At 71.7% G+C, this 224,716-nt stretch carries 221 protein-coding genes, 1 tRNA gene and 1 pseudogene (1 of these 223 cut by a window edge); 148 read left to right on the top strand and 75 right to left on the bottom strand.

The window, feature by feature from the left end; all coding sequences use genetic code 11:
- Positions 1-200, top strand: the end of a protein-coding gene (locus DB32_RS39055) for a vWA domain-containing protein (protein WP_157070075.1). 1,966 nt of this gene lie to the left of the window's left edge; the window shows 200 of its 2,166 coding nt (coding positions 1,967-2,166); its start codon lies beyond the left edge, outside the window; its stop codon occupies positions 198-200.
- Between the two features lie 416 nt (positions 201-616).
- Here DB32_RS39055 and DB32_RS39050 read toward each other — a convergent pair whose 3' ends face one another.
- From DB32_RS39050 to DB32_RS39040, 3 genes are all read right to left on the bottom strand, one after another.
- Entirely contained in the window at positions 617-1,936 is a 1,320-nt protein-coding gene (locus DB32_RS39050; protein ID WP_157068918.1) for a transposase, read from the bottom strand.
- Between the two features lie 523 nt (positions 1,937-2,459).
- Positions 2,460-3,485 carry a sigma-54 interaction domain-containing protein gene (locus tag DB32_RS39045; RefSeq protein ID WP_169791697.1) on the bottom strand — a complete coding sequence of 342 codons (1,026 nt, stop codon included), beginning with the start codon at positions 3,483-3,485 and terminating at the stop codon, positions 2,460-2,462.
- Between the two features lie 169 nt (positions 3,486-3,654).
- Positions 3,655-5,340: a CHASE domain-containing protein gene (locus tag DB32_RS39040; RefSeq protein ID WP_053237745.1), complete on the bottom strand. Its 1,686-nt coding sequence runs from the start codon at positions 5,338-5,340 to the stop codon at positions 3,655-3,657.
- Positions 5,341-5,439: 99 nt separating this feature from the next.
- On the opposite strand from DB32_RS39040, the gene DB32_RS39035 reads away from it, so the two are divergent.
- On the top strand, positions 5,440-6,396 hold the full coding sequence (locus tag DB32_RS39035) for a glutathione S-transferase family protein (protein ID WP_053237744.1): 957 nt from the start codon (positions 5,440-5,442) through the stop codon (positions 6,394-6,396).
- Here the strand turns inward: DB32_RS39035 and DB32_RS39030 are convergent.
- A complete protein-coding gene (locus DB32_RS39030; RefSeq protein ID WP_053237743.1) occupies positions 6,366-7,172 on the bottom strand; it encodes an SAM-dependent methyltransferase in 807 nt (268 codons plus the stop codon). The two genes, DB32_RS39035 and DB32_RS39030, sit on opposite strands and share 31 nt — an antisense overlap.
- A gap of 179 nt (positions 7,173-7,351) precedes the next feature.
- On the opposite strand from DB32_RS39030, the gene tesB reads away from it, so the two are divergent.
- The 4 genes from tesB to DB32_RS39010 all read left to right on the top strand — a co-directional run bounded on the left by tesB (position 7,352) and on the right by DB32_RS39010 (position 14,169).
- Entirely contained in the window at positions 7,352-8,224 is an 873-nt protein-coding gene (gene tesB / locus DB32_RS39025) for an acyl-CoA thioesterase II (protein WP_053237742.1), read from the top strand.
- Between the two features lie 171 nt (positions 8,225-8,395).
- The gene (locus tag DB32_RS47640) at positions 8,396-9,169 is read left to right on the top strand and encodes a hypothetical protein (RefSeq protein ID WP_053237741.1); all 774 of its coding nucleotides are present in this window, start codon (positions 8,396-8,398) and stop codon (positions 9,167-9,169) included.
- Between the two features lie 32 nt (positions 9,170-9,201).
- Positions 9,202-11,823, top strand: a complete 2,622-nt coding sequence (locus DB32_RS39015; RefSeq protein ID WP_053237740.1) for a hybrid sensor histidine kinase/response regulator — start codon at positions 9,202-9,204, stop codon at positions 11,821-11,823.
- 408 nt (positions 11,824-12,231) lie between these two features.
- Positions 12,232-14,169 carry a vWA domain-containing protein gene (locus DB32_RS39010; protein ID WP_157070073.1) on the top strand — a complete coding sequence of 646 codons (1,938 nt, stop codon included), beginning with the start codon at positions 12,232-12,234 and terminating at the stop codon, positions 14,167-14,169.
- Here DB32_RS39010 and DB32_RS39005 read toward each other — a convergent pair.
- From DB32_RS39005 to DB32_RS38990, 4 genes are read right to left on the bottom strand one after another with little or no spacing between them, the layout of a single operon-like run.
- Positions 14,159-14,488, bottom strand: coding sequence for a hypothetical protein (locus DB32_RS39005; RefSeq protein WP_053237738.1), 330 nt, complete (start codon positions 14,486-14,488; stop codon positions 14,159-14,161). The genes DB32_RS39010 and DB32_RS39005 overlap by 11 nt on opposite strands.
- Positions 14,485-15,129, bottom strand: coding sequence for a hypothetical protein (locus tag DB32_RS39000; protein WP_053237737.1), 645 nt, complete (start codon positions 15,127-15,129; stop codon positions 14,485-14,487). Before DB32_RS39000 ends, DB32_RS39005 begins: the two co-directional genes overlap by 4 nt.
- 1 nt (position 15,130) lies before the next feature.
- Complete coding sequence (locus DB32_RS38995; protein ID WP_053237736.1) at positions 15,131-15,643, bottom strand: hypothetical protein; 513 nt, start codon at positions 15,641-15,643, stop codon at positions 15,131-15,133.
- Complete coding sequence (locus DB32_RS38990; protein WP_053237735.1) at positions 15,640-15,852, bottom strand: hypothetical protein; 213 nt, start codon at positions 15,850-15,852, stop codon at positions 15,640-15,642. The genes DB32_RS38995 and DB32_RS38990 overlap by 4 nt, the downstream gene beginning before the upstream one ends.
- A 173-nt stretch (positions 15,853-16,025) precedes the next feature.
- Between DB32_RS38990 and DB32_RS38985 the strand changes: the two genes are divergently transcribed.
- Complete coding sequence (locus DB32_RS38985; RefSeq protein WP_157070070.1) at positions 16,026-16,895, top strand: hypothetical protein; 870 nt, start codon at positions 16,026-16,028, stop codon at positions 16,893-16,895.
- Between the two features lie 47 nt (positions 16,896-16,942).
- On the opposite strand, the gene DB32_RS38980 is transcribed toward DB32_RS38985, so the two are convergent.
- On the bottom strand, positions 16,943-19,147 hold the full coding sequence (locus DB32_RS38980; protein WP_053237733.1) for an alkaline phosphatase D family protein: 2,205 nt from the start codon (positions 19,145-19,147) through the stop codon (positions 16,943-16,945).
- A 312-nt stretch (positions 19,148-19,459) separates the two neighbouring features.
- Between DB32_RS38980 and DB32_RS47635 the strand changes: the two genes are divergently transcribed.
- Together DB32_RS47635 and DB32_RS50185 are read left to right on the top strand one after the other, a co-directional pair.
- Positions 19,460-21,307 carry a hypothetical protein gene (locus DB32_RS47635; RefSeq protein WP_053237731.1) on the top strand — a complete coding sequence of 616 codons (1,848 nt, stop codon included), beginning with the start codon at positions 19,460-19,462 and terminating at the stop codon, positions 21,305-21,307.
- Complete coding sequence (locus DB32_RS50185; RefSeq protein WP_083458320.1) at positions 21,304-22,251, top strand: ribosomal protein L7/L12; 948 nt, start codon at positions 21,304-21,306, stop codon at positions 22,249-22,251. Before DB32_RS47635 ends, DB32_RS50185 begins: the two co-directional genes overlap by 4 nt.
- Here DB32_RS50185 and DB32_RS38960 read toward each other — a convergent pair.
- The gene (locus DB32_RS38960; RefSeq protein ID WP_053237729.1) at positions 22,233-23,480 is read right to left on the bottom strand and encodes a trypsin-like serine protease; all 1,248 of its coding nucleotides are present in this window, start codon (positions 23,478-23,480) and stop codon (positions 22,233-22,235) included. The genes DB32_RS50185 and DB32_RS38960 overlap by 19 nt on opposite strands.
- A gap of 143 nt (positions 23,481-23,623) precedes the next feature.
- Between DB32_RS38960 and DB32_RS38955 the strand changes: the two genes are divergently transcribed.
- The 7 genes from DB32_RS38955 to DB32_RS38925 all read left to right on the top strand — a co-directional run bounded on the left by DB32_RS38955 (position 23,624) and on the right by DB32_RS38925 (position 30,928).
- On the top strand, positions 23,624-24,103 hold the full coding sequence (locus DB32_RS38955) for a deoxycytidylate deaminase (protein WP_053237728.1): 480 nt from the start codon (positions 23,624-23,626) through the stop codon (positions 24,101-24,103).
- 32 nt (positions 24,104-24,135) lie between these two features.
- Positions 24,136-25,029, top strand: a complete 894-nt coding sequence (locus DB32_RS38950; protein ID WP_157070063.1) for a hypothetical protein — start codon at positions 24,136-24,138, stop codon at positions 25,027-25,029.
- Between the two features lie 2 nt (positions 25,030-25,031).
- Positions 25,032-25,628 carry a macro domain-containing protein gene (locus DB32_RS38945; protein WP_053237726.1) on the top strand — a complete coding sequence of 199 codons (597 nt, stop codon included), beginning with the start codon at positions 25,032-25,034 and terminating at the stop codon, positions 25,626-25,628.
- Positions 25,629-25,671: 43 nt separating this feature from the next.
- On the top strand, positions 25,672-27,396 hold the full coding sequence (gene aceK, locus DB32_RS38940; RefSeq protein ID WP_053237725.1) for a bifunctional isocitrate dehydrogenase kinase/phosphatase: 1,725 nt from the start codon (positions 25,672-25,674) through the stop codon (positions 27,394-27,396).
- 170 nt (positions 27,397-27,566) lie between these two features.
- Entirely contained in the window at positions 27,567-27,992 is a 426-nt protein-coding gene (locus tag DB32_RS38935) for a hypothetical protein (protein WP_053237724.1), read from the top strand.
- A 97-nt stretch (positions 27,993-28,089) separates the two neighbouring features.
- Positions 28,090-30,366, top strand: a complete 2,277-nt coding sequence (locus DB32_RS38930) for a sensor histidine kinase (protein ID WP_053237723.1) — start codon at positions 28,090-28,092, stop codon at positions 30,364-30,366.
- A 175-nt stretch (positions 30,367-30,541) separates the two neighbouring features.
- Complete coding sequence (locus tag DB32_RS38925; RefSeq protein ID WP_053237722.1) at positions 30,542-30,928, top strand: response regulator; 387 nt, start codon at positions 30,542-30,544, stop codon at positions 30,926-30,928.
- Position 30,929: 1 nt separating this feature from the next.
- Here DB32_RS38925 and DB32_RS38920 read toward each other — a convergent pair whose 3' ends face one another.
- Together DB32_RS38920 and DB32_RS38915 are read right to left on the bottom strand one after the other, a co-directional pair.
- On the bottom strand, positions 30,930-31,469 hold the full coding sequence (locus tag DB32_RS38920) for a YaeQ family protein (protein WP_053237721.1): 540 nt from the start codon (positions 31,467-31,469) through the stop codon (positions 30,930-30,932).
- Positions 31,466-32,824, bottom strand: coding sequence for an MFS transporter (locus tag DB32_RS38915; protein WP_053237720.1), 1,359 nt, complete (start codon positions 32,822-32,824; stop codon positions 31,466-31,468). The genes DB32_RS38920 and DB32_RS38915 overlap by 4 nt, the downstream gene beginning before the upstream one ends.
- 343 nt (positions 32,825-33,167) lie before the next feature.
- Between DB32_RS38915 and DB32_RS38905 the strand changes: the two genes are divergently transcribed.
- Both DB32_RS38905 and DB32_RS38900 read left to right on the top strand, forming a co-directional pair.
- Entirely contained in the window at positions 33,168-34,175 is a 1,008-nt protein-coding gene (locus DB32_RS38905; RefSeq protein WP_053237718.1) for a beta-ketoacyl-ACP synthase III, read from the top strand.
- A gap of 33 nt (positions 34,176-34,208) precedes the next feature.
- Positions 34,209-35,468, top strand: a complete 1,260-nt coding sequence (locus tag DB32_RS38900) for a serpin family protein (RefSeq protein ID WP_075097734.1) — start codon at positions 34,209-34,211, stop codon at positions 35,466-35,468.
- Between the two features lie 9 nt (positions 35,469-35,477).
- Here DB32_RS38900 and DB32_RS38895 read toward each other — a convergent pair whose 3' ends face one another.
- The 4 genes from DB32_RS38895 to DB32_RS38880 are packed head-to-tail and all read right to left on the bottom strand — an operon-like array spanning position 35,478 to position 38,175.
- Complete coding sequence (locus tag DB32_RS38895) at positions 35,478-35,996, bottom strand: zf-TFIIB domain-containing protein (RefSeq protein ID WP_169791696.1); 519 nt, start codon at positions 35,994-35,996, stop codon at positions 35,478-35,480.
- A gap of 32 nt (positions 35,997-36,028) precedes the next feature.
- A complete protein-coding gene (locus DB32_RS38890) occupies positions 36,029-36,406 on the bottom strand; it encodes a MotA/TolQ/ExbB proton channel family protein (protein ID WP_053237715.1) in 378 nt (125 codons plus the stop codon).
- A gap of 13 nt (positions 36,407-36,419) precedes the next feature.
- A complete protein-coding gene (locus DB32_RS38885; protein ID WP_053237714.1) occupies positions 36,420-37,280 on the bottom strand; it encodes a hypothetical protein in 861 nt (286 codons plus the stop codon).
- Between the two features lie 19 nt (positions 37,281-37,299).
- Complete coding sequence (locus DB32_RS38880; protein ID WP_053237713.1) at positions 37,300-38,175, bottom strand: alpha/beta fold hydrolase; 876 nt, start codon at positions 38,173-38,175, stop codon at positions 37,300-37,302.
- Between the two features lie 102 nt (positions 38,176-38,277).
- Between DB32_RS38880 and DB32_RS38875 the strand changes: the two genes are divergently transcribed.
- On the top strand, positions 38,278-39,033 hold the full coding sequence (locus tag DB32_RS38875) for a helix-turn-helix transcriptional regulator (RefSeq protein WP_053237712.1): 756 nt from the start codon (positions 38,278-38,280) through the stop codon (positions 39,031-39,033).
- On the opposite strand, the gene DB32_RS38870 is transcribed toward DB32_RS38875, so the two are convergent.
- The 3 genes from DB32_RS38870 to DB32_RS47625 form a co-directional block, all read right to left on the bottom strand.
- Entirely contained in the window at positions 39,034-39,828 is a 795-nt protein-coding gene (locus DB32_RS38870) for a ferritin-like domain-containing protein (protein ID WP_053237711.1), read from the bottom strand. It lies immediately after the preceding gene.
- A gap of 46 nt (positions 39,829-39,874) precedes the next feature.
- Positions 39,875-42,016, bottom strand: a complete 2,142-nt coding sequence (locus DB32_RS38865) for a TolB family protein (RefSeq protein WP_157070060.1) — start codon at positions 42,014-42,016, stop codon at positions 39,875-39,877.
- Between the two features lie 161 nt (positions 42,017-42,177).
- Positions 42,178-43,089, bottom strand: coding sequence for a putative metal-binding motif-containing protein (locus DB32_RS47625; RefSeq protein ID WP_053237709.1), 912 nt, complete (start codon positions 43,087-43,089; stop codon positions 42,178-42,180).
- 157 nt (positions 43,090-43,246) lie between these two features.
- On the opposite strand from DB32_RS47625, the gene DB32_RS47620 reads away from it, so the two are divergent.
- Positions 43,247-44,017: a DUF542 domain-containing protein gene (locus DB32_RS47620; protein WP_053237708.1), complete on the top strand. Its 771-nt coding sequence runs from the start codon at positions 43,247-43,249 to the stop codon at positions 44,015-44,017.
- Between the two features lie 51 nt (positions 44,018-44,068).
- Here the strand turns inward: DB32_RS47620 and DB32_RS49235 are convergent, their stop codons facing one another.
- Positions 44,069-44,356, bottom strand: a complete 288-nt coding sequence (locus tag DB32_RS49235; RefSeq protein WP_053237707.1) for a hypothetical protein — start codon at positions 44,354-44,356, stop codon at positions 44,069-44,071.
- A gap of 181 nt (positions 44,357-44,537) precedes the next feature.
- On the opposite strand from DB32_RS49235, the gene panB reads away from it, so the two are divergent.
- The 4 genes from panB to DB32_RS38830 are packed head-to-tail and all read left to right on the top strand — an operon-like array spanning position 44,538 to position 47,517.
- Positions 44,538-45,428 carry a 3-methyl-2-oxobutanoate hydroxymethyltransferase gene (gene panB, locus DB32_RS38845; RefSeq protein ID WP_053239102.1) on the top strand — a complete coding sequence of 297 codons (891 nt, stop codon included), beginning with the start codon at positions 44,538-44,540 and terminating at the stop codon, positions 45,426-45,428.
- A gap of 14 nt (positions 45,429-45,442) precedes the next feature.
- Positions 45,443-46,306, top strand: coding sequence for a pantoate--beta-alanine ligase (gene panC, locus DB32_RS38840; protein ID WP_053237706.1), 864 nt, complete (start codon positions 45,443-45,445; stop codon positions 46,304-46,306).
- The gene (locus DB32_RS38835) at positions 46,303-46,851 is read left to right on the top strand and encodes a GNAT family N-acetyltransferase (protein ID WP_053239101.1); all 549 of its coding nucleotides are present in this window, start codon (positions 46,303-46,305) and stop codon (positions 46,849-46,851) included. The genes panC and DB32_RS38835 overlap by 4 nt, the downstream gene beginning before the upstream one ends.
- 45 nt (positions 46,852-46,896) lie before the next feature.
- Entirely contained in the window at positions 46,897-47,517 is a 621-nt protein-coding gene (locus tag DB32_RS38830; RefSeq protein ID WP_205627113.1) for a DUF1003 domain-containing protein, read from the top strand.
- Positions 47,518-47,553: 36 nt separating this feature from the next.
- Here the strand turns inward: DB32_RS38830 and DB32_RS38825 are convergent, their stop codons facing one another.
- Positions 47,554-48,672, bottom strand: a complete 1,119-nt coding sequence (locus tag DB32_RS38825) for a pyridoxal-phosphate-dependent aminotransferase family protein (RefSeq protein WP_083458620.1) — start codon at positions 48,670-48,672, stop codon at positions 47,554-47,556.
- Positions 48,673-48,783: 111 nt separating this feature from the next.
- On the opposite strand from DB32_RS38825, the gene DB32_RS38820 reads away from it, so the two are divergent.
- The 3 genes from DB32_RS38820 (at position 48,784) to DB32_RS38810 (ending at position 50,046) form a co-directional block, all read left to right on the top strand.
- The gene (locus tag DB32_RS38820) at positions 48,784-49,215 is read left to right on the top strand and encodes a hypothetical protein (protein ID WP_053237704.1); all 432 of its coding nucleotides are present in this window, start codon (positions 48,784-48,786) and stop codon (positions 49,213-49,215) included.
- A gap of 7 nt (positions 49,216-49,222) precedes the next feature.
- Complete coding sequence (locus DB32_RS38815) at positions 49,223-49,567, top strand: TerB family tellurite resistance protein (protein ID WP_053237703.1); 345 nt, start codon at positions 49,223-49,225, stop codon at positions 49,565-49,567.
- 65 nt (positions 49,568-49,632) lie between these two features.
- Positions 49,633-50,046, top strand: coding sequence for a hypothetical protein (locus DB32_RS38810; RefSeq protein ID WP_053237702.1), 414 nt, complete (start codon positions 49,633-49,635; stop codon positions 50,044-50,046).
- Between the two features lie 3 nt (positions 50,047-50,049).
- Here the strand turns inward: DB32_RS38810 and DB32_RS50115 are convergent, their stop codons facing one another.
- The 4 genes from DB32_RS50115 to DB32_RS38800 all read right to left on the bottom strand — a co-directional run bounded on the left by DB32_RS50115 (position 50,050) and on the right by DB32_RS38800 (position 53,931).
- Complete coding sequence (locus DB32_RS50115) at positions 50,050-50,181, bottom strand: hypothetical protein (RefSeq protein ID WP_275935516.1); 132 nt, start codon at positions 50,179-50,181, stop codon at positions 50,050-50,052.
- Positions 50,178-50,303 carry a hypothetical protein gene (locus tag DB32_RS50110; RefSeq protein WP_275935515.1) on the bottom strand — a complete coding sequence of 42 codons (126 nt, stop codon included), beginning with the start codon at positions 50,301-50,303 and terminating at the stop codon, positions 50,178-50,180. The genes DB32_RS50115 and DB32_RS50110 overlap by 4 nt, the downstream gene beginning before the upstream one ends.
- A gap of 15 nt (positions 50,304-50,318) precedes the next feature.
- On the bottom strand, positions 50,319-53,168 hold the full coding sequence (locus tag DB32_RS38805; protein WP_053237701.1) for a glycoside hydrolase family 31 protein: 2,850 nt from the start codon (positions 53,166-53,168) through the stop codon (positions 50,319-50,321).
- An 85-nt stretch (positions 53,169-53,253) separates the two neighbouring features.
- A complete protein-coding gene (locus tag DB32_RS38800; protein ID WP_157070056.1) occupies positions 53,254-53,931 on the bottom strand; it encodes a hypothetical protein in 678 nt (225 codons plus the stop codon).
- 288 nt (positions 53,932-54,219) lie between these two features.
- Between DB32_RS38800 and DB32_RS38790 the strand changes: the two genes are divergently transcribed.
- The 4 genes from DB32_RS38790 to DB32_RS38775 all read left to right on the top strand — a co-directional run bounded on the left by DB32_RS38790 (position 54,220) and on the right by DB32_RS38775 (position 56,452).
- The gene (locus DB32_RS38790; protein WP_157070053.1) at positions 54,220-54,975 is read left to right on the top strand and encodes a trypsin-like serine protease; all 756 of its coding nucleotides are present in this window, start codon (positions 54,220-54,222) and stop codon (positions 54,973-54,975) included.
- 110 nt (positions 54,976-55,085) lie between these two features.
- On the top strand, positions 55,086-55,289 hold the full coding sequence (locus DB32_RS38785; RefSeq protein WP_157070050.1) for a hypothetical protein: 204 nt from the start codon (positions 55,086-55,088) through the stop codon (positions 55,287-55,289).
- A 45-nt stretch (positions 55,290-55,334) separates the two neighbouring features.
- Positions 55,335-56,177, top strand: coding sequence for a glutathione S-transferase N-terminal domain-containing protein (locus tag DB32_RS38780; RefSeq protein WP_053237696.1), 843 nt, complete (start codon positions 55,335-55,337; stop codon positions 56,175-56,177).
- Positions 56,174-56,452 carry a hypothetical protein gene (locus DB32_RS38775; RefSeq protein WP_053237695.1) on the top strand — a complete coding sequence of 93 codons (279 nt, stop codon included), beginning with the start codon at positions 56,174-56,176 and terminating at the stop codon, positions 56,450-56,452. The genes DB32_RS38780 and DB32_RS38775 overlap by 4 nt, the downstream gene beginning before the upstream one ends.
- A 76-nt stretch (positions 56,453-56,528) precedes the next feature.
- Here DB32_RS38775 and DB32_RS48825 read toward each other — a convergent pair whose 3' ends face one another.
- Positions 56,529-57,059, bottom strand: coding sequence for a pyridoxamine 5'-phosphate oxidase family protein (locus DB32_RS48825; protein ID WP_053237694.1), 531 nt, complete (start codon positions 57,057-57,059; stop codon positions 56,529-56,531).
- Between the two features lie 144 nt (positions 57,060-57,203).
- On the opposite strand from DB32_RS48825, the gene DB32_RS48820 reads away from it, so the two are divergent.
- A complete protein-coding gene (locus DB32_RS48820; protein ID WP_053237693.1) occupies positions 57,204-57,692 on the top strand; it encodes a hypothetical protein in 489 nt (162 codons plus the stop codon).
- 108 nt (positions 57,693-57,800) lie between these two features.
- Here DB32_RS48820 and DB32_RS38760 read toward each other — a convergent pair whose 3' ends face one another.
- The gene (locus DB32_RS38760; RefSeq protein ID WP_169791695.1) at positions 57,801-58,733 is read right to left on the bottom strand and encodes an alpha/beta fold hydrolase; all 933 of its coding nucleotides are present in this window, start codon (positions 58,731-58,733) and stop codon (positions 57,801-57,803) included.
- A gap of 157 nt (positions 58,734-58,890) precedes the next feature.
- On the opposite strand from DB32_RS38760, the gene DB32_RS38755 reads away from it, so the two are divergent.
- The 4 genes from DB32_RS38755 (at position 58,891) to DB32_RS38740 (ending at position 61,718) form a co-directional block, all read left to right on the top strand.
- On the top strand, positions 58,891-59,250 hold the full coding sequence (locus tag DB32_RS38755) for a hypothetical protein (protein ID WP_075097733.1): 360 nt from the start codon (positions 58,891-58,893) through the stop codon (positions 59,248-59,250).
- A gap of 67 nt (positions 59,251-59,317) precedes the next feature.
- Positions 59,318-60,559, top strand: coding sequence for an AI-2E family transporter (locus DB32_RS38750; protein ID WP_053237691.1), 1,242 nt, complete (start codon positions 59,318-59,320; stop codon positions 60,557-60,559).
- Complete coding sequence (locus tag DB32_RS38745; protein WP_157070039.1) at positions 60,556-61,482, top strand: hypothetical protein; 927 nt, start codon at positions 60,556-60,558, stop codon at positions 61,480-61,482. Before DB32_RS38750 ends, DB32_RS38745 begins: the two co-directional genes overlap by 4 nt.
- Complete coding sequence (locus DB32_RS38740; RefSeq protein WP_053237689.1) at positions 61,479-61,718, top strand: hypothetical protein; 240 nt, start codon at positions 61,479-61,481, stop codon at positions 61,716-61,718. Before DB32_RS38745 ends, DB32_RS38740 begins: the two co-directional genes overlap by 4 nt.
- Here the strand turns inward: DB32_RS38740 and DB32_RS38735 are convergent, their stop codons facing one another.
- On the bottom strand, positions 61,719-61,940 hold the full coding sequence (locus DB32_RS38735) for a hypothetical protein (protein WP_157070037.1): 222 nt from the start codon (positions 61,938-61,940) through the stop codon (positions 61,719-61,721).
- Positions 61,941-62,175: 235 nt separating this feature from the next.
- Between DB32_RS38735 and DB32_RS38730 the strand changes: the two genes are divergently transcribed.
- The 6 genes from DB32_RS38730 to DB32_RS44715 all read left to right on the top strand — a co-directional run bounded on the left by DB32_RS38730 (position 62,176) and on the right by DB32_RS44715 (position 65,931).
- Positions 62,176-62,538, top strand: coding sequence for a hypothetical protein (locus DB32_RS38730; protein ID WP_053237687.1), 363 nt, complete (start codon positions 62,176-62,178; stop codon positions 62,536-62,538).
- A 151-nt stretch (positions 62,539-62,689) separates the two neighbouring features.
- Positions 62,690-63,787, top strand: coding sequence for a serine/threonine-protein kinase (locus tag DB32_RS38725; protein WP_157070035.1), 1,098 nt, complete (start codon positions 62,690-62,692; stop codon positions 63,785-63,787).
- A gap of 222 nt (positions 63,788-64,009) precedes the next feature.
- Positions 64,010-64,150, top strand: a complete 141-nt coding sequence (locus tag DB32_RS47610; protein ID WP_157070032.1) for a hypothetical protein — start codon at positions 64,010-64,012, stop codon at positions 64,148-64,150.
- A 213-nt stretch (positions 64,151-64,363) separates the two neighbouring features.
- The gene (locus tag DB32_RS38720) at positions 64,364-65,389 is read left to right on the top strand and encodes a serine/threonine-protein kinase (RefSeq protein WP_053237685.1); all 1,026 of its coding nucleotides are present in this window, start codon (positions 64,364-64,366) and stop codon (positions 65,387-65,389) included.
- The gene (locus tag DB32_RS38715) at positions 65,377-65,661 is read left to right on the top strand and encodes a GlsB/YeaQ/YmgE family stress response membrane protein (RefSeq protein ID WP_053237684.1); all 285 of its coding nucleotides are present in this window, start codon (positions 65,377-65,379) and stop codon (positions 65,659-65,661) included. The genes DB32_RS38720 and DB32_RS38715 overlap by 13 nt, the downstream gene beginning before the upstream one ends.
- Before the next feature lie 99 nt (positions 65,662-65,760).
- Positions 65,761-65,931, top strand: coding sequence for a DUF1328 family protein (locus DB32_RS44715; protein ID WP_075097732.1), 171 nt, complete (start codon positions 65,761-65,763; stop codon positions 65,929-65,931).
- 44 nt (positions 65,932-65,975) lie between these two features.
- Here DB32_RS44715 and DB32_RS38710 read toward each other — a convergent pair whose 3' ends face one another.
- Positions 65,976-68,816: a hybrid sensor histidine kinase/response regulator gene (locus DB32_RS38710; protein ID WP_157070030.1), complete on the bottom strand. Its 2,841-nt coding sequence runs from the start codon at positions 68,814-68,816 to the stop codon at positions 65,976-65,978.
- Positions 68,817-69,031: 215 nt separating this feature from the next.
- Positions 69,032-69,283, bottom strand: coding sequence for a hypothetical protein (locus DB32_RS38705; RefSeq protein WP_053237682.1), 252 nt, complete (start codon positions 69,281-69,283; stop codon positions 69,032-69,034).
- Between DB32_RS38705 and DB32_RS47605 the strand changes: the two genes are divergently transcribed.
- The 3 genes from DB32_RS47605 to DB32_RS38695 all read left to right on the top strand — a co-directional run bounded on the left by DB32_RS47605 (position 69,273) and on the right by DB32_RS38695 (position 71,090).
- Positions 69,273-69,431 (top strand): hypothetical protein, encoded by a 159-nt coding sequence (locus DB32_RS47605; protein ID WP_157070027.1) that lies wholly within the window; start codon positions 69,273-69,275, stop codon positions 69,429-69,431. The genes DB32_RS38705 and DB32_RS47605 overlap by 11 nt on opposite strands.
- Positions 69,432-69,618: 187 nt before the next feature.
- Complete coding sequence (locus tag DB32_RS38700) at positions 69,619-70,641, top strand: YihY/virulence factor BrkB family protein (RefSeq protein ID WP_053237681.1); 1,023 nt, start codon at positions 69,619-69,621, stop codon at positions 70,639-70,641.
- Positions 70,638-71,090 (top strand): universal stress protein, encoded by a 453-nt coding sequence (locus DB32_RS38695; RefSeq protein ID WP_053237680.1) that lies wholly within the window; start codon positions 70,638-70,640, stop codon positions 71,088-71,090. Before DB32_RS38700 ends, DB32_RS38695 begins: the two co-directional genes overlap by 4 nt.
- A 129-nt stretch (positions 71,091-71,219) precedes the next feature.
- Here the strand turns inward: DB32_RS38695 and DB32_RS38690 are convergent, their stop codons facing one another.
- Positions 71,220-71,855: a hypothetical protein gene (locus DB32_RS38690; protein ID WP_053237679.1), complete on the bottom strand. Its 636-nt coding sequence runs from the start codon at positions 71,853-71,855 to the stop codon at positions 71,220-71,222.
- A 227-nt stretch (positions 71,856-72,082) separates the two neighbouring features.
- On the opposite strand from DB32_RS38690, the gene DB32_RS38685 reads away from it, so the two are divergent.
- A complete protein-coding gene (locus DB32_RS38685) occupies positions 72,083-72,349 on the top strand; it encodes a GlsB/YeaQ/YmgE family stress response membrane protein (protein WP_053237678.1) in 267 nt (88 codons plus the stop codon).
- A gap of 79 nt (positions 72,350-72,428) precedes the next feature.
- A complete protein-coding gene (locus DB32_RS38680) occupies positions 72,429-72,848 on the top strand; it encodes a response regulator (protein WP_053237677.1) in 420 nt (139 codons plus the stop codon).
- 437 nt (positions 72,849-73,285) lie between these two features.
- Here DB32_RS38680 and DB32_RS38675 read toward each other — a convergent pair whose 3' ends face one another.
- The 3 genes from DB32_RS38675 to DB32_RS38665 form a co-directional block, all read right to left on the bottom strand.
- Complete coding sequence (locus DB32_RS38675; RefSeq protein ID WP_075097731.1) at positions 73,286-74,122, bottom strand: sigma-70 family RNA polymerase sigma factor; 837 nt, start codon at positions 74,120-74,122, stop codon at positions 73,286-73,288.
- Positions 74,123-74,306: 184 nt separating this feature from the next.
- Positions 74,307-75,095, bottom strand: a complete 789-nt coding sequence (locus DB32_RS38670) for an endonuclease/exonuclease/phosphatase family protein (protein ID WP_053237675.1) — start codon at positions 75,093-75,095, stop codon at positions 74,307-74,309.
- A 28-nt stretch (positions 75,096-75,123) separates the two neighbouring features.
- Positions 75,124-75,414 (bottom strand): hypothetical protein, encoded by a 291-nt coding sequence (locus DB32_RS38665; RefSeq protein WP_053237674.1) that lies wholly within the window; start codon positions 75,412-75,414, stop codon positions 75,124-75,126.
- Between the two features lie 254 nt (positions 75,415-75,668).
- Between DB32_RS38665 and DB32_RS38660 the strand changes: the two genes are divergently transcribed.
- Complete coding sequence (locus tag DB32_RS38660; RefSeq protein ID WP_053237673.1) at positions 75,669-76,217, top strand: zinc finger Ran-binding domain-containing protein; 549 nt, start codon at positions 75,669-75,671, stop codon at positions 76,215-76,217.
- Between the two features lie 24 nt (positions 76,218-76,241).
- Here DB32_RS38660 and DB32_RS38655 read toward each other — a convergent pair whose 3' ends face one another.
- Positions 76,242-76,895 (bottom strand): bifunctional 4-hydroxy-2-oxoglutarate aldolase/2-dehydro-3-deoxy-phosphogluconate aldolase, encoded by a 654-nt coding sequence (locus DB32_RS38655; RefSeq protein WP_053237672.1) that lies wholly within the window; start codon positions 76,893-76,895, stop codon positions 76,242-76,244.
- Between the two features lie 189 nt (positions 76,896-77,084).
- On the opposite strand from DB32_RS38655, the gene DB32_RS38650 reads away from it, so the two are divergent.
- The 6 genes from DB32_RS38650 (at position 77,085) to DB32_RS38625 (ending at position 82,449) form a co-directional block, all read left to right on the top strand.
- On the top strand, positions 77,085-77,669 hold the full coding sequence (locus DB32_RS38650; protein WP_053237671.1) for an NfeD family protein: 585 nt from the start codon (positions 77,085-77,087) through the stop codon (positions 77,667-77,669).
- A 148-nt stretch (positions 77,670-77,817) separates the two neighbouring features.
- The gene (locus DB32_RS38645) at positions 77,818-79,179 is read left to right on the top strand and encodes a flotillin family protein (RefSeq protein WP_053237670.1); all 1,362 of its coding nucleotides are present in this window, start codon (positions 77,818-77,820) and stop codon (positions 79,177-79,179) included.
- 3 nt (positions 79,180-79,182) lie between these two features.
- The gene (locus DB32_RS38640; protein WP_075097730.1) at positions 79,183-80,520 is read left to right on the top strand and encodes a flotillin family protein; all 1,338 of its coding nucleotides are present in this window, start codon (positions 79,183-79,185) and stop codon (positions 80,518-80,520) included.
- Between the two features lie 123 nt (positions 80,521-80,643).
- A complete protein-coding gene (locus tag DB32_RS38635) occupies positions 80,644-81,405 on the top strand; it encodes a VOC family protein (RefSeq protein WP_169791694.1) in 762 nt (253 codons plus the stop codon).
- Complete coding sequence (locus tag DB32_RS38630) at positions 81,371-81,946, top strand: hypothetical protein (RefSeq protein ID WP_169791271.1); 576 nt, start codon at positions 81,371-81,373, stop codon at positions 81,944-81,946. Before DB32_RS38635 ends, DB32_RS38630 begins: the two co-directional genes overlap by 35 nt.
- Positions 81,943-82,449, top strand: coding sequence for a hypothetical protein (locus DB32_RS38625; protein WP_053237667.1), 507 nt, complete (start codon positions 81,943-81,945; stop codon positions 82,447-82,449). The genes DB32_RS38630 and DB32_RS38625 overlap by 4 nt, the downstream gene beginning before the upstream one ends.
- Here DB32_RS38625 and DB32_RS38620 read toward each other — a convergent pair whose 3' ends face one another.
- Positions 82,450-84,201 (bottom strand): N-acyl-D-amino-acid deacylase family protein, encoded by a 1,752-nt coding sequence (locus DB32_RS38620; RefSeq protein ID WP_053237666.1) that lies wholly within the window; start codon positions 84,199-84,201, stop codon positions 82,450-82,452.
- Between the two features lie 67 nt (positions 84,202-84,268).
- Here DB32_RS38620 and DB32_RS38615 point away from each other — a divergent pair, with 67 nt between their 5' ends.
- Both DB32_RS38615 and DB32_RS38610 read left to right on the top strand, forming a co-directional pair.
- Complete coding sequence (locus DB32_RS38615; RefSeq protein ID WP_053237665.1) at positions 84,269-84,490, top strand: hypothetical protein; 222 nt, start codon at positions 84,269-84,271, stop codon at positions 84,488-84,490.
- Positions 84,491-84,502: 12 nt separating this feature from the next.
- A complete protein-coding gene (locus tag DB32_RS38610) occupies positions 84,503-84,691 on the top strand; it encodes a hypothetical protein (protein WP_053237664.1) in 189 nt (62 codons plus the stop codon).
- Here DB32_RS38610 and DB32_RS38605 read toward each other — a convergent pair whose 3' ends face one another.
- Complete coding sequence (locus tag DB32_RS38605; RefSeq protein ID WP_053237663.1) at positions 84,692-85,528, bottom strand: SDR family NAD(P)-dependent oxidoreductase; 837 nt, start codon at positions 85,526-85,528, stop codon at positions 84,692-84,694.
- Positions 85,529-85,611: 83 nt separating this feature from the next.
- Between DB32_RS38605 and DB32_RS38600 the strand changes: the two genes are divergently transcribed.
- The gene (locus DB32_RS38600; protein ID WP_053237662.1) at positions 85,612-86,202 is read left to right on the top strand and encodes an HD domain-containing protein; all 591 of its coding nucleotides are present in this window, start codon (positions 85,612-85,614) and stop codon (positions 86,200-86,202) included.
- Between the two features lie 122 nt (positions 86,203-86,324).
- Entirely contained in the window at positions 86,325-89,078 is a 2,754-nt protein-coding gene (locus DB32_RS38595; RefSeq protein ID WP_053237661.1) for an alpha/beta hydrolase, read from the top strand.
- A 25-nt stretch (positions 89,079-89,103) separates the two neighbouring features.
- Here DB32_RS38595 and DB32_RS38590 read toward each other — a convergent pair whose 3' ends face one another.
- Positions 89,104-89,514: a VanZ family protein gene (locus tag DB32_RS38590; RefSeq protein WP_053237660.1), complete on the bottom strand. Its 411-nt coding sequence runs from the start codon at positions 89,512-89,514 to the stop codon at positions 89,104-89,106.
- A 161-nt stretch (positions 89,515-89,675) separates the two neighbouring features.
- Between DB32_RS38590 and DB32_RS38580 the strand changes: the two genes are divergently transcribed.
- From DB32_RS38580 to DB32_RS38560, 5 genes are all read left to right on the top strand, one after another.
- Positions 89,676-90,161 carry a hypothetical protein gene (locus DB32_RS38580; protein ID WP_157070025.1) on the top strand — a complete coding sequence of 162 codons (486 nt, stop codon included), beginning with the start codon at positions 89,676-89,678 and terminating at the stop codon, positions 90,159-90,161.
- 81 nt (positions 90,162-90,242) lie between these two features.
- Complete coding sequence (locus DB32_RS38575; protein ID WP_157070022.1) at positions 90,243-92,117, top strand: nidogen-like domain-containing protein; 1,875 nt, start codon at positions 90,243-90,245, stop codon at positions 92,115-92,117.
- Complete coding sequence (locus DB32_RS38570; protein WP_053237656.1) at positions 92,114-93,475, top strand: glycoside hydrolase family 1 protein; 1,362 nt, start codon at positions 92,114-92,116, stop codon at positions 93,473-93,475. The genes DB32_RS38575 and DB32_RS38570 overlap by 4 nt, the downstream gene beginning before the upstream one ends.
- Positions 93,472-94,047: a YdeI/OmpD-associated family protein gene (locus DB32_RS38565; RefSeq protein WP_053237655.1), complete on the top strand. Its 576-nt coding sequence runs from the start codon at positions 93,472-93,474 to the stop codon at positions 94,045-94,047. Before DB32_RS38570 ends, DB32_RS38565 begins: the two co-directional genes overlap by 4 nt.
- Positions 94,048-94,067: 20 nt before the next feature.
- Positions 94,068-94,385, top strand: coding sequence for a hypothetical protein (locus DB32_RS38560; protein WP_053237654.1), 318 nt, complete (start codon positions 94,068-94,070; stop codon positions 94,383-94,385).
- 29 nt (positions 94,386-94,414) lie between these two features.
- Here DB32_RS38560 and DB32_RS38555 read toward each other — a convergent pair whose 3' ends face one another.
- Positions 94,415-95,413 carry a c-type cytochrome domain-containing protein gene (locus tag DB32_RS38555; RefSeq protein WP_053237653.1) on the bottom strand — a complete coding sequence of 333 codons (999 nt, stop codon included), beginning with the start codon at positions 95,411-95,413 and terminating at the stop codon, positions 94,415-94,417.
- Between the two features lie 513 nt (positions 95,414-95,926).
- Between DB32_RS38555 and DB32_RS38550 the strand changes: the two genes are divergently transcribed.
- Positions 95,927-96,583, top strand: coding sequence for a hypothetical protein (locus DB32_RS38550; RefSeq protein ID WP_053237652.1), 657 nt, complete (start codon positions 95,927-95,929; stop codon positions 96,581-96,583).
- 47 nt (positions 96,584-96,630) lie between these two features.
- Here the strand turns inward: DB32_RS38550 and bioB are convergent, their stop codons facing one another.
- Positions 96,631-97,692, bottom strand: a complete 1,062-nt coding sequence (gene bioB, locus DB32_RS38545; protein ID WP_075097729.1) for a biotin synthase BioB — start codon at positions 97,690-97,692, stop codon at positions 96,631-96,633.
- Between the two features lie 60 nt (positions 97,693-97,752).
- Between bioB and DB32_RS38540 the strand changes: the two genes are divergently transcribed.
- The 4 genes from DB32_RS38540 to DB32_RS38525 are packed head-to-tail and all read left to right on the top strand — an operon-like array spanning position 97,753 to position 101,166.
- Positions 97,753-98,880: a di-heme oxidoredictase family protein gene (locus DB32_RS38540; protein WP_075097728.1), complete on the top strand. Its 1,128-nt coding sequence runs from the start codon at positions 97,753-97,755 to the stop codon at positions 98,878-98,880.
- A gap of 22 nt (positions 98,881-98,902) precedes the next feature.
- Positions 98,903-99,550: a LolA family protein gene (locus DB32_RS38535; RefSeq protein ID WP_053237650.1), complete on the top strand. Its 648-nt coding sequence runs from the start codon at positions 98,903-98,905 to the stop codon at positions 99,548-99,550.
- Positions 99,550-100,554 carry an imelysin family protein gene (locus tag DB32_RS38530; RefSeq protein ID WP_075098126.1) on the top strand — a complete coding sequence of 335 codons (1,005 nt, stop codon included), beginning with the start codon at positions 99,550-99,552 and terminating at the stop codon, positions 100,552-100,554. The genes DB32_RS38535 and DB32_RS38530 overlap by 1 nt, the downstream gene beginning before the upstream one ends.
- A gap of 6 nt (positions 100,555-100,560) precedes the next feature.
- On the top strand, positions 100,561-101,166 hold the full coding sequence (locus DB32_RS38525; RefSeq protein WP_053237648.1) for a hypothetical protein: 606 nt from the start codon (positions 100,561-100,563) through the stop codon (positions 101,164-101,166).
- Here the strand turns inward: DB32_RS38525 and DB32_RS38520 are convergent, their stop codons facing one another.
- From DB32_RS38520 to DB32_RS38490, 7 genes are all read right to left on the bottom strand, one after another.
- The gene (locus tag DB32_RS38520; protein ID WP_053237647.1) at positions 101,167-102,084 is read right to left on the bottom strand and encodes a hypothetical protein; all 918 of its coding nucleotides are present in this window, start codon (positions 102,082-102,084) and stop codon (positions 101,167-101,169) included. It abuts the gene before it with no gap.
- 96 nt (positions 102,085-102,180) lie between these two features.
- On the bottom strand, positions 102,181-102,429 hold the full coding sequence (locus DB32_RS48815) for a nickel-binding protein (protein ID WP_053237646.1): 249 nt from the start codon (positions 102,427-102,429) through the stop codon (positions 102,181-102,183).
- On the bottom strand, positions 102,417-105,347 hold the full coding sequence (locus DB32_RS38510) for an ATP-binding protein (RefSeq protein WP_157070015.1): 2,931 nt from the start codon (positions 105,345-105,347) through the stop codon (positions 102,417-102,419). The genes DB32_RS48815 and DB32_RS38510 overlap by 13 nt, the downstream gene beginning before the upstream one ends.
- Before the next feature lie 72 nt (positions 105,348-105,419).
- Positions 105,420-105,998, bottom strand: a complete 579-nt coding sequence (locus DB32_RS38505) for an OsmC family protein (RefSeq protein ID WP_053237644.1) — start codon at positions 105,996-105,998, stop codon at positions 105,420-105,422.
- A 190-nt stretch (positions 105,999-106,188) separates the two neighbouring features.
- On the bottom strand, positions 106,189-108,111 hold the full coding sequence (locus DB32_RS38500; protein ID WP_053237643.1) for a putative metal-binding motif-containing protein: 1,923 nt from the start codon (positions 108,109-108,111) through the stop codon (positions 106,189-106,191).
- Positions 108,112-108,168: 57 nt separating this feature from the next.
- Positions 108,169-112,791 (bottom strand): alpha-2-macroglobulin family protein, encoded by a 4,623-nt coding sequence (locus DB32_RS38495; protein WP_169791693.1) that lies wholly within the window; start codon positions 112,789-112,791, stop codon positions 108,169-108,171.
- A 2-nt stretch (positions 112,792-112,793) separates the two neighbouring features.
- Complete coding sequence (locus DB32_RS38490) at positions 112,794-113,699, bottom strand: YfaP family protein (protein WP_157070013.1); 906 nt, start codon at positions 113,697-113,699, stop codon at positions 112,794-112,796.
- Positions 113,700-113,777: 78 nt separating this feature from the next.
- Between DB32_RS38490 and DB32_RS38485 the strand changes: the two genes are divergently transcribed.
- Both DB32_RS38485 and DB32_RS38480 read left to right on the top strand, forming a co-directional pair.
- The gene (locus DB32_RS38485) at positions 113,778-114,908 is read left to right on the top strand and encodes a hypothetical protein (RefSeq protein ID WP_053237640.1); all 1,131 of its coding nucleotides are present in this window, start codon (positions 113,778-113,780) and stop codon (positions 114,906-114,908) included.
- A 70-nt stretch (positions 114,909-114,978) separates the two neighbouring features.
- The gene (locus tag DB32_RS38480) at positions 114,979-115,623 is read left to right on the top strand and encodes a hypothetical protein (RefSeq protein ID WP_053237639.1); all 645 of its coding nucleotides are present in this window, start codon (positions 114,979-114,981) and stop codon (positions 115,621-115,623) included.
- Between the two features lie 85 nt (positions 115,624-115,708).
- Here the strand turns inward: DB32_RS38480 and DB32_RS38475 are convergent, their stop codons facing one another.
- Positions 115,709-116,599: a carboxypeptidase regulatory-like domain-containing protein gene (locus tag DB32_RS38475; RefSeq protein ID WP_053237638.1), complete on the bottom strand. Its 891-nt coding sequence runs from the start codon at positions 116,597-116,599 to the stop codon at positions 115,709-115,711.
- Positions 116,600-116,863: 264 nt separating this feature from the next.
- Between DB32_RS38475 and DB32_RS38470 the strand changes: the two genes are divergently transcribed.
- Positions 116,864-118,276: an Ig-like domain-containing protein gene (locus DB32_RS38470; RefSeq protein WP_157070011.1), complete on the top strand. Its 1,413-nt coding sequence runs from the start codon at positions 116,864-116,866 to the stop codon at positions 118,274-118,276.
- A 46-nt stretch (positions 118,277-118,322) separates the two neighbouring features.
- Complete coding sequence (locus DB32_RS38465) at positions 118,323-118,727, top strand: hypothetical protein (RefSeq protein WP_053237636.1); 405 nt, start codon at positions 118,323-118,325, stop codon at positions 118,725-118,727.
- Between the two features lie 93 nt (positions 118,728-118,820).
- Here DB32_RS38465 and DB32_RS38460 read toward each other — a convergent pair whose 3' ends face one another.
- The 3 genes from DB32_RS38460 to DB32_RS38450 form a co-directional block, all read right to left on the bottom strand.
- Positions 118,821-120,023, bottom strand: coding sequence for a pyridoxal phosphate-dependent aminotransferase (locus tag DB32_RS38460; RefSeq protein ID WP_053237635.1), 1,203 nt, complete (start codon positions 120,021-120,023; stop codon positions 118,821-118,823).
- A 137-nt stretch (positions 120,024-120,160) separates the two neighbouring features.
- Positions 120,161-121,888: a hypothetical protein gene (locus DB32_RS38455; RefSeq protein WP_053237634.1), complete on the bottom strand. Its 1,728-nt coding sequence runs from the start codon at positions 121,886-121,888 to the stop codon at positions 120,161-120,163.
- A gap of 65 nt (positions 121,889-121,953) precedes the next feature.
- Positions 121,954-123,906, bottom strand: coding sequence for a hypothetical protein (locus DB32_RS38450; protein ID WP_053237633.1), 1,953 nt, complete (start codon positions 123,904-123,906; stop codon positions 121,954-121,956).
- A gap of 435 nt (positions 123,907-124,341) precedes the next feature.
- Between DB32_RS38450 and DB32_RS38445 the strand changes: the two genes are divergently transcribed.
- Both DB32_RS38445 and DB32_RS38440 read left to right on the top strand, forming a co-directional pair.
- Positions 124,342-125,001 (top strand): OmpA family protein, encoded by a 660-nt coding sequence (locus tag DB32_RS38445; protein WP_053237632.1) that lies wholly within the window; start codon positions 124,342-124,344, stop codon positions 124,999-125,001.
- 22 nt (positions 125,002-125,023) lie between these two features.
- Positions 125,024-125,881 (top strand): tol-pal system YbgF family protein, encoded by an 858-nt coding sequence (locus DB32_RS38440; RefSeq protein WP_083458300.1) that lies wholly within the window; start codon positions 125,024-125,026, stop codon positions 125,879-125,881.
- A gap of 16 nt (positions 125,882-125,897) precedes the next feature.
- Here DB32_RS38440 and DB32_RS38435 read toward each other — a convergent pair whose 3' ends face one another.
- From DB32_RS38435 to DB32_RS38425, 3 genes are all read right to left on the bottom strand, one after another.
- Positions 125,898-126,497 (bottom strand): SCO family protein, encoded by a 600-nt coding sequence (locus DB32_RS38435; RefSeq protein WP_053237630.1) that lies wholly within the window; start codon positions 126,495-126,497, stop codon positions 125,898-125,900.
- A 7-nt stretch (positions 126,498-126,504) separates the two neighbouring features.
- Complete coding sequence (cyoE, locus tag DB32_RS38430; protein ID WP_053237629.1) at positions 126,505-127,422, bottom strand: heme o synthase; 918 nt, start codon at positions 127,420-127,422, stop codon at positions 126,505-126,507.
- Positions 127,423-127,875: 453 nt separating this feature from the next.
- Positions 127,876-129,189, bottom strand: a complete 1,314-nt coding sequence (locus tag DB32_RS38425; RefSeq protein WP_240481304.1) for a serine/threonine-protein kinase — start codon at positions 129,187-129,189, stop codon at positions 127,876-127,878.
- Between the two features lie 72 nt (positions 129,190-129,261).
- Here DB32_RS38425 and DB32_RS38420 point away from each other — a divergent pair, with 72 nt between their 5' ends.
- Complete coding sequence (locus DB32_RS38420; RefSeq protein ID WP_053237627.1) at positions 129,262-130,407, top strand: FliM/FliN family flagellar motor switch protein; 1,146 nt, start codon at positions 129,262-129,264, stop codon at positions 130,405-130,407.
- 293 nt (positions 130,408-130,700) lie between these two features.
- Here the strand turns inward: DB32_RS38420 and DB32_RS38415 are convergent, their stop codons facing one another.
- The 4 genes from DB32_RS38415 to DB32_RS48810 form a co-directional block, all read right to left on the bottom strand.
- A complete protein-coding gene (locus tag DB32_RS38415; protein ID WP_053237626.1) occupies positions 130,701-131,369 on the bottom strand; it encodes a hypothetical protein in 669 nt (222 codons plus the stop codon).
- Complete coding sequence (locus tag DB32_RS38410; protein ID WP_157070006.1) at positions 131,366-131,788, bottom strand: hypothetical protein; 423 nt, start codon at positions 131,786-131,788, stop codon at positions 131,366-131,368. Before DB32_RS38410 ends, DB32_RS38415 begins: the two co-directional genes overlap by 4 nt.
- A gap of 68 nt (positions 131,789-131,856) precedes the next feature.
- Positions 131,857-133,539 carry an FAD-binding oxidoreductase gene (locus DB32_RS38405; protein ID WP_053237624.1) on the bottom strand — a complete coding sequence of 561 codons (1,683 nt, stop codon included), beginning with the start codon at positions 133,537-133,539 and terminating at the stop codon, positions 131,857-131,859.
- A 29-nt stretch (positions 133,540-133,568) separates the two neighbouring features.
- Positions 133,569-134,045, bottom strand: a complete 477-nt coding sequence (locus DB32_RS48810; protein ID WP_053237623.1) for a hypothetical protein — start codon at positions 134,043-134,045, stop codon at positions 133,569-133,571.
- Between the two features lie 163 nt (positions 134,046-134,208).
- Between DB32_RS48810 and ribA the strand changes: the two genes are divergently transcribed.
- Positions 134,209-134,949 carry a GTP cyclohydrolase II gene (gene ribA, locus DB32_RS38395; RefSeq protein ID WP_075097727.1) on the top strand — a complete coding sequence of 247 codons (741 nt, stop codon included), beginning with the start codon at positions 134,209-134,211 and terminating at the stop codon, positions 134,947-134,949.
- Here the strand turns inward: ribA and DB32_RS38390 are convergent, their stop codons facing one another.
- From DB32_RS38390 to DB32_RS38380, 3 genes are read right to left on the bottom strand one after another with little or no spacing between them, the layout of a single operon-like run.
- Positions 134,950-135,630: an LON peptidase substrate-binding domain-containing protein gene (locus DB32_RS38390; protein ID WP_053237622.1), complete on the bottom strand. Its 681-nt coding sequence runs from the start codon at positions 135,628-135,630 to the stop codon at positions 134,950-134,952.
- Positions 135,611-136,219, bottom strand: coding sequence for a GTP cyclohydrolase I (folE, locus tag DB32_RS38385; protein ID WP_075097726.1), 609 nt, complete (start codon positions 136,217-136,219; stop codon positions 135,611-135,613). Before folE ends, DB32_RS38390 begins: the two co-directional genes overlap by 20 nt.
- Positions 136,216-136,755, bottom strand: a complete 540-nt coding sequence (locus DB32_RS38380; protein ID WP_053237620.1) for a helix-turn-helix domain-containing protein — start codon at positions 136,753-136,755, stop codon at positions 136,216-136,218. The genes folE and DB32_RS38380 overlap by 4 nt, the downstream gene beginning before the upstream one ends.
- A 549-nt stretch (positions 136,756-137,304) precedes the next feature.
- Between DB32_RS38380 and DB32_RS38370 the strand changes: the two genes are divergently transcribed.
- From DB32_RS38370 to DB32_RS38355, 4 genes are all read left to right on the top strand, one after another.
- Positions 137,305-137,676: a hypothetical protein gene (locus DB32_RS38370; RefSeq protein ID WP_053237618.1), complete on the top strand. Its 372-nt coding sequence runs from the start codon at positions 137,305-137,307 to the stop codon at positions 137,674-137,676.
- Positions 137,677-137,743: 67 nt separating this feature from the next.
- Positions 137,744-139,147 (top strand): PEGA domain-containing protein, encoded by a 1,404-nt coding sequence (locus DB32_RS38365; protein ID WP_053237617.1) that lies wholly within the window; start codon positions 137,744-137,746, stop codon positions 139,145-139,147.
- 1 nt (position 139,148) lies between these two features.
- Complete coding sequence (locus DB32_RS38360) at positions 139,149-140,420, top strand: PEGA domain-containing protein (protein WP_053237616.1); 1,272 nt, start codon at positions 139,149-139,151, stop codon at positions 140,418-140,420.
- The gene (locus DB32_RS38355; protein WP_053237615.1) at positions 140,390-141,544 is read left to right on the top strand and encodes a hypothetical protein; all 1,155 of its coding nucleotides are present in this window, start codon (positions 140,390-140,392) and stop codon (positions 141,542-141,544) included. Before DB32_RS38360 ends, DB32_RS38355 begins: the two co-directional genes overlap by 31 nt.
- Positions 141,545-141,826: 282 nt before the next feature.
- Here the strand turns inward: DB32_RS38355 and DB32_RS38345 are convergent, their stop codons facing one another.
- A complete protein-coding gene (locus tag DB32_RS38345; RefSeq protein ID WP_053237613.1) occupies positions 141,827-142,429 on the bottom strand; it encodes a DUF6278 family protein in 603 nt (200 codons plus the stop codon).
- Positions 142,430-142,510: 81 nt separating this feature from the next.
- On the opposite strand from DB32_RS38345, the gene DB32_RS38340 reads away from it, so the two are divergent.
- From DB32_RS38340 to moaC, 4 genes are all read left to right on the top strand, one after another.
- A complete protein-coding gene (locus DB32_RS38340; protein WP_053237612.1) occupies positions 142,511-145,363 on the top strand; it encodes a hypothetical protein in 2,853 nt (950 codons plus the stop codon).
- A 176-nt stretch (positions 145,364-145,539) separates the two neighbouring features.
- Entirely contained in the window at positions 145,540-146,142 is a 603-nt protein-coding gene (locus DB32_RS38335; RefSeq protein WP_053237611.1) for a helix-turn-helix transcriptional regulator, read from the top strand.
- A 606-nt stretch (positions 146,143-146,748) separates the two neighbouring features.
- A complete protein-coding gene (gene ltrA, locus DB32_RS38330) occupies positions 146,749-148,200 on the top strand; it encodes a group II intron reverse transcriptase/maturase (RefSeq protein WP_205627112.1) in 1,452 nt (483 codons plus the stop codon).
- Positions 148,201-148,314: 114 nt separating this feature from the next.
- Positions 148,315-148,794 carry a cyclic pyranopterin monophosphate synthase MoaC gene (moaC, locus tag DB32_RS38325; protein ID WP_053237610.1) on the top strand — a complete coding sequence of 160 codons (480 nt, stop codon included), beginning with the start codon at positions 148,315-148,317 and terminating at the stop codon, positions 148,792-148,794.
- Here moaC and DB32_RS38320 read toward each other — a convergent pair whose 3' ends face one another.
- On the bottom strand, positions 148,795-150,327 hold the full coding sequence (locus DB32_RS38320; protein WP_053237609.1) for a lipopolysaccharide biosynthesis protein: 1,533 nt from the start codon (positions 150,325-150,327) through the stop codon (positions 148,795-148,797). It abuts the gene before it with no gap.
- Positions 150,328-150,383: 56 nt separating this feature from the next.
- Between DB32_RS38320 and DB32_RS38315 the strand changes: the two genes are divergently transcribed.
- From DB32_RS38315 to DB32_RS38280, 8 genes are all read left to right on the top strand, one after another.
- Positions 150,384-151,454, top strand: coding sequence for a potassium channel family protein (locus tag DB32_RS38315; RefSeq protein WP_053237608.1), 1,071 nt, complete (start codon positions 150,384-150,386; stop codon positions 151,452-151,454).
- A 242-nt stretch (positions 151,455-151,696) separates the two neighbouring features.
- Positions 151,697-153,610 carry a molecular chaperone DnaK gene (gene dnaK, locus DB32_RS38310; protein ID WP_053237607.1) on the top strand — a complete coding sequence of 638 codons (1,914 nt, stop codon included), beginning with the start codon at positions 151,697-151,699 and terminating at the stop codon, positions 153,608-153,610.
- A gap of 71 nt (positions 153,611-153,681) precedes the next feature.
- Complete coding sequence (locus tag DB32_RS38305) at positions 153,682-154,245, top strand: hypothetical protein (RefSeq protein WP_053237606.1); 564 nt, start codon at positions 153,682-153,684, stop codon at positions 154,243-154,245.
- A 53-nt stretch (positions 154,246-154,298) separates the two neighbouring features.
- Complete coding sequence (locus DB32_RS38300; RefSeq protein ID WP_053237605.1) at positions 154,299-157,097, top strand: cytochrome c-type biogenesis CcmF C-terminal domain-containing protein; 2,799 nt, start codon at positions 154,299-154,301, stop codon at positions 157,095-157,097.
- Positions 157,098-157,099: 2 nt separating this feature from the next.
- Entirely contained in the window at positions 157,100-157,780 is a 681-nt protein-coding gene (locus tag DB32_RS38295; protein WP_157070002.1) for a hypothetical protein, read from the top strand.
- Positions 157,777-159,039 carry a carboxypeptidase-like regulatory domain-containing protein gene (locus DB32_RS38290; protein WP_053237603.1) on the top strand — a complete coding sequence of 421 codons (1,263 nt, stop codon included), beginning with the start codon at positions 157,777-157,779 and terminating at the stop codon, positions 159,037-159,039. The genes DB32_RS38295 and DB32_RS38290 overlap by 4 nt, the downstream gene beginning before the upstream one ends.
- Positions 159,040-159,113: 74 nt before the next feature.
- A complete protein-coding gene (locus DB32_RS38285) occupies positions 159,114-159,701 on the top strand; it encodes a single-stranded DNA-binding protein (RefSeq protein WP_053237602.1) in 588 nt (195 codons plus the stop codon).
- Positions 159,702-159,765: 64 nt separating this feature from the next.
- Positions 159,766-160,509 (top strand): TlyA family RNA methyltransferase, encoded by a 744-nt coding sequence (locus DB32_RS38280; protein ID WP_157070000.1) that lies wholly within the window; start codon positions 159,766-159,768, stop codon positions 160,507-160,509.
- Between the two features lie 3 nt (positions 160,510-160,512).
- Here DB32_RS38280 and DB32_RS38275 read toward each other — a convergent pair whose 3' ends face one another.
- The 4 genes from DB32_RS38275 to DB32_RS50360 all read right to left on the bottom strand — a co-directional run bounded on the left by DB32_RS38275 (position 160,513) and on the right by DB32_RS50360 (position 163,338).
- The gene (locus DB32_RS38275; protein WP_169791692.1) at positions 160,513-160,890 is read right to left on the bottom strand and encodes a hypothetical protein; all 378 of its coding nucleotides are present in this window, start codon (positions 160,888-160,890) and stop codon (positions 160,513-160,515) included.
- A gap of 37 nt (positions 160,891-160,927) precedes the next feature.
- Positions 160,928-161,782: a hypothetical protein gene (locus tag DB32_RS38270; RefSeq protein WP_053237600.1), complete on the bottom strand. Its 855-nt coding sequence runs from the start codon at positions 161,780-161,782 to the stop codon at positions 160,928-160,930.
- Between the two features lie 17 nt (positions 161,783-161,799).
- Positions 161,800-161,870, bottom strand: a tRNA-Gln gene (locus DB32_RS38265).
- Positions 161,827-163,338 (bottom strand): anthranilate synthase component I family protein, encoded by a 1,512-nt coding sequence (locus tag DB32_RS50360; RefSeq protein WP_083458618.1) that lies wholly within the window; start codon positions 163,336-163,338, stop codon positions 161,827-161,829. The genes DB32_RS38265 and DB32_RS50360 overlap by 44 nt, the downstream gene beginning before the upstream one ends.
- On the opposite strand from DB32_RS50360, the gene DB32_RS48805 reads away from it, so the two are divergent.
- The 36 genes from DB32_RS48805 (at position 163,259) to rplQ (ending at position 186,890) form a co-directional block, all read left to right on the top strand.
- Positions 163,259-164,680, top strand: a complete 1,422-nt coding sequence (locus DB32_RS48805; RefSeq protein ID WP_053237597.1) for a Kelch repeat-containing protein — start codon at positions 163,259-163,261, stop codon at positions 164,678-164,680. The genes DB32_RS50360 and DB32_RS48805 overlap by 80 nt on opposite strands.
- A gap of 137 nt (positions 164,681-164,817) precedes the next feature.
- Positions 164,818-166,638 carry a serine/threonine-protein kinase gene (locus DB32_RS48800; RefSeq protein WP_053237596.1) on the top strand — a complete coding sequence of 607 codons (1,821 nt, stop codon included), beginning with the start codon at positions 164,818-164,820 and terminating at the stop codon, positions 166,636-166,638.
- Positions 166,638-167,603: a tetratricopeptide repeat protein gene (locus DB32_RS38240; RefSeq protein ID WP_053237595.1), complete on the top strand. Its 966-nt coding sequence runs from the start codon at positions 166,638-166,640 to the stop codon at positions 167,601-167,603. Before DB32_RS48800 ends, DB32_RS38240 begins: the two co-directional genes overlap by 1 nt.
- 266 nt (positions 167,604-167,869) lie before the next feature.
- On the top strand, positions 167,870-168,268 hold the full coding sequence (rpsL, locus tag DB32_RS38235) for a 30S ribosomal protein S12 (RefSeq protein ID WP_053237594.1): 399 nt from the start codon (positions 167,870-167,872) through the stop codon (positions 168,266-168,268).
- 17 nt (positions 168,269-168,285) lie between these two features.
- A complete protein-coding gene (gene rpsG, locus DB32_RS38230) occupies positions 168,286-168,756 on the top strand; it encodes a 30S ribosomal protein S7 (protein WP_053237593.1) in 471 nt (156 codons plus the stop codon).
- 293 nt (positions 168,757-169,049) lie between these two features.
- Positions 169,050-171,170, top strand: coding sequence for an elongation factor G (gene fusA, locus DB32_RS38225; protein WP_053237592.1), 2,121 nt, complete (start codon positions 169,050-169,052; stop codon positions 171,168-171,170).
- 52 nt (positions 171,171-171,222) lie between these two features.
- The gene (gene tuf, locus DB32_RS38220; protein WP_053232793.1) at positions 171,223-172,413 is read left to right on the top strand and encodes an elongation factor Tu; all 1,191 of its coding nucleotides are present in this window, start codon (positions 171,223-171,225) and stop codon (positions 172,411-172,413) included.
- Positions 172,414-172,466: 53 nt separating this feature from the next.
- Positions 172,467-172,778 carry a 30S ribosomal protein S10 gene (gene rpsJ, locus DB32_RS38215; RefSeq protein ID WP_053237591.1) on the top strand — a complete coding sequence of 104 codons (312 nt, stop codon included), beginning with the start codon at positions 172,467-172,469 and terminating at the stop codon, positions 172,776-172,778.
- A 14-nt stretch (positions 172,779-172,792) separates the two neighbouring features.
- Positions 172,793-173,422: a 50S ribosomal protein L4 gene (rplD, locus tag DB32_RS38210; protein ID WP_053237590.1), complete on the top strand. Its 630-nt coding sequence runs from the start codon at positions 172,793-172,795 to the stop codon at positions 173,420-173,422.
- 13 nt (positions 173,423-173,435) lie between these two features.
- Complete coding sequence (locus tag DB32_RS38205) at positions 173,436-173,726, top strand: 50S ribosomal protein L23 (RefSeq protein WP_053237589.1); 291 nt, start codon at positions 173,436-173,438, stop codon at positions 173,724-173,726.
- 3 nt (positions 173,727-173,729) lie between these two features.
- The gene (gene rplB, locus DB32_RS38200) at positions 173,730-174,557 is read left to right on the top strand and encodes a 50S ribosomal protein L2 (RefSeq protein WP_053237588.1); all 828 of its coding nucleotides are present in this window, start codon (positions 173,730-173,732) and stop codon (positions 174,555-174,557) included.
- 26 nt (positions 174,558-174,583) lie between these two features.
- Positions 174,584-174,874 carry a 30S ribosomal protein S19 gene (gene rpsS, locus DB32_RS38195; RefSeq protein ID WP_053237587.1) on the top strand — a complete coding sequence of 97 codons (291 nt, stop codon included), beginning with the start codon at positions 174,584-174,586 and terminating at the stop codon, positions 174,872-174,874.
- Positions 174,875-174,979: 105 nt separating this feature from the next.
- Positions 174,980-175,324: a 50S ribosomal protein L22 gene (gene rplV / locus DB32_RS38190; RefSeq protein ID WP_053237586.1), complete on the top strand. Its 345-nt coding sequence runs from the start codon at positions 174,980-174,982 to the stop codon at positions 175,322-175,324.
- A gap of 8 nt (positions 175,325-175,332) precedes the next feature.
- Positions 175,333-175,989 carry a 30S ribosomal protein S3 gene (gene rpsC, locus DB32_RS38185; RefSeq protein ID WP_053237585.1) on the top strand — a complete coding sequence of 219 codons (657 nt, stop codon included), beginning with the start codon at positions 175,333-175,335 and terminating at the stop codon, positions 175,987-175,989.
- Between the two features lie 31 nt (positions 175,990-176,020).
- Positions 176,021-176,437, top strand: coding sequence for a 50S ribosomal protein L16 (rplP, locus tag DB32_RS38180; protein WP_053237584.1), 417 nt, complete (start codon positions 176,021-176,023; stop codon positions 176,435-176,437).
- Complete coding sequence (rpmC, locus tag DB32_RS38175; RefSeq protein WP_053237583.1) at positions 176,434-176,646, top strand: 50S ribosomal protein L29; 213 nt, start codon at positions 176,434-176,436, stop codon at positions 176,644-176,646. The genes rplP and rpmC overlap by 4 nt, the downstream gene beginning before the upstream one ends.
- Before the next feature lie 5 nt (positions 176,647-176,651).
- Entirely contained in the window at positions 176,652-176,972 is a 321-nt protein-coding gene (gene rpsQ, locus DB32_RS38170) for a 30S ribosomal protein S17 (RefSeq protein ID WP_053239097.1), read from the top strand.
- Between the two features lie 3 nt (positions 176,973-176,975).
- On the top strand, positions 176,976-177,344 hold the full coding sequence (gene rplN, locus DB32_RS38165; protein ID WP_053237582.1) for a 50S ribosomal protein L14: 369 nt from the start codon (positions 176,976-176,978) through the stop codon (positions 177,342-177,344).
- 5 nt (positions 177,345-177,349) lie between these two features.
- The gene (gene rplX / locus DB32_RS38160; protein ID WP_075098124.1) at positions 177,350-177,658 is read left to right on the top strand and encodes a 50S ribosomal protein L24; all 309 of its coding nucleotides are present in this window, start codon (positions 177,350-177,352) and stop codon (positions 177,656-177,658) included.
- Positions 177,659-177,757: 99 nt separating this feature from the next.
- Entirely contained in the window at positions 177,758-178,312 is a 555-nt protein-coding gene (gene rplE, locus DB32_RS38155; protein ID WP_053237580.1) for a 50S ribosomal protein L5, read from the top strand.
- Between the two features lie 18 nt (positions 178,313-178,330).
- The gene (locus DB32_RS38150) at positions 178,331-178,516 is read left to right on the top strand and encodes a type Z 30S ribosomal protein S14 (RefSeq protein ID WP_053237579.1); all 186 of its coding nucleotides are present in this window, start codon (positions 178,331-178,333) and stop codon (positions 178,514-178,516) included.
- 18 nt (positions 178,517-178,534) lie between these two features.
- Entirely contained in the window at positions 178,535-178,927 is a 393-nt protein-coding gene (gene rpsH / locus DB32_RS38145; RefSeq protein ID WP_053237578.1) for a 30S ribosomal protein S8, read from the top strand.
- The gene (gene rplF, locus DB32_RS38140; RefSeq protein WP_053237577.1) at positions 178,927-179,535 is read left to right on the top strand and encodes a 50S ribosomal protein L6; all 609 of its coding nucleotides are present in this window, start codon (positions 178,927-178,929) and stop codon (positions 179,533-179,535) included. The genes rpsH and rplF overlap by 1 nt, the downstream gene beginning before the upstream one ends.
- Positions 179,536-179,599: 64 nt before the next feature.
- Positions 179,600-179,956 (top strand): 50S ribosomal protein L18, encoded by a 357-nt coding sequence (gene rplR / locus DB32_RS38135; protein WP_053237576.1) that lies wholly within the window; start codon positions 179,600-179,602, stop codon positions 179,954-179,956.
- Between the two features lie 35 nt (positions 179,957-179,991).
- A complete protein-coding gene (gene rpsE / locus DB32_RS38130) occupies positions 179,992-180,498 on the top strand; it encodes a 30S ribosomal protein S5 (protein ID WP_053237575.1) in 507 nt (168 codons plus the stop codon).
- Between the two features lie 20 nt (positions 180,499-180,518).
- On the top strand, positions 180,519-180,713 hold the full coding sequence (rpmD, locus tag DB32_RS38125; RefSeq protein ID WP_053237574.1) for a 50S ribosomal protein L30: 195 nt from the start codon (positions 180,519-180,521) through the stop codon (positions 180,711-180,713).
- Positions 180,706-181,257 carry a 50S ribosomal protein L15 gene (gene rplO / locus DB32_RS38120; protein ID WP_053237573.1) on the top strand — a complete coding sequence of 184 codons (552 nt, stop codon included), beginning with the start codon at positions 180,706-180,708 and terminating at the stop codon, positions 181,255-181,257. Before rpmD ends, rplO begins: the two co-directional genes overlap by 8 nt.
- Positions 181,258-181,352: 95 nt before the next feature.
- Positions 181,353-182,681: a preprotein translocase subunit SecY gene (gene secY / locus DB32_RS38115; protein WP_053237572.1), complete on the top strand. Its 1,329-nt coding sequence runs from the start codon at positions 181,353-181,355 to the stop codon at positions 182,679-182,681.
- Positions 182,682-182,694: 13 nt separating this feature from the next.
- A complete protein-coding gene (locus tag DB32_RS38110; protein WP_053237571.1) occupies positions 182,695-183,342 on the top strand; it encodes an adenylate kinase in 648 nt (215 codons plus the stop codon).
- A 13-nt stretch (positions 183,343-183,355) separates the two neighbouring features.
- Positions 183,356-183,568 carry a translation initiation factor IF-1 gene (locus DB32_RS50355; RefSeq protein WP_053237570.1) on the top strand — a complete coding sequence of 71 codons (213 nt, stop codon included), beginning with the start codon at positions 183,356-183,358 and terminating at the stop codon, positions 183,566-183,568.
- 57 nt (positions 183,569-183,625) lie between these two features.
- Positions 183,626-183,739: a 50S ribosomal protein L36 gene (gene rpmJ / locus DB32_RS38100; RefSeq protein WP_053237569.1), complete on the top strand. Its 114-nt coding sequence runs from the start codon at positions 183,626-183,628 to the stop codon at positions 183,737-183,739.
- A 15-nt stretch (positions 183,740-183,754) separates the two neighbouring features.
- The gene (gene rpsM, locus DB32_RS38095) at positions 183,755-184,120 is read left to right on the top strand and encodes a 30S ribosomal protein S13 (protein WP_053237568.1); all 366 of its coding nucleotides are present in this window, start codon (positions 183,755-183,757) and stop codon (positions 184,118-184,120) included.
- Positions 184,121-184,175: 55 nt separating this feature from the next.
- Positions 184,176-184,568 (top strand): 30S ribosomal protein S11, encoded by a 393-nt coding sequence (rpsK, locus tag DB32_RS38090; RefSeq protein ID WP_053237567.1) that lies wholly within the window; start codon positions 184,176-184,178, stop codon positions 184,566-184,568.
- A 17-nt stretch (positions 184,569-184,585) separates the two neighbouring features.
- Positions 184,586-185,212, top strand: coding sequence for a 30S ribosomal protein S4 (gene rpsD / locus DB32_RS38085; protein WP_053237566.1), 627 nt, complete (start codon positions 184,586-184,588; stop codon positions 185,210-185,212).
- 109 nt (positions 185,213-185,321) lie between these two features.
- Positions 185,322-186,338 (top strand): DNA-directed RNA polymerase subunit alpha, encoded by a 1,017-nt coding sequence (locus DB32_RS38080; protein WP_053237565.1) that lies wholly within the window; start codon positions 185,322-185,324, stop codon positions 186,336-186,338.
- Between the two features lie 63 nt (positions 186,339-186,401).
- Positions 186,402-186,890: a 50S ribosomal protein L17 gene (gene rplQ, locus DB32_RS38075; protein WP_075097724.1), complete on the top strand. Its 489-nt coding sequence runs from the start codon at positions 186,402-186,404 to the stop codon at positions 186,888-186,890.
- 102 nt (positions 186,891-186,992) lie between these two features.
- Here the strand turns inward: rplQ and DB32_RS38070 are convergent, their stop codons facing one another.
- A complete protein-coding gene (locus DB32_RS38070) occupies positions 186,993-187,913 on the bottom strand; it encodes a hypothetical protein (RefSeq protein ID WP_053237564.1) in 921 nt (306 codons plus the stop codon).
- Positions 187,914-188,227: 314 nt separating this feature from the next.
- Here DB32_RS38070 and DB32_RS38065 point away from each other — a divergent pair, with 314 nt between their 5' ends.
- Positions 188,228-189,334 carry a glycosyltransferase family protein gene (locus tag DB32_RS38065; protein ID WP_169791691.1) on the top strand — a complete coding sequence of 369 codons (1,107 nt, stop codon included), beginning with the start codon at positions 188,228-188,230 and terminating at the stop codon, positions 189,332-189,334.
- 150 nt (positions 189,335-189,484) lie between these two features.
- On the opposite strand, the gene DB32_RS38060 is transcribed toward DB32_RS38065, so the two are convergent.
- Entirely contained in the window at positions 189,485-189,943 is a 459-nt protein-coding gene (locus DB32_RS38060; protein WP_053237562.1) for a DUF2383 domain-containing protein, read from the bottom strand.
- 160 nt (positions 189,944-190,103) lie between these two features.
- Between DB32_RS38060 and DB32_RS38055 the strand changes: the two genes are divergently transcribed.
- Both DB32_RS38055 and DB32_RS38050 read left to right on the top strand, forming a co-directional pair.
- Positions 190,104-190,910: an SRPBCC family protein gene (locus tag DB32_RS38055; RefSeq protein ID WP_053237561.1), complete on the top strand. Its 807-nt coding sequence runs from the start codon at positions 190,104-190,106 to the stop codon at positions 190,908-190,910.
- A 75-nt stretch (positions 190,911-190,985) separates the two neighbouring features.
- Positions 190,986-191,675 carry an extensin family protein gene (locus DB32_RS38050; protein ID WP_157069996.1) on the top strand — a complete coding sequence of 230 codons (690 nt, stop codon included), beginning with the start codon at positions 190,986-190,988 and terminating at the stop codon, positions 191,673-191,675.
- Here the strand turns inward: DB32_RS38050 and DB32_RS38045 are convergent, their stop codons facing one another.
- Together DB32_RS38045 and yccX are read right to left on the bottom strand one after the other, a co-directional pair.
- The gene (locus DB32_RS38045) at positions 191,676-193,103 is read right to left on the bottom strand and encodes a hypothetical protein (RefSeq protein ID WP_053237559.1); all 1,428 of its coding nucleotides are present in this window, start codon (positions 193,101-193,103) and stop codon (positions 191,676-191,678) included.
- Positions 193,104-193,114: 11 nt separating this feature from the next.
- Positions 193,115-193,393, bottom strand: coding sequence for an acylphosphatase (yccX, locus tag DB32_RS38040; RefSeq protein ID WP_053237558.1), 279 nt, complete (start codon positions 193,391-193,393; stop codon positions 193,115-193,117).
- A gap of 145 nt (positions 193,394-193,538) precedes the next feature.
- Between yccX and rpmE the strand changes: the two are divergent.
- The 10 genes and pseudogenes from rpmE to DB32_RS37990 form a co-directional block, all read left to right on the top strand.
- Positions 193,539-193,727 (top strand): annotated as a pseudogene (gene rpmE / locus DB32_RS38035) (50S ribosomal protein L31); the annotation flags it as partial.
- 195 nt (positions 193,728-193,922) lie between these two features.
- Positions 193,923-195,014 carry a DUF1385 domain-containing protein gene (locus tag DB32_RS38030; protein WP_205627111.1) on the top strand — a complete coding sequence of 364 codons (1,092 nt, stop codon included), beginning with the start codon at positions 193,923-193,925 and terminating at the stop codon, positions 195,012-195,014.
- Positions 195,015-195,063: 49 nt separating this feature from the next.
- Positions 195,064-196,134, top strand: a complete 1,071-nt coding sequence (gene prfA / locus DB32_RS38025; RefSeq protein ID WP_053237555.1) for a peptide chain release factor 1 — start codon at positions 195,064-195,066, stop codon at positions 196,132-196,134.
- A gap of 175 nt (positions 196,135-196,309) precedes the next feature.
- A complete protein-coding gene (locus tag DB32_RS38020; RefSeq protein ID WP_053237554.1) occupies positions 196,310-197,008 on the top strand; it encodes a hypothetical protein in 699 nt (232 codons plus the stop codon).
- 641 nt (positions 197,009-197,649) lie between these two features.
- Entirely contained in the window at positions 197,650-198,174 is a 525-nt protein-coding gene (locus DB32_RS38015) for a hypothetical protein (protein ID WP_053237553.1), read from the top strand.
- A gap of 14 nt (positions 198,175-198,188) precedes the next feature.
- Positions 198,189-201,791 carry a tetratricopeptide repeat protein gene (locus tag DB32_RS38010; protein ID WP_157069994.1) on the top strand — a complete coding sequence of 1,201 codons (3,603 nt, stop codon included), beginning with the start codon at positions 198,189-198,191 and terminating at the stop codon, positions 201,789-201,791.
- Positions 201,792-202,348: 557 nt separating this feature from the next.
- The gene (lon, locus tag DB32_RS38005; protein WP_075097723.1) at positions 202,349-204,736 is read left to right on the top strand and encodes an endopeptidase La; all 2,388 of its coding nucleotides are present in this window, start codon (positions 202,349-202,351) and stop codon (positions 204,734-204,736) included.
- Positions 204,737-204,865: 129 nt separating this feature from the next.
- Positions 204,866-207,805 carry a PSD1 and planctomycete cytochrome C domain-containing protein gene (locus DB32_RS38000; RefSeq protein WP_053237550.1) on the top strand — a complete coding sequence of 980 codons (2,940 nt, stop codon included), beginning with the start codon at positions 204,866-204,868 and terminating at the stop codon, positions 207,803-207,805.
- A gap of 2 nt (positions 207,806-207,807) precedes the next feature.
- Positions 207,808-209,208 carry a DUF1501 domain-containing protein gene (locus DB32_RS37995; RefSeq protein ID WP_205627110.1) on the top strand — a complete coding sequence of 467 codons (1,401 nt, stop codon included), beginning with the start codon at positions 207,808-207,810 and terminating at the stop codon, positions 209,206-209,208.
- Positions 209,209-209,495: 287 nt separating this feature from the next.
- Positions 209,496-211,658, top strand: coding sequence for a RelA/SpoT family protein (locus tag DB32_RS37990; RefSeq protein ID WP_053237549.1), 2,163 nt, complete (start codon positions 209,496-209,498; stop codon positions 211,656-211,658).
- 102 nt (positions 211,659-211,760) lie between these two features.
- Here DB32_RS37990 and DB32_RS37985 read toward each other — a convergent pair whose 3' ends face one another.
- A complete protein-coding gene (locus tag DB32_RS37985) occupies positions 211,761-212,438 on the bottom strand; it encodes a DUF8173 domain-containing protein (protein ID WP_157069992.1) in 678 nt (225 codons plus the stop codon).
- A gap of 96 nt (positions 212,439-212,534) precedes the next feature.
- Between DB32_RS37985 and DB32_RS37980 the strand changes: the two genes are divergently transcribed.
- A complete protein-coding gene (locus tag DB32_RS37980; RefSeq protein WP_053237547.1) occupies positions 212,535-215,828 on the top strand; it encodes a serine/threonine-protein kinase in 3,294 nt (1,097 codons plus the stop codon).
- A 65-nt stretch (positions 215,829-215,893) separates the two neighbouring features.
- Here the strand turns inward: DB32_RS37980 and DB32_RS37975 are convergent, their stop codons facing one another.
- Positions 215,894-216,343: a hypothetical protein gene (locus DB32_RS37975; RefSeq protein ID WP_053237546.1), complete on the bottom strand. Its 450-nt coding sequence runs from the start codon at positions 216,341-216,343 to the stop codon at positions 215,894-215,896.
- Positions 216,344-216,474: 131 nt separating this feature from the next.
- On the opposite strand from DB32_RS37975, the gene DB32_RS37970 reads away from it, so the two are divergent.
- The 5 genes from DB32_RS37970 to DB32_RS37950 all read left to right on the top strand — a co-directional run bounded on the left by DB32_RS37970 (position 216,475) and on the right by DB32_RS37950 (position 221,700).
- Positions 216,475-216,954: a hypothetical protein gene (locus DB32_RS37970; protein WP_053237545.1), complete on the top strand. Its 480-nt coding sequence runs from the start codon at positions 216,475-216,477 to the stop codon at positions 216,952-216,954.
- A 55-nt stretch (positions 216,955-217,009) separates the two neighbouring features.
- Entirely contained in the window at positions 217,010-217,477 is a 468-nt protein-coding gene (locus DB32_RS37965) for a MarR family winged helix-turn-helix transcriptional regulator (protein ID WP_053237544.1), read from the top strand.
- A gap of 45 nt (positions 217,478-217,522) precedes the next feature.
- The gene (locus DB32_RS37960; RefSeq protein WP_053237543.1) at positions 217,523-218,059 is read left to right on the top strand and encodes a carboxymuconolactone decarboxylase family protein; all 537 of its coding nucleotides are present in this window, start codon (positions 217,523-217,525) and stop codon (positions 218,057-218,059) included.
- A gap of 84 nt (positions 218,060-218,143) precedes the next feature.
- Positions 218,144-220,432 carry a TonB-dependent receptor domain-containing protein gene (locus tag DB32_RS37955; RefSeq protein WP_053237542.1) on the top strand — a complete coding sequence of 763 codons (2,289 nt, stop codon included), beginning with the start codon at positions 218,144-218,146 and terminating at the stop codon, positions 220,430-220,432.
- On the top strand, positions 220,429-221,700 hold the full coding sequence (locus DB32_RS37950; RefSeq protein ID WP_053237541.1) for an RCC1 domain-containing protein: 1,272 nt from the start codon (positions 220,429-220,431) through the stop codon (positions 221,698-221,700). The genes DB32_RS37955 and DB32_RS37950 overlap by 4 nt, the downstream gene beginning before the upstream one ends.
- On the opposite strand, the gene DB32_RS37945 is transcribed toward DB32_RS37950, so the two are convergent.
- A complete protein-coding gene (locus DB32_RS37945; RefSeq protein ID WP_053237540.1) occupies positions 221,701-222,201 on the bottom strand; it encodes a hypothetical protein in 501 nt (166 codons plus the stop codon).
- Positions 222,202-222,244: 43 nt separating this feature from the next.
- Positions 222,245-223,372 (bottom strand): GTP-binding protein, encoded by a 1,128-nt coding sequence (locus DB32_RS37940; protein WP_053237539.1) that lies wholly within the window; start codon positions 223,370-223,372, stop codon positions 222,245-222,247.
- Positions 223,373-223,428: 56 nt separating this feature from the next.
- Between DB32_RS37940 and DB32_RS37935 the strand changes: the two genes are divergently transcribed.
- Positions 223,429-224,436: a DUF4388 domain-containing protein gene (locus DB32_RS37935; RefSeq protein WP_053237538.1), complete on the top strand. Its 1,008-nt coding sequence runs from the start codon at positions 223,429-223,431 to the stop codon at positions 224,434-224,436.
- The last annotated feature ends 280 nt before the right edge of the window (positions 224,437-224,716 follow it).

Raw genomic sequence — 224,716 nt, 5'->3', positions numbered from 1 at the left:
GCACCGACGCGTCGACGTTCTTCTCGGTGGTGCCGGGCACGCAGGTCACGTTCGTCGTGACGTTCCGGAACGACTTCTTCGAGGGCAGCACGCAGAGCGAGCTCTTCATCGCGCACATCGAGGTGCGAGCGGGCACGGCGGTGCTCGACGAGCGCGAGGTCTACGTGATCGTGCCGGCGCGGCCGGTGATCCTGATCTGAGGATCGGCTGGGCGTCGGCGTGAGGCGCGTGGGGGTGGGTCCGCCGCCCGGGGTGCTGTCGTAGTCAAGTGCGGACGCGTGTGATCGCCGGATCGGGCGCGTCTCGCACCCGCTGATCCGCACACCGGGCCCTTCTTGCGCGAGGTGGCTCGCCGCGAACGAGGGTTGGTGTGCGGTGGCTTCAGGCGGTCGGATCGGAGAGCGACGGGACGGATAGGCCCGAACTGTCTTGTCGGACGTCCGCGTGAGCGGCGTCGGGTCGGCCTCGTTGGGCATTTCGCCCGCCGCGTCGATCTCGAGGGTGCGCTGGGACTCGCGGTGCAGCCTCGCGGGCTCGAGCACCCCAGGTGAGCGTCACCCGCTCGATCTTCGCGCCTTGGAGCGGAAGCGAAGAGAAGAGAGCGCGAAGCTCGCCGTCAGGAGCCGGCGAGCGAAGATTGTCCGGCGTCGCGCGAGGGCGACGCGGTCACAGCGGTCATCGAGCGCGTGTCGAAGAGCTTGGTCGCATCGAAGGGCGCTCCTCGCGCGACGTGCACCATCGCGCGCGCGAGCTTTCGCATCAGCGCGACGACGGCCTTGAGCTTGATGTCGGCGCGGTAGCCCTTTCGCGCTCGGTACCACTCACGCGCGACGGGGTCGCTCTGCACGAAGCGCAGCGCTGCGAGGAAGAGGTACCGACGCGCGCGTCCGGGACCTCGCTTCGTGATGTGGATCGTGTGCTGCCCGGCGTTGTTGCCGCTGCTCTGGACCCTGAGGTTGAGGCCCATCGCCTTCTCGAAGGACGCGGACGATTCGTAGTCGGCGGGATTGCCGAGGTCGGCGACGAGCGCAGCGGTCGTGACGGCGCCGAACGCGGCGCGGATCGAGTGGAGCTCGCGATGATTGGCGAGCTCGGCCTCGATGCGCTTGTCGACATCGCGGATGTGCTCGCGCAACGCGAGCATGTGACGCGCGAGCGAGCGCAGGAACGAGCGCTCCTGATCGTGCATCGACTCGCCGAGCGAGCTGACGGCGCAGCCGACGATCTGCTCGATGCGCTCGAAGGAGAGCGCCGCGCGCGAGACGCGTCGGAGCAGCGCGACTGCATCGCCGCGTCTGGCGCGGACCTCGGCAGGGCCGGGCATCTCGCAGAGCAAGTGCAGGTGCCACGCGGCGTCCATGTCGAGGTGCTGGGAGAGCTCGGGCCAGTGACGCGCGACGAGCGCTTCGAGCCGTCCGTACGCGGTCTCGAAAGGTCGAGCGTAGAGGTCGCGCTCGTCGATCAGACTGCGCATCGCCCTCTGGACTGCGCTCCGCTCTTTCCAGCGCTTCGAGATGCCTTGCGCGTGAAGATGCGCGAGCAGCGTGCACGCCTTGGCGTCGTGCAGGCTCGGCACTCCGTCGAGCAGCGCGGCCGCATCGTGGACCTTCTTGGCGTCGACGCGGAACACGGGGATGTCGCGCAGAGTCAGCTGATAGCGGAGCGCGTCGCCGTAGACGCCCGTCGGCTCCATCGCGACCTCGAGCGCGACGCCGAGCTCACGAAGACGGCAGAGCAGCTCGAGGAACAGGCGCGTCTGCTTCGGGTGCTCGAAGCGGACGATCTCGATACAGCGACCCGCTGCGCTCGCGAAGCCGGCGAACATCTTCGTCTTCGCGAGGTCGATCGCGACGATGCAGCACGCTCCGAGCGCAGTGGCGAGCTTGCTCGCGTCGACGTGTTGGATCTCGACGGTCCGATAGGTACGCTTGGCCACGGGGACGACCTCCTGCACGGCAGTTTCGACTGTCTCTTCGAGGCGTCCCCAACTCTCCTACAGCCGACTCGCGGGCTGCAGTACGAGAGGGCGTGAGCGTCGGGAGTCGGTGGTCGCATCGCGGCGCGCGCTTCGCGCTCTGCCGCGATGCTTCGATCACGCTGTGGTCGGAGTCTGCGAGCCCCCGTCGCACGAGGGCGGCGGACCCACCCCCACACGCCCGATACCGCGGTTCTGCCGGCTCACTCGGTTGGGGTGAGATGGCTCGCGACGGGCCCGCGCTTCGCCGCGGTCCCGACGCTCGCGAGCCGGGCTCTGCTGCGCATTCGCCGGAATGGAGTCGACGTCACGCGCGGAGCGCGGGACGGCGACGTGTGTGGGAGTCGACGTCACGGCGACCGCGCGGGACGGCGACGGTTTACGCGGCGCGCGTCCTCGCACGCATGCGAGCTGACGACCCGAAGAACGCGGCGGAGTCGCGTGCTGACGGAGCGTCCCCGTGCCTCCTGCTCGGCGTGTCCGATCAGCGCAGTGCGTGGCGGTGCAACAGCCGGTACAGGTACGCCCGGTCGATCCCCGCCGTCCTCGCTGCTGCCTTCACGTTGTCGTCGTGCACGCGCAGCAGCTCTTCGAGGTACGCGCGCTCGAACAGCGAGACCCATTTCTGCTTCTCGTCGGCGTACGCCTTCGATCCGTCGACGCCGAGGATCGCCGCGACGCGGTGCTCGCCCGAGGGCTCTTCGCGCGCGAGCTCGGGCTCCACGTCTCCGTCGAGCGGGACCCAACGTCCGAACGCGGCGCAGCGCTCCACGTGGTTGCGCAGCTCGCGCACGTTGCCCGGCCACGCGTGCTGCAGCAGCTCGTGTCGCCGCTCCCGCGCGATGCGCGCCATCACCGCGGCTGCGCTCGCGCTCTGCTGCTGGAGGAAGTGCTCGATCAGCAGCGGCACGTCCTCGCGACGCGCGCGCAGCGCGGGCAGCTCGACGCTCAGCACCGCGAGCCGGAAGTACAGATCCTCGCGGAACCGCCCCGCGCGCACCTCGGCGCGCAGATCACGATGCGTCGCGCACACCACGCGCACGTCGATCGCCACGTTCTTCTGGCCGCCGACCCGCCGCACCGTGCGGCTCTCGAGCACGCGCAGCAGCTTCGGCTGCATCGCGAGCGGGAGCTCGCCGATCTCGTCGAGGAAGATCGTGCCTCCGCTCGCCGTCTCGAAGAGCCCGGCGCGCGGACCGAGCGCGCCGGTGAACGCGCCGCGCTCGTGACCGAAGAGCTCGCTCTCGATCAGCTCGCTCGCGATCGCGCTGCAGTCGACGACGACCATCGGGCCGCGACGTCGCTCGCTCGCCTCGTGGATCGACCACGCCGCGACCTCCTTGCCGGTGCCGCTCTCGCCGCGCAGCAGCACCGTCGCGTCGCACCCCGCCGCGGCCGCGAGCTGCCGGCGCAGCTCGTTCGTGCGCTCGGAGCGACCGATCACGCGCGGGAAGCGCGCCGCGAGATCGTCCTCGCGCCACCCCAGGGACCATGCGGACGAGGCGCTCATCACCGGGCTCCCGTGCGATTTCGGATGCATCCGAGTATACGACCGAGGGCTCGACGAGGGCCCCCGCACCCCATGTGAATCAAGGGACTCACGCAGATGAGGGTGCTCTGGTCGGCTCACGAGACCAACTGGTCGCCGCACGAAACCGTATACGCAGCGTATACGTCGCTCAGCCCGCGAGGGGCAGCCGCACGACGAACCGCGTGCCCCGCTCGGCGTCCGACGAGGCGTCGAGCGAGCCGCCGTGCGCGATCGCGATCTGCTGCGAGATGTAGAGCCCGAGGCCGAGCCCTTCGCGGTTTCCGCCGCGCTGCGCGCCGCGCACGAAGGGGTCGAACAGCGTCGCGAGCACGTGCGGCGGGATCGGCGCTCCGCCGTTCGCGACCTCGACGCGCGCCATGCGGCCCTCGGCGTGCGCGCTCAGCCGCAGCGGCGGCTCGCCGTGCGTGAGCGCGTTGCCCGCGAGGTTCGAGAGCACCTGCGCGATGCGATCGGGGTCGGCGTGCAGCGCGAGACGGTCGTCGACGTCGAGCTCGAAGCGCGCGTCGTGGGTCGAGCACAGCTCGTCGACGACCTCGCGCAGCAACGGCGCGAGCGCGACGGTGCGCGCCTCGATCGGGAGCCCTCCGCCCAGCCGCGCGCGCGTGACGTCGAGCAGCTGCGAGACCATGCGGATCGCGCGGTCGGCGCTGCGGACGATGCGCTCGAGCGCGCGGCGGCTGGTCTCGTCGATGCTCGGTGCGCGCTGCAACGCCTGGGCGGTCATGCGCACCGCCGAGAGTGGGTTGCGCAGGTCGTGTCCCAGCACGCCGAGGAACGTCTCGCGGAACTGCGCGTGGCGCGCCTCGATCGCGAGCGCTTCCTCCGCGCGCTCCCGCGCCCGCGCCTCGGCCCACGCGGAGCGGAACGCGAGCGCCGTGAGCAGCGCACCGACGAGCGCGATCACGATGCCCACGACGCGCGCGTCCGACACCCGATCGCCGCGCGGCCGCACCACGAGCGTCCACGGGCGACCGGCGATCTCCATGCGCTGCACGCTCGGCGACGCGGTGTGACCGCTCGCCTCGATCTCGAAGAGCTCGCGCGCGGCGTGGGCCTCGGTGCCGTCGTGGATCGTGAGGTGCGCACCGAAGCCGTCGGGGAACATCGCGCGGAAGAGATCGCCGGCGCGGAACGGCGCGTACGCGAACCCGCGCAACCGCGCGCGGCGCTCCTCGAGCGTGCGCGGCACGTCTCCGCCCTCGTAGACCGGCACGTAGATCAGGAACCCGGGCTGTACGTCCCCGTCGATCTCCTGCACCAGCGTCACCGCGCCGGTCGCGGCAGGGACGCCCTCGTCGCGCGCGCGATCCATCGCCTCCCGGCGCGTCGCCTCGCTGTGCATGTCGAAGCCGATCGCGGCGCGGTTGCGCACGTCGCGCGGCTCGAGGAACACGATCGCGTGCCGCTCGCGATCGTGCGGGCGCTCGGGCCACAAGCCGCTCGCGGCGCCGTCGATGCGCGCGAGCACCGCGCCGTCCTGCTCGGGCTCGACGCGCTCCGACCAGCCGAGCCCCTGGATGCCCGGGTACTCGCGCACCTGGAGGTGCTCCACGAAGCGCGCGAACCCCTCGCCGTCGACCCGCTCGTCGTACGCGAAGAGCGCGGCGACGCCACGGAGCAGCGCGACGTACGCGTCCATGCGGCGCTCGACGATGCGCACCGCCTCGGCGGTCGCGCGCTCCCGGCGCAAGCTCGCCTGCGACTCGACCCACTGCGCCGCCGCGACCGCCGCGAACGTGACCAGCGCGATCGACGCGACCAGCACGATCCACGGCGTGCTCGAGCGTCGTCGGGGCGCGGAGTCGTGCGGCATGAGCGAGGTCGCTCCGTGGGCACATCGTCCCCGCGACGGCTGTGAGCCAGTGGCTGGCCCCGGACACCCCCGAGGGCGCTCGGGAGCTACCTTCGGGGCATGGGTCATCTCGTCGACGGGAAGTGGAGCACCGAGTGGTACGCGCCCGACGCGGAGGGGCGCTTCCAGCGTCCGCGCACCAAGTTCCACGGCTGGATCCGCGCGGACGGGAGCACCGATCACGCGCCGGTCGCGGGCCGCTATCACCTCTACGTCTCGACCGCGTGCCCGTGGGCGCATCGCACGCTGATCACGCGCGCGCTGCGCGGGCTCGAGCACGCGATCTCGGTGACCGTCGTCGATCCCCACATGGGCCCGGACGGCTGGCCGTTCGACGCGCGCGATCCCGACCCGCTCGGGCCCTCGCAGTTCCTGCGCGACGTGTACCTGCGCGCGAAGCGCGACTACACCGGGCGCGTCACGGTGCCGGTGCTCTGGGATCGCGAGCGCGCGACGATCGTGAACAACGAGTCGCGCGAGATCATGCGGATGCTCGACGTCGAGTGCGAGCCGCTCGCGACGCGCGGTCCTTCGCTCGCGCCGCCCGCGCTGCGCGCGCGCATCGACGAGGTGCTCGACGCGATCTACGAGCCGATCAACAACGGCGTCTATCGCGCGGGGTTCGCGAAGTCGCAGAAGGCGTACGAGGACGCGTGCCGCGAGCTCTTCGCGGCGCTCGATCGCTGGAACGAGGTGCTCGAGAGGCAGCGCTTCCTGTGCGGCGACGCGATGACCGAGGCGGACGTCGCGCTCTTCACGACGCTGCTGCGCTTCGACCTCGTCTACTACGCGCACTTCAAGTGCAACCTGCACCGCATCCAGGACTACCCGGCGCTCTGGGGCTTCGTGCGCGACGTGTACCAGACGCCCGGCGTGCGCGAGACGTGCGACCTCGACGCGATCAAGACGCACTACTACTGGAGCCAGGACGCGGTGAACCCGACGCGCATCGTGCCGCTCGGTCCGACGCTCGATCTCGACGCGCCTCACGGACGGACGGCGCGCACCAGCGCGTAGTCCCACGGATAGACGAGATACGGCCACGCGGCGAGATCGGCGGCGAGCGCGCGATGCCGCCACGAGTGACGCAGCATCCAGCGGCGGAACGCGGGCACGACGTCGTGCGCGATCGACTCGGCGTGCTCGACGACGAGCCCGGCGCGCGCGACGCGCGCGGCGTACTCGGGGAGCCCGTAGGCGTTGCCGAGCGGGAACGCGAGCGCGCGCGAGAGCTGCACGAGCATCGCCTCCTGCACGCGGTTGCGTGGTGGCGTGATCACGAGATCGGCGAGCGCGAGCGTGCCGCCGGGGCGCAGCACGCGATGCGCCTCGCGGAAGAACGCGTCGCGCGTGTCGAAGTGGAACGCTGCTTCGATGCTCACGAGGTGATCGACCGACGCATCGGCGAAGGGCAGGGCGGTCGCGGACGCGGCGACGAATGCGACGCGTTGCTCGAGGCCACGCGCGCGCGTGAGCTCGTACGCGGTGCGCAGCTGCACCGTCGACACGTTGATGCCGACGATCTGCGCGGCATCGGTGCGCTCCGCGACGCGCATCGCAGCGGTGCCGAACCCGCAGCCCACGTCGAGCACGCGCGTGCCGCCGCGGATCTCCGCGAGCTCGATCACGCGATCGAAGAGCGCGAGGTTCGCGGCGTGCAGCGTCGCGGGTCGCGCGCGCCAGAGCCCCATGTTCACCACGGGATCGGGGCCATCGGTGGGGAGCGCGTCGGTGCCGCGCAGGTCGTAGTGGTGCTCGGCGCGCGAGCCTGCGAAGGAAGCCCGGGACGTCATCGATCCTCCGGAGCGCGCGCTCGAAAGGCTGGCGCGTGTCGCTCGTGAGGTCGTGCCCGGACGGGGACGAGTCGTTCAGTACGGGCCCGAAGGATCGTCGCTCGCGTGCACCGGCTCGCCCTCGTGGGCTCGGTGGCCTCGGTGCGCGCGCCGGTCCGTTGCAGTACCGTGCGCGCCCGATGAGCAAGGTGCTGGACGAGCTGGTGAAGCTCCTCGCGCTCGAGAAGATCGAGGAGAACCTCTTCCGCGGGCAGAGCCAGGATCTCGGGTGGGGCCGCGTGTTCGGCGGGCAGGTGCTCGGGCAAGCGCTCTCCGCCGCGCTGCAGACCGTGCCCGCGGATCGCGCGGCGCACTCGCTCCACGCGTACTTCCTGCGCCCCGGGGACGTCTCGAAGCCGATCGTCTACGACGTCGATCGCATCCGCGACGGCAGCTCGTTCACCACGCGACGCGTGGTCGCGATCCAGAGCGGGCAGCCGATCCTCAACCTCCAGGCCTCGTTCCAGATCGTCGAAGAAGGCTTCTCGCACCAGGACGAGATGCCCGAAGCGCCGCCGCCCGAGTCGCTGAAGACCGAGCAGGAGCGCATCGCGAGCTACGCCGGTCGACTGCCGCGCGGGCTGCGCGAGCGCGCGGTCGCGGAGCGGCCGTTCGAGCTGCGTCCGGTCGACGAGGCCGACGATCCGTTCGTCCCCGCGCCGCGCCCGCCGATGCGCATGGTGTGGCTCAAGACCGTCGCGAAGCTGCCCGACGATCGCGCGCTGCATCGCTATCTGCTCGCGTACGCGTCGGACTACTCGTTCGTCACGACGTCGCTGCGGCCTCACGGCGTCACGTGGCTCACGCCGGGCATGCAGGTCGCGTCGGTGGATCACGTGATGTGGTTCCACCAGGACTTCCGGGTCGACGACTGGCTGCTCCACGTGATCGACAGCCCGGCCGCGCACGGCGCGCGCGGGCTGGTGCGGGGGCGCGTGTTCACGCGCGACGGACGGCTCGTGGCGTCGACCGCGCAGGAGGGTCTGATCCGGCTGCGCCCGCAGCAGCCGTGAGACCTCGTGTGATCTCGCTTGCAGGCGAACGGGCGTTCACCTATCCACGTCGGCCCGCGAGCAGCGCGCCGGACGGCGCCGCGGCTTCGTGCAGCCAGCATCGCGAGGTGCCGAGCTCGCGCGAAGACGAGGTGACGTGCGACGCGGTGCGAGGACACACCAAAGGCAGCGATGGACACGACCGACGAGAGCAGCGACACGCCGAAGCGCAGCAAGCGCGCGGTGAAGGCGGAGACGACCAGCGCCGAGGCGAGCCTCGCGACAGCGTCCGAGACCACCGAGGCCGCGCCGAGCGCGGAGACGCCCGCGGCCCCGCCCGCGGAGATCACCGAGACCGCAGAGACCGAGGCGCGCGTCGACGCGGCGCCCGCGACCACCGAGCCGACCGAGAGCGCGACGGCCGAGAGCGCGATGGCCGCCGAGTCGACCTCGTCGCCGGGTACCGTCCCCGCGGAGCCGATCTCCGATCGCCGCCGCCTCCAGGCCGAGCTCGAGGCGCTCGAGAAGAAGCAGGCCGAGCTGCGCCGCGCGCTCACCATCGCCGATCACCCCGACCTCGCCGACGCGATCCGCGTGGTCGAGGGCCGCGCCTACGCGGTCACGCGCGCCGAGGCGAAGATGGCGCAGGGGCTGTCGAAGGGCGAAGAGCGCCGCCGCGAGACGCTCGAGAAGAAGCTCTCGGCCGCGCGCGCGAAGCGCGACGAGATCGACGCGCAGATCGCCGAGCTCGAGCGTGAGCTCGCGCCGCTCGGCGAGGAGCGGATGCGCGCGTTCGAGCAGGAGCGTCGCGCCGCGCTCGAGGCGCTGGTGTCGGTGCTCGGCGCCCACGATGCGGCGTTCGCGGCCGCGGGGATCGACGTCGCGGCGCTGGTCCCCGAGCTCGCGCGCTGGACGCCCGAGCTGCGCACCGTCGCCGAAGAGATCGTGGCGCGCGGTAAGGCGTGATCGGAGGCCGCGCCGGGGGTTAAGCTCGGCGTGTGTCTCAGCACAGCGAGCCCGGGGGGAAGGGCGCGCCCGACGCGCGCCCGCTCGCGTCGATCGTCGCCGATCTCCAGGAAGCGGAGGCCGTCGGCGCGGAGCTCGATCGCGAAGATCTCCGCGCCGCGCTCGCCCAGGCACCGGTCGGCATCGCGATCTGGCGCGGCCCCGAGCACGTCTATCGCTTCGTGAACCGGCGCTACGCCGAGATGTTCGCGCCGCGCGCGCTCGTCGGTCGCACGCTGCGCGAGGCGTTCCCCGAGCTCGACGGCGACGCGTACGCGCTGTGGGATCGCGTGTACTCGACGGGCGAGCCGTTCGTCGCGTACGAGCATCGCGGCGACTACGACCGTCGCGGCACCGGTGTGCGCGAGGAGGCGTACTTCACCTTCAGCCTGCACCCGGTGCGCCGCGCGTCGGGCGAGGTCGACGGTGTCGTCGCGATCGCGACCGAGGTCACCGAGGCGGTGCAGATCGCGCGCGCGAGCGCGAAGAAGGACCAGGCGCACCTCGAGGGGATCGCCGAGACCGCGGACGCGCTGCGACGCAGCGAGGAGCAGCTGCGCGTCATCGTCAACACGGTGCCGGCGCTCGTCGCGTACATCGATCGCGACCTCGTCTATCGCTGGTGCAACGAGTCGTACGAGCAGTGGTTCGGCCCGGTCGCGCGCACGTACGTCGGGCGGGCGATGCGCGACGTCGTCGGCGAGCGCGCGCACGAGATCGTTCGGCCGCGCATCGACGCGGTGCTGCGCGGCGAGCGCGTCGCGTTCGAGGACGAGATCCCGTACGCGCACGGTGGCAAGCGGTGGGTCGACGCGACGTACGCGCCGGTGCTCGGGCCGCGCGGCGACGTCGAGGGCTTCGTCGCGCTCGTGCACGACGTGAGCGATCGACGCCGCGCGGAGCGCGCGCTCGATCTGCTGGCGCGCGCGAGCGTGGAGCTCGGCGCGTCGCTCGAGACCGACGTCGTGCTCTCCGATCTCACGCGCGTCCTGGTGCCCGACGTCGGCGAGTGGGCGGCGGTGTACCTGCGGGGCGAGGACGGGCGCACCACGCTCGCCGCGCTGACCCACCGCTCGCCCGAGAAGGCCGCGCTGATCCGCGAGGAGGTCGCGCGTTATCCGCGCCCCGACGACGCGACGTGCGGCCACGCGGCCGTGATCCGCACCGGGCGCGCCGAGATCTATCCGCGCATCGATCCCGCGACGCTCGATGCGGGCGCGACGTCCGCGGATCACGCGCGTCTGCTGAGCGACATCGCGCCGCGCTCGATGATGATCGTCCCGCTGCGCGCGCAGGGGCGAGTGCTCGGCGCGCTCTCGGTGGGGCGCACCGAGTCGGCGGTCGCGTACGACGCCGCGGATCTCGCGCTCGCCGAGGAGCTCGGGCGTCGCGCCGCGGCCGCGCTCGAGAACGCGCGCCTCTTCGCGCTCGCGCAGACCGAGCGCGTGCGTGCCGAGGAAGCGAACCGCGCGAAGGACGAGTTCCTCGCGATGGTGAGCCACGAGCTGCGCACGCCGCTCAACGCGATCCTCGGGTGGGCGCGCCTGCTCGAGCAGGGCGGCCTCGACGAGCCCAAGCGAGGCCGCGCGATCCACGTGATCGCGCGCAACGCGCGGGCGCAGGCGCAGCTCATCGACGATCTGCTCGACGTGACGCGCGTGGTGAGCGGCAAGATCCGCCTCGAGGTCCGGCGCGTCGATCTCGCGCGCGTGATCGACGCGGCGCTCGAGTCGATGCGCCCCGCGGCGGACGCGAAGCAGCTGACCGTCGAGGTGCAGCGCGATCCCGCCGCGAGCGAGATGCTCGGCGACGCGGATCGCTTGCAGCAGGTAGTCTTCAACCTGCTGAGCAATGCCGTGAAGTTCACGCCGGCGGGCGGCACGGTGCGCGTGCGATCGGAGCGCATCGAGCACGCGCTGCGGATCACCGTGACCGACAGCGGCGAGGGCATCGACCCGTCGTTCCTGCCCTACGTGTTCGAGCGCTTCCGCCAGGCCGAGGTCGGCACGACGCGCAGCAAGGGCGGGCTCGGCCTGGGGCTCGCGATCGTGCGCAGCCTGGTCGAGCTCCACGGCGGCACGATCGGCGCGCACAGCGCGGGACGCGGTCGGGGCGCGACGTTCACGGTCGTGCTCCCGATCGCGCCCGACCGCGCGGAGCCGCGACGCGGACCGCCGAGCTCGCCCGCGATGCCCGCGATCGCGCCGCCGGCGAGCACGCCGAGCCTGCGCGGCGTGCGCGTGCTCGTGGTCGACGACGAGCGCGACGCGCGCGAGCTGCTGCGCACGGTGCTCGAGGGCGCAGGCGCCGAGGTCACGACGAGCGCGTCGGTGAGCGAGGCGCTGGCGCGGATCGCGGCGCGTGTGCCCGACGTGATCGTCTCGGACATCGGCATGCCCGGGGAGGACGGGTACGCGCTGATCGAGACGCTGCGACGGCGCGCGGCCGAGGACGGAGGGCGCGTGCCGGCCGTCGCGCTGACCGCGTTCGCGCGCACCGACGATCGCACGCGCGCGCTGCGCGCCGGGTTCGACGTGCACGTCGCGAAGCCGTTCGATCCGGTCGAGCTGGTGCTCGTGGTCGCGAGCGTGGCGTCGCGCGCGAAGCCGACCTGAGAGAATCACAAGCCGGCTCGCCCGGTCCGCCCGCTCCCGTCCGGTCTCGGCACGGGCGAGCACTCCAGCGGAGGGTCCGACATCGGCTCGCCGGTCCGAGCCCTCCCGTCCGCGTGCTCCGCCCGCTCCCGTCCGGGCTCGGCACGGGCGAGCACTCCAGCGGAGGGTCCGAAATCGGCTCGTCGGTCCGAGCCCTTCCGTCCGCGTGCTCCGCCCGCTCCCGTCCGGTCTCGGCACGGGCGAGCACTCCAGCGGAGGGTCCGACATCGGCTCGCCGGTCCGAGCCCTCCCGTCCGCGTGCTCCGCCCGCTCCCGTCCGGTCTCGGCACGGGCGAGCACTCCAGCGGAGGGGAACCTCGGGGTCTGCGCGGCGTCGGACGCGACGTGCGGTGCGCGGCTTCGCTCGTGGTGATCGTCGTGGTCGCGTGGTCGCCGCGGGCGCACGCGCAGACGCTCGATGCGCCCGAGGACGTGCGCGAGGTCGCGCACGACGTGCGGGTCACGTTCGCCGAGGGCGTGGCCGAGATCGCGCTGCGCATCGAGCTCGCGCGCGACGGCACGCAGCGCGCCGAGATCGGCTACACGCTCGCGCTGCCTCGCGGCGCCGAGGCGATCTCGCTCGAGGTCTGTCGCGCCGGCGGCGGATGTCGCGCGCTCTCGAGCTCGATCACGCGGGGCTCGCACGTCGATCCCTACGCCGTCGCGCTGCACGGCGCGCCGCGTGGTCGCACGTCGCGTCCGATCGCGAGCGCGTCGTGGCGCCGCTCCGCGCTCACGATCCGCGCCGCGCCCGTCGGGGACGGCGCGCGCCTCGTGCTCGCGGTCCGCTACGCCGCGCCGCTCGTCGTGCGCGGCGGGACGTCGTCGTTGGTGCTGCCCGCGCGCGACGCCGATCCGCGCCTCGTGCCTGCGTCGATCACGCTCGTCGCGCCGGGTCACGACACGCTCTCGGTCTCGGGCGGCGCGCCGGGCGAGGACGCCGTGATCTCGGCGCGCGTCGCGTCACCGCTCCGCGTGCTCGCGGACGTCGAGTGCATCGGCGCGCGCTGCGCGCACGCGCACCTGGTCGAGCCGCGTCGCGTCGCGCGCCACGACGTGATCCTCGCGATCGACGCGTCGCCTTCGATGCTCGACGTCCCGGTCGAGCGCGTCGAGACGGCGCTGCGCACGGTGCTCGCGTCGCTCGCGCCGGGCTCGCGCGTGCGGGTGCTGCGCTTCGGAGCACGCGCGCGCTGGGAGACGTCGACGTGGTGCGCGCCCGACACGCTCGACGCCGCGCGGCTCGCGAGCGAGCTTCCCGGCGCGCTCGGGTCGCGCACGCTCTTCGACCTCCCGCCGGACGCGCTCGACGACGCGCGCTCGCCGCTCGTCGTGGTGATCGGCGACGGGTGGCTCGACCGCGCGGATCTCGCCGCGCTCGAAGCGCGAGGCGCGCGCGTGGTGATCGCGAACGTGTCCGACGCGCCCTTCGGCGGCGTGACGCTGCGCGCGGCGAGCGCGACCACGTCGACGATGACGCTCTCGCTCGGCGCGTCCTTCGCGGGCGCAGGCTTCGACCTCGCGTCGATCGTCGCCGAGCCCGCGCCGCGCGCGCGCATCGAGCTCCGCGGCGAGCCCGCGATCGATCTCGCCACGGTGCCCACCGGCGAGGCGCTCACGTTCTTCGCTCCGGGCCGCGCAGCTCGGCTCGTCGTCGGCACGCGCACGTCGCGCGCGTCGTCGCCGAGCGACGCGCTGCGTGCAGTGCTCGCGCAGGAGGGATCGTTCGACGCGCTCGCCCTCGATCGCCGCGTGCTCGGCGACCTCGACAAGTGGACGCGGCCTCGTCGTCGGCCGCCGCCGGTGCCCGGCGGCATCGGCGGCGTGCACTCGTGGATCACCGCGATGCCGATCGGCCACGGGCTCTACGCCCGCAGCGCACGTCCCCCGCTCCTCCGCGTCCCAGCGCCCGCGCGCATCCGCGCGACCGCCTCCGCCGAGACGCTGCGTCGAATGGTGCGCCGTCAGCTCGGCCCGCGCGTGCGCGGATGTCTCGCCGGCGCGCGCGCCGGGCGCCCCGACTGGCACGCGCACGTCACGCTCGATCTCTCGCTCGCGCATCGCGAGGTCCTCGGCGCGCGCGTGTCCGGCGAGAACGTCGATGCCTCGCTCGCGTCGTGCATCCTCGCCGGGGTCGACGACCTGCAGGTCCCGCGCTTCGACGGCCGGATCGACGTGAGCTACCCGTTCCGCGCCGTCGCGATCGCGCGTCCCGCCGCGCTCCCGCTCGACGACGCCACGTCCTCGGTGCTCGACACGATCGCGCCCGACGCACCGGTCGCGCCCGACGTGCTGCTCACGCCGTGAGCGCGCCCTCGAGCCACTCGCAGAGCGCCATCACCGCGGCGCGCTGATCCGGCCGCTCGGTCTCCATGCGCGGCAGCACCGCGATGCGCCCCGACGCCGCGCTCACCGTGATCCGATGCACGTGCGGCACGTCGATCACCCAGAGCAGGTCGTTGCCCGCGAGCGTCGCGCCCTCGGCGCGCGCCACCATCGCGCTGCGCAGCGCGAGCGGCAGCGCGCCCGGCGCGCGCACGTCGTAGAGATCGCGCCGCGCGCACGAGCGCGTCACCCGCACGTCGAGCGCGCCGACCGTGAACCGATCGAGCAGCTCGCCGCTCACAGCGGGCGACGAGCGACGATCTCGCAGCGCGCGTCACCGCGCGCGAGGCACTTCGTCTCTTCCGCGACGAAGTGATCGCTGCCGCGGAAGAGCCGGCGGTAGTAGTCCTCGTCGAGCGTCGGACGCTGCGTGATGTCGCCCACGTAGAGCAGGTTCATCAGGCCCGACACGCCGCCCGTCGCGAGATAGCAGCGCGCGTTCTTGCCGATCGGGTAGTCGCGCACCCAGCCGGTGCACTCGTACGCGTTGTCGATCGAGATCCGCAGCTCCTTGCCGGGCGCGAGATCCTCGATGCGCCACACGCCCCAGCCGAACGCGTTCACGACCGCGACCATCCCGCGGATCCAGTCCTCGCGCGTCTGGATCATCGGCGCGACGACGGCCTCCCACTCGGCCGACTGCATGATCCCGCCGAACGTGTTGAACGCGCAGACGTGGCCCGCCTCGACGAGCAGCGCGCGCGCGTCCTCCTCGAGCCCGCTGCCCTCGAGGTCGCGCGCGACCGCGAACGAGATGCGGTTGTAGTAGTCCGCGAAGTGCTGCGTGAGGTGCAGCCCGAACGCCGGGATCAGCCCCTCTTCGTTGCCACGGATGCCGAGGCCGGAGACCGCCTCGACGATCGTCTTCTCGTCGATCGCCATCTCAACGCACCTTCAGGAGGATCTCGGTCGCGTCACCCTCGCGCATGCTCGCGCACGCGCGCTGCTCCGCGTCGACGCGCTCGGGCGCGAGACCGGTCGCCGCGGTGAGCGCGCCGCGGAAGAAGCCCGTCGCGAAGTGATCGACGGGCCGCGACGAAGGACCGAACTTCGCGATCCAGCCCACCGCGTAGTGCGACGGAGAGATCGTCACGAGCCCGCCCATCGGCGTCAGCTCGCTCACGTCGGCACGACCGAAGCCGAGCGTCGCGAAGAGGCTCGCCGCGCGCGACATGCGCGCCGCGAACGTCTCGTCGGGCGCCTGGGCGAAGAGCCGCTCGAGCATCGTGCGCGACGCTTCGGTCGCCGCGCGACGCTGGATGCTCACCGCGCGATCGCCGAGGGCGTCCTCGAGCGAGCGCTGCAGGAACACGTTGTAGTGATGGCAGTGGAAGACGAGGCGCGAGCCTCCGATCACGATCGTGCCCTTCTCGCGATCGAACACGGGCTCGCTCATCCTCGTCCGCCTCCTCGTCCACTCTCCGAGAGGATCTCTCGGGCGATGCTCTCGGCCAGCGCGACGAGCGTCGGATCGTCCGGCAGCTCGGCGGCCTGGCGCGAGAGGGGTCGTCCAACCTTCAAGTTCAGCCTCGCGAGATCCACGTTCGGGAGTCCCTTGGACTCGGTCCGCACGCGGTCGACGATGGCCTGCAGCCGTACCCCCATGCGTGGATCAGTATCGATAGTTCAGTCCTAGACCGTCAATCGATTCTTTCCGGACTGTTTCCTGACCGGCACGTCCACCTTCGCGCACCCGCGCCGCCATACCCGTATTTCACGAATGACTGCGCGCAGTTGTCGCCGTCGACGCGCGGGCACGGTCGTGAGAGCTTCGCGTGATGCGACCAATCTCCGCCGCCGACGTCTTGCGCGCGACATTGGCCTCGTTCCGCCGGAGCTTCTTCGCGCACCTGCGCTGGAACGTCGGCTTCGTGGTCCTCGCGCTGCTCGTGCTCTGCTGCGTGACGATCGTGGTCTACATGCCCGCGATGCTGCTCAGCGGCAGTGGGTCGTCGATCGGGATCGCGATCGTGCTGCCGGTGTTCGCGATCGCGACGGTCGCGATCTTCTCGATCCATCAGGGCGCGACGCTCGCGATCGTGGCGGGCGAGCGCGCGGGCGCGCCGATCTCCTCGAGCGACGCGTTCAACGCGGGGTTCGCGCGCATCGAGGTGATCGCGTCGGCGATGCTCGCGCGCGTGGTCGTGGATGCGGCCGTCGCGATCGTGCCGGCGAGCGCCGTGCTCGTGCTGCTGGAGTGGGTGGCCGAGGGGTGGATGGACCCGGCCGTGCGCATCGCGCTCGCGATGCTCGCGGCGTACGCGGCCGGGCTCGCCGGGATGATCGGGGTGCGCACGTTCCTCGGCGTGTCGGGGCCGGTCGCGTTCCACGAGCGCGGCGGCGCGGTCGCCGCGCTCTCGCGCAGCGTCGAGCTCCTGCGCGGCCACCGCGGCTCGATGGCGCTCGCGCGTGTGCTCTGGGCGGTGATCGCGGTCGTGATCTACGGCAGCACCAACGCGCCGCTCCTCCTCGTGGCCGCGGCAGGGATGCGAGGCGGCGTCGCGACGCTGCTCGTGACGCTCTACGCGTTCGTGCCGTACGTCACGTCGCTGATGCTGCTCTCGTTCGACACGACGCTCGAGAGCGTCTTCTACGCGGAGCGGACCCGCAAAGACGATGCGCGCGACATCGCGCGCGCGTTCGAGTGAGCGACGCGCGAGCGCGGGCGTATCGACCCGCGCTCGCGCTCGAGCGCTCAGCTCACCATCTCGATCGGGCCGTTGCCTTCCGCGGTGCGCGCGACGCGATAACGCACGATCTGCCACCGCGGCGCGAGCTCTTCGGCGCGCTCGTAGAAGCTCTCGCGCACGACCTCGGGCGGCAGCTGCATCAGCGTCGCTTCGAGCCCCGTCGCGTCGAGCTGCGCGACGATCAGCCCGTTCACGTCGGTGCGCGAGTGCTTGAGCTGCGGCCGCGCGGTCATCATCAGCGAGTCGAGCAGGGTCAGCACGCTCTCGACGACGGGACTGCCGGCGAGGCTCGGGAGCTGCTGCGCGCTCCCATAGAGCAGCTCGCGGAAGTTCCCGCTGCTGATGCCCGGGGTCGTGAGCTCGATCGCCCGTCCACCTTCGCCGTCGTGATCGGTGACGAACGCCGAGTGGATGTCCCCCGAGATCACCAGCGCGTTGCGCGGCCGCAGCACGTCGCGCAGCAGCGCTTCCTTCTCGAGCGGGAAGCCGTCCCAGTGATCGACGTTCAGATAGAACTGCTCGGCGGGGAAGCCCTCGGGCAGCTGCGCGGCGAAGGGCGTCACGTCGAGGATCAGCGGCGAGAACGACACGCTCGATCCGAGCACGGTCCACGTCGCGTCGTCGTTCGCGTCGATCGCCTCGCGCATGAACCCGAGCTGCGCCTCGCCGAGCGGATGCGGCGCGCTCGGCGCGCGGTGCTCGGCCCAGAGATCGTAGTGACGCGCGACCACGAGATAGCGCGCGCCGATCGATCCGAAGAGACCGCTCTTGCCCAGCGAGGCGTACGAGAGCCCGCGCGGGAGCTCGTCGGTGATCTCGATCGGCGGGAGCGCGACGCCCGCGGCCGTCAGCGTCGCGTTCACGACCGCGGCATCCGCGGCGCCCGCGGTCGCTTCCGTCGCGAGCGTCGCGGCGCGCTCGGCGGGCGCGCCGCCGGCCGTGTACGCGCCGGTCAGCGCGGTCTGCAGCGCGGTCTTGTAGTCCGCGTATGCCGCGTCGGCGAGATCGACGTACGGGCGATAGCCGCCCATCTCGAACGCGACGTCCGCGGTCTGGCCCTCGGGCAGGCGGCCCTCGGTCTCGCGCGTCGTGAGCACCGCGCGCACCTGCGCCTCGGTCATCACGACCGTGCCCGGCCACGCGCTCTCGGCGATCGGATGATCGGGGCGATAGCTGCGGTAGTCGCCGACGACGAGGTGCAGGTGACGCCCGAAGCGCAGGTCGCGGTAGATGCGGTTCTCGGGGAACAGGCTCTCGGTCGCGCTGCCCACGAGCGAGCCCGCCGCGTCCTCGCCCGCGATGTCGCGCGCGATCGGGTGGAACTCGAGGAACACCTGCTCGGCGTTGCGGCGATGATCGGGATCGCGCTCGTCCTCGCGCCCGCCGCTGCGCGTCGCGACGTCCTGCCACGAGTCGTCGGCGAACTCGTGGTCGTCCCACGTGACGATGAACGGGAAGCGCTCGTGCACGCGCTGCAGGATCGGATCGCTGCGGTACGTCTTGTAGAGCTCGCGGTAGTTCGAGAGCGAGCGCGCGGCGTAGAACGTCTCGCCGTCCTCCTCGAGCGCGATCGCGCCCTCGGTGTCGGTGAACTCGACCGCGCGCTCGTCCGACGCGCTCATGAAGCTCGGATCGCCGGTCGTCTCGTAGATGTAGTCGCCGAGGTGCACGACGAAGTCGAGCTCGTCGTTCTCCGCGTCGAGCAGCGGGAGATACGAGTTGTAGAAGCGACCGACGTAGTCCTGGCAGCTCACGATCGCGAAGCGCACCGGCACGTCGGCGTCGCGCGCCGGCGCGGTCTTGAAGCGACCGACGCGCGAGCGAACGCTCTCGTACACGAAGCGGTAGTAGTAGCGAGTGCCGGCCTCGAGCCCGTCGACCTTCACGCGCACGCAGTGGTCGTGCGCGGCCTCCACGGGGATCTCGGGGCTCGAGAGCTCGACCCGCATCGAGAACGCCTCGTCGAGCGCGAGCTCGAGCGTGACGGTCGTGTCGACGGTCTCGCCCGCGCGATCCAGGCGCGTCCACAGCACGATCGAGTCGGTGCGCGGGTCTCCCGACGCGACCGACTGTGGGAACGTCCCCGAGGGATCGCCGTCGCCTCCGCCGTCGTCACCACATCCCGAGAGCGAACCTGCGAGCGTCACCGCGCCCGCGCTCACCACCACCGTCTTCAGGAACCTTCGTCGACCGATCGGCGGCATCCCCATTCGCGCTTCCTCCATCCACCGGATGGGGCAGCCTACGCGACGGGACGCGCATCGGCGACGTACGATCGTGGCGCGATCACGCGCGCGTGTGGTGCCCGCACCTCCACTGCGGGCGCACCGGCGGGCGAGTCGCGCGAGCGCCCGTCGTGGCGTGCGCCTATGGCCGCATCGGCCGATTCGTGCGCGATGGCGGACGAGGTGTGCTCGCGCACCGAGTGGAACGAGCGGCTCTTTACGGCCCCGTCGTGCTGCGGTGATCCTCGCTGCGCGATGCGTCGTTTCGCTCTTTCGCCTCTCTTCTTCTCCACCTCGATGGCGTTGCTCGCTGCGTGCGAGAGCGAGCCACCGATCTTCACCTCGCCCGATCGCGCGCTCGGCGATCGCACGCCGCTCTCGCGCACGTGCGACGAGCTCGACGCGACGCACTGCCTGATGCCGTGGCCGAGCAACGCGTTCACGGTCGCCGATCCGAGCACCGAGACCGGGCTGCGCCTCGCGGTCGACATGTCGCAGCTGAACCCGCGCGACGACGGCAGCGTGCTCACCCGGGCCGATGGGTTCTCGCGCGTCAGCACGCTCGTCGCGGGCTTCCCCCTGCACGTCGATCCGGCGACCACCGAGGGCGAGGTGCACCTCCTCGCGGCGTCGGACGCGACCGAGGTGCCGCTGCGCATCGAGACGTTCCTGCCCGAGACGAGCACGTCGTCGCTCGTGATCGCGCATCCGCTCGCGCCGCTCGACGCCGCGACCGACTACGTCGTCGTGATCACCGACGGCCTGCGCGACGACAGCGGCGCCGCGATCGAGCAGGACCGCGTCGTGCGCGTCGCGCTCGCGCTCGAGCCGGCGCACACCGAGGACGAAGCGGACCTCGCCGGCTATCACGCGCCGACGCGCGCGGTGATCGCGGAGGCCGGGATCGATCCCGAGCGCGTGCTGCGCACGTGGGACTTCACGACGCGCTCCGCCGAGGATCCCCTGCGCCGTCTGCGCGCGATGCGCGAGGCCGCGATCGCCGCGGTGGACGCCGGCGAGGTCGAGGTCGCGATCGACGAGGTCGAGCATCGCGACGAAGGTCCGGTCGCGAGCGTGGTGATGGGACGGCTCGTCGGGCTGCCGAGCTTCCTGACCGACACCGGGCTGGCCGCCGACGACGACGGCGCACCGGTCGCGATGGGCACCCGGGACGCGCCGTTCCGCATCGTGATCCCGCGCGGCGAGGGCGACTACCGCATGCTGATGTACGGGCACGGCACCGGCGGCAACGTGCGCGACGGGAATTTCGACGACGCGATCGCCGAAGCCGGGGCCGCCAAGATCGGCATCGAGTTCTACCGCTGGACCGACACGACCGTGATCGACACGTTCCTCGATCTCGCGCAGATGGCGCAGGGCTCGAGCGCAGCGGCGGCGGGCCTCGTGCAAGCGGTCGCGGACGCATCGGCGATCCGTCGCGCGGCGAGCACGATCCTCGGTGACGCGCTCTCCGCCGAGCAGCTCGGAGGCATGCCGAACCCGCACGTCGGACGTCGTCCCGACGACTCGGTGCCCATCTGGGTCGGTGGATCGCTGGGCGGCACGATGGGCCTCGTGTTCACCGCCGCGAACTCCGACGTGCAGCACGCGGTGCTCAACGTCGGCGGCGCCGGCTGGGCCACGTGGGTGCGCGACGCGCTGCAGTTCGGGTACATCCGCGGGCTGATCTCGATCGCGAACGGCGGCGAGCTCCACGTGCCGCTGGTCGTCGCGATCGCGCAGACGCAGCTCGACGAGTGCGACGGCGCGTCGTGGGTCGACGAGATCCGGGGCCCGCACCCGATCGTCGCGCTGCTGCAGGAGAGCATCGGCGACCCGGTGCTGCCGAACCCGGGGAGCGAGATGGCGGCCCGCGTGCTCGAGGCGACGATGATCGGCGCGCCGATCGTGCCGATCGCGGGCCTGCAGGGCGCGACGACGATCGCGGGCGCGAGCGCGATCACGCAGTACCGCGTCGCGAGCACCGACGCGCTCGACATCCACGGCTTCGCCGCCGAGGAAGGGCCCGCCGCCGACGCCGCGCGCGAGCAGATCATGGGCTTCGTGCAGTCCGCGTGGGCCGGCGAGGCGAGCGTCGAGGTGCCCGCGGGCTGCGCAGGCGGGAGCTGCGACTTCTCGCGATGAGCAAGGCGTTCCTCTGCGCGGCGTGCAGCGCGCCGCTCGATCCCGCGCACGTCGAAGGCACGATCGTCCGCTGCGCGTACTGCCGCGTCGCGCAGCCGAGCCCGTTCGCACCGCGGAACGTGCTCGCGTCGCTCGCGCCGCGCGCCGGCTGGCGCGTCTACGAGTCACGCACGCGCGAGCAGGGTGACGAGCTGCTGGTCCAGACCGAGCCGCGCGAGGACACGTACTTCACGTCGCTCGAGTCGCACGGCACGTTCGACGACTTCGAGGCGACGATCGCGCTGCGCCTGCTCTGGGGCGATCTCGAGACGTCGCGCGTGACGCTGATGCTCCGCAAGGGCGCGAGCGGTCACTACGCCGCGCACCTCTCGACGATCGGCACGTTCTCGCTGCAGCTCGTCACCGGCACCGAGCCGCGCGTGCTCGTGCCGTGGGCGGCGTCCGACGCCGTGCGTCGCGAGCCCGGCGCGCTCAACGAGCTGCGCGTCCGCGCCGAGGGCGACCGGCTCTCGATGTTCTTGAACGGTCGTTCGGTGATCGCGCTGCGCGACGCGACGTACCGGCACGGCTCGATCGCGCTCGCGTCGTACTCGAAGGTGCCGATGGCGTACGCGGTGCGTCGCGCGGAGATCACCGGGCTCGACGCGCCGCACGCGATCGACGTGCGCGGCGCGCCGGTGCCGGGCGCGCTCCCGCAATTCCTGCACGCGCCTCCGGGGCAGGGCGTCGAGGTCACGCTCACGTGGACCGGCGCGAACAAGATCGCGGTGATCAAGGCGATCCGCGAGATCACCGGGCTCGGGCTCGCGGACGCGAAGCGCTTGGTGGAGTCGACGCCCGCGCGCGTCGGCGACGCCGCGAGCATCGCCGACGCGAACCGCTGGATCGCGCACCTCGCGGCGCAGGGCGCGCGCGCCGAGCGGAGTCAGCGCGCGCAGAAGTAGCCGACGCGGTCGTTCACGTACTCGCAGCGCAGGCCCTCCGCCGCGCAGTCGCGCGTGCGGAGCATCGTGCCCTCGTGGCACCACACCGCGACGTCTCCGTCGCAGCGGCCGAGGTAGTCGACGCCGCCGCAGGGGTCGTCCACGCAGCCCACGCGACCGTCGACGCGGCCGCACGTTCCGTCGTCGCACGCGGCGCAGTCGCGCTCGCGCACCACGCCGCGATCGCACCATCGCGCGACGACGCCTGCGCACGCGCCCGCCTCGTCGAGGCCCTCGCACGGATCGGCGGCGGTGATGCAGCGATAACCTTCGGCCGCGGCGTCCCAGCCGCACGTCTCGCAGCGCTCGCTCCGAGGCGTCTCGCCGTCGCACCACACGGCGGTCTCGCCGACGCAGCGCCCCTCGCTCCCGAGCGTCGCGCAGTCGGTGCTGCCGTTCGTCGGCCCGGTGAACGACTCGATCCACTCGACCGCGAGATCCGTGCGCGAGTAGCGGTCCTGTCCGAGGCAGTTGGGATCGCCGTAGCTGAGATCGCCCGCGACGCGCACGCTGCCGTCGTCCGCGACGATCATCACCGGACCGCCCGAGTCGCCGAAGCAGACGCCTCGCTCGCCCATCCCGTCGATCACCAGGAACTGCGGGCTCTCGAACGCGACGATCGGCTCCGCCGTGAACTCGCGCTCGCCGCTCGATCCGTCCTCCTGCTGGCCGTAGCCCGCGGCCTCCGCGGTGCGTCCGAGCCACGTGTCGTCGAGCATCGTCGTGTTGATCGCGATCGGCTCGAGCTCGGCGATGCGCGACGACGCGGCCGCGTCCATGCGCACCAGCGTCATGTCCTGGCTCGGGTGGTTCTGCACCTGCGCCGCGGTGAAGCACACGTTCGGGTTGCGCGGATCGGCGCCGACGCAGAACGAGCCCCCCACGCGGATCCCGCAGTGCCTCGCGGTGAGCACCCATTCGTCGGTGATGAACGTGCCGCTGCAGCCGTCCCACGAGCCGATCGCGAGGATCTGCCCCGGCGTCAGCGGCATCGCCGTGGGCTCGCGCGTCCCGTTGTAGACGAGGGGCACGAGGCGCTCGTCGCACGTGCCCGCGGGCCCAGCGTCGATGGTCGTTGTGCGCGCGTCGGGCGTCTGGGTGCCGCCTCCGTCGACCACCGCGGGTGGTTCGTCCGTGCCGGTGGAGCAGCCTGCGAGCACGAGGAGGAGAATCGAGACCGGCCGGCGCATGGCCGCGCAGGATGCTGGCGCCCCAGTCCTCGCTCCAATGATCGACCTCACGTCCGATTCGGGCCGGCGCCCCACTGCATCCCGCGCTTTCCGCGATCGACTTGTTCGAGACCGCGCCCTAATGTGCCGGCGCCGGGAGAGCGATGAAGGACAAGCACATCCGGATCCGCATCGAGCAGTGCCTCGCGCTGGCGAACGCGAGCAACTGTCCGCGCCGCAAGTTCGGCGCGCTGCTCCTCGACCCCGAGCGCAACGTCGTCTTGATGGACGGCTACAACGGCGGTCCGCGCGGCGGCGGAGAGCTCTGCGGCGGCACCGAGTGCCTGCGCGACACCCTGCAGGTGAAGTCGGGCACGCGGATGGAGGTCGGCTGCCATCACGCGGAGATGAACGTCGTGTGCAACGCGGCGGCGAGCGGCGTCGCGTGCCGCGGCGCGTGGCTGATCGTGACGGGCGAGCCGTGCCTGATGTGCGCGAAGATGATCCACCACGCGGGCATCACGCGCGTGCTGATCGTCGAGGGCGGCTACGCGGGCGAGAACGGCGTGCAGTACCTCAAGACGCACGGCGTCGAGGTGCAGGTGGTCGAGGGTCCGAAAGATCCGCGGCTCGGCACCGTGTAGCGGTGGCACTCGGAGTGCTGGAGGCGATGGTCATGCGCTTCTCGCGTCTCGCTCTGGCACACCTCGTTGCGTTCGGTCTGGTCGGCTGCGCGGACTCGCACGGGCGAGGGGCGACCGAGCGAGATGGAGGGCCCGTCGACGCGGCGATCCTCCTGCACGACGCGCAGGTCGGTCCCGACGCCTCGCTGGTCCTCGACGGCGGTGCGCGCGTCTCGTGTGATCCCGCCGACGCGCGCCAGGCGCTGTGCGTCGACATCGTGTGCGACGGGCTGCCGACCTGGCACTGGAACGGCGACTCGTGCTTCGCGATCGACTGCGGCACCTGTGAGGGCGCCGACTGCGATCGCGGCTTCCGTTCGCAGGGCGAGTGCCAGGCCGCGCACGCGGCGTGCGATGCCGCGCTGTGCGAGTCGACGGGCGGCGAGTGGCTGTGGTGGGCCGAGGAGTGCGGGCACTTCGAGTGCGGGTTCCCGCCGCCCGAGGTGTGCATCCGCGGCATGCCGGTGTGCGACTGCGGTGACGAGCGGCGCTTCGAGCCCGGCGTCGGCTGCGTGATCGCGGGCTGTCCCGAGGTCGATCCGCTTCCGCCCGACGTGCTCTGCGCCGAGACCGGCGGCGAGTGGGGCCCCTTCTGCGTGCACTCGCAGTGCGGCGAGCAGTCCGAGCTCGCGTGCGCCGCGCTCGCGTGCCACTGCCCGGGCGTGACCCAGGTGTTCGACTCGCTGCGCGGCTGCGTCGACGGCACGCGCTGCTTCGAGCGCAACCCCGGCGAGCGCTGCCACGAGCGCGCGCGGTGCGGCGGCGGGACGATCTGCTGCGACCAGTGCGGCGGCGCCGGCTGCGCCGGAGAGCCCACGTGCGTCGCGCCGACGTGCGATGATGATCCGAGCGTCGACACCTGCGGCAACCGCCGCGACGCGCCCTGACGATGCTCCCGAGCACGATCCTCCTGGTCGATCATCACGCGCCGCTCGTGCAGGCGTGGCAGCGCGCCTTCGAAGATGTCGAGGGCGTGCGCGTCTCCGCGGGCGACTTCTTCGCGCACGACGCCGACGCGATGGTCAGCCCCGCGAACAGCTTCGGCATCATGGACGGCGGGATCGACCGCGCGATCCGCGACCAGCTCGGGCACGACGTCCAGCGCGCGCTGCAGCAGCGCATCGTCGAGCGACACCACGGTGAGCTCCACGTCGGCCAGGCCGAGATCGTCGAGACCGGCCACGCGCGCTGGCCGTGGCTCGTCGCGGCGCCGACGATGCGCGCGCCCGAGAGCATCGCGAGCACGGTGAACGCCTACGTCGCGTTCCGCGCGATCCTGCTCGCGGTGCGCGCCCACAACGAAGCGTCGCCCTCGCGCGCGATCGACACGCTGCTCTGTCCCGGGCTCGGCACGGGGATCGGCGCGATGGACCCCGAGCGCTGCGCCGTGCAGATGCGCATGGCGCACCGCCAGGTGCACGAGCCCGCGCGCATCCCGTCGTTCGATCGCATCCACGCGATCCATCGCGCGCTGCGCACCAGCTGATCGGCCCACGCGCTCTCGCCGCGACGTACACTCCGCGGCACCGATGAAGCTCGCCGAGCAGATCGCCGCGGAGATCCTCCGCGGCTTCGACAAGCACTACCGGATCTTCCGCGACATCAGCAGCGCCGCGAAGGATCGCTTCGAGCGCGCCGACTGGGCCGCGTCGCGCGAGGCGGGCCGCACGCGCATCCACTTCTACGATCAGCGCGTGCGCGAAGCGGTGGATCTCGTCTCCGATCGCTTCCCGCTCGCGACGGTCGAGGAGCTGATCTGGCCGCACGTGAAGCAGGCCTACTTCCAGCTGCTCTACGAGCACCGACAGCCCGAGTGCGCCGAGACGTTCTTCAACTCGGTCGCCTGTCGCGTGCTCGATCGTCGCTACTACCGCAACGAGTACATCTTCTGGCGCCCCGCGATCTCGACCGAGTACCTGACCGGCGGCGAGCCCGACTACCGCTCGTTCTACGATCGCGGCGAGGGCCTGCGCGGCGCGCTGCGCGACGTCGTGCTCAGCTACGAGCTGCGCGGCCAGTGGCAGGACCTCGAGCGCGATCTCGATCGCCTCGAGCGCGCGGTGGCCGAGCACTTCGGCGGACCGTGGACGAGCGACGTCGACTTCCAGATCCAGGTGCTCTCGTCACTCTTCTACCGCAACAAGGCCGCGTATCTCTGCGGGCGCGCGCGCAACGGCTACCGCGAGTACCCGTTCGTCGTGCCGATCCTCAAGGACGAGCAGGGCGCGATGTTCCTCGATGCGCTCCTGCTCTCGCCGCAGGACATCGGGCGCGTGTTCTCGCTCGCGCGCGCGTACTGCATGGTCGACATGGAGGTGCCCGCCGCGTTCGTGCAGTTCGTCTCGTCGATGCTGCCGCGCAAGCCGCGCTCCGAGATCTACACGCTCGTCGGGCTGCAGAAGCAGGGCAAGACGCTCTTCTATCGCGACATGATGCTGCACCTGAAGCACTCGTCGGACTGCTTCACGGTCGCGCCGGGCACGAAGGGCATGGTCATGGCGGTCTTCACGCTCCCTTCGTTCCCCTACGTGTTCAAGGTGATCCGCGACTGGTTCCCGCCCCCGAAGGACGTCGATCGCGCGAAGGTCGAGGATCGCTACCTGCTCGTGAAGCACCACGATCGCGTCGGGCGCATGGCGGACTCGCTCGAGTACTCGCACGTCGCGTTCCCGCTCGAGCGCTTCGAGCCCGAGCTGCTCGCGGAGCTGAAGAGCGTCGCGAGCTCGATGATCCGCATCGAGGGCGATCAGCTGATCGTGAAGCACCTCTACATCGAGAAGCGCCTCGTCCCGCTCGATCTGTTCCTCCAGAAGAGCGACGAGCAGCGCACGCGCGCCGCGATCCGCGAGTACGGCAACGCGATCAAGGAGCTCGCGAGCGCGAACATCTTCGCGGGCGATCTGCTGCTGAAGAACTTCGGGATCACGCGCTTCGGGCGCGTCGTGTTCTACGACTACGACGAGATCGGCTATCTCACCGACTTCAAGTTCCGCCGCATCCCGAAGGCGCGCGACTACGACGACGAGATGAGCGCGGACCCGTGGTTCTCGGTGGGCCCCCACGACGTGTTCCCCGAGCAGTTCCCGACGTTCCTGTTCGCCGATCCGAAGCAGCGCGAGATCTTCATGGAGCTCCACGGCGACCTGATGGACCCCGCGTTCTGGATCGCAGCGCAGGACCGCTGTCGTCGCGGCGAGCAGGCCGACATCTTCCCGTACCCCGAGAACCTGCGCTTCAGCCGACGCTTCGAGTGATCGGCGGCTCGCGGCCCGATCGCGCCCTTCGTGCGCGCAACTCTTGCGCTCCGCGCGGACTTTGCTCGGCGAATTCCTCAATGAATTCGCGCGCTGTCCCTGGCGCCGGGCTTGCGGAGAGTCGGCCCGCTCGCGCAGACAGGACGCTGCGCTGACGAGGAGGGCTCGACATGGGAATCGTGAATGGTCTGTGGCTCGTGGTGCTCGGTGTGCTCGGTGCGGCGAGCTTGATCATCGCGCGTCGGCCCGACGCGAAGGACGCGATCGCGAAGCTCGCGCCCTACCAGGGCTGGATCGGCGCCATCTCGGCGCTGTGGGGTGTGTGGGGCGTCATCAGCAGCGTGCTGAACATCGGCTGGATGACGACGTTCCCGATCTACTGGTTCACGTTCCTCGCGGACTCGCTGCTCTCGGTCGCGCTCGGTCTGCTGCTCGGCGTCGGCGTGCTGAAGACGTTCATCAAGGACGCGACCGCGCAGGCGAAGATGGACCAGACGATCGCGAAGCTCGCGCCCTTCCAGGGCACGATGGGCCTGGTCGCGATCGGCGTCGGCGTGTGGATGATCCTCGCGTCGATCCTCTTCGCCGCGGGCTGATCCTCCTCTCGCGCGAGCACCGCGCCTCGGACGATCCGGGGCGCGGCGCCCCTCGCGCTCGCGCGCGCTCTGGTACGGCGCTCGCGACGATCGGCGCGTGCCCAATGCGTCGCTCGTGCTCCGAAGCGCCGACGTCGCCGCGTTGCTCGAGCGCTCGCGCGACGGGCTGATCGAGGAGTGGACGCGACGCGTGCGCACCGGGCACGCGGTGACCGGTCCGGCGCGTGATCTGCCGCAGCCGTACCTCGTCGATCACATGCCGCGGCTGGTGGCAGACCTCGTCGCGGCGCTCGAAGCACGCGCGGTCACGCAGGCGCCCGCCGGGGACATCGGCCGCACCGTGTGGCACGGCGCGCACGCCGAGGCCCACGCCGCCGAGCGCTTCCGCGAGGGCTATGCGCTCGACGAGGTCCTGCGCGAGCTCTCGGTGTTCCGCGCGACGGTCGTCGAGCTGCTCCATCGCCAGGATCGCACGCCCGAGCTCGATGCGTTCGAGCTCGTGCACACCGCGATCGACGAGGCGATGGCGGTCGCGGCGCGCTCGTACGAAGAGGAAGCGCGCTCGACGCTCGCGCAGAGCGAGGCGGCGTACCGCCGCATCGTGACGAGCGTCGCGGACCACGCGATCATCCTGCTCGACGTCGACGGGCACGTGCGCACCTGGAACGTCGGCGCCGAGCGCATCACCGGCTACCGCGCGGACGAGATCCTCGGTCAGCGCTTCGACGTGCTCTATCCGCCCGAGCAGCGCCCGGAGCGACCTCGTCGGATGCTCGACACGGCCACGCGCGACGGGTTGGCGAAGGACGCGGGCTGGCGGATGCGCAAGGGCGGGACGCGCTTCTTCGCCGAGGTGACGCTCACCGCGATCCACGACGCGAAGGGCGTGCTCTGCGGGTTCTCGAAGGTCACGCGCGACGTGACCGAGCGCTGGCGGAGCGAGCAGGAGCTCCGCAAGAGCCGCGAGCTGCTGAAGGGGCTGATCGATCACTCGCCCGCGCTCGTCGCGGTGAAGGATCTCGAAGGGCGCTACCTGCTCACCAACCGGCGCTTCGCCGAGCTGCTCGCGCCGAGCGGTGCGTCGATCGTGGGGCGCGACGATCGCGAGATCGTCGGCGGCGAGCTCGGCGACCGACTCTACGCGCACGACGTCGAGGTGCGGCAGCTCGACCATGCGATCGATCGCGAGGAGGTCGCGCCCGACGGCTCGACGTTCCTGGTCTCGCGCTTTCCGGTGCGCGACGCGGAGCAGCGCACGTTCGCGACCGCGGCGATCGCGACCGACATCACGGAGCGCAAGCGAACCGAGCGGGTGATCGCGGCGCGCGAGCAGCGCTTCCGTGATCTCTTCGCGCTCGCGCCCATCGGCATCGCCGAGCTCGATCCCGCGACCGGCGAGATCACGCGATCGAACCCGCGGCTCTGCGCGATCACCGGCTACGGCGAGGACGAGCTCCGCGGGCGCGTGCTCGACGACCTCGCGGACGCCTCGGTGCGCAGCGCGTGCGGCGCCGCGTTCCACGCCGTGCTGCACGGGCCGCGCACGAGCACCGAGCACGAGACGCGCTTCGTGCGCAAGGACGGCACCACGGTGTGCGTGCGCGCGGTGCTCGCCGCGTTCCACGCCGAGGGCGAGGAGCGCGCGATCGCGATCGCGCTCGTGGAGGACATCGAGTCGCGCAAGGCGCTCGAGCGCGAGCGCGAGCAGGCGGCGGAGCAGCGCGAGCGCTTCGTCGGCATCGTGAGCCACGATCTGCGCAACCCGCTCGGCGCGATCCTCTCGGCGGTGTACCTGCTGGAGCGAAAGGGCGCGGTCGGCGGGACCGACACCGCGCTGCTCGCGCGGATCCACCGGAGCGCGGACTCGATGCGCGCCCTCATCCACGACCTGCTCGACTACGAGCGCGCGCGTGCGGGCGTCGCGGTGCCGATCACGACGCAGCCGGTCGAGCTCTGCGCGCTGATCGACGAGGTCGTCGCCGAGACCCGGCAGGCGCATCCGCGCTCCCCGATCGAGGTGGAGCAGTGCGCCGCGTTGCGCGGGCAATGGGATCCGGCGCGCGTGCAGCAGGCGCTCACGAACCTGCTCGTGAACGCGATCCACCACGGCGAGCCGGAGCGGCCGGTGCGCGTCGCGGCGGTGCGGCGCGACGGGCACGCGGAGCTCTCGGTGTGGAACGCGGGCGCGCCGATTCCGGGCGGGATCCGCGACACGCTGTTCGAGCCGTTCAAGCGCGCGCAGCGAGGCGGCGCGGGCGTCGGGCTCGGGCTGTTCATCGTGCGCGAGATCGCGATCGCGCACGGCGGGACCGTCGAGTTCGAGTCGAGCACCGAGCAGGGCACCACGTTCCGGCTCGTGCTGCCTCTCGCGTGAAATGTCCCGGCCTTGTCACGGGAGGTCGCGCGCCGATGTGAGCGGCGCACGAGGGAGGTCCGTGATGAGCGGTAGCTCACGAGCACGGAGTGGCAGAGCGAGCGACATCGACGAGCTGGTCCCCACGGAGCGCGCGGCGGCAGCGCGCGCGCGCCGGGCGCGACGCTCGAGCGGGATGCGGATCTCCGAGCCCCGCTCGGTCGTGGTCGTCGAGGACGACGCGGATCTGCGCGCGATCTATCGCGAGATGCTGGAGCGCGACGGCTGGGAAGTGCGGGTCTTCGAGAACCCCGACGACGCGCTACGGGCGATCGTCGCGCGGCTGCCACACGTGGTGCTCACCGACGTGAACCTCAACGGGCAGAGCGGCCGTGAGCTCGCGCGCACGCTGCGCAGCGACGAGCGCACCGCCGGCCTCGCGATCGTCGCGGCGAGCGGGAGCGTGATCCCGACGACGCCGCTCCTGCGGATGTTCGACACGTTCCTGCGCAAGCCCGTCGACGTGACCACGCTCGGCGCGGTGCTGCGCGAGGTGGTCGATCGCCGGTTCGCGATGGACTGAGCTACGCGATCGAGACGCGCTCGACGCCGCCCTCGAGCAGCTTCCCGCCGATCGTGAGGTAGAGCGCGCCGCCGCTGACCGAGAGCGACCAGCGGTTCACGCGGTCGAGCGTCGTCGCGATCGCGTCGAGGTACGCGCCGTCGAGCGCCACGAGCGCGAGCTCGTCCGCGCGATGGACGCCGCGCTCCGCGATCTCGCGCGCGAGCTGCGGCACGTTCTTCCACGCGTACACGACGACGCGCGCGCCGGTCTTGCTCGCCTTGTGGAGCCGATCCGCGGAGGGCGAGCCCACCTCGATCCACGCGCGCAGATCGCCGCGCAGGTCGCGCTGCCACAGCGCGGGCTCGTCGCTCTCCGCGAGACCGCGCGTGAAGTCCACGCCCTCGTCGTGCTCGAGGCAGCGCGCGATCACGCGCGCGACGAGGTAACGATCGGTCTCCGAGGGATGCTGCGCGACGCGGAGATCGAGCGTCTCGTACACGCCGCGATCGGAGTCCGCGAGCTCGATCTCGAACCTTCGCATCGTCGCCGTGAGCGTCATCGCGCCTCGTCCTTCGTCATCATCCACCTGCGCCCGATCACGAGCAGGATCGGCGAGACCATCGCGACGGCGCCGTGGATCGTCCACATCGTGCCCGGCGAGCCCGGGCTGCCCTCCGGCAGGAACGCGTCGAGCATCGAGCCCGCGTAGAAGCCGGTCACCGTCTTCGCGAGGAACCACGGCAGGCCCGCGAGGCCCATGTACACGCCGAGCCGTCCCGGCGGCGCGAGATCCGCGACGTGCTCGAGGAAGCGCGACGACCAGATCGCCTCGCCGAGCGTGAAGATCACGACGTAGAGGATCAGGAGCGCGAGCGACGGCGGCGCGGAGAGCAGGAACGTCGCGCTCGCCGAGACGAGCGTGCCGAGGATCATCACGTCGATCACGTGCATGCGCCGCGTGACCATCGTGAGCAGCGGCACCGCGAACACGATCACGATCGGGTTGAGGCCCTGGATCCACTCGACGCGCGCGCCGACCTCGGCGGGGAACGCGCGCGTGACGTAGTCGGGGATCGTGAGCCACTGGTGCGCGAAGAGCGTGCGCACCGGGAGCAGCGCGAAGATGAAGAAGAGGAAGCGCGCGTCGAGGATCGGCAGGCGCTTCATGCGATCGACGAGCGAGCCCGTCTCGGCGGGCGCGGCGGGCTCGGCGATGCGATCGCGCGCCTCGACCTTCTTCGTGAAGAAGACGACGTTCACCAGCAGCACGAGCGCGGTGACCGCGGTGAAGAACCAGAACGAGCCGGTGATGCCCGCGGTCGGCACGTCCTCGACCGACACGCCCTCGACGTGATGCGCGAACTGCTCGCGCACGAAGGGCGAGACCATCTCCCCGAGGAAGATCCCGAGGTTCATGATCGAGTAGAGGAACGCGTAGCCCATCGAGGCCGTGCGCTCGTCCGTGTACTGCTTCACGCCGGCATAGAGCGCCGGCTGCACCGCGCCCTCGGCGAAGCCCATCACGAGGATCGCGATCCACGCCGCGGTGAGCGCCGCGCCGGTGCCTGCGCCGAGCGAGGGCGAGAGCGTGAGCAGCACGCGTCCGACGAGCACGATCGCGATCGAGACGGTGAGCGCGCGGCGCGCGCCGAGCCGATCCGAGAGCGCGCCCGCGCCGAGCACCATGAAGAGCGTGACGAGCCCGGTGAACGTGCTCGTCGCGATCGTCGCGCCGCGCGCGTCCATGCCGACGTCGTGCTGGAAGAAGAGCGTCAGCAGCGAGAGGAACCCGAAGTACGCGATTCCATCGCCGAAATTGACCCAGTTCACGAGCCAGAAGCCGCGGGACGCGCGCGCGAGCCGCGACAGGACCTCGCGCAGCGGGACGCGCTCCTCCTGCTCCTTGGTCGTCATCGCGCGCGAGGATGCACGCGCGCGGTGGCGGCGTCACGCGCGCGAGATCGCCGCGCGCCGCTGCTGGGCGACCCGGTGTCGAGATCGCGCGTCACGGTGAAGCTCGACGTTCGACTTCCAGCGCACACGCGTGCCGCGCGCCCCTCGTGGCGCGATCGAGCGCGCGTTTTTCATCGCTGTGCGCGCGACGCACGCGCTCGTCGTTGTCGCGAACAATAGTTGCGCCGAGAAAACAGGGCGAAACCTGACCGGTTCGTCAGGAGGCGTGCGTGACCGATTCGTGACCGTCGACGCTGCTTTCGGGTGGACAGCGCGCCCAGGGACCGAGTAGGCCGGGGACCGCATGGGGCACGCGACGACTGTAACGGCGGGATCTCGGATCTCGGGAACGGGTCACTACGTGCCCTCGCACGTGATGACGAACCGCGATCTCGAGTCGCGCGTCGACACCACGGATCAGTGGATCGTCGAGCGCACCGGGATCCGCGAGCGGCGCATCGCCGCGGAGGGCGAGGCCACCAGCGACATGGCGGCCGAGGCCGCGCGCCGTGCGCTCGCGTCGGCGGAGCTCGACGCGCGCGACATCGACATGATCATCGTCGCGACGGTCACGCCCGACATGCCGCTGCCGTCGACCGCGGTGTTCGTGCAAGCGAAGATCGGCGCGCGCAACGACTGCGCGGCGTTCGACATCGCCGCGGCGTGCGCGGGCTTCTGCTACGCGCTCTCGATCGCCGACAAGTTCGTGCGTGCGGGCGCGGCGAAGCACGTGATGGTCGTCGGCGTCGAGCTGCTCTCGCGCGTGGTCGACTGGAGCGATCGCAGCACGTGCGTGCTCTTCGGCGACGGCGCGGGCGCGGTCGTGGTGAGCGAGTCGCGCGGCGACGGGCGCGGGATCCTCAGCACCGCGATCCACGCGGACGGAAGCTACGCGTCGGCGCTGCGCATCCCGGGCGGCGGGAGCGCCGAGCCCGCGAGCGCGCGCACGCTCGAGCTCAAGCGACACTTCGTCGAGATGAACGGCCGCGAGATCTTCAAGGTCGCGGTGAAGAACCTCTCGTCGGCGAGCGCGGCCGCGCTCACGGCGGCGGGGGTCGCGGCGGACGATCTCGACTGGGTCGTGCCGCACCAGGCGAACCTGCGGATCCTCGAGGGCGTCGCCGAGCGCACCGGGGTGCCGCTCACGCGCTTCTACCTGAACCTCGCGCGGTACGGGAACACGTCGAGCGCGTCGATCCCGATCGCGCTCGACGAAGCGGTGCGCGAGGGCGCGATCAAGGCGGGGCAGAGCGTGCTCTTCTGCGCGCTCGGCGGCGGCGTCGCGTGGGGCAGCGCCGTGATCCGCTGGTGAACCGGATCGCGCGGTCGTACGTCTAGCGACCGCATGACGAAGCGCATCGTCCTTGCCCTCCTGCTCGCACTCGCCGGGTGCGGGGGGCCCTCGCAGACCTCCTCGAGCACCTCGACCACGCCGGCCACCCAGGTGACCCCCGCCGATCCCGCGGACGCGCGCGCGTTCGCGACCGCGACCAGCGCGTTCGGGCTCGACGTGTGGCGCGCGCTGCGGGCGCGCGGCGAGACCGGGAACCTCGCGATCTCTCCCGCGAGCCTCTCGACCGCGCTCGCGATGACGTACGGCGGCGCGCGTGGCGAGACCGCGACCGCGATGCAGCGGACGCTGCACCTCGCGACCGATCCCGACGCGACGATGCCCGCGGCCGGCGCGCTGGTGCGCGCGTGGAACGCGCCGCGCGAGACCTACACGCTCGCGGTCGCGAACCGGCTGTTCGCCGAGGACTCCTACGCGTTCCGCGATGCGTACCTCGCGGCGACGCGCGATCACTTCGGCGCGGAGGCCGAGCGCCTCGACTTCGTGAGCGCGGCCGAGGCCTCGCGCGCGCACATCAACGAGTGGGTGTCGTCGCAGACGCGCGAGCGGATCCGCGAGCTGCTCCCGTCGGGGTCGATCGACCCGCTCACCCGGCTCGTCCTCGTCAACGCCGTGTACTTCCACGGGCGCTGGCAGCACGAGTTCGATCGCGCGCGGACCGAGGACCTGCCGTTCTTCGCGAACGGCGGCGAGGCGAGCGTCGCAGTGCCCACGATGCACGCGCGCGGCGGACGCTACGGCGAGGACGAGGGCGTGCAGATCCTCGAGCTGCCGTACACCGGCGACGAGCTCGCGATGATGATCGTGCTCCCGCGCGAGCGCGACGGGCTCGCGGCGGTCGAGGAGACGCTCGACGCGACGCGCGTCGAGCAGTGGGCGGGGCGCGTCACCGAGCGCCACGACGTCGACGTGCGGCTCCCGCGCTTCCGCATCGAGACGGGATCGCTCGCGCTGCGCACCGAGCTCGAGGGGCTCGGGATGGCGATCGCGTTCTCGGATCGCGCGGACCTCTCGGGGATGAGCGCGGACGGGGCGCAGGCGCTCGCGATCTCCGACGTCTATCACCGCGTGTTCGTCGAGGTGAACGAGGAGGGCACCGAGGCCGCGGCGGCGACCGGCGTGGTCGTCGCGGTGCGGAGCATGCCGGCGAATCCGCCGCCGAGCTTCCACGCGGATCACCCGTTCTTGTTCTTCCTGCGCGACACGCGCAGCGGCGCGATCCTGTTCGCCGGTCGGGTCGTCGATCCGCGCTGACGCAGCGGGTCAGCGCAGGTGCTCGTCGAGGTAGGCGAGCGCCATCGCGCGATCGGGGTGCGACTCGAGCGCGCGGACGAGATCGACGAGACGATCGTGGAGCGCATCACCGAGGCGCGCGCGCAGGTCCTCTGCGAGGCGCGCCTCGTTGCGCGCGGTGAGCGCGGCGCGACGCGCGGCCGGATCCCAGAGCGCGTCGAGCTTGGTGCGAAGCTCGCTCGACGCGATGCGCGACCACTCGCCGGGATCGAACCACACGCCGCGGCACGCGCTGCAGCGCTCGAGGTAGAACGCCGCGCCCTCGTCGTCGTCGATGCGCGCGCGCAGCAGGATCCCGTGGCCGTCGGGGCACAGCCCGGTGCGCCCGTCGTTCGGCGCGCGAGTCGCCGGATCGACGGTGCCGCCCAGCGACTCCGGCAGCGACGAGAGCGCGCCCTCGCGCACCCAGAGCCCGCCACAGCGGGCGCATCCGAATGCGTCGTGATGGGTGGCGACGAGGGCGAGAGAGCACTTCGGACAGCGAAGCATCGCGCGCATCGTACACGCGCGCTCCGCGAGAATCAGCCCTCGCGCGGACCGCGCGCAGCGCGCACCTTCGCGGTGCCGATCGCGAAGAGCACCGCGGACGCGATCGCGAGGACGACGGCGACGAGCACCGCGATCGCGGTCACGTTCATCGCGTCCGCGATGCCACGCGCGAGCACGGTCGCGCGCCTCGCGGCGTCGGCCGACGCGACCGAATCGAACGCGCCGACGAGCATCGCTGCCGTCCCGCAGATCCCCGCGAATTGCAGCATGATCGCGACGATTGGCAGGTACGATGCGACGCGCCACCCGCCGCCGAGCTGCTTCCCGACCCAGCGCCCCCACACGACGAGCGCGACGAGCGCGAGGGTCTCCGCGCCGAAGATCACCGTCGAGACGAGCTCTTCGATCATGCGCGCCAGGCTATCAGGGTGGATCCCAGCCGTCGCGCGCGTCCCAGCCCATGCAGTAGCGCGCGTTGATCTCGCCGAGCGTGCGCACCGCGATCGCACCGCTCGACGCGCGCCACAGGTACGCGTCGACGCCGAACGGGCCGTGATAGCCCGCTTCGATCAGCGCGCGCCCGACGCGCTCCGTGGTGTCGATCAGCGGGTTCTCGATCGCGCTCGGGAGATCGCGCGCGAGCTCGCTGCCCAGCCATGCGCGGTCCTGCACGTGTTGTTCGCGGATCGAGCGCACGTGCACGCCGCACGTCGCCCACGCGTGCACCGAGAGCTCTCGGATGATCTCGACGCGCGGCTCGACGTAGAGCGCACCGCGGCGCAACGACGCGACGATCCACGCGCGATCCGCGTCCGAGATCGCGCCCGGACGAAGCGGGCGCTGGCCACGCCCCGCGACGCCGAACGCGCGCTTGAGCAGCCACGCGCCGCTCGGGCCGGGACGCGCGACGTGCGCTTCGATCGCGCCGAGCTCGGTCGCGCGCAGACATCCGGGCAGCTCGTCGCCCGCGAGCGTCGCCGCGAAGCCGCGCTCGTTCACCGTGCGCAGCGTCTCGAACGAGGGCGCATCGTCGATCGGCGCACCCACGCTCGCGAGCACCTCGAGCGCGCGCGGCGTGGGGCACCACGCGCGCGGCACGAACGACGCGACGTCGACCGACACGTCCTCGTCCGGCGCGATCACCACGTCGCCGTGCTCGAGCGAGCGCGCGAGGGCCGTCCCGATCGCGCGCACCCGCGCGCGCAGCTCGCGCGACGGCGTGTAGCGACGGCCGAGCTCGAGCTCGTGCTCGGCGTCGAGGTTCAGCACCCACGCGCGGGCCACGCACGGAGATAGCAGAGGATCAGCGGCTCGCGACCGACGCGATCACCGACGCGAGCGCCTGCGGCGCCTCCTCGGCGACGAAGTGCCCGACGTCGAGCGTGTGCGTCCGCGCGTGCGCGAAGCTCTGCTGCCAGCGCTCGAGCTCGCGCGTCGTGAACGCGGGATCGCGCGTGCCCCAGACGATCTCGAGCGGCACGTTCGCGAGCGCGCTCCGCTTCGCCCACAGCGACGCGTAGTACGGGCTCGACCCCGCGAGCTCGACGCCGAGCTTCCAAGGCGCCGCGCGCTCCGCCCACGAGCCGAAGGGCGCGAGGTAGTGGCGGTGCGCGTCGCGCGTCAGCTTGCTGCGATCGCCCATCGACGCAGGCACGAGCCATCGCGGCGACGCGTTGAGCCGACGATAGAGCCAGCGCCCGAGCGGCGACGCGACGAAGCGCGAGAGGCGCGCGACCTTGGGATCCTCGTGCGCCCACATCCACGTGTTCGTCACGACGACGGCGCGCACCGGCGAGCCCTCTTCGAGCGCGAGCGGCAGCCCGATCGGGCCTCCGAAGTCGTGCACGACGAGCACGACGTCGCGTAGCTCGAGCGCGCTCACCAGCGCGCGCAGGCGTCGCGCGTGATCGGCGGGCGCGAGGATCTCGGGCGCGTCGGGCTTGTCGGAGAGCCCGAAGCCGAGGTGATCGGGCGCGATCACGCGATGGCGCGGCGCGAGCGCGCGCACGACCTCGCGCCACTCGAAGGACCACGAGGGCGTCCCGTGCACGAGCAGCACGGTCGGGCCCTCGCCCTCGTCGAGGTAGCGCATCCGACCCTCGGAGGTCTCGAACGTGCGCGGGGTCCACGGGTAGCTCGCGCGGTCGAGCCAGGGCGGCAGATCGCTCGCCTGCGCCACGGCAGAGGAGCTTCGACGTGCGAGGGAAGCAGAGCTCGAGGTCGTCGTCATGAGCACGACTGTGGGCGGCCCCGTACGCAGCCTCCGTGGTACGTTCGTACCATGCGCGTGGACGACCTCGCACGATGCATCGCGCTCCTCGCCGCGAGCGCGCCCGATCTGCGCACGTATCGCGACGGCGTGCTCGACGCGCTCGCGGCGCGCGGTCTGTTCGACGCGGCGATGATGCACGCGGGCTCGCCGCGGGTGCCGCTCGAGACCGCGGCGGTGCGTGGCCTCGACCCCGCGCGGCTCGCGGCGAGCACCGTTCGCTGGGACGCGTGGGCGGTCGAGCTCGGCCGGCTGCGCGACGTCGCGCTGGCGCGCGGCGGGGTCGCGAGCGATCGCGAGGCGCTGCCCACGCGCGGTGCCGCGCGCGTCGCGTTCGACGCCGCGATGCGTGCCGCGCTCGGTCGCCGTCCTCGCGCGACGGCGCTCGTGCACCTCGTGGTCCGAGGGCGGATCGTCGCGCTGCTCGTGCTCGTGCGGTGGCGTGATCGCCCCTACGACGAGGCCGAGCTCTCGCTGCTGCGCGCGCTCGCGCCGATGCTCGCGGCGGGCGACGCGCTGCACGCACGGCTCGACGGCGCACCCCGCGCGGCGGTGATGGCGCGCCTCGTGTGCAGCGACGGCCGGCTCACGCCGCGCCAGCGCCAGATCGTGGAGCACGTCGCGCTCGGGCACACCAACGCGGCGATCGCGAGCGCGCTCGAGCTCTCTCCGAACACGGTGCGCAACCTGCTCGCGTCGGTGATGAAGCGTCTCGGCGCCGCGAACCGCGCCGACGTGGTGCGGCTCGCGGTGCTGCGCCCCGACTGATCACGGCGTCCAGCGATCGAGCGCGTCCACGAACGCGTCGTCCATGCCCGCCCGCGCGCGCCGCGCGCGATCGAGCGGCCGCCCGCGCATCACGATCGGCGTGATCGGCGCGGGCAGTCGGGCGCGCCACGCGTCGAGCTCGAGCGCGCCGCCGCTCCATCGCTCGAGCCACTGCACCGCGAAGCGCACGTGCGGCACTTCCTCGTCGCCCACGACCTCCTGGAGGCGCGCGCCTTCCTCGTCGCCGGCCGCGCGGAACGCGTCCGCGAAGCGCCGCGTGTGATCGAGGTTCGCGCCCTCGAACCCGACGCCGAGCATCGCGACGAACGCCTCCGCGCTCTCCGCCGCGGGCACGCGCTCCCAGAACCAGTCGCGCACCGGGAAGCTCCCGAACCGGAAGCCCAGCGCGCGCAGGTGCGCGTCGTACATCGCGAGGTGCCGCACCTCGTCGAGCGCGATGCGCAACAAGCCGCGCCGGAACGCCGGGTCGCGCTCCACGAAGAGCAGGAGCGCGCGGCACATCAGCTCCGCGGCCTGGAGCTCGTGGTGCGCGAACACGTGCAGCAGCTCGGCGCGCTTGCGCGGATCGCGGAGCGCCTCGGGGCGCGGCGTCTTCGCGCGCTTGTCCGCGCGCACGAGCTCGGCAGGACGCCCCGGCGCGTCGATCCGCAGCGCGCACGGTGCCTCGTCCCACACGCGCGGCACCGGAGGGGGCGCGAGCTTGTGCGCGAGGTCGGTCGAGCGGACGTACTCCCACGCCCATCGCTCGACCGTTCCCTCGCGCGGCGCGTCCACGCGCCTCTTGTGTCGCGTGTCGCGCCTCGCCTCAAGGGGACCCGCCTCAAGGAGACGGCGCGGGCATCTGATCGCGCGGATCGCCGATCGGGCTCACGAACACCTGGGGCGTGGTCGCCGCGAGGTTGCCCCAGCCGGTCCCGTTCGCTTGATACACGGTGTAACAAGCCTCGCTCTCGTCGTCGCACGCCATCCCGTGTCGCGCGCCCGCGTGCACCGTGCCCGAGAGCGCGGTGAACGTCGCGCTCGGCGTCAGCTGGACGCGGCTGATCACGAAGCAGCGCGCGAGCGCGTCCGGCGTGGTGGGCCCGCCCATGTCGCACGTGACGAGCTGGGTGCCCGGGAACGAGCGCGCCGGATTCGTGACATCGGTGAACGAATTCCAGAACGACACGAACCGCCCGCTCTGCGAGAGCGCGGGCCACGGCGTCGCGAAGCCGGTGCCGCTCGGCGTCGATCCGTCGGGGCGCACCGTCACCCGCTCGAGCGTTCCCGCGTCCGCGGCGCCCGATCCGCGGCGGTACACGTGACGCCCGGTGCTCGCGCCGAGGAGCCCGGTGGCCGTCGACGAGAACGCGACGAACGCACCGTCGCCCGACACCGCCGCGTGATCGAATTCGCCGCCGGTCACGGCGCCGCCGGTCGTGCTCACGCTCGCGCGGTAGACGTCGACGGTCGTGCCGCCCTGCCGGTACACGTAGACGTCGGGCTCGCCGTTGGTGTCGCTCGTCGTCAGCGCGACGTCGGATCGGAAGACGATCACCGAGCCGTCGTCGCTCACGTCCGCGTCCTCGCCCGCCGGCGTGAGCGCGGTGCACGCGGGGAACCCGGCGGGGGCGTTCGGCGCGGTGCCGCGCGTCGCGCTCACGTGGCTGACCGCGCCCGTCGCGACGGTGTAGCGGTAGATGCGGTTGCACGCGCTGCGCGTGCCGCCGACGAGATCGGTGGCGAGGCTCTGGAACACGACCGTCGAGCCGTCACCGCTGATGCGCGGCGTCGTCGAGCTCGCGTTCGGGTAGGCGCCGTTCGTCGCGACGCTCGCGAGCGTCGTCGTGCCCGCAGTGATGTCGCGCACGAGGACGTAGCTGCGCTGGTTGCTGTGCCCCGCGCGCGCGACGAGCCGGCAGCGCTGCGCCTCGAACGCGACGCGCGTGCCGTCGTCGGAGATGCTGGGGCTCAGCGCGCGGCAGTTGCTCGAGGCCTCGGCGCCCACGTTCACCACGACGTTCGCGCCCGTGAGCATGTCGTGGCGGACCACGTTGCTGCGCTCGGCGGGCGTGCCCGCGCCGCCGATCGTGGTGGAGCTCGTCGCGAAGACGACGTAGCGGCCGTCCGCGGACACGTCGACCTGCGAGGTCGCGATGGACGGCCCGCTCGCGACGACCGGATAGTCCGACGCGGGCTGATCGGGCGCGGCGACGTTCGCGCGCTGGGTGGGGCGCACGACCTGGCCGCGCACCATCACGAGGAAGCGGAACGTGAACGCCTCGCCGGGCGGCGTGGTGCCCTCGAACGCCCACCAGCTCAGCCCGGCGAGCCCGGGCGGAGGCGGCGAGCTGCGCCCGAGCTCTCCGAAGCGCCAGAGCCCGTTGGGGATCGCGGGCGCGAGCCCGAAGTCGGGCTCGGCGTTCCACGGCTGCTCCGGGATGCTCACCGACGTCGTGGCGCCGCTCGGGGCGAGCTCGACGAGCTCGGCGTACACGCGCTCGAGCTGATCGGGCCGCAGGTTGCGCAGCCGGACCTGACGGCAGACGCCGGTGCCGCTCGCGGGGACGGGCCCGCAATTCGGCGCATCGGCCGCGGTCCACAGCGGGACGCCGGCGGCCGGGGCCCCGTTGGTGATCGCGCGGGCGGCCCCGGCGACGTTCGAGAACGCGACGAAGTCGCCGGCGGGGCAGTTGTCGCTGGTGCACCGGACCGACGGGATGTCGACCAGCGCCTCTTCGCGCAGGCCGACCTCGCCGGCGCGCACCGCGTCGAAGGTCGCAGGATCGAGACGCCGGAACGAGAGCGCGTCACCGCGCGACTCGACGACGAGGACCTCGAGCACCGGCAGGTCGGACAGCGCTGCGGGCGCGTGATCGTCGCTCGTCGCGACGTCCTCTCCCGACGCCGCGCACCCCGCGAGCATCCACAGCGCGCAGGCTGCGGAGCTCCAGCCTGCCGTCCTCGGTTCGCGTCGCTTCATCACACCCTCCGTCGCCGAAGCGGCTCACGGATGCGCCGCAGCGCCTCCGTGGATCCGGGCGCGGAGTGGGGCAGGAGGCGTCGGCCGAGCGCGTCATGGAATCGGACGTGGTACTCGCAAGAACGACGCCGCGTGAGCTGGAGCGCGGCGTCACGTGGGGCTCAGCGGCAGGCCTGGACGCGCGTCTCGGTGACCGGCGCGCAGGCGCCGCTGCAGCTGGCCACGAACGTCCCGGGCTCACCGCACGACGGCACCTCGCCGGACCATCCGACGCTCGTGCGGCACGAGCCGCCCGCGCGCGTGCACTCGCCGGCCGCGGCGCTCTCGGGCTCCTCCTCGCCGTCGCAGTCGAAGTCGAAGTCGGCCTCGGCGAGCGTCCCTTCGACGGGCGTCGTGAAGTACGCCTCCTGCCCGACGAACACGCGCGCGTCGTCGTCGGCGCAGTCCGCGGTGCGCCGCGTCGGCATCCGATCCGTCCAGCCGGCATCGGCGCCGGTGCAGCCGCTGCCGTCGACCGCGGGCTCTTCGCAGCTCGTCGCCGACGACGCGCGCAGCGACGCGTGGGAGTCGCCGTCGCAGTCCGCGAACCACGTGCGGACGCCGGGGTCGATCGCGCCGTCGCAGTCGTCGTCGACCTCGTTGCAGAGCTCGTCCGCGCCGGGATGGATCGTCGGGTCGTCGGGCGCGCAGTCGCTGCAGTCGTCGGCGCCGTCGTCGTCGCGGTCGCCTGCGGGCGTCTCGCATCCGGTGGCGGGATCACACGCCTCGGGCGAGCACGTATCGTCCACGATGCAACTCAGCGGCGTCCCCGCCACACACGCGCCCGCCGCGCAGCGCTCGGTCCCGTCGCAGAGATCGTCGTTCGCGCAGTCGGCGTCGGTGGTGCACTCGGGCGCCGGTCCGGCGTCGTCGGGCGGCACGCCTGCGTCGTCGTCGGGCGGCGCGCCCGCGTCGTCGTCGGGCAGCGGGGCGGCGTCGGCGCCGCCATCGCGACCGTCGTCGCCTTCGCGGCTCTCGCCGCCGCACGCCACGACACCGAGCGCCACGAACAGGACGATCACTGCGCGGTCCATGCGCCGTTCCATAGACACTCTGGCGCAAGTTTCTCGTCTGATACGATGCGCGCGCGCTCCTCGGCCCGTGTACCCTCGGGCCCCGGTGCGCCGCGACGCAGCTGCGGACCCGCCCCGTCGTAGAACGACGCACCGTGATCACCCGAGGAAGCCCCCGATGAAGCCCGACGAGGTCGCCCGCACGACGATCGTGCGCGACATCCTCCTCGACATCGCCGGCGCGGAGACCGCGCTCGAGCGGCACCACGTCGACTACTGCTGCGGCGGCGCGCTCGCGCTCGAGGAGGCCTGTTGCCGCGCGGGCGCCGACGTCCACGCGGTGATCGCGACGCTGATCGACGAGGCGAGCAAGCCCGGCGCGCAGGCGCCGCGTGACCGCGAGATGCTCTCGGTCCCGCTCGTCGACCTCGTGAAGAAGATCGTCGACGACCACCACGCGCGCGAGCGCGCCGACGCGACCTCGCTCGTCGCGCTCGCGCGCGACGCCGTCGCGGTGGACGGCGCATCGGACGCGCGGCTCGCGAAGATCGTCGCGCTGCTCGAGACGCACTTCGGCGAGCTGCTCCCGCACCTCGCGTTCGAGGAGCGCCACGTCTTCCCGTACGTCGTCGCGCTCGAGCGCGCGGGGCTCGACGGGACGCCTCCGCCGGCCGCGCTCTTCGCGACGATCACCGAGCCGATCGCCGAGATGATCCACGAGCACGAGACCGCGGATCACCAGCTCCACGATCTGCGGGCGCTCGCGCACGACTACGTCGCGCCGCCGACCGCGAGCGACGCGACCCGCGCGCTCTACGCCGCGCTCGCGGAGCACGAGCGCGAGCTCGTGCGGCACATGCACCTCGAGGGCAACGTGCTCTTCCCGCGCGCCGAGCGCCTCGAGCAGAAGGTCCGCGCCGCGTTCCGCTCGCCCCGGCGGCGCGCCTGAGACGACGGCGGCGAGCTCGCAGAACCGCGGAGCGAGCTCGCCGCGACCGCGTCACATCCCGCCGCCGCCGCCGCCGCCGCCGCCGCTGCCGCTGGTCCCGGTGGTGCCGCTCGCGCCACCGCCGGTGCCAGTGCCGGTGTCGGCGCCGGGATCGCTGCCCATGCCTTCTTCTTCGCTGCCCATTCCTCCCGACGTGTCGCCGGTCTGACCGCCGGTCGTCGTCGTGTCGCCGCCGGTCGTCGTCTCGGTGGTCGTGCTCTCCTCCGCGCTGCTGCCTCCGCCGCCACACGCCGCGAGCCAGAGCGCCGTCGCCAGGAGAGCCCAAGTCGTCCGCCTCATTCCCTCACCTCCTCAGTGTTCGGGCCCGTGCCTAGGCACGTCGTCTCCCCTCACAATGGCCGCGGATGCGTACACTCCGGCTGACGTCGCGACGGGGCGCGTGCTAGATCGCGCGCTCGGAGAGCCGGAGAGGCGCGGACCGAGAATCGGCTCGGCCGCGACCACGAACGCGAACCGCAACATGACGACCGATCGTGCTTCCGCGCGCGCGCCGGCGCGCGTGACCGTGCCCGAGCTCCGTCGGATGAAGACGCGCGGCGAGCGCATCGCGGTGATCACCGCGTACGACGCCACCTTCGCGCGCATGCTCGACGAGGGCGGCGCCGACGTGCTGCTCGTCGGCGACTCGCTCGGGATGGTCGTGCAGGGCCTCGACACGACGCTGCCGGTGACCGTCGACGAGATGATCTACCACTGCCGCGCGGTCGCGCGCGGGACCAAGCGCGCGCTGATCGTCGGCGACATGCCGTTCATGAGCTACCAGGTCTCGATCGAAGAGGCGCTGCGCAACGCGGGTCGCTTCCTCGCCGAGGGCGGCGCGCACGCGGTGAAGCTCGAGGGCGGCGAGCCGATGGCCGCGACGATCGCGCGCGTGGTGAGCGTCGGGATCCCGGTGATGGCGCACGTCGGGCTCACGCCGCAGAGCGTGCACGCGATGGGCGGCTTCAAGGTGCAGGGCCGCGGCGAGGACGACGCGGAGCGCGTGCTGCGCGATGCGCGCGCGGTCGCCGACGCGGGCGCGTTCGCGGTGGTGCTCGAGGGCATTCCGACCGAGCTCGCGCAGCGCATCACCGCGGCGATCGACGTGCCGACGATCGGCATCGGCGCGGGCGTGCACTGCGACGGTCAGGTGCTCGTGAGCTACGACCTGCTCGGCCTCACGCCCGACCTCAAGCCGAAGTTCGTGAAGCGCTACGCCGAGCTCTTCGCGGACGGTCGCGCAGCGACCGAGCGCTACGTGGAAGAGGTGCGCAGCGGCGCGTTCCCCGCGCCCGAGCACTCGTTCGGCGCCGCGCCTGCCAAGAAGAGCGACGCGCCGGAGAAGCCGGCGTACGGTCCGAGCGACGCCTGAAGGAGCGAGCGAGGATGACGAAGGTCGTGCACGAGAAGAGCGAGCTGCGCGCCGCGTGCGACGCGGTGCGCGCGTCGGGCGGTCGCCTCGGGCTCGTCCCCACGATGGGCGCGCTGCACGACGGGCACCTCGCGCTCGTCGCGGAGGCGCGTCGTCGCGGCGCGACGCACGTCGCGCTCACGATCTTCGTCAACCCGCTGCAGTTCGGTCCGAACGAGGACTTCGATCGGTATCCGCGCACCCTCGAGGCCGACGTCGCGCGCTGTCGCGATGCCGGCGTCGACCTCGTGTTCGCGCCGCCGCGCGACGGCATGTACCCGCCGGGCTTCCAGTCCGAGGTGCAGGTCACGAAGCTCACGACGCGGCTCGAGGGCGCGTTCCGCCCCGGGCACTTCACGGGCGTGACCACCGTCGTCGCGAAGCTGTTCATGCTCGCCGGTCCCTGCGTCGCGTGCTTCGGGCGCAAGGACTACCAGCAGTGGAAGGTCATCGAGCGCATGGCGCGTGATCTCGACATGCCGATCGACGTCGTCGGCATGCCCACGGTGCGCGAGAGCGACGGCCTCGCGATGAGCTCGCGCAATCGATATCTCTCGACCGAGGAGCGCGAGCGCGCGCTCGGCATCGCGCGCGGACTGCGCGCCGCGCACGCGGCGTACGGCGCGGGTGAGCGCGACGCGGCGACGATCGCCGAGATGGTGCGCAGCGAGATCGCACCGCGCTTCGACTCGATCGACTACGTCGACGTCGCGGACGCGGACACGCTCGAGCCGTTCCCGAGCGCGATCGAAGGGCGCGCGGTGATCACCGTCGCCGCGAAGATCGGCAAGACGCGCCTGATCGACAACACGGTGCTCGGCGAGGACGCGTGCCCGTGAGCGACGATCTCTTCCGTGGCGCGCTGGTGAGGCTCGCCGCGCCGCGTCCCGAGGACGCCGCGATCATCGCGTCGTGGAGCGAGAGCTCGCGCTACCCGAGGCTCGTCGACACCGATCTCGCGGTGCCACGCACACCCGGCGAGCTCGGACGCGCGACGGTGCGCGCCGGGGACTCGCTCGAATTCCGGCTGCGCACGCTCGAAGGCGACACGCTCGTCGGGTTCGTCGCGCTCTTCGGCATCGAGTGGAACAACCGCTGCGCGACCGTCGCGATCGGCATCGGCGATCCCGCTCACCGTCGCAAGGGGTACGCGCGCGACGGGATGCAGCTGCTGCTGCGCTACGCGTTCACCGAGGCGAACCTCGAGCGCGTGGGGCTCGACGTGATCGCGTACAACGAGCCCGCGATCGCGCTCTATCGCAGCCTCGGGTTCCAGCAGGAAGGCGTGCGACGTCGCGCGGTGCTGCGCGCCGGGCGCGCCTACGATCGGATCGACTTCGGTCTGCTCCGCGAGGAGTGGGCGCGACCGCTACGAAATCCGTAGCGCTACGGATTCCGTAGCGGTCGGGCGCCCGTCGCGTCCTGCCTCATGGTGCGCCTCCGGGCACGTCACGTGCTGGGCGATCCCGGCGAGATGTCGAACGGTCCCGCGAGCCACGACCGCCTCGACGACGCGGTCGCCGCGAACCTGAGCGCGCTGCTCGAGCACCGCCGCAAGGTGGAGCGCGCTCGCACGATCCACGAGCGCATCGCGGATCGGATCGCGCGCTTCGCGGGCACGATGTACTTCGCCTACGCGCACGCGGTCCTGTTCGGCGTGTGGCTCGTGTGGAACTCGATCCCGGGCGTGCCCCACTGGGATCCGTACCCGTTCGTGATGCTCGCGATGTTCGCGTCGGTCGAGGCGATCTTCCTCTCGACCTTCGTGCTCGTGAGCCAGAACCGGATGGCGCAGCTCGCCGATCAGCGCGCCGACCTCGACCTGCAGATCAACCTGCTCTCGGAGCGCGAGATCACGCGCGTGCTCGCGCTCGCCTGTCGCATCGCGGTCCGCCTCGGCGTGCGAGACCAACCGGCCGACGTGTCGGACCTGCAGCGCGACGTCGACCCGCGCGAGCTGCTCGAGACGATCGACGAGGCGAGCGCGGAGGACGAGGAGCAGCGTCCTCACCGCCAGCGATCGCGCCGCGGTCCCGCGCCCAGGCCGTAGCGCTACGGATTCCGTAGCGCTACGGATTCCGTAGCGTCAGCTCGAGTACGCGCGATCCGCCGCGGCGAGCGCCTCGCCCGCCGACGCGTTCGGCAGCAGCGAGCCCAGCGCGCCGAGCAGCGTCGTCACGTGGCGGCGCGTGCACGACGCGCCCATCAGCCCGACGCGCCACGCCTTGCCCTTGAACGGGCCGAGCCCGCCGCCGATCTCGATGCCGTGCTGCTCGAGCAGCGCCTTGCGCGTCGCCGCGTCGTCGACGCCCGCGGGCACGTGCACCGCGTTGAGCATCGGCAGCGAGCGCTCGGGCACGTAGCGCAGGCCGAGCGCCTCGAGGCCCGCGCGCAGCGCGCGGTGGTGCGTGGCGTGGCGCGCCCAGCGCTGCTCGAGCCCTTCCTCGTGCACCATGCGCAGCGCCTCGCGCATGGCGTACGTCATGTTCACCGGCGCAGTGTGGTGGTACGCGCGCTCGCCGCCCCAGTACGACTTGATCATCGAGACGTCGAGGTACCAGCTCTGCACCTTGCTCGTGCGCTTCTCGATGCGCTCGATCGCGCGCGGCGAGAACGTCACCGGCGACAGGCCCGGCGGGCACGACAAGCACTTCTGCGAGCCCGAGTAACACGCATCGACGTGCCAGGCGTCGATCTCGAGCGGCGCGCCGCCGAGCGACGTGACCGCGTCGACGAGGAAGAGCGCGTCGTGCTCGCGCACCGTCTTGCCGATCTCCTCGAGCGGCTGGTGCGCGCCCGTCGACGTCTCCGCGTGCACGATGCCGACGACCTTCACGTTCGGGTTCGCCGAGAGCGCGGCGCGGATCGCGTCGGGCTCGATCGTCGTGCCCCACGGCGCTTCCACGCGATGCACCGTCGCGCCCGCGCGCGCCGCGACGTCGCACATGCGCTCGCCGAACACGCCGTTCACGCCGACGATCATCTCGTCGCCCGGCTCGATCAGGTTCACGACCGCGGCCTCCATGCCCGCCATGCCGGTCGCGCTGATCGGGAACGTGAGCTCGTTGTCGGTGCGGAACGTGCGCTTCAGGAGCTCGCGCGTCTCGTTCATCACGCGCAGATAGTACGGGTCGAGGTGCCCGACGGTCGGCGACGCGAGCGCGCGCAGCACGCGCGGCGGGACGTCGCTCGGGCCCGGGCCCATCAGGAGTCGCGTCGGAGGATCCAGCTCGTCGAAGATGGTGCTCGTCACGGCGGCCAGCTTCGCACGAAGGGCTCTCGTGCGCAGTGCTCCACGCGTGTCACCCTCCGACCCGTGACGGACACCCTCTACTGGTCCCAGGCCTACACCGATCAGTACGTCGAAGCGCTGCGCCGCGACGCGGACTTCCAGAAGGCGGCGCGCAAATTCGAGGGCGCGATGACGTTCCGCTGCCTCGACACGCCGGAAGGCGAGGACGTCGCGGCGACGTACGTGATCGACAAGGGCGCGGTCAGCGTCACGCGGCGCGCGGAGAAGGCGCCCTCGAGCTCGCTGCGCGCCGCGCCGATCGAGAAGACCGTGTTCGCGCGGACGACCGCGCCGTACGCGCTGTGGTGCAAGCTCGATCGCGGCGAGATGAACGTGCTGCAGGCGGTCGCGTCGCCCGACTACCAGGTCGAGGGCTCGAAGCTGAAGATCATGGCGAACATCGGTCTGCTCAACGCGATGAGCGCCGTCGCGTCGCGGCTGCCGAAGCGGTATTGATCGCGGCATGGAGCTCCGCGATCTCACGAACGACGAGACGGTCTGCCTGATGGGCCTCCTGCGCGAGGTGATCCAGGCCGACGACGACTACAGCCCCGCCGAGCGCGCGAAGATGCGCGAGCTGCGCGACGCGCTCGGCGACGAGCGCTTCGATGCCGCGATCGACGAGGCGAAGCGTCGCTACGCGGGATCGCGCGCGGCGCTCAAGGAGCACGCGAAGACGATCACGCGCCCCGAGGCGCGCCGCGCGATGTACGCGCTGCTGGAGCGGGTCGCGGCGAGCGACGGCGTGACCGCGAGCGAGAAGAAGCCGCTCGACTGGGTCGCGTCGTGGTGGGACCTCAAGACCTGAGCGTCTGACCAGCACCCCTTCGAGGTCCTCGTCTGGCGCTTATAGCCTCTCATTGGAGGCACGTGATGCGTCACGAGACCATCGAAGAGATCAAACATCGCGCGCACCATCCGACGCGCGCCACTCGCGTGTCGGAGCGTTTTTGCTGGCACTGCGATCGCCAGGTCTTGGCCGAGCGCGCGGGCCCTGGTTGGCGGCTCGGCGTGCCCGCGCTCGTGATCGCGGCGTTCGCGTCGGTGACGATGGCGGTGCTCGCGGGGCCGTTCATGTTCCTCGCGCTCGTGCCGCTTCTGCTCTTCGTCGCGGCGCTCGGTCCCTACATCGCGAAGATGCGCGCCGGCGAGAGCTGTCCGCGCTGCGGGCGCGAGGTGCCGTACACGACGCGCGACGAGGCGTACTCGGCGCACGGCGGGAGCAAGCTGCACGACGGCGCGCACGTGCCCGAGCCCGTGCGGGGCAGGCCGGTCGAGACGTTGTGACGATCAGCGCGGCCAGCCGCGCCCGATCGGAGTCCAGCTCCGCGCGCGGCGCGCCGCTCGCGCGCTCTCGTCCTCGCCGTCGATCATCGCGTGCGCCGACGTCTCCGCGCTCGGCGCGTCGGGCACGAGGTTCATGCTCGTGGCGCGCAGAACGAGCACCCGCAGGTGCGCAGCGTGATCGCGTCGTGCGGCACCTCGGTGCGCAGCACGTACCCGATCGCGCCGCAGTGACAGGCGCCTTCGCACGTCGTGGTCATGCGCGCTCGTCTGCGTCACTCGCAGACGTCGCGCCACTCGAAGACGCGATCACGACGGACGCCGGCGCGCCCGAGGCCGTAGCGATTCGTCGCCTCGACGCAGCCCGGCCACTTCTCGACCGTGTCCCACGTGCCGCGCGTGTACTTGTACTCGAACCACTCGCCGCGACCGACGCGCAGCGTTCCGCGCGCCAGACCAGGATGGACCACTTCGAGCGGCGCGTGAGTCCATCCGTTCGCGCTGCTCGCGACGTGGACGACGCTGCCGACCGGCGTGCTCTCGGGCACCTCGACCTCGAGCACGACGTCGAGCGGCGGGCTCGGCTCGATGATCGTCACGTCGTAGTCGAGCTCGATCGTCGCGCCCGCCGCGCCGGGATCGGCCATCCGCACGATCAGCGTGCGCTCGTTCTCGTCGTGCACGAAGGCCTGCTCGACACCGCCGACGCGCACGCCGCGCACCACGCCGTCGACGCGCCACACGCGCAGCTCGATCGTGCGCGCGCCGGGATCGAAGTCGCCCTCGCGCGCGCCGATCACGAGGCGCGCGCCCGCTTCGTGGCGGCCCAGCGTCAGCGTGGTGCGTGACGTCGCGCCGTATCCATCCCCTGCGTCCTCGACCAGCGTGAACGTGCTCTCGCGCGCCGACGGATAGACGTCGAGGAACAGCGTCCCACCGAGCTCGCGCGTGCTCGCGACGTCGCCCGAGACGCGCGGCAGGATCGCGCCTTCGCGCACGAAGGTCGGGAGCGCAGCGAGCGTCGCGCCCACTTCGATCGTGCGCGGTCCTTCGACGATCGCGCCCGAGTCGACCTCGTACCAGCGCCCGCTCGGAAGGCGCACCTCGCGCGTCGTCGCGCCCTCGCGCGTGATCGGCGCGACGAGCAAGAACGGTCCGAGCATCGCCTGATCGCCGACGTCGCGCAGCGCGCGATCCTCGAAGTGCTCGTACATCATCGGTCGCAGCACCGGCGCGCCCGTTCGTTCGTGCTCGTCGAACAGCGACACGAGGTACGGCGTCAGCGCGTAGCGCGCGCGGATGCGAGCGCGCGAGATGTCGAGCACCTCGCTCCCGAAGCTCCACGGCTCGGCGTCCGGCGGACCGTTCGTCTGGTGCGCGCGGAAGAACGGCGAGATCGAGCCCAGCGCCATCCACCGCGCGAAGAGCTCGGGCGTCGCGTGGCCCGAGTACCCACCGACGTCGCTCCCGACGAACGGCACGCCCGACATGCTCGTGCCGAGCAGCATCGGGAGCACCTGCTCGAGCGACCACCACGTGCTCGGCGCATCGCCGGTCCACACCGCGGCCTCGCGCTGGATCCCGGCGAACCCGGCGCGACAGAGGATGAACGGGCGGCGATCGGGATGCGCCTCGCGCAAGCCTTCGCGCGTCGCGCGCGCCTGCAGCAGCGCGTACACGTTGTGGCCCTCGGCCATCGTGGTCGCGATGCCGTCGCCGTGGATCGGCAGATCGTTCGGCACGGTGTTCTCGCCGCCGCTCTCCGGGAACGTCGTGGGCTCGTTCACGTCGAGCCAGATGCCGTCGATGCCGCGCCGCGCGAGCCGCGTGATCTCCTCGCTCCACAGCGCGCGCGCCGCGGGCATCGTGAAGTCGAGGAAGAGCGAGTCGCTCGCCCAGGTGCTCGCGACGTGCGGCGTGCCGTCGGGATTGCGCAGGTAGAGCCCGCCCGCGACGACGCGGTCGTGCACGCTCCAGCCGGGATCGACCTTCAACCCGGGATCGGCGATCACGATCAGCGAGAAGCCGCGCGCGTCGAGGCGCGACGCGAGCCCTTCGGGATCGCCGAAGCGCAGCGGATCGAAGGTGAACGTGCGGAACGCGTCCATGTGCTGGATGTCGAGCCACAGCGCGTCGGCGGGCACGTCGTTCGCGCGGAAGTCGCTCGCGAGCCGGTCCATGCGCGCGACGTCGTGATAGCCCCAGCGCGACTGGTGGAAGCCGAGCGACCAGCGCGGCGGGCGCGGCGTGCGACCGGTGAGCGACGAATATCGGCGCAGCACGTCGCGCGGATGCGGGCCCGCGATCAGCCACTGATCGAGCTCGGGGCCGGCGCTACGAATTCCGTAGCGGTCGGGATCGCTCGCCGCGAGGTCGTACTCCTGGCGGTACGCGACGTCGGTGAACAGGCCGTAGGCGACGGCCTCGGACGCGGCAGCGCCGCGCACCGCGACGAAGAACGGGATCGCGAGGTAGAGCGGATCGGCGTCGGGGGCGAAGCCTCCGTGCGCGGGATCGTAGGCGTCGGTCGTCCACACGATCGCGCGGCGTCCACGTCGATCGAACGGACCGGTGCGCTCGCCGAGCCCGGTGAAGAGCTCGTCGCGCGGCGAGATGCGCACGACCTCGCGCGCGCTCGGCGCGACGTCGGGCGCGTCCTCGAGCAGCACCGTGCCCGCGCGATCGCGCACCACGACGCGCATGCCCTCGCGCTCGATCGTCGCGACGAACGTGTCGCTGCAGATCGTCGCGAACGCTCCGTCGTCGGTCGCGTCGATCGTGATCGCGGCGGGCGCCATCTCGTTCGCAGGCGTGACCAGCGCGAACGATCGCTCGATCGGCGCGGTGCTCGCGGGGACGTAGCGCACGCGCAGCAGGCCGTCGTCGAACGCCCAGAGGTGCACGTCGCGGATCGCGCCGCGCGCGATCACGTGGTGCGCGCGATCGGTGGTCTCGATCCACGAGGGCACGCGGCCGCTCATCGCGCAGGGACCGTCGACCGGCGCCGCGTCGACGCCGCCATCGACGCGCGCGGGGCCGACGTCCACGCCCGCGTCGTGGCTCGACGATGGCTGCTCGCTCGCGCACCCCGCGAGCACCAGGAGCGCTCCCACGATCCACCGCATGCGGCGGTTCTACCAAGCGCACGCATCCAAGTCACTCCAGCCAGAGTCACGCGACGAACGGCAATGAAACAGGCGCGTTCGTGCTTCAGAGCTCGATCGGATCGCACGAGCCGCTCATCCGCACGCGCTGCGCGAGCGACTCGTAGCGCAGCGTCGCGGCGATCGGGTCGGGCTCGTCGCAGCGCATCACCTGCTGCGGGCTCGCGACGCGCGCGAGCCAGTCGTGCGTCGCCTGATCGACGATCGCGCGCAGCCCGTTCGAGTCGCGGTAGCGCGTGCCCACCGCGGGCACCGCGCCGCCGAACAGGGCGTCGATCATCGCGAGCGCGACCGCGGCGTCGTTCGCCGCGCGCTCGCAGTAGCGCGCCTCGCCACCCGCGCACAGACACGCGATGCGCGCTTCCTCGCGCACGTCGCCCTGCTCGCAGAACATCACCCACGGCGCTTCGCTCGGCGGCACCGTGCTCGAGAGGCGCACCTGGCGGCACGGTCGGTCCGGGCAGCGATCGCAGTCACCGGCAGGACGCGTGAGCGGGCACGAGAACGATCCCGACGGCGTGCGGTGCAGCTGGCTCGCGGCGATCGGCGCGGGCGTGCTCGGAAGTGACGCCGCGCCCGGGAACGCGATCATCGGTGTCTCGACCGACTCGATGATCTCTCGCGTCTCGATCGACGCGTCGGCGCTCGTGTCGACGTACATGGGATCGGCGCACGCGACGAGCACGCCGGCACCGACGATCGCGAGCACGCGAGAAGCCCCCATCGATGCACCTCCGGACGCAGCGCTCCGACGGCCGGCGCCGCGCGTGCGAGGCGTCGATCGGGAGTCCGTGCGCTCGCACGTGCTCAGCAACCCACGATCCAGCTCGCCGCATCGCGCCGCGTCTCGCGCATCGAGCGATCGCGACGAGGCACGACGCGCCGCCGACCTGCACGCATGAGGCAGCCGACCTCGTGACGACGCGCAGCGATCGCGCGAGTGTCGCGCCGCGTGCTCGCGATTCGCACATCGATGGTCGCGTGGCACGTGGGCTGCTGAGCGCCGAAGCCCATGAACGCGAGTCGGAAGTCGGAGGTGGGGAGCATCGCCGCGATCGCGCTGGTGACGTGCGGCGGATGCGCGACGGAGGACGCGCCGATCGCCGAGGTCGCCGAGGCGGCGCCGATCGTCGCGCACGCGGCCGGTGGTTGGATCGAGCACGCGCGCTCGCCGCTCGTCCCCTACTGCCATGGCGTGCTCGTCGCGCCGGACGTGGTCGTCACCGCGTCGAACTGCGCGGACGAGGGCTGGTACGAGCTCTCGTTCGGCGTCGGCGACGCGGGGGATCCATCGATCCCGGTCGCCGCCGCGATGTGGCACCCGATGGCGGGTGAAGATCCGCGGCACGCGCTGGTCGCGCTCGTGCTCGAGCGTCCGGTGGAAGGCGTCACGCCCGCGTCGCTCGAGGCGCTGCAGGCGATGCCGTGCGACGTCGAGCTGCCGACGTACATGGTGACGGCGCGCGGCACCGAGGGCGATCGGAAGATCTGGACCGCGTGCGGGCTCGAGCCCGAGAGCGAGTCCGACGTGCCCACGCTCGTCGCGATGGAGGGCTATCCGAACTGCCACGGCGACAGCGGCGCGGGCGCGTTCGTGCGGGGCGCGCGAGATCGCGTGATCGGATGGGTCACGACCGCAGGACGGCTCGGCCCGGTGCACCCGGAGCACGAGGTCTGCGTGACGAGCGTGGGGCTCGCGACCGTCGCCGCGAACGTCGACTTCCTCGAGCTCGCGAGAGAGCGCTCGCGCGTCGCCGCGCCGTTCTGAGCGGACCGATGCGCGACGATCGTCCGAGCCGTCCCGAGATCGAAATCGATCCCGGCTCGCGCCGCGAGGCCCCAGAGGTACCCGAGGGCCCTGGGGCCGAGGAGATCGAGATGCCGGACGATCCGAAGAAGAAGCGGCACGAGCCCGAGATCGACGACAGCGTGGAGCGACCGAGCCCCGACTCGGGGCGTGACGACGAGCCGCGCACCCACGTGCGGGGCGAGGACGACGTGGAGCACGGTCCCTCGATCGACGTGGGCGGGCCCGAGGGCATCGAGCGCGGCGTGGGCATCGAGAGCGAAGAGGGCCGCTGAGCCGCCCGACGTGGGATGGCGTAGGGCGTGCTGCGAGGAAAGGGTATGGAGCTCTTCGGTAGCACCGCGCTCGACGCGCTGGTCGAGTGGACGCGCGCGCGCACGAACGACGAACGTCTGCGCCTCGCCGAGGCGACGTTGCCCACGCTCGCGAGGCTGGGCGCGGGCGCGCGGACGATCCGCGATCGTGGCCCGCGGCCCGCCGAGACGTTGATCCTCTACCAGCGCGAGGGATGCCCGTTCTCGAGACGCGTGCGCGAGGCGCTCGCGATGCTCGACCTCGACGCGCGCATCAAGCCGGTGCCGCGCGGCTCGGTGCGTCACGCGCGCGAGCTGATCGCGCTCACCGGCGACATCGAGATCCCGGTGCTGGTCGATCCCGCGATGGGCGTGGTGCTCGCGAGCACCGACGCGATCCTCGCGCACCTCTTCCAGCACTACGGGCGAGGGCACGTGCCGCTGCGGCTGCGCGATCACGTGACGTCGAAGCTCGCGACGAAGCTGCGCCAGGGGCGCGGACAGGATGGACGCCCCTCGATCGCGCCGAGCCGCGCGCTCGAGCTCACCGGCTACGAGGCGTCTCCGGCGTCGCGCCTGGTGCGCGAGACGCTCGACGAGCTCGAGCTGCCGTACCTCTCGCGCCCGCTCGCGCCGCACAGCCCGCGACGCCGCGCGTACTTCGCGGAGGAGGGCACGATGGAGCTGCCGCGCCTCGAGGATCCCGCCGCGGGGATCACGCTCTACGGCGCCTCCGCGATCTGCAGCTACCTCGAGCGCACGTACGCGTTCGGTCCGGATCGCGGGCTCGACGCGGGCGTGCCCGACGAGCGCACCGTGCCGATGACCGCGCGCGCTCGCCGCGCGCCGCAGATCGAGGAGCGCCGATGAGGATCGTCACCGCGGTGGTCGTGCTCCTCGCGCTCGGGTGCCAGGACCGCGGCGTCCAGCGCCAGCCGCCCGTCGATGGGCGCTGGGAGCCTTCGTACGCGACCGATCAGCCCGCGAGCGCGCCGGGTGATCGCCGCGATCCGGCGCGCACGAACCAGCTCGGGTCGCTCGATCCGATGCTCTCGGGCGGCGAGCCCTCGCCGTTCGCGTCGCCCGAGCAGGAGCGCACCGCGATGGCCGAGCGACGCGCGCTGGAGATCGCGCCGGCGAAGTGAGTCGATTCGGCGCGCGCGCCGCGCGGGCTCGGAGCCGCGCGGCGCGCGTCATCGCGTCGGAATCGCGTCGGATCGATCAGCTCGCGCCGCGACCGTTCGGCTGCTGCGTGCTCACGCGGCCGTGGACGCGCTCGTCGCGCGGGGTCTCGTCGGCATCGCGCCCGGCGATCGCGTCCTTCGCGCGCCGGAGCATCGTGCGCAGCTTCATCACGCCGCTCTGATCCCAGTACTCGCCGACCTCGATGTCGACGCGGATCAGCGCGAGGCGTCCTTCCTCGGGTCCCTTCGGGAACCAGAGCGAGAAGCTCGGCTTCCACACTTCGTGGATGCGCATCGGATCGTCGACGATCGCGGCGCGACCCGACCACTGCACGTACGAGCCGTCGCCCTGCATCGTGACGAGCGCGCGCGCGTCGCGCTGGATCTCCGAGATCGAGGCGTGGTCCTTCGCGGCGAGGAACCAGATCGCGCCGTCCTCCTCGTCGAGCTCGGCGATCGTCATCGGGCGCGCATGAAGGTGCTTGTCCTCGGCGATCGTCGTGAGCATCGCGAAGCGGAAGTCGCGCGCGACGTCGAGCAGCCGCGCGATCTCTGCGTTCTTCTCCATCGGCGGTTCTCCTGTGGCTGAGACGCGTCCTCGCTTCGCAACCCGCGTTCCACGGCGAGGATGAGGCGAGAGGCCGCGCGCGTGCTCGGTCGCTCGGCGTGGCATCGCGGCTGCACCCAGAGAGCGCGGAGGTTCCATCGAGCCATGTCCCGCCGACGACGCGATCAGGACCGCACGATCGACAGCGACCCGGCGACGCAGCCGGGGCTGAGCGTGCCCAAGACGTTCGAGCCGACGACCGATCCCACCGCGCTCCACGAGGAGCAGGACGTCGATCGCATGCTCGACCGCGAGGCGCGCTCCGAGGACGACGCCGACGTGCATCGACACGAGCGCCCGCCGATCGACTCGCCGACCGATCCCCAGGCCGTCGAAGAGCTCGCGGGCGAGGCGATCCTGCTCGCTACGCAGGGCGGTGGGTCGCGGCGCATCGAGGGCGACGACTCGCTCGAGGAGCAGATCGATCGCGACGCGATGGAAGCGGGCATCGTGCCCCAGCTGGTCGGGCAGGCGACGCTCGACTCCGCTGCGGGCACCGACGAGGAGCAGCCCGACGTCGACGAGGACGCCGACACGCTGCCGCGCGCGCGCCCGGGCAGGACGTCGGTGCGCGGTCGCCGCACGAGCCCGTGATCATCACGAAGAGGAGCTCGTGCGCATGCGCGAGCTCCTCGGTCGGATCGGACGCGAAAGGAGCTCGTGCGCGCTCGACGCACGAGCTCCTTCGTCGTTCGCGTCGCGTCACTCCGCGGCCATCGCGAGACCGTCGAGCCACTGCGCGCGCTGCGTCCCGTCGTCGCCGCAGTCGACGAGCCGACAGCACGGGCGCTCCGCGTCGCCGAGGAACGCCGAGAGATCCGCGAGCACGCGCTCCGGGCAGTCGAGGTGCGGGAAGTGGCCGCAGCGCTCGTACGCGTGCACCGACGCGTGCAGGAGCTTCTCGGCGGCGCGCCGCGCGTGCGCGAAGGGCAGCACCGGATCGAGCATGCCCCACAGCACCGCGATCGGCGGGAGCGTCGTCTTCGCGTCGACGACCTCCCAGAACGTCGCGCGCTGTCCGTTCACGTCGAGGCTCGCGTCGAGGATGCGCTGCAGCGCCTCGGCGGTGCCCGGCATCGCCGCGAGCACCGCGTAGCGCGCGAGCTCTTCGGGCTCCGGGCGCGCGAACCGCGCGGGGCCGAGCGGCGACACCGCGAGCCGCGTCGCGATGCGACGCGCGAGGATCGATCCGAGCAGCGCGCGCGCGACCGGGAGCGCGCTGAAGCGCAGCCACGGCGTGACCTCGCGGCCGAGCCCGCCGGGCGCGATCAGCGCGAGGCGCTCCACGCGCGCCGCGTGATCGCGCAGCATCGCGAGCGCGACGCCGCCGCCGAACGAGTGGCCGCAGATCGCCGCGTGCGGCGCGCCCGCGGCCTCCATCCACGCGGCGATCGTCGATGCGAACCACGGCGCGTCGTACGGCGCGTCGGCGGGGCGCCCCGAGTACCCGTGGCCCGGTAGATCGGGCATCAGCACGCGATGCGTGCGCGCGAGCGCGGGCGCGATCCGCCGGAACGTGCGGTGCGAGTCCGCGAGCCCGTGCAGCAGCACGAGCGGGGGGCCTTCGCCGAGCTCGCCCCACGCCACGTCGCAGTCGTTCACCCTCACGACCCGCGCGTGACCCAGCATCTCCATGCGATGAGCCACGAGCACCGGTCGTGCCGAGCTGGATGGCGAAGAATTGCCGCGCGAACGCTCGAAATCCGGCGCATCGTGCCCCGCCCGCGCGGCGGAGTGTCCCAAGCGCGGCCCTCGGCCTCGTCCGGTACGGCGGCTGCTCTTCTTCGCCGCGATGGACGCCGGCACTCGAGCCATCGGCATCGCGAGCGCGATGACGCTCGTCGCGACCCTCTGTTGGCAGCTGCGCGCGCAGTGGAAGAAGGGGAGCAGCGAGGGCGTCTCGCGCTTCCTCTTCATCGGACAGCTCGGCGCCTCGACCGGCTTCGCGATCTACAGCGCGCTGATCGAGGACGCGGTGTTCGTCGCCACCAACGTCGCGACGGGCTGCGCCGCGGTCGCGGGCTTGGCGATCACGATCGTGTTGCGACGTCGAGCGCGGCGCGCGCGATCGTGGCGAGCCGGCGAGGCGAGCACGCACGGCGCGGCCGGCAGCCACGGAGCGGGACGCGCCGCGTCCGTGGGATCCACGTGATCGCGTTGCGCACGACGATTGCACAACGAGGCTGCACGCGGCGCGAGAGCGCGCGAGGAGGTGGGGGATGTCGACGCGCACGACGGTGAGGTTGCCGGCCACCGTCGTCGCACGCACCGCTGCCACGCTCGACGACGATCCGCGCTTCGACGCATTCGATCGCGCGCCCGTGCTCGGAGCGCCCGATCTCGATCGCGCATCGGTGGACGCGCTCGCGCCGCTCCGCGCGAGCGTCTCGAGCCCGAGCAGCTCCTACCCCGGCGTCCCGATCGCGCCGCCGACGACCTCGTCGGGCGCACCGACGCCGCGCCACGTCATCGCGCTGCGGGTCGGGCTCGCGCTGCTCTTCGTCGCGACCTGCGTCGTGCTCTGGCCGTTCTGGCCGTGGCTCACGCTCGCGGCGTGGTTCGCCGCGCTCGCGCGCCCGATCGTCGAGCGCCTCGCGCGCGTCACCCACGGGCGGCGCGCCGCGGCCGCGGTGGTCACGATGCTGCTGCTCGTGCTCTCGCTCGGGCCGCTGCTCGGGCTCGCGGTGTCGCTCTCCGCCGATGCCGCGGACCTCGTGCACGAGGTCACGCGGACGCGCTCGGGGCGCCAGGCGGTGATCGCGATCGTCTCGCCCGACGGCGCGATCCCGCGCCCCGACCTCGACGTGCCGACGGTGGTGCACGTCTTCCGCAGCCAGGGCGAGCGCGCGTGGACGATGGCGAGCAGCGTCGCCGGCGCGACCGCCGATCTCGTGCTCGGCCTGTTCGTGTTCTTCACCGCTGCGTTCTTCTGTCTCGTCGACGGGCCGCGCGCGTTCGAGTGGGTCGAGCGTCACACGCCGATCGCGCACCGCCACGCGCTGCGCTTCGCCGGCGCGTTCGTCGAGACGGGGCGCGGGCTCTTCGTCGGCGTCGGGCTCACCGGGCTCGTTCAGGCGGTGATCGCGACCGCCGCGTACTGGGCGCTCGGCGTACCGCGCCCGTTCGTGCTCGGCGTGCTCACGTTCGTCGCGTCGTTCATCCCGACCGTCGGCACCGCGCTCGTGTGGGTGCCGGTCGCGCTCGGCCTCGCGTTCACCGGTCGCGAGTCGGAGGCCGCGCTGCTCGCGGGCGTCGGCATCCTCGTCGTCGGCACCGTCGACAACCTGCTGCGCCCCGTGCTCGCGCGCTGGGGGCGGCTGCACATGCACACCTTCGTGGTGCTGGTCTCGATGCTCGGCGGGCTCGCCGTCGCGGGCGGGTGGGGCCTGATGCTCGGCCCGCTCGTCGTGCGCCTGACGCTCGAGGCGCTCCGGATCGCGAAGGAGGAGGAGATCGTTTGAGCTCCAACGTTCGGCGCACCCTCGGGGTGCTCGCCGCGGTCGCGCTCTTCGTGCTCGCGCTCGTCGCGGCGGCGCGTCTGCACCTCTCGCTTCCCGTGGGCCGTCGCGCCGCGGCCGACGCGCTCCAGGCGGTGATCTCGAACGAGATCCCGGGCTCGATGCGCATCGGGGAGATCGACGAGCTGCGCACCGACTACGTGCGCGCGCGCGACGTCGTGTTCACGACCCCCGAGGGCGAAGAGGCGCTGCGCTTCCGCCGCATCGAGCTCGACCCCGACGTGCGCCGCTTCGTGCGCGAGGGTGCGATCGCGGTGCGCCGCGCGCGCATCGAGGGCGCGATGCTCTACATGATCGAGCGCGAAGGCGAGGACGGTCTCGGCCTCGAGCGCGCGTTCGACGACGACGACGACCGGGGCAGCGAAGGCGAAGATCAGGGCCGCGGCATCACGCTCGACCTCGCGAACGTCGCGTTCCAGGACCTCGACAGCGAGTGGCGCGTCGGGGACGCGCCCGAGTTCCACCTCGACGACGCCTCGGGTCTCGCGCGCTTCTACACCGACGACCAGGGCCGCATCGCGATGCGCTTCGATCGCATCCGCGCCGAGGCGCGCACCGAGGGGCTCCCGATGAACGTGCGGGCCGACATCGAGCGCGCGTCGGGGCGCATCCGCACCGGATGGCGCCAGCTCGGCCTCTTCGAGATGCGCATCGCCGTGCTCGGCTCCGACATCGACCTCGATCTGCACCTCGTCGACGGAGAGGGCGGCGTCCGCCCGCGCCTGCAGACCGACGCCGAGCCGGGCTCGCTCGGCATGTTCGCGATGTTCGGCGTCGAGCTCGTCACGACGATCGCCGGCGCGCCCGACGCGGTGCAGCTCGACGACGAGGACGCGGGGCCCGACGACGACGAGGAGTCGAAGTGACCGCGTCGATCGCGCTCTACGTCGCGCTCACGCTCGTGCTCGCGTCGTGGGCGCTGGTGCACGCGCTCGCCACGGCCGCGGCATGGACGCGCGCCGCGAGCCCGCGCGAGCGCGCCTTCGCGTGCTTCCCGCCGACGGCTCCGGTCGCCGCGGCGCGCGCAGGGCGTCGCGCGCTCGCGCTCGCGTGGGGCGTGCTCGCCGCGCTCTACTTCGTGCTGCTCGCGATCGCGCTGTGATCAGCGCCGCGGCGGCGCCGCGGGCCGCTCGGGCGTCGTGGCTCCGTCGCCCTCGAGCGCGCTGAGATCGCCCGGCGCGCGCTCGTAGACCCACTGCGCCGACATCGCGACCGCGCGCTCGATCGCCTCTTCCTCGCTGCTGCCGTCGCGCACGAGCGCGTTGACCATCTCGATCGCCTTCGTGCGCGCGGGCTCGGGAAGTCGCGCGATGCGCGGGGACATTCGCTGGTGCGTGGTCGCCATCTCTCGTCGTCTCCTTCGTCCCCGATCGAGAGCAACACGCGGGCCCGTCGTGGGCGAGGCGCGACGCGGACCGGCTCGCTCGGGGCGCACCGCCACGCGCTCGGTGCGCGAGCAGCCCCGAATGCAAGCCATCGCGAATGGCACGTCGCCTGCTCGGAAGCGGTGCACACGGCGAGGGCTCGAGCGAGCTCGAAACCGACGGAGGAGCGGGCAGATGCATCAGGGGACGGCAAGGGCGGGAGCGAGCACGCAGACCACGAGCGAGCGCGCGCGGCACGTGCACACGCCGCATCCGCTCGAGGGCGCGGGCGGGTCGGTCGCGCGTGCGGTGATCGGCAGCGTCCTGCTCGTCTCCGGCGTTCGTCGCCGCGGCATCGTCGGCGCGCTGCTCGCGACGGCGGGCGGCGTCGTGCTGCGTCGCGCGGCAGAGGAGCTCTACACGCACGTGCGCGACGAGCTCTTCGCCCCGCGCCCCGATCTCGAGCGCCGCTACGGCGAGGACTTCGATCGCGACGTCGTCGAAGAGGCGTCGTGGGAGTCGTTCCCCGCGAGCGATCCGCCGGGGTTCACGCACTGATCGCCGCCGTTCGTCGTCGTCGTCTCTTCGGGAGAGTTGGGAGGGCAGAACCGTGACCGCGTCCGCGCAGAGGACGAACGACCGAGACTTCGCGCTCGTCCAGAGCGAGCTGGCTCGCGTCGCACGCCGAGACGATCCGTGGATCGGACGAGTGCTCGGCGATCGCTACCGCATCGTCCGGCATCTCGCCGACGGCGGGATGGGGAAGGTCTACGTCGGCGAGCAGATCCGGCTCGGCATGTCGGTCGCGGTGAAGATCCTCGACCGCGCCGGCTACGAGGATCCGATGCTCGCCGGGCGCTTCGAGCGCGAGGCCATCGCGACCGCGGCGCTGCGCTGCCCGCACATCGTGCAGGTGTTCGACTGGGGGATCCTGCCCGAGGGTGGCTGCTACCTCGTGATGGAGCTCCTGCCCGGCGCCGACCTCGCGACGCTGATGATGCAGGACGGGCTCTTCGGCGTGGAGCGCACGCTCCACGTGCTTCGTCAGCTCGCGATCGCGATCGATCACGCGCACTCGCACGGCATCGTGCACCGCGATCTCAAGCCCGAGAACGTGATGGTCGATCTCGAGGCGGGCGACTTCGTGACCGTGCTCGACTTCGGCGTCGCGCGCGATCTCCGCCAGAGCTCGACCTTCAGCGACTACGGCGAGGTCGTCGGCACGCCCGAGTACATGTCGCCGGAGCAGGCGATGGGCCTCGAGGATCTCGTCGGGCCCGCCTGCGACCGCTGGGCGCTCGCGGTGATCGCGATGGAGATGCTCACCGGGGATCTCCCGTATCCGAGCGCGCCCGCGACGACGACGCTCCGCTACATCGCGGAGAGCGTGCCGCGGCGTCCGAGCGAGCTCGGCTTCTCGGTGCCCGGGCTCGACGCGGTCTTCGATCGCGCGATGGCGCGCAAGCCGCGCGACCGTCACGGCAGCGCGCGCGAGCTCGTGGACGATCTCGAGCGCGTGCTGCTCGCCTGGGTGCGCGCGAACGAGTCGCACGACGCCGACGAGAACGCGACGTCGGGCGTGCGCCCGAGGCTGCACGCCGCCGAGATCGCGGCGACCACGCCCGAGGCGCGCGTGCTCGCCGCCGGCAGCTACGCGATGAGCGCCGCGGCGATCGCGGACATGCCGTGCGACGAGGTCTCGACCGCGCGCATGACCAGCGCGATCGTGCTCGCAGGGCTCACGCTCGTCGGCTCGGCGTTCGCCGCCGGATGGATGGCGTGCATGGCCCTCGCGGGCGGCGGCTGAGGTCGGGGAGGCGCGCTCGCGCGACGCTGAACGCGCGACGGGGACGTTCTCGCGACGAGGCGCGGGCAAGTCGCCACGCAGTGCGACGCATCGCCCCGCTCGCCAGGGCGAGCACCGCGCCGATCCCTTGGAATTCACGGTTTTCGAGGTGGCCCCGCGATTGCTCGGCAGAGCGGCACGCGCGCGACGGGCGAAGTCGCGGGACCAGGGAGGAAGCACCAGATGATCGGACTCGACACCGAAGAGCGCGACCGCCCGGCATTCCAGCCCGAGCCCGCGACGCGGCCCGCACCGGCGCGCGAAGAGCGCGCGGACGACGTGTGGGACGACGACGACTGGGAAGAGGACTGGCTCTTCCTCTGAGCCCACACCACGCGCGCGGCGCTCTCGACACGAGGTGCCGCACGCGCGTGAGACCCGCACACCACCACGAGGCGCCGCGCCCCATTCGGGCCCGGCGCCTCTCGATTCTCGACGTCGCATGAGCCCTGATTTCCTTCGCGATCTCACCCACGAAGCCGCGCCTCGCGTGGCACTCGCCGTGCTCTCGGAATCCGCTGGGGCAGCAGCATCGCGATGAGCGAGGAAGGATCGTCGATCAGCCGTGGGCCCGCGCCCGGCGACGTGCTCGAGGGCCGGTGGCGCATCACCGCGCTGCTCGGTCGCGGAGGCCACGCCGGCGTCTATCGAGGCCAGCACGCGCGGCTGCGCTACCCGGTCGCGATCAAGACGCTCTCGGTCGATCCGCGCTCCGCGATCGCCGACGACCTGCGCTCGCGGCTCCTGACCGAGGCCGAGATCGGCGCGCTCGTGCGGCACCCGAACGTGCTGAAGATCTTCGACGTCGGGAGCACGTCCGCGGGCGAGCCCTACCTCGTGATGGAGCTCGTCGAGGGCGAGACCCTCCGCGAGCGGCTCGATCGCGGACCGCTCACGATCGCGCAGGCGGTCGACCTCGCGCGGCAGGTGCTCGCCGGGCTCAGCGCGCTCGCGCAGCACGGCATCGTCCACCGCGACGTGAAGCCCTCGAACATCATGCTGAAGCCAGGCCGTCGCGGCGTGCGCGCGAAGCTGATCGATCTCGGTGTGGCGCGCCGGCTGCGCGGAAATGCCGGCGGCGATCAGGGCGAGGGCTTCCTCGTCGGCACCCCGAGCTACATGGCGCCGGAGCAGCTGCGCGCGCAGCTCGTCGATCCGCGCGCCGACGTCTACTCGCTCGGCGTCGTCCTCTACGAGTCGCTCACCGGCTCGGTGCCGCCGCGGCCGACGTTCGTGGAGCGCTACGCGGTCGAGCCCGAGCTCGAGATCGACGAGCTCCCGCCCGTCCGCCAGAAGCGCCCCGAGTGTCCGCCCTGGCTCGAGTCGATCGTCAAGCGCTGCGTCGCGGTCGACCGCAACGCGCGCTACCAGAGCGCGGCGGCTGCGGCCGAGGCGCTCGCCGTGCTCGCGCGCGATCTCGGTCTGCCGAGCGGCGCACGGGCGTGGGTCGAGGATCCCACGCGCGCGCCCATCCGCACGATCGACGACGCGGGCCCCGACGAACGCACCACCCGTCACATCCGACGTGGTGGTGGCTCCCGGAGGGTTCCATGGCAGTCCTGATTCTCTCGTGGATCGTCGTCGCGTTCCTCTTCGCGCTCTTCGCCCACGCGCTGCTTCCAGACGACGGCGCGATCGACGTCGACGTGACCCTCGTCCTCGGGATGACCGGCGCGCTGATCGGTGGGGCGCTCGCGAACCACCTGGTCGGGGAGCCGCTCTGGGGCGTGCACGCAGCGGGCTTCGCGGGCGGCGCGATGGGCGCGATCGGTGGTGTCGCGACGGGCGCGCTGGGGCAGCGGCGCCGCGCTTCGCAGGCCCAGCGCACGTCCTAGTGGCGTGATTCCGCAGGGCCCTCCGTGGCATCTGCCGTGCAGTGGACCTCGTGCAGAGATCACGAGCACTTCACGGCAGATCACGGAGGAGAGATCGTCATGTTGTACTGGTCTGTGGTGTTCTTCGTCCTCGCGCTCATCGCGGCGATCTTCGGCTTCGGCGGGATCGCGGCGGGCGCTGCGACGATCGGCAAGATCCTGTTCGTCGGGTTCCTCGCGCTCGCGGTGCTGAGCCTGGTCGCGGGCCGCCGTCCCACGCTGCGCACCTGACGCGGACGAAACGACGAGCACGCGCGCGCCCGCCGCGCGCGTGCTCAGCCGTACGAAGACGTCCGCACGTCGCAGAGCTCGGCGACCTTGGTCACGAGCTCGTGCGTGTCCACCGGCTTCGTCAGGTAGTGCTCGAACCCTGCTTCGAGCGCGCGCCGGACGTCGTCGGGCTGCGAGAACGCGGAGATCGCGATCGCCTGCATCACGGGATCGTGCTTCTTCGCGAAGCTCACCAGGGAGATCCCGTCCTCGTAGGGCATCGCGATGTCGCTCACGAGGATGTCGAAGCGCGACTCGGCGAGCCGTGCGCGCGCCTGCGCCGCCGACGCGGCGAGCGTCACGCGCGCGCCGCGCAGCGAGAGCACCGAGCCGTAGAGCTCGCGCGCGTCGTCGTGATCGTCGACGAGCAGCACGCGCACGCCCACGAGATCCGGCGTCTTCGCGCGCGGCGCGATGCTGATGCCGGGCGACGTGCCCGGCTCGCTCGAGGCGCGCCCGTCGGGCAGGCGCACCGTGAACGTCGCGCCGCGCCCGAGCCCTTCGCTCTGCACCGAGATGGTCCCGCCGTGTAGCTCGACGAGCTTGCGCGAGATCGCCAACCCGAGCCCGAGCCCGCCGTGCCTGCGCGTCGAGCTCGCGTCGGCCTGGCGGAAGCGATCGAACAAGAACGGCAGGAACGACGGATCGATCCCCGCGCCGGTGTCGATCACCTGCGCGATCGTCGCGTTCCCGTCGCGCACCACGCGCGCGGTGACGCGGCCGCCTTGTGGCGTGAACTTCACCGCGTTCGTCAGCAGGTGGAAGAAGATCTGGCGCAGGCGCATCGCGTCGCCGCGCACCGTCGCGGCGCGATCGACGTCGAGCGCCATCTCGATCCCGCGCTCGGTCGCGCCGTTGCGCACGAGATCGACGGCTTCCTCCATCGGCGCCGAGACCGGCACGACCTTGGGATCGAGCGTGATCTTGTTCCGGAGGATGCGCGACGTGTCGAGGATGTCGTCGACGATGCGCGCCTGCGCCTGCGCGTTGCGCTGGATGACCTCGAGCCCCTTGCGCACGCGCTCCTGCGCGGGCTTGGGATCGTCCATCAGCAGCTTCGACCAACCGAGGATCGTCGAGAGCGGCGTGCGCAGCTCGTGCGAGACGATCGAGAGGAACTCGTCCTTCAGCGCGTTCGCGCGCTGCGCCTCTTCGTAGAGCAGGACGTTCTCGAGCGCCGCCGACACGCGACGGCCGAGCTCCTCCGCGATGAAGCGATCCGCGAGGTCGTACGGACGACCCGCCTGCGCGGACTCGAGCGTCAGCGCGCCCGCGACCTCACCACGCACCGAGAGCGGCACGAAGATCCACGCGCGCGTGCCGAGCCCCTCGAGCGCGCGCCGCGCGTCGTCGTCGCGCGCGACCGAGCGCAGCAGGTCGGGCGTCACCTCGGCCACGAGATCACTCGTCCCGGTGCGCAGCACCGCGCCGAGCCCGTGCTTCGCGCTCTCGTCGTCGCGGAAGAGATCGGCGATCGCGCGCGTGTCCGGCGAGTCGGTGCGCGAGTCCGCCGTCGCGACGCAGCGCACGCGCCCCGTCGCGTCACGCAGGTGCACCGCGCACACGTCGGCCATCTCGACGACGACCGATCGCGCGAAGCCCTGCAGCATCTCCTCGCGCACCAGCGACGCGCCGAGCGCGCGCGTGACCTCGCCGACGATCGCGAGCGCTTGCTCGCCGCGCTTGCGCGCCGTGATGTCGTCGAAGCGCAGCGCGACCTCGTCCGGCCCGAGCGGCGCGACCCAGCACTGGAACCACGAGCCCGCGCCGCGCGTCGGACGCGCGACCTCGACGCTCTGCGCCTCGCCGCCGTCGAGCACGCGCGTGAGCAGCCCCCAGAGGATCGACTGCTCGATCTCCGGCCACACCTCGCGCAGATCCGCGCCCGCGATCGTGCGCTCGCTCCCGAGCGTCTCGCTCGCCGCGTGGTTCGCGTACACGCAGCGCAGCGTGATCCCGCCCGCGCCCTCCGCGCGCTCGGCGCGCAGCGCGAGGAACCCCTCGTGCGACGCGTCCTGCACCATGCGGAACCGGCGCTCGCTCTCCGCGAGCGCCTCGGCCATGCGCCGCTCGTCGGTCACGTCGACGATGATCACCGCGATGCCGACGATCGACTCGCCCGAGCGCACCGGCACGTAGCTCGCGAGCCCGTCGTTCACCTTCGGCGCCGCGCCGTCCCCGACGCCGACGCGCCACCGCACGTGCAGCTGCGGCGAGGGCAGGCCCGACGCGAGCACCTCCGCCGCGATCTCCTTCGCGCGCGCCGCGCTCTCGGCGTCGATGATCTCGTCGAGGTGGCGCCCGAGGTGCGCGTCGCGCGCGCGACCGTTCATGCGCGCGAGCACCTCGTTCACCTCGAGGTAGCGCAGCTCGCGATCGAGGATGGCGATGCCGATCGGCGCCTGGCCGAGCAGTGCGTCGAGGATCGCGCGCTCGTGGTTCGGCGGCGTGCGCGGGATCGCGCCGGTTCGGTCGGGTCGGTCGGTCAACGTCGTCTCGCCGGAGCTCTGCTCGTCGTGCACGTCGGTCAGGGTTCCCACCCACCGGCTCAGCGTGCCGTCGCTCTCGCGCACCGCGCACGCGCGGAGCTCGTGCCATCGCCACGCGCCGTCGCGACGTCTCACGCGGACGCGCGACATCTGGGTGTCGCCGAACCCATCGGGCCGCGTCCCGAGCCGCGCGCCGACGTCGTCGGGATGGAGCACGGCGGACCAGCCGAGCCGCATCGAGTCGTCGGCGCAGACGCCGGTGTACTCGACCCAACGAGCGTTGACGGCGGTGAGCTGACCGCGCGGGTCCGTCTCCCACACCACGTGCGGAAGGATGTCGGCGAGGGGTCCCAGCACGTCGCCGCGCTCTCCCCGCACCGGATCCTTCCGAGAAACGGTGACCGATTCTCGTCGCACCTCGAGGCGCTGCCACAGCAAGGCGCGCACCACGCGAGGACGCCCGGCTTTCCTGCGGATCAGGGCAGCCGGGCGGGATCACTGGCGAGGCACACCGCCCCGGGTGGTGAAAAATGTCTCGGCCCGTGACGCGACCTGGGCGTCGCGCCCGCGCCTCAGTCCGCCTGCGGCGTGAGCTGGCCGCCCGGCACGTTGTAGTCGTGGCTGGGATCGCTGACGTAAGGGGCGTTCCAGACGTGAGCCCACCAGTACACCGGCAGGATGCCCCAGGGGAGCAGCACCATCCCCGCGATCCAGAGCCCTCGGTTGTCGCTCCGCGGGTTCTGCGCCGCGAACGAGATGAAGAACAGGCAGAGCAAGTACTGCATGAACGTCGCGACGAAGAGGCTCCAGTGGATGAGGCTCACTCTCTCCGGCGGCGTCGGAACCGCGAAGCTGGCGATCGCGGACACCGCGAACGTCACGATGACGACGGCCAGCACGATGCCGAGCACCATGCGCGCGCTGCGGCTCCAGCGGGTGATCGACTCGTTGCGCGTGGTGCGCGGCGTGTGAGCGGGAACGGTCCGAGTTTCCACGTGTCCTCCACGAGACGTCGGAAAGCAGTCGGTCAGACCGAGTAGCAGAGGGGGTGCCACGCGAATCGCGCGTGATGCGCCGGAACATCGCGCGTGGACCGAGGCGCATCGCCCCGCTCGCGTCGCGCGTTCGAGGGCATCGTGCTTGCTCCGACCCCGCCTCGATGTGGCACCACGCGCGCACCGAGGTCCGCCACGGCGCGATCGGGGTGGTGCGGGCCTTCGTCGCCGTCGTGCGCGAGGCGCTCGCGTCCTACCAGCGCCACCGCGGCAGCCTGCTCGGTGCGGCGCTCGCGTTCTACACGCTGCTCTCGATCGCCCCGCTCCTCGTCGTCGCGGTCGCGATCGCCGGCGTCGTGTTCGGCGAGGGCAACGCGCGCATGCAGCTGATGCGCGCGATCGAGGGCTTCGCGGGCGAGCGCGCCGCCGCGATGGTCGGCGCGTGGACCGACGAGGCGAGCGCGGCGAGCTCGGAGGCGACGGTGATCGGCCTCGTGCTCTTCGCGCTCGGCGCGTCGCGCGTGTTCGCGCAGCTCGAGTCGACGCTCGACGCGGTGTGGGACGCGCCGGTGAAGGAGCACGAGAGCGTGCGCGGCGCGGTGCGCTGGATGGTCGTGCAGCGCGCGATCTCGTTCGTGCTGGTGCTCGGCTTCGGGCTCGTCATCGCGGGCTCGCTCGTCGCGCAGACGGTGCTCGATCTCATCACCGTGCAGCTCGCGGATCGCGGCGTCGCGGTGCACCTCGCGCTGCGCGGCGCGCACGCGATGCTCTCGATCGGCGTGCTCACGCTCGCGTTCGCGCTCGCGTTCCGGCGCGCTCCGCACCGCCACGTCGAGCTCCACGAGACCTGGATCGGCGCGATGGTCACCGCGCTGCTCTTCAGCATCGGCAACGCGCTGCTCGGCGCGTACTTCGCGCGCGTCGACGTCGGCGCGGCGTACGGCGCGGCGGGCTCGGTGATCGTGGTGCTCCTCTGGCTCGCGTTCTCCGGGCAGATCCTGGTGTTCGGCGCCGAGCTCACGCGCGTCGTGGCGATGCGCGGCGGCCACGTGAGGGCCCGCGAGGGCGCGCCGCCGTGGGTCGACGACGAGCCCGTGGCGAGCGTGCCCGCGCGCGCACGATCGAGGCGCGCCGCACCTCCGCGCGTGGCACCGCCCGTGCTGGGAACGGGCCGGAGGTCTACGTGAACATCGCGGCCATTCTCTGCCCCGTCGACTTCTCGGCGAGTTCCGAGGCTGCCGCGCGCTTCGCTTCGTCGATCGCGCGCGATCTCGGCGCCGAGGTCCACCTCGCGCACGTCGTCCCGCTCCCGATGCCGGCGATGCCGGTGCCCGAGATCGGCCTCGCGCCGCAGGAGATGATGGGCCCGCCGCTGCCGCAGATGCAGCGCGAGGCGTCCGCGAGCCTTCGTCAGCTCGCGACGCAGCTCTGCCTCGAGCCGCACGTGCACGTCGTCACCGGCACCGCCGCGCGCGAGATCGTGAAGCTCGCGAAGAGCATCGGCGCCGGCATGATCGTGATGGGCACCCACGGGCGCACCGGGCTCGCGCACCTGCTGCTCGGCAGCACCGCCGAGCGCGTCGTGCGCACCGCGCCGATGCCCGTGCTCGTCGTGCCCCACCATCGCGAGAGCTGAGTCTCGGAAGGGTCGTGGATGACCCCTTCCCCCCGACCGGCGAAGCCGGATCGGGGCCCCCCATCCCGAACGCTGCGCGCGGGGCCCCAGCCCCGCTTGCTCTCTCGCGGCGGGCTCACGACCGGCGGGTCAGTACATCTGGTAGCCGACCGCGAGCCCCATGATCACGACCGTGACGTTCCGATCGATGAAGATCGGGTGGACGTTCGCGCTGATCACGAGGCCGCGCCGGCGCGCGCGCGTGCGCTCGCCGAGCACCACCGCGAGGCGCGCCTCGAGCCCGAGGTGCAGATCGCCGAGGCCGTCGCAGCGCCTCGCGTCCTGGCCGCAGAGCCCGCCGATGCCGACGTCGAGCGAAGGCCCGGCGCCGAACTGCACGTGCTCGAAGAGCGTCAGGTCGATCACGACCGAGTTCGTCGACACCGCGAACGTGCCCCGATCGCTCGCGACGAGATCGGCGAGCCAGAGCCGGTGCACCGCGTACGTCGCGACGATGTCGTTGAGCTGCAGCCCGACGTGCACCGACACGCCGCCGCCGACTCCGCCCTCCGCGCCCGCCATTCCGCCGAGCAGACCGTCGACCGCGAAGCGCACGCGATCGTCGGTGTAGTAACCCTCGGGCAGCGGCTCGTAGTACTGCTGCGCCCGCGCGCCCGACGCTGGAACGAGCGCCGACGCGAGCATCGCGAGCGCGATCGTGGCCGCGTGCCGCACGCTCCGTCGCGTGTTGCCGCGTGATCCCTTCGTCGCGAGGTGCCGCTCCATACGACCGATTCGTCCTCCTGCTCCCGCGTGAGGCCGAGTGCAGCACGCGTGCCCTCGCCGAAGGACCGGGATTTCCGCGTCGGCGCGAGGCACGACGCGCCGCTGCGACGACGGGCGGCGTGGCGCAGACGCGAGTCCTCGGATGGCCTCTTCGTTGCTGAGCACGAGGCAGCGCTCGACGTCGGCGCGTTCGATGGAGACGCGACGCGCGAGCGACTGGAGGACCCATGTTGATCACCATCCTGACCTGGATCGTCTTCGGTCTCGTCGTCGGCTTCATCGCGCGCGCAGTGGTGCCCGGCTCGCAGCCCATGAGCATCCCCGGCACGATCCTCCTCGGCGTCGCCGGCTCGTTCGTCGGTGGCCTGGTCGGCAACCTGCTCGCGGGCAACACGGCGCTGCAGGTGCACGCCGCGGGCTTCATCGGCTCGGTGCTCGGTGCGATCCTGCTGCTCGTGTTGATGATGTTCGCCACGCGGCGCCGGCTCGCGTGATCACGCGGACCCGCCGTGCGTCGCGCCCGAGCCGGACGCGACGCACGACGGAACGTCGTTTGCCAACGCGCACGCCGCCATGATCGTGAAGACCGTCAGGCCGCTCGAAGGTGCCCACGTCCTCGTCGTCGAGGACGACCCCGACATCCTCGAGCTCCACGCGATCGCGCTGCGCGAGGCGGGCGCGGACGTGCACGCCGTCGGCTCGGCGCGCGCGGCGCTGGAGGTGCTCGACACGGGCGCGTCGTTCGACGTGATCGTGAGCGACCTGTCGATGCCCGAGGTCGACGGCTTCGAGCTCATGCGCCGCGTGCGCGCGCGGGGCGGCCGCGCGGCGAGCGTCCCGGCGCTCGCGGTGACCGCGCTCGGCGAAGAGGACCACGTCGACGAAGCAGCGCGCGCGGGCTTCCACGCGCACGTCCGCAAGCCGCTCGCGCCGGAGGACCTCGTGCTCGCCATCGCGTGCTTGGTCCCGACGAAGCGCCGGCTGCTCGGGTGAGCTCGTCCCCGCGTCGCGCGCGTCGCGACCGCGCACGCTCGCTCGACTCGGACGTTTCCGTCTGGCCAGCGAGGGGTCGTCGGCGCCCGCTTTTTGACGAAATCGTCTGGCGGGGGGTCGTCGGCACCCGCTTTTTGACGAAATCGTCGGGCGGGGGGTCGTCGGCACCCGCTTTTTGACGAAATCGTCTGGCGGGGGATCGTCGGCACCCGCTTTTTGACGAAATCGTCTGGCGGGGGGTCGTCGGCACCCGCTTTTTGACGAAATCGTCTGGCGGGGGGTCGTCGGCACCCGCTTTTCGACGAAATCGTCTGGCGCGCACCGCGACCTCGGCCCGCCCACCCCCGACCCCGGACGTCGACCCGTCGAAACACAAAGCCCGCGTCGTCCCCCCGGAGGGACGCGCGGGCTTCATCCGACGCACCGACGCGACGTTCTCAGGCGCAGGCGCGCAGGTGATCCGCGAGCCGGTCGCGCAGCCGGCGCTCGAGCTGGCGCACGCGCTCGCCGCTCACGCCGATCTGCTCGCCGACCGCGCGCAGCGACGCGGGCTCGTCGGCGACGAGGCGGTGATCGAAGATGCACGCGTCGCGATCGCCGAGCTGCTGGCGGAAGTGGTTGATCGCCGAGACCGCGCGCTCGCGCTCCTCGTGCGCCGCCACGACCTCCTCCGGGCCCGGCAGATCGTTCGCGAGCGTGTCCTCGACCGTGCGGCGGCTTCCGTCGCCGGTCGCCGCGCTCAGGCTCACGTCGCGGTTCTCGAGGCGCGCGAGCAGCGACTCGACCTCGCTCGCGTCCACGCCGAGGCGCTCCGCGATCGCCTCGCGCGTCGGCTCGATGTTCTCGGCGAGCAGCGACGCGTGCGCGCGGCCCACGTTGAAGAAGAGGCGGCGGCCCGCGCGGGTCGTCGAGCTGCGCACGACGCGCAGGCGATCACGCAGGAACGCGATGACGTACGCGCGGATCCAGAGCGACGCGTAGGTCGAGAAGAGCACCCCGCGCTCGGGGTCGAAGCGGTCGGCCGCGACGAGGAGGCCGACGTTGCCCTCCTGGATCGCGTCCATCATGCAGCGCTGGAGCGCCGGGTAGCCGCGCACGATCTTCACGACGAGGCGCAGGTGACTCTCGACGAGACGGCGACGCAGCGACTCTTCGCCGGTCGACTTCATCCGCGTCACCAGATCGCGCTCTTCCTCGCGGGTGAGCATGGGAATCCGGGTGACCGCGCGCAGATATGCGCCGAGGGAACCTTCGCGTGCGCTGTGGATCGACATCGTTCCTCCGAGACGTGCAGGAGCGCGGGCCTCCGGGGCCACGCGCGTCGAGAAACCATCGGGTTCGTCGGGGGGTGCGCGGGGCCGTTCTGCACGGCTGGTGCCACGGCGCGGAGGGCCGAGATCACGTCGAGATCGCGAAAGACACGCCCTGACTGCGTGCTCCCTGCTGTGGCACCGCGCCTCACGCGAGGCGTCCGCGCGCACGCTCCACCGCGCGCGCCCGGCGCACGGATACGACGACCGGGAGATGATCCGACGCCTCGCGAACCAGCCCTTTGTTCGGGACTTCCGCGGCGAGGACCTCGAGCCCGGCGCCCACCAGGACGTGGTCGATCCGCAAGATGGGTCGCCAGGACGGATACGTGGCGCAGACGTACCCGGGGCGCCCCAGCTGCTGCGCATCGGCGAGGCTCGTCGTGAGGCGCCGGTAGGCGATCGACCCACGCCCGCAGTTGAAGTCGCCGAGCAGCACCGTGTGCGGCGAGGACGTCCGCTCGATCTCGGCCGCGACGTGGCGCGCCTGGCCCATGCGCTCGATCGGACCGAGCCCGAAGTGCGTGACCACGACGTCGAGCTCGCCGCCCGGCGCGGCGACGCGCGTGTGGACGAAACATCGCGGCTCGCTCACGGCGCGCCACGTCGGCAGCTTCTCGGTGCGCACGTGCTCGATCGGATGGCGCGAGAGCACTGCGTTGCCGTAGTGCCCGCGGCCGTCGTAGAGCGCGGCGCCGAACACGTGGCTCATGCCGAGGCGCACCGCGATCGCCTCGGCCTGGTCGAGGCCGCCGCTGCGGGTGCGCCCGACGTCGATCTCCTGGAGACCGATCACGTCGGCGTCGCACGCGCGCAGCACGTCCGCGATGCGCTCGAGCGCGCGCACTCCGTCGGTGCCGACGCAGCCGTGCGTGTTGTAGGTCATCACGCGCAGCGTCGGCGGGGGCGCCTGCAGCTCGACGTCGGCGTCGGTCATCGCGTCGTCGTCGCCGCGCGCCGCTGCGTCAGCCCGCGGTCGCCGCGTCCTCGCGCCCGCCGGCGCGCAGCTGCTCGAGCATCTCGTCGATGTCCTTCTTCAGCGCCTCGCGGGTGCGCGGCGTGAAGACGAGCGCGGCCGCGGCGCCGAACAACGCGCCCGCGGCGAACACGCCGGGAATCAGCGCGGTGCCGACGACCGGGACGATGCCGACCGCCGCGATCGCGTTGCCCACGCCGACCTCGCGCAGCGAGCGGACGGCTTTGCGGACCTCGGGACGATTGCCGATCGACGCGATCGTCTTCGTGATGTCGACCATCGAACGACCTCCTGGGCTCGGGGCTCGAACGGGTGCTCCGGTGTGGAGCAAGCGAGGTGCCGCCCACGGCTTCGCGCGGACTGCTTCCGCGGGGCCCGGTTCGTGGGGGCAGGGCGCCACGCGAGGGTCCTCGCGCCACGTCGTGAGGCTCTCCGTTTCGCTTCGGAGTTGCGGAGCTACGGGTAGGAGCGCGACAATGCGGCCCCGTTCGTCCGCGCGATCGCGGGGGAAGGCGCGAGAGGAAGAGGACCTCGATGGCTTCGAAGGACCCGATCGTCTGTCACGTCTGCGGCTTCAAGAACGCGTTCGACGCGACGCGCTGCGTCTCCTGCGGCGCCAAGCTCGAGGCGGTCTCCGCCGACTACTCGACGGAGGAAGAGGCCGCGCGCAGGAACCAGCAGACGGGGTTCGAGCTCAAGTGGGTCGCGATCGCGTTCGTGATCTACTTCGTGTTCCAGGCGATCGCGCTCGCGGTGCTCCCGGCGGTGATCCCCGCGTACGACCCGTTCCAGAACGTGTGGGGCATCCTGATCTCGTCGCTGACCTGGTTCATCGGCGGCATCGTGGTCGGCTACGTGTCGCCGGGCCGCACGTTCCTCGAGCCCGCGCTCGCCGCGGTGATCGCGACGATCCCGACGATCGGGTACCTGATGTGGCGCACGCCGGGCGAGCCCGGAGGCGGCCTCGACCCCACGATCATGGCGTACGTGGTCGGGGGCTTCATCGGCGTGATGCTGTCGCTCTTCGGCGCGTTCCTGGGCGAGAAGGTCCAGGGCGCGACGCGCGGGCATCGCGCGCGCTGACGTTCGTCCGAGCGCGGTCGCGCCTCAAGGGCGCGACGCGCGCATGCCGGGCTGCGCGAGGCCGCACATCTCGACGAGCGCGCTCGCGCGCACCGCGATGATCTCCTGCGACGCGGGATCGTTCTCCGCCGGGAAGAGCCCGACGTCGACGATGATCGCGGCCGCGCCGACCTCGAGGTACTGCGGCCCGTTGTCGGGCCCGATGCCGCCCGCCGCGACCAGCGGCACGCTCGGACGCACCCGCGCGAGGCGCTGCACGTAGTCGAGCCCGCCGAGCGCGCCCGCGGGATAGATCGCGATCGGCCCTTCGTGCGCGCGGCTCGCCGCGAGCAGCTCGCTCGGCGTCGCGACGCTCGGCACGATCCCGAGCCCGCGCTGGCGGCACGCCGCGATCAGCTCGGCGTCGAACACCGGCGAGATCACCCACTCGGCGCCCGCGGCGAGCGCGACGTTGAGGTGCTCGCTCTCCACGACCTCGCAGAGCCCGACCATCGCGTCGGTGCGATCCGCGATCTCCGCCGCGATCTCCGCGACGAACGGGACCGACACCGGCAGCGCGAGCAGCGTGATCCCACCGCGCGCCGCCGCCTCCGCGCGCGCGATGAGCGCCGCGCGCTCGGGCGCCTGGACGATCGCGGCGAGTCGCTTCTCGCGCAGGAGATCGAGGGGGTCCGACATGGCGCCCCTGCGTACACGGCGCCGCTCTGCACGGTCAAGCAAGCCGCGGGGGAGCGAGGCCGGGGGCGCCGCGTATCCTCGCGCGCGCGTCACGATGCATCACTTCACGAAGCGTTGGAATGTGTGCCCACAGCATCCGGTTGAGCGCCGAGACGCGAGGCTGGTACACCGGAGCAGCGAGGGGAGCCGTTGATCTACGTCTACGTATTCGCGCTGGTGCTCGGGGGCGTGCTGCTCGGCGCGTCGATGCTGCTGGGCGGCGGTGAGTCGCACGGCGACGGATCGCACGGCACCGAGGGCGCCGCGAGCGCCGACGGGCACGACGCGCCAGGCGGGTTCGAGACCTTCCTCGTCGCGTTCCTCTCGCTGCGGTTCTGGACGTTCTTCCTCGCGTTCTTCGGCCTGACGGGCGTCGTGCTCGACGGGCTCGGGCTCGTGGCGAGCACGATCGTCGCGGCGATCCTCGCGCTCGCGATGGGCCTCGGTGCGGGCGGCGGCGCTGTGTGGCTGATGCGCCGGGTGCGCGCCGACGACTCGAACAGCGCCGCGACCACGCAGGACTACGTCGGCAAGACGGCGCGCGTGCTCGTCGCGTTCGGTCCGGGGCGCACCGGGAAGGTCCGGGTCGAGGTGCGCGGCAGCACCATCGATCTGCTCGCGGTGTCGATCGACGGAGCGTCGTTCGCGCTCGAGGAAGAAGTGATCGTCGTCGAGATGGAGGGCACGCGCGCGAAGGTCGCGCGCCTCACGCCCGACCGTCTCAGCAAAGCCTGATCTCCGCGCTGGGGATCGTCTACGCTCTCGGCTGCCTGCCGGCAGTCGGGGCGGCTGCGTGCGCGGGGGGTCTGCGCCGCGGCGCGAGAGGCGAGGACGCTCGATCGTGCGCGTCACGAGCGAGCGTGATCGGAGGGAGAGCGAGAGAATGCAGCAGTACGGATATCAGCCCTATCAGGACCCGTACGCACCGGTCCAGGCGCAGCAGTTCCCGATCGATCCGTCGATCCTCTGGATGGTCGTCGGCGCTGCGATCGTGATCGCGATCGGCACGCTCGTGCTGATCCAGATCGTGAAGCAGTTCCTCTACGTCGCGCAGCCGAACGAAGCGCTCGTCTTCAGCGGCAAGCGCTACAAGATGGAGGACGGGACCGAGCTCGGGTACCGCATCGTGAAGGGCGGGCATCGCGCCTTCCGCATCCCGATCCTCGAGAAGGTCGATCGCCTCGACATGACGATCATCCCGATCGACATCGTCGTCGAGAACGCCTACTCGCGCGGCAACATCCCGCTGCAGATCCACGCGATCGCGAACGTGAAGGTCCACGGCGACCTGCGGTGGATCCGCAACGCGGTCGAGCGCTTCCTCGGCCGTGGCCAGCGCGACATCCAGGTCGTCGCGCAGCAGACGCTCGAGGGCGCGCTGCGCGAGGTGCTCGCGCAGCTCTCGCCCGAAGAGGTGAACACCGATCGCCTCAAGTTCGCGGAGAAGCTGATCCACGCCGCCGAGGACGATCTGCAGAAGCTCGGGCTCGCGCTCGACACGCTGAAGATCCAGAGCGTCAGCGATCAGACCGGCTATCTCGACTCGATCGGTCGCCCGGTGATCGCGGCGGCGCTGCGCGACGCGGAGAACGCGGAGTCGCAGGCCGCGCAGGAGACGCAGCAGGCGCAGGCCGAGGCGACGCGTCGCGCCGAGGTCGCGCGCGCGACCGCGCAGATGGTCATCCAGCAGAAGCAGAACCAGCTGCGCACGCTCAAGGCGAACCTCGAGGGCGAAGCGCAGGCCGTCGAGCGCGAGGCCGAGGCCGCGGCGAAGACGGCGCGCGCGATGGCGGAGCGTCAGCTCCAGGAAGTGCGCGCCGCGCTCGAGGGGCGTCGCCTCCAGGCCGAGGTCGTCATCCCCGCGGAGTTCCAGCGCCAGGCGCAGCAGATCCTCGCGAAGGGCGCGGCCGCGCCCACCGCGGAGAACGGCGCGGCGGCGGCGGAGATCCTCGCGCTGATGAGCGACGCCTGGCAGTCGATGGGACCGCAGGCGCGCGAGATCTACGTCATCCAGCACCTCGAGGAGATCGTGGGCACGGTCGTGCGCTCGCTCGAGAACGTGTCCGTCGACGAGGTGAACGTGCTCGATCAGGGCGATGGAAGCGCGCTCGCGAGCTACGCGGCGACCTACCCGAAGATGGTCGCGGCGGTGATGAGCGCGCTGCGCGAGACGACCGGCGTCGACGTGCCGGCGATCCTCGGTGGTGATGGACGCGGCAACGGCGCGTCGCAGGGGAGGGCCTGAGCCATGGCGTTCGTCGTTCCGCTCTTCGCGCTCGCGATCATCGGCGTCGTCGCCGTCATCGCGATGCTCGTCGTCATCAAGAACGTGCTCTACGTGAGCGGCCCGAACGAGGTCCTCGTCTTCTCGGGGTGGGGCAAGCAGACCACCGCCGACGGGAAGACGATCGGATATCGCTTCATCAAGGGCGGCCGCACGTTCCGCATCCCGCTGTTCGAGACCGTGGATCGGATGGATCTCACGAACATGATCATCGAGCTGCAGGTGAAGAACGCCTACTCGAAGGGCGGCATCCCGCTCACCGTGCAGGGCGTCGCCAACATCAAGGTGCCCGGTGAAGAGCCGCTCATCCACAACGTGGTCGAGCGCTTCCTCGGTAAGTCGCGCAACGAGATCATGGAGATCGCGCAGGAGACGCTCGAGGGCAACCTGCGCGGCGTGCTCGCGACGCTGACGCCCGAGCAGGTCAACCAGGACAAGGAAGCGTTCGCGGCGAAGCTCACCGAGGAGGCCGAGCACGATCTGTCGACGATCGGGCTCGTGCTCGACACGCTGAAGATCCAGAACGTGACCGACGAGGTCGGCTACCTCGACGCGATCGGACGGATGCTCAGCGCGCAGGTGCGACGCAACGCGCAGATCGCGGAGGCGCGCACCAAGGCGGAAGCGGCCGAGCAGAAGTGGCGCAACACGATGGAGGCCGAGGTCTCCAAGCTCGACGCGCAGATGCAGGTCGCGGCGAAGGAGAACGAGCGACGCATCCTCGACGCGCGCACGAAGCGCGAGGCGATGATCGCGGAGCAGCAGGCCGAGGTGCAGGCGCTGATCGCGCAGTCGCAGGCCGAGATCGGCATGCAGGACGCGCGCATCGAGCAGGTGAAGCTGCAGCTGCAGGCGGACATCATCCAGCCCGCGGAGGCAGCGCGTCAGAAGGCCGAGCAGAACGCGAAGGCCGAGGCCGCGCGCATCGTCGAGCAGGGTCGCGCGACCGCGCTCGTGCTGAAGAACCTCGCCGCGACGTATCGCGGGAGCGGGACGAACGGGCGCGACGTGCTGCTGATGCAGAAGCTCGTGCCGATGCTCGGTCAGATCACGGGCACGATCGGTGAGCTCAAGATCGATCGCCTCACCGTGATCGGCCCGGGCCACGGCAACGGCAGCGGCGGCGACGGGAGCCTCGCGGGCAAGCTCGTCGCGACGAGCGAGCAGATCAAGGCGGCGACGGGGCTCGACGTGCCGGAGATCCTCCGCGACAAGTTCGGTTCGCCGAAGCCGCCGACGGTGCCGCCCAGCGCGCGCACGCTGCCGCCCGGCGTCGCGCCGCGTCGCGGCGACAACGGCTGACGCCGACCGAGCGTGATCGAACGAAGGCCGCGTGCTCGAGAGAGCGCGCGGCCTTCGCGCTTCGTGTTACCGATGCTCGCGCGCCGCGCCCGCGGGGGGCGCCGGCACGACGAGGAGCATGTGATGAGCGTGAAGCGGACACCCGGTCGCGTGGTCTGGCGCGAGCTCACGACCGACGACGTCGAGAAGGCGAAGGCGTTCTATTCGGCGCTCTTCGGATGGCGCTTCGTCGACTTCCCGATGGGCGAAGGCGCGCCGCCGTACCCGATCGCGCACGTCGGCGAGAAGAGCATCGGCGGGATCATGAAGAAGCCCGAGGGCGCGCCGTTCCCGCCGTTCTGGCTGAGCTACGTATCGGTCGAGGACGTCGACGCGACCGTCGCGCGCATGAGCGAGCTCGGAGGGTCCACGATGATGCCGCCGACCGACGTGCCCGAGGTCGGTCGTCTCGCGATCGTCTCGGACTTCGCGGGCGCGACGATCGGTCTGCTGAAGTCGAACGGCGACGATCCCGCAGGGGGTCGCCCGCAGCCGGGCGAGTTCTGCTGGGAGACGATCACGAGCCCCGATCTCGCGCGCGCGAAGAAGGTCTACACGAGCGTGCTCGGCTGGATCGAGACGCAGATGCCGGGCGGCAGCAGCACCGTGTTCGCGACCGGCACGGGGATGGAGGACGGCGTCGCGGACCTCGGCAAGGCCGAGGGCTTCCCCCCGATGTGGGTGACCTACGTCGTGGTCGAGACGGTCGAGGCCGCGCGCGCGAAGGCGGAGACGCTCGGCGCGACGATCGTGGTGCCGCTCATCGAGGTGCCGAACGTCGGGCGCATCTCGTTCATCCAAGATCCGACGGGTGCGCACATCGGGCTCTTCCAGCCGCAATTCTGATCGCGGCGCGCACGGCCTGCGTACCCCGCGCATCGCATGCGACCGCACGCTCGCGGTACGCTCGATCGCGGGGGAAACGGTGGCCATCTACTACAACCTCGCAGCGTTCGTGGGCGCGCGCGACGAAGCGGAAGCGTTCGTCGCGCACTTCCACGGGCGAACGATCCCGATCGAGCACGGGGACCTCGTCCTCGACATCACGCTGCGCGAGACGCCGCAAGGCTGGCTCGTGGGGCTCTGGCCGGTGGGCATGAGCTACGGCACCTGCGACGACGCGCGCCTCGTCGCGCCCGAGGCGCGCGAAGCTGCGGCGCGATGGTTCGAGCGCGAGCTACGCGGCGCGCCGACGTTCCGCGCGGCGGCGTTCGGCGCGGAGATCTACGACACGTTCCTCGACACGACGCTCGCCGAGCTCGTCGACGGCGGCGGCATGCCGGGGCTCGTGCTCGACATCCGCACGCACGTGTCGTTGCGATCACCCGCGGGCACCAAGCCGTTCGGCCCCGGCCGTCGCTGGTGGCCGCGCACCAAGACGCCATGAAGAGGAGCACGTTCGCGCAGCGGCTCGCGGAGACGATCGCGTGGTGCGCGCCGCGCGCGGGCATCGGAGATCCGCGCCGCTCCCTGCGCGATCCACAGCTCCAGCCGCAACTCCTCGCGCGCGATCGTGCGCAGACGGTCGCGTGGCTGGTGTCGCGTCGTGACCGGCGCGTGCGCGGCGAGCCGATCCCGCCCAGCACGCGTCCCGCGAGCGGGCGCCTCCTCGTGTACTTCCCGGACGCGAACCTCTCCTGCGGCGCAGCGGAGCTCGAGACCGATGGCTTCTTCGACGCCGACAACGTGCCCCCGTGGGACACGTGGATCTCGGTCCACGACCGCGCTCACGGCTGCCCGTCGTACGGGTCGATGCTCGTGTGCTGGGTGCCGCCAGCGCTCGTCGAGCTCGTCGACCGCGGCATCGACGTGAACCCCGAGCAGTGCATCGTGTGGATCGACGCGCTCGAGCTCGACCTCGACGCGCTGTGGCGCGCCGAGGTCGATTGATCACGACGCGCGCACGATGCGGCCCGGGGTCGCGCCGGTGAGCGCGCCATCGATCGCGATCGGCTCGCCGCGCACGATCGTCGCGCGATAGCCGATCGCGTCCTGCAGGAAGCGCTTTCCGCCCGCGGGCAGATCGCGCACCAGGCGCGGCGCGCGCAGCGCCAGACGATCGAGCTCGATCACGTTCAGATCCGCGCGCCGACCGATCGCGATCTCCCCGCGATCGACGAGCCCCGCCCAGCGCGCGGGCTCGCTCGTCAGCTTGCGCACCGCGTCTTCGATCGAGAACCGACCGCGCTCGCGATCGCGCGCCCAGTGCACGAGGAAGTACGTGAACATGCTCGCGTCGCAGATCGTGCCGACGTGCGCGCCGCCGTCGCCGAGCGAGACCATCGCGCGCGGGTGGTGCAGCATCTCCGCGACGTCGTCGAGCGAGTAGCCGCCGTAATTGTAGAGCGGGAAGTAGAGCAGCGCGTTGCCGCTCTCCTCGAGCAGTGCGTCGTAGACCACCTCGAGCGCAGGCACCCCGCGGCGCATCGCCTCGGCGAAGAGCGCGTCCTGCCGCTGCGGCTCGTAGCTCGGCGTCGCGCCCATGCGGAAGAGACGCATCGCGACGAAGTCGATCGCGGCGAGCAGCTGATCGGCGAGGGGCGGGATCGGCGATCCATCCCCCGCGACCTTTTCTGAACGCTCGCTCAACAACTTCGCCTTCACGTCGGGGCGCGAGAGGATCGCGACGCGCTCCGCGAGCGGCAGGTGCGCGATCGCCTTGTACGAGGGGAACCCGATGAACGGATGGAACGTGGCGTCGAGCCCGAGGATCACGCCGATCGGCCGCGGCGCGACCAGCGCGTTCATCGTGACGCCGCGCGCGCTCGCGCGCTCGATGCGCGCGAGGATCTTGCGCCACTGATCGGTCGCCGAGTCGCGCTGCAGCGTCGAGATCGCGAGCGGACGGCCCGCTGCTTCGGCCATCGCCTCGAGCACGTCGAACTCGGGGTCGAAGCGCTCCGGCGAGACGTGCATGTCGAAGTCGCTCACCGCCTGGAGCACGCCGCGGCCGAGCCCCTCGAACGCGCGCGCGATGCCCGCGAGCTCGCGCGCCTCGGCGTCGGCGGCGGGCGTCTCGCTGCCGTCCTTGGCGCGATGGTTGTCGCTGCGCCCGGTCGAGAACCCGAGCGCCCCCTGCTCGAGCGCGGCGCGCAGCATCGCGCGCATCCCGGCCACGTCGTCGTCGGTGGCGCGTCCACCCGCGACCGCGCGCTCGCCCATCACGTACACGCGCAGCGCGTCGTGCGGCACCTGCGCCGCGACGTCGATCGTGCGCGGACGTCGATCGAGCGCGTCGAGGTACTCGCCGAACTGCTCCCACTCCCAGCGGATGCCCTCGGCGAGCGCGCTGCCCGGGATGTCCTCGACGCCTTCCATCAGCGCGATGAGCCGCTCGCGATCGCGCGGGCGCACCGGCGCGAATCCCACGCCGCAGTTGCCCATCACCGCGGTGGTCACGCCGTGCGCCGAGCTCGGCAGCATCGACGCGTCCCACGATGCCTGTCCGTCGTAGTGCGTGTGCAGATCGACGAACCCCGGCGTGACGAGCGCGCCCTCCGCGTCGATCGTGCGCGCCGCGCGCTCCTCGAGCGCGCCGATCGCCACGATGCGCCCGTCCTTCACGCCGACGTCGGCGCGCCGCGCGGGCGCGCCGGTTCCGTCGACCACCATCCCGTTCACGATCGCGAGGTCGTACGCCACGCGCGCAGTATCGCGGAACGATGCCTCGCGTGTCGACGCGCCTCGGCCGCGTTCACAGGCGCGATCGATGCACGCGTTCGCGCGCGAGGACGCGAAGATGGCCGAGGTCTACTCACGACACCCGCTCGAGCCCAACACCAAGAGCGACGCGCGCAAGCTCGTCGCGATCGTGCTGTTCGCGCTGCTCGTCCCGCCGCTGGTCGCGACGCTGATCCTGCTCATCGCGGAGGTCGGCGATCGCAATCGCATCGTGGTGCCGGACGACCGCGCGATCGAGAGCGCGAAGTGAGGAGCTGACGTCATGGCCGAGACCTTCGACCGCGGTCGCGAGCCCTTCGGCTCCGGGCTGAGCCCGCGCGCGCTGAAGGGCGCGCTGCTCGGGGCCCTGCTCCTCTTGATCGTGCCGACGCTGCTGGTGATCGCGATGATCGCGTGGAGCCACGCGACGACCCACGTCGAGCACCAGCCCTCGGTCGAGCCGGCGCGCTGATCAGTCCCGGCCCATCACCCGATCGAGCACGCCGCGCTTCGCGGCCGCGCCGATCGCGCCGAAGAATCCGCCGCCGAGCGCGCGCTTGAGGCGCCACATCGCCTTCGCGTCGGACTGCGGCATCACGTAGAGCTGGCCGCGCTCGAGGCCGCGCAGCGCGTGCTCCGCGATCTCCTCGGCGCTCCACTTCGACTGCGTGACGAGCTTCTCGGTGCGCCCGGTGAGCATCCCGGTCGCGCGCGATCCCTTGTGGATGTTGGTGCGGAAGAAGCTCGGGCACAGCGCGGTGACCTTGATGCCGCTCGTCGCGAGCTCGGTCGCGAGCGTCTCGCTCAGCGCGATCACGCCCGCCTTCGTCACGTTGTACGGGCCCATCATCGGCGCGGAGACGACGCCCGCGATCGACGCGACGTTGAGGATCCACCCCGACTTGTGCGCCTTCATCTTCGGCACGAAGTAGTGGCAGCCGTAGATGACGCCCCAGAGGTTGATGTCGACCTGCCACTTCCAGTCGTCGAGCGGGATCGATCCGACCTCGCCCGCGACCGCGACGCCCGCGTTGTTCACGAGCACGTCGACGCCGCCCCACATCTCTTCGGCGCGCTTCGCCATGCCCTCGATCTGCGCGGCGTCGCGCACGTCGACGATCATCGACTCGATCTGGGCGCCTTTGCCGCGCGCCATCGAGACGCTCTCGGCGAGGCCCTCCTTCGACACGTCGCTCAGCAGCAGCCGCGCGCCGCGCTCCGCGAGCGCGAGCGACACCGCTCGCCCGAAGCCGCTACCCGCGCCCGTGATGACCGAACGCGCACCGCTGGGGATCTTGCTCGTCGTCATTCGAAGTCTCCTGCCGCGTGCGCCTCCCACGAAGGTCGCGCGCGGGCTCGCGAGCCTATCACGCGCATGGCAGCATCCCAGTCATGGCGCACGCGTTCTACGGACCGCGCGTGGGAGAAGCGCTGCAGCTCGCCGCCGATGCGTTCGCGGCACGCGCGCGCAAGGGCAGCGGCGCGCCGTACCTGACGCACCTGCTCTCGGTCACGACGCTCGTGATGGAGCACGGCGGCGACGAAGATCAGATCTGCGCGGCCGCGCTCCACGACTACCTCGAGGACATCCCGGGCGCGCAAGCGTCGGAGCTCGAGGCGCGCTTCGGCGCGCGCGTGACGCGGCTGGTGCGCGCGCTCTCCGACGCGACCGACGCGCAGAACAAGGCGCCGTGGAAGCCGCGCAAGCTCGCGTACCTCGCGCACCTGCGCGACGAGCCCGCGGAGGTGAAGCTGATCAGCGCCGCGGACAAGCTGCACAACGCGCGCAGCATCGTCGACGACCACCAGCGCATGGGCGACGAGGTGTTCACGCGCTTCACGGCGTCGCGCGAAGAGACGCTCTGGTACTACCGCGAGGTGGTGCGCGCGCTCGCGCACGACTTCGATCATCCGCTGGTCGATCGACTGCGCGACGCGGTGCGCGACATCCATCGCGCGACGGGGCTCGACGCGGACGTCTGATCCGCGGCGAGGATGTCCCAAACGGCCAGCTCAACGTTCCGAGCGGCCAGCGTGAGCGCGCTCGCCCGAACTCATGTTCGTGCTTTCCAGCGCACGAGTCGGTCGCGTTATCCTCGCGCGCGATGTCCTGCCGTATCCGCGCGCTTCTCTTCACGTCCATCGTGCTCTCGCTGACCGGCTGCGGCGACGACGACGTCGCGCCGCCCGCGCCCGACGGCGGCACGCCGTGCGTGCTCCAGCCCGTCGCCTGGTCGCACGCCAGCGTCGGTGTGACCGTCGGCGCGACGCGCGACGTGACCATCGAGCTGACGCGCCCGTTCTCGTGCAACGACGTCTCGCTCTCGTTCGAGACGAGCGGCGCGGGATCGATCGAAGCGCTGCCCGGCGATCTCGTGATCGAGCCGCTCGGCACGTCGCGCCACGCGCTCGAGATCACCGGCGTGAGCGAGGGTGTGCTCACCGTGACCGCGACCGCGACGAGCGAGGACGGCCAGCGCGTCGAGGCCGAGCTCGAGGTCGCGATCACCGGCACGACGGTGCCGCAGTGCGAGGGCGAGGCGAGCGGGAACGTCGCGCCGGGCGGGGCGATCGAGGCGACCAGCGGATCGCTGCGCGGCGCGCGCATCGCGCTCGCCGAGGGCGCGTCGCGCGAGGACGAGTTCCAGGTCGACGCGTTCGACGCGCAGATCGCGTGCGCGAGCGACGCGATCGTGCCCGAGGGCTACCGCGCGCTCGGTCCTGCGGTGTCGCTCGCGAGCAGCGCGGGTCGCACGCGCTTCCCGCGCGAGCTCGATCTCGCGGTGCCGATCCGCCTCGCGCTGCTCCCCTCGCACGCGCATCGCGGCCACGTCGAGGTCGCGTACGTCGGCCCGGGCGTGACCGAGCCGCGCATCGTGCCGATCGCCGATCCGGTGTTCGAAGGCAGCGCGGGCGACGGCGTCTTCCACTTCCGCGCGCCGCGCCTCGGCACGTACCAGGTCGTGACGCGTGACGAGGGACCGCAGCGCCGCGATCGCCGCTTCGTCTATCGCGGCATCACCGGCGTCTCGATGGGTGGCAGCGGGAGCGGTCGAGTCGGGCTCGGCAATCCGGATCGCTTCGACTTCGTCGCTCCGCTCGGTGGCCCGACCGATTGGCAATACATGCTCGAGTACATCCGCCGCTATCACCTCGGCGGGTTCTGCACCGAGGAAGAGCGCCAGTCGGGCACCGTGGACTGCAGCGCTGCGTCGCAGGATCGCGCGCCCGCGCGCGGCCAGTTCATGGAGCACGTGCAGCACTTCGAGAACTGGTGGTACGAGGACGCGTACGACGGGCAGGGCGGGCGCTTCGATCGCCGCGAGTACCTCGAGATCTTCCGTGATCTCTCGGCGATGTTCGGCAACGCGAACACCGACGCCGGGCTCGACGCCGACGATCCGAACGTCGCGCCCCCGGGCACGCCCGACTCCGAGCGTTATCGACTTCCGGCCGAGCGCTGCGCGCTCGAGAACGTGATCCGCATCGCGCCCGAGCCCGAGGGCGGCGACGAGCTCGCGGCGACCGGATGGTTCGACGACGAGTACAACCCCGAGGGTCGATATCCGGTCATCAGCTTCTGCGACGGAGCCGAGGTGCCGGGCGACACCGGACGATGGGCGCCCGAGGGCGACAACAGCGCTCCGGCGGAGGTCGCTTATGCGGTCGACGTGAACGGCAATGGCCGCCGCGATCCCGGCGAGCCGGTGATCCGCAACGGCCGCGAGCCCTATCGCGACGTCGGGAGCGACGGGCTCCCGAGCGAGATGGAAGAGGGCTACGACGCGATCACGAACCCCGATCCCGCGGGGGACGACTACGACTTCCAGTACAACCCGCTCGGCACCGAGGGCGACTGGGATCGCCAGGACGGCGAGCCGTTCGACGACTTCGGCATCGACGGAGTCGACGGCACCGCGCAGCTCGCCGACGGCGGGTACGACTCGGGCGAGGGCGACGGCGTCTTCACGCGCACCCAGGGCGCGCAGCGCATGATCGACGCCTCGCCGCGCGGGATGCTGCGCGAGATGGACGACGCGACGGCGCGCGCGCAGGACGTGTTCGCCGACGGCGGCGTGCGCGACCTCTTCAACTGGGTCGTGATGGGGCACCACTCGATGGGCGCGTTCGCGTCGCGCGGCATCCCGGTGCGCTTCTACAACGGGCACAGCGCGCTCTATCTCGACGGCCGCGACCAGGACTTCGTGTTCTCGGCCGTGCCGTGGAACGAGATCGGACGGCACGCGATGGTCCGCTACGGATCGATCGACGCGACCGAGCAGGAGAAGATCAACGGCGACGGCGGTCACGTCGGCACCGTGGTGCAGATCCAGCACCGGCTGTTCTCGTCGCTCGCGGCGATGGATCGCCGCTGGCCCGGCGGTGATCGCGAGGTCGTGCGCGACTCGTTGTGCTCGGAGATCGGATCGGGCTGCGATCACGTGAACTCGATCGAGCTCGACTTCGACGCGCCGACCGCGCAGCGGAGCGGTCCGGTGACGATCATCCTGCCGCCCGGCTATTTCCATCCGCAGTACGCGGAGTATCGCTATCCGGTCGTCTACTTCCTCCACGGCTACGGCATGGAGCCGAGCGATCTGCTCGCGACCGGGCTCCTGCTCTGGAACTTCATGAGCGACGCGCGCCTGCCCCAGGCGCAGCGGTTCCAGAAGGCGATCTTCGTGTTCCCCGACGGCCGCTGTCGCGGCGCGGAGTGCGTGAACGGGACGTTCTACACCGACGCGCCCGAGAGCACGCCGAACGGGCCCGCGATGGAGACCTTCCTGCTCGACGTGGTCGACTACGTCGACGCGACGTACCGCACGCGCGCGCCCGAGACGATCCAGGTCTGGGAGTGACGCACGCGATCGGACGCGGCGACGATCACGTCGCCGCACCGGTCGTGCGCGCGCGCTGCCGCGCGAGGCGCGCGCCGAGCGTGCCGAGCACCGCGATGCCGATCACGTCCGCCGCGAGATCGCCGTAGTCGAAGCTGCGCGCCGGCACCCAGCGCTGCGAGATCTCCTCGAGCACGACGAGCGCGAGCACGACCGCGCTGCCGATGCGGATCGGCGCGCGCGCGATCGACACGACGCGCCCGGCGGTCGCGAGCTCGACGACGAGCGCGAGCAGCCCGATCAGCACGAGGTGCCCGAGCTTGTCCCCGAGCGGCACCGCGTGGACGAAGACGAGCAGCGGCGTGATGCGATCGGTGTCCGCGAGGACGACCAGCGTCGCGAGCGCGACCGCGACCATCGTGGCGAGCGCGACCGCGCCGCGTCGTTCGGTGCCCATCGTGGATCCTACGTCGCGCGGGCGTCGGTCTCTTCCCGTCGGGCGCGATCCGCCCCAGAGGGAATCACGACACCGCGCGCTCGGTTGCAACGCGCACGAACCGAACGCCGCGCTCGCGCGTCTCACGTCGTCGTCGCATCGACGCGCCCCCGGAGGTTTCGATGTCCGCGCTCCTCGCCTTCGACGCCACGCTGCAGCGTGCTCTCCTCGATCTCGTCGTCGCCACGCTGTGGGCCGACGGGGACGTGGCCGATCGCGAGATCGCAGCAGCGCGCGGCGCGCAGATCGCGCTCGGTCTCGTGCACCCGAGCGACGACGCGGCGAGCGCGATCGGGCACGGGCCGAGCGACGCGTGGCGCACGCTCGCGGGCGCATCGGATCGCGAGCGCCTGCTCGCGTACGCGGCCGCGGTGTGGACCGCGCTGGCCGACCGCGTGATCGATCCCGGCGAAGCGCGCTTCCTTCGCGAGGTGCGCCACGCGCTCGCGCTCGACGACGGCGCGGTCCGCTTCGCGGACACGCTCGCGCGCTGGATCGACGCCGACGCGCGTGATGCGTCGCTGCCTGCGCATCGCTCGTTCGCCCAGCTGCTCGTGCAGGGCGCGCGCCGCGTCGCGCAGGTGGAAGCGCGTCGCGCCGCCGCGTGAGCCGGCGCGGGGTCTCCTGGCCCCCTTCGCCCGGCTCCGCTTGACCGCGCTCCTAGAATCGGCGCCCGAGGGGTGCAGCCGATGCTTCGACTTCGTGACTTCGCTTGTCTCGCCGTGCTGATCGCGGCGCTCGTTCCATGCGCGTCTGCGTCCGCGCAGCGCTGCCTTCCCGGCGACACCACCGACGACGTCGCAGGGAACCGCTTCTGCGGCACCGATCTCCGCACGGGCTTCGGCGGCGCCGCGGGGTTCGGCACGAACGCGAGCTGTCTGTCGCAGAACGACGACGGCAGCTCGCCGCCGATCGACATCCGGCCCTACTTCCCGATGGGCCTGCGGTTCTTCGACCGCACGCACAACCAGATCTTCGTCAACACGAACGGCAACATCACGTTCAGCGGCCGCGTCCGCACGTTCACGCCCGATCCGTTCCCGGTCGCGAACCAGCCGATGATCGCGCCCTTCTGGGCGGACGTGGACATCCGCACCGCCGACGACATGTGCCAGGAGTCGTTCGGTCAGACCTGCACCGAGTGCGGCCCCTGCCAGCCCTTCGCCGACAACCAGGTGTGGTGGCACTTCGAGGAGGGCCTCGCGGTCTTCACCTGGGACGAGGTCGGCTACTTCGACTGCCACGACGATCGCCGCAACAGCTTCCAGCTCATCCTCGAGGCCGCCGAGGTGTGCGGCGAGAGCGCGGGCGACTTCAACGTCGAGTTCCGGTTCAACCGCTGCGAGTGGGACGTCGGTGACGCGAGCGGCGGCTCCGGTGGCTTCGCGCAGGAGGCCACCTGCTTGTTCGGCGTCTGCCCGATCGATCCCACCGCACCGTGCACCGGCGGGCGCTGCCGCGCCGGCGTCGCCGTGCAGTCGGGCTTCGACGCCGGGAACATGACGAACTTCTACGAGATCCCGGGGTCGCGCGAGAGCCGCACGATCAACCGCCGGCTCTGCGAGGAGTCGAACGTCGGCATGCCCGGTGTGTGGCGGTTCCAGCTGCGCGGCGGCGCGGTGCAGTGCCCGACGGCCGGCCAGGAGTGCGACACCGAGATGGAGGGCGCGTGCGCGGCGGGCCGCATCTCGTGCGCGTGCAGCGGCGCGTCGTGCACGACCTCGTGCGTGCCCCAGGTGACGCCGCGCGCCGAGCGCTGCAACCAGCTCGACGACGACTGCGACGGCATGGTCGACGACGAGGGCGAGGGCGCGCTCTGCGCATCGGGCCAGCGCTGCATCGACGGCGCGTGCGTGGGCACGTGCTTCGAGGGTGGGTGCCCCACCGGCTTGACCTGCACCGACACCGGCTGCGTCGAGAGCGCGTGCGTCGGCGTGACGTGCCCGCCCGGCGAGCGCTGCCGCGGCGGCGCCTGCGTCGATGCGTGCGGCGGCGTGACGTGCCCCGCGCCGACCATCTGCATCGGCGGCGCGTGCGTCGATCCCTGCGCCTCCGTGATGTGCGACGAGTGCACCGCCTGCGACGACGGATCGTGCGCGCCGCGCTGTGATCTCGGCGGCTCGTGCGGCGCGGGCGAGGAGTGCCAGGCGAGCACCGGGCGCTGCGTGCCCAGCGGGTGCGCGACGGTGTCGTGCAGCCCCGGCATGATCTGTCGCGCCGGCGCGTGCGTCGACGCGTGCGTGGGCGCGACGTGCCCCGAGGGCGAGATCTGCCGCGCGGGCGCGTGCGTCGCGATGCCGCCCGAGGTCGACGCGGGCACGCCGCGTCCCGACGGCGGCGTGAGCGGCGTGGACTCGGGGATGCCGCCGGTCAACATGCTCGACGCCGGCATGAGCGAGCCCGACGCGGGCCGTCGTCGTCGTCCGCCGGGCACCGGCGACGGGTGCTGCACGGTCGCCGCCGGCGCGGAGCGCGGGCGTCAGGACGGAGCGCTCGTCTTCGGGATCGTGATCGGGCTCGCCGCGATCACGCGCCTGCGTCGCCGTCGTACGATGCGCGGGTGAGCCGACCGACGATCGAGCGAGAGGACGCGTCGCGCGCGCAGCGCGGCGCGTCCGCGATCACGTTCCCACCGCGCTTCCTGTGGGGCACCGCGACCTCGTCGCATCAGGTCGAGGGCGCGCAGACCCAGAGCGACTGGGCCGCGTGGGAAGCGCGGACCGGGCGCATCCACGGCGGCGATCGCGCCGGGCGCGCGTGCGAGTGGTGGGCCGGGCGCGCGGAGGAGGACTTCGCGCGGGCGCGCACGATGGGCCACTCCGCGATCCGTCTCTCGCTCGAGTGGAGCCGGCTCGAGCCGCGGCCCGGGGTGTTCGACGAGGGCGCGTTCGATCGCTACGCGCGCCTGCTCGAGAAGGCGCGCGAGCTCGGGCTCACCACGATGGTCGGCCTCAACCACTTCACGCTGCCGTACTGGCTCGCGGTGCGCGGGAGCTGGCTCGCGGAGGACGCGCCCGATCGCTTCGCGCGCTACGCCGATCGCTGCGCGCGCCGGCTCGGTGATCTCGTCCCGCTGTGGACCACGCTGAACGAGCCCTCGGTGCTCGCGCTGATGGGCTACGTCGGCACCGCGTGGCCGCCCGGGCGCGGCAACCCCGCGCTCGGCATGAAGGCGCTGCGCGCGCAGCTCGTCGCCCACGGCGCCGCGTTCCACGCGGTGCACGACGCGCGCCCCGACGCGCAGGTCGGGCTCGTGATCAACATGCCCGCGCTCGATCCGTTCGACCCCTCGAGCGTGCGCGATCGCGCGGTCGCGGCGGCGCAGGACTGGGCGTTCAACGGCGTCGTGCTCGACGCGCTCGCCCACGCACGCTTCCGGTTCCCGCTCGCGCTCCGCGAAGAGCGCGCGCCGATCCTGCGCGTCTCGGGCGGCCCCGCGCTCGACTTCGTCGGGCTCAACTACTACGGGCGCTACCGCGTGCGCTTCGACGCGCGCCATCCGGGCGAGCTCTTCGGTCGCCGCGACGCGCGCGACACCGTGCACACCGACTCGAACGACTGGGGCGAGATCCACCCCGAGGGCCTCACGCGCCAGCTGCTGCGCCTCTCGCGCACGTTCCCGCGGCTGCCGCTCTACGTGACCGAGAACGGCATGTTCGATCCCACCGACACGCGCCGCCCGAGCTACCTCGTCTCGCACGTGCGCGCGGTGCACGACGCGATCGCGCAGGGCGCCGACGTGCGCGGCTACTTCGTGTGGTCGCTGCTCGACAACTTCGAGTGGGCCGAGGGATGGTCCACCCCGTTCGGCCTGCTCGCGCTCGATCGCGCGACCCAGGCGCGCACCGCGCGCCGCAGCGCCGACGTGTACTCGGCGATCTGCCGCGCCAACGGCGTGAGCGACGCGATGGAGGTGCGATGACGACCGACGAGACGCGCACGTTCGCGTCGCCCGATGCGTGGCGCGAGTGGCTCGAGGCGAACCACACGAGCTCGCGCGGCCTGTGGCTCCGGCTCGCGAAGAAGGGGACGGGCACGCCCTCGGTCACGTACCCCGAGGCGCTCGACGTCGCGCTCTGCTTCGGGTGGATCGACGGCCAGAAGAAGGGCGACGGCGCGGAGTGGTGGCTCCAGCGCTTCACCCCGCGCGGCGCGCGCAGCATCTGGTCGAAGATCAACCGCGCGAAGGCCGAGGCGCTGATCGCGAGCGGCGCGATGCGCGAGGCCGGGCTGCGCGAGGTCGAGCGCGCGAAGGCCGACGGCCGCTGGGACGCGGCATACGACTCGCCGAGCAACGCGAAGGTGCCCGAGGATCTCGAGGCCGCGCTCGCGAAGAGCGCGGAGGCGCGCGCGTCGTTCGCGACGCTCGACGCGACGAACCGCTACGCGATCCTCCATCGCCTCCAGACCGCGAAGAAGCCCGAGACGCGGGCGCGGCGCATCGAGCAGTTCGTCGCGATGCTCGAGCGGGGCGAGAAGATCCACGAGCGATGAGGCCGTGACATCCTGAGCCCATGCGTCTGAACGTCAGCTTTCCGCCGCCCGGGTTCTTCCTGAACGATCCGCGCCTCGTGGTGACGCTCGGCGATCGGATGCTCTACGACGGGAGCTTCCGCGACGGCTTCTCGGTGAGCGTCGAGATCGAGCCGGGCGAGCACGTGCTCGAGACCGCGATCCACCTCGCGGGCACGATCGCGCGCAAGCAGCGCTTCGAGCTGAAGCTCGATCCCGCGTCGGGCTTCCGCCAGGTCGCGATCGTCGACGCGAAGCTCACGTACAGCCGGCTGAGCGGCAACTTCGACAAGCGCGTGTCGCTCTCGACGCGCGGTTGATCGTTCGGGAACGGGACGCGGTCGGGGAGCTAGTCCCGCCCGTCGCACTCGCGGGCGCGCAGGTTCGTGTCGCGGTTGCCCGCGGCGTCGACCGCGCGCACCACGACGTCGACGCGCTCGCCCGGTCCGATCGCGAGCACGTGCGACGTCGCGCCGGGCGCGGTGACCGCGACGGGGCGCGAGAGGTCGGGGACCGTGTCGCGCGGCCCGGCGAACACCTCGTAGACGATCGCCTCCGACGGCGTCACGTCGTCGACCGCCGGGCGCCACGACACCACGCACTGCGCCGGCGAGGGTGACTCGGCGTCGCGCGCGCCCTCGAACGCCGGCGCGGTGACGTCGCGCTCGGGCGGCGGGGGCTCGCACCCGCAGTCGATCACGCACGACCCGCACGACTCGGTCACGCCGCACACTCCGTCGCCGCACTCGTCGCACGCGCCGCGCGGAGGGCCCACCGGCGCGCCGCAGGTCGTGGGGTCGAAGCGCGACTCCGCGCCTTCGTCGAGCCACTGGCAGATGCGCGCGATCTCCGCGTCCGAGAGCGGCGCGCCCCCGAGCGGCATGCGATCGCCGGTGAACGGGTCGGGCCCGAGCTTCTTCCAGAGCAAGCTGTCGCGGCAGCTGCACGGCGTGATCACCGGGCCCGAGGCGCTGCCCGCGAGCAAGCCGAGCAGGGTGTCGAGGCGCAGGCCGGCCGCGGGATCGGTCCCGCCGTGGCAGCCGACGCAGCGCGCGTCGAAGATCGGCTGGACATCCTCGCCGTAGTCGACGTTGGGCGCGAGCCCGCTCTCGCACGCGTCGGTGCACGCGCCGCAGTCCGCGGGGCACGACGCGCAGTCCTCGCCGGCTGCGCACACCGCGTCGCCGCACGCGCCGGGCCGCGGTGTCCCGCCGTCGCCGGCGGGGGCGGGACAGTCCTGTCCGGGGCAGTCGCGCGGGGGTGGCTCGAACCCCACGCGCTCGAGCGAGCACGCGAGGCTCGACGTCGCGCCGAGCGAGACCAGGAGCACGCAGATCCGGTGATGCATGAGGCGAGATCCGCAGCTCGCCCAGCACGGATCAGTCCACCGCGGGGGACGCGAATTCGCTAGCGATTTCCAGCGCTCAGAGCCGCGCGCGCGGTGCTCCCGGAGCGCCCGGCGCTCCGCGCGCAGGTGGGGTCGATCGACGCCGTCGGCGCCGGCGAGCGCCCAGCCGCGTTCCGGCCGGTCTCGACGAGGCTGGGCGCGCGCGAGATGGCGATCGGACACGCCAGAACGCGACTTTGCACATCGCGGAGCGCGCTCCCGGCGCGTGGGATCGCGATCTTGCGCGCGCGAGATCGCGCTCGGTCTCGTCGGTGCGACACCTGGCGCGCGCGTGAGACCGATCGTGCCCGTCGGATCGCGACTGGGCGCGCGCAAGGCGTCACCACGACGCGTCGGACCGCCGCTGGGCGCGCTCCGTCCGCGAAAGCGGCCTGAACGGACGGCCTCGGTTGCTCCCCGGGCGCGCCCGCGAGCACCTTCGCGACGCCTCACCGGGGCAGAAACGAGGGACCGATGAGCCTTCCGACCGACGATCGCGCGAGCACGATCATCCTGCGCGACGCGCGATATCACCGCGCATCCATCAAGGCCGACCCAACGACCGCGCACCTGGCCGAGCGGGTCGAGACCGGGGAGCGGGTGTTGCGCGACGCCGCCCAGGCCACCGAAGCCGCCGAGGACGCGCGGGTCGAGGCCTACGCGCGGCTGGTGCGCGCCGACTACGCGCTCGATGCGCGCACCCGCCGGGTCGAGCTCGAGGTGCTCACCGCGGTGCTGCGCGACCGGAGCACGCCGGGGTATCGCGCGTGCTTTCCGCAGGGGCTCACCGCGCTGATCGCGCTGCGCGGGGAGGAGCAGGAGCGCGCGACGCGCTCGCTGGTCGCGGCGCTGGGCGTGCACTTCCCCGACGTCGCGGCGGCGCACGGCGCGGCGCTCACCGAGCTCGCGGCGGCGGCGGTCACGGCGGAGCGCGCGTGGCTGGAGACCGAGCGCCTGCTGAGCGCGGCGATGGGCGACGAGCGCCTCGCGCGGGTCGAGCTCATCCGCGCGCTGCAGCGCAACGAGGGCGCGCTGATCGAGCTGTTCCCCGGCGACAAGCGCCAGGCGAAGAGCTACTTCCGCAAGAGCGCGCGGCGCGGCCGCAAGGGCGATCCGTCGGGCGAGGAGTGACGAGGACCGGAGCTGCGCGCGCTGTCGCGCAGCTCCGGTCGCCGTGCTCACTCGGCGTCGGCGGGGATGCGCGCCGAGAGCGCGATCGTGCCCGGCTTGGGCTGCGGGCCGCGCTCGCGCGTGCTCTGGACCGTCGGGTCGGGCGACGCGTAGGGGAGCATCGGCTTCATGCCCGCGTCGTGCAGCAGCGCGCGGTCGGCGGCGACGTCGGGGTTGCCCGTCGTGAGCAGCTTGTCGCCGTAGAAGATCGAGTTCGCGCCCGCCATGAAGCAGAGGATCTGCGCCTCGCGCGAGAGGTCGGCGCGGCCCGCGCTGAGGCGCACCATCGCGCGCGGCATCACGATGCGCGCGGTCGCGATCGCGCGGACCATGTCGATGGGATCGACCTTCGGCTGATCTTCGAGCGGCGTGCCCTCGACCGCGACCAGCGCGTTGATCGGCACGCTGCCCGGCTGGGGATCGAGCGCCGCGAGCGTGCGCAGCATCTCGCAGCGATCGCGCGTGGACTCGCCCATGCCGAGGATGCCGCCGCAGCACAGCGAGATGCCCGCCTTCGCGACGTTCGAGATCGTCTTCAGGCGATCGTCGTAGGTGCGCGTCGAGATGATCTCGCCGTAGTGCTCGCGCGAGGTGTCGAGGTTGTGGTTGTAGGCAGTGAGGCCCGCGGCCGCGAGCTTCTTCGCCTGATCTTCGGTGAGCATGCCGAGCGTCGCGCACGCCTCGAGGCCGAGCTCGCGCACGCCCTTGACCATGTCGACGACGCGATCGAACGCCGGGCCGTCCTTCACCTCGCGCCACGCCGCGCCCATGCAGAAGCGCGTCGAGCCGGACTCGCGCGCGCGGCGCGCCGACGAGAGCACCTCGTCGACGCTGAGCAGGCGCTCGGGCTCGACGCTCGTGTCGTGTTTGCTCGACTGCGGGCAGTAGCCGCAGTCCTCGGGGCAGCCGCCGGTCTTCACGCTGAGCAGCGTGCAGAGCTGGACCGAGTCCGGCGGATGGAAGCGGCGATGCACCATCTGCGCGCGGAGCAGGAGATCGGTGAGCGGGAGCTCGTGGATCGCGAGGACCTCGTCGAGGGTCCAGTCGTGACGGATCTCGGGTGACTGCATGGGTGCGCAGGCGTACCGCGCGCGGTGCACCCCAGGCAAGCACACGGTTATCCTGGCGCCGTGAGGGCGTGGGCGGCGGTGGGGATCGCGCTGGCGGCGGCGTGCGGGGACGAGCCGCCCGCGCTGCCGGAGATCGCGGCCGCGCCGATCGAGCGGGTGGTGGAGGACCCGAGCGACGCGCCGCTCGCGGGGCTGAGCGAGGAGGAGCTGGTGCGCTTCGAGGACGGCGATGCACGCTTCGAGCTGCCGTTCCGCGAGGCCCAGGGGCTCGGGCCGCTCTACATCCATCGCGCGTGCACGAGCTGCCACGAGGACGACGCGCGCGGGCCGGGCGCGGTGCGGCGGATCGTGCGGCGCGGCGCGGACGCGCCGGCGCTGCCGTGGGGCGACGTGGTGCGGCCGCGGATGACGGCGGGCGCTTCGGTGCCGGTGATGGCGCCGGCGCATCCGGCGATCGGCGAGGCGGTGCGGCTGGCGCCGGCGGTGTTCGCGCGCGGGCTGATCGAGGCGATCCCCGACGCGGCGATCGAGGCGAACGCGCGGCGCGGGACGGGCGGGCGGGTGGCGCGGCTGCGCGACGGGCGGATCGGGCGCTTCGGGCACAAGGCGCGGACCGCGACGCTCGACGAGTTCGTCGCGGACGCGCTGCTGGGCGACATGGGGCTGACCTCACCGGTGCGCCCCGAGGAGCTGCCGGGGCCCGAGGGGATTCGCGACGATGCGAAGCCGGGCGTCGACGTGAGCGACGAGGAGATCGCGCTGCTCGCGGACTACGTGCGGCTGCTCGCGATGCCGCGGAGAGAAGCGCGCGACGGGACGGTGTTCGAGGAGATCGGCTGCGCGACGTGCCACCTGCCGAGCATGCGCACCCGGGACGATCATCCGGTGCGCGCGCTCCGTGACGTGGACGCGGCGATCTACAGCGATCTGCTGCTGCACGACATGGGCGACGGGCTCGCGGACGGCATCGAGGAGGGCGCGGCGAGCGGGCGCGAGTGGCGGACGGCGCCGCTCGTCGGGGTGCGTCACCTGCGCGGGCTGATGCACGACGGACGGGCGCGCACGGTGCGCGAGGCGATCGACGCGCACGCGTCGGAGGGCTCGGAGGCGAACGAGGTGGTCGCGAGGTGGCGCGCGCTGGGCGAGGACGAGCAGCGCGCGCTGATCACGTTCGTCGAGGCGCTGTGATGCCGTGATACGGTCGGGCGCGATGAAGCGGCGGGAGCTCGTCGGCGCTCTTCTCCTCCTCGGCGCACCCGGGATCGCGCTCGCGCAGGCACGTCCGACCGCGGCCGAGCTCGTGGCGCGTGTCGATGCGTTCCACGGGCGCACCCGCACGATCCGCGCGCGCTTCAGCCAGTTCTTCTGGTCGCGCGCGTATGGGCGGACGAGCACGTCGCGCGGGCGCATCGCGATCGAGCGCCCCGGTCGCGTGCGCTTCGACTACGACCCGCCGAACGGGAAGATCTTCGTCGCCGAGGGCGCGCGCTGGCTGATGTACGAGCCGTTCGACGGCGGTCCGGGGCAGTTCTCGCGCGGCACGTCGAGCGCGCTGATCGCGGCGCTCGGGATCCTCAGCGGCGCGATCTCGCTCGATGCGTACCGCGCGTCGGTCGCCGATCGATCGGCGGGCGCGCCGGCCGACACCGACGCGCTCGAGCTCGTGCCGGTGCAGCGCGATCCCCACCATCGCTGCGTGCGGCTCCACGTCGACGCGCGCGGCGCGGTGCGGCGCGTCGGGCTGCTCGATCACGAGGGGAACTGGAACACGTTCGCGCTCGACGAGCTCGCGTTCGACGCGCCGATCGATCCGAGCACGTTCAGCTTCACGCCGCCCGCGGGCGCGCGCGAGCTGTGATGCGCGGCGCGTGGCTCGGCCTCGTGCTCGTCGCGTGCGGGGCGCGCGACGAAGCGCCGATCGTCGCGCCCGACGAGCAGGCGACGCGCGCGGTGAAGTCGTACGTCGACGCCGAGGTCGCGGAGCTCGCGCGCGCGTGTGATGCGCTCTGTGCCGCTGCGCCCGCGCCCGATGCCGATGGCTGGTCGATCGCGAGCGATCGCGAGGCGGTCGAGCGCATGCGCGCGGAGTGGCGCCGCGCACGTCGGGCGTACGAGCACGTCGAGGGCGCGATCGCGATCCTCTTCCCCGACACCGACGCGGCGGTCGACGGGCGCTACGAGCACGAGGTCGAGCTGCGGCGTGACGACACGCCCTTCGATGCGAACGGGTTCGTCGGGATGCACGCGATCGAGCGCATCCTCTGGTCCGACGCGATCCCCGCGCCCACCGAGCGCTTCGAGCGCGCGCTGGCGAGCTACACGCCGCCGCGGACGCCGGCGAGCGAGGCCGAGGCGCGCGCGTTCCAGGGCGCGCTCTGCGCGCGGCTGAGCCGCGACGTGCGCGCGATGGAGCGCGCGCTCGGGCCGCTCGCGCTCGATCCCGCCACCGCGTGGCGCGGCATCGTCGGCTCGATCGAGGAGCAGGCCGAGAAGGTGCGGCTCGGCACGACGGGCGAGGACGAGTCGCGCTACGCGCAGCACACGCTCGCGGACATGCGCGCGAACCTCGAGGGCGGGCGCGCGGTGCTCGACGCGTTCGCGGCGATGCCGATCGCAGCGGACGAGCGTGCCGCGATCGACCGCGAGCTCCGCGCGCTCGAGCGCGTGTACGCGGAGAGCGGTGAGGACGCGCTGCCGCCCGTGCCCGACGGATTCGATCCCGACGCGCCGCGCGACGACACGCCCTACGGGCGGCTCTTCGTGATGCTCTCGCGCGCGAGCGATCCGCGCGCCGAGGGCTCGCTCGCCGCGCGGCTGCGACGCGCCGGGGAGGCGATGGGGATCGCGCCGATCGCGCGGTGAACGATCATGCGCTCCGCCTTCGCATCGCTCGTCGTCGTGCTCGTCGCCGCCGCGCTCACCGGCGCGCTGGTGAGCGTCGCGAGCACGGTCGAGATGCCCGCGGTCGCGAGCGCGCCGAGCGACGCCGGGGTCGACGCCGGCTCCGGGCCGTTCGTCGCGTTCGCGCGTGATTTCGCGGGCTTCCGACGCTGGGAGCGGATCGCCGTCGAGGGCGCGATGGTGCCGATCGGCGCGCCCGAGGGCCCGACCTACGTCTACGCGAGCGGGCGCGCGCCCGAGGGCGCGTCGCGCTGGCCGGTGGGGACGATCCTCGTGAAGTCGATCGAGGTCGGCCCGCCGAGCGCGTGGACGATCCACGCGATGGTGAAGCGCGGCGTGCCCTACAACCGCGCGGGCACGATCGGCTGGGAGTTCTTCGAGCTGCGCTTCCCCGAGGGCGAGGAGGACGCGCCGGTGATCGTGTGGCGCGGCCCCGGCCCTCCGAGCGGTCACGGCTACGCGGCGATGCATCGCGACGCGGGCACAGAGCCGGTCGCGCTCGTGTGCAACGACTGCCACGCGGCCGCGTGGCAGAGCGACGGCGCGATCACGCCGGCGCTCTCGCTGCGCTGATCACGAGAGCGCCGGGGCAGCGCGGCGCACGCGCTCCGCGCCCTCGGGGTGCAGACCGCGCAGGATCGACAGGAACACCGGGTGCGACATGCCCGAGCCGAGATAGGTCCAGCGGTTCGCCGCGCGCTGCACGATGCGCACCTCTTCGCGCTGATCGGGGGCGAGCCGCGCGCCGCGCGCGCGCTCGAGCGCGTCGAGATCGAGCTCGACCTGCTTCGCGAGGAGCCCGTCGAGCGCGCCGCCGATCTCGAGGTACTCGTCGATGCTCGCGCCGACGTCGCGCGCGTCGAGCTCCGCGGCGAGCTCGCGCGTGATCAGCGTGTCGAGCTGCGCGTGCTGCGCCTCCTCGATCCAGTGGCACTTGAGCAGGCGCGCGAACTGCGGCTCGAGCGCGTCGTCGCCGTGGATCGACTCGGCGTAGTGGCGCTGGGTCATCCACTCGATGTGCAGGATCGTGATCGCGACCGCGAGCGGGCCGTGCGAGAGCACCTCGCGCGCGACGTCGGCGGGCGGTCCGATCACGTCGCAGTCGAGGCCCGAGCTGCGCGCGAAGTGATCGCGGAAGCGCTTGAACAGGTGGATGTGCTTCGCCTCTTCTTCGACGAAGTGCAGGAGCGCGCGGGTGCGCACGTCGTCGCCCGCGAGCTGCGAGCGCGCGTGGTCGAGCACGAAGGGCAGGATGAACTCCTCCACCAGCCCGAAGATGCACAGGTACGCGTGCCCGCGGATCTGGTTGAGCAGCAGCCGGTCGCGCGGCGCGAGCGATCCGAGGCGCGCGGTGCGCGCGAGGGGCTCGGGCAGGAACGGACGGCGCAGGTCGAAGGGCACGCGCTCGTCGAGGACGTCCTCGAGGGTCCAGCGGGTGCGCTGCGACGCGTCGAGCGCGTCCTGGTAGGTGAAGACGGGACCGGTGCTCATCGGGGCTCCTTCCGCCCGCACGACGTCGGGCTGCTCCGATGTGCCGCGCGGGCGTTGTCGTCCCCGTGGGAGCGCGCGTGGAATCGTCTGCGGCGCTCACTCGATGCGCCGCGCGGTCCACACGCGCACGTACGGCACGCCGGCGAGATCGTTCGCTTCGCGCACCGACTCCGCGTCGGGCGCGTCGTACTCGCAGATCATGCGGCGCCCGTCGTTCGACACGACGGTGCGCACGTGCTTCACGTGGCGCAGCTCGTAACAGAGCGCGTTGCGCTTCGCTCTCTCGACGAGCTCGCCCAGATCGACCGGGACGTCGAATTCACGCTCGACGATCACGCGCTCCACGTGGTGCCTCCCACCTTCGCCGCCGCGCGGCGAGCACGCTCGGAGATGACACGCGACGTCGCGTCGCGCAGCGCCCCGAGCGCGTCGTGATCGCCGATGCGGGCGAGCGCCGCGAGCGCGCCCGCGATGTCGCTCGGCGCGTCGATGCGCCGCGCGAAGTCGAGGGCGTCGAGCGCGTGGCGGCGCGCGGTATCGTGCTCTCCGCGATCGAGCTCGATCTCGGCGGCGCGCACCAGGACGTAGGCGCAGCGCCGCTTCGAGTCGGCGGCGATGAGCGCGGCGATCGCCTCGTCGAGCGCGGCCTCGTGCCCGCGCTCGGTCGCGTGCTCGATCAGCGCGCGCAGCGCGCGTGCATGCGGGCGCTCGCTGCCCTCGCGGGTGCGCTCTCCGAGCGCGATGAGGCGCTCCGCGCGCCCGCGCGCGCGATCGAGCGCGCCGCGCTGGAGGTCGACGTCGATCTGGCGCTCCAGCGCGACGTACTCCTGGAGCCGGTCGCCGGTGCGACGCGCGATCTCGAGCGCGCGCTCGAGGTGCTCCTCGGCGGCGTCGAGGTCGCCCTTGTGCGCGCGCAGCATCGCGCGGGTGAGCGACACCGCGAACGACTCGACGTGCTCGCGCGCCGCGATCGCCTCGGCCTCGAGGATCAGCGCCTCGGCGCGGGGCAGGTCGCGCTCGATCGAGACGAGACAGTGCGCGGCGTCGCCGAAGCCGAGCACGCGCTCGCGCGCGCTGCCGAGGCGCGAGGTGCGCTCGATCGCGTCCGAGAGGCTGCGCACGTCGCCGGCCTCGCCGTCCTCCCACTCGAGGAACGCACGCAGATAGAAGCCGATCCGCGCGTGATCGTGCGCGCCGAGGTCGAGCGCGCGCTCGGTGAGCTCGGCGAGCTTCGCGATCGCCTCGCCACGATCGTCGGGACGGCGCGCGCGCAGCGCGAGGTAGAGCAGATCGATCGCGCGCGTGGTGCGCTCGGGATCGGCGAGCTTGTCGACGTACGAGAGGCCTCGCCGCGCGAGCGCGAACGCGTCGGCGGCGGCGTGGAGGCGCATCGAGCGCTCGCCGGCGTCGCGACACGCGCGCGCCGCGAGCGCGAAGTCGCCCGCGAGCGCGGCGTGGTGCGCGATCGTCGACACCGCCGAGCCATCGACGTCGGGGCGCGCCGCGACGAGGCGCGCGACCTTGCCGTGCATGAGGCGGCGGCGCGGCTCGGAGAGCGCGTCGTACACCGCGCGCCGGACGATCTCGTGCGCGAAGCGGTACACCGGCGCGCGCTCGACGTCCGAGGTGACCGCGAGCACCCAGCCGTGGCGCTCGAGCTCCTCGATGGTGCCGACGAGCGCGTCCTCCGACACTGCGAGCGCGCCTTCGAGCATCACGAGGTCGAAGCTCGCGCCCAGCACCGCGGCCCAGCGCAGCGCGTCTCCGGTCTCGGCGGACAGCGCGTCGAGCCGATCGCGCACCACGCGCGTGATCGAGCGCGGCACGGTGCCCGACGTGCGCGGCGCGCGCGCGAGCTCGAGCGCGAAGAGCGGGTTGCCGCCGCTCTGCTCGTAGAGATCGTCGGCATCGGAGCCCACGAGCTGCGCGGTCTCGTCGCGTCCCAGCGGCGCGAGCTGGATCTCGTGGACGAGGTCCGCCTTGCGCAGCGCGCGCAGCACGCGCGACACGAACGGGTTGTCGGCGAGCTCTCCTTCGCGCGCGGTGAGCAGCAGCCGGACGCCGCGCTGGGCGCACGCGTGCACGACGTGGTGCGCGAGCGCGATCGACGACTCGTCGAGCCAGTGCGCGTCCTCGAGGACGACCCAGACGCCGCGCGAGGCGAGCGCTTCCGATGCTGCGTGGAAGAGGCGCTCGCGCCCTTGCGCCGGGGCTTCGTCGGGCGCGACCGCGGGCGTGAGCAGCGGCGCGAGCGTGGTCGCGAGCACGGGGTCGAGGCCGCTCGTGTCGAGCGCGCGGAACGCGTCGATCCACGCGCCGAACGGCCAGCCCGGGTGCACCTCGAGCGCGCGCCCCTCGAGCACCGGCGCGCCGCGGTCGCGCAGCTCGCGCACGATCTCCGCGCAGAGCCGCGACTTGCCGATCCCGGGCTCGCCGAGGAGCACGAGCACGGGCGGCGCGCCCGCCTCGATCGCGGCGCGCACCGACGCGAGCTCGGCGCGCCGGCCGACCAGCGGCGCGAGCGAGCCGGGCGCACGCGGCGACGACGAGATGCGTGCGTCACCGAGCGCCTCGAGCGCGGGCGCGCCGAGGAGGCGCCGGTCGGTGCGCGACTGCGCCTCGGCCTCGCGATAGCGGCCGCTCGCGTGAAGCAGCTCCTGGAGCCGGGCGCGCGCCGCGGCGTCGCTCGGATCGAGCTGCACGAGATCGCGCGCGTAGGGCAGGGCGCGCTGCGGGTTCCCGCGCGCGCGCTCGAGCAGCGTCGTCAGGATGCGCGCGCGGAGCTGCCGCACGTCGCTGCGCTCGGCGACGCACCACGCGTGGAACACCGGGAAATCATCGAGATCGAGCCCCTCGAGCAGCTCGCCCCCGAAGCGCTCGAGCGCGCGCTCGAGCACCGGCGTCGGCGCGGACTCGACGTCGCTGCCGACCATCTCGCGCACCTCGAGCACGTCGACGTGCACGTCGGAGAGGTCGAGGGAGACGTGCTCGCGATCCGCGCGCAGCCGCTCGCGCCCCTCCACGTCGACGACGTCGCGCAGCTTGGTGAGGCTCCACCGCAGCGCGGCGCGACGATCGTCGGTCACGTCCCAGAGCAGATCGCTCAGCCGCTCGCGTCGATGCGCGCGCCCGGTGAGCGCGAGGTACGCGAGCAGCGCGCGAGTCTTCTTCGACGGCGGGAGCGCGAGTCGCGCTCCCGAGGCGCTCGCCTCGAGCTCACCGAGCAGTCGCAGGTGCAGGCCGGGACGCGATCCGGGATCCACGCGCACCTCCGAGGGAGCGTGTGCAAGCACGCAGCCCGGCGCGCAACGAGGCGCGCCGGGCTGCGTCACGGATCACTCCACGACGAGCGACGACTCCATGCGGATGGGCGTCGTGAGGTGGAAGCGGTTCGGCGAGCGCGCCTTCACCTCGTCGTGGATCTCGCGCAGCGCGTCGGCGCTCGCGCCGGGCGCGCTCACGCGGATCGTGTAGTGGAACACCGTCGCGCCCGGCGGGAGCGAGGGATCGAGCCCGAACGCGCCGCGCAGATCGAACGAGCACGCGGTGTCGATCCGGAGCGACTCGATGCGGATGCCGCGCTGGGTCGCGCCCGCGACGAAGCCGACCATCATGCACGAGCCGAGCGCCGCGAGGATGAGGTCCTGCGGGTTCGGCGCGCTGTCGCCGCCGAGGATCTCGAGCGGCTCGTCGGTCACGATGCGATGGCGGCGCGACACGGTGTTGCCGCCGATGTCGTAGTCGGCGATCTCGGTGACGGTGCGGAACGCGCCGCGCCACGAGGTCGAGGCGCGGAACGTCACGGGCGCGAGCGTCGGGTCGCTCGCGAGCGCCGCGCCCGCGGTGGCGAGGGCGGTGAGGTCGATGCCGTTGAGGGTCGTGGGCTGCGCGGGAACCTGCTGAGCGTGATCCATGTCGTCGGTCTCCTCGTGTCGCCCGACTCGGGCGGGACGAGACCGGTGTGCGGGGCCCGCGTTGGAGCGGGCGTGGAAGCCCGCGTGGAATCGACGACGGTCGAAGATCGGCTCGCCCGCCGGTCCCTCCCGTGCGCGCGGTTCGCGCGCTCCCGTCCGGGCCCGGCGGGACGAGCACTCCCGCGATCACTCAGCCACGACGGCGCGCCGCGATCACGATCGCGAGCGCGATCACCAGCAGCACCACGCCGCTCGTGCCGCGATCGCCGCCGCCCGCGACGCGACAGCATCCGCCGTCGGTCGTCCCGCGCGGCCCGCGCCCGCCGCCGTCCATGCCGTTGCCGCCCGCGTCCTGCGGGCCCGACACCACGCACGTGCCCTCGTTGCACACGAAGCCCGGCGCGCAGGTGATCCCGGCGCACGGGTCGGGCATGCACGCGCCGTTGCGGCAGCGCTCGCCCTCGCCGCACGTCACGCCCTCGCACGCGTCGACGCACTCGCCCGCGCGGCACACGCGACCGCCGGGGCACGTCACCGACGCGCAGCGATCGACGACGCACGCGCCCGCGTCGCAGCGCTGTCCGATCGGGCACGTCACGCCGGCGCACGCATCGACGCACGAACCGCCGACGCACACCTCGCTCGCGGCGCAGGTCGCGGTCTCGCACCCGGGATCGACACACTCGCCGCGCGTCGGGGAGTCGGCGCGCGCGTCGCACGCGCGGCCCTCGCCGCAGAGCGGCGTCGAGATCTCGTCGCAGGTGCACGCGGGCCCGCAGAGCGTCACCGCGCCCGGCGTGCCCGCGATGCACGTCTGGTTCACCGGGCAGACCACGCCGGCGCAGGGATCGATGCACGCGCCGCCGGTGCACACCTGGCCGCGCGGGCACACGACTCCGTCGCACGGCGCGCGGCACTCGCCCGCGCGGCAGATCGTGCCGGCAGGGCAGGGCTCGGTGCGCGCCGCGCACGCGCTCTCGACGCAGAGCCCGCTCCCGGTGCACGTGAAGCCCGCGCCGCAGCCACCCTCGAAGCACGTGGTCACGCAGAGCCCGCTCGCGCTCTCGCAGCGCGTGCCCGAGGGACACTCCGCCATCGGCATGCAGTCGAGATCGCGCGTCGCGTCGCAGGGCTCGAACGCGCCGGGGTGCACGGCGGGATCGCTATCGTCGCAGTCACTTCCGCCACAGCTCGCGGCGCGGTGCCCGTCGCCGTCGGCGTCGATGCAGATCGCGGTGTCGTCCTCGTTGAGGCCCGCGACCGCGTCGAGCTCGTCCTCGTTGCTGTGGTAGACGCACTCGGGGCCGGGGTTGCCGTAGTTGCCCGCGACAATCGACGCGTAGCGGAACGAGAGGCCGCACGGGAGCGCCCACACCGTCACGAGCGCGTCCGAGACCGCCTCGCCCGCGCTGTTGTCGCGCAGCCACGTGCCGAGGTCGGGGCGCGCGGCCTCCGACGCGCCGCGCGCGGTCGGGTTGCGGGTCCAGCCCTGCTCGTACGCGCGGATGAGCCGCGCCGGGTTCCAGTGCAGCGGGTTCGGCGCGTCGGGCGACGCGGTGACCGTCGCGTTGGGATCGTTCGAGAGATAGACGCTGTACTCGAACGCTTCGCAGGGCAGCGGCGGGTGATCGGTGATCGGGAAGAGCACCACGCGGTTCGCCTCGCCGCCGAGGTCGTAGATGCGCCCGCGCGAGGGCTCGTAGAAGCCGGGCTCGCCGTCGCCGACGAACGTCACGCCGTCGTCGCGCGTGCGGTAGACCTGCGTCCAGTACCAGTCGAGCGAGTTCGCGTAGGGCGCGCGATCGGCGCCGAGCGCGGGCACGCCGGTGTCGGTGCAGGTGTAGCCCTCGAGGATCGTCGGGCGATCGCTCACGCCGTAGCAGCCGTTCGCGCCGCGCACGTAGCTCGCGAAGCTGAGCTGCGGGCCGTAGAGCCCGTCGCGCGTGGTGAAGACGTCGTTGACGACGCCGTCGGGGCGCGCGGTGCGCAGCACGTTGCGGCACGCATCGCCGGTCGCGTCGACGCACGTCGCCTGCGCGTGCACGCGAGCGGGTGGAGCGAGCAGCGAGATCAGACAGACGAAGACCGCGTAGGCGAAGCTCGTGGTGCGCACGCGACGAGTCTATCGGTGAGCGTCCTGCGCTTGGAAGGACGCCCCCGATGGATTTCCTCACTCCAGCACGAGCGGCGGGGCGAGGCCCCACGTCGTGTCGTCGGCGGTGCGCAGCAGCACCGCGCCCGCGGTGAAGCGACCGCGCGCGCTCTGGACGAGCGGCACGCGCACTACGTAGCGCCCGGCGCGCAAGCGCTCCCAGCGCAGCGCGAGCCCCGACGCATCGCGCGCCAGACGCGGCACCTCGGGCCCGGCGTCGACCTCGGCGCCCCACCACGTGAAGCGGCGCCCGGTCGCGCTCACGCCGACGGTCGCGCGCCCGAGCTCGAGCCCGGCGGGCAGCGGGACCGACAGCGCGACGTCCCGCGCATCGCGGCGCAGCGTCAGCTCGATCTCCACGAACTGCCCGCCGCGCTCGCTCACGAATCGCCGCTCGACGGGCACGTTCCCGCGCCCGGCGCGCGTCGCGTCGACGTCGACCACGCCGTCGATCGACGCGAGCACGAAGCGCCCGCGCCCGCCTTCGAAGCGCAGCGCGATCGGCTCGTCTCCCGCGGGCACCACGACGCTCGCGTCGCCGCGCACCCGCGCGAGGCGTCGCTCGCCCTGCACCACCGTCGCGACGACGTCGTCGGCGTGCCCGTCCTCGAGCCGCGCGATGAGCGCGAGCACGTCCGCGTCGGCGTCGCCCCACGTCCACGCGCCGACGTCGGCGGGGCGCTCCGCGATCCGCATCGCGATGCGCGCCGCACGCTCGCGCGCGCCAGGACGCCCGCTCTCGATCAGCGCCTCGGCGGCGCGCGCCATCGTCGCGCGCTCGCTCTGACGGGCCGTGCAGAGGAACCCGGTGAAGCAGGTGCCGCCGGTCGCGCGCGAGGTGAGCATCGCGTCGACGATCGGCTCGAGCCGCGCGCCGTAGGGCGACGCCGAGTCTCCCGCCGCGCGCGCCGCGCGCACGGCCCACACCAGCGCGTCCGGATGATCGAGCGCGGCGTCGCTCAGCAAGCGCCGCGCACGATCGCGATCACCTGCGCGCGCCAGCGCCGCCGCGACCGCGGCGGCTTCGCGAGCGTCGATCTCTCCCGCGTCCATCCGCGTGCGAAGCGCCTCCGCGGCGCGCACCCACCCCGCGCGAAGCGCGGCGTCGTCGCGCCACGGCGCGAGCCCCCAGACGAGCTCGGCGGTCATCACGTCGTCGCGCGCGATGCCGGCCCACCACGAGAGCGATCCGTCTCCGCCGGCGTCCGCCTCCGCGCTCGCGATCAGCGCTGCTGCTTCCCCGCGCACCGCGCGCACGACCGCGTCGTCATCGCTCGCGCGCGCCAGCGCGAGGAGCGCGCCGAGGCGATCCGCGCGCAGCACCGGGACCTGCCACTGCGGCGCGTGGAGCACCTCGAGCCGCTCGCGCACCATCGCCGCGACGTCGCTGCCCACACGGACGCGCAGCACGGCGTCGCGCACTCGAGGCGGGACCGGGATCATCACGTCGGTCGCGTCGGGCCCGATGACCGCGCGCATCGCGACCGGCTGCGACGTCGCGCTCGGTGCGACCTCGACGTCGGTGCGCACCTCGTCGTCGGCGCCGCTCGCGACCGCAGCGCGAACCGTCACCGATGATCGCCCTTCCCGCACCGCGCGCACCCGCAGCGGCAGCGAGCCGTGCCCGCGGGCGTCGATCGCGACCGAGCGCGCTTCGCCTTCGATCACGAGCTCCCCGCCGCTCGCGATCGCGATCTCCACGGTGGCGCCCGCCGCGCTCGGCGCGAGCACGTCGATGCGCAGCTCGCTCTCGTCGCCCACCGCGAGCCGCCGCGGCGCCTGGATCGTCGCGACGACCGGACGCGTGGTGTGCACGACCGCGCTCGCCGAGGCGCCCCCTCCATCGTCCGCGATCGCCAGCGCCTCGATGCGCCAGCGCCCCGGGTGCGCCGGGAGCGGGATCTCGATCACCTCGCGACCGTCGGCGCCGAGCGCGAGGCGCCCGAGGAAGAACAGCGTGCCCTCGAGCCGCTCCTCGCGCGCCCCGCCGCGCATGCCCATCCCGCCGGTGCCCGAGCCGTACCCGCTCCCGCTTCCGCTCGCGCCGGCGCCCGACACGCCGGTGCCCCCGCCGCACTCGAAGTGCAGCACGCCGCCCTGCACGTACGGCTCACCGAGCGCTTCCTCGCCGTCGAGCTGCACGCTCGCGAGCTCGTGGGTGCGCATCGCGATCAGATCCCACGGCAGCTGCTGCGCGCGCACGCTCACCGGCTCGTGGCGCGCGTTCGCGCGCTCGCACACCTCGGCACCGCGCAGCCCGGCCGCCTGCGCGAGCGCCTGCACCACGTCGCGCAGCGAGCCCGAGCGCTCCATCGCGACCAGCGCGCCGCCGAAGCCCCAGCCGTGACGGAAGCTCGCGCGCTCGACGCGCGTGCCGTTCCACTCCATCCACGCGTCGACGTGCCGCCCTTCCTCGGCGCCGTACACCACCGGCGCGCTGCCGTCGCCGGCGCTCGCCGGGCGCCCCGCGATCCGGAAGTAGTCGTCGGGCGCGGGGTGCCGCTCGTCGCCGAGCTCCCACCACCCCGCGTCGGCCATCCACACCGACACCACCGCGTCGCGCGGCGCGCCCGCGTGATCGCGCGCCTCGATCGTCACCTGCGCGCGCTCGCCCTCGGCGTAGCTGCGCCGCTCGGTGGCCGTGCTCATCGCGAAGCGACGGCTGGTGCGCACCTCGACGGTCGCGCTCGCGCTCTTCACCTCGGCGCCGCGCACCTCGGTCGCGACGACGGTCGCCATTCCGCGCGCCTCGCGCGGCACGTCGAGCGTCACGCGCTGCGAGCCGCGCACCAGCCGGCTCGCGTGCACGCTGCCCTGCTCGAGCGTCACCCACGCGCTCGCGCCGGCGCGCATCCGCACGTCGACCTCGAGCGTCCCGCCCGGCTCCACGATCTCGGCGCGCGGCTGCACCGCGAGCTCTCCGCGCGTGCCGAGCTGCGGCGGGCCCGGGCGATTGCGCACCACCAGCGACGCCACGCTCTCCCCGCGGCGCGCCTCGATCCACCACGGTCCGCCGCCGCGCAGCTCGACGTCGAGCGTCGCCCATCCGTCCTCGCCGGCCTGCACGTCCCAGCGCGCACGCTCGGGGCCGCGCGCGTTCCCGTCACTGCCGTGCAGGCTCACCACGATCGCGCCCGGACGCGCGTTCCCCGCGAGATCGCTCGCGCGCACCCGGACCGGCATGCGCGCGTTCTCCTGTCCGTGCGAGCGATCGCTCGACAGCTCCACGATCTCCGCGCGACGGCCGGTCCACAGCTCGGCGTGCGCGGTCTGCACGCGCCCCGGCTGCGCGAGGGTCGCCTCGAGCGACACGCGCGCGAGCACCTCGTCGCGACGCGGCATGACGAACGAGAAGCGCGCCGGCCGCGAGGGGCCGATCTCGCTCGACATCGTGCCCACCGGGGTGCGCAGCGAGACCTGCGCGACGCGCGGCCATCCACCGTCGGCGTCGGCGACCTCGACCGCGACGCGCTCACCCGACGCGGCGTACGCACGATCGACGCGCACCGTCAGCGCGCGGTCCGGCAGACGACGCGGATCGATCGTCACGTCGCGCACCGACTCGTGCCCGCGCACCCGTGCTCGCAGGATGCCGTCGGCCGGCGCGATCAGCTCCGCGACGAAGTCGCCGTTCGCATCGCTGCGCACCGTGACGTCGCCGGGCGCGAGCACGAGCGGCTCGTCGGCGAGCGGGCGCTCCTCGCCGCGCGTGTCGCAGCCGCGCACCTGACCGCGCACGTGGATCACGTCGCCCGCGCGGAACACCGGACGCCCGGTGCCGAGGAACACCCGCGGATCACACGCCGCCATCCGGGCGTGCGCGACGTCGGCCCACGTCACGTCCTCGCCCTCGCGCGCGACGAACCGCAGCCGCTCGCGATCCGACGCAGGCACCCGCAGCGCGCCCTGCGCGTTGGTCACGCCCGCGGCGATCACGCTCGCGCCCACGCGCGCTTCCACGCGCACGTTCGCGCGCGGCGCGCCGTCGGCTCCGATCACGCGCACCTCGTCGTGGAGATCGCCGCGCCGCACCAGCAGCACGTCGCGTCCCACCGAGACCAGCGTCGAGCCCGCCCACGCGCCGCGGGTGACGCGCACGAGATAGAGGCCCTCGGGCAAGCGCCCGAGCGCGATGCTCCCGGTCGCCCACGCACCTGCGTGCACGCCGTAGGTCTCGACGTCGCTCTCCTCGCCCTCGTAGCTGTCGTAGACCGCGCTCTCCCCCGCGGACGCGACGCGCCCGCGTCCGCGCCGAATCCGCAGCGGCTCGTCGCGCGTCGCGATCAGCGTCAGCGCGGTCCCTCGGCGCGGCAGCGGGCCCGACTGCGCCATCAGCGCCTCGGACTCGCGCCCGAGCGCGGTCGGCGCCACCGAGATCCCCTGGCGCGAGGGCGACATCGCGAGCAGCGCGACCGGATCGTGCACCCGCAGCACCGCGACCCCGACCGTGCCCTCCTCGGCGAGATCGACGTTCACCTCCGCGCTCTCGCTCGGCAGGAACCGCCGCGGCGCGTCGACCAACAAGAAGGGCCGATTCGGCAACGGGATCGGCAGCGACGTGGTCAGGTCCACGCCACGCGCGGGGGCACCGGTGCCCAGCGCGATCACGAGCACCACTCCGAGCGCGCTCCACCGCCTCATCGTCATCGCTCCCGCCCCGCGCGCGCCGCGCGGATCAGCGCCTCGTCGATCTCGATCTCGCCCAGCGTCGCGAGGTGCCCGGTGCGATCGACCCGTCGATCGAAGCGCCACCGCCGCTCGTGGGGCGTGCCCGGGAAGAGGATCGCCTCGACGTGCACCGCGGTCTGCGGCGCCCCGGGCAGTGCCCAGCGATCGAGCCGCGCCGCGAGCCGATCACGCTCGCGCATCCGCATCACCCGCAGCGCGCCCACCGCGGTCGTGAGCGCGAGCTCCGCGGCGTCGAGCTCGCCGATGAGCTGCTCGTAGTCGCCGCTCCACCGCTGGTCCTCGTCGCCGAAGCCGCCCCAGTAGTGGACCTTGATGCGATAGGTCCCCGCCTCGACCTCGGGCGCGACGAACCCCTGCGATCCCAGCCCGATCGCGCTCGTCGAGAAGTCGAGCAGGCGCCCGCCGCGCTCGGTCGAGCGATGGTCCCATTTGCACGTCTCGCCGCCCGGCTCGCGGACCCAGAGATCGATGATCTCGCCGGTCGCCTCCCACGTCGCGAGCACGAGCAGCTCGGTGGTCTCGCCGCGCACGAACCACGTGACCGCGTCGCGCGCGACCTCGTCCCCGCGCTGCACGGTGATGCCCACGCGGTTCACGCCGCCCGCGACCACGAGCTGCTGCGTGATCCGCCCGTGCTCGATCGGCACCGAGTAGCTCGCGCCGTGGATCGTGAGCGTCGCGGTGCGCAGCGTCGGGTCCGACACCACGGCCTCGAGCGTCGTCGCGTTGCCGTGCACGTCCGCGACGCCCGGTGTCGGGCTCTCGATCGACACCGTGAGCGGCGTCTGCGCGATCGCCGGGGATGGAAAGGCGAGCGCGGCCGCGAGGACCGCGCCGAGAGGGACGAGCGCCGTACGCACGTCGCGCTCCGACAGCGGCGGGACGCGAGAGTTCCTCGTGCGCACCCGCGTCCCAGACGGTGCTAGGGTCCGGCTCCCGTGTCGTCGTCCGACCCGCGAGTCCAAGCGCTCCGCGCCGCGCCGCCGCTCGCGATCCTCGCCGCGCTCGCGGCCGTCGTGGATCTCGCGATCAACCGCGTCGTGGTGCGCGCCGCCGCGGAGAGCGTCGAGGCCCCCGTCCTGCTCGAGTGGATGCGGATGGGCGCGCTCCCGCGGAACCTCGCCGGCATCGCGGGGCTCTACGCGCTCGTCTCGGCGCTGACGACCTACCTGCGCATGCCGGGGTTCGCGCCGCTCTACGTGCGCCTCCCGGTCGCGGGGTTCGCCGGCATCCTGATGCCGAGCCTGACGATCGCGCTGATGTTGCCGCGGGAGCGCCTCACACCGCTGATCGTGCTGATCGGCATGTTCGCGACGAACGCGTTGATCTCGCTCTTCGGCTCGGCGGGCGCGAGCTACCGCGACCGAGTCCTCAAGGTCGCGCTGATCCTCGCGGTCGCGACGGCGCTCCAGGCGCTCGTGGTCGTCACGATCGCGAGCCTCCGCGCGGTGCTCGGCGGCGGCATCGGCGGCCCGATCGCCTACCTGTGCCGTCACGGCGGCGAGCTGACGTGGCTGCTCGTGCCGCTGGTGCTGGTGCCCGCGGCGCTGCCGCGCGGGCGTGATCGGCGCGCGATGATCTCGTGGGGCGCCGCCGCGCTCGTCCTGGTGATCGGCATCGCGCTCGCGATGGCCGGACAGGACGCGCTCCCGCCGCACTACAGCACGGTGCTCTACGGTGCGTTCCGCGTCGCGGCGCTCCCCGAGGAAGCGACGATCCTCTACGTGCTCGTCGCGACGGTCGGCTTCGCGGCGGCGTTCGCGGGGATGACGTCCGACGATCCGTGGAAGCGCCAGCTCGGCGCGGGCATGGCGCTGTGGATCGCGGGCGGCTACGCCGCGCGGAGCCCGATCCAGCTCCTCGACGCGGTGCTCGGGATCATCCTCTTGGCGCGCGCGGCCCAGGCGGCGGACCCCGAAGGCCTCCGCCGCGCCGCGCTCCGGTGGCGCTCCCCGCCCACGCGCGGCGCGAGCGCGATCATCGAGCGCGAGCCGGAGCCCGAGGCCGAGCGCGAGCCAGCGCCCGCCGAGGACGCCGAGCGAGCATCGAAGGCCGCGTCGGAGCCCTGACGCGCGTCCTGCGCGCGGACGCTCGTTCGCGTCGCGTCGTCGTCGCCCTGGGTCGCGTATCCTCGCCGAAATGGGCGCGATCATCTCGGTCGCGGGCGACTCGGTGTGGATGTCGACTGGCAGCGCCGAAGCCGTTCGTCTCGGCCTCGTCGCGTGTCTGCGGGAGCGGGGCGACGATCGCACCCCGCTCGGCGCGCGTGTCGTCGAGGCGCTCGAGCAAATGTGGCCCGCCGATCTCTCCGACGACGTCGCGCCGTACTGCGAGCCCGAGGTCCGCGCGCTGCTCGCCCCGGCGTGGCTGGCGGTGACGCGCGACGTCGCGTCGCCGAGCCCGCGCCTCGTGCTCGAGGTCTCGTGGGACGTCCTCTCGCGAGCGTGGCGCATCCGCTGGGTCGCCAACCTGCTCCGCATCTCGCGCGCCTGGACCGGCGTCGACCTCACGACCGAGCTCGCCGCCGAGTGGCCGGCCGAAGAGCGCGCGCTGCTCGACACGTCGCTCGCCGAGACCGCGATCAGCCGCGCGTGGCGCGCGTTCTACCAGAGCCCCACACCACCGAACCGCACCGCGCTCGAGGCCGCGCTCGCGATCCAGCTCGAGCTCGCCGGGGTCGCGGGCCCGACCACGCTCGAGTCGATCGCAGCTCAGCACGCCCGAGCCCGCCGCAGCGCCGACGAGCACGCCGCCCGCCACCGATCGCCGACCACCCGCGACTGATCGCCACTGCAGACGAGCGCGGCGCGAAACGCGCGCGCGAGCCGACTGCGACTCACGAATCGCGCGTCACAGCACCCGAGCGCGATCACTCCCCGGCAGCGAGCGCCGCAGCGACCCCCACCTCGAAGTCCACCGGCGTGTCGTGCCCCGTCGACACCGTCACCGGCCGACTCATCACGATCGGCGCCGAGTACACCGGACGTCCCGACTCCGTCGCTCCGCTCGTCAGGAATCCCTCGTGCCACACCCGCACCACGTACTGCCCGGGCGGGATGCCCGTGAGCTGGAATCGCCCTTCGGCGTCGCTCACCGCGAAGTACGGATGCTCGAACGCGTGCACCCAGCCGAGCATCCACGGATGCCCCGCGTCGTCGACCACGCGCACCGCGCCCGCGCGCTCGATCGTCACCTCGTGCGACGCGCCCTGCTCGGGAAGCCCCTCCGAGAACCAGCTCCGCGGCGGGCGCGCCCGCTCGAAGAAGCTCGCGTGCACGTTGTGCAGGATCGGCTCGTCGTTCCGCCACGCGACGCGCGCGCCCACCGGCACCGCGACCACGTGCGGCCGGAACCCGCAGTCCGCGATCGACACCACCACCGGCTCCGCCGGCACCTGCAGCGCGCGACCGCGACGGATGCCCTCGAGCCACACCACCGTGCCGCTCACGCCGCCGCGCCGCGAGATCTCGATCGCCGGCGAGCGCTGCGACTCACCACATCGCGCCGCGTGCATCGGCACCGCGATCTCGATCGGCGCGGGACGCTCACCCGCCCACTGCACGCTGCCGGTGATCGTCCCGCCGTTCACGACCTCGATCGGCTCGTAGCTCGGCGGGCTCGGCGTCGTCGCGCGACGTCCATCGGTCGCGCGCGTTCCTTCGCCCGCTTCCTCGCGCTCCTCGTCGGAGCACCCGGTGGCGATCACTGCACAGAGCAGCAGCGAGACGATCGTCGACAGCGCGCGGAGCAACGACCCCACGAGTCGCGCCTCAGCCTCGAAATCGCATGTGGCTCTGCTGCGCGTCACGATCCGCCAAGAATCTGCGGCTTACGTCCTCGGACGCGCTCGAGCGATCGTGTCGCTCGCGAGGGGCGCCATCCGGATTCGACGCTTAGCACAAGCGCGCACGAGCGACGCAGTTCGTGCGTGCTCGCCGATGCGAAAAGTCGCGTCCGAGTCCGAGGCATTGCAGATCGTCGCGCTTTTCTCGAACATCGGCTCGAGCCGAACATGAGCACGCGCTTGCTTGATCGAATTCTCGACGCGTCGTCGAGCCTCTTCACCGCCTCGCTCCTCGCGATCTTCGCGGCATTTCCAGCGCGCTCGCACGCGCAGGAAGGCGTCCCGATCACCACGTGCCCCGAGCTGCGCGACGGGTGTCACGAGTCCGGTGATCTCGAGTTCCACTATCGCGAAGGCTTCTTCGACTCCTTCTCGTACGACACCGGATGGATCCCCTCGGGCTCTCCGCTCCAGGTGCGATTCGCGATCGCCGGAGGCGGCGAGACGGAGATCGGTCTCGCGGGGCGCAGCATCACGTTCTGGCCCGCGCCGCTCTCGATCGCGGTGCCGGGCACACCGGGCAGCGGACGCCTGTCGATCGACTACGGCCTCGAGATCGTCGCGAAGGTGCGCTTCGACGTGACCGTCGCGGGCACCCGCTACACGTGGGAGGGCGACATCCCGCTCCCCGGCAACATCCCGCGCGACCTGCGCCTCGCCGCGATGGTCGGCTTCGACTCGATGCTCCTTCCGCCGCAGCTGCCGCGTCCGGTCGCGATCAGCGACATGACGACGCCGTTCCGCTACGAGGTCGACATCACCGACGCGATCATCCCGCTGCCCGGGATCGGCGGTGGGCTCGTCGTCGACTTCCAGCCGCGCATGAGCGCCGCGTACCAGACCACGCGCATCGAGATCGGCGACGCCGCGCTCCCGATCGTCACCGAGGGTGGCTCGACGGTCGCCACCGCCGACGAGGGCGAGACCGGCTTCGGCGCCGCGAAGGACGTCGTCATCACGCCGGTCGGTGACCTCGACTACGACGGCGTCGTCGCGGTCGCGCCCGCGCTCTTCGTCGAGATCGCGGGACGCCGCTTCGACCTCCCGATCACGACGCTCGACGTCCCGCTGCTCGATCTCGATCGCGAGATCCGCTTCCCCAGCGTGACCGTCCACGTCCCGCTGCCCGATCTGCGCATCGAGCCGCGCAACGTCGACTTCGGCGAGGTCGAGCTCGGCCTGAGCACGACCCAGCTCCTCGAGATCCGCAACGAGGGCGAGGCCGAGCTCCGCGTCACCCCGCGCGCGGCGCGCGAGCCCTTCGCGCTCGACACGACCACCGTCGTCGTCCCGCCGCGCAGCTCGCGCAGCGTCGAGGTCGCCTTCGCGCCGGTCGAGGTCGGCGAGGCGGCGGCGATGCTCTTCCTCGACAGCGACGACCCCGACGAGTCCACGGTGATCGTGCGGCTCGAGGGCGTCGGCGTCGCGGGCGCCGACGGCGGCTTCGCGGGCGATGCAGGGCGTCGCGGTGGGCCCGACACCGCGGGCGGCTGTGCGTGTCGCAGCGCCGGCACCGGAGGTGGGTCGCCCATCGGCGCCCTCGGCATCGCGGCGTTCGCGATGATCCTCGTCATGCGCCGCCGTCGCGCCTGAGCTTCGCGGTTGCGCGACGCCCGTCTTCCGGGCGACGAATCGGGGCGTGAAGCTCCCGCGCCGGATCTCTCGTTACGACGCCGAGAACGACCTCCTCTTCGTCGACGCGACGGGCATCAAGGCGAGCACGATCGAGATGGTCGACGCGATCTTCGACGAGCTCGACGCGCTCGCCGAGAAGTACCCCGGGCGCTACGCGATGATCTGCTGGAAGGACGTCGAGATCGGCAGCCCGGCCGTCGCGGCGCACTACGGCGCCCGCGCCGCGAAGTGGAACGCGCGGCTCGCGGGCGCGGTGCGCTACGCGGCGAACGACCCGGTGCTGCGCTCGTACATCCGGACCGAGGCGCTCAAGCACCAGAAGAGCGGCATGCGCTCGAACCTGTTCGAGACGTACGAAGAGGCGCTCCAAGCGGTCCGCGAGATGCGTGACGCCCGCAAGCGCGCCTGAGCGCTCACCGACTGTCAAAATCGGCTCGCCCGCCGGTCCCTACCGTCCGCGCGCTTCGCGCGCTCCCGTCCGGGATCTGCGGGACGAGCACTCTCAGCGCAGCGTCTTCACCGCCGCCGCGATGCGCGCGACCCCGCTCGAGATCAGCTCGCGCGACGTCGCGTAGCTGAGCCGCACGTACCCCGGCGCGCCGAACGCCGAGCCCGGCACCACCGCGCTCTTCGCTTCCTCGAGCATCCACGACGCGACCGCGACGTCGTCGGCGAGCACCGTCCCGTCCGCGGTCTTCTTCCCGAGGAGGCCCTTCACGCTCGGGAACGCGTAGAACGCGCCCTCGGGCACGCGGCACGTGATCCCGGGCACCCCGTTGAGCCCGCTGACCATCAGATCGCGACGCGCCTCGAACTCGCGCACCATCGCGTCGAGCTCGGCCTTGTCGCCCTGGAGCGCGGCGATCGTCGCGTGCTGCACGAACGACGTCGGGTTCGTCGTCGACTGGCTCTGCACCATCTCGCACGCGTCGCAGAGCGCCTTGGGCGCGATCATCCAGCCCATGCGCCAGCCGGTCATCGCGTACGTCTTGCTCGCGCCGTCGACGATGACGAGCCGATCGCGCAGCTCGGGCGCGATCGAGAGCAGCGAGCGCTGCTGGAACCCGCCGTACACCAGCTGCGCGTAGATCTCGTCGACGATCACCCAGACGTTCGGGTGCTTCGCGAGCACCGCCGCGATCGCGCGGAGCTTCTCCTCCGAGTACGCGCCGCCCGTCGGGTTCGACGGCGAGCAGAGCACGAGGCCCTTCGTCTTGGGCCCGATCGCCTTCTCGAGCGCGTCGGGGCGCAGCAGGAACCCGTCCTCCTCGCGCGTCTCGACGATCTTCGGCGTCGCGCCGACGAGCAGCACCTGCTCCGGGTAGCTCACCCAATACGGAGCAGGGATGATCACCTCGTCGCCCGGCTCGAAGAGCGCGACCGCGAGGTTGTAGAGGGTGTGCTTCGCGCCGACCGAGCAGACGATCTCGTCCGCGCCCGGGCGCACGCCGCGGCGCTTCTCGCAGTCGTCCTGGATCGCCGTGATCAGCGGGGCGATGCCGCGGACCCGCGTGTACTTCGTCGCGCCCTTGTCGATCGCCGCCTTCGCCGCCTCGCGGATGTGCGCCGGCGTCGGGAAGTCCGGCTCGCCCACGCCGAACGAGATCACGTCGATCCCCTGGGCGCGGAGGGCCGCAGCGCGGTCCGAGATGGCGATCGTCGCCGAGGGCTTGATGACCGAGAGGCGCGAGGCGAGGGACGGCATGCGGGCGCGCCATATCACATGACGCGGTGCGTCGCTAGGCGCGCTGCGTCAAAACCCGCGGTGGAACAAGAGAAAAAGCCGGGATGGTCGCCCATCCCGGCCTCGTTCTCGAAACAGTCACTCAGGGGGACGTGCCGTCAGATCGGGCCGCCACCACCCTCGGCCGGAACGACCATGAAGACCTCGCGGCTGTCGACGACGCTGCGCGCGCGGCCGAGCGTCCGGATGGTCGCGCGGAACACCTGCGCGGTCGCGCCGCCGGGCTGGAAGTCGTTGTAGAAGTCGGCCTCGAACACGACACGCGTGTCGGGCGCGACGTTGTAGAAGGTCGTCTCGTCGCGGCGGTCGTAGCCCGCGGGCATCTCCGGGATGCCGCGGACCGGACGGATCGCCTTGATGAAGTCGGTCGTGTCGAAGCCCGCCGGCAGGCGCGTCTCCGCCGCGTCCGGCACGGTGTCGGTCGTGATGTCCTGCCGGCTCTCACCGATGATCTCGGTCAGGCCCTGCACGACGAGGTTCGACGTCTCGCTCTGCTCGCCCTCGAACACCAGCGGGCTGCCGTCGCCGCGGAGCGAGTTGGTCGCCATCGCGAGCGCCCGGTACTCGGCCGTGCCGCGCTGACCGCCGACCGACACGCCGACGAAGATCGCGCCCCGGCGCTGCATCTCGGCGACGAGCTGATCGTAGGTCGGAGGCGCCGGGCTGACCGAGTAGTCCTGCCGCGATCCCGAGCCGTTGTGCATCGTCGCGTCGGACATCAGCACGATGATCGGCACGCGTCCCTCGATGAAGCAGCCCCAGCCGTACGGCCGCGGATCGTCGGGGCCGACGCCGGGGCAGTCGACGAGCGTGTTCACGACGCGCGTCGGCGTCTTCGGCGCGTCGGGGTGCGCCGGGCCGCTCGTCGCGTAGGGGCTCTCGCTCTGGTACGACGCGCCCGCCTCGCCGTTGAGCAGCGCGTACATCGCGGGCACCTGCGACTCGGGCTCGTCGCCGCCGAAGTCGGTCGCGAGGCGCGACGTCGCGCCCTGCACCGACGCCGCGTCGCGCGAGAGGTTGTGCCAGATGGTCAGCGCACCGTCGTCGTCGGGGCCGGTGCCCGGCCCGAAGTCGCCGTGCGACGCGAGCGCGTAGCGCGCATCGCCGTCCGCGCCGAGCGCCGTGACGATGCCCGGGATGATGCGGCTCTGCAGCTCGCTCTGGACGCTGCTCACGGTGCCGCTCATCGAGCCCGTCGTGTCGACGAGGAACACGATGTCGGCCGAGCGCAGGCGCGTCTGGAACTCGAACTCGCGCCGCGGATGCTCGCCCGCGGGGCCCGTCGGCGGGTGATAGGGCACCGTCACGTAGAGCGTTCCCTCGGGCGGCACGCTCGATCCGTCGGTCGGGCTCGAGCCGGCCGCGGTCTCGGTGAGGTCGTCGATGCCGTCGCCGTCGGAGTCGGGGCGCGTGGCGTCGCTGCCCGCCATGCGCTCCTCGCGATCGGTCAGACCGTCGTTGTCGCTGTCGGTGTCGAACGCGTTCGGGATGCCGTCGAGATCGGAGTCGGTGGGCGCGCAGACGTTGCCGCTCGTCGTCTCCTCGGAGTCGAGGATCCCGTCGCCGTCCGAGTCGTCGTCGAGATGGTTCGACGTGCCGTCGCCGTCGGTGTCGCTCGTCGAGCCCTCGCGCGCGTCGGCGATTCCGTCGCCGTCGGTGTCGGTCTCGTCGTCGCATCCGCTGACGAACCCGTCCGGCAGCCCGAGGCCACCGCCGTCGCCGCGGGTCCGTCCGCCGTTGTCGGGCCCGGATCGGCCTGGAGTGCACCCGAGCCCGACCGCTCCCGCGAGCGCGAGCGCGGCCCCGATGATCAGCGTTCTCTTCATCGCTCGCTCCTTTCGCTCGCCCTTCCAAGCACCGACTGCATCATCGCCTCCACCTGGCGCGCCGGTCATCCCGGCCTGAAGTCGTCGTTCGCGGGCACCACCACGTAGACCTGACGGGTGTCGAGGATCGCGGTGCCCTCGCCGCGCACGTCGACGAACGCGACGTGCACCTCCGAGCGCGCGCCGCCCGGGCGCGTCTCGTTCCGGAACGTGATGCGAAACGTGATCCGCGTGCCCGGCACCACGTCGAGGAAGCGCGCGTCGTCGAGCCCGCCGACCGCATCTTCGTGCGCGACGCCCTCGGGCGCGGCCCAGCACGTGCTGAGGCCCGCCCGACAGGCCGGGACGCGCGCGCCGATGAACGCGCGCGCGTCGACGCCCACCTCGTCGCTGGGGTCGTCACGCACCACCGTGTCGACGTCGAGGGGGACTCGCGTCGCCAGCCGCTCGACCGCCGACGCGACGGTCGTCGCGAACGTGGCCAGATCGGCGGATCCCGGCAGGTCGTGGACGAGCGGCCGCCCGTCGACGTCGACCGAGCCGGTCGCTTCCGCCGTGCGGCGCAAGAAGAAGCAGGGCGCATAGCCCGACGCGTCCGGCGTGGTCTCGCACGTGATCGACGACGTGTTCACGCCGATCACCTTCGCGCTGCGCGCGTTCATCGCGGCGATCGCGTCGTCCCATCGCGCCAGCGGCGGCGCGACCCCGTCGTAGGTGCCGCACGCGCTCGACTCCCCCGTCGGCCCGTTGCGCGAGCACGTGTCGGTGAAGATCACGATCACCGGCAGCGACGCGTCGCGGAAGCAGGGCGCGCCCCACGTCGTCTCGAGGCAGTCGCCGGCGTAGTGCGGGAGCGCGTACGAGGTCTCGACGCCGTCGCTGCGCCGGTAGGTCCAGGTCTCGGCCTCGCCGGTCACGATGCGCAGCAGCGCCTCGGTCTGCGCCTCGGGCGGATCGCCGCCGCCCGCCGCCTCCATCGCGACGAACGCATCGCGCAGCGCCTGCGCGCCGCGCGCGTCGCGCATGCCGCTCGCGATCCGCAGGGGCTCGTCGCCGGTGCCGCCGTGCCCGGCGAACGGGAAGTCGCGGTGCTCGCCCGCGCCGAACCACGCGTCGGGGATCGTCCGCGTGATGCGATCGACGAGCCCGGTCTCGGCGGTCGCGATCGTGTCGCGCACCTGCGCGAGCGTCGGGCCCATCGACGCGGTCGTGTCGACGAGGAAGAACACGTCCGCGCGCCGGATCGACGTGCCGAACTCGAGATCGCGCGTCGCCGACTCGCCCTGCGCGAGCACCACGTAGAAGTGCTGCGGCGGGATCGTGCACGACGCCCTCGTCGCGCAGCCGCAGTCGACGCCCTCGGGGCAGTTCACGCGCTCGTACGCGCCCTCGACGAGATCGCCCTGTCCGTCGTCGTCGCTGTCGACGTCGCACGCGTCGGTGCCGAGCGCGAGCTCCTCGCCGTCGGCGAGACCGTCGTCGTCGCGATCGAGATCGGCGTAGTCCGCGGCGCCGTCGGTCGGGCTCTCCGCCGCGCAGATCGCAGGAGGCGTCGCGAGATCGTCGTCGCCCGCCTCGTCGGCGTCGGGCACCCCGTCGTCGTCGGCGTCGAGGTCGCGGAAGTTCGCGATGCCGTCGAGATCGGCGTCGTTCGCGCCCTCGTGCGCGTCGGCGATCGTGTCGTCGTCGCTGTCGAGGTCGAGGAAGTCGGGCGCACCGTCGCGATCGCCGTCGACCGGCGCGGTGTCGCAGCGCGTGTCGCCCGCCTCGATCGCGTCGTCGATGCCGTCGCCGTCGGCGTCGCGGTCCAGCCGGCTCTCGACGCCGTCCTCGTCGGGGGCGGCATCTCCCTCGTCGAGATCACCGATCCCGTCGCCGTCGCGATCGTCGCCGCTGCCGCAGGGCGACCACGCGTCGCCGCCGTCGTCGCCGCGCGGGCTCGTGCGCCGCGTGCACCCCGCCGTCCCGACCAGGCTGGCGGCGAGCGAGACGATCGCGAGCTGACGACTCCAAGCCATTCGACCACTCCGTGCGGCGAGCGAGCGGAGAGCGATCAACCAGATTGAGAAACACATCAGTGCGCCGACGAACGACATCGACGCCCCCGTTCACAGGGAAGAAACGAGCATAGGTGGCGTACCGCGAGCATCGCAAGACAAGCGGTCCGCTCGGGGGCCCGGGCCCCCGAGCCAGACCGGATTCGCGCAGCAGTGCACGAAGCGTGCGCGAATTCCTCGACGCTCTCGCAGCATCGTCGATCCGCGATGTGCGAGGTGCGAACGTTGACAGGCGTCAGGAGTTGGCCTAACACCCGGCCGCGTTCGACCAGGCTAGATCCGCCCGCCGTCGTGAGGACGGGCGATCCGGGGGCGACCCCAGACGTCCGAGCCCGAGAGCGGAATTTCCCGGGAGAGCGCGCCTGCCCAGCGCGGGCGCCATACGGAGGATCGGAGATGAAGATGCTGCATCGGGGGCTCACCGTCGCGACGGGCGCCTTGTTCGCGTTGATCGGTGGCGCCGCCGTGGTGGGCTGTGGCCCAAGCTATCCGAACTGCGACAACGACGAGCAGTGCCACGAAGGCGAGTTCTGCGTGAACGGTCGCTGCCAGGACTGCCGTGACGACAGCCACTGCCCGCGTGGCCAGCAGTGCGACGAAGGTGCTTGCGCGCCGATCCCCGGCTGGTGCGACACCGACGCGCAGTGCCCGGCGGACCAGGAGTGCGTGAACAACCGCTGCCAGCCGCGCCCGGTCGTCAGCGAGGCGCAGCCGGAGCCGGAGCCCGGCCCCTGCCAGCTCACGCCCGTCTACTTCGCGTTCGACGACAGCACGCTCGACGAGACGGCGCGCAACTCGCTGCAGACGAACGTCAGCTGCATGACCGAGCGCAACATCCAGAACGTCATGATCACCGGCATGACGGATCCGCGCGGCACCGAGGAGTACAACATGGCGCTCGGCGATCGCCGCGCGCGCTCCACGCGTGACCACCTGCAGCGCCTCGGCGTCGAGCGCCGTCGCATGCAGACGCGCTCGGTCGGCGAGGAGCAGGCGACCGGCTACGACGAGGGTAGCTGGGGCCGCGACCGCCGCGCCGAGCTCGGCGAGCGCTGATTTCCGAACGCGCTCTCGCACGATGCACCAGCGAGCGAGAAGACTGCCCGCGCTGAGGCCGACCCTGATCGGGGTGGGCCTCGCCGCGGGCAGCGCGCTTCTGAGCGCGTGCTGGGCGACGACCGAGCGCTTCGATCGCCTCGCCGCGCGCGTGCAGTCGCTCGAGACGCGCTCGGCGTCGCTCGAGACCGACGTGGGCGCGCAGGTCGAGCACGCGAAGACGAAGGTCGCCGAGCTCGAGCAGGTGCTCGAGCGCGCGACCCAAGTCGTGACGCGCTCGAGCGCCGACACCGGCGCGCAGGTCGAGGCGCTGCAGGAGCAGATCGCCCGCCAAGAGGGCGCGATCGCCGAGCTGCAGCACGAGCTCTCGCGGCTCCACGAGGAGTTCCGCGAGCAGCAGACCGACTACGAGAACCGCATGAAGAAGCTCGCGCGACGCGCGGGCATCGACATGCCGCTCGAGGAGACCGAGATCCCCGCGGATCGCGAGCAGCACTGGCAGGCTGCGCTGCGCGCGGTGGAGTCGCGCGACTTCTCGACCGCGCGGGCGCTCTATCGCGCGTACGTCACGCGCTACCGCGACGACGCGAGGGCCGACGACGCGCAGCTCGCGATCGGTCGCTCGTACCTGACCGAAGATCGCCCGGCGACCGCGCTCGGCGAGCTGCGTCGGGTCATCAGCGACTTCCAGCAGGGCGACGCGGTCCCCGCGGCGCTGCTCGCGATGGGCGATGCGTTCTATCGCCTGCACGCGTGCGGCGAGGCGCGCACCGCGCTCGACACGCTGATCCGCGCCCATCCGCGCAGCCCGCTCGCGGCGGAAGCGCGGACGAAGCTGCGCGAGATCCAGCGCGCGCCGAGCGGCTACTGCACGTCCTGAGTCGGGCGCGCGGCGTCTACCGCAGCGCGCCGACGTCGCGCATCAACGCATCGAGCCCGTCCTGATCCGTCGGGTAGATCCCCCGCAGCATCCCGTCGCGATCGACGAGCATCAGATCGCCGCTGTGCAGGATGTCGTAGCCGCCCTCGACGTCGCGGCGCGCGCCGATCGGTCTGCGGAAGCCCTGCTCGATCGTCTCGCGCACCCGCTGCGGCTCGCCCGTCAGGAACGACCAGCTCCGCAGATCCGCGCGGTATTGCTCGGCGTACGCGCGCATCCGCGCCGGCGTGTCGGTCTCGGGGTCGACCGTGATCGTCACGAGCTGCACGTCGTCGCCCCGCTCCGCGAGGCGACGCTGCAGGTTCGCCATCTGGCTCGTCAGCATCGGACAGATCGACGTGCAGCTCGTGAACGCGAACCCCGCGATCCACACCTGCCCGCGCAGCTGCGCGCTCCCGAACGCGCGCCCGTCCTGATCGACGAGCTCGAAGGGCGCGATCGGCATCAGCACCTCGGGCTCGCTCGCGCGCTCCGACCGTGCCCACAGCGCGAGCGCCATCGCCGCGACGAGCGCCCACCCGACGCCGCCGGCGATCAGCCGCGTCCTTCGCGTCATCTCCGCCTCAGCGCGCCGCGACGTCGATCGCGAGCGCGGCGAAGAGCAGCGGCAGATACACCAGCGACGCGAAGAACACCGCGCGCGCCCACCGATGCGACGCCTCGCGATCCTGCTCCGCGATGCGCAGCCCGCGGATGCACATCACCGCGAACACCACGCCCGCGAGCCCGACCACCGTCAGGTAGATCGCGCCCGCGATGCCCAGCGGCACGAGCATCAGGCTCACCGGCACCAGCGCGCCCGCGTACATCGCCGCGTGCAGCTTCGTCCGCGCGACCCCGCGCACCGCCGGCATCACCTTGATCCCGGCGCGCGTGTACTCGCCCTGGCGGAACATCGCGATCGCGAGGAAGTGCGGCAGCTGCCAGAGGAAGAGGATCCCGAAGAGCACGATGCCGGGCGCCTCGAGCGACCCGGTCGCCGCGGTCCAGCCCATCAGCGGCGGCATCGCGCCGGGCACCGACCCGACGAGCAGCGCCGCAGGGCTCACCTGCTTCATCGGCGTGTAGATCCACACGTACGAGACCAGCGCGATCGCCGCGAGCAGCCCGGTCAACGGGTTCACCGCGAGCGCCAGCAGCGGCACCGAGAACGCACCGAGCGCGAGCCCGAAGCGCAGCGCGACGTGCGGCTCCATGCGCCCTGCTGGCAGCGGGCGGCGCTTGGTGCGCGCCATGTGCTTGTCGCTGTCGCGCTCCATCCAGCAGTTGAGCGCGTTCGCGCTCGACACGACGGCCGCGGTCCCGATCAGCGTCGCCGCGATCGCGAGGAGCGTCATCTCGCCGGGCGCGAGCCAGAGCCCGCCCGCGGTCGTGATCAGCACCATCAGCGTGATGCGCGGCTTCGTCAGCGCGACGAGATCGCGGAGCAGCGAGCCGCGGCCCGTCGCATCCGCACCAGCAGCATCGTGCGTGGCTTGCATCGTTCGTCGGTGGAGCCCGTCGAGGCCGAGAAATCCGGCGCGAGGGCGCGCGTAGTTAGCAGCCAGCCCCGCGATTCGTCAACCGAAAGTGGGGGCACCGCAACACCGCGACAAGGCCACGTTTCTCGGTCCCCAGCGCGGAGCGCGCGACGCCCGGCGATCGCGAGCAAACCGCTCGACACGACCTCGACGCGAGGCGCGCCCGCACGCGCCGAGGCGGCCGACGCGCGGAGCGAGCGCCGAGCGCCGACGCACGGAGCGCCGGGCCGCGGACCGGGGTCGACCGGGGCCGGACTACACGCGCCCGACGGCGCGAAGCGGCCGGGGTGGCGCGGAGTCCGCGCGCGCCCGACGGCGCGAAGCGGCCGGGGCTCCACGAGCGGGCGGACTGCGCGCGCCCGACGGCGCGAAGCGGCCGGGGGTCGACAGGGGGGCGGAGCCCCCCGGGGCAACTCAGCGCAGCCAGATCGCCAGGACGAGCGCGACCGTGCCCAGGAGCGCGAGCAGCGTCCCGAGGCCCAGCACGATCCACGGCGCGCGCGACGCCGGCGGATGCCCGCCCGTCGGCGCGTGCACCGTCGCGGCCTGGTGCGGCGGCGAGTGCTGCGCGTACGACGCCTGGTGCGCGGGGTGCCCCGGGTGCGCCTGCTGCGGGTACGCGGACTGCGGATGCGCCTGCTGCGGGTACGCCTGCTGCGGGTACGCGGACTGCGACTGCGCGGGCGGCGGCGCCGACGGCGCCGGCACCTGCGCCGGCTGCGGCGCCGGGTAGGGCGACGGGTTGAACCCCATCTGCGTCGCCTGGTACCCCGCCGGGCCTCCGCCGGTCATCCCGCCGCCGCCTGCGCTCCCGTAGCCGCCGTACACCGGCTCGGGCGACGGAGCAGGCGCCGAGCGCGGCCGCGCCAGCACGTCCTTCAGCGCGTTCGCCAGCTCGTTCGCGGTCTGGAAGCGCTGCGCCGGGTCCTTCGCCAGCGCCTTCGCGATCGCCTCCCACAGCCCCGCCGGGAACTCGCGGTTCGGCGCGCGACGCTGGAGCGGCAGCGGCGGCTCCTTGATGTGCTTCTGGATGAACTCCATCGGCTGCGCCGCATCGAACGGCAGCTTGCCGGTCAGGAGCTCGTACAGGATCACGCCGAGCGAGTAGATGTCGGAGCGGCCGTCGAGCTTCTCGCCGCGCGCCTGCTCGGGCGACATGAACTCCGGCGTCCCGAAGACCATGCCCTCCTGGGTCAGGATGAGCGAGCCGGGGCGCATCTCGCGCTCGGTCACCTTCGCGAGCCCGAAGTCGAGCACCTTCGGGAAGTCCGCGATGCCGCCGAGGTTCGTGAGGAAGATGTTCTCGGGCTTCAGGTCGCGGTGGACGATGCCCTTGCTGTGCGCTTCCTCGAGCGCGCCGCAGACCTGCACCATGATGTGGATCGCGCGCGCCGCGTCCATCGGGCCTTCCGCGCGCACCGTCTGCGCGAGGTTGCGGCCCTCGAGGTACTCCATCGCGAAGTAACACGCGCCGTCCTCGAGCTGGCCGTAGAGGAAGACCTTCGCGGTGTTCGGGTGCGCGAGGTGGCTCATCGCGCGCGCTTCGCGGCGGAAGCGCGAGACCAGATCCGGGCGCGACAGATATCGCGGGTGGAGGATCTTGATCGCGACGAAGCGCCGCATGTCGGGCTGCTCCGCCTTGTAGACCGCGCCCATGCCGCCCGACCCGATCTTCTCGAGGATTCGGAACTGGTTCGCGATCTCGCGCCCGAGGTTCGGGTCCGCCACGGGCGCGAGCATACCACTCGTGAGCGAAAGGCGAGGACGAACCGAATCGACGCGCGTGTAGACTCGCGCCGCGTGCCCGAGGCGACGCCCTTTCCCTTCGATCGACTGCCCCGCGTGACGCGCGCCGAGGCCCGCTTGCTGCGCCGCTGCGCGCGACGTCTGCCCCTCGCGCAGCTCGGCGACGCGGCGCGCTCGGCGAGCGAGTGGCTCGGCGCGACGCCGGCGTTCGACCCGCTCCCGATCGAGCCGTGGGCGCCGGGGACGCTCGCCGCGCACCTCGTCGATCCGCTGTGCGCGGTGATCGCCGAGCCTGCCGCGCCGCTCGGCGCGCGCATCGCGATCGACGTCGAGCCACGCCTCGCGGCGGTGGTCGTCGAGCGCGTGCTCGGCGCGGGCGACGACGCGCCGCTCCATCCCGGCGCGCTCACCGAGGCCGAGCGCGGCGTGCTCGCCTACGCGATCGCCCGCGCGCTCGGCCCGGCGGCCGGCGGCGCGCTGCGGATCGCGACCGTGGTGACGACGCCCGAGGCGGTGCTGCTCGCCCTCGGTGATCGCGGCGGCGCGTGCTGGCCGCTGCGGGCGTCGCTCGGCGCGCACGCCGGGATCGTGCGGGTGTGGATCCCCGAGGCGCTCCTCGCGCGCAGCGCGGAGACGACGCACGCGCCGCACGCCGCGGCGCTCGGCGGGCTCGCCGCGACGATCGTGATCGGGGGCGGTCGCGCGAGCCTCGGCGCGCGCGACGTGGTGGGCCTCGCGGAGGGCGACGTCGTGATCCTCGACGACGCGAGCGCGACGCCGAGCGCGAGCGGGCTCGCGGGTGAGGTGATCGCGCGCGTGCGTCGCGGCGCGACGCGCTGGCGGTGCGCGCTCGAGGGCGCGGGAGGCGACGCGACGCGGATCGTGGTGCGCGCGATCGAGCCGCGCCCGCCCGTGGTGCGGCGCAGGGAAGAGGAGGTCGAGATGGCGCAGGAGGAGAGCGGCGCGACCGCGCGGATGCTCGAGGCGGTGGGCGATGCGCCGGTGGAGCTCGTGGTCGAGCTCGCGCGCTTCGAGATGCCGCTCGCCGAGCTCGCGGCGCTGCGCCCCGGCGAGGTGCTCGCGACGGGGCGCGCGCTCGGCGAGCGCGTGGTGCTGCGCGCCGGGGAGCGAACCATCGCGCTCGGCGAGCTCGTCGAGATCGAAGGCGAGATCGGCGTGCGCGTGCTCGCGCTCGGGTGAGCGCGGCGCGGGTGGCGGTGGAGCCGGCGCGACCCCGACTCTGCACAGTGGGGATCGGGGGTAGAGCCCGCTCTACCCCGATTCCGCACAGTGGGGATCGGGGGTAGCGCCCGCTCTACCCCGACCCTGCAGAGTGAGGATCGGGGGTAGCGCCCGCTCTACCCCGACCCTGCAGAGTGAGGATCGAGGGTAGCGCCGGCTCTACCCCGACCCTGCAGAGTGAGGATCGAGGGTAGCGCCGGCTCTACCCCGACCCTGCAGAGTGCGGATCGCCCTGTGGGCCCGCGGATGTATCACTCGTAGAACGAAATCCCGACCTGGGGCGAGACCCACAGGATGGGATCGCGGAACGCGTCCAGCCCGAGCGCGCCTTCGACCGACACCCCGAGCTCCATCGCGACCCACGGCGCGAACATCAGCTGCACCCCGGCCAGTACCCGTCCGTAGGCGGTGACCTGCAGCCCGGCATCGAGCTCCACGAGCAGCACCCCGGCGGCGATCCCGAACGAGGGCGCGACCATGTCGCCGAGGTCGACCGTCCACCGCGCCTCGACGCCGCCCCGGTACATCGCGAGCGAGCGCGAATTCTGCGACGCATGCGCGCTCACGCCGCCGGTCACCCCGAGCGAGATCCCGCCCGAGAGCTCGAAGCCCACCCGTCCGTCGACGCCGCCGCCCGGCGCGATGTAGTCGATGACGTGCCCGTTGGCCTCGATCACGTCGGTCACGAGGACCGGCACCACCAGCGCGAGCCCCCACGTGACCCCGCGACCGCGCGCGATCGCACGCTGCGGAGGCGGCGCTTCGACCGCCGGCGGCGCCGTCACGACCGGCTCGGCGACCGGCGTCGTCGCGTCGGCGCTCGCGTCCTCGGTGGTCGGCGCGACGTCCTGCGCGCGCACCTCGGTCGCGGCGATCGCGATCACGATCGCCGCCAGCGCTCCCAGCTTCGTCGCGCTCATCCGCCGAGCTTCCGGATCGTCGCGTCGACGAACGAGATCGCGACGCGCCGCTGCTGCGGCGAGAGCTCCGAGCTGCACTCGACCACGACGCGCGCCCGCGCGAGGAACGCGAGCGCGTCGCCCACGTCGCACGCGTCGGGGAGCGCGGCGATGTCCGCCGTCAGCTTCGCCTGCACCGCGGGCACCGCGGCGAGCGCGGCCGCCGCGCGATGGACGGCGCGGCTCGCCTCGATGCGCCGCAGCAGCGCCCCCCGCACCTGCGTGTCGCAGACCAGATGACGCACCGGCTCGCCGGCGTCGCGCTCGTCCGGCGCGACGGGCTCTCCGCACTTGGCGCATGCGGGATCGCCCTGACGCGCCCGCGGTGGCGGTGGAAGACGATCCGGCCAGCCCGGTCCTTTGCGCACGATGCCGACCATCGTCGCCAGCATACGCCCGGAGGCCGGTTCTCGAAACGACGTAGCGTTCGCGCTCTGCTGCATCGCGATCACCCCCCGGCTCGGACGAGCTTGCCGGGGTTCATCACGCCCTTCGGGTCGAGCTTCGCCTTCGCGGCGGAGAGCACGTCGATGCCGAGCGTGCCCTTCTCGGCGGGCAGCCAGTGCGCGTGGTCGATGCCGACGCCGTGGTGATGGCTGATCGTGCCGCCGTGCTCGCTGATCGCGCGCGAGGCGGCCTCCTTGATCGTCTTCCACTGCGCGAGCTCGCTCTCGAGGCCGCGCGAGACGTCGCGCGCGAACACGAACGTGAAGTAGAGGCTCGCGCCGTCGAGGTACGAGTGCGAGACGTGGGTCATCACCACGCCGCCGCTCCCCACGCTCTTCATCGCGCCCGCGAGCGCCTCGCGCACCGCGCGATAGAGGCGCGGCACGTTCGCCCACTCGGTGCTGGTCTCGAGCGTGTCCACGCCGACGCCGTGGTCCATCATCGGGTCGCGCAGGTAGGGCATCTCGAAGCGGCGCTTCCACCACGCCTTGCCCGGGCTCTCGCCGACGAAGAGCCCGCCCGCGCGGGTCGCGATGCCGAACGCGCGGCGGAACCCCTCGCGCACCTGGCGCTGGCCGCCCTCGAACGCGACCATCATCACGCACTTGTCGGCGAAGCCCGCGTAGGAGAGCGCCTTCTCCGCGATCTTCGAGGCGCCGCCGTGGGGCTCGATGACGTTGCGGAACTCGCCGAAGAAGCGCGTCTCGTCGGCGTCGCTGAGGCGGATCATCGCGGCGCCGACCTCGCCCTGCACCAGCGCGCGCACCGCGGCCGCGCCGGTCTCGAAGTCGCGGAAGACGAACGCGGCGATGCGCCGCGACTCGGCGACCGGATGGATCTTCACGGTCGCTTCGGTGATCACGCCGAGCGTGCCCTCGGAGCCCGCGACGAGGTGGTTGAGGTTCGGGCCCGCCGCCGACGCGGGGAACGCGAGGGTGCGCCACTCGCCGCGCGGCGTCGCGACCTTCGCCGCGACGAGCAGCTTGTCCGCGGTGCCGTAGCGGTTGCTCAGCTGACCGGCGCCGCGCGCCGCGATCCATCCGCCGAGCGTCGAGTACTCGAACGACTGCGGGAAGTGCCCGACGGTGAAGCCGCGCGCCGCGAGCTCCTCCTCGAGCACCGGGCCGTAGATGCCGCTCTGCGCGGTCGCGGTGTGCGAGACGGGGTCGACCTCGAGCACCTGATCCATGCGCGTCGTGTCGAGGGTGACGACTCCGGCCTGGCCGTCGGCGCCGCGCGCCTCGACGCCGCCGACGACGCTCGAGCCGCCGCCGAAGGGCACGACCGCGACGTCGTGCTTCTCGCAGAACGAGAGCAGCATGAGCACCTCGGCGGCGCTCTCCGGGTACACGACGGCGTCCGGCGCATGGCGCAGATCCCCGCGCCGCAGCCGCAGGAGATCGTGGTAGCTGCGGCCGAGCGCGTGGAACGCGCGCTCGTACGCGTCGGTGCGCACGCGGTCGGGCGAGAGCACACCGCCGAGCCCCTCGACGATCGCGGGCGAGAGACGGATCGCGGGCAGATCGATCTGGTCGAGCGGTGTCGGCGGCGTCGATGGAAGCGCGTCGGCGCCCACCGCTTGCCGCACGAAGTCCCAGACCTCGCGATCGCGCCCCTTCGTCTCGAAGGTCACCTCGCGCGATCCCCATCCGTTCCAGCGAAGTCGCTCTCGTGCGTAGCGCATCGAACCTCTCGATCCTCTCGGCCGGGCGATCAGCCCGGGTCGTGCTTCCGATCCGGCGAGGTCAGCGCGGGCGGCGCGCTCGCGCGCTCGGCTCGCAGTGCCTCGGCTCTCCTCCTCGCGACCTCCACGACGCGCGCGAGAGGGATCTGCGCGGGACAGAGTCGCTCGATCCGCGCGAGATCGCCACGTTCGAGCTGCGCGAGCGGGCGCACCAGCGCATCCCAGTCGGGCAGCGAGCGGGTGTGGGCGAGCACGACGTCGCTCGGCGCGCGCATCGTGCTCCGCGCGACGTTCGTGAAGTCGCCGAAGTGCGCGTCGCAGATGCCGCACGCGATGCAGCGCGAGAGCGAGGCGACGACCTCTTGCTCGTCGCGCGCGAGCTCGAAGAGCCCCTCGCGCCCGTAGCTCTCCTTGAAGCGCAGCAGGCCTCGCGCCGGCAGAAACGCACGCGCGACGAGCCGCGCCGCGAAGTGCCATCCGAGCCGCAAGAACGAGACCGGCGTCACGGGCGCCGAAGGTGCCGGTGAGGCATGCTTGACGCAAGAGGGCCCTGACCTAGAGTCGGGGTTCTCTGAAGTCAGAGTGACAACGTTCTTGTGCGTCTCGGCTGTCGTCCGACGAATGGTTCGACGAGCGCGGACGAGATGGACGCCAAGGAGACACAATCACATGAACGCGTTCCCGCGCTCCTCGAAGGCCGCCTCCGTCGTTCGTTACTCGGAGGCCAACGTGCCGACCGAGTACGGGACGTTCCGAGTGGTGGTCTACCGAGAAGACCTCGGCGCCCGCAACGGGTTCCACGATCACGTCGCGGTGGTGAAAGGCGACGTCCGCGGTGACGACGTGCTCGTGCGCGTCCACAGCGAGTGCATGACCGGCGAGGTGCTGCACTCGATGAAGTGCGACTGCCGCGAGCAGCTCGACCTCGGCCTGCGCCGCATCGCGGAGGAAGGGCGCGGCGCGGTGTTCTACCTGCGCCAGGAGGGTCGCGGCATCGGCCTGGGCGACAAGATCCGCGCGTACGCGCTTCAGGAGCGCGGGGTCGACACGGTCGACGCCAACCGCATGCTCGGCCTGCCCGACGACTCGCGCCGATACGACGTGGCCGCGTTCATGTGCGCCGACCTCGGCATCCGCTCGGTCGTGCTGCTCACGAACAACCCGCTCAAGGTGCAGGCGCTGCGCGCGGAGGGCGTGCCGGTGGCGCGCCGCGTGAGCGCGTTCGTCGAGCCGAACGAGCACAACCGCGGGTACCTGATCGCGAAGACGCGGCGCATGGGCCACCACCTCGACATCGCGGCGCTCGTCGCCGGCGATCACGTGGGCCCGATCGAGCCGATGATGACCGAGACCGCCGACGGCGAGCCGATCGCGCCCGACGGCGACACCAAGGTCCGCCCGCTGCGGTGATCAGTTCGCGGCGCCCGATCCGCTGGGCGTCGCGAGCCGCGCGAGCAGCGTGACGAGCGCATCGCCCACCAGCGCGATGCGCCGCGGCACGCTCGTGGTCTCGAGGATCTCCTGGCGCGCGTTCGCCTCGTGGATCCAGCGATCCGCGATGCGATCGGCGACGCTGCTGGGCGTGCCGACGAGCTGCGGCGGCGGCACGAGCCCGCGCTTCTCGAGCGCGGAGAGCGACGACGCGATCGCGAGGACCGGCTCGAGCGCGCGGCGAAGCGCGTCCTCGTCGCGATCGTCCTCGTCGTCGATCGCGGTCGCGCTCGCCACGCGATAGGGGCGATCGAGATCGCTCCGCTCGTCGAGGCGGACGCGTGTGACGCCGTGCAGCACGAGGTCGTAGGTGCCGTCGGGGTTGCGCCGGTGCGCGACGATGCGCCCCGCGCCCGCGATCGTGCGGGTCGGCGGGCGCCCTTCGTAGTCGCGCTCCCAGCCCGGCGCGAGCATCGCCATCGCGATCGCGCGCGGACCGTGCGAGAGGCAGTCGCTCACCATCGCGCGGTAGCGCGGCTCGAAGACGTGGAGCGGCAGCACGCCGCCCGGCAGCAGCACCACGCGCGGCAGCGGGAAGATCGGCAGCGCCTCGAGCTCTTCCGGCTCGAACGGCGCGAGATCAACGTCCTCCTGCGCCACCGTCCGCTCCGCCCGCGACGGCGATCGCCGCGAGCAGCTCCTGTCGCGCCGACGCGTCCGCGGCCATGACGCCCGCGTAGGCCGTGGTCACGGCGCGCGATCCGTGACGCCGCCCCCCGCGCGCGGTCATGCACGTCGGCACGAGATCGACGACCGCGCCCGCGCCGCGCGCACCGAGGTGCGCCACCAGCGCATCGACGACGCGCTGACCGAGATCCTCCTGGAGGATCAGCCGCCGCGCGAAGCAGTCGACGAGCCGCGCGATCGCGCCGAGCCCGACGACCTTCTCGCCCGGCAGATATCCGACGTGCACCACGCCGCTCGCGGGCAGCAGGTGGTGCGGGCACATCGCGGTCGTCGCGATGCCGGTGACCACCACGAGCCCGCTCGCGCTCGAGCTCGTCGCCTCCCCGAGGATCACGGCGGGATCGAGCGCGTAGCCCTCGAGCAGATCGCTCGCGAACGCCTCCGCGACGCGACGCCCGGTCTCGCTCAGCTCGGGGTCGCTCGAGACCGGAACGCCGAGCGCGTCGAGGAAGTCTTCGACCGCGCGCGTCGCGCGATCGAGATCCGCCGGTCTCCGCGTCATTCGCGGCCGGAGCCCCAGAGCAGACGCATCGCGCGCGGCAGATCGGGACGCGCCATGACGTCGCATCCGCCGCACTGCTTCTTGAAGTCCGGCACCTCGCACTGCTCGCACTCACGGATCGTCGCGACCATGCACGCGAGCTCTTCGCGCAGCCGTCGCAGCACCGCGATCTTGCGCTGCATGCACTCGATCTGCGCCTCGAGGACGTCCGCCATCTCCTTGCTCGCGGCCTCGGCGTTGTCGAAGCGGTGCTTGAGCTCGAAGAGCGCCTTGATGTCCTGCAGCGAGAGCCCGGCCTCGCGCAGATCCATGATCAGCTGGAGCTTGAGGAGCTGCTCCGGGCTGTACATCCGGTGGCCGCCCTCGCTGCGCGCGACCGGCTCGATGAGCCCCGCCTCCTCGTAGAAGCGCACGGTGCGGATCGTCGTCTCGCAGCCGCGCGCCATGTCACCGCTCGAGAGCGGAGACGAGCCACAGGGATCGGGCTTGGCGCTCAGCACCGGGTGTCCGTCGAGGACGGGCTTCGCATCGATCATGGGCTTCGCATCGACGACGACTGCGGGTTGGGCCTTCGAGCCGCACGTCCCGCCGCCGCTGCACGACCCACAGCCGCCCTTCTCCGAGGAGCCGCCCTTCTCCGAGGAGCCGCTCTTGTCGGAGGAGCCGCTCTTGTCGGAGGAGCGCAGCGCCTCGGTGGGAGCGGCAACGACGCGCGGAGCCACGCCGAACGGGGCGGCGAGCGGGTCGGGAGGCGCCACCGAGCTGGAGTCCGTATCAGTCTGCTCGGTCAACTTGTGAGTGCGCTCGGGCAAGAGCCTGCTCCCGGGCCGCTGCGGAATGCGGGTCCGATGCGTCGAAAACCCCGGCTCGGTATAGGGATCTCGCCTCCTCGGTGTCAAGGCGACGCGATGCGCGCAACGCGGTCGGGGCCGCGCCGATGACACGCCTCGTGGGCCGCCCTCCGGACGCGCCCCGGAGGAGGACACGATGACGGCACGTCGGGAACCTGAGGCCCTGCCCGAGCGCGGCGCCCAGCGCGCTTGCGAGCGCGCACGACGTTTGATTACTCTGCGCGGAGGTCGGCGATGAGCAGCGCGATCAAGCCTCCCGGCACGGGCCCCACGTCCGGTGCCCCGTCCGACGTGGGCGCAGCGACGGGCGCCGAGGGCGCGTCCGACGCGTTCCGCGCGGAGCTGGAGAAGGCGGGCGCCACGGGTGGGCCGAGCGCGGCCTCGGGCGCGCGCACCGACGCGCTGAAGGCGCTCGCGGAGGAGGTGCGCAGCGGCCGCATCGACGCGAGCCAGGCGATCGATCGCCTCGTCGAGCGCGCGCTGGGCGGGATGGCCGCGTCGCTCCCGCCCGCGCGCCGCGCCGAGCTCGAAGCGATGCTGCGCGCCGCGTTGGAAGAGGATCCGACGCTCGCTGCGATGCAGAGGGATCTCGCGCGTGGTCGTTGAGGGCGTGCTGCGGGCTCGTCGATCGATCGTGGCTCTCGGTCGGGTACCACGAGATCCATTCGGTGCGGTGGTCGCGCTGCTCGTGCTCGCGTGCGCGCTTCCCGCGTACGCGCAGGACGAGGACGAGGGAGGCCCGACGCTCCCGAGGCGCGTCGAGATGCCGCCGGAGCAGGCCGAGGAGCCCGCCGCCGAGCCCGAAGCGCCCCCGGCGCAGCCGGTCGCGCGCACCGAGAGCGCGCCGTCGCAGGAGCGCCGCGTGTACGTGATCTCCGTCGCGATGAGCGAGGGCCTCGACGCCGTCGCGCAGCGCGCCGGGGCCGCTGCGCGCGCGACGCTTCGAGGGATCGACGGCGTCGACTGGCGCCACGCCGACCGCCTCTTCCTCGGCTACGACGACTCGGCGCTCGAGGTGATCGACCGCGCGCGCGAGCGCCTCGAGGCCGGGCGCCAGGCGTACCTGAACCTCGAGCTCGCGCAGGCGATCGAGCTGCTGACCGGCGCGGTCGCGGACTTCGACGCGGCGGCGGCGGCGCTCGAAGATCCGCACGACCTCGGCGAGGCGCTGCTCTTCCTCGGCGCGTCGCTCGCGTTCGAAGGGCGTGCGCGCGACGCCGCGCGCGTGTTCGGGCGCCTGCACGTGCAGATGCCGCACGTCCGGCCCGATCCGAACGTGTTCAACCCCGACGTCATCGCGCGCTTCGAAGCGGCGCGGCCGCGCGACGGCGCGAGCCCGGCGTCGACGATCCGCATCGAGAGCGACCCGCCGGGCGCGATCGCGTACGTCGACTTCCTCGCGCGCGGCGTGACGCCGATCGACGTCGGTGGGCTTCTCGGCGGCGAGCACGTCGTGCGGGTCACCCGCGCGGGCGCGACGCCGTACGTGCAGGCGATCACGGTGCGCCCGCGCGGCACCGAGGCGACCAGCGCGTACCTCGTCGACGACGACCGCACGGCCGGGCTCTCGGACGTGCTCGAGCGCGTGCCCCAGGACGACGTCGCGTCGCTCCAGGCGGACGGAGCGATCCGCGAGATCGCGCAGCGCCTCGACGTCGAGCGCATCGGCGTCATCCGCGTCTCGCCGGGCGACTCCGACGATCGCGCGGCGCTCGAGCTGCTGGTGTTCGACGTCGCGAGCGGGCGGCGGCTGGTGCGCGGCGCGGGCACGGTCCCGACCGGCGTCGGCGATCTCGAGCGCGGCGTCGATCAGCTCGTCTCCGGTGCGCTCCAGGCCGCGCTGACCGCGCGCCAGCAGTCGGACGCGGAGCGCATCCCGGCGCGCGGCGACGAGCCGCCGCCGGTCACGACCCCGCCGCCCTCCGAGCCGTCGGTATTCGAGCAGTGGTGGTTCTGGGCGATCGTCGGCGGCGCCGCCGTCGTCATCGGCGCGAGCGTCGCGATCGGCGTCGCCGCTTCGGATCAGGGCCCCGGGCTCGGCAACGATCCCCAGGGCTACGTCGTCCTCGAGTTCTGAGATGACGGGTCGCCTCGCGATCGGGATCGCGCTCGTCGTCGCGCTGGGGCTCGGCGGTCGGGCGCGCGCACAGGACGAAGAAGGCGGCTCCGCCGAGAGCGTCACCGCGACCGCCGTGATGCTGCTCGAGGGCGGCGCGACGGCCGGGCAGGGCGCGACCGTGTCGATCGGCCTGCGCCGCGGCCTCACCGAGGTCGGCGGCGTGCGCTTCGTGCACCCGGTCGACGTCCTCTCGCCGACGCCGTTCGACGAGGACGTGCAGTTCGCGATCGAAGAGCTCGAGCCGCTCGCCGATCAGGTCGCCAACGGCGACGCCCGCGACGCCGCCGAGCGCGCCGATCGCATCGTCGAGCTCTTCGAGCAGCGCCTCGAGGCGGTGCGCCGCGAGCAGCTCGTCGACGCGCACATGCTCGCCGCCGTCGCGCGCTGCCAGATGCGCCGCGCCCGCGAGTGCGAGGAGGGCTTCGCGCGCGTGCTCGTGTTCCGCGAGGGCCAGGAGTTCGACGCCTCGCGCTACCCCGCGAGCGCGCAGGACGCGTTCGAGCGCGCCCGCACCCGCACCCTCGCCGGACCGCGCGGCACGCTGATCGTCGAGACCGAGCCCGCAGGCGCCGAGATCTACGTCGACGGGCGCAGCTACGGCCCGTCCCCGGTGCGCGTCGACGGGCTCCTCCGCGGCGATCACTACGTCACGATCAAGCACCTCGGGTACGAGCGCGTCATCCGCCGCGCGACCCTCGACGGCAACGACTCGCGGGTGCGCTACGAGCTCGCGACGAACGAGCGCGCGCAGCTCGTCGCGTCCCAGGAGTTCCAGCGCGTGCTGCGCGGCGAGCTCGGCGAGGAGCGCGCGGGCGCGAACCTCCGCAGCCTCGGCAACACGCTCGGCGCGGCGCAGGTGATCGTCGGCGTGGTGCGGCCGATCGGCGATCACGAGATGCACGTGCAGGTCTGGCTCTACGACATCCGCACGCGCTTCCTGCTCGCGACGCGCGAGGGCACGATCACCCACGACGAAGCGGGCATGGTCACCGCGCGCCAGATGGCGATCGACCTCTACCGCGGCGTCGATCTCGGCGGCGCGATCGCGGCGCCCGAGGACGACGGGCCGGGCGGCCACGAGCGCCAGCCCGAGCTCTGGGAGCAGTGGTGGTTCTGGACGGCGGTGGGCGTGGTGCTGGTCGCGGGCGGCGTCGGCATCGGCGCCGGCGTGGCGACGAGCAGCCCGGGCATTCCCGACGGATGGACGCGCGCGTCCGGCACGCTGCCCTGATCGCGCTGCTGGCGCTCGCGATCGGGTGCGACAGCGCGAGCCCGCCGCCGCGGCGCGCGAGCGCTCCGAGCCCGCGCCCGCCGAGCGGCGCGCACGTCGAGGAGCTCCCGCCCGAAGCGCTCGCCGACGAGCCCGCGCCGCCGCCGATCGCCGACCCCGCCGCCGCCGAGGCCGCGCAAGCCGCGCTCGAGCCCCCGCCGCGCGTCATCCAGCGCGCGCCCGCGCCCGACAGCGAGTACGCGAGCGACGAGCCCGTCGACGCGCGGCGCTACGTCTACCGGGTCACGCTCGTGGTCCCCGAGACGCTGGGCGCCGATCGCTCGGACCTCGCGATCCCCGCCGCCGAGCTCTTCGTCGACGTCTCGGCCGAGCGCCTCCGCGCGCGCTTCGTCGGGCCCGGCTGGCCGGTCGAGGCGGGCTCCGAGGTGCGGGTCCGCGGCGACAGCCCCGGGTCCTACGTGTTCGATCGCGAGGGCGGCCGCTCGCTCCCGCCCGGCGCGCTCGCCGAGTGGTTCGAGGGCGGCCCGCGGCGCACCGGCCCGCCGCTCTCGGTGCGTCGCGACCCCGCGCACACCGAGCGCGAGATCCCCGGCGGGCTCATCTGCGCGCTGCTCGCCGAGTGGTCGGGCGACCTGCGCGAGAACGTGATGCGGCGCTGCGACGGACGCGCGCCGATGGCGTTCCGCGTCGGGTTCTGGCGCGCCGAGCGAACCGCCGACGTGCCGGTCGAGCTGCCGCGCCGCGCGCTGCGCGCCGACGAGTCCGATCCCCCGCCGCCGGTGCCGATCACCCGCAGCCGCGCATTCCTCGAGCCGGCCGCGCTCTCCCGGGTGCCCCCGATGGATCGCCCGCCGCGCGATCTGCCGGAGCGCGATCCCACCGCGCCCGCCGAGGGGCTCGACTTCGTGAACGAGAGCGACGCGCGGGTCGTCGTGGCCGCCGAGGGCGTCGCGCTGGGGTGGGTCGACGCCGGCGCGAGCGGCCTCTTCGTGGGGCTGCGGCCCGGCGCGTATCGCATCGCGGCGCTCCGGCCGCTGGGCGCGGTCGTGCTGCGCCCCCGGGTGGTCGTCGTGCCGGGGCGCACCGTGCTCGGCGCGCGCCGCGTTCGCGACGACGAGCTCTAGGGCGCGCTCGCGCGCTCCGGATCGCGTCGTGGCGCGCCCGGCGGTCTCCGGTGGGCTCCGGATCGCGTTCTGGGGGCCCGAGACGTCATCCGGCGCGCTCCGGATCGCGCTCCGGGGCCGCGGGACGTCATCCGGCGATCTCCGGATCGTGCTCCGGGCGCGCGGGACGTCGTCCGGCGTTCTCCGGATCGCGTCCTGGCGCGCTGGGCCGTCGTCCGGCGCCCTCCGGATCGCGTTCGGGCCGCCCGGGACGCGATCCGGAGCGCGCCGGGGGCGCCCGCCTCAGCTCGCGTCGTGCGTCGGCGGGCGCTCGTCGAGCGCCCGCGCGTAGATCTCGGGCGTCCAGCGGCGCCCCAGCTCGTTCCGCGCCTGGGCCGCGCTCTCCAGCACCGCGACGGCCTGATCGACGACCTCCCAGCGCACCGCGAGGCGCCAGTAGTCCTCGTCCTCGACCGCGCCGACGCGCTCCAGCGACTGCTCGAGCACCGAGCGATCCTGCTGGAGCACCTCGAGGTGGGCGTTCCAGCCCTCCTCGGTCTCCTGGGTGATCGCCTCGCGCGCCATCCCGACCGGGTTGAACGCCAGGAACACGTGGTCGAGCTCGAGCCGCCACGTCGACGCGTCCGCGATGTCGCCGACGTGCCAGCGCGCGGCGGGCTGCTGGCTCCGGATCACCTCGCCGAAGTACGCGCCGGCCGAGGTCGCGACGAGCCCGAGCACCTCGTCGCGTCCCCGCGCGTCGTCCTCGCGCGCGAGCTCGAGGTAGTGGTCGAGGATCGGCAGGGTCTCGGGCGTGCCGTCGAGCTCGATACCGAGCGCCTGCTTCACGAAGCGCACGCAGCCCTCGGCGAGCGTGCGGATCGTCTCGGGCGTGTCGTCCTGCATGGCGGCGCAGCATAGCCCCCGCGAGACGAGGTGTGATACCGATCGACGCCGCCGATTCCTTCGGAAGCGAGAGGGGACCCGATGGCCGCGTGGGATGCGAAGGCGATGGCGGAGCCGACGAGCGAGGCGCCGTACCAGGGCCGTGCGGGCGCGACGCGCGTCGAGAGCGTGCACCTGCCGCTGCCTGGCGGCGCGCTGCGCACGTTGACGGTGCACCGCGCGGTGAACGTCGCGACCGATCCGCAGCTGCGCGAGCGCGCGCTCGCGGGCGCGCTGCATCGGTTCGACGGCGTCGAGCTCGCGGTGCCCTTCGTGCTCCACGATCCCGCGGCGCGGAAGCTCGCGATCGTGGTGCCCGAGGCGCTGCGTCACGAGCAGCTGCGCGAGCGCGCGCGGTTCCTCGCCGCGGTCGCCGAGGACGCGAGCGCGGCGGTGCCGGCGTACGTCGCGGACGCGACGGTGGTGGTCGGGATCGCGGCGCTGAGCGAGTACCTCGCGCGACCGAGCGCGGCGTCGCAGCGCGCGGCCGAAGAAGAAGAGCTCGTCGGCAAGCGCAAGGAGATCGGCGCGGCGCAGCAGGATCTCATCGCGCGCGAGGACGCGCTCGCGGAGCGCGAGAGCACGCTCTTGCACCGCGAGCAGCGGATGCGCGAGCGCGCCGAGGACGTCACGCGGCGCGAGGACGAGCTGACGATGCGCGGCGAGGAGCACGCGCGGCGCGAGGCCGAGCTGGCGCGGCGCGAGGCGGAGCTGGCGCGACGCGCCGAGGAGCTCGAGGGCGCGCGGCGCGATCTCGCGATGCGCGAGCAGGAGCTCGATCAGCGCCTCGAGTCGATCGTGGAGCGCGAGCGCGCGCTGATCGTCCAGGGCCCGCCGCCCGAGCCGATGCCGGTGACGATCTCGGCGCCGACCGAGCGTCCGCGCACCCGCTCGTCGCACCCGCCGCCGCCGTCGCTGGGGCTCGGGCTCGCGGCGTCGTCGATGGTGCCCGCGATGCGCGCGCCGGTGGTCGAGCCGATCGCCGAGGGCGACGTCTCGTCGGTCGAGGACGACGTCGAGGAGCTCGACGAGCTCGAGCCGATCCGCACGCACCCCGGGACCGAGCCGAGCATCGGCATGGTGAGCACGGGCGAGGAGCGCATCTCGCTGAGCGAGGTCGAGGAGCTGGTCGACGACGACGACGTCGAAGAAGAGGTCGACGACGACGACATCCAGGCGGCGCCCCAGAGCGACGCGCCGCTCGCCGACGACACCGCGGAGCTCGACGCGGCGGACGAGGTCACGGGCGTGTCGACCGGCGTCGCGGCGGCGCCCGGGCTCGGCGATCGGTCGGAGATGGTCGCGCTGCTCGCGGACGGTCTCGAGCTGCACGTCGCGCTCGGCGACCGCAGCGACGCGCTCGAGGGCGAGGCCGACCTGCTGGTGCAGCTGGTGGTGGTCGAGGGGTGCCCGGTGGTGGTGCTCGCGCTGGTCGATCCCACGGGCGCGCGCCCGTTCGTGCGGCGCACCGCGATCGATCCGCGCGCCGCGGAGGGGCGGCGGATGCTCGAGTCGCTGCGCCGGCGCTTCGAGGCGCGGCTCGTGCTGTTCGGCGAGGGCAACCAGTTCCTGCGCGTGGGGCGTGTGGCGGGGCCGCGCGAGCTCAACGTGGCGCGCACGCTCGATCGGGTGTCGCGGCTGCGCGCCGACGCGGCGCTCGACGCGGGCACGGCAATCGAGCGCGCGCTCGCGGCGCCGCCGCCGATCGCCGGCGCGAGCCCGTTCGCGGCCGAGGACGAGAAGGGCCGCCTCGACACCGCGGCGCAGACGGCGCGCGCGCTCGAGGAGCTCGCGGACTGGGCGTCGCCGGAGAAGATGGACCACGCGCTGCTCGTGCTCTCGGTGCCGCGCGACACCATCGACGCGACGTTCGTGCGCGTGCTGGAGCGCGCGGTGGAGCACGGCCTCGCGCTGCCCGCGAGCCTCGGCGATCGCGCGCTCGGCGCGGGCCTCGCCGACGACGCGGGGGCGCTGGTGAGCAAGCAGATCGCGGCGTTCCGCAGGACGCTGGCGCTGCCGGATCGCGGCGGGCTCGACGACGAAGCCGTCGCGGGGAACTGGGAGCGCCTGCTCGCGGCGGCGGCGGACGCCGAGGTCGCTCTCGATCCCGAGGCGCACGACATGGCGTGGCGCGCGATCCGCGACGTGCGCGGCGAGCAGACGGGCAGCATGCCCGGCGGCGCGCTCGACCCGGCGCGCATCGCGGCGATGGGCACGCCGGAGCTCGTGATGCTGCTCGAGCACCCGCGGCACCGTCGCGTCGCGGCGATCGCGCTGGCCGAGCGCGGCGACCCCGAGCTCGCGGAGGCGATCTGCAAGGCGGTGCGCAAGATGCCGCGCGCCGAGGTCGTCCGGGTGGTGCCCCGCATGACGAAGCTGGGCGACGAGGCGGGTGACGCCCTCATCGACGGGCTCACCTCGCGGAAGACGTTCGCGCGTCAGGCCTTCGCGCTCGCGCTCGGTCATCTCAAGCTGCGGCGGGCGGTGGTCCCGCTGCTCCACCTGCTGACGTCGGAGACCACGGACGTGTGGCGCGAGGTCGCACGCGTGTACGGCAGCTTCGGGAACGCCAGCTTCCGTACCCTCAGCCAGAAGCTCCACGATCCGAAGGCGCCCGAGGAGCGCTACGTCCTCACGCTGGCACACCTCGCGAACCACGGATGCGTGAAGCAGGTCGAGGCGCTCACCAAGGACGCCGACCCGCGCGTGGCCGGAATCGCAGTGCGTTCGCTGCAGTCGCGCGATCGCGCGCGCTGGCAGGAGGAGGCGGTCGGCGGCAAGCGGCCCCTCGAGGGTGACGACGGTGTGCTCGCCTTCTCGAGACGCTTCGTCGAGGAGCTCGAGGGGACCGCGCCGGAGAGCGATCTCGCCACGCTGCCGGGTGAAGACATCTGATCTGGGCGCAATCGAAGCGCAAAAAAATCCAGATCAATCGACCGCCAACCCTTGACGCTCACCCCTCTCGGGGCTGAGATAGGTCGTCGCGGGCCGAGGGCTCCGCGACGCTCCATCACGGTCCCGGGGGGGACCGAAGGAGCGTAGTGGGCACCAGTGCCCGGGGGGAGGCGTACGTGGTCACGATTCGTCATCTGGAGCTCGCAGAGGAGCTGTTCGAGATCGAGCCTTCTGCGACATACCCTGCCCGAGCTGCGGCGATCGTCGCGCAGCTCGCCGGCGCGTCCGCGCACCGCATGGTGCTCGAGGGCGCCGAGGCAGAGGGCAACGGGAGCAATGGCGCCGAGCATCGAGGCGAAGCGCTCGCAGTCCCGCTGCGACACGGAAAGAGTGAGATCGGAACGCTGCAGCTGTGGTTCGCCGACGGAGGTCGGAACGAGGACGTGCAGCGCATCGCGCGATGGGGTGGGCGCCTCCTGGCCCGCGGCATCGCGTACTCGCGCAAGATGATGAGCGGCGCGTCCAACGGGTCGCGCGAGATCGACATCCAGGCGCTCCTCGCGAGCACGCCGCTGACGCCGCGCGAGCGCGATGTCGTCGGGCGGCTCGTCTCGGGTCACTCGACGCGCGAGATCGCGCAGAGCACGGGCCTCACGGTCGCGACGGTCAACACGTACCTGAAGCGCATCTTCGCGAAGCTCGGCGTGCACAGCCGTGTCGAGCTCCTCGCGCGCGTGACCGGGACGCGCAACGCGATCTCCGCGTCGCGCCCCAGCTGAGAGAGTGCGACATCGGCTCGCCCGCTCCGGGCCCTCCCGTCCGCGTGCTCCGCACGCTTCCGTGCGGGCCCTGCGCAGGCGAGCACTCCAGCTGAGGCACGCTACGCTCGCGAGATGGTGCGTCGTGACGCAGACGAAGGTCGAGCCGTAGGGCCGACGTCTGCGCGCTGCGCTTCTCCTGCGGGTGAGAGTCCCGCCTCGGTAGGCGCCGGAGCGCCGAGTAGCAGGCCCCAGGCGTCGGGAGAGATCCCGTCGTCCCGAGCGGGGCGTCGAAAGCCCGTCAGGCAGCGAGAGCTGTGCAGCGGGGAGCAAGATCGCGGGCCGCAACATGAAGTGAAGCCTGCAGCCTCGTCAGATGAACAATCCGAGAGCCGAGCCGCTCATTTCACGGCGAAGGCCACGCTCGAAGCGTCTGTTCCGGAGCGCGCATCGAGTCTCGGCGGGGTATGGGGCGCAGCACGCGATCACGGAGAAGCGCGGAACACGAGAGGCCCGTCTGCGCAGCCCTCGTCGGGGCGAAGCGCGCCGTATAAGCCGAAGGCGAAATCGGCCGCCGCGCAGCGGGAGTCCGAGGGGATCGTAGTACCGCACGGCATCGCCACGGCGATGTCGACGAACGTCGTGCAGAACAACGCGACGGGAGGGAAGGGTCCCTGGGGCAGTCACGTCGAGGAAGCAGGTAAGCGCGAGGGAATGGCCGGCAGGACCGGACCTAACGACCCCGGCGGCCGTAGGCCGCGCGAAGAAGTGCGACAACTGCAGAGGCGACTGTGGGTCGCGGCCAAGCGAGCACCTGGAAGACGTTTTCACGCTCTTCATGACCACATCTGGAGGAGTGACGTCCTTCGGGAAGCGTGGAAGCGAGTCGAGGCGAACAAGGGCGCGGCGGGCGTCGATGGCCAGACGATCGCCGAGGTGAAGCAGTACGGAGTCGAGCGCTTCCTCGAAGAGCTCGGCGACGCACTGCGGAGCAAGACGTACCGGCCCGAGGTGGTGCTGCGCCGGTACATCCCGAAGGCAGATGGAAGGAAGCGGCCGCTGGGGATTCCGACGGTCCGGGATCGAGTGGTCCAGATGGCGGCGAAGCTGGTGCTGGAGCCGATCTTCGAGGCGGACTTTCTTCCGTGCTCGTGGGGCTTCCGGCCGAAGCGGGGCGCGCTGGGTGCGCTGGAGACGCTGAGGAAGCTCGGCGCGAAGGGGCATCACCACGTGCTCGACGCCGACATCCGCGACTACTTCGGGAGCATCGATCACGACAAGCTGATGAAGCTCGTCGCTCGACGCATCTCGGATCGGCGGATGCTCAAGCTGGTGCGGCAGTGGCTCGAAGCGGGCGTGATGGACGGGGGCGTCGTGACTCGCAACATCGCGGGAACGCCGCAGGGCGGAGTCATCTCTCCGCTGCTCTCGAACATCTACCTGCACGTGCTCGACGTGACGTGGATGCGTAAGAGCGCCCCGCTCGGGACGCTGGTGCGCTACGCGGACGACTTCGTCGTGATGTGCACGACGAAGCGCGAGTGCGAAGAGGCAGAGAGGCGCATTCGAGTCATCCTCGGGCGCCTCGGTCTCGAGCTGCATCCGGACAAGACGAGGCGAGTCGAGCTCTACGATGGCAAGCAGGGCTTCGATTTTCTCGGTCATCACCTGCACAAACGCATGAGCGGAGCGCTGTGGGAGAGGAAAGGCAGACGCCTCTATTTCCTGCATCGCTGGCCGTCCGCGCGCGCGATGAAGCGGGTGAGACAGCGCGTGAAGGAGCTGACCCCGAGGAGGCGCTGCCACGCGGATCTCCGCGAGGTGATCGCCGATCTCAACCCCGTGCTGCGGGGCTGGGGCAACTACTTCCGCACCGGAAATGCCGCCAAGAAATTCAACCAACTCGACAGCTACGTCTGGCGTCGGCTGCGGGACCTGCGCGTGGAGCGCAAGGGCCGGCATCTGAAGCCGGGGGAGTCGAGCAGGTGGACGCGCGAGTACTTCTGGAGCCTCGGACTTCATCGCCTGCGAGGGACCGTGCAGTACCCCGAGCGAGCCTTCTTCCAGGAGGTCGCGTAATGCAGCGACTCGAGAGACTGCCCGTAAGCCGTGTGCGGGAAATCCGCACGCACGGTTTGAACGGGGGTCTTGACCAACCGCCGGCGCAGGCCGGTAGCAGGTAAGGATCTACCAATGAGCGACGAGCTCACTCATCTCGACGAGCAGGGGCGCGCACGCATGGTCGACGTCGGCGCCAAGGACGCGACCGCCCGAACGGCGGTCGCGTCCGCGCTTCTGCGGATGCAGCCCGAGACGCGCGCGCGCCTGGTCTCGGGGGACGTTCCGAAGGGCGACGTGCTCGCCACCGCGCGCATCGCAGGGATCCAGGCGGCCAAGCGCACGCCCGAGCTGATCCCGCTGTGCCACGCGATCGCGCTGACGAGCGTCGAGGTGCACTTCGAGCTCGACGCGCACGACGAGCGCGTGGTGCACGTGCGCGCGACGGCGCGCGCGAAGGATCGCACCGGCGTCGAGATGGAGGCGCTGACCGCGGTGAGCATCGCGGCGCTGACGCTCTACGACATGCTCAAGGCGATCGATCGCGGCATGACGATCGAGCAGATCGCGCTCGAGGAGAAGCACGGCGGCAAGAGCGGCGACTGGGTCCGCTGATCACGCGCGACGGCGCGCGACGACGCGCTTCACGAGCGCGAGATCCTCGCCGCCGATCTCGCGCACGAGCACGAGCGCGACGACGTACGCGAGCGCGCCGAGCACGCACGCGGCGAGCGCACCGAGCGCGCTCTGGTGCGGCACGAGGTACGCGACGCCGTAGCCGCACGCGCCGGCGATCAGCGCGCGGAGCGCGGTGAGCGGGGCGAGGAACGCGCCGAAGCGCCGCTGGATCGTCACGCCCACGCCGACGAGCGCGAGCGCCGAGGCCGCGCTGGTCGCGAGGGCGGCGGCGATGATCGCGCTCTCCGCGTCGGGCGCGCCGCGCACCGCGATCGTGTTGAGCACGACGACGAGCACGAGCGCGCCGATCGCGATGCCCGCGGTGGTGCGCGCGTGACCGGCGCCCGCGAGGATCGCGGCGCCGATCGCGAAGAGCGAGAAGGGCACGAGCCCGGGCGAGAGCAGCGCGAGCGCGGGCGCGCCCGCGAGGTACGCCTCGGAGTACGCGACGCGCATCACGCCGTCGGACGCGCCGGCGATCGGCGTCGCCATCGCGAGGAGCACGACGAGCGAGAAGCGCATCGCGCCGCGGATCGCACGGCGCGTGGCCTCGGCGTCGCCGGAGCTCGTCGCGCGCGCGACCGTGGGGAACACGACGAACGTCACCGCGAGGATGAGCTGGTAGGGCACGAACGCGAACGTCTGCGCGTTGCGATAGAAGCCGGCCCAGCTCGACGCGATCGTGTTCGCCTCTTCGCTGGTCACGCCGCGCGCGATCGCGGCGGCCGCGAGGTTCGCGCGGAGCAGCGGCTGATCGAGCTGGAGCACGCCGTTGAGGGCGGCCTGGTAGATCGCGATCGGCACGAAGAACGCGAGCCACGCCCGCACGTCGGGCCGCGCCGGGCCGCGTCCCACGCCGATCACGAGCAGCGAGACGATCAGGATGATCACGGCAGCGCTCGCGAACCCACCGATCGCGCCCGCGGCCGCGCCGAGCGCGGCGCCGCCCACGATGCACGCGGCGCGCAGGATCGCGAACCCCATGTCGAAGCTCGCCTGCGCCGAGAAGCGACGCCGCCCGTTGATCGCGCCGATCAGCGCCGAGTACATCGCGTAGCTCGCGATCACGATCGACGACGTCATCAGGAGCGGCGCGAGCGTCGCGTCGTGCTGCCACTCCGACGCGAGCCAGGGCGCGGCCGCGGCGAACCCACCGCCCAGCACGACCGCCATCGCGAGCCCGACGAGCAGCCCTTCGCGCTGCGTGCGATCGGCGCGCGATTCGTCGTCGCTGGTGCGCTTGCTGACCGTCTGCACCGTCGCCGCGACGAGCGTGTTCGTGACGATCGCGGTGATGGTCGCGACGGTCGAGTAGCGCCCCCACTGCTCGGGATCGCCGAGCACCCGCGGCAGCGCGAGCTGCACGCCGAAGCCGCTCACGATGAACACCGCCTTGGCGGTCATGGTCCACAGCACGCCGCGCCCGGCGCTCGCGGCTAGCTCGGTGCGCTCGTGCTCGTTCTCGGCCACGTGCGAGCCTGCATCCCCCTTCCCGCGATCGGGGTCAAGCGGCATCATCCGCTCGCTTGAACGGGTCCGACCAGAGCGCGGTGCTCCGAGGCCGTCTGCTCTACGCGAGCGCCTGGCTCGTCGTCGTCGTGATCGTCGGCGCCAGCGGTTACCACGCGATCGGCCACGAGCGCTGGGGCTGGGGCGACTGCGTCTACTTCACGATCATCACGCTCTCGACGGTCGGGTACGGCGAGACGCTCGACGGCTTCGGCAACGTCGCGTACGCGCGCGTCTGGACCATCGGGCTCATCGTGCTCGGCTCGGGCACGCTCCTCTACTTCATCTCGGCGCTCACCGCGCTGATCGTCGAAGGCGATCTCCAGGGCGCACTGCGGAGGAACCGCATGCAGTCGAAGCTCAACCAGCTGAAGGACCACTACATCGTCTGCGGCGCGGGCACGACGGGCATCCACGTGATCGAGGAGTTCCTCTCGTCCCACCAGACGTTCTGCGTGATCGACACGAACGAGGTGCGCCTGCTCGAGCTCGCCGAGCGCTTCGGCACCGACCGCTTCCTCTACATCGTGGGCGACGCGAGCGACGACGAGACGCTGAACGCGGCGGGCATCGAGCGCGCCGCCGGCCTCGTCGCGGCGCTCCACGAGGACAAGGACAACCTCTTCGTCACGGTCACGGCGGCCGCGCTCAACCCGAAGCTCCGCATCGTCGCGAAGGCGGTCGAGGTGAGCGCGCGCGCGAAGCTGATGCGCGCGGGGGCGAAGGCGGTGGTCTCGCCGACCCAGATCGGGGGCATGCGCCTCGCGTCCGAGGCGATCCGCCCGAAGGTCGTGGAATTCCTCGACTTGATGCTCCGCGATCCCAAGAAGAACCTCCGCATCGAGGAGGTCTCGATCCCGGAGGGCTCGGCGATCGTCGGGTGCGAGCTCCGCCAGACCGAGATCCGCCGCAAGTCGAAGGTCCTCGTGATCGCGGTGCGCAGCGAGGACGGCCGCTACGAGTACAACCCAGCGCCCGAGCACCGCCTCGATGCGGGCTCGACCCTCATCGTGCTCGCCGAGACCGCGGAGATGAAGAGCCTCCGCGACGGGATCGCGAGCGGCGCGATCGGGCGCGCTCGGGCCTGAGAGAGTGTCCAGATCGGCTCGCCGGCGCAGAGCCCTCCCGTCCGCGTGCCCCGCACGCTTTCGTGCGGCCCCTCCGCCAGCGAGCACTCCAGCTGGGCTGAGAGCAAGCGCGATTCCGGCCGTCTTGACCGGTTGGGTCATGTGGTTAGCTTCGCGCGGTCGTCGGGCTCACGGGCCTTCCTGTTCGAGGAATCGCGCCGCGAGGCCCTATCTACATCCGAAAAGGCCGGAGCAGAACGAACATGGGCAGGATCATCGGCATCGACCTGGGCACGACCAACTCCGTCGTGGCGATCATGGAGGGCAAGGAGCCCAAGGTCATCGTCAACGAGGAGGGCGACCGCCTCACTCCGAGCGTGGTCGCGTGGGACGACCAGGGCGAGGTCCTGGTCGGCCAGATCGCCAAGCGCCAGTCGATCACGAACCCCGAGGGGACCCTCTACTCGGCCAAGCGCTTCATCGGGCGCCGGTTCGACGAGATCCAGGACGAGACCAAGCGCGTCCCCTACCACGTGGTGCGCCGACCCAACGGCGACGTCGCGTTCAAGGTCGCGGGCAAGGAGGTCTCGCCGCCCGAGGTCAGCGCGCACGTGCTGCGCAAGCTGAAGAAGGCCGCGGAGAACTACCTCGGCGAGCCGGTGACCGAGGCGGTCATCACGGTCCCCGCGTACTTCAACGACAGCCAGCGTCAGGCGACGAAGGACGCCGGCAAGATCGCGGGCCTGGAGGTCAAGCGCATCGTCAACGAGCCCACCGCGGCGGCGCTCGCGTACGGCCTCGACAAGAAGAAGGAAGAGGTCATCGCCGTGTACGACTTCGGCGGTGGCACGTTCGACATCTCGATCCTCGAGGTCGGCGACAACGTCGTGCAGGTCATCAGCACGAACGGCGACACGCACCTCGGCGGCGACGACGTCGACAACCGGATCATCGATTACCTGATCGCCGAGTTCAAGAAGGACACCGGCATCGACGTCAGCAAGGACAAGATGGTCCTGCAGCGCCTCAAGGACGGCGCGGAGAAGGCGAAGATCGAGCTCTCGAGCAAGCTCGAGACGACGATCAATCTGCCGTTCCTGACGGCCGACGCGACCGGCCCGAAGCACATGAACATCAAGCTGACTCGGGCGAAGCTCGAGTCGATGATCGAGGATCTCGTCGAGCGCACGTTCGACGCCTCGAAGAAGGCGCTCAGCGACGCCGGCAAGAGCGCGGGCGACATCGACGAGGTCGTGCTGGTCGGTGGCTCGACGCGCATCCCGCTCGTGCACGAGCGCGTGAAGAAGTTCTTCGGCAAGGAGCCGCACAAGGGCGTCAATCCCGACGAGGTCGTCGCGATCGGCGCGGCGGTGCAGGCCGGCGTGCTCAGCGGCGAAGTGAAGGACATGGTCCTCCTCGACGTCACGCCGCTCTCGCTGGGCGTCGAGACGCTCGGCGGCGTGATGACCCCGCTCATCACGCGCAACACGACGATCCCGACCCGCAAGAGCGAGGTGTTCTCGACGGCCGAGGACAGCCAGAGCAAGGTCGAGATCCACGTGCTCCAGGGCGAGCGCGCCGAGGCGCGGTACAACCGCACGCTCGGTCGCTTCCACCTCGAGGGCATCATGCCCGCGCCGCGCGGCGTGCCGAAGATCGAGGTGACGTTCGACATCGACGCGAACGGCATCCTCAGCGTCACCGCGAAGGATCAGGCCACCGGCAAGGATCAGAAGATCACGATCACCGCGAACAGCGGCCTGAGTGATCAGGAGATCAGCCGCATGGTCGAGGACGCGAAGGCGCACGAGCAGGAGGACGCCAAGCGCCGCGAGCAGATCGAGGCGCGCAACAAGGCCGACCAGCTCTGCTACGCGGTGGAGAAGGCCCTCGGCGACGTGAAGGACAAGCTGCCGGCGGACAAGATCGCGGGCATCGAGGCCAAGGTGAAGACGCTGCGCAGCGCGGTCGAGAAGGAAGACCACGACGCGATCAAGACGGGCACCGAGGATCTCGAGAAGGCGATGGCCGAGCTCGCGCAGGCGGCGTACGGCGGCGCGGGCGCGCCGGGTGGTGCGCCGGGCGCGGGCGGCGCGGGCCCCGAGGCGGGTGGCGCGAAGGGCGGCAAGAAGAAGGAAGGCGACGTGATCGACGCGGAGTTCGAAGAGACGAACTGATCGCCGATCGAGGTCACGGAAGAGGCCCGATGCGCGCGCGCATCGGGCCTCTTCGTTTATGCTCCGCGGCCATGCGCTTCGCTCGACGCTCTTCGATCCTGATCGTGCTCCTGATGCTCGCCGGATGCGGCGGTGACGACGACGCCACGCCCGGCACCGACGGCGGCTCGCCGCCGGTCGACGCGAGGGTCCAGATGGACGCGCCGATGCTGCCCTCGGGGACCTACGAGAGCGTCGCGCCGATCTTCGATCGCGCGTGCTCGTTCGCCTCGTGTCACGGCGGTGCGGGGGACGGCGCGGGCGGGCTGAACTTCGAGGCCGCCGAGCGCGCGGGCCAGTCGTACGACGAGATCCTCGTGAACCAGCCTGCCTGCCAGTACGACGCGATGGACCTCGTGGAGCCGAACGATCCCGAGAACAGCTGGCTCTACGTGAAGATGGCGGGGCCGCACGACGGGCCGGACATCGACTTCACGCCCGAGGACGGCTGGACGTTCGATCCCGGCACGTCGTGTCGGGGCACGTCGCCCGGCGACTTCGGTCAGCTGATGCCGCAGGGCGTGACGATGCCGACCGCCGACGCGGCGATCGTGCGCGCGTGGATCGAGAACGGCGCGCCTGGCCCCACCGAGTGATTCGGCGGCTCTGATTGCCCCAGGGTGCCTGGGGCTCTAGGCTCGCCGGACCCATGCCGCCCGTCGACGTTCCGTTGCTCGGCAACGTGCTGGTGTGCGCGATCCTGATCGCGTCTTCCTACACGTTCGCGATCTCGCTCGCGGCCGCGCGAGGGCGCCCGCAGCTCGTGCAGGCCTCGCGCTTCGGCATGTTCGCGACCATCGCGTTCGTCGCCGCCGCGGTGTTCCTGCTCGCGTACGCCTTCCAGGCGCACGACTTCCGGATCCGCTACGTCGCGCGATACAGCGATCGCTCGATGTCTGCGGGCTATCTGTGGACGGCGCTGTGGGGCGGCCAGGACGGCTCGCTGCTCTGGTGGTCGTTCCTGCTCGGCGGGTACTCGCTCGCGTTCACGGCGTGGGTGAAGCGGCGCTACCTCGAGCTGCAGCCGTGGGTCTACGCGACGCTCGCGAGCATCTTCGCGTTCTTCGCGATCCTCATGCTCTTCGCGGCGAACCCGTTCGCGACGACGTACGGGCCGGCCCCGGCGGACGGCGAGGGGCTCAACCCGCTGCTCCAGAACTACTGGATGGCCATCCACCCGCCGGCCCTCTACATGGGCCTCACCGGGTGGGCCGTTCCGTTCGGCATCGTCGTCGCCGCGCTCATGACCGGGCGCGTCGGCGACGAGTGGATCCTGATGGCGCGCCGCTGGGTGCTCCTCGCGTTCGCGTTCCTCTCGCTCGGCAACCTGCTCGGCATGTTCTGGAGCTACGAGGAGCTCGGCTGGGGCGGCTATTGGGCCTGGGATCCCGTCGAGAACGCGTCGTTCATGCCGTGGCTGCTCGGCACCGCGTACCTGCACTCCGTGATGATCCAGGAGCGCCGCGGGATGCTGAAGGTCTGGAACGTCTCGCTGCTGATGGGGACGTTCTTCTTCACGATCTTCGGCACGTTCCTCACGCGCTCGGGTCTCATCGCGAGCGTGCACAGCTTCGCGCGCAGCGAGATCGGCATCTACTTCGTCTGGTACATGGCCGCGCTCGGGCTCTTCATCGTCACGCTGATCGGGTGGCGACTGCCGGAGCTGCGCTCGCGGTATCTGACGCGCGACGACTTCCTCGTGGGCACCGCGGTGGGCGCGGTCCTCGCGGTGCTGATCGGGATCTTCTCGCAGTACTGGGCGCTCGCCGCGTTCGTGGTCGCGATCGCGCCGACGGTGCTCGCGTACTGCTGGGCGATCGAGAAGGCGCGCATCGCGCTCGCGAGGCCGACGCTGCGCGGACGCGTCGGTGGCGCGATCGAGTCGCTCCTCTCGCGCGAGTTCGCGTTCGTGCTGAACAACTGGATCCTCACCGGGATGCTGTTGTTCGTGCTGATCGCGACGACGTTCCCGCTGATCAGCGAGCAGCTGCGCGATCAGACCGTCACGGTCGGGCCCGCCTACTACAACCGCTGGATGGTCCCGCTCGGGCTGATGCTGCTCTTCCTGATGGGCGTCGGTCCGCTGATCGCGTGGCGCAAGGCGACCGGCAAGAACCTGGTGCAGGCCTTCATGTGGCCCACCGCGTTCTCGCTGCTCGTGATGCTCGTGCACATCGTCGCGGGCAGCGCGCTCGGCTTCCCGCCGCTCGTCGACAGCTCCTCGATCTACGAGACGGCGACGGGCGACGCGCTCGCGCAGATCGGCGCGGTCTCGCCGCTCGTCGCGACGACGCTCGCGACGTGGGTGCTCGTCGCGATCGTGCAGGAGTTCGCGCGCGGCACCGCGATGCGCATGCGCAACGCGAAGGAGAGCGCGCCGGTCGCGCTCGTGCAGCTCGTCGCGCGCGCGCGGCGGCGATACGGCGGCTACCTCGTGCACCTCGGGATCGTGCTCGCGTACGTCGGGTTCACCGGCGCGGCGTACGACGTCGAGCGCGAGGCCGCGCTGCGCCCGGGCGGCACGATGGAAGTGCGCGGGTACACGTTCCGCTACGACGGCTGGCGCGAAGAGGTCGACCTCAACAAGCGCATGGTGTTCGGCGACGTGACCGCGCTCGACTCGAGCGGTCGCGAGCTCGCGACGCTCGCGCCGGGCAAGTTCGTCTATCGCTCGCACCCCGAGATGCCGACGAGCGAGGTGGCGATCCGCACCACGCCGCTCGAGGACATGTACGTGATCCTCAGCACCATCGACCCCGAGACGTCGCGCGCGACGCTGCGCGTGATCGTGCGGCCCTTCGTGTGGTGGATCTGGTTCGGCGGCGCGATCCTGCTGCTCGGGGTCTTCGTCGCGGCCTTCCCGTCGGTCAAGGAGATCCTCGGCGAGAGCGAGGAGCGCTCGCGTGCTCCGCGCGCCGCCGCCGCGACCGCGGCGATGCTGCTCGCGGCGACGCTCGGCGGTGCGGCGCTGCTGGTGCCCGGCCACGCGCACGCACAGGCCGACAGCTCGAGCACGCTGCACGCGCACGGAGGGACGGTCGAGATCCACGATCCCACGGAACGTCAGCTCTTCGAGCGCGTGCTCTGCGAGTGCGGCGGCTGCCAGCGTCTCCCGCTCTCGACGTGCGGCTGCAGCTGGGCCGAGAACATGCGCAGCGAGCTGCGGCAGCAGCTCGCGGCAGGCGCGACGATCGTGCAGATCCAGGCGGACTATCGCGAGCGCTTCGGCGCGCGTGCGATCGCGGTGCCGAGCGACAGTGGGCTCGATCGCGCGCTCTGGGCGGTGCCGGTCGCGATCATCCTCGCGGCGCTCGGTGGGCTCTTCGTGATCGGTCGTCGCTGGCGCGGCCGCGGCGGTGTCGCAGCGACGGAGGCGCCCGCGGGCGCGACCGGAGCGGAGTACGACGCGAAGCTCGAGGACGAGCTGCGCCGCTTCGAGGAGCCGTGACGATGATCTCGTTCCCCGCGCTCTTCTTCGCGCTCTCGTCGGCCGCGCTGATCGCCGCGCTCGCCGCGATCTGGAGCAGCCTGCGGGTCGCGTTCGGCGGCGGTCGCGCGCTCGTGATCGACACCGCGCGCGATCTCCCGGATCACGCGGCGCTGGTCGAAGAGAAGAACGCGCTGCTTCGCGCGATCAAGGACCTCGAGTACGAGCACGCCGTCGGCAAGACGAGCGACGCCGACTACCAGCGGCTCGATGCCGCGTACCGTGCACGCGCCAAGCAGGTGCTGGTGCAGCTCGATCGCGACGTGAAGCCGCTCTACGAGCAGGCCGAGAAGCTGATCGCGCAGCACGTCGCGAGCCCTGAAGCCGCGGCGCGCCCGACCACGAAGGCGAAGAAGGTCGCCCGCACCATCGAGGCGAGCGCAGCCGAGCCGCCGCGCGAGGTCGAGACGAGCAGCACGTCGTTCGACGAGCTCATCGAGTCGATCCGCGCGGGACGCGTCGTCGGCGTGGGCGAGCTCCCCGAGGATCTCACCGACGAGCAGCGCGCGAAGGTCGTCACGCTCCTCCAGGAGATGCTCGAGAAGTACGCGCGCACGAAGAAGGACGAGGAGAAGCCCGCGCTCGTGAGCGCCGCCGAGACGACCGACGAGCCGAAGCCCGAGAGCACGGAGCGCGGCGAATGAAGCGCACGCTGCTCGCGCTGCTGGTCCTCGCGATCACGAGCCCGGTGCTCGCCCAGGAAGAGCCCGCGCACGGTGCAGGCGGCTCGGGCGAGACGATGCCCGGTCATCCGCCCGTCGCCGCGGGCCACGGTGGTGGCGCCGGCTCGCGCACCCCGTTCGACGCGCCGCCGGTCGCGACCGCGACTCCGTCCGCCGCCGTCCCGCCGGGCACGGTGCGTGTGATCGTGAGCGACGTCGACGGCCGGCCCATCGAGGGCGCGACCGTGCTCCTCGGCACCATGCAGCAGGGCGGTGATCGCAACCGCGTCTCCGCGCTCACCGCGGCCGACGGCACGCATCGCTGGGACGATCTGCCGACGGGCACCTCGCAGGCCTATCGCGTGAACGTGCCCTTCGAGGGTGCGACGTACAGCAGCACCCCGTTCCAGCTCCCGACCGATCGCGGCTACGACGTGCGCGTCGTCCGCCTGCCGGTCACGCACGACGATCGCACCGTGCTGCAGCTGATCGGCCAGACGTTCGTCGAGGTCCGCGACGAGCGCCTGCACGTCATCCAGCAGGCGCAGCTCGCGAACATGAGCCAGACGCCGCAGACCTACGTCTTCCCCGAGGGCGGCCTGCGCGTGCGCCTGCCCGAGGGCTTCATGGCGTTCCAGACGCAGCCGGTCATGACCGACCAGCGCGTCGAGCAGGTCGCGGACTACGGCATGCGCATCCAGGGCTCGCTCCCGCCCGGGCGCGTGACGCTCACGTGGGCGTACGACCTTCCGATCACCGGGCGCGACATGGCGGTCGAGTTCCCGGTGCCGTTCCGCACGTACATCTATCGCGTCATCACCGACGCCCCGCCGGGCATGGAGCTCGAGGCCGACGGCCTGCCGGAGGTGCAGTCGTTCGAGGACTCGGGGCGCCCGCTGTTCGGCACCGAGGTGCAGCGTCGGCCGGGCGATGCGCCCTTCGAGTCGTTCACGCTGCGCTTCACGAACATCCCGGGGCCGGGCCCGCTGCGATGGATCGCGGTCGCGGCCGCGGTGCTCATCGCGCTCGGCGGCGCGTACGGCGCGGCGCGCGGAGGCTCACCGGAGCGCGTCGCGAAGGAGAGCCGCGAGCGGCGCAAGCAGGAGCTGCTCGAGGAAGCGGCGCAGCTCGAGCGCGAGCTCGAGCGCGGCGAGATCGGCCCGCAGTATCGTCAGTCGCGTCACGACGCGATCGTCCGTGAGCTCGCGGTGCTGCTGCACCAGGAGCAGCGCGCGTCGTAGCAGCGCGAGCGTCGTACCCCACAGAGAGGCCCGGTCGGCGAGGGTGCCGGCCTGAATGAGAGAGTGAGCGGAAGATGGCATCGGAAGGCCTGAACAAGGTTCTGTTGATCGGCAATCTCGGGCTGGATCCCGAGCTGAAGTACACGCAAGGGGGGCAGGCCGTCCTGCGTCTGCGGCTCGCGACCACCGAGCGCTACGGCAACAAGGCCGGCGAGCGCCAGGAGCGGACCGAGTGGCACACGGTCATCGTGTGGGGGAACCGCGCCGAGGCCCTCAACAAGATCCTGCACAAGGGCCGGACGATCTACGTCGAGGGGCGCCTCCAGACGCGCAACTGGGAGGACAAGGACGGCGGCAAGCGCAGCACGACCGAGATCGTCGCGACGCAGATCCTCCTGCTCGGCGGCGGGCAGCGCGGTGAGGGCGGCGAGGGCGGCTACGGCGGCGGTGGCGGCGGCTACAGCGGCGGTGGTGGCGGTGGTGGCGGCTACGGCGGCGGTGGTGGTGGCGGCTACGGCGGCGGCGGTCGCGGCGGCGGTGGCTACGGCGGCGGCGGTGGTGGCCGCGGCGGCGGCGGTGGTGGCGGAGGCGGCGGCGGGCACGACGCACCGCCCGACGATCTTCCGCCCGACGACTTCGGCGGCGACGACATCCCGTTCTGATGCCGAGCGTTCTGATGCGAGGTGTCCGCGCGCTCTCGCGGCGCGCGGCCACGACTGAGCGAGCGTGTCGATCCGGAAGCAGCGCGTCGACGTGATGCTCGTCGAGCGCGGGCTCGCGCCCAGTCGGGAGCGGGCTCGCGCGCTCGTGCTCGCGGGCATCGTCTACTCGGGCGAACGGCGGGTCGAGAAGGCGGGCGATGCGCTCGCGGTCGACGCGCCGCTCGAGGTCCGCGGCGCCGATCATCCCTACGTGTCGCGCGGCGGCGTGAAGCTCGAGGGCGCGCTCGACGCGCTCCACGTCGAGCCGCGCGGCCTGGTGTGCGCGGACTTCGGCGCGTCGACCGGCGGCTTCACCGACTGCCTGCTCACGCGTGGGGCCGCGCGCGTGCACGCGATCGACGTGGGGTGGGGCCAGCTCCACCCGAAGCTCCGCAACGATCCGCGGGTGATCGTCCGCGAGCGCACGAACGCGCGCCATCTGCGCGCGGGCGAGCTCGGGGACGCGATCGATCTCGTCGTGATCGACGCGTCGTTCATCGGGCTCGGCAAGCTGCTCCCCGCCGCGCGCGAGGTGCTACGCGACGGCGGCTCGATCCTCGCGATGGTGAAGCCGCAGTTCGAGGTCGATCGGCGCGACCTCCACAAGGGCGTCGTGCGCGACGCCGCTGCGCGCATCGCGGCGATCGAGAAGGTCGAGGCCGAAGCGCGCGCGCTCGGGCTCGAGGTGATCGGTCGCTGCGACTCGCAGCTCGCGGGGCCCGACGGGAACGTCGAGGCCTTCCTCCACTTGCGCCGCCCGGCGGCGTGACGATCAGTGCCCGTCGCGCCGCCACTCGGCGTCGATCACTCGCCGAGCGTCGTCGAGACGAACGACCAGCACCGGCGCGTGCGCGTCCTCGTGCTGCGCGCCGCCGAGCGTCCACACCGTCTCGCCGATCGCGCGGCACGGCTGCTCGAGCGGGAAGCGGCAGTCGCGCGGCGCCCCGAGCGCCGACACCAGCGCGCTTCGTGACGCGCCGATCAACGCGTCCAGCGCGGGCAGCGACGCGACCGCGCGCCCGGCGCGGATCTCTCTCGCCGTCACCTGCAACGCGTCGAGCGTTCCCCTCTCGGGTCGCTGCGTCGCGCATCCACCCCACGCGATCCCGAGCGCGATCGCGAGCCACATCGAGTGAATTCCAGTCCTCACGCGAGCAGAACTTCTGCCCGCACAGGAACCGTACAATCTACTCGGATGCGGACCGCCCGCACGGGACGACGATCTCGTCGAGGTACTCGCGCGCGTCGGCGCCCGCGGGCCCGACGATCGTCGCCACCAGATGGAACGCGCGGTGCGACGTCGGCGCCTCGAACGCGAGCACGCGTGCTTCGACGCGTCCACCATGCTCGAGCGCCGCGCCGAACCGCGCCGAGCCACACCGCGCTCCTTCGCTGCGCGCGTCCTGGGCCTCGACCTCGATCCCCTGCGCCCGCAGCGGGCCCGCCGCCGCGCGAGCGCGCGCATCGAGCGCGTCGAGCGACACGTCGTCGGCGCGCGTGAGATCGAGCGTCACCGTGACCGCGCGATCGCTCGACTCGAACGCCCAGAGCTGGTGCACGTCACGCCAGCCCGGCCCGGCGCGGTCGCTCGTCTCGCGCACGATGTCCTCGGCGGGCGCGAGCGCGACGCTCGGCTGAGGCAACCGGAACCCGAGCGTGCGATGCGCGACCCACGAGCGTCCCTCGACCTCGACGACCTCGAGCCCTGCGCGATCCGACTCCAGCAACGTGAGCGCCGCGCGCACCGGCGCGCGCGACGCGACCACCACGAGCCACGTCGCGACCCCGATCGACGCGCCCGACGCGAGCAGGATCGCGGCGCGCCGATGGCCCGCGGCGCCCAGCAGATACGCGCCGCCCGCCGCGAACGCCGCGATTCCCGCGAGCAGACGGCTCGCGCTCGTCGCGCTCTCCGCGGCGCGCCCGACGAGCCCGTCCGCGATCGACCCGCCGAGCGCGCCCACGATCACGCCCGCCGTCGCGCCGATGGTGAGCGCGAGCATCATGCGGCGGGGATCGACCACGCGGCGAGCGGGGATCATGCGATGGGGGCGAGCGATTCCGGCGGCTGGATTCGAACCAGCATTCACGGATCCAAAGTCCGCTGTCCTGCCCTTAGACGACGCCGGAACGGATCGTCGGTCGTTGTAGCACGAGCCCCGACGGCCTCCTCCTCCAATGCACGAACTGCGTCCAGGAGCACGCGCGCCTTGAGCTCGGTCTCCGCGACCTCGCGTTCCGGGACGCTCGCCTCGACGAGCCCGCCGCCCGCGAAGTACTCGAGCTCACCACGCGCGACCGTCGCTGTGCGGATCGCGACCGCCAGCGAGAGCCCGCCCGCGCGATCCACGTGACCGATCGCGCCGCAGTACGCACCACGCGGGAACCGCTCGAGCGCCTCGATGATCTCGATCGCGCGCAGCTTGGGCGTGCCGCTGATGCTGCCCGGCGGGAACGTGGCCTCCAGGATCGCGCGGAGGTCGACGTCCTCGCGCGTCGTCGCCCGCACCGTCGACACCAGGTGCGAGAGCCCGACGTAGGGCTCGACGTCCATCACGCGCTCGACGTGCACCGTGCCGACCTCCGCGATGCGCCCGAGGTCGTTGCGCATGAGATCGACGATCATCGCGTGCTCGGCGCGCTCCTTCGCGTCGCTGCGCAACGTTGCGGCCTCGGCGCGATCATCGCCGGCGCGCGCGATCGTGCCTTTGATCGGGCGCGTCTCGATCGCGCGGGTGCGCGCGTCCCAGCGGAGGAAGCGCTCCATCGTGCGCGCGAGGATCGCGCGATCCGCGCCGAGCTCGAGGTACGCCCCGAAGGGCACCGGGCTCGCGGCGCGCATCGCGAGGAAGAGCGCGATCGCGTCGCCCTCGATCGTCGCGCTCCAGCGCCGCGCGAGGTTCACCTGGTAGATCTCGCCCGCCGCGATGTGCTCGAGCGCGCGCTCGATCGCGGCGCGATGCACCTCCGCCGGCTCGCCGATCGGACGCGAGACGCGCGCGCGTGGCGCCGACGCGCGCTCGTCGATGCGCGATGCGAGCCGATCGATCGCGGCTTCGTCGTCGCCGACGATCCACGCACGCCCGCGCTGCGCGTCGATCGCGATCAGCGCGTCGTAGCGCGCGAACGACGCGACCGGCGCATCGCCCGAGCGCGCCAGCCGAGGCGCGTGGCGCAGCCCCGAGCCCGAGCTCCAGCACGCGTCGTACGCGACGAGCCCGATCCACGCGGGCACGTCCGCCGGATCGATCTCGCAATCGCCGGAGCCGCGCACCGAGAGCCCGCGCAGCACGTCGTAGGGCGCAGCGTCGCCCCATCGCACCGAGCGCACTTCGACCGGCTCGCACCCGACGAACGACCAGCGGCCCTGCGCGGAGCTCCCGTCGCCGTCGAGCCACGCGAGCCCGCGTCCGCGCCATCCCGCCGCGAGCGCTGCTGCGTCGATTCGTCCGTCGATCTCCCGCGCGCGCACGGCGGGCTCCTTGACTCGGGGCACTCGCGAAGTAAAGGCGCGCACGATGCGTCGTCTCTTCGCTTGTGTCGCGCTGCTCGGCGCGTGGATCACGGGATGCGACGAGCCCTCGCCCGCGAGCAACATCCCGGTGCACGTCGTCGATCCGATCGCCGCGAACCCCGCGCTCGGATGCGGCCCGGGGACGCTGGAGCTCGTCGTCGATCAGGGCGGCGGAATGGCGACGTTCGTCGCGTCCGCGGCGGTCGATGCGAGCGGCAACTTCGACGTTCCGCTCGAGATCGCGACGTACACCGCGGTCACGCGCATCCAGATGACGATGGACCTCCAGGAGTGCGAGCTCGTCGGTGCGGTGCCCTCGTTCCTGCTCTCCGACGTGCCGTTCGTGCGCGTCGTGATGGGCCGGGAGCTCAGCTGCCAAGATCTCGACGAGCCCCAGCTCACGACGGGCCGCACCGATCCGGCGCTCGTCGCGTTCGACGGAAACCTGCTGATCGTCGGCGGCACCACGCGCGGCACGTCGACCGATCGCCTCGTCCCGATCGCCAACCCAGTCCTGACCTACGAGAACGCGATCCCGCCCGACGACCGCAATCCGTTCCCCGTCCTGCCTCGACCGATGCAGGCCACGCGCGCGTCGCGCTTCAGCGTCTCGCGCGTCGTGTACGCGACCGTCGACTACGTCGCGCGCTTCGACACCAACCTCCGGAGCGGCGCCGGCGCGCGCATGCTGCCCACGCACGATGGCTCGGGCGGCGAGTCCGCGGTGGTCGATCTCGGGGCGGAAGGCGTGGCGATCGTCGGTGGCGTCGACGGCCGCGGCGATCCCGTGCGCGAGATCTCGTGGATCGATCCGCTCGACGAGAGCATCGACATCACCGAGCTCGCGACGCCGCGCCGCAACCCCGTCGCCACCACCGTCGGCGGCGTGCTCGTCATCGCGGGAGGCCAGGCCGAGGGCGAGCCGCTCTTCGAGGTCGCGCGCCTGCGCAGCGACGGGGTCGCGCTCGAGGGCAGTCCGACCGAGGTGCGCGAAGGCGCGGTGCTCGTCGCGCCGCAGCGTCGCGTCGGCGTTCTGCTCGGCGGTCTCGCGGCCGACGGCACGACGGTCCGCGACGATACGCTCGTCGTCACCGGCTGCCCCGACGCGTGCCGCGTCAGCGTCGGCACGCCCTGGGCCTTCCCGCGACTCCGCCCCGCGACCGCCGAGACCGTCGGCGGCGTGTGGCTGCTCGGCGGCGAGGCGGCCGACGGCACCGCCCAGGCCACGGTCGAGATCGTGAAGCGCGTGGGCGACGCCGTCTCGATCGAGGAGCTCGCCGATGGTCTGCCCACCGCCCGCGCTCGCGCCGGCGCCGCGCTCTTCGCCGACGGCATCGTCGCGATCATCGGCGGCGTCGACGACGAGGGCGAAGAGCTCCGCTCGATGGCGCTTTGTTGGCCCCGCGAGCTCGACCCCTTGAACTAACGAGCCCGTCCGGACGACCCAAGGGTCCGCCCCGGTCCGAGTTGTCTCCACCGAGCGAGGCACCGTATCCTCCGCCAGACTTCTCGCTGTCCTGGCGGGCCCACTTAGATTCGTCGTGTCTCGAGTGGCGCGCGCCCATGCTCCGGACGCTCGAAAAGTACGAAATCCTCGAGGAGATCGGCCACGGTGGGATGGCCACGGTCTTCCGCGCCCGCGATTCGAAGCTCGATCGCCTGGTCGCGCTGAAGGTCATGCACCCGCACCTGCGCGGCTCGAAGGAAGCGCGCGCCCGGTTCCGCCGCGAGGCCCAGGGTGTTGCGCGCCTGCGCCACCCCTGCGTCCTCGAGATCTACGACTACTCCGGTGAAGACTCCGAGGAGTCGTTCATCGCGACCGAGCTCCTCACGGGCCCGACGCTCCGCAAGTTCGCCGACGACCACCCGAGCATCCCCGCGGAAATCGCCGCGTGCTTCGCGATCGAGATGTGCCGCGCGCTCTCGGCCGCGCACGAGAAGGGCATCGTCCACCGCGACGTGAAGCCCGAGAACATCCTGATCCACGAAGCGCGGTGCGTGAAGCTGACCGACTTCGGCATCGCCGACATGGTCGACTCGCACACGATGACCGCGACCGGCCAGATCCTCGGCTCGCCCGGTCACATGTCGCCCGAGCAGATCGAAGGGCGCGACTGCGACGCGCGCACCGACGTCTTCTCGCTCGGCACGGTCCTCTACTTCCTCGCGTGCGGGAAGCTGCCGTTCATCGGGCGCAACCCGCACCAGGTCCTCAAGCGCATCGTCGACGGCGACTACGCCGATCCGCTGCGCGTCCAGCCGGCGATCGGCGGCAAGCTGCGCGCGATCATCGTGCGCGCGCTCGCCCACGATCCCGCGGCGCGTTACGCGACCGCGGCCGATCTCGAGCGCGATCTGCGCGCATTCGTCGCCGACGTCGGCATCGACGATCCGGCCGCGACGCTCGCCGAGTACCTCGGCGACCCCACGCGCATCGCGCACGAGATCACGCAGCGCACGATCGTCGCGTGCACCGCGCTCGGCAAGAAGGCGCGCGACGCGGGCGACGTGCCCGCCGCGCTCGATCAGTTCGGTCGCGTGCTCGCGCTCGACAACGGGAACGCGGAAGTGCTCGCGCTCGTCGAGAGCGTGGGCCGCGCGCGCCGCCGCACGCGCACGCTCGCGATCGCCGGCGCGACGATCGGCGCGCTCGCGCTCGCATCGCTCGGCGGCTGGATGATGGTCGGCGATCAAGACGCGCGCGCCGGCACGATCGAGGTGCCGATCACCGCGGCCGATCCGCAGGACGCGGGATCGATCGTCTCCGCGCCGCCCGATGCCACGACGACGAGCACGAGCGTGGTCGCGCTCGCCGAGCCCGACGCCGGCGCTCCCATCGCCGCCGAGCCCGACGCCGGCCGCACGCGCATCGCGACCACACCGCGCCGCAGCGATCCCGATCCCGACCCCGGCGCGCCGCCGCGCCACGTCGTGTTCGCGTTCAACCCGGTCAGCGTCCGCATCGGCGTCGATGGCCGCACGCCCGAGCCGTACGGCCCGCGCTTCCAGAACATCGAGCTCACGCCGGGGCGCCATCACTTCTTCGTCGAGTCGATCGAGAGCTGCTGCGAGACCGCGAGCTTCGACGAGACGATCCCTGCGGGCGAAGGCAGCTACCTGCTCCGTCGCACGCTCGAGAGCCGTCCCGCGCTGCTCGTCGTCTACACGAACGTCGCCGCCGACGTCGTGGTCGGCGACGGGGTGGCGCGCGGCCGGGCCAACGGGCTCATCGAGGTCCCGATCACGAGCGCGTCGCGCCGCGCCGAGCTCGAGTACACCGTGACAGCCGAGGGGCACCGCGAGTATAGAGGGCGCGTGGCTCTCTCCGCGGGCACGGATCGCATCGAGCGCGTGACGCTGGAGGCCGAGGAGCCGCCGCGCTGATGTGCACACGCGTCGAGGAACGCGCAGGCGCGCTCGTCCTCGGCGTGCTGCTCGTCGCGGTGCTCGCCGTGCTCGCTCCAGCGCGCGCGCGCGCCGGCGACATCGAGGACTTCGAGATCGCGCGCCAGGCGTACGAGCAGCGCGACTTCTCTCGCGCGGTCTTCTACTTCGAGCAGCTCGTCGGCGGCGACGTGCCGCGCCTCTCGAGCGCCGCGCTCGTCGCCGAAGCGCGCAAATACCTCGGCGCCGCGTACGTGTTCGTCGGGCGTCGCGAGGCCGCGCGCGAGCAGTTCGAGCGCCTGCTGCGCGAGCAACCGACGTACGTGCTCGACCCGCTGCTCTTTCCGCTCGAGGTCCAAGAGCTCTTCGCGTCGGTCCGCGAGCGCCTCGAGCTCGAGCGCCGCGAGGCCGAGGCCCGTGCCGCCGTCGAAGCGCGCGCGGCGCGTGAGCGCGAGCGAGCGCGACGTCTCCTCTCGTTCGCCGAGGAAGAGATCCGTCTCGAGCTCCCGAACTCGCGCTGGCTCGCGCTCGTCCCGTTCGGCATCGGCCAGTTCCAGAACGGCGACGACCCGCTCGGCTGGACGTTCCTCCTCTCCGAGACCGCGTTCGCCGGCGTCGCGATCGGCGCGCTCATCTGGCACCAGGAGCTCTCCTCGCAGGTCGCGCGTGCCCAGACGGTCGGCGACATCGACGCGGTGCAGGAGGGCAATCGCCTCCTCGAGATCGCGTTCGGGATCCACTGGGCGGGCCTCGGCGCGCTCGCGGCGTTCGCCATCGCCGGGATCGTCGAGGCCCAGATCCGCTTCGTCCCGACCCGTGTCGTCACCGAGCGCCGCCGCGCGCCCGAGGAGCTCCGCGAGGATCTGGACACGGACACCGGTCCGATCCAGGAAGCGGGTCCCACCGTCTCCGACCTCCACATCGGGCTGGGGATCGGCGGGCTCTCGCTGTCATTCTCGTTCTGAAACGGCCTGTCGGGGATCGCGCGTGATCCGTTTTCGCGTGATGTTCCTTGACAGGCCGAGGGCCGCCGGTAAAGTTCCGGCCTCCCGCTGCCAGGGATGGCTCTTTGCGCCCGATTTTCGCGCGCAGGAGCTCTCGAGCAGAGGTGCTTCGAGCGCTCGTCGGCTCTCCTTCCAGGAAGCGGACGCTGCACGCGGAGCCAAGTTCGCCGATTCGCGGACTGACCGCCGCGAAGAGTCTCCCCGATCGACCGACCTTCCGAGTATCGATGCCGACCATCAACCAGCTCGTTCGTAAGGGTCGCGAGAAGGTGCGCCACAAGACGGCGTCCCCCGCGCTCCAGGAGTGCCCGCAGAAGCGCGGCGTCTGCACCCGCGTGTACACGACCACGCCGAAGAAGCCGAACTCGGCGCTCCGCAAGGTCGCCCGCGTGCGCCTCTCGAACGGCATCGAGGTCACGACGTACATCCCGGGTGAGGGCCACAACCTGCAGGAGCACTCGGTCGTGCTCATCCGCGGTGGCCGCGTGAAGGATCTCCCCGGCGTGCGCTACCACGTCGTCCGTGGCGCGCTCGACGCGTCGGGCGCGTCGGGCCCGTCGAACACGAACAAGGCGATCCGCACGCAGGGTCGTTCGAAGTACGGCGTCAAGCGCGCCAAGAAGTGAGCAGGTAGGAGCCCACCATGCCGCGCCGTCGCGAAGTCCCCAAGCGCAAGATCCTTCCCGATCCGAAGTTCCACGATCGGATGATCGCGAAGTTCTGCAACGTCGTCATGAAGGACGGCAAGAAGAGCACGGCCGAGCACATCGTGTACGGCGCGCTCGACGTGATCGGCAATCGCTACAAGGAGGACCCGATCGAGGTCTTCCGCAAGGCGATCGACACGGTGAAGCCGAAGGTCGAGGTCAAGAGCCGCCGCGTCGGTGGCGCGACCTACCAGGTGCCCGTCGAGGTCCGCCCCGAACGCCGCGTCGCGCTCGCGATGCGCTGGCTCGTCGACTACGCCCGCGATCGCGGCGAGAAGACGATGGTCGAGCGCCTCGCGGCCGAGCTGAAGGAAGCGTCCGAGGGCCGTGGCAACGCGGTCAAGAAGCGCGAGGACGTGCACAAGATGGCCGACGCGAACAAGGCGTTCGCGCACTACCGCTGGTGAGATCACGCAGCGCGGGAGTCTCGACTCCCGCGCTGATTCCGTTCATACGGACGGCCCTTCCTTCGATCCTGATTGCAGGAGTCGATTCGAGACGATGACGACCGCCACATAGGCCAGTGAGCCGCTGACAAAGACTGTCTCGAAGAGACAGCAAGCGCGCTGACTGGAACCCTCTCTGGAAAAGGGTGCTCCGAGGGAGAGCACGAAAGGCCAGAGGGGGTTTTCGTCTATCCAGGCCTCGATACCGATTCGAATCCCACTCCCGAAGAAACACCCCGCCTCGGAGAACGACCGTGCCCCGCGAGTACCCGCTCGAGAGAACGCGCAACATCGGCATCATGGCGCACATCGATGCCGGCAAGACCACGACGACCGAGCGCATCCTCTTCTACACGGGCGTCAACTACAAGATCGGCGAAGTCCACGACGGCGCTGCGACCATGGACTACATGGAGCAGGAGCAGGAGCGTGGAATCACGATCACCTCCGCGGCGACGACCTGCTTTTGGCGTCCGGAGCTGGGCCTGTTCAACGGCCAGCAGTTCCGCGTGAACATCATCGACACCCCCGGCCACGTCGACTTCACGATCGAAGTCGAGCGCTCGCTGCGCGTGCTCGATGGCGCGGTGACGGTGTTCGACGGCGTCGCCGGCGTCGAGCCGCAGTCCGAGACGGTGTGGCGTCAGGCCGACCGTTGGCGTGTTCCGCGCATCTGCTTCATCAACAAGATGGACCGCGCGGGCGCGAACTTCGACCGCTCGTTCCTGTCGATCAAGGAGCGCCTCGGCGCGAACGCGATCGCGGTGCAGCTGCCCCTCGGCACCGAGGAGAACCACCGCGGCATCCTCGACATCGTCCGCATGAAGGCGTTCGTCTTCCACGACGACGCGAAGGGCTCGAAGTACGACGTCGTCGAGATCCCGGCGGAGTACCAGGACCAGGCGAACAAGACGCGCGAGCGTCTGCTCGAGGCGGTCGCCGAGCTCGATGACAAGCTCATGGAGCGCTACCTCGAGGGCGACACGAGCTTCAGCGTCGACGAGATCTTGAGCGCGCTCCGGACTGGCACCCTCGCGTTCAAGTGCGTGCCCGTCATCTGCGGGTCGGCCTTCAAGAACAAGGGCGTCCAGCTCCTGCTCAACGCGGTCGTCGACTTCCTCCCGTCGCCCCTCGACATCCCGCCCGTGCAGGGCGAGGACGTCGACGACGCGGAGAAGAAGCTCTCGCGCAAGGCGGACGACAACGAGCCCTTCGCCGGCCTCGCGTTCAAGATCATCAACGACCCGTTCGTCGGTCAGCTGACCTTCATCCGCGTCTACTCGGGCACGCTCGAGAGCGGCGCGTCGGTGCTCAACAGCACGAAGGGCAAGCGCGAGCGCATCGGTCGTCTCCTCCGCATGCACGCGAACAAGCGCGAGGAGATCAAGGACATCCAGGCGGGCAACATCTGCGCGGCCGTCGGCCTCAAGGACGTCCGCACGGGTGACACGCTCTGCGACGAGAAGCACCCGATCATCCTCGAGCGGATGATCTTCCCGGAGCCGGTCATCTCGCAGGCGATCGAGCCGAAGACGAAGGCCGATCAGACGAAGCTCGGCGAGGCGCTCGGCAAGCTGATCGCGGAGGACCCCTCGTTCCGCGCGTACACGAACGCGGAGACCGGCCAGACGATCATCGCCGGCCAGGGCGAGCTGCACCTCGAGATCATGGTCGACCGGCTCAAGCGCGAGCACAAGGTCGAGTCGAACGTCGGTGCGCCCGAAGTCGCGTACCGCGAGTCGATCCAGAAGCCCGTCAAGAAGATCGAGGGCAAGTACGTCAAGCAGTCGGGTGGTCGCGGCCAGTACGGCCACGTCTACATCGACCTCGAGCCGGGTGAGCCGGGCAGCGGCTTCGTGTTCGAGAACGGGATCGTCGGCGGCGTGGTGCCGAAGGAGTTCATCCCGCCGGTCGAGAAGGGCATCAAGGACGCGATGACGCGCGGCGTGCTCGCGGGCTATCCCGTGATCGACGTGAAGGCGCGCCTCGTCGACGGCAGCTATCACGACGTCGACTCGAACGCGAACGCGTTCGAGATCGCCGGCTCGATGGCCTTCCAGGAAGCCGCGAAGCGTTCGGGCCTCAACCTCCTCGAGCCGATGATGGCAGTCGAGGTGGTCTGTCCCGAGGACTTCATGGGCGACGTCATCGGCGACCTCAACTCGCGCCGCGGCCAGGTCAAGAACATGGACCAGCGCGGCAACATGAAGGTCGTCACCGCCGACGTGCCGCTCGCGAACATGTTCGGTTACTCGACGGATCTGCGCAGCAAGACGCAGGGTCGCGCGAGCTACACGATGACCTTCTCGCACTACGCCGCGGTGCCGAACAACGTCGCGGACGGAATCATCGCGAAGGTCAAGGGCAAGGGCTGATCGCCGCCCTCTGAAGACTCCCGCCGATATCGAAGACTAGAGGACACGAGTCATGGCCAAGGAAAAGTTCGTCCGGACCAAGCCGCACGTCAACGTCGGCACGATCGGTCACATCGATCACGGCAAGACCACGACGACCGCGGCGATCACGAAGGTCGCGGCGAAGAAGTTCGGCGGCAAGGAGATCTCGTACTCCGACATCGCCAAGGGCGGCACCGTCCGCGACGACTCGAAGATCGTCACGATCGCGGTCTCGCACGTCGAGTACGAGTCGGAGAAGCGCCACTACGCGCACGTCGACTGCCCCGGCCACGCCGACTACATCAAGAACATGATCACCGGCGCCGCCCAGATGGACGGCGCGATCCTGGTGGTCAGCGCGCTCGACGGCCCGATGCCGCAGACGAAGGAGCACGTGCTCCTCGCGGGTCAGGTCGGCGTGCCGAAGATCGTCGTCTGGCTCAACAAGGTCGACGCGGTCGAGGATCCGGACCTGCTCGAGCTCGTCGAGATGGAGGTCCGCGACCTCCTCAACAAGTACAAGTTCGACGGCGACAACGCGCCGGTCGTCCGCGGCTCGGCCCTCAAGGCCATGCAGGGCGATCCCGAGGGCGAGCAGACCGTCATCAACCTGCTCAACGCGCTCGACGCGTGGATCCCCGAGCCGGTTCGCGACACCGACAAGCCGTTCTTGATGGCGATCGAGGACGTGTTCTCGATCAAGGGCCGCGGCACGGTCGTGACGGGCCGCATCGAGCGCGGCGTGATCAAGGTCGGCGAGGAAGTCGAGATCCTCGGCTTCCGCGACACGCGCAAGACCACGGTCACCGGCGTCGAGATGTTCCGCAAGCTGCTCGACCAGGGCCAGGCTGGCGACAACGTCGGCTGCCTCCTGCGCGGCATCGAGAAGGACGACGTCGAGCGCGGCCAGGTGCTCGCGAAGCCCGGCTCGGTGAAGACGCACAAGAAGTTCAACGCCGAGGTCTACGTCCTCAAGAAGGAGGAGGGCGGCCGTCACAAGCCGTTCTTCACCAACTACCGCCCGCAGTTCTACATGCGGACGACGGACGTGACCGGCACGATCCACCTCGCCGAGGACGTGAAGATGGTCATGCCGGGCGACAACGTCTCGATGACCGTCGAGCTCATCACGTCGGTCGCGCTCGAGGAGCAGCAGCGCTTCGCGATCCGCGAGGGCGGCCGCACCGTCGGCGCCGGCGTCATCACGAAGATCATCGAGTGATCGAGTCGAGACTCTGACTCTGACTCGAACGCTGGACTCGGAAGGATAGAATCATGGCTGCTGCCACGAAGATCCGGATTCGCCTCAAGGCGTACGACCACCGCCTGCTCGACCAGAGCGCGTCGGAGATCGTCGACACCGCGAAGCGGACCGGCGCGCGCGTCGCGGGACCGATCCCGCTGCCCACCCGCATCTCGAAGTTCACGGTTCTCCGTGGCCCGCACGTCGACAAGAAGTCGCGTGAACAGTTCGAGATCCGCACTCACAAGCGCCTTCTCGACATCCTCGAGCCGAACCAGCAGACGCTCGAGGCCCTCATGAAGCTCGATCTCTCGGCGGGTGTCGAGGTCGAGATCAAGAGCTGAGCGCGGGGAACGTCATGGCAAAGATTCCGGTCTACAACCTGCGCCGCGAGAGCGTGGGCGAGCTCGAGCTGTCGGACGAAGTGTTCGGCCGCGACGTCAACGAAGCGCTTCTCTACGAAGTCGTGAAGGCGCAGCTCGCGAGCAAGCGCTCGGGCACGCACAAGACGAAGAACCGCGCCGAGGTCTCGGGCAGCACGAAGAAGATCTACCGCCAGAAGGGCACGGGCTCGGCGCGTCACGGCGACCGCAATGCCCCGAACTTCGTCGGGGGTGGTCAGGTCCACGGCCCCGTGCCGCGCGACTACTCGTACCGTCCGAACCGCAAGCAGCGCATCGGCGCGCTCGCGAGCGCGCTCTCGATGAAGCTCAAGGAAGGCCGCCTCACGGTGGTCGACACCTTCGACCTCGCCGAGATCAAGACGAAGGCGCTCGCGGGCGTCCTCTCGACCCTCAAGGTCGGCAAGAGCTCGCTGATCGTCGACGCGAAGGGCAACGACAAGCTCCAGCTGTCGGCCCGCAATCTCGACGCGCACCAGTATCTTCCGCCCGAGGGCGTCAACGTGTACGACCTGCTCCGTCACGAGCACGTCGTGCTGACCAAGAGCGCGGCGCAGGCCCTCGAGGCCCGCTGCAAGAGCGCGTGAGAGGCCGACTGCAATGCTTCCCGAGCACGTCATCAAGCGCCCGCTGATCCTGACCGAGAAGGGCAACGCTCTGCGTGAGACGCAGAACAAGTACCTCTTCGAGGTCGCGCGCGGCGCGAACAAGATCGAGATCAAGAACGCGGTCGAGACGCTCTTCAACGTCGCAGTCGTCGACGTGCAGACGATGATCGTCCGCGGTCGCATGCGCCGCATGGGACGCGGCCACGCGAAGACGCAGAACTGGAAGAAGGCGATCGTGCAGGTCCGCGAGGGCGAGACGATCGACCTCGGTGAAGGAACCTGACCCATGGCGATCCGCAAGTTCAAGCCGACGTCGGCGGGACGCCGCCACTTCGAGGTGCCGGACTTCTCGGTCCTCACCAAGGGCGCGGCGGTCGAGCGCAAGCTCACCGAGTCGCAGCACTCGAAGGCCGGCCGTAACAACAGCGGCCGCATCACCTCGCGGTTCCGCGGCGGTGGCCACAAGCGCCGCTATCGCGTCATCGACTTCAAGCGCAACAAGATCGGCGTGCCCGCGAAGGTGCACTCGATCCAGTACGACCCCAATCGCTCGGCGCGCGTCGCGCTCCTGCACTACCTCGACGGCGAGAAGGCGTACATCCTCGCGCCGGACGGCCTGAAGCAGGGCGACACGGTCGTCTCGAGCAAGAACGCCGACATCACGCCGGGCAACGCGCTTCGTCTGCGCTTCATCCCGGTGGGCACGATGGTCCACAACATCGAGCTCAAGATCGGCAAGGGCGGTCAGCTCGTCCGCTCGGCCGGCGCCGCGGCGCAGCTGATGGCGAAGGACGGCGAGTACGCGCAGGTTCGTCTGCCCAGCGGCGAGGTCCGCATGGTGCACCTGAACTGCCGCGCGACCGTCGGTCAGGTCTCGAACCTCCAGCACGCGCGCGTCTCGCACGGCAAGGCGGGTCGCACGCGCTGGCTCGGTCGCCGCCCGCACAACCGCGGTGTCGCGATGAACCCGGTCGATCACCCGATGGGTGGTGGTGAGGGTCGCACGTCCGGTGGTCGTCACCCCTGCTCGCCGTGGGGCCAGCTCGCGAAGGGCCTGAAGACCCGCACGAACAAGACGAGCGACAAGTTCATCGTCAAGCGCCGCGACAAGTGAGCGGTCGGTAGGAATCGGAGACTCGAATGGCACGCTCGCTCAAGAAGGGCCCCTTCGTCGACGCCCCGCTCGCCGCCAAGGTCGAGACGTCGGCTCGCAACAACGATCGCCGCGTCATCAAGACGTGGTCGCGTCGCTCGACGATCACCCCCGACTTCGTCGGTCTGAGCTTCAACGTCCACAACGGACGCAAGTTCATCACGGTGTTCGTCACCGAGAACATGGTCGGTCACAAGCTCGGCGAGTTCGCGCCCACGCGCACCTTCGGCGGGCACGCGGCGGATCGCAAGGCGAAGGCGCCGCCCGCCAAGAAGTGATCAAGAACGGCTCGACGGATCAGGGGCGCTGTGTTAGATCCGGCGCCCTTTTTCCCGAGCCCAGCATTTTTCCTAGCAGCAGCAGAGCGTAGGCAGAGAAAGACAATGGAAGCCATCGCGAAGGCTCGGAACCAGCGTATCGCCGTCCGCAAGGCGCGCGTGATCGCGAACCTGATCCGCGGACGCAACGCCGCCGAGGCGCTCGAGATGCTGCGCTTCACCAAGAAGGCGGCCGCGCCGATCGTGGCGAAGCTCCTCGACAGCGCGATCTCGAACGCGCGTCAGAAGGACCAGAACGTCGATCTCGACAACCTCGTCGTGAAGACGGTCTTCGCGGACAAGGCGCCCGACCGGTTCATGCGCCGCTGGCGTCCGCGCGCCCAGGGCCGCGCGACCCGCATCACCAAGGGCATGAGCCACATCACGCTCGTCGTGTCGGACGAAGGCTGAGGTTTCACGTGGGTCAGAAGACGCATCCGTACGGGTTCCGCCTCGGAGTGATCCGAACCTGGAACTCCAAGTGGTACGAGGACAAGAACTACTCGAAGTGGCTCCACGAGGACCTCGCCCTTCGTGAGCACGTTCGCACCAACTACGCGCACGCCGGCATCGCGGCGATCGAGATCGAGCGCGCGGCGAACAAGGTGAAGGTCGTCATCTCGACCTCGCGCCCCGGCATCATCATCGGCAAGCGCGGCGCAGGCGTCGAGCAGCTCCGTGGCGAGCTCCAGAAGCTCACCGGCAACGAGCTCTTCGTCGACATCACCGAGGTCCGCAAGGCCGAGACGAACGCGCAGCTCGTCGCCGAGAACATCGCGACGCAGCTCGAGCGCCGTGTCGCGTTCCGCCGCGCGATGAAGAAGGCGCTCCAGACCGCGATGAAGTTCGGCGTGAAGGGCATCCGCATCTACGCCGGCGGCCGCCTCGGCGGCGCCGAGATCGCGCGCTCGGAGCGCTACCGCGAGGGCCGCGTGCCGCTCCACACGCTGCGCGCCGACATCGAGTTCGGCGTCGCGACCGCGAAGACGACCTACGGCACGATCGGCGTGAAGGTCTGGATCTTCAAGGGCGAGGTGCTCCCGCAGCGCCGCCGCCGCCAGCCCGTCGCCGGCTGATCGCCGACCGAGCAGAAGAGCGAGCACTCCCATGCTGCAGCCCAAGCGCACCAAGTTCCGCAAGTCGCACACCGGCAATCTCCGTGGCGTCGCCCAGCGCGGCAGCTCGGTCTCGTTCGGTGATTTCGGCCTCCAGGCCCTCGAGAGCGGTCACATCACCTCGCGTCAGATCGAGGCCGCTCGTATGGCGATCCAGCGCCACGCGAAGCGCGCTGGCAAGCTCTACATCCGCATCTTCCCCGACCAGCCCTTCACGAAGAAGCCCCTCGAGACCCGAATGGGTACCGGCAAGGGCGCAGTCGAGGGTTGGCGCGCGCAGATCCTGCCCGGCCGCATCCTCTACGAGATGGAGGGCGTCGAGGAGTCGGTCGCGCGCGAGGCGTTCCGTCTGGCCGGGCACAAGCTCCCGGTCGCCACCCGCTTCGTGATGAGGAGTCAGCAGCTGTGACGAAGCCTTCCGAGCTCCGTGACAAGACCGACGACGAGCTCAAGGAGCTCGAGAAGTCGATGACGCGCGAACTGTGGCAGTCGCGCTTCTCGAACTACTCGAACCAGCTCGACGACACCGACAAGATCCGCCGTCTCCGTCGCGACATCGCTCGCGTGAAGACGCTGATGACCGAGCGCGCGACGAAGGCCGCCGGCGAGAACGGGTGAGCGAGATGAGCGACGCGACGCAGGCCAAGGGGCCGACGCCGAAGAACGACGAGGAGCGCGGAAACAAGCGCCACCTGGTCGGCCGTGTGATCAGCGACACCGCGAGCGCGGGCCGCGCGAAGAAGACCGTGACGGTCGAGGTGGTCCGCCGCCTTCGCGACCCGATCTACGGCAAGTACATCAAGCGCCGGAAGCGCTACCACGCGCACGACGAGACCGAGCAGTTCCGCACGAACGATCTCATCGAGATCCGTGAGAGCCGCCCGCTCTCGGCCACGAAGCGCTGGGTCGCCGTGCGCCTCGTCGATCGCCCCGAGGAGGTCTGAGCCATGATCCAGCAGCAGACCGAGCTCGACGTCGCCGACAACAGCGGCGCGAAGCGCGTGGAGTGCATCAAGGTCCTCGGCGGCTCGCGTCGTCGTTGGGCCGGCCTCGGCGACTTGATCGTCGTCGCGGTGAAGGAAGCGCTGCCGACGGCGAAGGTGAAGAAGGGTGACGTGGCGAAGGCCGTCGTCGTCCGTACCCGCCGCGAGTACCAGCGCGCCGACGGCAGCTACATCAAGTTCGACCACAACAGCGCGGTGCTGCTCAATGCGCAGCTCGAGCCGATCGGCACGCGCATCTTCGGGCCGGTGGCGCGCGAGCTCCGCGGCAAGAAGTTCATGAAGATCATCAGCCTCGCGCCCGAGGTGGTGTGATGGGTATCCGCGTCAAGAAGGACGACCAGGTCGTCGTCATCGCCGGCAAGGACAAGGGCACGAAGGGCCGCGTCCTGCGCGTGATCCGCGAGGAGGATCGCGTGATCGTCGAGGGCGTGAACCGCGTGAAGCGGCACACCAAGCCCACGCCGAAGAACCCGTCGGGCGGCATCATCGAGAAGGAAGCCGCGATCCACATCTCGAACGTCATGCTCGTCGACGCGAAGACGGACAAGCCCACGCGCGTCCGCTTCGCCGAGAAGGATGGCAAGAAGGTCCGCGTCGCCGTGAAGAGCGGCGCGGCGATCGACTGAGCTTCTCTGCTGCGCAGCAGCAGAGTCAGATATCGAGTGGAGACTCGACATCGAGCGCGCGGAAGAGAGCGCTCGAAGGTCGGGTGAGGTGAATCGGAAATGGCGGATCAGCAGCTCGCGCGTCTCGAGAAGCACTACCGGGAGAACGTCGTCCCGGCGCTCCAGAAGGAACTCCAGCTCGGGAACATCATGGAGGTTCCCCGGCTGCAGAAGATCGTGGTCAACATGGGTCTGGGCGAGGCCGTCCAGAACCAGAAGATCATCGAGTCGGCGGTCGAGGAGCTCGGCACGATCACCGGCCAGAAGCCGGTCGTGACCCGCGCGAAGAAGTCGATCGCGAGCTTCAAGCTGCGCGAGAACGCGCCGATCGGTGCGATGGTCACCCTGCGCAAGCAGCGCATGTGGGAGTTCCTCGACCGGCTCGTGAACCTCGGTCTTCCGCGCGTGCGCGACTTCAAGGGCGTGAGCCCGAAGGCGTTCGACGGCCGCGGGAACTACACGCTGGGCGTGCGCGAGCAGATCATCTTCCCCGAGATCGACTACGACAAGATCGAGAAGATCAAGGGCATGAACGTCACCTTCGTGACCACCGCCCGCACCGACGAACAGGGACGCGCGCTCCTCCGCGAGCTCGGGATGCCCTTCCGCAAGTAAGTCCTGAGGAGATCGAGAATGGCCAGCGCCCGCGCGTTCGCGAAGATGGAGAAGACGCCCAAGTTCCAGGTGCGTTACCGCAACCGGTGCAAGGTGTGCGGTCGCCCCCGGGCGGTCTATCGGAAGTTCGAGCTCTGCCGCGTTTGCCTGCGGAAGTACGCCCTCGCGGGCGACATCCCGGGCGTGACGAAGAGCTCGTGGTGATCAGGGAGTAGCGTCGTCATGATGACCGATCCGATCGCCGACATGCTCGCTCGCATCCGCAACGCGTCGCTCGCGCGGCACGAGCGGACGGACGTGCCGCTGTCGAAGCTGAAGGTGCACGTCGCGGAGATCCTCCGTGACGAAGGGTTCGTGCTGGGCTTCTCGGTGGACGAGGGCGCGCGCACGATCTCGATCCAGCTCAAGTACCACGGCCGTGATCGCCACAGTGCGATCGCGGGCATCCGCCGGGCGTCGCGCCCGGGCCGCCGTGTGTACGTCGGACACGACGAGATCCCGAAGGTCCAGAACGGGACCGGGGTCGCGATCCTGTCGACGTCGCAGGGCGTGATGACCGACCGCTCGGCGCGCGAGAAGCGCGTCGGCGGCGAGATCCTCTGCGAGGTGTGGTGATGGCGACGGCGGAGCAGCAGACCGTTCGCGTCTCGCGCGTCGGCAAGCGCCCGGTGGAGCTTCCCGCGGGCGTCCAGATCGACGTCAAGGGCGGCAAGCTGGTCGCGAAGGGCCCGAAGGGCTCGATGGAGCGCGAGCTCCCGGCGGTGGTCGACGTGAAGAAGGAGGGCAACACCCTCGTCCTCGCGCCGCGCTCGTCGGGTGACACGACCGCGTTCGCCCAGTACCAGGGCCTCACGCGCGCGCTGATCAAGAACATCGTCGAGGGCGTGAGCAAGGGCTACACGCGCTCGCTCGACCTGATCGGCACCGGGTACAAGGCGGAAGTGAAGGGCCAGGATCTGACCCTGAACCTCGGCCTTTCGCACCCGGTGTTCTTCCGCCTTCCCGATGGGATCAAGGCGAAGGTCGAAGTGCTCGACGTCGGCGGCACCAAGAAGCCGCGCCTGCACCTCGAGTCGCACGACAAGGAGCTGCTCGGCCAGACGGCTGCGCGCATCCGCTCGTTCCGCCCGCCGGAGCCCTACAAGGGCAAGGGCGTGCGGTACGTCGACGAGAAGGTCCGCGAGAAGGCCGGTAAGGCTGGCGGCAAGGGCGGCAAGAAGTGATCTGAACGCGTGACGGAGGGGGCGTACGAAGCCGCCCCCCGCGGAGTCACGAAAGGAATCGAAGATGGCATTGGACGAGCAGCGCGCGAAGCGCAAGAAGCGCATTCGCAAGAACGTCAGTGGCGACACCGAGCGCCCGCGTCTGACCGTGTTCCGCAGCGCGAAGCACATCTACGTGCAGGTGATCGACGACTCGCAGGGCAAGACGCTCGCGGCGGTCTCGACGCTCAGCAAGGATGTGCGCGGCGAGCTCGGCGAGAAGAACAAGAGCGACGTCGCGAAGGTCGTCGGCCAGGCGATCGCGAAGGTCTGCAAGGACAAGGGCATCGCGAAGGTCGTGTTCGACCGCAACGGCTACATCTACCACGGTCGCGTGAAGGCTCTCGCCGACGCGGCGCGCGAGGCGGGGCTCGACTTCTGAGCCGCGTCCGGACTGACTGAGAGAACGGAAGTCACATGAGCGCCATCATCGATCCCGAGAGCCTCGAGGACCTCAAGGAGCGGGTGATCCACATCAACCGCGTCGCGAAGGTCGTGAAGGGCGGCCGCCGCTTCAGCTTCAGCGCGCTGGTCGTCGTCGGCGACGGCAAGGGCCACGTCGGCGTGGGCCTCGGCAAGGCGAACGAGGTGCCGGACGCGATCCGCAAGGGCACCGACCGCGCGAAGAAGAACCTGATCCGCATCCCGCTGGTCGGTGGCTCGATCCCGCACCGCGTGTTCGGTCACGCTGGCGCGGGCCGCGTGCTGCTGAACCCGGCGAGCCCCGGTACCGGCGTGATCGCCGGCGGCGCGATGCGCCCGGTGCTCGAGGCGGCGGGCGTGCACGACGTGCTCTGCAAGATCGTCGGCACCTCGAACCCGCACAACGTCGTCCACGCGACGATGGACGCGCTCCGTTCGCTCGAGTCGATCGACGACGTCGCGCGCCGTCGCGGCAAGGCCGCGGACGAGATCCGCGTCTGAGCTCAGAGGGAGAGCGCATCATGGCGATCAAGCCGAAGCTCAAGGTGAAGCAGCTCCGCAGCGGCATCGGCCGCACGGAGGCCATGCGCCGCACGCTCAAGGGTCTCGGTCTCCGCGGCCCGCACACCGAGGTCGTCGTGGCGAACACGCCCGCGTTCCGCGGTGCGATCAAGAAGGTGATCCACCTCGTGTCGGTGGAGGAGATCGATGGCTGACGAGAAGATCAGCGCAGAGGTGCCGATCCTCTCGCGCCTGCGCGCCCCGAAGGGTGCGGTCACGAAGAAGCTGCGCGTCGGCCGTGGTCCCGGATCGGGCCTGGGCAAGACCGCGGGCCGCGGTCAGAAGGGTCAGAAGGCCCGTCAGCCCGGCAACATCCACAAGCTGCACTTCGAGGGCGGCCAGATGCCGCTCAACCGCCGCCTCCCGAAGGTCGGCTTCAACTCGCTGTTCCCGCGCGACCTCGCCCCGGTGAACGTCAAGTCGCTCGACGCGTTCGAGGCTGGCGCGACGGTCGACGAGGCGGCGCTCCGCGCACGCGGCTTGGTGAAGGGCCGCTGGGACGGCGTGAAGATTCTCGGCACGGGTGAGCTCTCGAAGAAGCTCGTCGTCAAGGCGGACGCGTTCAGCGCCTCGGCGAAGGAGAAGATCGAGAAGGCCGGCGGCTCGATCGAGACGATCGAGAAGAAGGTCGCTCCGGTCGTGCGGCACAAGAACAAGCCCGCGAAGGGCAAGAAGCCGAAGGCCGCTGCAAAGGCTTGACCTCCGGTCGCGGTTGAGGGAGACAGCAGCCCCACGGTGAACCGAGCCCGCGATCTTCGCGGGCTCGCGTCACTCCGAGCACCGATTCCACTCGCATGAGCGCCTTCGCGAACATCGCCAAGATCCCCGAGCTCCGCCGCCGCATCCTCTTCACGCTGGGGATGATCGCGGTCTATCGCATCGGGATCTTCGTCACGATTCCCGGCATCGACCGGAACGTGCTCCGCGAGTACATCGGCCAGCAGGGCGGCTTCCTCGGGATGTTCAACCTGTTCTCGGGCGGCGCGCTCGAGCAGGCGTCGATCTTCTCGCTGGGCATCATGCCCTACGTCACGGCGAGCATCGTGCTCCAGCTGATGACGATCGTCGTCCCGCAGCTCGGCGAGCTGCGCAAGGAAGGCGAGGCGGGCCAGCGGAAGATCAACCAGTACACGCGGTACGGCACCGTCGTGATCTCGGTCGTCCAGGGCATCTTCTGGGCGAACTACTTCCAGGGCCTGAACGCGGGTGGCGCGGGCACGGGCTTCTCGACGGTCGGCGACGTCGTTCGCGATCCGGGCTGGGGCTTCGTGTTCCTGACGGTGATCGCGCTGACGACCGGCACCGCGTTCATCATGTGGCTCGGCGAGCAGATCACCGAGCGCGGCATCGGCAACGGCATCTCGCTCATCATCTTCGCGGGCATCGTCGCGGACCTTCCGCGCGCCGGCGTGCAGACGATGGAGCAGGTCCAGATCGGTCAGATCCAGCCGGTCTCGCTGCTGATGGTCGCGGCCATCGTGCTGCTCGTGATCGCGGTGATCACGTTCTTCGAGCGTGGCCAGCGCCGCATTCCGATCCACTACGCGAAGCGGCTCGTCGGTCGGAAGCTCTACGGCGGCCAGACCTCGCACTTGCCGCTCCGCGTGAACTCGAGCGGTGTGATCGCGCCGATCTTCGCGTCGTCGCTCCTGATGTTCCCGCAGCAGCTCGTCGGGATCATCCCGGGCATGGAGACGGTGAACGACTACATCCAGCCGGGGTCGTTCCTGTTCAACCTGCTCTACGTCGTGATGATCGTGTTCTTCGCGTTCTTCTACACGGCGGTCACGTTCCAGCCGGTCGAGGTCGCGGACAACCTCAAGAAGCAGAACGCCTTCATCCCGAAGGTTCGCCCGGGCAAGGCGACGGCCGAGTACATCGACCGCGTGCTCACCCGCATCACGGTCGGCGGTGCGATCTACGTCGCGCTCGTCTGCGTGGTCCCGCAGGTGCTCCAGGACTCGTTCCACGTGCCGTTCTTCTTCGGCGGCACGTCGGTGATGATCGTCGTCGGCGTCGCGCTCGACACCGTGCAGCAGATCGAGTCGCACCTCATCACGCGCCACTACGAGGGCCTCACCGGTCCGCGTGGTCCGCGCATCCGTGGTCGCCGCACGGCCTGAAGGGGGGCTAGACGTGGATCTCATCCTGTTCGGGCCCCCGGGGGCGGGGAAGGGCACGCAGAGCAAGTTCCTCGTCGATCGGCTCGGGATCCCGCAGATCTCGACGGGCGACATGATGCGTGCGGAGCGCAAGAGCGGCTCCGCGCTCGGCAAGAAGTTCGACGAGTACATGACGCAGGGCCTGCTCGTGCCCGACTCGCTGGTGATCGAGCTCCTGCGCAACCGCCTGGTGCAGGCCGACGCGAAGGGTGGCGCGATCTTCGACGGCTACCCGCGTACGGTCGATCAGGCGAAGGCCCTCGACGCGATGCTCGCGGAGATGGGCCGTCGAATCGAGAAGGTGATCGCGCTCGAGGTGCCGACCGAGGCGATCGTGGATCGAATTAGCGGCAGGCGATCGTGTGAGGCCTGTGGACAGGTCTACCACGTGAGCTATAATCCGCCCCCCTCGACGGGCCGCTGTGGCAATTGCGGCAGCGATCGCATCGTCCAACGCGACGATGACCGCGAGGAAAAGGTGCGCACGCGCAACGCGGTGTACCTCGAGAACACGCTCCCGATCCTCGCCCACTATGGGGACAAGGGGATCGTCGCGAAGGTCGACGGGACCGGCGCGGTGGAAGACGTGACCCGCAGGATCGAGTCGATCCTCGGGAAGTGAGCTCGCCCTTCGTATGAAGGGCACGGTTCTCGAAGCAGTGGTCGAAGACGAGCTGCCTCGAGGTCTGTACGCGGTGCGCAGCGAAGATGGTCGTCGCTTCGTCGCATCCCTGCCGATTCGGAGTCGGCACTCGATCGTGAAGCTGCTCCGAGGCGACCGCGTGATGATCGAAGTGTCCCCCGCGGACACCAGCCGTGCGCGCATCACTGCTCGCGCCGGTGACTGAGGATTCTCAGTCGGAAGTTTTCTCCCGTAGAGAGTTGGAAGTAAGAGCGAGGCTGCGATGAAGGTCCGTCCGAGCGTCAAGAAGATCTGCGAGAAGTGCAAGGTCGTCCGCCGCAAGGGGACCGTGCGCGTGATCTGCGAGAACCCGCGCCACAAGCAGCGTCAGGGCTGAAAGAGGAATCGAGTCATGGCACGCATCGCCGGCGTCGACCTTCCTGGTCGCAAGCACACCGTCATCGCTCTCCAGTACATCTACGGGATCGGTCCCGCGATCGCGAAGCAGATCTGCGAGAAGGCCGGGATTCCCGAGACGAAGAAGGCGGACGATCTCGACGAGAACGACGTCAAGAAGATCCGCGATCTCCTCGACACGCAGTTCAAGGTCGAGGGTGATCTCCGCCGCGAGATCGCCATCAACATCAAGCGCCTGATGGACCTCGGGTGCTATCGCGGGCTGCGTCATCGTCGTGGCCTTCCCGTGCGCGGCCAGCGCACCCACACGAATGCGCGCACCCGCAAGGGCCCGCGTCGCGGCAGCGCCGTCCGTCGCTGAGCTCGGAAGAGCCTCGAGCGAGCGACGGGGATCACCTCACCGGAGTATCTGAGAGATGGCGAAGCCGAAGGCAGCCAAGGGCAAGAAGAAGGTCAAGAAGAACATCGGCACGGGCATCGCGCACGTGCAGTCGACCTTCAACAACACGATCGTCACCGTCACGGACCTCGCGGGGAACGTGGTGGCGTGGAGCAGCGCGGGCGCGCGTGGCTTCAAGGGCTCGCGCAAGAGCACGCCGTTCGCGGCGCAGCTCGCCGCCGAAGACGCGGCTCGCAAGGCGCAGGACCACGGCATGACGACCGTCGCGATCTTCGTGAAGGGCCCGGGCGCGGGCCGCGAGTCGGCCCTCCGCGCGTTCCAGATGGCCGGCATGCGCGTGACGCTCATCCGTGACGTGACCCCGATCCCGCACAACGGCTGCCGCCCGCCCAAGCGTCGCCGCGTCTGAAGTAGAGGAACTGAGAGATGGCTCGCTACACCGGCCCGTCCTGCAAGCTCTGCCGTCGCGAGGGGGAGAAGCTCTTCCTCAAGGGCGACCGCTGCTACACCGACAAGTGCGCGTTCGATCGCCGTCCGTACCCGCCCGGCCAGCACGGCCAGCGTCGTTCGAAGGCGACCGAGTACGGCATCCGCCTTCGCGAGAAGCAGAAGGTGCGTCGTATCTACGGCGTGCTCGAGCGCCAGTTCCGCAAGTACTTCGCGTCGGCGGACGCGGGCAAGGGCGTGACCGGTGAGGCGCTGCTCGCGCTGCTCGAGCGCCGTCTCGACAGCGTCTGCTACCGCCTCGGCTTCGCGGCGACGCGCAGCGACGGTCGCCAGCTCGTGCGCCACAAGCACGTGCTCGTGAACGGCAAGACCGTCAGCATCCCGAGCTACCTCGTTCGCCCGAACGACACGATCACGATCCGCGAGAAGAGCCGCCAGAAGGGCCGCATCGTGACGGCGCTCGAAGGCGTCGAGCGTCGCGGCGTGCCGGAGTGGCTCTCGCTCGACAAGGGCGCGTTCACCGGCAAGGTGGTGAGCCAGCCGGTCCGCGAGGCGATCACGCTGCCCATCAAGGAGCAGCTGATCGTCGAGTTCTACTCGCGCTGATCGAAGTCTTTCCACGGGCGGACATGGTGTCCGCCCGTGGTCTTTTCTCTAGGCCCGTCGGGGTTCCGAGCGCGGTCATATTTCCGCGCTGGAGAGAGGTTCGGATTCCATGTCGACGACGTTCGTTGCACGCAACTGGCGCGATCTCATCAAGCCGAAGAGCGTCCCGGTCGAGGACGCGACGCCGACCTACGGCAAGTTCGTGTGCGAGCCGCTCGAGCGCGGCTTCGGCATCACGCTCGGCAACGCGCTGCGCCGGATCCTGCTGAGCTCGCTCCAGGGCGCGGCAATCACGGCGGTGAAGATCGACGGCGCGCTCCACGAGTTCACGTCGGTGCCGGACGTCGTGGAAGACGTCACGGACATCGTGCTCAACCTGAAGGAAGTCGTGGTCAAGGCGCACTCGCCGAAGACCCACGTCCTCCGGATCGACCGCGAAGGTCCCTGCGAGGTCACCGCGGGTGACATCCAGGTCAACGACCAGGTCGAGATCCTCAACCCGAAGCACGTCATCTGCACGGTCGCCAAGGGCGGCCGCTTCTCGGCGGAGCTCACGATCAACGTCGGGCGCGGGTACGTGCCGGCCGATCGCAACAAGACGCCGGGAATGCCGATCGGGACGATCGCGATCGACGCGCTCTTCTCGCCGATCCGCAAGGTGAACTACACGGTCACCAACGCGCGCGTCGGTCAGATCACCGACTACGACAAGCTCGCGCTCGAGGTCTGGACGAACGGCAGCGTGAAGCCGCACGACGCGGTCGCGTACGCCGCGAAGATCCTCAAGGACCAGCTCTCGATCTTCATCAACTTCGAGGAAGAGGAAGAGGCGACGACCCTCGACTCGAAGGAAGAGGAGCCGCTCAACGAGAACCTCTTCCGCTCGGTGGAGGAGCTCGAGCTCTCGGTCCGTAGCGCGAACTGCCTGCAGAACGCGAACATCCATCTCATCGGCGAGCTGGTCCAGAAGACCGAGGCCGAGATGCTCAAGACGAAGAATTTCGGCCGCAAGTCGCTGAAGGAGATCAAGGAGATCCTCGCCGACATGGGCCTCTCGCTGGGCATGAAGATCGACAACTGGCCGGCGATGCTCGAGCGCTGGAAGCAGCAGCAGGCGCAGGCCTGAACTGAGCGGCCGATTCGAGGCGATCGTCGCGAGACGAGCGAAGTAGAGAGACGGTAGGAAGCCATGCGTCACCGCAAGTCGGGCCGGAAGTTCGGCCGCAATACCCCGCACCGCCGCGCGATGCTCCGCAACCTCGCGGGCAACCTCGTGCTGCACGAGAAGATCGAGACGACCGACGCGAAGGCGAAGGAGCTCCGCCGAACGGTGGAGCGCCTCATCACGCGCGCGGCGCGGCTCGGTGACGAGCTCACCGTCGACATCGGGAAGCTGAGCGAGGAGCAGCGTGGCGAGGTCGTCGCGCGTCGCGTCCACGCGCAGCGCCTGGTGGCGCGCGACCTGCCGAAGACGCTGACCAAGACCAACTCGGACGGCAGCACCGAAGAGGTCGATCTCGTCTACAAGCTCTTCCACGAGATCGCGCCGCGCTTCCTCGCGCGCATCAAGGACAAGAAGGGCGGCGGGTACACCCGCATCACGAAGCTCAACACGCGCCGCGGCGACAACGCGCCGATGGCGATGATCGAGATCCTCGGAGAGAGCGCGGCGGAGTGATCCACCGCTCGTGCCTCCACGGCGGAGGCACGACGGAGCCTGAGCCCGCCTCGACGAGAAGAAGCCCCGCGACGCGTGCGTCGTGGGGCTTCTTCATTCCGTCTAGGTCGTCGCCCGCGAGCGACGTCCGGCGTTGCTCTTCGACGAGCCGCGGGCCAAGCCCGGCTTGCTGCTCGTGCCGCGCGAGGGGGCGCCCGCGAGGCGGACTCCCTTCCGCGGTCCGAGGGTCGCGCCACGCTGCTCTCCGCTGCTCGCGGCGCCGCGCACCGACGGCCGCATCGCCTGCTCGGTCGACTTCTTCACCGCCTTGCGCGAGCCCGAGCGCCCCGAGGCGGCATGGGCGCCTGCGTCGGTCGGGCGCGAGCGGCCGCCTCCCGAGCCTCCCCGCGCGCCGGTCGAGCGCCCGCCGCTCGCCTTCGCCGCGCGCGTGGGCGGGCTGTGATCGCGGCGCGGCTTCGCACGGCCCCCGACGGTCCCCGCGGCGCGGCGGCGCCCCGGCGGGACGTCCTCGCCGTCGCGCTCGATGAAGTGCGACTCGCCCACGCGGACGGGGCGCGTGATGGTCCCGATGCCGGGCGCGCTGCCCGCGCTCGAGTGCTCGCCGCGCGGCTCGCGACCCTTCGCGCGCGCATCGCGCGCGCTCGGCCCGCGCAGTCCTTCGCGTGCCCGCTCCTGGGCCGGCCCGCGCGCCTTCTTCGTCTTCGCCTTCGACTTCACGCGCCGTCCTCCAGAGCTCGTCGCGCCGCGCGCGCTCGTGTCCTCGTCGTCCGAGCCGCGCGCCGTCGTCCGGCCGCGCGTTCCTGCCTTGCGCGCGGCCACGTTCGTGGCGCGCGCGTCGAACGCGGAGCGATCGCCGGCATCGATCGCCTTCGTCTTCGACTTGCTCTTCTTCTTCGCGCCGCGCTCCGGGAGCCCGACGCGCGAGCGCGGATCTTCGTCGCGCTTCAGACGCGTCCCGACTCCTTCGACGTAGCGCCCGACGCCGGTCCTCGCGCTCGTCTGGCTCTTGTCCTCCCGCGCCATCCGTCCTCCTCGCGCGCTTTGGCCTCGTGCGGAGAGCTCCGCGGGTCGGCGCGCCTCGGGTGTCGCGCTGATGGGGCATCGCGCGTGCCACGCATGTGCTCCTCCGCACGCGCATCGCGACGCGTCGCGGAAACACACGGCGTCGATCGCACGCATGTGCGGTCGACGCGCGTGCTTCCGCCGCGCTGCGCCTCGGTGGGGCGCGCCGCGTCGTGCACGTTGCCTCGGCACGCGCGGGCTTCGCGCGCGCACCACGCCCCACGACGCGGGATCGTCGATTGCAGAGTTGCCGCGCGATGCTCGCCAGGCGCGAGATGACCGACATCGTCGCCTTCACTCGTGCTCGATGGGGCGCCCAGACGTCGCGCGAGCATCCGCTCCTGCACGCGCTCGCTCGAGCGCGACGCGTCTTCGTGATCGAAGCGCCGGTGCGCGATGCGTGCGTCGCCGCTGCGTTCGTCGAAGAGATGCGCGTCGCCGATGGGCTCGTCGTCTGCGTGCCGCACCTACGCGACGATCTCGACGAGGTGCGCGCGCGCGCCGCGCTCGCGACGCTCGTACAGCAGCTCGTCGATCGTCACGCGATCCGCGCCGAGATCCTGTGGGTGCGCGCGGCTGCCGATCTCGCCGTCGCGCGCTGCGTGGAGCCGCGCGTCGTGGTGTGGGACTGCGACGACGAGCCCTTCGCGCCGGGCGAGCGCGCGCTGCTCGCGCGCGCCGACCTCGTGCTCACCGCGACGCACGCGAGCGCCGACGCGCGCCGTCGCGCGCACGCGCTCGTGCAGGTCATGCCGCTCATCGTCGATGCGTCGCGGCACGCTCGCGCGAGCGCGGACGAGTGGGTCGATCCCCTCGATCAGTCGTGCATTCCGGGGCCGCGGCTCGGGCTCGCAGCACCGATCGACGCGCACCTCGACGTCGCGCTCCTCGCGCGCGTCGCGGACGCGCTCCCGGAGCTCTCGGTGATCGCGCTCGGGGCGCCGCGCGGGATCGACGTGCGCGCGCTGCCGTGTCGGCCGAACATCCGCTGGCTCGGTGAGAAGCGGGACGACGAGCTGCCCCGCTACATCGCGGGATGGGACATCGGCATCGCGCCCGTGCTCACGAGCGGTGGGGACGAGCCGCGCCTCGCGCTCGACGTGATGACGTCGGGGCGCCCCGTCGTCGCGGCGAGCTCGCGCGATCTCGGGGCGCTCGCCGCGCTCTCGCCGCTCGCGCGTGTCGCGGACCGAGCGTCGTTCGTGGCGGCGATCGAGGCCGCGCTGCGCGAGCCGATCGCCGAGCATGCGCGCTGGGCCGAGTCGCTCCGCGCTGCGCTCACCGCCGACGCCGCGTGCGCGCGCTTCGAGTCGTGGGTCGCCGACGCGCGCTATCGAGCGCGCGGAGCACGCAGCGCGGAGCTCGAGCGCTCGAGCGCCTGATCGCGCGCCTGCGCGTCCGGGCGCTCGCTTGAACGATCGTTCAAGAACGACGAAACGAGTCGGGGCGGGAGAGCGACTTCCGACGCTCTCCCGCCCCTTCCCGCACCCGATCGATCCCGCTGCACCTCGGAGGGCAAGCCCTCGGCGCGCTCACGCGTGCCGCACCTGCTCCCAGACGCGTCGTGCGATCGCGTCCTCGATGTACTCGAGGTGACGTCGCTCGTCGTCGTAGTTGCGACGCACGAGCTCGTCCACTCGAGCAGGCAAGGCCATCTTCGCGGCCTTGTCGTACTCCTTGTTCGTCAGCTTCTCGTTGGTCTGCATCGCCCGCAGGCTCTGCTCGGTCCCCATCGCGGCGCGCAGCGCGGTCATGCCCTCGATGAACAGACCCTTGAGGTCGCGCCGGATCACCGGCGCCGTCCCACCGAGATCGAGGATCGCCGTCGTCAGCTCCGTGACGTGCCGCTCGTGGTCGCCCTTGAAGCGCTCGAGCTCCGCACGAACCGGCTCGACGTCGATGTTCTTGATCGCCTGGTCGTACGCATGGATCGCGTCGACGTCGAGGTGCACGAGATCGCGCAACAGCGCGATCACTGCGTTCGTCTCCATCTCGCCTCCTCGTCCTCGTGCGGTCGCCTCTCGTCACCATCAGATGGCCGCGCTCGCGAGGCCCACAAGGGCGGGTCTCCACCCGCGTTGTGCGTCCGTGCCGTGCACCTACGTCGCGGATCGAGGCGTGAGGATCGCCCGCGCCCGGAGGACCGCACGCATGGCGAGCGACGCGATCCGCGTGTCACCGCGCGACACGCTCACCGAGGCAGCAGAGCTCGACGAGGGCGAGCGCGTCGTGTCGACGGTCGCCGGCGTCGCGCTCGCGGCGCTCGGTCTCGCGCGCGGTCGCGCGAGCGGTGTCGTGCTCGCAGCGCTCGGCGCATACGGCGTGTACCGCGGCCTGACCGGGCGATGTCCGGTGTCGCGCGAGCTGACGGCGACCGCGCACCGGGCGCTCGCGCGCGAGCGCGTCGAGGTGCGCGGCGCGATCACGATCGACGCGCGTCCCGAGGAGCTCTACGGGCTCTGGCGCGATCTCTCGCTGCTGCCGCGCTTCCTCCGGCACGTCGCGTCGGTGCGCGTGGAGGGCGCGCGCTCGCGGTGGGAGCTCACTCCGCTGCCCGGCTTTCCTGCGCATCGACCGCGCGTCGCGTGGGACGCCGAACTGGTGGAGGACGTGCCGGGCCGCGCGATCGCGTGGCGCACGGTGCCGGGCTCGCCGATCGCGCACGAGGGCGCGGTGCGCTTCGAGCGCTCGCGCGACGGGCGCGGCACCGAGGTCCAGGTCGAGCTCGTGTACTCGATGCCTGCCGCCGCGCTCGCGTCGCACGTCGCGTCGTGGCTCGGGCTCGCGCCGGAGCAGCAGCTGCGCAGCGACCTACGGCGACTGAAGGAGCTCGTGGAGACCGGTGATCTCGGCGCGCGCGCCCCCGCACCGCGCAGCGGCAACGGCCGCTCGAAGAAGCCGTCGAACGGGCACGGCACGATGACGTCCGCGCGCGCACCGCGTCGCGACGAGTCGTGACGCGCTGAATCCCGCGAGGGGCGGCCGCGTCTTGGCGTTCGCGAGCACCCGCCCCATGCTCCAGAGCCCACCGTGGTGAAGCTGTCGAACGGTCGGATCGCACGCGCGTCGCTCGTGCTCTCCATCCTCGTCGCGATCGCGATGATCGCCGCGTCCTCCGCGAAAGCACAGCTCGATCTCGGCTGGCTGTTCGGACGGCGAGGTCCCTCCTACGCGCTCGACGACATCGCGCGGCGCGGGCAGGACACGTCGATCTGCCAGCCCGAGATCATGGTGCCGTATCGCGGCACCGCGCTGCGCTACTCGGGCACGGTGCGCGTCCATCCCGCGTTCCTCGAACGACTGCCCGAGCTCGAGCGCGTCGCGATCGAGGTCGCGACCGAGATCTACGGGCGCGCGCCACATCGGCTGATCCACGCCGGCGCGTACAACTGTCGCTCGGTGCGCGGCAACCGCGGTCGCTTGAGCGAGCACGCGCTCGGCAACGCGCTCGACGTGCGCGGCTTCGAGTTCCGTGCGCTCCCGCGGCGCACCCGAGCGCCCGAGGGATTGCCGCGCGCGCTGCGTCGTGGGTTCACGGTGTCGCTCGAGCGGCACTGGGAGGCGGAGAGCGAGACCGGCGCGGTGCACCAGCGCTTCTTGCGCACGCTCATCGAGCGGCTCGCGCGCGAGGACGTGTTCCGCGTGATCTACGGGCCCGCGCACCCCGGGCACCGCAACCACTTCCACTTCGACATGTCGCCGTTCCGCTGGATCCACGTGTGATCAGCCGGGCAGCGTGACGTCGTGCGCGGGAGGCGCGTCGTCCTCCTCGGGCTCGTCCTCTCCGGTCGTGACCACGGGCGTGCTGCGCGCGCTCAGCAGCCACGCGCCGAGCACCGCGAACAGCGCCGCCGCGACGCCGAGCGCGCCGCGGCGACGCTCGGCGTCGTCCGCGCTCACCGCGGCCGGCTGCGCCTGCGCGTCGAGGCGCGCGAGCACCTCCGCGCATCGCGTGCACGTCGGGTCCCCGCTCGCGGCGCGTCGATACGCTTCGACGTCGAGCACGCCTCGCGCGAGCGCGTCCTCGGCCTCGACGAACGAGAGCCGCGCCTCCCATCGCGCGCGATGCTCGTCGCTCGGCGCGATGCGCACCGCACGCTCGTACGCGCTGCGCGCTCTCGCGCGCTCGTCGAGCGCCATCCACGCCTCGCCGGCGCGCGCGAAGAGCACCGCGACCTCGTGTGATCCCGCGTCGGGGGCGCGCGCGAGCAGCGCCTCGAGCGCCTCGGTCGCCGCGCGTGCTTCGCCGCGATCGAGGGCACCGTCCGCCGCGACCGCGAGATCCGCGACGCGTGCGAGCCGCGCCGCGTCGAGCCGCTCGTAGAGCACGTCGAGCGTGCGCGACCAGCTCCACGCCTGGTTCGCGTCCTCGCCGAGACGAAGGCGGAACTGCTCGCGCGCCTGCCACACGCCGTTCTGTCCGTACTCGCGCAGCGCATCGCGCGCCGCGTCGCGCACCAGCCGTCGCGGATCGTCGACGAACGACGCGACGACGCTCATCGCGTCGATCGAGCGCGTCGTGCCCCACGCGCGCAGCACGTCCGCGAGATCCGTCGGCGCGAGCCGCTGCACGAGACGTCCTGCGTCGTCGAGCGAGAGCTCGCGCCCCGACCACCGCGCCCACTCGCGCCCCGCGACGTCTTCGTGAGCGCGCGCGCGGATGATCGCGGCGGCCGCGCGATCACCGAGCCGCAGCACCGAACGCCGCCCGTCCATCGTCCACGCGTCGCGATCGAGCCGCAGCACCTCGGGGATCAGCACGAGCGCATCCGTCGTCGCGATGCGCTCGAGCGAGCGCAGCAGCAGGAGCGGCTCGGCCATCCGCAGCGCGTCGCGATCGCGACGTTCTCCGAGCACCACCGGGATCCCGTCCGCGACGTCGACGAGATCGTCGGCGCGTCGCGACCCGGTCGCGCGCCGGAACGCGGTCAGCAGCGCGACCGCGTCCTCGGGGAGCGGTCGCGCGCGCCGCAGCGTCACGAGGCGCGCGCGGATCGCGGGCAGCGCCTCGGCGGGCAGCGCACCGAGCGTCTCGTACGCGCGGCGTCGCTCGCCCGCGTCGTCGCTCCCGAGCGCGCGCACCAGCGTCGCGATCTCGTCCTCGGTGGTCTGCGCGCGCGCCACGCACGGCGCGCACGCGACGAGGACCACCAGCGCGATCGCTACTGCTCGATCACGAACGCAGCGAACTCGCCGGTGTAGCTCTTCCAGCGCGTGTCCACCTTGTCCACGCGCGCCGTCGAGGGGCCTCGTTGCGCCCATGCGAGGAAGTCCTTGACCTGATCTTCTTCGCCCTCGGCGACGATCTCGACCGCGCCGTCGGGCCGGTTCTTGACCCAGCCGGTGAGCCCGAGACGCTTGGCCTCGCGGACCGACGACGCGCGGAAGTACACGCCCTGCACGCGTCCTCGGATCACCAGGTGGATCCGCTTCTGAGCCATCGAGCCAGACTCCTCACTATCCGGGGTGGACCGGATCTCCAAAAAAACCGCGGGCGAGCGCGCCGGGCCCCGTCCTTGCGGTCCCGAGCGCGATCCACTACATCTCCCGGCCCCTTTTATCTCCGAAGGGGCGGAAGAGGTACCCATGAAGGCCGGCATCCACCCGAAGTACGACACCGCGACCATCACCTGCGCGTGCGGCGCCACGTACGAGACCCGCTCGTCGCGCGGCTCGTTCGGCGTCGACGTCTGCAGCAACTGCCACCCGTTCTTCACGGGCAAGCAGCGCATCATGGACACCGCGGGACGCGTCGAGCGCTTCCGCAAGAAGTACGAGAACCAGCCGGCCGCCGCGACCGGCAAGAAGGTCAAGCAGGCGAAGAAGGCCGCGAAGGCCGCCGCCGCCGAGAGCGCCGGCGAGGAGTGATCCTCGCGCGATCGCAGACGAGCCGCGCGCTGTGCCACCCGGCACCGACCTACCGATGCGCGCGGCTCGCGATCGCTGCTCGAGGGCACTAGAGTGCACGCCGTGAGCACGCAGGAAGCACGGCCTTACATCGGCGGTCAGGCCGTCATCGAAGGCGTCATGATGCGCGCGCCGGGCGGCGTCGCCGTCGCGGTGCGCAGGCCCGACGGGCAGATCGTCGTCAAGGACGGTCCGCTCCCCGCGGCGCTGCGCAGCCCGATCTGGAAGATCCCGGGGCTGCGCGGGATCGGGACGCTGTACGAGTCGCTCTCGCTCGGGTATTCGGCGCTCCAGTTCAGCGCGGACCAGCAGGGCGAAGAAGAGGCGCCGAAGCGCACCGGCATCGCGTCGATGCTCCCGGTGCTGCTCTTCCCCGCGATGCTCGCGACCCAGGACCCCGAGCCCACCTCGTCGGGCGGCGGCGCATCGAGCGGCGGCTCGCGCGCGGCGATGTTCGTGTCCACGCTGCTCGCGCTCGGGCTCTTCATCGCGCTCCCGCAGCTCCTCGCGACCGGCGCGGGCTGGCTGATCGGCGCGGACCTCGATCTCGGCGACTGGCGCTTCCACGCGCTGACCGGCGTGTTCAAGCTCGTCGTGCTCACGACGTACCTCGTCGCGATCTCGCGGATCCCCGAGATTCGTCGGGTCTTCCAGTACCACGGCGCCGAGCACAAGACGATCTTCGCGTACGAAGCGGGGCTCGCGCCCACCGTCGACAACGTGCGCGCGCAGTCGACGCTGCACCCGCGCTGCGGCACGACGTTCCTGATCACCGTGGTGATCGTGTCGGTGATCCTCGGCTCGATCGTCACGCCGCTCGTGCTCCCGGGCGCGAGCGGGATCGGCGGACAGATCGCGACGCTCGCGCTGCGCATCTCGCTGCTTCCGGCGATCGCCGCGATCTCGTACGAGCTCCAGCGCTTCTCGGCGCGCTACTGCACGACGGGCCCGCTGCGGGTGCTGCTGTGGCCGGGGTTCCTCTTCCAGAAGATCACGACGCGCGAGCCCGACGACGCGCAGATCGAGGTCGCGATCGCGTCGATGCAGAGCGCGTTCTGGCGCCAGCGCGAAGGCGATCGTGCGCCCGCGAGCGATCAGGTGCGCGTCTTCCCGTCGCTCGACGGCGCGCTCGCGCACTACGCAGGATCGCGTTGAGCGCGCTCCTGCGCAGCGCCTTCCGCGCCTCGAGGCGCGCCACTTGAGCATGCTCCCGGTCGACAAGCTCGAATCCCTCGCGATGCGTCACGAGGAGCTCGAAGAGCTCCTCTGCCGCGCCGACGTGATCAGCGACGGCAAACGCTACGCGCAGCTGCGCCGCGAGCACGGTGAGCTCGGCCCGCTGGTCGAGACGTTCGCGCGCTGGAAGAAGACCTCGAAGCAGCTCGAGGACGATCGCGCCGCGCTCGCGGATCCCGATCTGCGCGAGATGGCGGAGGAAGAGATCCCGACGCTCGAGGCCGAGCTCGACACGCTCGCCAAGGAGCTCGAGGTCCTGCTCCTGCCGAGCGATCCCAACGACGCGCGCAACACGATCGTCGAGATCCGCAGCGGCACCGGCGGCGAGGAGGCGGCGCTCTTCGCGTCGGATCTCTTCCGCATGTACACGCGCTACGCGGATCGTGTGGGCTGGAAGGTCGAGATCCTCGACACGAGCCACGCGAGCGCGGGCGGCTACAAGGAGATCGTCGCGTCGTTCAGCGGCGATCGTGTGTACTCGCGCATGCGCTTCGAGGGCGGCGTGCATCGCGTGCAGCGCGTGCCCGCGACCGAGTCGCAGGGGCGCATCCACACCTCGACCGCGACCGTCGCGGTGCTGCCCGAGGCCGACGAGGTCGACGTCGACATCGACGAGAAGGACCTCGAGATCTCGATCGCGGCGAGCGGCGGGCCCGGCGGTCAGGGCGTCAACACCACGAACAGCGCGGTGCAGATCCTCCACCGTCCGAGCGGCATCATCGTGAAGTGCCAGGACGAGCGCTCGCAGATCAAGAACAAGGCGCGCGCGATGAAGGTGCTGCGCGCGCGCTTGCTCGAGCGCGAGCAAGCGGCGCACGACGCGCAGATCGCGGCGGAGCGTCGCGGCATGGTCGGCAGCGGCGAGCGCAGCGAGAAGATCCGCACCTACAACTACCCGCAGAACCGCGTGACCGATCACCGCATCGGCCTGACGCTGCACAAGCTCGACGCGGTGATGAACGGCGACGTCGACGAGCTGCTGAGCGCGCTGCGCGCGAGCCATCAGGCCGCGCTGCTCGAGGCGCAGTCCCGCGGCTGATGGGTCTCGGCGTGAGGCGCCCGGCGCCGCGGTTCTGCCGCCTCGCGAGGTAGAGGTGGGGAGGGCTCGCGCCGCGCGCGTGCGCGCGCTGTCGCGCGGGGATCGGGGTCGTGGCGATCGGTGCGGGGGCGCTCGGCGCGGAGCTCGTGGAGCGGTGCGTGCACAATCGGCGGTCATGAACATCCACGACACACGCTGGCTCGCTCCCTTCGTCCTCATCGCCGCGCTTGGTTGCGACAACGACCCGGCTCCGATCTCGGTCCAGGAGTACGGCGCCGAGGGATCGCGCTGGCTCTGCACGCGGCTCTTCGACTGCTGCGACGCGGACTCTCGCGCGGGCTTCTTCGGGGTCGCGTCCCCCACGCCGAGCACCACCGAGGAGTGCATCGCGTACTTCGATGCATCGCTGGGGACCGTGTTCGAGACGCTCGCCACCAGCATCGACGCCGGGCGCGTCGACTACGACGGGGCGCTCGCGGCCTCGTGCCTCGAGGGCTTCGAGGAGCAGTCGTGCGAGGACTTCCGCGCGATGGTGACCGGCTCGGTGCTGGTCTCGCAGTGCGACGGAGTCTTCCAGGCGCGGGTCGCCGATGGCGGCGCCTGCTCGACGCTCTTCGACTGCGAGAGCCGCTCGTGCACCGCGATCAACGCGGACGCGCTCGGCACCTGCCGCGCGATCGCGGGCGAGGGCGACGCATGCGGGGCCTCGACGGTCTGTGCGACGGGCCTCTTCTGCGACGTCCGCGCCGAGCCGCCGGTGTGCACGCGCTCGCGGGAGGACGGCGCGGAGTGCCAGTCGTCGCTCGAGTGCGCGAGCTTCTCGTGCGTCGAGAACGAGTGCGCGCCGCGCGCGCCGCTCTGCGAGGCGAGCTGAGCGCGGTCGCGTCGGGCGGGTGATCGTCATCGGCGTCGGGTGCCACGCGGGGGCAGCGGGCGGCGATCGTGATCGGCGGCGGGCGCCGGCGGGTGGCGTCGGGCGGTGATCGTGATCGGCGGCGGGTGCCGGGCGGTGGCGTCGGCCGGTGATCGTGATCGGCGGCGGGAGCCGGGCCGTGGCGTCGGGCGGTGATCGTGATCGGCGTCGGGCGCCGGGCGGTGGCGTCGGCCGGTGATCGCGATCGGCGGCGGGCGCCGGGCGGTGGCGTCGGCCGGTGATCGTGATCGGCGTCGGGCGCCGGGCGGTGGCGTCGGGCGGTGATCGTGATCGGCGTCGGGTGCCGGGCGGTGGCGTCCGCTGCCGATCGTGATCGCCTCCGGGCGCCACGAGCCGATACCGCGAACAGGGACAAACCGGCTCCGGTGCCGGCTCGAGGTACCGCGAATAGGGACAAATCGGCTCCTGGTGCCGGCCCGAGGTCCCACGAACAGGGACGAACCCGTCCCACCCGGCTCGCGCGGACGCGTCGCGCAACTCCTGCGCGAGCGTGCGGCCCCAGCACGTTCGGTCGCAGCGGAACAGCCGACAAACGTGGGGCTCGCGCGCGGTGCGCGGGTTGCTCCGAGCCGGGGCCCACGATGAACCCCTTCGAGCAGCTCCAGCATCGCGCGCAGCGGCGCGCCGAACAGAAGGCCTCGCAGGCGATGACCGGGTGCTTCATCACCGCGTTCGGCGTCGGCCTCGCGGGGTGCATCCTCTCCGGCGTCGGCGGGTACGTCGCGTGGCAGCTCTACCGCGCGAGCTCCGATCCCTGGGCCGGCGGCATCGGCAACATCGAAGCGACGGCGATCTGGGACGGCACCGGGCCGCTCGTGTGCGCGGGCAACCAGGTGCTCGACGTCACGCCCGTCACCGCGACGCTCGGCGCGAGCCCCGCGATCTCCGCGATGGGCAACTGCCGGATGACGCTTCATGGCGTGAACGTGAGCGCGCCGATCGCGCTCCAGGTCGGGGGCAACGCCGAGGTGATCCTCGACGGAGGCTCGTACACCGGAGCGACCGCCGCGATCGTCGCGGGCGCGAGCTCGCACGTGGTGGTGCAGGGCGCGGTCATTCAGGGCGCGGTGCAGCGGACGGGCGGCGCGCGTGTGGAGGGGATGTGATGGAATCGAACGCCATGACGATGACACCCGAGCAGATCCTCGACGCGGTCGACGCCGATCTCGGCGCCGAGCGGTACGCGCAGGCGAGCCAGAAGATCACCTCGCTCGGCTCGCTGGCCGCGCTGCCACCGGCGCTGTGGGGGCGCGCGGTGCTGCGCTCGCTGCGGTGCCGGCTGCTCGCGGGTGAGCCGGTGGATCGCATCGCGATCGACGCGCGCGCCCAGCTCGTGCGCGCCGAGGACCCGAAGGTGCGCGCGCGGCTGCACACCGAGATCGCGTACTCGTTCGTCGCGAAGCGCTGCGAGGCGCTCGCGCGCGAGGAGGTCGAGCACGCGCGCGTCGCGTGGCCCGAGGGCAGCGTGTGGGCGACCGCGCTCTCGTGGGTCGCGCTGCGCTTCGATCATCGCGACGAAGCGCTGGCGCGCGCCGAAGAGGGCACGCGCCTCGAGGAGCCCGAGAGCGCGCAGATGCTGCTCGCGCGCGTGCACTACGTGTGCGGGCGCTTCGACGCCGCGCTGAGCACGCTGGGATCGCTCGTCGATGCGCCGCGCCATCGGGTGGCCGCGCTGCGGCTGCGCGCCGACGTCGACCGGGTGCGCGGTGACTGGCAGGGGTTCCTCGATCACGTCGCGCGCATCCTCGAGGTCACGCCGGGGGGCGCGCATCGCCGTCGTGATCAGCTCGATCGTGCGAGCGCGCTGTTCGCGCTCGGTCGTCGCGAGGAGGGCGCCGAGGTCTATCGCGCGCTGTGGCGCGAGGACGCGGACGACGGGGAAGGGCGCTTCGCGCGCGAGGTGCTGAACCACCTCGAGCGCGGCGCGGCGGGCGAGCGCAAGCGCGTGATGCTCCCGGCGTTCCCGACGGTGCAGCAGAAGCGCAACTACTGCGGGCCCGCTTCGCTCGAGCTGGTGCTGCGCTCGCTGGGCATCGACGTCGATCAGGATCGCATCGCGCCCGAGGTGAAGGGCGATCGTGGATCGACGCTCCACGCGATGACGACGTACCTCGAGTCGCACGGGCTCGTGACGCGCCGCTTCGAGGGCGACGCGTCGCGCTTCCGCGCGTGCCTCGAGCTCGGATTGCCGGTGATCGTCGAGGAGGAGTACTCCACGACGAGCCACGTCGCGGTGATGATCGGCGTCGACGAGGAGCTCGGGCTGCTCTTCGTGCAGGACCCGATGACGCACGTCACGTCGGAGCGCCTGATCCACACCCAGGGCTCGCTCGGGAAGCTCTATCGCAACGCGGCGATCGTCGCGTTCCGGGCCGGCGACGAGAAGGCGATCGCGGCGCTCGATGCCGCGGGGGTGAAGGACGCCGAGCACATCCGGATCATCGACTCGTGCGCGACGCCGGACGTCGAGCGCGACCCCGAGGAGATCCTGCGGCGCTGCGATCGCGCGATCGCGCTCGAGCGCGACTACCCGCTCGCCTGGAATCGGCGCACCCACGCGCTCTTCCGGCACTTCGCGCAGTACCGCGCGCAGACGAACCTCGCGCGCTTCCTCGCGGCGCTGCGCGAGGCGCGCGTTCGTTATCACGACCAGGAGTGGCCGCATCAGATCCACGGCTGGTACCTGATGGACGAGGGGCGCTGGGAAGAGGCGCTCATCGAGCTCGAGGAGGCGCTGCGCCTCGACCCCGGCGACTCGAACAACGCGCAGGACATCGCCGAGTGCCACATGAGCATGAAGCGACGCGCCGACGCGGACGCGGCGTTCTGGAAGACGCTCACGATCGATCCGACGCACGCGCGCGCGACCGAGAACTTCGCGTCGCACGCGCTCGAGGGCGGCGCGATCGAGCTCGCCGAGCACCTCTCGCGGTGCGCGCGGGTGATGGCGCCGAACAACCCGTTCAACTGGATGACGGCGTCGAAGATCGCGGAGAAGCTCGGCAAGCGCGACGAGGCGATCACGCTCGCGCGCAAGTGCATGGAGATCTCGCCGCGCTACACGTACGGCGCGATCCACCTCGCGCAGATGCTCTCGACCGATCGCGACGACGCGCAGCGCGACGAGGCGCTCGAGATCGTGTCGCGCCTGTCGCGCGAGGCGCCGCTCTGGTTCGAGCCGCGCTGGCGCGCCGCGCAGATGCTCGAGGAGCGCGGGCGCATCCAAGAGGCGGTCGATCTGCTCGTCGCGGGGCTCGAGATCGCGCAGGACGAGCCGGTCGATCTGCTGCGCACGCTGACCGCGATCCTCCACGACGCGGGCGACACCGAGCGCGAGGTCGAGTACGCGGAGCGCTTCGCGATGGCGCGCCCCACCGTGGGCATGCTGGGCGTGCTGTTCGACGTGCTCGAGCGCGCGGATCGCCACGCGCGATTGCTCGAGGTGCTGCACGACTTCCACGCGCAGAGCCCGGACTCGCCGTACGCCTGCGCGCAGCTCGCGGCGCGTGTCGTCGGGCAGGACGACGACGACGCACAGGCGATCGCGCTCTTCGAGAAGGCGGTGCAGGGCTCGCCGACGTACGCGTGGGCACGTCGTTGTCTCGCGACGCTGAAGGGGCGCGACGACGCGGACGGTGCGATCGCGCTGCTCGCGAGAGCGCCCGGCGCGAAGGACGCGTACGTCGAGCTCGATCGTGCGGCGCAGCTGGTCGAGGTGCGGCGCTGGGACGAGGCGAGCGACGTGCTCGCGCCGTTCGAGGGTCAGCTCGGATGGAGCGGTCAGGAGCTGCGCAATCGCATCGTGCTGCGCGATCGCGAGGCGAAGGACGCGCTCGATCCGAGCTCGAGCGAGCTGCGCGCGCAGCTCGCGTTCGCGGGATCGCTCGGGCGCTTCGACGTGGTGCGCGAGATCGACGCGCGGCTGCCCGCGGACGACGCATCGGCGCGCACGATCCTGATCGCGTCGACGGATGGATGGGACGAGCTGCGCCCGCTCGTCGACGCACGTCTCGCGCGGCTCGAGGGCGATCCGCGCGCGGTGCACTACGACCGCACCTGGGCGTACGCGGTGCTCGCGGGCAGCCGCGCGGTGAGCGGAGATCGCGCGGCGTTCGACGCGCTGATCGCGCACGAGCGCAACCCGAAGCTGCTCGTCGCGTCGATCAGCACCGCGCACCACGTGCGTCATGCCGAGCTCGTGCGCGCGGCGCGCGAGGCGATCGCGATGCTGGGCGAGGATCGCGCCGAGACGTGGATCACGCGCGCGCGACTCCGCGCGTCGGAAGGCGCGCACGAGGCGGCGATCGAGGCGGCGCAGATCGCGACCGAGCGCTTCCCCCACTCGCTCGCGGGGTGGTCGATGCTCGCGGTCGAGCTGCTGATGGTCGACCGCCTCGACGAGGCGCAGCACGCGGCGCGACGCGGCGCGCGCGGATGGCAGCCCTGGGTGGCCGAGCACGAGGCGGCAGGTCTGGTCGCGCTGGTGCGCGGAGATCGCGAGCTCGCGGCGAAGCACGCGCATGCGGCGTACTCGCGGCTCGTCGCGCGCGGGTTCGCGGAGGACACGTTCCCGCTGGTCGTCGCGCTGCGCGCGGCACTCGGGGGCGACGAGGCGCGCCTCGAGTGGGCGCGTGTGCAGCCGGACCTCCATCGCGATCCGAGCGCGCCGCTGTGGGGACGGCTCGCGGAGATCGCGCGCGCCGCGCGCGCCGTGTCGACCTGAGACGCGGACTTCGGGGAGGCGAGCTGGGCCTTGCGCGGCGCCGCCGTGAGGGTCGCGGAGCCCGATCGAACGGTCGAAGTTGCTCCCGGTGACGTCGGGGGAGCCCGTTGCAACGCTTGCAAGGGGCTCCCCGCGCGTCGCCGACGCGCGCTCGGACGCTTGCAACGGGCTCCGCGAGCGTCGCGGCGCGCTCTCGGACGCTTGCAGCGGGCTCCGCGAGCGTCGCCGGCGCGCCCTGCAACGCTTGCAACGGGCTCCGCGGGTGTCGCCGACGCGCTGTGGAAGGTTTGCAACGGGCTCCGCGAGCGTCACCGGCGCGCCCCTGCACCGCTCGCAGCCGGCCCCCGAGCGTCACCGGCGCGGCCCTGCACCGCTCGCAGCCGGCCCCCGAGCGTCACCGGCGCCCTCTGCATCGCTCGCCACCGGCACCACGCGCGTCGCGCCATCGTTGCCGGCCCGTGGGCCCGGTCGCGCGCCCGCACCCGCAACGTTTCTTCACCGTTCCTACCGGTACGGTGGGGTTCACAGCGCGGGGTTGAAACTTACGGTCAGCCGTCATGAGCCACCCGGAATCCCCGCTTCCCCTGCTGCCGCTCCGGCACGGCGTCGTGCTGCCGGGTCGTGTGACCACCATCCCGGTGGGTCGACCCCGCTCGCGCGCCCTCGCGGACGCGCTTCGCCCTGGTGATCGCGTCCTGCTCGCCGTGCAGCGCGATCCTTCGCAGGAAGATCCTTCGCTCGCCGATCTCCACCCGATCGCGACGCTCGCGCGAGTGACCGACAAGACGGACCGCGGCTCGCGTGGTGTGATCCTCGTCGTCGAGCCCACCTCGCGCTACCGCCTGATCTCGCTGCTCCAGACGGTGCCGTACTGGACCGCGCGTGCCGAGCTCGCCGAGGAGACGAGCGGCGGTGACGAGGCCCAGATCCTCGCGACCGCGCTGCGCGATCACCTCCGCGAGCTCGCCCCCGGCGACTCGCAGCTGCACGAGCTGCTGCGCGAGACCCGCGACCCCGCCGTGCTCGCCGATCGTGTCGCCGCGTGGATGGACACCGACGACGCGAAGAAGACCGAGGTGCTCCTCCAGCTCGACGTCACCGCGCGCCTGCGCCGCGTCGCCGAGCTGATCAACGAGGCGCGCGCCAAGGCCGAGCTGCGCAGCAAGATCGACGGCGAGGTCCGCAAGGAGCTCGGCAAGCACCAGAAGGAGGCGATGCTGCGCCAGCAGCTGCGCGCCATCCAGAAGGAGCTCGGCGAGGGCGACGACAAGGACGAGCTGCGCGAGAAGCTCGACGCGATGGAGCTCCCCGAGGAGGTCCGCGAGGTCGTCGATCGCGAGCTGCGTCGGCTCGACCAGGTCGGGCCGAACCAGGCCGAGGGCAACGTGATCCGCACGTACCTGCAGTGGATCGCGGATCTGCCGTGGACCGATCGCGCGCCTGCCTCGAGCGACATCGACGCGGTCGCGCAGAAGCTCGAAGAGGACCACTACGGCCTCGACGACGTGAAGCGCCGGATCCTCGAGCACATGGCCGTGCTCAAGCTGAGCGGCGCGAGCAGCAACGCGGCGCGCGGCACGATCCTCTGCCTCGTCGGTCCGCCCGGCGTGGGCAAGACCTCGCTCGCGCAGTCGGTCGCGGCGGCGACCGGTCGTCCTCTGCAGCGCGTGTCGCTCGGCGGCGTGCGTGACGAGGCGGAGATCCGCGGTCATCGCCGCACGTACATCGGCGCGCTGCCCGGTCGTCTGATCGCGGCGATGCGCAAGGCGAAGGTGAAGAACCCCGTCATCGTCCTCGACGAGATCGACAAGATGGGGCGCGGCTGGCAGGGCGATCCCGAGGCCGCGCTGCTCGAGGTGCTCGACCCCGAGCAGAACAAGAACTTCACCGACCACTACATGGAGCTGCCCTTCGATCTCTCGGAGGTGCTCTTCATCGCGACCGCGAACGATCTCTCGACGCTCTCCGCGCCGCTCCGTGATCGCCTCGAGATCATCGAGGTGACCGGCTACACGGCCGAGGAGAAGGTGCAGATCGCGCATCGCCACCTCGTCCCGCAGCAGCTCGTGAAGGCGGGCATGCCCGAGAAGAGCGTGCTGTTCGCCGACGAGATCCTCGCGGCGATCGTCCGCGACTACACGCGCGAGGCCGGTGTTCGTCAGCTCGCGCGCGAGATCCAGAAGGTCGCTCGCTCGGTGGCGCTCGACGTCGCCCGCGCGAAGACCGACGAGCACGGTGAGCGCGAGGCGGTGACGGTCACGTCCGAGCATCTGAAGAAGAGCCTCGGCAAGCCGCGCTTCCTCTCCGACATGGCGGAGCGCGGCAACGCACCCGGCATCGCGGCAGGCCTCGCGTGGACGCCGGTGGGAGGCGACATCCTCTACATCGAGACCACGAAGATGCCGGGGAAGGGCCGCCTCGAGATCACGGGGCAGCTCGGCGACGTGATGAAGGAGTCGGCGCGCGCTGCGCTCGCCTACCTCCGGAGCCGCGCCGACGAGTACGGCGTCGATCCCGAGTTCCTCGAGAAGCACGACCTGCACATCCACGTGCCGGCCGGTGCGATCCCGAAGGACGGCCCGAGCGCGGGCGTCACGATGTTCACCGCGCTCGCATCGCTGCTCACCGGACGTCGCGTTCGCAGCGACGTCGCGATGACCGGTGAGGCCACGCTCCGCGGACGCGTGCTGCCGATCGGCGGCGTGAAGTCCAAGGTGCTCGCGGCGCACCGCGCCGGGTTCAAGCGGGTGATCCTTCCGAAGCTGAACGAGCGCGACATCGACGACGTGCCGGAGTCGGTGCGCGGCGAGCTCGAGTTCGTGATCGCCGAGGAGATGCGCGAGGTGCTCGCGGCCGCGCTCGAGCCCGATCCGGTCGCGGTCGACGCGGGCCCGACGACTCCGTCGACGCCGAAGGGCGGCGGCGAAGGCGCCGTGATCGCGTGATCGAGCGCGCATCGTGATCCACGACGACGCCCGGTCCGGGAATCTCCCGGACCGGGCGTTGCATTCGGCGGCGCCGTGCGCGTGAATCGTGCCGTGTCGTGCCGCCGGATATCGCTGCTCTGCACAGCGTTGCTCGCCGTCGCTTGCGGAGGGAACGACGAGCCACCCGCGTCGCAGCTCGTCGACTATCGGCGCGACATCCTGCCGATCTTCAGCGAGCACTGCTTCGCGTGCCACGGGCCGGACGAAGGACGACGCCTCGCGGGGCTGCGCCTCGACACGCGCGACGACGCGATCGCGGAGCGGCCCGACGGACGCCGCGCGATCGCGCCCGGGGAGCCCGCTGCCAGCCTGGTGATCGAGCGGGTGCGCGAGACCGATCCCGCGCGACGCATGCCGCCCGGCGGCGCGCTGAGCGAGGCGCAGATCGCGCTGCTCGAGCGATGGATCGCGGAGGGCGCGCAGTACGAGCGGCACTGGTCGTTCGCGCCTCCGTCGCGACCCGAGGTGCCCGGTGGTGCCGTCGACGACGCGTTCGACGCGTTCGTGCTCGATCGGCTCGCGCGTGAAGGCATCGAGCCTTCGCCGGCGGCCGATCCCGCGACGCTGATCCGTCGCGTCACGCTCGATCTCACCGGGCTTCCCCCGACGCCCGCGGAGGTCGATGCGTTCGTCGCCGATCCCAGCGACGACGCGTACGCCGCCCTCGTCGATCGTTTGCTCGCGTCGCCGCGCCATGCCGAGCACCTCGCGCGCGACTGGCTCGACTTCGCGGGCTACGGCGACACCAACGGCATCTACTTCGACGAAGAGCGCACGATGTGGCCGTGGCGCGACTGGGTCATCGACGCGTTCGCGCGCAACGAGCCGTTCGACGACTTCCTCGTCGCGCAGATCGCGGGCGATCTGCTGCCCGGCGCGAGCGACGACGACGTGCTCGCGACCGCGTTCCTGCGCCACGCGCCGACCACCGAAGAGGGCGGCATCGACGAAGAGGAGTGGCGCATCCAGTACGCGATGGATCGCGCGAGCCTCGTCGGCGGTCAGCTGCTCGGCATCACGGTGCGCTGCGCGCGCTGCCACGATCACAAGTACGATCCGATCCCGGCGCGCGACTTCTACCGACTGACCGCGTGCTTCGATCGTGTGCGCGATCGCGGGCGCACCGCGTACCAGGACGATGGCGTCCCGCTGCTCGCGGCGCAGAGCCCGCTGCAGCGCGCCGCGCTCGACGAGGTGCGCGCCGAGATGACGAGGCTGCGCGGAGAGCTCGACGCCGAGGGCGCGCTCGCGCGGTGGGAGAGCACGGTCGATCGCACCGCGCCGAGCTGGATCGCGCCGACGTACGCGGCGCTGCGCACCGAACGAGGCACGATCCTCACCGAGGACGCCGCGCGCTCGATCGTGGCGTCGGGACCGGTGCCCAACGTCGAGACGTGGTGGCTCGACATCACCGCGCCCGCGGAGATCCGCGCGATCCGCATGGAGCTCGGAGGACGCCGCGCGAGCGACGCGCCGTCGATCTCCGACGTGTCGGCGCGCATCGAGCGCGCGGATCGCCGCACGCGCGTGACCTTCGAGAGCGCGTCGCGCCTCGACGGCACCGCGATCCCCGAGATCGTCGATGGGCGCACCACGACGAAGATCTACGTCGAGTCGCCGACGACGATCGTGCTGGTGCCCGCGGAGACGATCACGCTGGGCGAGGGCGAGACGCTCTCGCTGCGCATCGATCAGCGACAAGGATGGAGCGGCGTGTTCCGCGACATCCGCGTGCTCGTCGCGTCCGAGCCGCGCGCGACGCTCACCGACGAGCTCGATGCGATCCTCGCGACCCCGCGCGCTTCGCGCACCGCTGCGCAACAATCGCTGCTGCGCGATCACGTCGCGCGCGTGCACGCCGAGCCCGCGACGCGCGCGATCGCCCAGCGTCTGTCCGCGCTGGAGGCCCGTGAGCGCGAGCTCGCCGCGACCCCGAGCACGCGCGTGATGCGCGACGACGATCCCGAGCGCGTCACCCACGTGCGGCTGCGCGGTCAGTTCGATGCGCTCGGCGATCGCGTGACGTGTGGGCTGCCCGAGGTGCTCACCATCGACGATCCCGACGCGCGCGTGCGCGACCGGCTCGAGCTGGCGCGATGGATCGTCGGCCCGACGAGCCCGACCACCGCGCGCGTGATCGCGAGCCACTACGTGCAGCTCTTCTTCGGGCGCGGGCTCGTGGGCACCCCCGACGACTTCGGCACGCGTGGCGAGCCCCCTTCGCACCCCGAGCTGCTCGACTGGCTCGCGATCGAATTGCGCGACGGCGGCTGGGACATGCGCGCGCTCGTCCGCGCGATCGTGACGAGCGACACCTATCGCCAGTCGTCGCGCATCCGCGCCGATCTGCTCGCGCGCGATCCCCAGAACCGCCTGTTCTGGCGCGGTCCGCGCGGGCGCCTCGATGCCGAGGTGATCCGCGATCAGGCGCTCTTCGCGAGCGGCTTGCTCGTCGAGTCGATCGGCGGGCCGAGCGTGCGTCCGTATCATCCCGACGGGCTCTACGAAGAGCGGCAGGACAGCTTCGGCGAGCTCGTCACGTATCGCCCCGATCGGCGCCCCGAGCAGAACCATCGTCGCTCGCTCTACACGTTCTGGCGGCGCGGCTCGCTCCTGCCCTCGATGGCAATCGTCGACGCGCCATCACGCGTCACGCCCGTCGCGCGGCGCGACGTCACCAGCACGCCGACCCAGGCGCTGGCGCTGATGAACGAGCCGGTGATGGTCGAGGCCGCGCGCCACCTCGCCGAGCGCATGCGGCGCGAAGCCGGCGACGATCCCGACGCGCAGATTCGTCTCGCGTTCCGGCTGCTCACCGCGCGCACGCCGCGCGACGAAGAGGTCGCGGTGCTGCGCGCGGCCTACGACGCCGAGCTCGACGCCGCCCTCAGCGATCCCTCGATCCTCGGCGTGCTCGCGATCGGCGAGTCCGGCCGCGACTCCGCGGGCGATCCCGCCGCCCACGCCGCGCGCACCCTCGTCGCGCGCACGATCCTGAACCTCAGCGAGACGCTCTCGAGGGAGTGAACGTGAACCGACGCGCTCTTCTCACCGGCTCGATGTCGCTGCTCGGCACCGCCGCGCTCGCGTCGCTGCTCCCTCTCGGCCGCGAGCGCGCGCTCGCGATGCCGCACTTCACGCCGAGGGTGCGGCGCGTCGTGTACCTCTTCATGTCCGGCGGGCCCTCGCAGCTCGAGACCTTCGATCACAAGCCCGGCCTCGCCGCGCTCGACGGCACCGAGCTCCCGGAGTCGATCCGCCGCGGGCAGCGCCTCACCACGATGACCTCGGGCCAGAGCTCGTTCCCGGTGGTCGCGCCGCGCGTCGGCTTCACCCAGCACGGCGAGAACGGCACGTGGGTCAGCGATCTGCTGCCGCACCTCGGCTCGATCGTCGATCGCCTCTGCATCGTGCGCTCGATGCACACCGACGCGATCAACCACGATCCCGCGGTCACGCTGATCCAGAGCGGCAGCATGAACCCCGGGCGCCCGTGCATGGGCTCGTGGGTGAGCTACGGGCTCGGCGCGCCCACCCGCGATCTGCCGACCTTCGCGGTGCTGCTCTCGAACAGCGGGCTCTTCGGCGGACAGCCGCTCAGCACGCGCTTCTGGAGCAGCGCGTTCCTGCCCGCGCACCACCAGGGTGTGCAGCTGCGCGGCGGAAGCGATCCCGTGCTCTATCTCGACGACGGTACCGGCGCACCGCAGGCGAGCCGCGAGCGCCTCCGCGACGCGCGCACCGCGCTCGACCAGATGCACGCGGACGAGACCGGCGATCCCGACGTCACGGCGCGCATCGAGGCGTACGAGCTCGCGTTCCGCATGCAGACCTCGGTGCCCACGCTCGCGCGCGCGGGCGACGAGCCCGAGAGCACCTACACGCTCTACGGCGACGACGCGCGCATCCCCGGCACGTTCGCCGCGAACTGCGTGCTCGCGCGGCGCCTGCTCGAGGACGACGTGCGCTTCGTGCAGCTCTACCACCGCGACTGGGATCACCACGGCACGATGCAGACCGACCACCCGATCGCGGCGCGCGCCGTCGATCGCGCGTCGACGGCGCTGGTGCTCGACCTCGAGCGACGCGGACTGCTCGAGGACACGCTGGTGATCTGGGGCGGCGAATTCGGCCGCACCGTGTACGGGCAGGGCGAGGTGCGCACCGATCAGTACGGGCGCGATCACCACCCGCGCTGCTTCTCGATGTGGCTCGCGGGCGGTGGCGTGCGCGGCGGGCTCGTCCACGGGACGACCGACGACTACTCGTACAACGTCGTCGACGGCGCGCTCCACGTGCACGACTTCCAGGCGACGGTGCTGCACCTGCTCGGGTTCGATCACACGCGCCTCACGTATCGCAGCGAGGGCCGCGACTTCCGGCTCACCGACGTGTCGGGGCGCGTCGCGAACGAGCTCCTCGACGAGTGAGCATCTGCACGGCGCGCAGCCGCGCGCGCGGTGACCCGAACGAGCGCCCGCGCTCCACGTGATGGAGCGTGGGCGTCCGCATCTCGTCCCTGCTTCGCATCTCCCAGCACACGCCGGCGAGCCCTACGGATCGAGCAGTGGCGAAGGACGAGGGCACGAGGGCACGAGCGCGTTCCTTGTTCGCGGAGAACGGCAGTGTTAGGCTGCCTGACACTCGCGAATCCGAGGGCTCGGTGAGGTCACCGCCTCCGGCTCGCGCCACCGTACCGAGCAGCAGCGCCGCCCGTATGGTCCGCCTGACCGACAGAATCTCTCTCACCGAGATCGTCGAGAAGGTTCGCGGCTACCAACCTCAGGCGGACTTCGACCTCGTCAATCGCGCGTACGTCTTCTCCGCGCAGAAGCACGAGGGGCAGAAGCGGAAGTCGGGCGAGCCCTACTTCACGCACCCCGTCTCGGTCGCGAACATCATCGCGGAGATGAAGCTCGACAGCGCGAGCGTCTGCGCCGCGCTGCTCCACGACGTCCTCGAGGACACCGACGTCACGACCAAGCAGATGGAGGAGATCTTCGGCGAGGAGGTCTCCTTCCTCGTCGACGGCGTCACGAAGCTCGGCAAGATCAACTTCACCTGCAAGGAAGACCAGCAAGCGGAGAGCTTCCGCAAGATGCTGGTCGCGATGGCGCGCGACATCCGCGTGCTGCTCGTGAAGCTGGCCGACCGTCTCGACAACATGCGGACCCTCGAGCACATGAAGCCCGAGGCGCAGGCCCGCATCGCGCAGGAGACGCTCGAGATCTACGCGCCGCTCGCCGGTCGGCTCGGTATCAACTGGCTCAAGAGCGAGCTCGAGGATCTCTCGTTCCGATACCTGTATCCCGAGGCCTACGTCGACATCATCGCGAAGTCGAAGAAGGTCTCGCGCGACCAGGAGCGGTACATCAGCGACGTCTGCAAGCGACTGCAGAAGATGCTGATCGAGCGCGGGTTCGCCGCCGAGTGCAGCGGGCGCATGAAGCACCTGTACTCGATCTACCGCAAGATGCGGCAGAACAACTGCGAGTTCGAGCAGGTGCACGACGTGCTCGCGTTCCGCGTGCTCGTCGAGAACGTCGCGGACTGTTACGCGGCGCTCGGGGTCATCCACTCGCAGTGGACCCCGATCCCCGGCCGCTTCAAGGACTACATCGCGCTGCCGAAGCCCAACATGTACCAGTCGTTGCACACGACGGTCATCGGGCCCGGCCAGCGACGCATCGAGGTGCAGATCCGCACCGACGAGATGCACAAGACGGCCGAGAACGGCATCGCGGCGCACTGGAAGTACAAGGACAAGAGCGGCGGTCCGGACGCGAAGGACGCGGCGCGCTTCGCGTGGCTGCGCCAGCTGATGGAGTTCCAGCAGGAGGTCGCGGACCCCGCCGAGTTCCTCGACTCGGTGAAGGTCGATCTCTTCGCGGACGAGGTCTACGTCTTCACGCCGAAGGGACAGCTCAAGGTCTTCCCGCGCGGCGCGACGCCGATCGACTTCGCGTACTCGGTGCACTCGGAGGTCGGTGATCACTGCGCGGGCGCGCGCGTGAACGGCGCGATCGTCCCGCTGCGATACACGCTGCACAACGGCGACACCGTCGAGATCATCACGTCGCCGCAGCAGCATCCGAGCAAGGACTGGCTCGACTTCGTGCAGACGGGCCGCGCGCGCTCGCGGATCCGCACGTACATCCGGAGCGAGGAGCGGCGCCGCTCGATCAAGCTCGGCAAGGACCTCGTCGAGCGCGCCTTCCACAAGAAGGACATGTCGTTCGCGCGCTTCCTGAAGAGCGGCGAGGCCGAGCGGGTCTCGACGCACTTCAAGGTGCAGAGCCCGGACGAGCTCTTCGCGGCGGTCGGCTACGGGCGCGTGTCGGCCGGCGACGTCTACGACGCGGCGATCCAGGACGAGAAGTCGGCGGACGCGCTGCGGCCCTCGTTCATCGAGCGCACGGTGCGTCGCGTCACCGGCAGCTCGAGCGCGGGCGGGATCCGCATCGACGACGTCGACGACGTGCTGGTGCGCTTCGCCCAGTGTTGCCAGCCGCTGCCGGGCGATCCGATCACCGGATGGATCACGCGCGGGCGCGGTGTGACGGTGCATCGTCGCGGGTGCCCGAAGGCGATGGAGCTCGACCCCGAGCGCCGCATCGACGTCGCGTGGAGCGAGGCGATCAAGATCGCGCGTCCGGTCGCGCTGCGGATCATCACGTCGGATCGTCCGGGCATCCTCGCGAACGTGAGCGCTGCGTTCACCGAAGCGGGCGTGAACATCCAGGAGGCGAACTGCCGCGTCGGACCCGACGGACAGGCGGTGAACCTCTTCCAGTTCCTCGTCGACGACGCGGGGCGCTTGCAGAACCTGATGCGCAGGATCCAGGGCGTCGAAGGCGTTTATTCGGTCGAGCGCGCCTGAGCGCGTCTCCAACAACGCTCGCCCGCTCAGGCCCTCCCGTCCACGTGCTCCGCACGTTCCATGCGGGTCCTGCGCGAGCGAGCATTCCAGCTCGAGGAGCGATCAGGCGCCCGCGGGCGCCTGATCGTAGATGCGCGTGCCGCGCGGCGCGTCTTCTTCTTCTGCTGCGCGCGTCGCGCGACGCCACGTGTGGGTGCGACCCGCGCGATCGAACGTCGCGATCAGCGCGCCGATGCCGACCGTGCTGGCGACGAGCCCGACGAGGCCGTCCATCAGCGGCACGAGCGCGATGAGGCGCAGCGCGCCCACGCCGAGCAGCGACCAGAGGACGCGATCACGGAGCTCGCGCGTGGAGTGGCGACGCGCCGAGAGCGCGCGACCGAGCAGCCAGCCGCTCGTGACGTAGCCCGCAGCGGCGAGCGGGACCGCGAGGATCGACGTCGCGATCGCGAGCGGGATCCCGAGGATCGTGAGCGTGAGCGCGAAGATCGTGAGCGGGATGCCGACCGCGACCATGAGGCCCATCAGCAGCGTGCGGCGCGTCTCGTACGTCGCGGTGCGGTAGACGCGCTCCGCGGTCTCGTGCGGGACGAGCCACGCCGCGATCGCGGCGAGCCCGAGCAGCGCGAACGTCCCCGCGGCCCAGCTCAAGAAGTACGAGAGCGCACCGACCGCGGGGTCGGGCCGCTCGTACTGCGCCGCGGCGAGCGTGGGCGAGAGCGTGATCGCCACGATCGCGGCCGAGAGCCACGCGAGGCACGCCTTCGATCGTGAGCGCATGTCCATGCCTCGCGGATTCAGCAGTGGCTGTGCCAGCGCGTTCACCGTGGGTATGGATCAATCCGTCGCAGACGAATACGCTCGGATCCCGACGCGATGCTACCCGCGGCGGTCCAAGAGGCGCTCTCCACGCTGACCGCGGCGCTCGCGGTCGATCCCGCGATCCAAGGCGCGCTCTACGCGCGCTGGCGCGCGAACGCGATGCCCGAGCCCGATCTGCCGCGCGCGGCCGGCGCGGCGGCGGACGTGCTCGATCGCGCGATGCCCGCGCTCACGCGATCGCAGAACGGGCTCGCCGACCTCGGTGCGCTCTTCGGCGAGCCCGCGGGCGCGATCGTGTTCACGTGGTGCGCTGCGGGCGCCGCGCGTCGTGATGCGCGCATGGCGCGACTGCTCGCGAGCGCGGCGACGCGTCCCGAGCTCGCCTCGCGCGTCGCCGCCGCGGCGCGGGCGCGCATCGTCGAGGGACCGCTGCTCGACGCGCTCGCGTGCGCGCCGCTGCTCGGCACCGGCGATCGCTTCGCGCTCCCCGAGAACGCCGAGGCCGCGGCGCGCATGGAGATCTTGCTCTGGGAGGCGGGCGCGACGGCGCTCTCGCTGCCCGATCTCGGCGCGTGGGTGTGGGCGAGCCGCGAGACGTTCGAGGCGATCGTCGCGCGCCCGGCGCACGGATCGCTGCGGGGTCGCGTGCTCGCGGCGCGTTGTCTCGAGGTGAGCGCGCGCGGGATCCCGGCGAACGTCGATCCCGAGCTCGTCGGTCGCACGCTGCAGGTGCTGCAGCCGCTCTTGCTCCACCCCGAGCCGCTCGTGTGGATCCACGCGTCGCGCGCGCTGGGTCGGCTCACCGGATCGATCGATCAGCTCGAGGGCACGCTGCTCGACTGGATGCGCGGCGAGTCGCTGCTGCTGCGCCAGCGCGCGCTCACCGCGTTCGCGTCGCTGCCGGCCGAGCGGCTCAAGGTGCTCGCGAGCGAGCTCGTGCACATCCTCGACTCGCCCGAGGAGGGCTGGGCGCTCGCGGCGGTCGCGGCGGCGACGCCGTATCTGTTCTTCGAGCGGCGTGATCTCTGGGATCGCCTCTCCGCGCGCATCCTCGAGGGCGACGGCGGTGCGGTCGCGGCGCGCGCGCTCGCGCGCGGGCTCGGCACGTTGTGGCGGCGCGGGACGAACCAGAGCGCGATCGAAGGGCCCATGCGCCAGCTGCGCGAGATGGCGCGCCGCGCGCGCGCGAGCTCGCTCGACGAGCAGCGACGCTGGCTCGAGGTGATCGCGGTCACCGACCCGGTCGACGGCGCGGAGCGCGATCCGCTCGATCTCGAGCTCGGCCTCGAGAACCTCGTGCGCATCGCCGCGCAGTACGACGACGACGAGGCCGACGCGCGCGCGGCGCGCTTCGCGGGATCGCTCGCCGCGACGTTCGCGGAGGCGAGCCGCATCGCACTGGGCCAAGACACCCTCCGTCATCGCGCCGCCGCGATCAACGCGCTCGAGGGGTGCGCGCGCTCGCTCGCGCTGCGCTTGTGGGGCCCGCTGCTCGCGACGCGGCCCGAGGGCGAGCACGTCGACGCGCCCGATCTCGAGGCGACGTGGACGACGATCGCGCGCGCGCCCGCGGAGATCCTCGATCTCCTGAAGGAGCGCGAGCGCACCGAGGACGATCTGCCGCTCGAGGTGCTCGCGGTGCGGCTCGGCGGGTACGCGCTCGACGCGTGCGGCGAGGACAGCGAGCTCGGTCCGGGGAGCGGTCCCACCGCGCACGGCACGTGTCGCTGGCTGCGCAAGGTCGAGGGGCTCGCCGACGGTGCGCGCGATCTCCCGGCGCCGCTCGAGGGCGCGCTCAGCGCGCTCTTCTGGAGGCTCGTCGACACGACGCGCGGGACCGCGCTCGGCGAGGTCGACGACGTGCGCTGGCTCGGGCCGTTCGCGGCGTGGTGGGCGCTCGTGATCGATCGTCCCGCGATGCTGCAGCAGCTCGCGACCGCGCTGCCGATGATGGCGCCGGGCGCGCTCGCGCGATGTTGCGAGGAGGCCGAGGCGCTGCGCACCGCGGTCGCGTCGGGTGACGCGGAGGGGCGTTGGGGCGCGACGGCGGCGAGCGCGCTCGCCGCGTTGCACGCCGACGACACCGAGCTCGCGCACGCGCTCGCCGGACTCGCGCGCGGGCTCGAGAAATTCGCGAGCGCGGCGGGCCCGAAGCCCGATCTCGAGGCGCTCTGCCTCGAGCTCGTGATGAGCGCCGAGCGCCTGCAGGGCGCGCTCGCCGATCCCGTGAAGGCGCTGCACGCCGCGAGCGAGATCACCGCGGAGAATTCGCTCTCGCGCGCCGCGACCGAGAACGCACCGCGCGTCGCGGCGCTGATCGCGCGTGCGATCCGTGCGCGCGAGCTCTCGATGCTCGAGGTGTGGTTCGCGTCGCTCGGGCCCGTCGCGTCGGCGCTGGTCGAGGGCGCGGTGAGCGGCGCGGTGCGTCGCTCGCCTCCGCCGCCCCCCGCGCCGAAGAAGAAAGAGCCGAAGATCATCGAGGGCTACGAGCTCGTGAAGCCGCTCGGCGAGGGCGGGATCGGCACGGTGTGGCTGGTGCGCAAGCCGGGCGCCGATCGCTTCTTCGTGCTGAAGATCCCGAAGGCGGACGCGCTCGCGGGCGCGAGCGACACCGAGCGCGAGGGCATCCTCGCGTCGTTCGTCGAGGAGGCGAAGGCGCTCGCCGGGCTCTATCACCCGAACGTCGCGAACATCATCGATCGCGGCGTCTCGGGCGCGGTGCCGTTCCTGGTGCTCGAGTACCTGATCGGCGCGGACCTCAAGCAGTACGCGACCGCGCGACCGATGTCGCTCTTCGAGCTGCGCCAGGTCGTGGTCGAGTCGTGCGCGGGGCTCGCGGCGCTGCACGCGGCGGGGCTCGTGCATCGCGACATCAAGCCGGCGAACCTGTGGCTCCGACTGCCGCTCTCGGGCGGGGAGCGCTTCGAGGCCGACAAACATCGCGACCCGGCGCGCGCGCAGCCGCTCGCGACGGTCGTGATCGACTTCGGCATGGTGCGCGCGATGCGCGTCCCGCCCGAGGTCGGCGGGAAATTCGTCGCCGGGACGCCGGGATACATCGCGCCGGAGCAGGTGCTCGATCCGGTCGAGCTCGACGCGCGCGCAGACGTCTACGCGCTCGCGGGCACGATCTACAACGTCACGACGGGCCGCACGTTCTTCGACGATCTCGAGTCGCCGCGCGATCGCATCATCGCGCACATGAACCGCGATCCCTTCGAGGACGCGGAGCGCCTGCGCGCGTACCCCGCGGCGATGGCGAAGCTGATGCGCGCGGCGACCGCGCTCTCGCCGAAGGATCGCCCGTACCCGATGGAGCTCGCGCGCGAGTTCGTCGCGGCGCTCTGATCACCCCATGCACGGATGCATGACGCCTACACGTTTCGGCGTGCCGTGATGCATCCGTGCATCGCTCACTCGGTTCGCACCGTGATCGCCGCCTCGCGCTCGAAGTGCTTCGGGCCGCGAACATGGAACAGCCCGCGGTCGCCCGCGCGCGCGACGCCGATCTCGAGGTGGACCGCCGTGGGGCCCGGCGCCTCGAGCAGTGCGAGCGTGAACCCGATCTCGCACGGGTCGAGCTCCGCGCAGAGCGCGCGGAGGTCGCCGCCGCTCACGCCGGCACTGAGCGACGTCGACCCGTCCGCGAGTGAGCGCGTGTCGAGGACGACGAACTCGTCGAGCCCGGGATCGTCGGCGATCACCTCGAGCGCGGCGCGCCCTGGCGAGAACGCGCTCGCGAGCAGGCGCACGCCGGCGTCCGCCTGTGCAATCGCGGTCGCGTTGGGCGTGAGCACGACGTGGATCGTCGCTCCGGGCGCGAGCTCGAGCTGGAGTCGCTGGATGATCAGGGCGTCGTTCAAGGGCTGACAAGACGCGAGCCCGACGCAGAGCAGCGCTGATGCCGTCGAGCTCGTGAGTGTGCCGATTCGTGGCGTTCGCATGATGGGCAACCAGCGCAGCAGCCCACGTGCCATCGGGCCATACTGCGCGCATGCCCGATGAGCGGCCCTATCGCGCGGCTCCGCCCGACGCGCGACGGCTCGGATGGACCGAGACGCGCGCGGGACGCGCGACCGAGCTGACGCGTGAGCGACGCGCCGAGGCGACGTCGCGCGAGGTGGTGCCGATCGTGGTCGCGTCGACCGCGCTCGCCGTCGCGTTCGGCGCGCTCTCGGTGATGGCGCAGGGGCTCTCGATCGCGCTCGCGGCGGGGATCGCCGCGACGTGGCCGCTCTCGGTCGAGCGGATCCGCATCGACGAAGACGGGCTGGCGTGGCGCGATCGCCTGCTCGGATCGCGGCTGCGTCTTCCGCTCGATCGCGTGCTGCCGCGGGTCGTCGATCAGGAGGGCGAGCGCGCGCTGTTGATCGGATCGGGCGGCAATTGGCACCTCCTCGCGAGCGGCGATCCTGGCGACGTCGACGAGCTCGCGCGGCTCGTGGCGGCGGCGGTGGCGCGCGCTCGCGGGTGAGCGCGGCGCGCTATGTTGCATTGACAACATCGCGCGCCCGCGCCATACGGATCGCGTGCACGATCAGTTCACGTCGGACGGGATCGTCCTCGACAACGCGCTCGCGTACTGGATCCACCGCGTCTACCAGGCGACGCGCAACGCGACGTTCGCGGTGCTGCGCATCGACGACGAAGAGATCACGCCCGAGCAGTGGATCGTGCTGGTGCGCCTCTGGGAGTCGGACGGGCGCACCCAGACCGAGCTCGGCACGTCGACGTACCGCGATCGTCCGACGATGAGCCGCATCCTCGCGGGGATGGAGCGGCGCGAGCTGATCCGCCGCAAGACCGATCCCGAGAACGCGCGCGTGTGGCGGGTGTATCTCACGCCGCGCGCGAAGAAGCTGAAGGGCGAGCTCGTGCCGCGGGTGCGCGAGCTCGTCGCGCGCTCGCTCCGCGGGATCTCGAAGCAGGACCTCGAGGTCACGCGCGCGACGCTGCAGAAGATGTTCGCGAACCTCGACCAGGACGCGGGGCCGTGATCCCGCGTCGTGAATGTTGCATCGACAATATCGGAGGAGGACGACATGGAATTCCGTGATCACACGATCGAGTCCGCGCCCGAAGATGCTCGCGCGATCCTGAAGGCGACCGCGGGCCACGCGGGGTTCGTCCCCGCCGCGATGGCGCGCCAGGCCGTGGCGCCGCTGATGCTCGAAGCGTTCGTGCGCCTGCAGCAGACGTGGCGCGCCACCAGCCTCGACGAGCTCTCGCGCGAGGTCGTCGCGTTCGTGGTCGCGCACGAGGTCGGCTGCGAGCTCTGCGACGCGTTCCACGCGGCGCTGCTCACGCGCCTCGGGGAGACCGAGCTGCTGCGCGAGATCCGGATCGGCGCGCCGCTGAGCGACGCGCGGCTCGAGGCGGTGCGGCGCTTCACGAAGGCCGTGCTCGCGACGCGCGGCGAGGTCGGCGACGACGAGCGGGCTCGCTTCGCGGCGGCGGGGTTCGATGCGCGCGCCGCGCTCGAGGTGGTGCTCGGCGTGTCGATCTACGTGCTGTCGACGTACGCCAACCGCTTGGTCCGCGCGCCCGTCGACGCGCCGCTCGCGCAGTTCGCGCGCTGAGCGCGCGTCATCGGGAATCGAGCCCCTCGGCTCGGACGTCGTTGGCGCTCGGATCGCGTGCGCCGGTGCGCACAGTCCGTCCCGATGCGCTCGTCCGCGCTCTTCGCCCGCGCCCTGGTGTGGCTCGCGACGTTCGTCGTGATGCTCGCGCCGGGGCGCGCGCGCGCGCAGGCGCTCACGCCACCGTCCATCGCGCAGCTCGAGCCATTGCCGGCGCATCACGAGCGCGAGCTGATCGTCGAAGCGCTGGTGGGCGTCGACGGGCTCGCCGCGCTCGAGGCCTGCGATGCGACGCTCGCGCTCTGCGAGGCCGTCCACGTCGCGCTCGAGCGCTCGCGCTTCGTGCCGGCGCTGCGCGACGGCGCGCCGATCGCCGCGCGTGTCCGCATCCGTTGGGATCCGGTCGCGTTCGAGCCCGTGCTCCCCGAGGACGACGCGCCGTGGCGGGTGCGGTCACGCCGCGAGCCTCCGCCGTTCCGGGCCCGCGCGGAGGTGTCCCCGGTCGCGCCCGCGGTGCGGCGGCTCGAGCTGATCGAGGCGCGCGACGCGCCCGGCTCGATGGGCGATCCGCTGCGCGCGATCGAGTCGCTCCCCGGCGTCGTGCCGGTCGCGAACGGCGTGCCCTACGCGTTCGTCCGCGGCTCGCCGCCCGCGGGCACGCTCTACGTGTACGACGGCATCCCGCTGCCGCAGCTGTTCCATCTCGCGCTCGGGCCCGCGGTGGTGCACCCGCGCATGCTCGGCGCCATCGAGCTCCACGCCGGCGCCGCGCCCGCGCGCTGGGGCCGTCACATCGGGGGCGTCATCCTCGCGGAGGGCCCCGACGATCGCGCGCCGCTCGACGGAACGCACGGCGAGATCGAGGTGCGCCTCCTCGACGTGAGCGGCTACTTCGAGACGCCGCTTCCGAACGGCGGTCGCTTCGCGGGCGCGCTGCGCATCGGCTGGAGCTCGCTGCTCGCGGGCGCGTTCGTGCAGAACCTCGAGCTCGGCTTCGGCGACTACCAGCTGCGCGCCACCGTGCCGCTCGACGCGCACGACGACGTGCAGGTCGTCGCGCTGGGGTCCTACGATCGCTTCGCGTACAGCAGCGAGGCGGGGCGCGCGACGCACGCGGAGATCCAGTTCCATCGCGTCGAGGCGCGCGTCCGACGCCGAGCCGGCGCGTTCTCGGGGCTCGCGGCGCTGCGCGCGGGGTGGGACCGCACCGACTACTTCGGTGGGCTCGAGAGCGCGACGCACGCCGAGACGGGGCACGTCGCGGCGCGCCTCGAGGGCGGGCTGCGCGATCGCTTCGTCTCGTGGCGTGCGGGTGGTGACGTGCTCGCGAGCTTCGGTCGCAACCCCGAGATCGGCCTGCGCAACACGTTCCAGCCGCAGATCCAGGACGCGCTCACGCGCAGCACCGCCGCGCTGTGGACGGAGCTCACGCTCTTGCTGCTGCCCGAGCTCACCATCGACGTGGGTGCGCGCGTGGACACGTGGATGTACGCGCAGCGCCTCGAGGGCGCGCTCGATCCGCGGCTGCGCATCGCGTGGCGCCCGATCACCGAGCTCACGCTGCACGTCGGCGCGGGCGTCGCGCGACAGCCGCCCGGCTATTACCTGCCGGTCCCCGGCACCAACGACCTGATCCTCGCGCCCGGCCTGCAGACCGCGATGCAGCTCGACGGCGGCGCGACGTTCGAGCTGGGCTCGTTCCGCGCGGAGCTGCAGCTCTTCGTGCATCGCTACGAAGACCTCGTGTTCTCCGACTTCCTCACGATCCTCGACGAGCGCGGCGCGTGCGATCCGCTGCTCGAGCTTCCGGAAGACGCGTACTGCCCGACGATGCCGCTCGTGCCGCGCACGAACGGGATCTCGTGGGGCGGCGAGGGCCTGATCGCGATCGCGCCGCGCGAGCGCGTCTCGGGATGGATCTCGTACACGCTCTCGTGGAGCGAGCTCGATCCGATCTCGTTCGGCGGGGCGTGGGAGGTCGCGATGCGGCCGAGCTACGACGTGCGCCACGTGCTGAACGCGGTCGCGCGCTGGGAGATCGTGCCCGGGCTCTCCGTCGGTGCGCGCGTGCACTTGCGCAGCGGCGGGCCGCGTGGGTTCGCGTACCGCGACTTCTCGATGCCGCTCTCGCTGTTCGAGCGTGTCGAGCGCGAGGTGACGCCCTTCGCGCGGCTCGATGCGTCGATCGCGTACGCGTGGGACGCCGGCTGGGGCCGACTGCGCGTCTCGATCGAGTGGCTCAACGTGACGTTCGCGCAGGAGGCGATCGCGCTCGTGTGCGCGGTCGACGGCGACGGGATCCCGATCAGGTGCAACACCGACCGCGCGCCGCCGATCGTCGCGCCCAACCTCGGCCTCCGGATCGAGCTGTGACCCGCACCCGCGTGACGTGTCTCGTGGTGATCGCGATCGCCCTCGCATCGTGCGAGGGCACGTCGTTCCGCTGCGATCCGACCCCGAGCTGGTCGTACGAGCGACCCGACGGCGGCGGAGAGCCGCGGTCTCCGCGCGAGCCGACGGAGTGCACGTTCGACGACTGCTTCTTGAGGGAGGTGGCCGCGGGCGCGAGGCACACGTGCGTGCTGGCCAGCTCGGGAGCGGTGTTTTGTTGGGGCTCCAACGATCGCGGCCAAGCGGCGCCGGACGCGAGCGAGCACGAGATCACGCCGCGTCGTGTGCTCGGTCTCGCGAGCGTGCGTGACGGTCTCGCGCTCGGTGCCGCGCACACGTGCGTCGAGGGCGCGACCGAGATCCTCTGCTGGGGCGAGCCGCGCGTCGTCGGCGGCGCGCGTGGTGAGATCGTCACGCGTCCCGAGGCGGGCTTCATGATCAGCGCGGGCGCGCTGCATACGTGCCTCCAGCGGTTCTCCGGCGGCGGGATCGAGGCCTCGGACTGCTTCGGCGCGTGGGACGGTCGTGATCCCGCGACGGGCCCCGCGCTCGATCCCGCGCGGCGCTTCGACGGCATCGAGATGTTCGCCGGGGGCATGCGCAGCTGCGGCCTCGCGCGCGACGCGCTGACCCTCGAGTGCTGGGGGAGCGCACCGCCGGGCGGTCGTCTCCAGCCCGGTGCGTGGACCGAACGCGCGATCACGATCGACGTCGCGCCGATCCCGCTCGGGCCGGCGTTGGGCCAGGAGCACGCGTGTGTCCGCGGCGGCACCACGGTGCGCTGCTGGGGCCGCGGCGACTTCGGGCAGCTCGGAGACGGAACGATGCGCGACCACGACGCGCCCGTGCCGGTGATCGGGCTGCCCGAGCGGCCCATCGGATCGCTCTGCGTCGGCGGCGGTGGTCCGCTCGAGATCGACGCCGACGGCGTGCTCGTCGTGCCCGCGGCATCCGGCTTCAGCTGCGCGTCGGTGCTCGACGGCGTGTGGTGCTGGGGCGCGAACGAGCGCGGTCAGCTCGGCGACGGCACCCACCAGGACCGCACGACGCCGGTGCGCGTCCTCGACATCCACGACGAGGGGAGCGTGACGTGCGGCGAGGCGCACGCGTGCTTCCGTACCTTCACCCGCCTCGTGTGCTGGGGCGACAACCGCTTCGGTCAGCTCGGCGCACCTTCGGGCGAGCTCGACCACGCGACGCGACCGGTCCTGGTCTCGCTCTTCCCCGATCCGCTCGAGCGCGACGAGTGATCAGCGACTGCGCGGCACGCACGTCGACGCCGCGTCCGCGACGCGCCCCTCGAGCGCGCCGGTCACGACCTCGCGCAGCACGCGACCGCGCCGCGTGGTGAAGTCGAAGTACGCGGTGCGATGCCCGCGATGCACCACGACCTGACACACCATGTCGACCAGCGGATCGTCGGCGTTCGCGCGCAGGTGCGCGAGCACCGGAGACCCCGCCGCGCGCAGCTTCCACGCGTTCACGAGCGCGTATGCGCCGATCCCGCCGCCGCACACGATCATGATCGCCACGACCCAGATCGGAATGTCGGCGGCGCGCTGGAGGAACGGGCTCCACGTCACGCTCAGTGCCGCGATCGCCGCGATCTTCATCGCGGGGAACGCGAGCCCGAGCCCGAGGAACACGAGCCCCGCGGTCGCGCTGCCGCGGGTCGTCGCGCGATGCGCTTCGTCGAGGATCGTGAGGCCGCGCAGCTGTCGCGCGACGAGCTCCTGATCGGGGTGGCTCACCGCCGACCTTACGCGCGGAGCCGCGCTTCCTTCCGCGTCGCGCTCAGATCGCCTGCGCCTTGAGCTTCGCGGAGATGAGCATGTAGAGCGCGAACAGCGCGTCCTTGTCGGTCACCGCGCTCTCCGGCATCAGCACGAGCCGACAGAAGCGCAGGTACTCGCGGCCATCGAGCCCGAGCAGACCGGCCTTCGCCATCGGGCTCTCGTTCGCGAGCGTGCCCGGTAGCGACTCGAGCAGGCGCGCGAGCGCGCGCGCCGAGAGCTCGAGCGCGTGCTTGTGCGAGCCCTGCCGGATCGCGTCCTCGATCTCCACCACCGTCGCGGTGTCCGCGCCCTCCCAGAGCGGCGCGAACGAGATGCCGACGTCGGGCGACGCGATCGGCGGAGGCACCGCGGTCTTCGCCGCGCGCACCACGTCGGTCGACTCGTTGAGCGAGAACGCCTCGTGCTCGCCGGAGTCCACGATGCGCTGCAGCTCGGCGACGATCCCACCCGCGACGCCGCGCGGCCGCACCGACTGCGTCGCCGCTGCTTCGGGCGAAGGCGGCAGGAGCTCGGCGGGCGTCTCGCGCGGCGCGCTCTTCGGCAGCTCGTTCCACAGCGAGCGCACCACGAGCCCCGAGATGTCGCGCAGCGCTTCGAGCACGCCGACGCCCGCGTTCGCCGCGGTCTCGTGCTCGGGCGCGCCGAGCGCGTTGAGGTCCGCGCGCATCTGCTCGACCGACATCAGGTCCGGCAGGTCGCGCTTGTTGTACTGCACGACGAACGGGAACCTCGCGAGGTCGATCCCCATCTCCTCGAGGTTCTGCTGCAGGTTCTCGAACGACTGCAGGTTCGAGTCGCGCGCCGCGCGCTGCGAGTCCGCGACGAACACCACGCCGTCGGCGCCGTTGAGCACGAGCCGGCGCGTCGCTTCGTAGAACACCTGACCGGGCACGGTGTAGAGCTGGAAGCGCACGCCCATGCCCTGCACCTGGTTCACGGTGATGGGCAGGAAGTCGAAGAAGATCGTGCGGTCGCCCTCGGTCGCGAGCGTGAGCAGCTGACCGCGCCGCTCGGGCCGCACCGCGTCGTAGATCGCCTTCAGCGTCGTCGTCTTTCCCGACAGACCGGGGCCGTAATAGACGATCTTGGCGGAGATCTCGCGAGCGAGCGGGTTGATCAAGGACACGACGCACGAACGTTATCAGATCAGCCGACCCCTTCGTGATAGGTTGTCGACCTTCGATGCTGCGCGGTGATCTCGCGACGATGCCGCTGACCGACGTGCTCCAGTGGGCCGAGGCGGCGAGGCGGAACGTACGGATCGAGATCGAGCGCGAGAGCGGGCTCGGCGCGTGGATGATCACCCACGAGCGCGAGGTGATCGCGAGCTCGATGCCGCACGTGCGCGGCGTGCTCGCGTCCGACGGAACGCCCGACGCGCCCGGGCCGGGGCTGCGCGCGGCTGCGATCGAGTCGTTGCTCGATCTGTTCCTCGAGACGCAGGGGCGCTTCACGCTGCGCGACGTGTCCGAGAGCGGCCCCGCGTCGTCCGAGGCCGCGGTGAAGCTCGCAGTGCCGCTCGGGTTCCTCGTGATGGAAGGCCTGCGTCAGCTCGACGAGTGGCCGCGCCTCGCGTCGACGTACCCCGACGACGCGGCGCGGCTGCGCGCGATCGGCACCGCGCCCGACGACGAGCTCGGCGCGGTGCAGGCCGCGATCCTCGAGCAAGCACGCCGTCCGTTCGGGTCGGGCACGCCGACGCTCGCGGAGATGCAGCTCGTGCTCGGCCTCTCGCGCACCGCGCTCCTCCGTCGCGTCGACGAGCTGCGCGCGATCGGCTGCGTCGAGGTCGAAGGTGCGCTGCCCGGCGCGCGTGATCTCGCGGCGACGCTGATCGATCAGGCTGCGGTGCTGGTGCGCGAGGAGCAGTTCGCCGAGGCCGCGCACGTGCTGCGCTCGCTGCTCGCGAGCAGCCCTGCCGACACGCGCGTGCGGCGCTTGCTCGAGCAGACCGAGCGCGCGCACCTCGCGGCCTGCTACGCGCAGCTCGCGAAGACCGACGTCGTGCGGATCGCGCGCCCGCCGAGCAGCGCGATCTCGAGCGCGGACCAAGCGCTGCTCGACGCGCTCGCCCAGAAGCCGCGCAGTGTGGCGGCGCTCACGCTGCTCTCGCCCCTGCGCGAGCTCGAGACGCTCCTCGCGCTGATTCGCTTGCGCAAGAAGGGCATCGTCGAGGTCTCGCCCGCGTAGCCGACGCGAGCACGCGGTGCCTAGATGATCGCGCAGGGTGGCGATCGACTCGACGACGACGCACTGCGTCGCGATCCGTAAACGCGATCGTTCCGTCTTGTTTCGTGACGCGCACGACGCGGTGCGGCGTGAGGCGCGTCAATGCTTCTCGACGGACGAGGCCGGAAATGCGTGGTAGAGGTCGACCTATGGCGGACTTCAGCCACACGTCTCCGAGCGGCTTTCCTGCGCCATTCGCTACGCTACGTGCACGCGCAGAGCCGCTTCCCGCGGAGCTCCT

This window comes from Sandaracinus amylolyticus (assembly GCF_000737325.1).
GTDB lineage: Bacteria > Myxococcota_A > Polyangia > Polyangiales > Sandaracinaceae > Sandaracinus > Sandaracinus amylolyticus.
Note: the sequence above shows the minus strand (reverse complement) of the source record. Positions and strands in the feature narration are given on the sequence as shown.

What these genes read in the sequence shown, in the direction of transcription:
- DB32_RS39045 (WP_169791697.1), bottom strand. Translation starts at nt 3,485, where the DNA reads ATGAGCGCCTCGTCCGCATGGTCCCTGGGGTGGCGCGAGGACGATCTC.
- DB32_RS39040 (WP_053237745.1), bottom strand. Translation starts at nt 5,340, where the DNA reads ATGCCGCACGACTCCGCGCCCCGACGACGCTCGAGCACGCCGTGGATC.
- DB32_RS39035 (WP_053237744.1), top strand. Translation starts at nt 5,440, where the DNA reads ATGGGTCATCTCGTCGACGGGAAGTGGAGCACCGAGTGGTACGCGCCC.
- DB32_RS39030 (WP_053237743.1), bottom strand. Translation starts at nt 7,172, where the DNA reads ATGACGTCCCGGGCTTCCTTCGCAGGCTCGCGCGCCGAGCACCACTAC.
- tesB (WP_053237742.1), top strand. Translation starts at nt 7,352, where the DNA reads ATGAGCAAGGTGCTGGACGAGCTGGTGAAGCTCCTCGCGCTCGAGAAG.
- DB32_RS47640 (WP_053237741.1), top strand. Translation starts at nt 8,396, where the DNA reads ATGGACACGACCGACGAGAGCAGCGACACGCCGAAGCGCAGCAAGCGC.
- DB32_RS39000 (WP_053237737.1), bottom strand. Translation starts at nt 15,129, where the DNA reads ATGGCGATCGACGAGAAGACGATCGTCGAGGCGGTCTCCGGCCTCGGC.
- DB32_RS38995 (WP_053237736.1), bottom strand. Translation starts at nt 15,643, where the DNA reads ATGAGCGAGCCCGTGTTCGATCGCGAGAAGGGCACGATCGTGATCGGA.
- DB32_RS38990 (WP_053237735.1), bottom strand. Translation starts at nt 15,852, where the DNA reads ATGGGGGTACGGCTGCAGGCCATCGTCGACCGCGTGCGGACCGAGTCC.
- DB32_RS38985 (WP_157070070.1), top strand. Translation starts at nt 16,026, where the DNA reads ATGCGACCAATCTCCGCCGCCGACGTCTTGCGCGCGACATTGGCCTCG.
- DB32_RS38980 (WP_053237733.1), bottom strand. Translation starts at nt 19,147, where the DNA reads ATGGGGATGCCGCCGATCGGTCGACGAAGGTTCCTGAAGACGGTGGTG.
- DB32_RS47635 (WP_053237731.1), top strand. Translation starts at nt 19,460, where the DNA reads ATGGCGTTGCTCGCTGCGTGCGAGAGCGAGCCACCGATCTTCACCTCG.
- DB32_RS50185 (WP_083458320.1), top strand. Translation starts at nt 21,304, where the DNA reads ATGAGCAAGGCGTTCCTCTGCGCGGCGTGCAGCGCGCCGCTCGATCCC.
- DB32_RS38960 (WP_053237729.1), bottom strand. Translation starts at nt 23,480, where the DNA reads ATGCGCCGGCCGGTCTCGATTCTCCTCCTCGTGCTCGCAGGCTGCTCC.
- DB32_RS38955 (WP_053237728.1), top strand. Translation starts at nt 23,624, where the DNA reads ATGAAGGACAAGCACATCCGGATCCGCATCGAGCAGTGCCTCGCGCTG.
- DB32_RS38950 (WP_157070063.1), top strand. Translation starts at nt 24,136, where the DNA reads ATGCGCTTCTCGCGTCTCGCTCTGGCACACCTCGTTGCGTTCGGTCTG.
- DB32_RS38945 (WP_053237726.1), top strand. Translation starts at nt 25,032, where the DNA reads ATGCTCCCGAGCACGATCCTCCTGGTCGATCATCACGCGCCGCTCGTG.
- aceK (WP_053237725.1), top strand. Translation starts at nt 25,672, where the DNA reads ATGAAGCTCGCCGAGCAGATCGCCGCGGAGATCCTCCGCGGCTTCGAC.
- DB32_RS38935 (WP_053237724.1), top strand. Translation starts at nt 27,567, where the DNA reads ATGGGAATCGTGAATGGTCTGTGGCTCGTGGTGCTCGGTGTGCTCGGT.
- DB32_RS38925 (WP_053237722.1), top strand. Translation starts at nt 30,542, where the DNA reads ATGCGGATCTCCGAGCCCCGCTCGGTCGTGGTCGTCGAGGACGACGCG.
- DB32_RS38920 (WP_053237721.1), bottom strand. Translation starts at nt 31,469, where the DNA reads ATGACGCTCACGGCGACGATGCGAAGGTTCGAGATCGAGCTCGCGGAC.
- DB32_RS38915 (WP_053237720.1), bottom strand. Translation starts at nt 32,824, where the DNA reads ATGACGACCAAGGAGCAGGAGGAGCGCGTCCCGCTGCGCGAGGTCCTG.
- DB32_RS38905 (WP_053237718.1), top strand. Translation starts at nt 33,168, where the DNA reads ATGGGGCACGCGACGACTGTAACGGCGGGATCTCGGATCTCGGGAACG.
- DB32_RS38900 (WP_075097734.1), top strand. Translation starts at nt 34,209, where the DNA reads ATGACGAAGCGCATCGTCCTTGCCCTCCTGCTCGCACTCGCCGGGTGC.
- DB32_RS38895 (WP_169791696.1), bottom strand. Translation starts at nt 35,996, where the DNA reads ATGCTTCGCTGTCCGAAGTGCTCTCTCGCCCTCGTCGCCACCCATCAC.
- DB32_RS38890 (WP_053237715.1), bottom strand. Translation starts at nt 36,406, where the DNA reads ATGATCGAAGAGCTCGTCTCGACGGTGATCTTCGGCGCGGAGACCCTC.
- DB32_RS38875 (WP_053237712.1), top strand. Translation starts at nt 38,278, where the DNA reads ATGCGCGTGGACGACCTCGCACGATGCATCGCGCTCCTCGCCGCGAGC.
- DB32_RS38865 (WP_157070060.1), bottom strand. Translation starts at nt 42,016, where the DNA reads ATGAAGCGACGCGAACCGAGGACGGCAGGCTGGAGCTCCGCAGCCTGC.
- DB32_RS47625 (WP_053237709.1), bottom strand. Translation starts at nt 43,089, where the DNA reads ATGGACCGCGCAGTGATCGTCCTGTTCGTGGCGCTCGGTGTCGTGGCG.
- DB32_RS47620 (WP_053237708.1), top strand. Translation starts at nt 43,247, where the DNA reads ATGAAGCCCGACGAGGTCGCCCGCACGACGATCGTGCGCGACATCCTC.
- DB32_RS49235 (WP_053237707.1), bottom strand. Translation starts at nt 44,356, where the DNA reads ATGAGGCGGACGACTTGGGCTCTCCTGGCGACGGCGCTCTGGCTCGCG.
- panB (WP_053239102.1), top strand. Translation starts at nt 44,538, where the DNA reads ATGACGACCGATCGTGCTTCCGCGCGCGCGCCGGCGCGCGTGACCGTG.
- panC (WP_053237706.1), top strand. Translation starts at nt 45,443, where the DNA reads ATGACGAAGGTCGTGCACGAGAAGAGCGAGCTGCGCGCCGCGTGCGAC.
- DB32_RS38830 (WP_205627113.1), top strand. Translation starts at nt 46,897, where the DNA reads ATGGTGCGCCTCCGGGCACGTCACGTGCTGGGCGATCCCGGCGAGATG.
- DB32_RS38825 (WP_083458620.1), bottom strand. Translation starts at nt 48,672, where the DNA reads ATGGGCCCGGGCCCGAGCGACGTCCCGCCGCGCGTGCTGCGCGCGCTC.
- DB32_RS38815 (WP_053237703.1), top strand. Translation starts at nt 49,223, where the DNA reads ATGGAGCTCCGCGATCTCACGAACGACGAGACGGTCTGCCTGATGGGC.
- DB32_RS38810 (WP_053237702.1), top strand. Translation starts at nt 49,633, where the DNA reads ATGCGTCACGAGACCATCGAAGAGATCAAACATCGCGCGCACCATCCG.
- DB32_RS50115 (WP_275935516.1), bottom strand. Translation starts at nt 50,181, where the DNA reads ATGAACCTCGTGCCCGACGCGCCGAGCGCGGAGACGTCGGCGCACGCG.
- DB32_RS50110 (WP_275935515.1), bottom strand. Translation starts at nt 50,303, where the DNA reads ATGACCACGACGTGCGAAGGCGCCTGTCACTGCGGCGCGATCGGGTAC.
- DB32_RS38805 (WP_053237701.1), bottom strand. Translation starts at nt 53,168, where the DNA reads ATGCGGTGGATCGTGGGAGCGCTCCTGGTGCTCGCGGGGTGCGCGAGC.
- DB32_RS38800 (WP_157070056.1), bottom strand. Translation starts at nt 53,931, where the DNA reads ATGGGGGCTTCTCGCGTGCTCGCGATCGTCGGTGCCGGCGTGCTCGTC.
- DB32_RS38790 (WP_157070053.1), top strand. Translation starts at nt 54,220, where the DNA reads ATGAACGCGAGTCGGAAGTCGGAGGTGGGGAGCATCGCCGCGATCGCG.
- DB32_RS38785 (WP_157070050.1), top strand. Translation starts at nt 55,086, where the DNA reads ATGCCGGACGATCCGAAGAAGAAGCGGCACGAGCCCGAGATCGACGAC.
- DB32_RS38780 (WP_053237696.1), top strand. Translation starts at nt 55,335, where the DNA reads ATGGAGCTCTTCGGTAGCACCGCGCTCGACGCGCTGGTCGAGTGGACG.
- DB32_RS38775 (WP_053237695.1), top strand. Translation starts at nt 56,174, where the DNA reads ATGAGGATCGTCACCGCGGTGGTCGTGCTCCTCGCGCTCGGGTGCCAG.
- DB32_RS48825 (WP_053237694.1), bottom strand. Translation starts at nt 57,059, where the DNA reads ATGGAGAAGAACGCAGAGATCGCGCGGCTGCTCGACGTCGCGCGCGAC.
- DB32_RS48820 (WP_053237693.1), top strand. Translation starts at nt 57,204, where the DNA reads ATGTCCCGCCGACGACGCGATCAGGACCGCACGATCGACAGCGACCCG.
- DB32_RS38760 (WP_169791695.1), bottom strand. Translation starts at nt 58,733, where the DNA reads ATGGAGATGCTGGGTCACGCGCGGGTCGTGAGGGTGAACGACTGCGAC.
- DB32_RS38755 (WP_075097733.1), top strand. Translation starts at nt 58,891, where the DNA reads ATGGACGCCGGCACTCGAGCCATCGGCATCGCGAGCGCGATGACGCTC.
- DB32_RS38750 (WP_053237691.1), top strand. Translation starts at nt 59,318, where the DNA reads ATGTCGACGCGCACGACGGTGAGGTTGCCGGCCACCGTCGTCGCACGC.
- DB32_RS38735 (WP_157070037.1), bottom strand. Translation starts at nt 61,940, where the DNA reads ATGTCCCCGCGCATCGCGCGACTTCCCGAGCCCGCGCGCACGAAGGCG.
- DB32_RS38730 (WP_053237687.1), top strand. Translation starts at nt 62,176, where the DNA reads ATGCATCAGGGGACGGCAAGGGCGGGAGCGAGCACGCAGACCACGAGC.
- DB32_RS47610 (WP_157070032.1), top strand. Translation starts at nt 64,010, where the DNA reads ATGATCGGACTCGACACCGAAGAGCGCGACCGCCCGGCATTCCAGCCC.
- DB32_RS38720 (WP_053237685.1), top strand. Translation starts at nt 64,364, where the DNA reads ATGAGCGAGGAAGGATCGTCGATCAGCCGTGGGCCCGCGCCCGGCGAC.
- DB32_RS38715 (WP_053237684.1), top strand. Translation starts at nt 65,377, where the DNA reads ATGGCAGTCCTGATTCTCTCGTGGATCGTCGTCGCGTTCCTCTTCGCG.
- DB32_RS44715 (WP_075097732.1), top strand. Translation starts at nt 65,761, where the DNA reads ATGTTGTACTGGTCTGTGGTGTTCTTCGTCCTCGCGCTCATCGCGGCG.
- DB32_RS47605 (WP_157070027.1), top strand. Translation starts at nt 69,273, where the DNA reads ATGAGGCTCACTCTCTCCGGCGGCGTCGGAACCGCGAAGCTGGCGATC.
- DB32_RS38700 (WP_053237681.1), top strand. Translation starts at nt 69,619, where the DNA reads ATGTGGCACCACGCGCGCACCGAGGTCCGCCACGGCGCGATCGGGGTG.
- DB32_RS38690 (WP_053237679.1), bottom strand. Translation starts at nt 71,855, where the DNA reads ATGGAGCGGCACCTCGCGACGAAGGGATCACGCGGCAACACGCGACGG.
- DB32_RS38685 (WP_053237678.1), top strand. Translation starts at nt 72,083, where the DNA reads ATGTTGATCACCATCCTGACCTGGATCGTCTTCGGTCTCGTCGTCGGC.
- DB32_RS38680 (WP_053237677.1), top strand. Translation starts at nt 72,429, where the DNA reads ATGATCGTGAAGACCGTCAGGCCGCTCGAAGGTGCCCACGTCCTCGTC.
- DB32_RS38675 (WP_075097731.1), bottom strand. Translation starts at nt 74,122, where the DNA reads ATGTCGATCCACAGCGCACGCGAAGGTTCCCTCGGCGCATATCTGCGC.
- DB32_RS38670 (WP_053237675.1), bottom strand. Translation starts at nt 75,095, where the DNA reads ATGACCGACGCCGACGTCGAGCTGCAGGCGCCCCCGCCGACGCTGCGC.
- DB32_RS38665 (WP_053237674.1), bottom strand. Translation starts at nt 75,414, where the DNA reads ATGGTCGACATCACGAAGACGATCGCGTCGATCGGCAATCGTCCCGAG.
- DB32_RS38660 (WP_053237673.1), top strand. Translation starts at nt 75,669, where the DNA reads ATGGCTTCGAAGGACCCGATCGTCTGTCACGTCTGCGGCTTCAAGAAC.
- DB32_RS38655 (WP_053237672.1), bottom strand. Translation starts at nt 76,895, where the DNA reads ATGTCGGACCCCCTCGATCTCCTGCGCGAGAAGCGACTCGCCGCGATC.
- DB32_RS38645 (WP_053237670.1), top strand. Translation starts at nt 77,818, where the DNA reads ATGCAGCAGTACGGATATCAGCCCTATCAGGACCCGTACGCACCGGTC.
- DB32_RS38640 (WP_075097730.1), top strand. Translation starts at nt 79,183, where the DNA reads ATGGCGTTCGTCGTTCCGCTCTTCGCGCTCGCGATCATCGGCGTCGTC.
- DB32_RS38635 (WP_169791694.1), top strand. Translation starts at nt 80,644, where the DNA reads ATGAGCGTGAAGCGGACACCCGGTCGCGTGGTCTGGCGCGAGCTCACG.
- DB32_RS38625 (WP_053237667.1), top strand. Translation starts at nt 81,943, where the DNA reads ATGAAGAGGAGCACGTTCGCGCAGCGGCTCGCGGAGACGATCGCGTGG.
- DB32_RS38615 (WP_053237665.1), top strand. Translation starts at nt 84,269, where the DNA reads ATGCACGCGTTCGCGCGCGAGGACGCGAAGATGGCCGAGGTCTACTCA.
- DB32_RS38610 (WP_053237664.1), top strand. Translation starts at nt 84,503, where the DNA reads ATGGCCGAGACCTTCGACCGCGGTCGCGAGCCCTTCGGCTCCGGGCTG.
- DB32_RS38605 (WP_053237663.1), bottom strand. Translation starts at nt 85,528, where the DNA reads ATGACGACGAGCAAGATCCCCAGCGGTGCGCGTTCGGTCATCACGGGC.
- DB32_RS38600 (WP_053237662.1), top strand. Translation starts at nt 85,612, where the DNA reads ATGGCGCACGCGTTCTACGGACCGCGCGTGGGAGAAGCGCTGCAGCTC.
- DB32_RS38595 (WP_053237661.1), top strand. Translation starts at nt 86,325, where the DNA reads ATGTCCTGCCGTATCCGCGCGCTTCTCTTCACGTCCATCGTGCTCTCG.
- DB32_RS38590 (WP_053237660.1), bottom strand. Translation starts at nt 89,514, where the DNA reads ATGGGCACCGAACGACGCGGCGCGGTCGCGCTCGCCACGATGGTCGCG.
- DB32_RS38580 (WP_157070025.1), top strand. Translation starts at nt 89,676, where the DNA reads ATGTCCGCGCTCCTCGCCTTCGACGCCACGCTGCAGCGTGCTCTCCTC.
- DB32_RS38575 (WP_157070022.1), top strand. Translation starts at nt 90,243, where the DNA reads ATGCTTCGACTTCGTGACTTCGCTTGTCTCGCCGTGCTGATCGCGGCG.
- DB32_RS38565 (WP_053237655.1), top strand. Translation starts at nt 93,472, where the DNA reads ATGACGACCGACGAGACGCGCACGTTCGCGTCGCCCGATGCGTGGCGC.
- DB32_RS38560 (WP_053237654.1), top strand. Translation starts at nt 94,068, where the DNA reads ATGCGTCTGAACGTCAGCTTTCCGCCGCCCGGGTTCTTCCTGAACGAT.
- DB32_RS38555 (WP_053237653.1), bottom strand. Translation starts at nt 95,413, where the DNA reads ATGCATCACCGGATCTGCGTGCTCCTGGTCTCGCTCGGCGCGACGTCG.
- DB32_RS38550 (WP_053237652.1), top strand. Translation starts at nt 95,927, where the DNA reads ATGAGCCTTCCGACCGACGATCGCGCGAGCACGATCATCCTGCGCGAC.
- bioB (WP_075097729.1), bottom strand. Translation starts at nt 97,692, where the DNA reads ATGCAGTCACCCGAGATCCGTCACGACTGGACCCTCGACGAGGTCCTC.
- DB32_RS38535 (WP_053237650.1), top strand. Translation starts at nt 98,903, where the DNA reads ATGAAGCGGCGGGAGCTCGTCGGCGCTCTTCTCCTCCTCGGCGCACCC.
- DB32_RS38530 (WP_075098126.1), top strand. Translation starts at nt 99,550, where the DNA reads ATGCGCGGCGCGTGGCTCGGCCTCGTGCTCGTCGCGTGCGGGGCGCGC.
- DB32_RS38525 (WP_053237648.1), top strand. Translation starts at nt 100,561, where the DNA reads ATGCGCTCCGCCTTCGCATCGCTCGTCGTCGTGCTCGTCGCCGCCGCG.
- DB32_RS38520 (WP_053237647.1), bottom strand. Translation starts at nt 102,084, where the DNA reads ATGAGCACCGGTCCCGTCTTCACCTACCAGGACGCGCTCGACGCGTCG.
- DB32_RS38505 (WP_053237644.1), bottom strand. Translation starts at nt 105,998, where the DNA reads ATGGATCACGCTCAGCAGGTTCCCGCGCAGCCCACGACCCTCAACGGC.
- DB32_RS38495 (WP_169791693.1), bottom strand. Translation starts at nt 112,791, where the DNA reads ATGAGGCGGTGGAGCGCGCTCGGAGTGGTGCTCGTGATCGCGCTGGGC.
- DB32_RS38480 (WP_053237639.1), top strand. Translation starts at nt 114,979, where the DNA reads ATGGGCGCGATCATCTCGGTCGCGGGCGACTCGGTGTGGATGTCGACT.
- DB32_RS38460 (WP_053237635.1), bottom strand. Translation starts at nt 120,023, where the DNA reads ATGCCGTCCCTCGCCTCGCGCCTCTCGGTCATCAAGCCCTCGGCGACG.
- DB32_RS38455 (WP_053237634.1), bottom strand. Translation starts at nt 121,888, where the DNA reads ATGAAGAGAACGCTGATCATCGGGGCCGCGCTCGCGCTCGCGGGAGCG.
- DB32_RS38450 (WP_053237633.1), bottom strand. Translation starts at nt 123,906, where the DNA reads ATGGCTTGGAGTCGTCAGCTCGCGATCGTCTCGCTCGCCGCCAGCCTG.
- DB32_RS38445 (WP_053237632.1), top strand. Translation starts at nt 124,342, where the DNA reads ATGAAGATGCTGCATCGGGGGCTCACCGTCGCGACGGGCGCCTTGTTC.
- DB32_RS38440 (WP_083458300.1), top strand. Translation starts at nt 125,024, where the DNA reads ATGCACCAGCGAGCGAGAAGACTGCCCGCGCTGAGGCCGACCCTGATC.
- DB32_RS38435 (WP_053237630.1), bottom strand. Translation starts at nt 126,497, where the DNA reads ATGACGCGAAGGACGCGGCTGATCGCCGGCGGCGTCGGGTGGGCGCTC.
- cyoE (WP_053237629.1), bottom strand. Translation starts at nt 127,422, where the DNA reads ATGCAAGCCACGCACGATGCTGCTGGTGCGGATGCGACGGGCCGCGGC.
- DB32_RS38415 (WP_053237626.1), bottom strand. Translation starts at nt 131,369, where the DNA reads ATGAGCGCGACGAAGCTGGGAGCGCTGGCGGCGATCGTGATCGCGATC.
- DB32_RS38410 (WP_157070006.1), bottom strand. Translation starts at nt 131,788, where the DNA reads ATGGTCGGCATCGTGCGCAAAGGACCGGGCTGGCCGGATCGTCTTCCA.
- DB32_RS38405 (WP_053237624.1), bottom strand. Translation starts at nt 133,539, where the DNA reads ATGCGCTACGCACGAGAGCGACTTCGCTGGAACGGATGGGGATCGCGC.
- ribA (WP_075097727.1), top strand. Translation starts at nt 134,209, where the DNA reads ATGAACGCGTTCCCGCGCTCCTCGAAGGCCGCCTCCGTCGTTCGTTAC.
- folE (WP_075097726.1), bottom strand. Translation starts at nt 136,219, where the DNA reads ATGACGCGGAGACCGGCGGATCTCGATCGCGCGACGCGCGCGGTCGAA.
- DB32_RS38380 (WP_053237620.1), bottom strand. Translation starts at nt 136,755, where the DNA reads ATGATCGATGCGAAGCCCGTCCTCGACGGACACCCGGTGCTGAGCGCC.
- DB32_RS38370 (WP_053237618.1), top strand. Translation starts at nt 137,305, where the DNA reads ATGAGCAGCGCGATCAAGCCTCCCGGCACGGGCCCCACGTCCGGTGCC.
- DB32_RS38360 (WP_053237616.1), top strand. Translation starts at nt 139,149, where the DNA reads ATGACGGGTCGCCTCGCGATCGGGATCGCGCTCGTCGTCGCGCTGGGG.
- DB32_RS38355 (WP_053237615.1), top strand. Translation starts at nt 140,390, where the DNA reads ATGGACGCGCGCGTCCGGCACGCTGCCCTGATCGCGCTGCTGGCGCTC.
- DB32_RS38345 (WP_053237613.1), bottom strand. Translation starts at nt 142,429, where the DNA reads ATGCAGGACGACACGCCCGAGACGATCCGCACGCTCGCCGAGGGCTGC.
- DB32_RS38340 (WP_053237612.1), top strand. Translation starts at nt 142,511, where the DNA reads ATGGCCGCGTGGGATGCGAAGGCGATGGCGGAGCCGACGAGCGAGGCG.
- ltrA (WP_205627112.1), top strand. Translation starts at nt 146,749, where the DNA reads ATGTCGACGAACGTCGTGCAGAACAACGCGACGGGAGGGAAGGGTCCC.
- moaC (WP_053237610.1), top strand. Translation starts at nt 148,315, where the DNA reads ATGAGCGACGAGCTCACTCATCTCGACGAGCAGGGGCGCGCACGCATG.
- dnaK (WP_053237607.1), top strand. Translation starts at nt 151,697, where the DNA reads ATGGGCAGGATCATCGGCATCGACCTGGGCACGACCAACTCCGTCGTG.
- DB32_RS38305 (WP_053237606.1), top strand. Translation starts at nt 153,682, where the DNA reads ATGCGCTTCGCTCGACGCTCTTCGATCCTGATCGTGCTCCTGATGCTC.
- DB32_RS38300 (WP_053237605.1), top strand. Translation starts at nt 154,299, where the DNA reads ATGCCGCCCGTCGACGTTCCGTTGCTCGGCAACGTGCTGGTGTGCGCG.
- DB32_RS38295 (WP_157070002.1), top strand. Translation starts at nt 157,100, where the DNA reads ATGATCTCGTTCCCCGCGCTCTTCTTCGCGCTCTCGTCGGCCGCGCTG.
- DB32_RS38290 (WP_053237603.1), top strand. Translation starts at nt 157,777, where the DNA reads ATGAAGCGCACGCTGCTCGCGCTGCTGGTCCTCGCGATCACGAGCCCG.
- DB32_RS38285 (WP_053237602.1), top strand. Translation starts at nt 159,114, where the DNA reads ATGGCATCGGAAGGCCTGAACAAGGTTCTGTTGATCGGCAATCTCGGG.
- DB32_RS38270 (WP_053237600.1), bottom strand. Translation starts at nt 161,782, where the DNA reads ATGATCCCCGCTCGCCGCGTGGTCGATCCCCGCCGCATGATGCTCGCG.
- DB32_RS48805 (WP_053237597.1), top strand. Translation starts at nt 163,259, where the DNA reads ATGCGTCGTCTCTTCGCTTGTGTCGCGCTGCTCGGCGCGTGGATCACG.
- DB32_RS50360 (WP_083458618.1), bottom strand. Translation starts at nt 163,338, where the DNA reads ATGTTGCTCGCGGGCGAGGGCTCGTCGCATCCCGTGATCCACGCGCCG.
- DB32_RS48800 (WP_053237596.1), top strand. Translation starts at nt 164,818, where the DNA reads ATGCTCCGGACGCTCGAAAAGTACGAAATCCTCGAGGAGATCGGCCAC.
- DB32_RS38240 (WP_053237595.1), top strand. Translation starts at nt 166,638, where the DNA reads ATGTGCACACGCGTCGAGGAACGCGCAGGCGCGCTCGTCCTCGGCGTG.
- rpsL (WP_053237594.1), top strand. Translation starts at nt 167,870, where the DNA reads ATGCCGACCATCAACCAGCTCGTTCGTAAGGGTCGCGAGAAGGTGCGC.
- rpsG (WP_053237593.1), top strand. Translation starts at nt 168,286, where the DNA reads ATGCCGCGCCGTCGCGAAGTCCCCAAGCGCAAGATCCTTCCCGATCCG.
- tuf (WP_053232793.1), top strand. Translation starts at nt 171,223, where the DNA reads ATGGCCAAGGAAAAGTTCGTCCGGACCAAGCCGCACGTCAACGTCGGC.
- rpsJ (WP_053237591.1), top strand. Translation starts at nt 172,467, where the DNA reads ATGGCTGCTGCCACGAAGATCCGGATTCGCCTCAAGGCGTACGACCAC.
- rplD (WP_053237590.1), top strand. Translation starts at nt 172,793, where the DNA reads ATGGCAAAGATTCCGGTCTACAACCTGCGCCGCGAGAGCGTGGGCGAG.
- DB32_RS38205 (WP_053237589.1), top strand. Translation starts at nt 173,436, where the DNA reads ATGCTTCCCGAGCACGTCATCAAGCGCCCGCTGATCCTGACCGAGAAG.
- rplB (WP_053237588.1), top strand. Translation starts at nt 173,730, where the DNA reads ATGGCGATCCGCAAGTTCAAGCCGACGTCGGCGGGACGCCGCCACTTC.
- rpsS (WP_053237587.1), top strand. Translation starts at nt 174,584, where the DNA reads ATGGCACGCTCGCTCAAGAAGGGCCCCTTCGTCGACGCCCCGCTCGCC.
- rplV (WP_053237586.1), top strand. Translation starts at nt 174,980, where the DNA reads ATGGAAGCCATCGCGAAGGCTCGGAACCAGCGTATCGCCGTCCGCAAG.
- rplP (WP_053237584.1), top strand. Translation starts at nt 176,021, where the DNA reads ATGCTGCAGCCCAAGCGCACCAAGTTCCGCAAGTCGCACACCGGCAAT.
- rpsQ (WP_053239097.1), top strand. Translation starts at nt 176,652, where the DNA reads ATGAGCGACGCGACGCAGGCCAAGGGGCCGACGCCGAAGAACGACGAG.
- rplN (WP_053237582.1), top strand. Translation starts at nt 176,976, where the DNA reads ATGATCCAGCAGCAGACCGAGCTCGACGTCGCCGACAACAGCGGCGCG.
- rplE (WP_053237580.1), top strand. Translation starts at nt 177,758, where the DNA reads ATGGCGGATCAGCAGCTCGCGCGTCTCGAGAAGCACTACCGGGAGAAC.
- DB32_RS38150 (WP_053237579.1), top strand. Translation starts at nt 178,331, where the DNA reads ATGGCCAGCGCCCGCGCGTTCGCGAAGATGGAGAAGACGCCCAAGTTC.
- rpsH (WP_053237578.1), top strand. Translation starts at nt 178,535, where the DNA reads ATGATGACCGATCCGATCGCCGACATGCTCGCTCGCATCCGCAACGCG.
- rplF (WP_053237577.1), top strand. Translation starts at nt 178,927, where the DNA reads ATGGCGACGGCGGAGCAGCAGACCGTTCGCGTCTCGCGCGTCGGCAAG.
- rplR (WP_053237576.1), top strand. Translation starts at nt 179,600, where the DNA reads ATGGCATTGGACGAGCAGCGCGCGAAGCGCAAGAAGCGCATTCGCAAG.
- rpsE (WP_053237575.1), top strand. Translation starts at nt 179,992, where the DNA reads ATGAGCGCCATCATCGATCCCGAGAGCCTCGAGGACCTCAAGGAGCGG.
- rpmD (WP_053237574.1), top strand. Translation starts at nt 180,519, where the DNA reads ATGGCGATCAAGCCGAAGCTCAAGGTGAAGCAGCTCCGCAGCGGCATC.
- rplO (WP_053237573.1), top strand. Translation starts at nt 180,706, where the DNA reads ATGGCTGACGAGAAGATCAGCGCAGAGGTGCCGATCCTCTCGCGCCTG.
- secY (WP_053237572.1), top strand. Translation starts at nt 181,353, where the DNA reads ATGAGCGCCTTCGCGAACATCGCCAAGATCCCCGAGCTCCGCCGCCGC.
- DB32_RS50355 (WP_053237570.1), top strand. Translation starts at nt 183,356, where the DNA reads ATGAAGGGCACGGTTCTCGAAGCAGTGGTCGAAGACGAGCTGCCTCGA.
- rpmJ (WP_053237569.1), top strand. Translation starts at nt 183,626, where the DNA reads ATGAAGGTCCGTCCGAGCGTCAAGAAGATCTGCGAGAAGTGCAAGGTC.
- rpsM (WP_053237568.1), top strand. Translation starts at nt 183,755, where the DNA reads ATGGCACGCATCGCCGGCGTCGACCTTCCTGGTCGCAAGCACACCGTC.
- rpsK (WP_053237567.1), top strand. Translation starts at nt 184,176, where the DNA reads ATGGCGAAGCCGAAGGCAGCCAAGGGCAAGAAGAAGGTCAAGAAGAAC.
- rpsD (WP_053237566.1), top strand. Translation starts at nt 184,586, where the DNA reads ATGGCTCGCTACACCGGCCCGTCCTGCAAGCTCTGCCGTCGCGAGGGG.
- DB32_RS38080 (WP_053237565.1), top strand. Translation starts at nt 185,322, where the DNA reads ATGTCGACGACGTTCGTTGCACGCAACTGGCGCGATCTCATCAAGCCG.
- rplQ (WP_075097724.1), top strand. Translation starts at nt 186,402, where the DNA reads ATGCGTCACCGCAAGTCGGGCCGGAAGTTCGGCCGCAATACCCCGCAC.
- DB32_RS38070 (WP_053237564.1), bottom strand. Translation starts at nt 187,913, where the DNA reads ATGGCGCGGGAGGACAAGAGCCAGACGAGCGCGAGGACCGGCGTCGGG.
- DB32_RS38065 (WP_169791691.1), top strand. Translation starts at nt 188,228, where the DNA reads ATGACCGACATCGTCGCCTTCACTCGTGCTCGATGGGGCGCCCAGACG.
- DB32_RS38060 (WP_053237562.1), bottom strand. Translation starts at nt 189,943, where the DNA reads ATGGAGACGAACGCAGTGATCGCGCTGTTGCGCGATCTCGTGCACCTC.
- DB32_RS38055 (WP_053237561.1), top strand. Translation starts at nt 190,104, where the DNA reads ATGGCGAGCGACGCGATCCGCGTGTCACCGCGCGACACGCTCACCGAG.
- yccX (WP_053237558.1), bottom strand. Translation starts at nt 193,393, where the DNA reads ATGGCTCAGAAGCGGATCCACCTGGTGATCCGAGGACGCGTGCAGGGC.
- prfA (WP_053237555.1), top strand. Translation starts at nt 195,064, where the DNA reads ATGCTCCCGGTCGACAAGCTCGAATCCCTCGCGATGCGTCACGAGGAG.
- DB32_RS38020 (WP_053237554.1), top strand. Translation starts at nt 196,310, where the DNA reads ATGAACATCCACGACACACGCTGGCTCGCTCCCTTCGTCCTCATCGCC.
- DB32_RS38015 (WP_053237553.1), top strand. Translation starts at nt 197,650, where the DNA reads ATGAACCCCTTCGAGCAGCTCCAGCATCGCGCGCAGCGGCGCGCCGAA.
- DB32_RS38010 (WP_157069994.1), top strand. Translation starts at nt 198,189, where the DNA reads ATGACGATGACACCCGAGCAGATCCTCGACGCGGTCGACGCCGATCTC.
- lon (WP_075097723.1), top strand. Translation starts at nt 202,349, where the DNA reads ATGAGCCACCCGGAATCCCCGCTTCCCCTGCTGCCGCTCCGGCACGGC.
- DB32_RS37990 (WP_053237549.1), top strand. Translation starts at nt 209,496, where the DNA reads ATGGTCCGCCTGACCGACAGAATCTCTCTCACCGAGATCGTCGAGAAG.
- DB32_RS37985 (WP_157069992.1), bottom strand. Translation starts at nt 212,438, where the DNA reads ATGCGCTCACGATCGAAGGCGTGCCTCGCGTGGCTCTCGGCCGCGATC.
- DB32_RS37980 (WP_053237547.1), top strand. Translation starts at nt 212,535, where the DNA reads ATGCTACCCGCGGCGGTCCAAGAGGCGCTCTCCACGCTGACCGCGGCG.
- DB32_RS37970 (WP_053237545.1), top strand. Translation starts at nt 216,475, where the DNA reads ATGCCCGATGAGCGGCCCTATCGCGCGGCTCCGCCCGACGCGCGACGG.
- DB32_RS37960 (WP_053237543.1), top strand. Translation starts at nt 217,523, where the DNA reads ATGGAATTCCGTGATCACACGATCGAGTCCGCGCCCGAAGATGCTCGC.
- DB32_RS37955 (WP_053237542.1), top strand. Translation starts at nt 218,144, where the DNA reads ATGCGCTCGTCCGCGCTCTTCGCCCGCGCCCTGGTGTGGCTCGCGACG.
- DB32_RS37935 (WP_053237538.1), top strand. Translation starts at nt 223,429, where the DNA reads ATGCTGCGCGGTGATCTCGCGACGATGCCGCTGACCGACGTGCTCCAG.